Source organism: Ignatzschineria rhizosphaerae (genome assembly GCF_022655595.1).
Taxonomy (GTDB): domain Bacteria; phylum Pseudomonadota; class Gammaproteobacteria; order Cardiobacteriales; family Wohlfahrtiimonadaceae; genus Ignatzschineria; species Ignatzschineria rhizosphaerae.
The window spans coordinates 2,279,559-2,508,258 of sequence record NZ_CP093379.1 but is presented as its reverse complement, the minus strand read 5'-3'; the positions used below and the strand labels follow the sequence as shown (position 1 = coordinate 2,508,258).

At 39.0% G+C, this 228,700-nt stretch carries 233 protein-coding genes, 6 tRNA genes, 9 pseudogenes and 3 riboswitches (2 of these 251 only partly in view); of the genes and pseudogenes, 143 read left to right on the top strand and 105 right to left on the bottom strand.

Annotated elements, in window-relative coordinates; all coding sequences use genetic code 11:
• On the bottom strand, positions 1-671 hold the 5' portion of the coding sequence (locus tag MMG00_RS11335; RefSeq protein WP_242148384.1) for an amino acid permease. 547 nt of this gene lie to the left of the window's left edge; only the first 671 of its 1,218 coding nucleotides appear in the window; it begins with the start codon at positions 669-671; its stop codon lies off the left edge, out of view.
• 374 nt (positions 672-1,045) lie between these two features.
• On the opposite strand from MMG00_RS11335, the gene MMG00_RS11330 reads away from it, so the two are divergent.
• From MMG00_RS11330 to MMG00_RS11310, 5 genes are all read left to right on the top strand, one after another.
• Positions 1,046-1,120: transfer RNA gene (locus tag MMG00_RS11330), tRNA-Lys, on the top strand.
• A 151-nt stretch (positions 1,121-1,271) separates the two neighbouring features.
• Positions 1,272-1,346, top strand: a tRNA-Lys gene (locus MMG00_RS11325).
• A 71-nt stretch (positions 1,347-1,417) separates the two neighbouring features.
• The gene (locus MMG00_RS11320; RefSeq protein WP_242148382.1) at positions 1,418-3,346 is read left to right on the top strand and encodes a tRNA(Met) cytidine acetyltransferase TmcA domain-containing protein; all 1,929 of its coding nucleotides are present in this window, start codon (positions 1,418-1,420) and stop codon (positions 3,344-3,346) included.
• Positions 3,347-3,420: 74 nt separating this feature from the next.
• A tRNA-Thr gene (locus MMG00_RS11315) sits at positions 3,421-3,496 on the top strand.
• Positions 3,497-3,872: 376 nt separating this feature from the next.
• A tRNA-Thr gene (locus MMG00_RS11310) sits at positions 3,873-3,948 on the top strand.
• A 174-nt stretch (positions 3,949-4,122) separates the two neighbouring features.
• On the opposite strand, the gene MMG00_RS11305 is transcribed toward MMG00_RS11310, so the two are convergent.
• Entirely contained in the window at positions 4,123-4,377 is a 255-nt protein-coding gene (locus MMG00_RS11305; RefSeq protein ID WP_242148380.1) for an FAD assembly factor SdhE, read from the bottom strand.
• A 339-nt stretch (positions 4,378-4,716) separates the two neighbouring features.
• On the opposite strand from MMG00_RS11305, the gene prmA reads away from it, so the two are divergent.
• The 12 genes from prmA (at position 4,717) to secB (ending at position 12,315) form a co-directional block, all read left to right on the top strand.
• A complete protein-coding gene (prmA, locus tag MMG00_RS11300; RefSeq protein ID WP_242148378.1) occupies positions 4,717-5,604 on the top strand; it encodes a 50S ribosomal protein L11 methyltransferase in 888 nt (295 codons plus the stop codon).
• A complete protein-coding gene (dusB, locus tag MMG00_RS11295) occupies positions 5,604-6,551 on the top strand; it encodes a tRNA dihydrouridine synthase DusB (RefSeq protein ID WP_255836873.1) in 948 nt (315 codons plus the stop codon). The genes prmA and dusB overlap by 1 nt, the downstream gene beginning before the upstream one ends.
• Before the next feature lie 60 nt (positions 6,552-6,611).
• On the top strand, positions 6,612-6,884 hold the full coding sequence (locus tag MMG00_RS11290; RefSeq protein ID WP_242148376.1) for a helix-turn-helix domain-containing protein: 273 nt from the start codon (positions 6,612-6,614) through the stop codon (positions 6,882-6,884).
• 72 nt (positions 6,885-6,956) lie between these two features.
• A complete protein-coding gene (gene efpL, locus MMG00_RS11285; protein WP_242148374.1) occupies positions 6,957-7,523 on the top strand; it encodes an elongation factor P-like protein EfpL in 567 nt (188 codons plus the stop codon).
• Between the two features lie 349 nt (positions 7,524-7,872).
• Positions 7,873-8,256 carry a NirD/YgiW/YdeI family stress tolerance protein gene (locus MMG00_RS11280; RefSeq protein WP_242148372.1) on the top strand — a complete coding sequence of 128 codons (384 nt, stop codon included), beginning with the start codon at positions 7,873-7,875 and terminating at the stop codon, positions 8,254-8,256.
• Positions 8,257-8,428: 172 nt separating this feature from the next.
• Positions 8,429-9,016, top strand: a complete 588-nt coding sequence (locus MMG00_RS11275) for a peptidylprolyl isomerase (protein WP_432805922.1) — start codon at positions 8,429-8,431, stop codon at positions 9,014-9,016.
• 106 nt (positions 9,017-9,122) lie between these two features.
• Positions 9,123-9,602 carry a copper resistance protein NlpE gene (locus MMG00_RS11270; protein ID WP_242148370.1) on the top strand — a complete coding sequence of 160 codons (480 nt, stop codon included), beginning with the start codon at positions 9,123-9,125 and terminating at the stop codon, positions 9,600-9,602.
• Positions 9,603-9,736: 134 nt separating this feature from the next.
• Positions 9,737-10,240 carry a peptidylprolyl isomerase gene (locus tag MMG00_RS11265; protein ID WP_242148368.1) on the top strand — a complete coding sequence of 168 codons (504 nt, stop codon included), beginning with the start codon at positions 9,737-9,739 and terminating at the stop codon, positions 10,238-10,240.
• Between the two features lie 7 nt (positions 10,241-10,247).
• Complete coding sequence (locus MMG00_RS11260; protein ID WP_242148366.1) at positions 10,248-10,979, top strand: UDP-2,3-diacylglucosamine diphosphatase; 732 nt, start codon at positions 10,248-10,250, stop codon at positions 10,977-10,979.
• Positions 10,980-11,097: 118 nt separating this feature from the next.
• The gene (locus tag MMG00_RS11255; RefSeq protein ID WP_242148364.1) at positions 11,098-11,526 is read left to right on the top strand and encodes a rhodanese-like domain-containing protein; all 429 of its coding nucleotides are present in this window, start codon (positions 11,098-11,100) and stop codon (positions 11,524-11,526) included.
• An 11-nt stretch (positions 11,527-11,537) separates the two neighbouring features.
• Positions 11,538-11,804, top strand: a complete 267-nt coding sequence (grxC, locus tag MMG00_RS11250) for a glutaredoxin 3 (RefSeq protein WP_242148362.1) — start codon at positions 11,538-11,540, stop codon at positions 11,802-11,804.
• A 34-nt stretch (positions 11,805-11,838) separates the two neighbouring features.
• Positions 11,839-12,315 carry a protein-export chaperone SecB gene (gene secB, locus MMG00_RS11245; RefSeq protein ID WP_242148360.1) on the top strand — a complete coding sequence of 159 codons (477 nt, stop codon included), beginning with the start codon at positions 11,839-11,841 and terminating at the stop codon, positions 12,313-12,315.
• A 155-nt stretch (positions 12,316-12,470) separates the two neighbouring features.
• Here secB and MMG00_RS11240 read toward each other — a convergent pair whose 3' ends face one another.
• Together MMG00_RS11240 and MMG00_RS11235 are read right to left on the bottom strand one after the other, a co-directional pair.
• The gene (locus MMG00_RS11240) at positions 12,471-13,286 is read right to left on the bottom strand and encodes a hypothetical protein (RefSeq protein WP_242148358.1); all 816 of its coding nucleotides are present in this window, start codon (positions 13,284-13,286) and stop codon (positions 12,471-12,473) included.
• Complete coding sequence (locus tag MMG00_RS11235) at positions 13,286-14,062, bottom strand: rhomboid family intramembrane serine protease (RefSeq protein WP_242148357.1); 777 nt, start codon at positions 14,060-14,062, stop codon at positions 13,286-13,288. The genes MMG00_RS11240 and MMG00_RS11235 overlap by 1 nt, the downstream gene beginning before the upstream one ends.
• 184 nt (positions 14,063-14,246) lie before the next feature.
• Here MMG00_RS11235 and MMG00_RS11230 point away from each other — a divergent pair, with 184 nt between their 5' ends.
• Positions 14,247-15,362 (top strand): ankyrin repeat domain-containing protein, encoded by a 1,116-nt coding sequence (locus MMG00_RS11230; protein ID WP_242148355.1) that lies wholly within the window; start codon positions 14,247-14,249, stop codon positions 15,360-15,362.
• Between the two features lie 223 nt (positions 15,363-15,585).
• Entirely contained in the window at positions 15,586-18,198 is a 2,613-nt protein-coding gene (clpB, locus tag MMG00_RS11225; RefSeq protein ID WP_242148352.1) for an ATP-dependent chaperone ClpB, read from the top strand.
• A 101-nt stretch (positions 18,199-18,299) separates the two neighbouring features.
• On the opposite strand, the gene MMG00_RS11220 is transcribed toward clpB, so the two are convergent.
• The gene (locus tag MMG00_RS11220) at positions 18,300-18,506 is read right to left on the bottom strand and encodes a twin-arginine translocation signal domain-containing protein (RefSeq protein WP_242148350.1); all 207 of its coding nucleotides are present in this window, start codon (positions 18,504-18,506) and stop codon (positions 18,300-18,302) included.
• Positions 18,507-18,716: 210 nt separating this feature from the next.
• Between MMG00_RS11220 and MMG00_RS11215 the strand changes: the two genes are divergently transcribed.
• Together MMG00_RS11215 and MMG00_RS11210 are read left to right on the top strand one after the other, a co-directional pair.
• Positions 18,717-19,163 carry an OsmC family protein gene (locus MMG00_RS11215; RefSeq protein WP_242148348.1) on the top strand — a complete coding sequence of 149 codons (447 nt, stop codon included), beginning with the start codon at positions 18,717-18,719 and terminating at the stop codon, positions 19,161-19,163.
• Between the two features lie 148 nt (positions 19,164-19,311).
• Positions 19,312-20,757, top strand: coding sequence for an alanine/glycine:cation symporter family protein (locus tag MMG00_RS11210; RefSeq protein WP_242148347.1), 1,446 nt, complete (start codon positions 19,312-19,314; stop codon positions 20,755-20,757).
• 61 nt (positions 20,758-20,818) lie between these two features.
• On the opposite strand, the gene pnuC is transcribed toward MMG00_RS11210, so the two are convergent.
• From pnuC to MMG00_RS11190, 4 genes are all read right to left on the bottom strand, one after another.
• Positions 20,819-21,445 (bottom strand): nicotinamide riboside transporter PnuC, encoded by a 627-nt coding sequence (gene pnuC / locus MMG00_RS11205; RefSeq protein ID WP_242148345.1) that lies wholly within the window; start codon positions 21,443-21,445, stop codon positions 20,819-20,821.
• A 22-nt stretch (positions 21,446-21,467) separates the two neighbouring features.
• A complete protein-coding gene (locus MMG00_RS11200; RefSeq protein ID WP_242148342.1) occupies positions 21,468-22,322 on the bottom strand; it encodes a CvfB family protein in 855 nt (284 codons plus the stop codon).
• Between the two features lie 217 nt (positions 22,323-22,539).
• Positions 22,540-23,832, bottom strand: coding sequence for a BaiN/RdsA family NAD(P)/FAD-dependent oxidoreductase (locus tag MMG00_RS11195; RefSeq protein WP_242148340.1), 1,293 nt, complete (start codon positions 23,830-23,832; stop codon positions 22,540-22,542).
• A gap of 120 nt (positions 23,833-23,952) precedes the next feature.
• Positions 23,953-24,747: a cysteine hydrolase family protein gene (locus MMG00_RS11190; RefSeq protein ID WP_242148338.1), complete on the bottom strand. Its 795-nt coding sequence runs from the start codon at positions 24,745-24,747 to the stop codon at positions 23,953-23,955.
• A gap of 348 nt (positions 24,748-25,095) precedes the next feature.
• On the opposite strand from MMG00_RS11190, the gene MMG00_RS11185 reads away from it, so the two are divergent.
• The 7 genes from MMG00_RS11185 to MMG00_RS11155 all read left to right on the top strand — a co-directional run bounded on the left by MMG00_RS11185 (position 25,096) and on the right by MMG00_RS11155 (position 34,718).
• Entirely contained in the window at positions 25,096-25,878 is a 783-nt protein-coding gene (locus tag MMG00_RS11185; RefSeq protein WP_242148336.1) for a TSUP family transporter, read from the top strand.
• A gap of 652 nt (positions 25,879-26,530) precedes the next feature.
• Positions 26,531-28,159, top strand: coding sequence for an ABC transporter substrate-binding protein (locus MMG00_RS11180; protein ID WP_242148333.1), 1,629 nt, complete (start codon positions 26,531-26,533; stop codon positions 28,157-28,159).
• 749 nt (positions 28,160-28,908) lie between these two features.
• The gene (locus MMG00_RS11175) at positions 28,909-30,540 is read left to right on the top strand and encodes an ABC transporter substrate-binding protein (RefSeq protein WP_270049303.1); all 1,632 of its coding nucleotides are present in this window, start codon (positions 28,909-28,911) and stop codon (positions 30,538-30,540) included.
• A 164-nt stretch (positions 30,541-30,704) separates the two neighbouring features.
• Entirely contained in the window at positions 30,705-31,721 is a 1,017-nt protein-coding gene (gene dppB, locus MMG00_RS11170; RefSeq protein WP_242148331.1) for a dipeptide ABC transporter permease DppB, read from the top strand.
• 61 nt (positions 31,722-31,782) lie between these two features.
• Positions 31,783-32,697, top strand: coding sequence for a dipeptide ABC transporter permease DppC (gene dppC / locus MMG00_RS11165; RefSeq protein WP_242153463.1), 915 nt, complete (start codon positions 31,783-31,785; stop codon positions 32,695-32,697).
• A gap of 24 nt (positions 32,698-32,721) precedes the next feature.
• Complete coding sequence (dppD, locus tag MMG00_RS11160; RefSeq protein ID WP_242148329.1) at positions 32,722-33,717, top strand: dipeptide ABC transporter ATP-binding protein; 996 nt, start codon at positions 32,722-32,724, stop codon at positions 33,715-33,717.
• Positions 33,717-34,718, top strand: a complete 1,002-nt coding sequence (locus MMG00_RS11155) for a peptide ABC transporter ATP-binding protein (protein WP_242148327.1) — start codon at positions 33,717-33,719, stop codon at positions 34,716-34,718. The genes dppD and MMG00_RS11155 overlap by 1 nt, the downstream gene beginning before the upstream one ends.
• Before the next feature lie 338 nt (positions 34,719-35,056).
• Here MMG00_RS11155 and MMG00_RS11150 read toward each other — a convergent pair whose 3' ends face one another.
• From MMG00_RS11150 to MMG00_RS11135, 4 genes are all read right to left on the bottom strand, one after another.
• Entirely contained in the window at positions 35,057-35,788 is a 732-nt protein-coding gene (locus MMG00_RS11150; RefSeq protein ID WP_242148325.1) for an amino acid ABC transporter ATP-binding protein, read from the bottom strand.
• Complete coding sequence (locus tag MMG00_RS11145) at positions 35,785-36,477, bottom strand: ABC transporter permease subunit (RefSeq protein WP_242148324.1); 693 nt, start codon at positions 36,475-36,477, stop codon at positions 35,785-35,787. The genes MMG00_RS11150 and MMG00_RS11145 overlap by 4 nt, the downstream gene beginning before the upstream one ends.
• A gap of 2 nt (positions 36,478-36,479) precedes the next feature.
• Positions 36,480-37,211 (bottom strand): amino acid ABC transporter permease, encoded by a 732-nt coding sequence (locus MMG00_RS11140; protein WP_242148323.1) that lies wholly within the window; start codon positions 37,209-37,211, stop codon positions 36,480-36,482.
• A gap of 185 nt (positions 37,212-37,396) precedes the next feature.
• Positions 37,397-38,290 carry a glutamate/aspartate ABC transporter substrate-binding protein gene (locus tag MMG00_RS11135; RefSeq protein WP_242148322.1) on the bottom strand — a complete coding sequence of 298 codons (894 nt, stop codon included), beginning with the start codon at positions 38,288-38,290 and terminating at the stop codon, positions 37,397-37,399.
• Between the two features lie 410 nt (positions 38,291-38,700).
• Here MMG00_RS11135 and rbsK point away from each other — a divergent pair, with 410 nt between their 5' ends.
• Together rbsK and metE are read left to right on the top strand one after the other, a co-directional pair.
• Entirely contained in the window at positions 38,701-39,642 is a 942-nt protein-coding gene (gene rbsK, locus MMG00_RS11130) for a ribokinase (protein WP_242148321.1), read from the top strand.
• A gap of 278 nt (positions 39,643-39,920) precedes the next feature.
• A riboswitch (SAM riboswitch) is annotated at positions 39,921-40,016 on the top strand.
• Positions 40,017-40,203: 187 nt separating this feature from the next.
• Positions 40,204-42,489: a 5-methyltetrahydropteroyltriglutamate--homocysteine S-methyltransferase gene (gene metE, locus MMG00_RS11125; protein WP_242148320.1), complete on the top strand. Its 2,286-nt coding sequence runs from the start codon at positions 40,204-40,206 to the stop codon at positions 42,487-42,489.
• A gap of 197 nt (positions 42,490-42,686) precedes the next feature.
• Here metE and nfo read toward each other — a convergent pair whose 3' ends face one another.
• From nfo to hemN, 5 genes are all read right to left on the bottom strand, one after another.
• On the bottom strand, positions 42,687-43,532 hold the full coding sequence (nfo, locus tag MMG00_RS11120; RefSeq protein WP_242148319.1) for a deoxyribonuclease IV: 846 nt from the start codon (positions 43,530-43,532) through the stop codon (positions 42,687-42,689).
• Between the two features lie 142 nt (positions 43,533-43,674).
• Complete coding sequence (locus tag MMG00_RS11115; protein WP_242148317.1) at positions 43,675-44,475, bottom strand: DUF4184 family protein; 801 nt, start codon at positions 44,473-44,475, stop codon at positions 43,675-43,677.
• 150 nt (positions 44,476-44,625) lie between these two features.
• On the bottom strand, positions 44,626-46,365 hold the full coding sequence (locus tag MMG00_RS11110; protein WP_242148315.1) for a cation acetate symporter: 1,740 nt from the start codon (positions 46,363-46,365) through the stop codon (positions 44,626-44,628).
• A complete protein-coding gene (locus MMG00_RS11105) occupies positions 46,349-46,705 on the bottom strand; it encodes a DUF485 domain-containing protein (protein ID WP_242148312.1) in 357 nt (118 codons plus the stop codon). Before MMG00_RS11105 ends, MMG00_RS11110 begins: the two co-directional genes overlap by 17 nt.
• A gap of 502 nt (positions 46,706-47,207) precedes the next feature.
• On the bottom strand, positions 47,208-48,584 hold the full coding sequence (hemN, locus tag MMG00_RS11100) for an oxygen-independent coproporphyrinogen III oxidase (RefSeq protein WP_242148309.1): 1,377 nt from the start codon (positions 48,582-48,584) through the stop codon (positions 47,208-47,210).
• Positions 48,585-48,825: 241 nt separating this feature from the next.
• On the opposite strand from hemN, the gene pyk reads away from it, so the two are divergent.
• Entirely contained in the window at positions 48,826-50,268 is a 1,443-nt protein-coding gene (pyk, locus tag MMG00_RS11095; protein ID WP_242148308.1) for a pyruvate kinase, read from the top strand.
• A gap of 80 nt (positions 50,269-50,348) precedes the next feature.
• Positions 50,349-50,438 (top strand) — tRNA-Ser (locus MMG00_RS11090).
• A gap of 422 nt (positions 50,439-50,860) precedes the next feature.
• Here MMG00_RS11090 and MMG00_RS11085 read toward each other — a convergent pair.
• A complete protein-coding gene (locus MMG00_RS11085; protein ID WP_242148305.1) occupies positions 50,861-51,481 on the bottom strand; it encodes a TetR/AcrR family transcriptional regulator in 621 nt (206 codons plus the stop codon).
• A gap of 140 nt (positions 51,482-51,621) precedes the next feature.
• Here MMG00_RS11085 and MMG00_RS11080 point away from each other — a divergent pair, with 140 nt between their 5' ends.
• Positions 51,622-52,824 carry an MFS transporter gene (locus MMG00_RS11080; RefSeq protein ID WP_242148303.1) on the top strand — a complete coding sequence of 401 codons (1,203 nt, stop codon included), beginning with the start codon at positions 51,622-51,624 and terminating at the stop codon, positions 52,822-52,824.
• An 80-nt stretch (positions 52,825-52,904) separates the two neighbouring features.
• Here MMG00_RS11080 and MMG00_RS11075 read toward each other — a convergent pair whose 3' ends face one another.
• Positions 52,905-53,363, bottom strand: a complete 459-nt coding sequence (locus MMG00_RS11075; RefSeq protein ID WP_242148301.1) for a GNAT family N-acetyltransferase — start codon at positions 53,361-53,363, stop codon at positions 52,905-52,907.
• A gap of 178 nt (positions 53,364-53,541) precedes the next feature.
• Between MMG00_RS11075 and MMG00_RS11070 the strand changes: the two genes are divergently transcribed.
• Positions 53,542-53,631 (top strand) — tRNA-Ser (locus tag MMG00_RS11070).
• A 25-nt stretch (positions 53,632-53,656) separates the two neighbouring features.
• Here MMG00_RS11070 and MMG00_RS11065 read toward each other — a convergent pair.
• On the bottom strand, positions 53,657-54,811 hold the full coding sequence (locus MMG00_RS11065; RefSeq protein ID WP_242148300.1) for an MFS transporter: 1,155 nt from the start codon (positions 54,809-54,811) through the stop codon (positions 53,657-53,659).
• A 639-nt stretch (positions 54,812-55,450) separates the two neighbouring features.
• Positions 55,451-56,386 carry a cysteine synthase A gene (cysK, locus tag MMG00_RS11060; RefSeq protein ID WP_242148298.1) on the bottom strand — a complete coding sequence of 312 codons (936 nt, stop codon included), beginning with the start codon at positions 56,384-56,386 and terminating at the stop codon, positions 55,451-55,453.
• A 138-nt stretch (positions 56,387-56,524) separates the two neighbouring features.
• On the opposite strand from cysK, the gene MMG00_RS11055 reads away from it, so the two are divergent.
• On the top strand, positions 56,525-56,965 hold the full coding sequence (locus MMG00_RS11055; RefSeq protein WP_242148296.1) for an RrF2 family transcriptional regulator: 441 nt from the start codon (positions 56,525-56,527) through the stop codon (positions 56,963-56,965).
• A gap of 299 nt (positions 56,966-57,264) precedes the next feature.
• On the opposite strand, the gene MMG00_RS11050 is transcribed toward MMG00_RS11055, so the two are convergent.
• A complete protein-coding gene (locus tag MMG00_RS11050; protein WP_242148294.1) occupies positions 57,265-58,428 on the bottom strand; it encodes a glutathionylspermidine synthase family protein in 1,164 nt (387 codons plus the stop codon).
• Positions 58,429-58,431: 3 nt separating this feature from the next.
• The gene (locus tag MMG00_RS11045; protein WP_242148292.1) at positions 58,432-59,109 is read right to left on the bottom strand and encodes a DUF1190 domain-containing protein; all 678 of its coding nucleotides are present in this window, start codon (positions 59,107-59,109) and stop codon (positions 58,432-58,434) included.
• A 160-nt stretch (positions 59,110-59,269) separates the two neighbouring features.
• Here MMG00_RS11045 and trhA point away from each other — a divergent pair, with 160 nt between their 5' ends.
• The 3 genes from trhA to MMG00_RS11030 all read left to right on the top strand — a co-directional run bounded on the left by trhA (position 59,270) and on the right by MMG00_RS11030 (position 63,351).
• Positions 59,270-59,890, top strand: coding sequence for a PAQR family membrane homeostasis protein TrhA (trhA, locus tag MMG00_RS11040; RefSeq protein WP_242148290.1), 621 nt, complete (start codon positions 59,270-59,272; stop codon positions 59,888-59,890).
• A gap of 309 nt (positions 59,891-60,199) precedes the next feature.
• Positions 60,200-61,624 carry an MFS transporter gene (locus MMG00_RS11035; RefSeq protein WP_242148289.1) on the top strand — a complete coding sequence of 475 codons (1,425 nt, stop codon included), beginning with the start codon at positions 60,200-60,202 and terminating at the stop codon, positions 61,622-61,624.
• A 308-nt stretch (positions 61,625-61,932) separates the two neighbouring features.
• Positions 61,933-63,351 carry an MFS transporter gene (locus MMG00_RS11030; protein WP_242148286.1) on the top strand — a complete coding sequence of 473 codons (1,419 nt, stop codon included), beginning with the start codon at positions 61,933-61,935 and terminating at the stop codon, positions 63,349-63,351.
• A 30-nt stretch (positions 63,352-63,381) separates the two neighbouring features.
• Here the strand turns inward: MMG00_RS11030 and rpsQ are convergent.
• From rpsQ to MMG00_RS10940, 18 genes and pseudogenes are all read right to left on the bottom strand, one after another.
• Positions 63,382-63,723 (bottom strand): annotated as a pseudogene (rpsQ, locus tag MMG00_RS14315) (30S ribosomal protein S17).
• 35 nt (positions 63,724-63,758) lie between these two features.
• Positions 63,759-64,979 carry a multidrug effflux MFS transporter gene (locus MMG00_RS11020; RefSeq protein ID WP_242148284.1) on the bottom strand — a complete coding sequence of 407 codons (1,221 nt, stop codon included), beginning with the start codon at positions 64,977-64,979 and terminating at the stop codon, positions 63,759-63,761.
• Between the two features lie 34 nt (positions 64,980-65,013).
• The gene (locus tag MMG00_RS11015) at positions 65,014-65,949 is read right to left on the bottom strand and encodes a p-hydroxyphenylacetate 3-hydroxylase reductase component (RefSeq protein WP_242148282.1); all 936 of its coding nucleotides are present in this window, start codon (positions 65,947-65,949) and stop codon (positions 65,014-65,016) included.
• A 177-nt stretch (positions 65,950-66,126) separates the two neighbouring features.
• Positions 66,127-67,296: a p-hydroxyphenylacetate 3-hydroxylase oxygenase component gene (locus tag MMG00_RS11010; protein WP_242148280.1), complete on the bottom strand. Its 1,170-nt coding sequence runs from the start codon at positions 67,294-67,296 to the stop codon at positions 66,127-66,129.
• A 97-nt stretch (positions 67,297-67,393) separates the two neighbouring features.
• Complete coding sequence (hpaI, locus tag MMG00_RS11005; RefSeq protein ID WP_242153460.1) at positions 67,394-68,206, bottom strand: 4-hydroxy-2-oxoheptanedioate aldolase; 813 nt, start codon at positions 68,204-68,206, stop codon at positions 67,394-67,396.
• Between the two features lie 19 nt (positions 68,207-68,225).
• Entirely contained in the window at positions 68,226-69,029 is an 804-nt protein-coding gene (gene hpaH / locus MMG00_RS11000) for a 2-oxo-hept-4-ene-1,7-dioate hydratase (protein ID WP_242148278.1), read from the bottom strand.
• A 29-nt stretch (positions 69,030-69,058) separates the two neighbouring features.
• Positions 69,059-69,451 carry a 5-carboxymethyl-2-hydroxymuconate Delta-isomerase gene (locus MMG00_RS10995; protein ID WP_242148275.1) on the bottom strand — a complete coding sequence of 131 codons (393 nt, stop codon included), beginning with the start codon at positions 69,449-69,451 and terminating at the stop codon, positions 69,059-69,061.
• Positions 69,452-69,468: 17 nt separating this feature from the next.
• Positions 69,469-70,317 carry a 3,4-dihydroxyphenylacetate 2,3-dioxygenase gene (gene hpaD / locus MMG00_RS10990; RefSeq protein ID WP_242148273.1) on the bottom strand — a complete coding sequence of 283 codons (849 nt, stop codon included), beginning with the start codon at positions 70,315-70,317 and terminating at the stop codon, positions 69,469-69,471.
• 111 nt (positions 70,318-70,428) lie between these two features.
• Positions 70,429-71,889: a 5-carboxymethyl-2-hydroxymuconate semialdehyde dehydrogenase gene (hpaE, locus tag MMG00_RS10985; RefSeq protein ID WP_242148271.1), complete on the bottom strand. Its 1,461-nt coding sequence runs from the start codon at positions 71,887-71,889 to the stop codon at positions 70,429-70,431.
• Between the two features lie 70 nt (positions 71,890-71,959).
• A complete protein-coding gene (locus MMG00_RS10980; protein WP_242148269.1) occupies positions 71,960-72,727 on the bottom strand; it encodes a fumarylacetoacetate hydrolase family protein in 768 nt (255 codons plus the stop codon).
• Complete coding sequence (locus MMG00_RS10975; protein ID WP_242148267.1) at positions 72,724-73,377, bottom strand: fumarylacetoacetate hydrolase family protein; 654 nt, start codon at positions 73,375-73,377, stop codon at positions 72,724-72,726. The genes MMG00_RS10980 and MMG00_RS10975 overlap by 4 nt, the downstream gene beginning before the upstream one ends.
• A 167-nt stretch (positions 73,378-73,544) precedes the next feature.
• Positions 73,545-73,985 (bottom strand): homoprotocatechuate degradation operon regulator HpaR, encoded by a 441-nt coding sequence (hpaR, locus tag MMG00_RS10970; RefSeq protein WP_242148265.1) that lies wholly within the window; start codon positions 73,983-73,985, stop codon positions 73,545-73,547.
• Between the two features lie 198 nt (positions 73,986-74,183).
• A complete protein-coding gene (locus MMG00_RS10965; RefSeq protein WP_242148262.1) occupies positions 74,184-75,059 on the bottom strand; it encodes a MetQ/NlpA family ABC transporter substrate-binding protein in 876 nt (291 codons plus the stop codon).
• Between the two features lie 92 nt (positions 75,060-75,151).
• The gene (locus MMG00_RS10960) at positions 75,152-76,198 is read right to left on the bottom strand and encodes an isopenicillin N synthase family dioxygenase (RefSeq protein ID WP_242148260.1); all 1,047 of its coding nucleotides are present in this window, start codon (positions 76,196-76,198) and stop codon (positions 75,152-75,154) included.
• 74 nt (positions 76,199-76,272) lie between these two features.
• Positions 76,273-77,139, bottom strand: a complete 867-nt coding sequence (locus MMG00_RS10955) for a MetQ/NlpA family ABC transporter substrate-binding protein (RefSeq protein ID WP_242148258.1) — start codon at positions 77,137-77,139, stop codon at positions 76,273-76,275.
• A gap of 152 nt (positions 77,140-77,291) precedes the next feature.
• On the bottom strand, positions 77,292-78,617 hold the full coding sequence (locus tag MMG00_RS10950; protein WP_242148256.1) for an NAD(P)/FAD-dependent oxidoreductase: 1,326 nt from the start codon (positions 78,615-78,617) through the stop codon (positions 77,292-77,294).
• A 26-nt stretch (positions 78,618-78,643) separates the two neighbouring features.
• Entirely contained in the window at positions 78,644-79,525 is an 882-nt protein-coding gene (locus MMG00_RS10945) for a MetQ/NlpA family ABC transporter substrate-binding protein (RefSeq protein WP_242148254.1), read from the bottom strand.
• 140 nt (positions 79,526-79,665) lie between these two features.
• Positions 79,666-80,679, bottom strand: coding sequence for an isopenicillin N synthase family dioxygenase (locus MMG00_RS10940; RefSeq protein WP_242148252.1), 1,014 nt, complete (start codon positions 80,677-80,679; stop codon positions 79,666-79,668).
• Between the two features lie 1,023 nt (positions 80,680-81,702).
• Between MMG00_RS10940 and MMG00_RS10935 the strand changes: the two genes are divergently transcribed.
• Positions 81,703-82,869 carry an alpha-hydroxy acid oxidase gene (locus tag MMG00_RS10935; protein WP_242148250.1) on the top strand — a complete coding sequence of 389 codons (1,167 nt, stop codon included), beginning with the start codon at positions 81,703-81,705 and terminating at the stop codon, positions 82,867-82,869.
• Positions 82,870-83,021: 152 nt separating this feature from the next.
• Here MMG00_RS10935 and MMG00_RS10930 read toward each other — a convergent pair whose 3' ends face one another.
• Positions 83,022-84,308, bottom strand: a complete 1,287-nt coding sequence (locus MMG00_RS10930) for an O-acetylhomoserine aminocarboxypropyltransferase/cysteine synthase family protein (protein WP_242148248.1) — start codon at positions 84,306-84,308, stop codon at positions 83,022-83,024.
• Between the two features lie 372 nt (positions 84,309-84,680).
• Between MMG00_RS10930 and MMG00_RS10925 the strand changes: the two genes are divergently transcribed.
• Positions 84,681-85,448 (top strand): hypothetical protein, encoded by a 768-nt coding sequence (locus tag MMG00_RS10925; RefSeq protein WP_242148246.1) that lies wholly within the window; start codon positions 84,681-84,683, stop codon positions 85,446-85,448.
• Between the two features lie 484 nt (positions 85,449-85,932).
• A pseudogene (locus MMG00_RS10920) lies at positions 85,933-86,463 on the top strand (LemA family protein).
• A gap of 65 nt (positions 86,464-86,528) precedes the next feature.
• Here the strand turns inward: MMG00_RS10920 and MMG00_RS10915 are convergent.
• Positions 86,529-87,602 carry a hypothetical protein gene (locus MMG00_RS10915; protein ID WP_242148243.1) on the bottom strand — a complete coding sequence of 358 codons (1,074 nt, stop codon included), beginning with the start codon at positions 87,600-87,602 and terminating at the stop codon, positions 86,529-86,531.
• A gap of 179 nt (positions 87,603-87,781) precedes the next feature.
• On the opposite strand from MMG00_RS10915, the gene MMG00_RS10910 reads away from it, so the two are divergent.
• Complete coding sequence (locus tag MMG00_RS10910; RefSeq protein ID WP_242148241.1) at positions 87,782-88,564, top strand: hypothetical protein; 783 nt, start codon at positions 87,782-87,784, stop codon at positions 88,562-88,564.
• A 235-nt stretch (positions 88,565-88,799) separates the two neighbouring features.
• Positions 88,800-89,603, top strand: coding sequence for an integrase core domain-containing protein (locus tag MMG00_RS10905; protein WP_432805948.1), 804 nt, complete (start codon positions 88,800-88,802; stop codon positions 89,601-89,603).
• A 220-nt stretch (positions 89,604-89,823) separates the two neighbouring features.
• On the opposite strand, the gene metF is transcribed toward MMG00_RS10905, so the two are convergent.
• The gene (gene metF / locus MMG00_RS10900; protein WP_242148237.1) at positions 89,824-90,714 is read right to left on the bottom strand and encodes a methylenetetrahydrofolate reductase; all 891 of its coding nucleotides are present in this window, start codon (positions 90,712-90,714) and stop codon (positions 89,824-89,826) included.
• Between the two features lie 94 nt (positions 90,715-90,808).
• Positions 90,809-90,926, bottom strand: a riboswitch (SAM riboswitch).
• A 151-nt stretch (positions 90,927-91,077) separates the two neighbouring features.
• A riboswitch (SAM riboswitch) is annotated at positions 91,078-91,176 on the top strand.
• 78 nt (positions 91,177-91,254) lie between these two features.
• Here metF and MMG00_RS10895 point away from each other — a divergent pair.
• From MMG00_RS10895 to MMG00_RS10855, 10 genes and pseudogenes are all read left to right on the top strand, one after another.
• Positions 91,255-91,743 (top strand): COG3650 family protein, encoded by a 489-nt coding sequence (locus MMG00_RS10895; protein ID WP_242148235.1) that lies wholly within the window; start codon positions 91,255-91,257, stop codon positions 91,741-91,743.
• Positions 91,744-92,009: 266 nt separating this feature from the next.
• Complete coding sequence (locus tag MMG00_RS10890) at positions 92,010-92,153, top strand: hypothetical protein (RefSeq protein WP_242148233.1); 144 nt, start codon at positions 92,010-92,012, stop codon at positions 92,151-92,153.
• A 15-nt stretch (positions 92,154-92,168) separates the two neighbouring features.
• Positions 92,169-92,732 (top strand): DUF4328 domain-containing protein, encoded by a 564-nt coding sequence (locus MMG00_RS10885; protein WP_349775528.1) that lies wholly within the window; start codon positions 92,169-92,171, stop codon positions 92,730-92,732.
• Positions 92,733-92,786: 54 nt separating this feature from the next.
• Positions 92,787-93,522, top strand: a pseudogene (locus tag MMG00_RS10880) (dihydropteroate synthase); the annotation flags it as partial.
• Positions 93,523-93,554: 32 nt separating this feature from the next.
• Entirely contained in the window at positions 93,555-93,914 is a 360-nt protein-coding gene (locus tag MMG00_RS10875) for an IS630 transposase-related protein (RefSeq protein WP_242148230.1), read from the top strand.
• 2 nt (positions 93,915-93,916) lie between these two features.
• Entirely contained in the window at positions 93,917-94,261 is a 345-nt protein-coding gene (locus MMG00_RS14385; RefSeq protein ID WP_432805947.1) for a transposase, read from the top strand.
• A 535-nt stretch (positions 94,262-94,796) separates the two neighbouring features.
• Positions 94,797-95,330 (top strand): fimbrial protein, encoded by a 534-nt coding sequence (locus MMG00_RS10870; protein WP_242148228.1) that lies wholly within the window; start codon positions 94,797-94,799, stop codon positions 95,328-95,330.
• 56 nt (positions 95,331-95,386) lie between these two features.
• Positions 95,387-97,891, top strand: coding sequence for a fimbria/pilus outer membrane usher protein (locus MMG00_RS10865; RefSeq protein ID WP_242148226.1), 2,505 nt, complete (start codon positions 95,387-95,389; stop codon positions 97,889-97,891).
• A 5-nt stretch (positions 97,892-97,896) separates the two neighbouring features.
• Complete coding sequence (locus MMG00_RS10860) at positions 97,897-98,595, top strand: fimbrial biogenesis chaperone (RefSeq protein ID WP_242148224.1); 699 nt, start codon at positions 97,897-97,899, stop codon at positions 98,593-98,595.
• A 15-nt stretch (positions 98,596-98,610) separates the two neighbouring features.
• Entirely contained in the window at positions 98,611-99,591 is a 981-nt protein-coding gene (locus MMG00_RS10855) for a fimbrial protein (RefSeq protein ID WP_242148222.1), read from the top strand.
• 1,071 nt (positions 99,592-100,662) lie between these two features.
• Here the strand turns inward: MMG00_RS10855 and MMG00_RS10850 are convergent.
• Positions 100,663-101,259: a nitroreductase family protein gene (locus tag MMG00_RS10850; RefSeq protein WP_242148219.1), complete on the bottom strand. Its 597-nt coding sequence runs from the start codon at positions 101,257-101,259 to the stop codon at positions 100,663-100,665.
• Between the two features lie 210 nt (positions 101,260-101,469).
• Between MMG00_RS10850 and MMG00_RS10845 the strand changes: the two genes are divergently transcribed.
• From MMG00_RS10845 to MMG00_RS10835, 3 genes are all read left to right on the top strand, one after another.
• Positions 101,470-102,369, top strand: a complete 900-nt coding sequence (locus MMG00_RS10845) for a LysR family transcriptional regulator (protein WP_242148217.1) — start codon at positions 101,470-101,472, stop codon at positions 102,367-102,369.
• Positions 102,370-102,567: 198 nt separating this feature from the next.
• Positions 102,568-103,002, top strand: a complete 435-nt coding sequence (locus MMG00_RS10840; RefSeq protein WP_242148215.1) for a CopY/TcrY family copper transport repressor — start codon at positions 102,568-102,570, stop codon at positions 103,000-103,002.
• Positions 103,003-103,016: 14 nt separating this feature from the next.
• A complete protein-coding gene (locus MMG00_RS10835; RefSeq protein ID WP_270049298.1) occupies positions 103,017-105,293 on the top strand; it encodes a heavy metal translocating P-type ATPase in 2,277 nt (758 codons plus the stop codon).
• Positions 105,294-105,363: 70 nt separating this feature from the next.
• On the opposite strand, the gene MMG00_RS14380 is transcribed toward MMG00_RS10835, so the two are convergent.
• The 3 genes from MMG00_RS14380 to MMG00_RS10825 form a co-directional block, all read right to left on the bottom strand.
• Positions 105,364-105,651, bottom strand: a complete 288-nt coding sequence (locus tag MMG00_RS14380; protein WP_432805946.1) for a DUF2569 family protein — start codon at positions 105,649-105,651, stop codon at positions 105,364-105,366.
• Between the two features lie 36 nt (positions 105,652-105,687).
• Positions 105,688-105,846 carry a hypothetical protein gene (locus tag MMG00_RS10830; protein WP_242148212.1) on the bottom strand — a complete coding sequence of 53 codons (159 nt, stop codon included), beginning with the start codon at positions 105,844-105,846 and terminating at the stop codon, positions 105,688-105,690.
• A 233-nt stretch (positions 105,847-106,079) separates the two neighbouring features.
• On the bottom strand, positions 106,080-107,438 hold the full coding sequence (locus tag MMG00_RS10825; RefSeq protein WP_242148210.1) for a sodium-dependent transporter: 1,359 nt from the start codon (positions 107,436-107,438) through the stop codon (positions 106,080-106,082).
• A gap of 492 nt (positions 107,439-107,930) precedes the next feature.
• Between MMG00_RS10825 and MMG00_RS14165 the strand changes: the two are divergent.
• The 3 genes and pseudogenes from MMG00_RS14165 to MMG00_RS14375 form a co-directional block, all read left to right on the top strand.
• Positions 107,931-108,053, top strand: a pseudogene (locus MMG00_RS14165) (IS3 family transposase); the annotation flags it as partial.
• Positions 108,043-108,234, top strand: a complete 192-nt coding sequence (locus MMG00_RS10820) for a hypothetical protein (protein ID WP_242148208.1) — start codon at positions 108,043-108,045, stop codon at positions 108,232-108,234. The pseudogene MMG00_RS14165 and the gene MMG00_RS10820, both read left to right, overlap by 11 nt.
• Positions 108,194-108,481: a DDE-type integrase/transposase/recombinase gene (locus MMG00_RS14375; RefSeq protein WP_432805945.1), complete on the top strand. Its 288-nt coding sequence runs from the start codon at positions 108,194-108,196 to the stop codon at positions 108,479-108,481. The genes MMG00_RS10820 and MMG00_RS14375 overlap by 41 nt, the downstream gene beginning before the upstream one ends.
• A 370-nt stretch (positions 108,482-108,851) precedes the next feature.
• Here MMG00_RS14375 and MMG00_RS10815 read toward each other — a convergent pair whose 3' ends face one another.
• The 13 genes from MMG00_RS10815 to MMG00_RS10755 all read right to left on the bottom strand — a co-directional run bounded on the left by MMG00_RS10815 (position 108,852) and on the right by MMG00_RS10755 (position 116,273).
• Positions 108,852-109,466 (bottom strand): gp16 family protein, encoded by a 615-nt coding sequence (locus tag MMG00_RS10815; RefSeq protein ID WP_242148205.1) that lies wholly within the window; start codon positions 109,464-109,466, stop codon positions 108,852-108,854.
• A 158-nt stretch (positions 109,467-109,624) separates the two neighbouring features.
• Positions 109,625-109,873: a hypothetical protein gene (locus MMG00_RS10810; RefSeq protein ID WP_242148202.1), complete on the bottom strand. Its 249-nt coding sequence runs from the start codon at positions 109,871-109,873 to the stop codon at positions 109,625-109,627.
• Between the two features lie 8 nt (positions 109,874-109,881).
• Positions 109,882-110,487: a DUF3164 family protein gene (locus MMG00_RS10805; protein WP_242148200.1), complete on the bottom strand. Its 606-nt coding sequence runs from the start codon at positions 110,485-110,487 to the stop codon at positions 109,882-109,884.
• Complete coding sequence (locus MMG00_RS10800; protein ID WP_242148198.1) at positions 110,468-110,758, bottom strand: DUF3850 domain-containing protein; 291 nt, start codon at positions 110,756-110,758, stop codon at positions 110,468-110,470. Before MMG00_RS10800 ends, MMG00_RS10805 begins: the two co-directional genes overlap by 20 nt.
• Complete coding sequence (locus tag MMG00_RS10795; protein WP_242148196.1) at positions 110,755-111,045, bottom strand: hypothetical protein; 291 nt, start codon at positions 111,043-111,045, stop codon at positions 110,755-110,757. Before MMG00_RS10795 ends, MMG00_RS10800 begins: the two co-directional genes overlap by 4 nt.
• 9 nt (positions 111,046-111,054) lie before the next feature.
• Positions 111,055-112,167, bottom strand: a complete 1,113-nt coding sequence (locus MMG00_RS10790) for an ExeA family protein (protein ID WP_242148194.1) — start codon at positions 112,165-112,167, stop codon at positions 111,055-111,057.
• Positions 112,164-112,409 carry a hypothetical protein gene (locus MMG00_RS10785; RefSeq protein ID WP_242148192.1) on the bottom strand — a complete coding sequence of 82 codons (246 nt, stop codon included), beginning with the start codon at positions 112,407-112,409 and terminating at the stop codon, positions 112,164-112,166. The genes MMG00_RS10790 and MMG00_RS10785 overlap by 4 nt, the downstream gene beginning before the upstream one ends.
• A gap of 2 nt (positions 112,410-112,411) precedes the next feature.
• A complete protein-coding gene (locus MMG00_RS10780) occupies positions 112,412-114,154 on the bottom strand; it encodes a transposase family protein (protein WP_242148190.1) in 1,743 nt (580 codons plus the stop codon).
• Positions 114,135-114,356 carry a hypothetical protein gene (locus MMG00_RS10775; RefSeq protein WP_242148189.1) on the bottom strand — a complete coding sequence of 74 codons (222 nt, stop codon included), beginning with the start codon at positions 114,354-114,356 and terminating at the stop codon, positions 114,135-114,137. Before MMG00_RS10775 ends, MMG00_RS10780 begins: the two co-directional genes overlap by 20 nt.
• On the bottom strand, positions 114,353-115,228 hold the full coding sequence (locus MMG00_RS10770) for a DUF3102 domain-containing protein (RefSeq protein ID WP_242148187.1): 876 nt from the start codon (positions 115,226-115,228) through the stop codon (positions 114,353-114,355). Before MMG00_RS10770 ends, MMG00_RS10775 begins: the two co-directional genes overlap by 4 nt.
• A 37-nt stretch (positions 115,229-115,265) precedes the next feature.
• Positions 115,266-115,703 carry a hypothetical protein gene (locus MMG00_RS10765; protein WP_242148185.1) on the bottom strand — a complete coding sequence of 146 codons (438 nt, stop codon included), beginning with the start codon at positions 115,701-115,703 and terminating at the stop codon, positions 115,266-115,268.
• A 10-nt stretch (positions 115,704-115,713) separates the two neighbouring features.
• Positions 115,714-115,992 carry a helix-turn-helix domain-containing protein gene (locus tag MMG00_RS10760; RefSeq protein ID WP_242148183.1) on the bottom strand — a complete coding sequence of 93 codons (279 nt, stop codon included), beginning with the start codon at positions 115,990-115,992 and terminating at the stop codon, positions 115,714-115,716.
• On the bottom strand, positions 115,992-116,273 hold the full coding sequence (locus tag MMG00_RS10755) for an XRE family transcriptional regulator (RefSeq protein ID WP_242148181.1): 282 nt from the start codon (positions 116,271-116,273) through the stop codon (positions 115,992-115,994). Before MMG00_RS10755 ends, MMG00_RS10760 begins: the two co-directional genes overlap by 1 nt.
• 144 nt (positions 116,274-116,417) lie before the next feature.
• On the opposite strand from MMG00_RS10755, the gene MMG00_RS10750 reads away from it, so the two are divergent.
• The 14 genes from MMG00_RS10750 to MMG00_RS10685 all read left to right on the top strand — a co-directional run bounded on the left by MMG00_RS10750 (position 116,418) and on the right by MMG00_RS10685 (position 124,885).
• Complete coding sequence (locus MMG00_RS10750; RefSeq protein ID WP_242148179.1) at positions 116,418-117,080, top strand: XRE family transcriptional regulator; 663 nt, start codon at positions 116,418-116,420, stop codon at positions 117,078-117,080.
• Positions 117,081-117,088: 8 nt separating this feature from the next.
• Positions 117,089-117,547 carry a hypothetical protein gene (locus MMG00_RS10745; RefSeq protein WP_242148177.1) on the top strand — a complete coding sequence of 153 codons (459 nt, stop codon included), beginning with the start codon at positions 117,089-117,091 and terminating at the stop codon, positions 117,545-117,547.
• Positions 117,548-117,620: 73 nt separating this feature from the next.
• Positions 117,621-117,941, top strand: coding sequence for a Mor transcription activator family protein (locus MMG00_RS10740; RefSeq protein WP_242148175.1), 321 nt, complete (start codon positions 117,621-117,623; stop codon positions 117,939-117,941).
• Between the two features lie 71 nt (positions 117,942-118,012).
• Entirely contained in the window at positions 118,013-118,558 is a 546-nt protein-coding gene (locus MMG00_RS10735; RefSeq protein WP_270049297.1) for an N-acetylmuramoyl-L-alanine amidase, read from the top strand.
• On the top strand, positions 118,555-118,836 hold the full coding sequence (locus MMG00_RS10730; protein ID WP_242148173.1) for a hypothetical protein: 282 nt from the start codon (positions 118,555-118,557) through the stop codon (positions 118,834-118,836). Before MMG00_RS10735 ends, MMG00_RS10730 begins: the two co-directional genes overlap by 4 nt.
• The gene (locus MMG00_RS10725; protein ID WP_242148171.1) at positions 118,814-119,068 is read left to right on the top strand and encodes a hypothetical protein; all 255 of its coding nucleotides are present in this window, start codon (positions 118,814-118,816) and stop codon (positions 119,066-119,068) included. Before MMG00_RS10730 ends, MMG00_RS10725 begins: the two co-directional genes overlap by 23 nt.
• Before the next feature lie 104 nt (positions 119,069-119,172).
• On the top strand, positions 119,173-119,406 hold the full coding sequence (locus MMG00_RS10720) for a TraR/DksA family transcriptional regulator (RefSeq protein WP_242148169.1): 234 nt from the start codon (positions 119,173-119,175) through the stop codon (positions 119,404-119,406).
• Positions 119,403-119,705 carry a DUF2730 family protein gene (locus MMG00_RS10715; protein ID WP_242148167.1) on the top strand — a complete coding sequence of 101 codons (303 nt, stop codon included), beginning with the start codon at positions 119,403-119,405 and terminating at the stop codon, positions 119,703-119,705. Before MMG00_RS10720 ends, MMG00_RS10715 begins: the two co-directional genes overlap by 4 nt.
• Entirely contained in the window at positions 119,702-120,001 is a 300-nt protein-coding gene (locus MMG00_RS10710) for a VpaChn25_0724 family phage protein (RefSeq protein ID WP_242148164.1), read from the top strand. The genes MMG00_RS10715 and MMG00_RS10710 overlap by 4 nt, the downstream gene beginning before the upstream one ends.
• Positions 119,998-120,564, top strand: a complete 567-nt coding sequence (locus MMG00_RS10705) for a DUF3486 family protein (protein WP_242148161.1) — start codon at positions 119,998-120,000, stop codon at positions 120,562-120,564. The genes MMG00_RS10710 and MMG00_RS10705 overlap by 4 nt, the downstream gene beginning before the upstream one ends.
• A 3-nt stretch (positions 120,565-120,567) precedes the next feature.
• Positions 120,568-122,169 carry a terminase large subunit domain-containing protein gene (locus MMG00_RS10700; RefSeq protein ID WP_242148159.1) on the top strand — a complete coding sequence of 534 codons (1,602 nt, stop codon included), beginning with the start codon at positions 120,568-120,570 and terminating at the stop codon, positions 122,167-122,169.
• Positions 122,169-123,731, top strand: a complete 1,563-nt coding sequence (locus MMG00_RS10695) for a DUF935 domain-containing protein (protein ID WP_242148158.1) — start codon at positions 122,169-122,171, stop codon at positions 123,729-123,731. The genes MMG00_RS10700 and MMG00_RS10695 overlap by 1 nt, the downstream gene beginning before the upstream one ends.
• Positions 123,718-124,452: a phage head morphogenesis protein gene (locus tag MMG00_RS10690; RefSeq protein WP_242148156.1), complete on the top strand. Its 735-nt coding sequence runs from the start codon at positions 123,718-123,720 to the stop codon at positions 124,450-124,452. The genes MMG00_RS10695 and MMG00_RS10690 overlap by 14 nt, the downstream gene beginning before the upstream one ends.
• The gene (locus MMG00_RS10685) at positions 124,445-124,885 is read left to right on the top strand and encodes a phage virion morphogenesis protein (protein WP_242148155.1); all 441 of its coding nucleotides are present in this window, start codon (positions 124,445-124,447) and stop codon (positions 124,883-124,885) included. The genes MMG00_RS10690 and MMG00_RS10685 overlap by 8 nt, the downstream gene beginning before the upstream one ends.
• A 106-nt stretch (positions 124,886-124,991) precedes the next feature.
• Here MMG00_RS10685 and MMG00_RS10680 read toward each other — a convergent pair whose 3' ends face one another.
• Entirely contained in the window at positions 124,992-125,333 is a 342-nt protein-coding gene (locus tag MMG00_RS10680; protein ID WP_242148153.1) for a hypothetical protein, read from the bottom strand.
• A gap of 124 nt (positions 125,334-125,457) precedes the next feature.
• Here MMG00_RS10680 and MMG00_RS10675 point away from each other — a divergent pair, with 124 nt between their 5' ends.
• From MMG00_RS10675 to MMG00_RS10585, 20 genes and pseudogenes are all read left to right on the top strand, one after another.
• Positions 125,458-126,546: a phage protease gene (locus MMG00_RS10675; RefSeq protein WP_242148151.1), complete on the top strand. Its 1,089-nt coding sequence runs from the start codon at positions 125,458-125,460 to the stop codon at positions 126,544-126,546.
• A gap of 3 nt (positions 126,547-126,549) precedes the next feature.
• Complete coding sequence (locus MMG00_RS10670; protein ID WP_242148149.1) at positions 126,550-127,449, top strand: Mu-like prophage major head subunit gpT family protein; 900 nt, start codon at positions 126,550-126,552, stop codon at positions 127,447-127,449.
• A gap of 56 nt (positions 127,450-127,505) precedes the next feature.
• Positions 127,506-128,207, top strand: coding sequence for a hypothetical protein (locus MMG00_RS10665; RefSeq protein ID WP_242148147.1), 702 nt, complete (start codon positions 127,506-127,508; stop codon positions 128,205-128,207).
• Positions 128,200-128,637 (top strand): gp436 family protein, encoded by a 438-nt coding sequence (locus MMG00_RS10660; RefSeq protein ID WP_242148145.1) that lies wholly within the window; start codon positions 128,200-128,202, stop codon positions 128,635-128,637. Before MMG00_RS10665 ends, MMG00_RS10660 begins: the two co-directional genes overlap by 8 nt.
• Positions 128,637-129,206, top strand: a complete 570-nt coding sequence (locus MMG00_RS10655; RefSeq protein ID WP_242148144.1) for a hypothetical protein — start codon at positions 128,637-128,639, stop codon at positions 129,204-129,206. The genes MMG00_RS10660 and MMG00_RS10655 overlap by 1 nt, the downstream gene beginning before the upstream one ends.
• Positions 129,207-129,215: 9 nt before the next feature.
• A complete protein-coding gene (locus MMG00_RS10650; RefSeq protein WP_242148142.1) occupies positions 129,216-129,395 on the top strand; it encodes a DUF2635 domain-containing protein in 180 nt (59 codons plus the stop codon).
• Positions 129,395-130,849, top strand: coding sequence for a phage tail sheath subtilisin-like domain-containing protein (locus tag MMG00_RS10645; RefSeq protein ID WP_242148140.1), 1,455 nt, complete (start codon positions 129,395-129,397; stop codon positions 130,847-130,849). Before MMG00_RS10650 ends, MMG00_RS10645 begins: the two co-directional genes overlap by 1 nt.
• Positions 130,850-130,861: 12 nt before the next feature.
• Positions 130,862-131,230: a phage tail tube protein gene (locus MMG00_RS10640; RefSeq protein WP_242148138.1), complete on the top strand. Its 369-nt coding sequence runs from the start codon at positions 130,862-130,864 to the stop codon at positions 131,228-131,230.
• A complete protein-coding gene (locus MMG00_RS10635) occupies positions 131,230-131,604 on the top strand; it encodes a phage tail assembly protein (protein ID WP_242148136.1) in 375 nt (124 codons plus the stop codon). The genes MMG00_RS10640 and MMG00_RS10635 overlap by 1 nt, the downstream gene beginning before the upstream one ends.
• The gene (locus MMG00_RS14160; RefSeq protein WP_255836794.1) at positions 131,604-131,729 is read left to right on the top strand and encodes a hypothetical protein; all 126 of its coding nucleotides are present in this window, start codon (positions 131,604-131,606) and stop codon (positions 131,727-131,729) included. Before MMG00_RS10635 ends, MMG00_RS14160 begins: the two co-directional genes overlap by 1 nt.
• 44 nt (positions 131,730-131,773) lie before the next feature.
• Positions 131,774-133,660, top strand: a complete 1,887-nt coding sequence (locus tag MMG00_RS10630; protein WP_242148134.1) for a hypothetical protein — start codon at positions 131,774-131,776, stop codon at positions 133,658-133,660.
• Positions 133,657-135,015, top strand: a complete 1,359-nt coding sequence (locus tag MMG00_RS10625) for a DNA circularization N-terminal domain-containing protein (RefSeq protein WP_242148132.1) — start codon at positions 133,657-133,659, stop codon at positions 135,013-135,015. Before MMG00_RS10630 ends, MMG00_RS10625 begins: the two co-directional genes overlap by 4 nt.
• The gene (locus tag MMG00_RS10620) at positions 135,008-136,090 is read left to right on the top strand and encodes a phage baseplate assembly protein (RefSeq protein WP_242148130.1); all 1,083 of its coding nucleotides are present in this window, start codon (positions 135,008-135,010) and stop codon (positions 136,088-136,090) included. Before MMG00_RS10625 ends, MMG00_RS10620 begins: the two co-directional genes overlap by 8 nt.
• An 82-nt stretch (positions 136,091-136,172) precedes the next feature.
• Positions 136,173-136,832, top strand: a complete 660-nt coding sequence (locus MMG00_RS10615; protein WP_242148128.1) for a phage baseplate assembly protein V — start codon at positions 136,173-136,175, stop codon at positions 136,830-136,832.
• A complete protein-coding gene (locus MMG00_RS10610; RefSeq protein ID WP_242148126.1) occupies positions 136,829-137,284 on the top strand; it encodes a phage GP46 family protein in 456 nt (151 codons plus the stop codon). Before MMG00_RS10615 ends, MMG00_RS10610 begins: the two co-directional genes overlap by 4 nt.
• Complete coding sequence (locus MMG00_RS10605; protein WP_242148124.1) at positions 137,284-138,360, top strand: baseplate J/gp47 family protein; 1,077 nt, start codon at positions 137,284-137,286, stop codon at positions 138,358-138,360. The genes MMG00_RS10610 and MMG00_RS10605 overlap by 1 nt, the downstream gene beginning before the upstream one ends.
• Positions 138,357-138,953 carry a YmfQ family protein gene (locus tag MMG00_RS10600; protein WP_242148122.1) on the top strand — a complete coding sequence of 199 codons (597 nt, stop codon included), beginning with the start codon at positions 138,357-138,359 and terminating at the stop codon, positions 138,951-138,953. The genes MMG00_RS10605 and MMG00_RS10600 overlap by 4 nt, the downstream gene beginning before the upstream one ends.
• Before the next feature lie 3 nt (positions 138,954-138,956).
• Entirely contained in the window at positions 138,957-140,396 is a 1,440-nt protein-coding gene (locus MMG00_RS10595; RefSeq protein ID WP_242148120.1) for a pyocin knob domain-containing protein, read from the top strand.
• On the top strand, positions 140,393-140,860 hold the full coding sequence (locus tag MMG00_RS10590; protein WP_242148118.1) for a hypothetical protein: 468 nt from the start codon (positions 140,393-140,395) through the stop codon (positions 140,858-140,860). The genes MMG00_RS10595 and MMG00_RS10590 overlap by 4 nt, the downstream gene beginning before the upstream one ends.
• A 121-nt stretch (positions 140,861-140,981) precedes the next feature.
• Positions 140,982-141,269: pseudogene (locus MMG00_RS10585) on the top strand (integrase core domain-containing protein); the annotation flags it as partial.
• Between the two features lie 69 nt (positions 141,270-141,338).
• Here the strand turns inward: MMG00_RS10585 and scpC are convergent.
• Positions 141,339-142,853 carry a succinyl-CoA:acetate CoA-transferase ScpC gene (gene scpC, locus MMG00_RS10580; RefSeq protein ID WP_242148116.1) on the bottom strand — a complete coding sequence of 505 codons (1,515 nt, stop codon included), beginning with the start codon at positions 142,851-142,853 and terminating at the stop codon, positions 141,339-141,341.
• Positions 142,854-143,303: 450 nt separating this feature from the next.
• Here scpC and rlmKL point away from each other — a divergent pair, with 450 nt between their 5' ends.
• On the top strand, positions 143,304-145,496 hold the full coding sequence (gene rlmKL / locus MMG00_RS10575; protein ID WP_242148114.1) for a bifunctional 23S rRNA (guanine(2069)-N(7))-methyltransferase RlmK/23S rRNA (guanine(2445)-N(2))-methyltransferase RlmL: 2,193 nt from the start codon (positions 143,304-143,306) through the stop codon (positions 145,494-145,496).
• 111 nt (positions 145,497-145,607) lie between these two features.
• Entirely contained in the window at positions 145,608-145,943 is a 336-nt protein-coding gene (locus MMG00_RS10570; RefSeq protein WP_242148112.1) for an H-NS histone family protein, read from the top strand.
• Positions 145,944-146,012: 69 nt separating this feature from the next.
• On the opposite strand, the gene MMG00_RS10565 is transcribed toward MMG00_RS10570, so the two are convergent.
• The 3 genes from MMG00_RS10565 to ubiA are packed head-to-tail and all read right to left on the bottom strand — an operon-like array spanning position 146,013 to position 148,295.
• Positions 146,013-146,795, bottom strand: a complete 783-nt coding sequence (locus tag MMG00_RS10565; protein ID WP_242148110.1) for a 4'-phosphopantetheinyl transferase family protein — start codon at positions 146,793-146,795, stop codon at positions 146,013-146,015.
• Complete coding sequence (locus tag MMG00_RS10560; protein WP_242148108.1) at positions 146,792-147,379, bottom strand: cob(I)yrinic acid a,c-diamide adenosyltransferase; 588 nt, start codon at positions 147,377-147,379, stop codon at positions 146,792-146,794. The genes MMG00_RS10565 and MMG00_RS10560 overlap by 4 nt, the downstream gene beginning before the upstream one ends.
• Before the next feature lie 43 nt (positions 147,380-147,422).
• Positions 147,423-148,295 (bottom strand): 4-hydroxybenzoate octaprenyltransferase, encoded by an 873-nt coding sequence (ubiA, locus tag MMG00_RS10555; RefSeq protein ID WP_242148107.1) that lies wholly within the window; start codon positions 148,293-148,295, stop codon positions 147,423-147,425.
• Between the two features lie 264 nt (positions 148,296-148,559).
• Here ubiA and MMG00_RS10550 point away from each other — a divergent pair, with 264 nt between their 5' ends.
• Together MMG00_RS10550 and dauA are read left to right on the top strand one after the other, a co-directional pair.
• Positions 148,560-149,540 (top strand): peptidoglycan-binding domain-containing protein, encoded by a 981-nt coding sequence (locus MMG00_RS10550; RefSeq protein ID WP_242148105.1) that lies wholly within the window; start codon positions 148,560-148,562, stop codon positions 149,538-149,540.
• A gap of 541 nt (positions 149,541-150,081) precedes the next feature.
• Positions 150,082-151,860: a C4-dicarboxylic acid transporter DauA gene (dauA, locus tag MMG00_RS10545; RefSeq protein WP_242148103.1), complete on the top strand. Its 1,779-nt coding sequence runs from the start codon at positions 150,082-150,084 to the stop codon at positions 151,858-151,860.
• Positions 151,861-151,964: 104 nt separating this feature from the next.
• Here dauA and MMG00_RS10540 read toward each other — a convergent pair whose 3' ends face one another.
• Positions 151,965-152,429, bottom strand: a complete 465-nt coding sequence (locus MMG00_RS10540; protein ID WP_242148101.1) for a MerR family transcriptional regulator — start codon at positions 152,427-152,429, stop codon at positions 151,965-151,967.
• A 166-nt stretch (positions 152,430-152,595) separates the two neighbouring features.
• Between MMG00_RS10540 and MMG00_RS10535 the strand changes: the two genes are divergently transcribed.
• Entirely contained in the window at positions 152,596-154,929 is a 2,334-nt protein-coding gene (locus MMG00_RS10535; protein WP_242148099.1) for a heavy metal translocating P-type ATPase, read from the top strand.
• A gap of 198 nt (positions 154,930-155,127) precedes the next feature.
• On the opposite strand, the gene MMG00_RS10530 is transcribed toward MMG00_RS10535, so the two are convergent.
• The 4 genes and pseudogenes from MMG00_RS10530 to MMG00_RS10515 form a co-directional block, all read right to left on the bottom strand.
• Positions 155,128-155,391 carry a FeoC-like transcriptional regulator gene (locus MMG00_RS10530; protein ID WP_242148097.1) on the bottom strand — a complete coding sequence of 88 codons (264 nt, stop codon included), beginning with the start codon at positions 155,389-155,391 and terminating at the stop codon, positions 155,128-155,130.
• A gap of 1 nt (position 155,392) precedes the next feature.
• Entirely contained in the window at positions 155,393-156,664 is a 1,272-nt protein-coding gene (gene feoB, locus MMG00_RS10525; protein WP_242153455.1) for a ferrous iron transport protein B, read from the bottom strand.
• 91 nt (positions 156,665-156,755) lie between these two features.
• Positions 156,756-157,656 (bottom strand): annotated as a pseudogene (locus MMG00_RS10520) (FeoB small GTPase domain-containing protein).
• Positions 157,657-157,660: 4 nt separating this feature from the next.
• Positions 157,661-157,900: a FeoA family protein gene (locus MMG00_RS10515; protein ID WP_242148095.1), complete on the bottom strand. Its 240-nt coding sequence runs from the start codon at positions 157,898-157,900 to the stop codon at positions 157,661-157,663.
• A gap of 72 nt (positions 157,901-157,972) precedes the next feature.
• Between MMG00_RS10515 and MMG00_RS10510 the strand changes: the two genes are divergently transcribed.
• Positions 157,973-158,743, top strand: a complete 771-nt coding sequence (locus tag MMG00_RS10510) for an integrase core domain-containing protein (protein WP_242148093.1) — start codon at positions 157,973-157,975, stop codon at positions 158,741-158,743.
• Positions 158,744-159,124: 381 nt separating this feature from the next.
• Here the strand turns inward: MMG00_RS10510 and MMG00_RS10505 are convergent.
• The 5 genes and pseudogenes from MMG00_RS10505 to MMG00_RS10485 all read right to left on the bottom strand — a co-directional run bounded on the left by MMG00_RS10505 (position 159,125) and on the right by MMG00_RS10485 (position 165,113).
• Positions 159,125-159,463, bottom strand: a pseudogene (locus MMG00_RS10505) (IS630 transposase-related protein).
• A 563-nt stretch (positions 159,464-160,026) separates the two neighbouring features.
• Positions 160,027-161,163: a hypothetical protein gene (locus MMG00_RS10500; RefSeq protein WP_242148091.1), complete on the bottom strand. Its 1,137-nt coding sequence runs from the start codon at positions 161,161-161,163 to the stop codon at positions 160,027-160,029.
• 27 nt (positions 161,164-161,190) lie between these two features.
• Entirely contained in the window at positions 161,191-161,937 is a 747-nt protein-coding gene (locus MMG00_RS10495) for a fimbrial biogenesis chaperone (RefSeq protein ID WP_242148089.1), read from the bottom strand.
• A 7-nt stretch (positions 161,938-161,944) separates the two neighbouring features.
• A complete protein-coding gene (locus MMG00_RS10490; RefSeq protein WP_242148087.1) occupies positions 161,945-164,488 on the bottom strand; it encodes a fimbria/pilus outer membrane usher protein in 2,544 nt (847 codons plus the stop codon).
• 94 nt (positions 164,489-164,582) lie between these two features.
• Entirely contained in the window at positions 164,583-165,113 is a 531-nt protein-coding gene (locus MMG00_RS10485; RefSeq protein WP_242148085.1) for a fimbrial protein, read from the bottom strand.
• A gap of 398 nt (positions 165,114-165,511) precedes the next feature.
• On the opposite strand from MMG00_RS10485, the gene MMG00_RS10480 reads away from it, so the two are divergent.
• Entirely contained in the window at positions 165,512-165,943 is a 432-nt protein-coding gene (locus tag MMG00_RS10480; protein WP_242148083.1) for an IS5 family transposase, read from the top strand.
• A 56-nt stretch (positions 165,944-165,999) separates the two neighbouring features.
• Here MMG00_RS10480 and MMG00_RS14370 read toward each other — a convergent pair whose 3' ends face one another.
• The 4 genes from MMG00_RS14370 to MMG00_RS10465 form a co-directional block, all read right to left on the bottom strand.
• Positions 166,000-166,350 (bottom strand): transposase, encoded by a 351-nt coding sequence (locus tag MMG00_RS14370; RefSeq protein WP_432805944.1) that lies wholly within the window; start codon positions 166,348-166,350, stop codon positions 166,000-166,002.
• Between the two features lie 56 nt (positions 166,351-166,406).
• Positions 166,407-166,739, bottom strand: a complete 333-nt coding sequence (locus MMG00_RS10475; RefSeq protein WP_242148081.1) for an IS630 transposase-related protein — start codon at positions 166,737-166,739, stop codon at positions 166,407-166,409.
• 73 nt (positions 166,740-166,812) lie between these two features.
• A complete protein-coding gene (locus MMG00_RS10470; protein WP_242148079.1) occupies positions 166,813-167,238 on the bottom strand; it encodes an integrase core domain-containing protein in 426 nt (141 codons plus the stop codon).
• A complete protein-coding gene (locus MMG00_RS10465; protein WP_242148077.1) occupies positions 167,195-167,650 on the bottom strand; it encodes an HTH domain-containing protein in 456 nt (151 codons plus the stop codon). The genes MMG00_RS10470 and MMG00_RS10465 overlap by 44 nt, the downstream gene beginning before the upstream one ends.
• A 32-nt stretch (positions 167,651-167,682) precedes the next feature.
• Between MMG00_RS10465 and MMG00_RS10460 the strand changes: the two genes are divergently transcribed.
• Entirely contained in the window at positions 167,683-168,648 is a 966-nt protein-coding gene (locus tag MMG00_RS10460) for an alpha/beta hydrolase (protein ID WP_242148075.1), read from the top strand.
• A 141-nt stretch (positions 168,649-168,789) separates the two neighbouring features.
• Here the strand turns inward: MMG00_RS10460 and MMG00_RS10455 are convergent, their stop codons facing one another.
• Complete coding sequence (locus MMG00_RS10455; RefSeq protein ID WP_242148072.1) at positions 168,790-169,317, bottom strand: YagU family protein; 528 nt, start codon at positions 169,315-169,317, stop codon at positions 168,790-168,792.
• Positions 169,318-169,571: 254 nt separating this feature from the next.
• Here MMG00_RS10455 and MMG00_RS10450 point away from each other — a divergent pair, with 254 nt between their 5' ends.
• Positions 169,572-170,375, top strand: coding sequence for an integrase core domain-containing protein (locus MMG00_RS10450; RefSeq protein ID WP_242153261.1), 804 nt, complete (start codon positions 169,572-169,574; stop codon positions 170,373-170,375).
• Between the two features lie 186 nt (positions 170,376-170,561).
• Here MMG00_RS10450 and MMG00_RS10445 read toward each other — a convergent pair whose 3' ends face one another.
• Positions 170,562-170,900: a zinc ribbon domain-containing protein YjdM gene (locus tag MMG00_RS10445; RefSeq protein WP_242148070.1), complete on the bottom strand. Its 339-nt coding sequence runs from the start codon at positions 170,898-170,900 to the stop codon at positions 170,562-170,564.
• 348 nt (positions 170,901-171,248) lie between these two features.
• On the opposite strand from MMG00_RS10445, the gene MMG00_RS10440 reads away from it, so the two are divergent.
• Positions 171,249-171,935, top strand: a complete 687-nt coding sequence (locus MMG00_RS10440) for a phosphoglycolate phosphatase (protein ID WP_242148067.1) — start codon at positions 171,249-171,251, stop codon at positions 171,933-171,935.
• Positions 171,936-172,480: 545 nt separating this feature from the next.
• On the opposite strand, the gene gltS is transcribed toward MMG00_RS10440, so the two are convergent.
• Positions 172,481-173,728, bottom strand: coding sequence for a sodium/glutamate symporter (gene gltS, locus MMG00_RS10435; protein WP_242153452.1), 1,248 nt, complete (start codon positions 173,726-173,728; stop codon positions 172,481-172,483).
• Positions 173,729-174,017: 289 nt separating this feature from the next.
• Here gltS and lolA point away from each other — a divergent pair, with 289 nt between their 5' ends.
• Together lolA and MMG00_RS10425 are read left to right on the top strand one after the other, a co-directional pair.
• Positions 174,018-174,704, top strand: a complete 687-nt coding sequence (lolA, locus tag MMG00_RS10430) for an outer membrane lipoprotein periplasmic chaperone LolA (protein WP_242148065.1) — start codon at positions 174,018-174,020, stop codon at positions 174,702-174,704.
• Complete coding sequence (locus MMG00_RS10425) at positions 174,704-176,032, top strand: replication-associated recombination protein A (protein ID WP_242148062.1); 1,329 nt, start codon at positions 174,704-174,706, stop codon at positions 176,030-176,032. Before lolA ends, MMG00_RS10425 begins: the two co-directional genes overlap by 1 nt.
• Positions 176,033-176,146: 114 nt before the next feature.
• On the opposite strand, the gene MMG00_RS10420 is transcribed toward MMG00_RS10425, so the two are convergent.
• The 4 genes from MMG00_RS10420 to MMG00_RS10405 form a co-directional block, all read right to left on the bottom strand.
• A complete protein-coding gene (locus MMG00_RS10420) occupies positions 176,147-176,587 on the bottom strand; it encodes an OsmC family protein (protein ID WP_242148060.1) in 441 nt (146 codons plus the stop codon).
• A 94-nt stretch (positions 176,588-176,681) separates the two neighbouring features.
• Complete coding sequence (gene gltX / locus MMG00_RS10415) at positions 176,682-178,100, bottom strand: glutamate--tRNA ligase (protein ID WP_242153449.1); 1,419 nt, start codon at positions 178,098-178,100, stop codon at positions 176,682-176,684.
• Between the two features lie 134 nt (positions 178,101-178,234).
• Positions 178,235-179,041: a twin-arginine translocase subunit TatC gene (tatC, locus tag MMG00_RS10410; RefSeq protein ID WP_242148058.1), complete on the bottom strand. Its 807-nt coding sequence runs from the start codon at positions 179,039-179,041 to the stop codon at positions 178,235-178,237.
• 29 nt (positions 179,042-179,070) lie between these two features.
• Complete coding sequence (locus MMG00_RS10405) at positions 179,071-179,856, bottom strand: cytochrome C assembly family protein (protein WP_242148057.1); 786 nt, start codon at positions 179,854-179,856, stop codon at positions 179,071-179,073.
• A 128-nt stretch (positions 179,857-179,984) separates the two neighbouring features.
• Between MMG00_RS10405 and ffh the strand changes: the two genes are divergently transcribed.
• The 3 genes from ffh to MMG00_RS10390 all read left to right on the top strand — a co-directional run bounded on the left by ffh (position 179,985) and on the right by MMG00_RS10390 (position 183,055).
• Positions 179,985-181,334: a signal recognition particle protein gene (gene ffh, locus MMG00_RS10400; protein ID WP_242148055.1), complete on the top strand. Its 1,350-nt coding sequence runs from the start codon at positions 179,985-179,987 to the stop codon at positions 181,332-181,334.
• A gap of 218 nt (positions 181,335-181,552) precedes the next feature.
• Positions 181,553-182,587, top strand: coding sequence for a S49 family peptidase (locus tag MMG00_RS10395; protein WP_242148051.1), 1,035 nt, complete (start codon positions 181,553-181,555; stop codon positions 182,585-182,587).
• Between the two features lie 15 nt (positions 182,588-182,602).
• On the top strand, positions 182,603-183,055 hold the full coding sequence (locus MMG00_RS10390; protein WP_242148049.1) for an HAD domain-containing protein: 453 nt from the start codon (positions 182,603-182,605) through the stop codon (positions 183,053-183,055).
• A 114-nt stretch (positions 183,056-183,169) separates the two neighbouring features.
• On the opposite strand, the gene MMG00_RS10385 is transcribed toward MMG00_RS10390, so the two are convergent.
• Entirely contained in the window at positions 183,170-185,227 is a 2,058-nt protein-coding gene (locus MMG00_RS10385; protein WP_242148047.1) for an OPT family oligopeptide transporter, read from the bottom strand.
• Positions 185,228-185,611: 384 nt separating this feature from the next.
• On the opposite strand from MMG00_RS10385, the gene MMG00_RS10380 reads away from it, so the two are divergent.
• Both MMG00_RS10380 and MMG00_RS10375 read left to right on the top strand, forming a co-directional pair.
• Positions 185,612-186,223, top strand: coding sequence for a hypothetical protein (locus MMG00_RS10380; protein WP_242148046.1), 612 nt, complete (start codon positions 185,612-185,614; stop codon positions 186,221-186,223).
• 256 nt (positions 186,224-186,479) lie between these two features.
• Positions 186,480-187,283: an integrase core domain-containing protein gene (locus MMG00_RS10375; protein WP_432805935.1), complete on the top strand. Its 804-nt coding sequence runs from the start codon at positions 186,480-186,482 to the stop codon at positions 187,281-187,283.
• Positions 187,284-187,696: 413 nt separating this feature from the next.
• Here the strand turns inward: MMG00_RS10375 and MMG00_RS10370 are convergent, their stop codons facing one another.
• Entirely contained in the window at positions 187,697-188,092 is a 396-nt protein-coding gene (locus tag MMG00_RS10370) for a methylglyoxal synthase (protein WP_242148042.1), read from the bottom strand.
• A gap of 149 nt (positions 188,093-188,241) precedes the next feature.
• A complete protein-coding gene (locus MMG00_RS10365; RefSeq protein ID WP_242148040.1) occupies positions 188,242-189,669 on the bottom strand; it encodes an alanine/glycine:cation symporter family protein in 1,428 nt (475 codons plus the stop codon).
• A 268-nt stretch (positions 189,670-189,937) separates the two neighbouring features.
• Between MMG00_RS10365 and MMG00_RS10360 the strand changes: the two genes are divergently transcribed.
• A complete protein-coding gene (locus MMG00_RS10360; protein WP_242153261.1) occupies positions 189,938-190,741 on the top strand; it encodes an integrase core domain-containing protein in 804 nt (267 codons plus the stop codon).
• Positions 190,742-190,844: 103 nt separating this feature from the next.
• Positions 190,845-191,918 (top strand): annotated as a pseudogene (locus MMG00_RS10355) (IS3 family transposase).
• A gap of 11 nt (positions 191,919-191,929) precedes the next feature.
• On the opposite strand, the gene MMG00_RS14155 reads toward MMG00_RS10355, so the two are convergent.
• Positions 191,930-192,061, bottom strand: a complete 132-nt coding sequence (locus tag MMG00_RS14155; protein WP_255836757.1) for a hypothetical protein — start codon at positions 192,059-192,061, stop codon at positions 191,930-191,932.
• Positions 192,062-192,412: 351 nt separating this feature from the next.
• Between MMG00_RS14155 and MMG00_RS10350 the strand changes: the two genes are divergently transcribed.
• The 6 genes from MMG00_RS10350 to MMG00_RS10325 all read left to right on the top strand — a co-directional run bounded on the left by MMG00_RS10350 (position 192,413) and on the right by MMG00_RS10325 (position 196,380).
• Positions 192,413-193,672: a D-amino acid dehydrogenase gene (locus MMG00_RS10350; RefSeq protein WP_242148038.1), complete on the top strand. Its 1,260-nt coding sequence runs from the start codon at positions 192,413-192,415 to the stop codon at positions 193,670-193,672.
• A 114-nt stretch (positions 193,673-193,786) separates the two neighbouring features.
• Positions 193,787-194,239 (top strand): GNAT family N-acetyltransferase, encoded by a 453-nt coding sequence (locus MMG00_RS10345; RefSeq protein ID WP_242148036.1) that lies wholly within the window; start codon positions 193,787-193,789, stop codon positions 194,237-194,239.
• 165 nt (positions 194,240-194,404) lie between these two features.
• Entirely contained in the window at positions 194,405-194,965 is a 561-nt protein-coding gene (locus MMG00_RS10340; protein ID WP_242148034.1) for an alpha/beta hydrolase, read from the top strand.
• A complete protein-coding gene (locus MMG00_RS10335) occupies positions 194,962-195,213 on the top strand; it encodes an alpha/beta hydrolase family protein (RefSeq protein WP_242148032.1) in 252 nt (83 codons plus the stop codon). The genes MMG00_RS10340 and MMG00_RS10335 overlap by 4 nt, the downstream gene beginning before the upstream one ends.
• Positions 195,214-195,261: 48 nt before the next feature.
• A complete protein-coding gene (locus MMG00_RS10330) occupies positions 195,262-195,993 on the top strand; it encodes an HAD-IIB family hydrolase (protein ID WP_242148030.1) in 732 nt (243 codons plus the stop codon).
• 9 nt (positions 195,994-196,002) lie between these two features.
• Positions 196,003-196,380, top strand: coding sequence for a hypothetical protein (locus MMG00_RS10325; protein ID WP_242148028.1), 378 nt, complete (start codon positions 196,003-196,005; stop codon positions 196,378-196,380).
• Between the two features lie 107 nt (positions 196,381-196,487).
• Here MMG00_RS10325 and folB read toward each other — a convergent pair whose 3' ends face one another.
• From folB to pheA, 4 genes are all read right to left on the bottom strand, one after another.
• Positions 196,488-196,889 (bottom strand): dihydroneopterin aldolase, encoded by a 402-nt coding sequence (gene folB, locus MMG00_RS10320; protein WP_242148025.1) that lies wholly within the window; start codon positions 196,887-196,889, stop codon positions 196,488-196,490.
• Positions 196,890-197,097: 208 nt separating this feature from the next.
• Positions 197,098-197,853, bottom strand: a complete 756-nt coding sequence (locus tag MMG00_RS10315; protein WP_242148023.1) for an IS5 family transposase — start codon at positions 197,851-197,853, stop codon at positions 197,098-197,100.
• Positions 197,854-197,922: 69 nt separating this feature from the next.
• Positions 197,923-198,366 carry a GNAT family N-acetyltransferase gene (locus tag MMG00_RS10310; protein WP_242148021.1) on the bottom strand — a complete coding sequence of 148 codons (444 nt, stop codon included), beginning with the start codon at positions 198,364-198,366 and terminating at the stop codon, positions 197,923-197,925.
• 289 nt (positions 198,367-198,655) lie between these two features.
• The gene (gene pheA, locus MMG00_RS10305) at positions 198,656-199,747 is read right to left on the bottom strand and encodes a prephenate dehydratase (protein ID WP_242148019.1); all 1,092 of its coding nucleotides are present in this window, start codon (positions 199,745-199,747) and stop codon (positions 198,656-198,658) included.
• A gap of 178 nt (positions 199,748-199,925) precedes the next feature.
• Between pheA and MMG00_RS10300 the strand changes: the two genes are divergently transcribed.
• The 5 genes from MMG00_RS10300 to gyrB all read left to right on the top strand — a co-directional run bounded on the left by MMG00_RS10300 (position 199,926) and on the right by gyrB (position 205,875).
• Positions 199,926-200,474, top strand: coding sequence for a gamma carbonic anhydrase family protein (locus MMG00_RS10300; protein ID WP_242148017.1), 549 nt, complete (start codon positions 199,926-199,928; stop codon positions 200,472-200,474).
• A 27-nt stretch (positions 200,475-200,501) separates the two neighbouring features.
• Entirely contained in the window at positions 200,502-200,903 is a 402-nt protein-coding gene (locus MMG00_RS10295; protein ID WP_242148015.1) for a hypothetical protein, read from the top strand.
• A 322-nt stretch (positions 200,904-201,225) separates the two neighbouring features.
• Positions 201,226-202,326: a DNA polymerase III subunit beta gene (gene dnaN / locus MMG00_RS10290; RefSeq protein WP_242148013.1), complete on the top strand. Its 1,101-nt coding sequence runs from the start codon at positions 201,226-201,228 to the stop codon at positions 202,324-202,326.
• A 6-nt stretch (positions 202,327-202,332) separates the two neighbouring features.
• The gene (gene recF, locus MMG00_RS10285; protein WP_242148011.1) at positions 202,333-203,427 is read left to right on the top strand and encodes a DNA replication/repair protein RecF; all 1,095 of its coding nucleotides are present in this window, start codon (positions 202,333-202,335) and stop codon (positions 203,425-203,427) included.
• A 54-nt stretch (positions 203,428-203,481) separates the two neighbouring features.
• On the top strand, positions 203,482-205,875 hold the full coding sequence (gene gyrB, locus MMG00_RS10280; RefSeq protein WP_242148010.1) for a DNA topoisomerase (ATP-hydrolyzing) subunit B: 2,394 nt from the start codon (positions 203,482-203,484) through the stop codon (positions 205,873-205,875).
• Positions 205,876-206,072: 197 nt separating this feature from the next.
• Here the strand turns inward: gyrB and MMG00_RS10275 are convergent, their stop codons facing one another.
• Positions 206,073-206,987, bottom strand: coding sequence for an Arc family DNA-binding protein (locus MMG00_RS10275; RefSeq protein ID WP_242148008.1), 915 nt, complete (start codon positions 206,985-206,987; stop codon positions 206,073-206,075).
• Positions 206,988-207,113: 126 nt separating this feature from the next.
• On the opposite strand from MMG00_RS10275, the gene MMG00_RS10270 reads away from it, so the two are divergent.
• From MMG00_RS10270 to MMG00_RS10205, 14 genes are all read left to right on the top strand, one after another.
• On the top strand, positions 207,114-207,287 hold the full coding sequence (locus MMG00_RS10270; RefSeq protein WP_242148006.1) for an Arc family DNA-binding protein: 174 nt from the start codon (positions 207,114-207,116) through the stop codon (positions 207,285-207,287).
• 179 nt (positions 207,288-207,466) lie between these two features.
• Positions 207,467-208,216 (top strand): Tn7 transposase TnsA N-terminal domain-containing protein, encoded by a 750-nt coding sequence (locus tag MMG00_RS10265; protein WP_242148004.1) that lies wholly within the window; start codon positions 207,467-207,469, stop codon positions 208,214-208,216.
• Positions 208,173-210,095: a TnsB C-terminal domain-containing protein gene (locus MMG00_RS10260; protein WP_242148002.1), complete on the top strand. Its 1,923-nt coding sequence runs from the start codon at positions 208,173-208,175 to the stop codon at positions 210,093-210,095. The genes MMG00_RS10265 and MMG00_RS10260 overlap by 44 nt, the downstream gene beginning before the upstream one ends.
• Positions 210,088-211,038 carry a TniB family NTP-binding protein gene (locus MMG00_RS10255; RefSeq protein ID WP_242148000.1) on the top strand — a complete coding sequence of 317 codons (951 nt, stop codon included), beginning with the start codon at positions 210,088-210,090 and terminating at the stop codon, positions 211,036-211,038. The genes MMG00_RS10260 and MMG00_RS10255 overlap by 8 nt, the downstream gene beginning before the upstream one ends.
• Positions 211,022-211,780, top strand: a complete 759-nt coding sequence (locus tag MMG00_RS10250; RefSeq protein WP_242147998.1) for a TniQ family protein — start codon at positions 211,022-211,024, stop codon at positions 211,778-211,780. Before MMG00_RS10255 ends, MMG00_RS10250 begins: the two co-directional genes overlap by 17 nt.
• A gap of 14 nt (positions 211,781-211,794) precedes the next feature.
• Positions 211,795-212,598, top strand: a complete 804-nt coding sequence (locus MMG00_RS10245) for an integrase core domain-containing protein (protein WP_242153261.1) — start codon at positions 211,795-211,797, stop codon at positions 212,596-212,598.
• A gap of 78 nt (positions 212,599-212,676) precedes the next feature.
• Positions 212,677-213,579, top strand: a complete 903-nt coding sequence (locus MMG00_RS10240) for an MFS transporter (RefSeq protein ID WP_242147996.1) — start codon at positions 212,677-212,679, stop codon at positions 213,577-213,579.
• A 129-nt stretch (positions 213,580-213,708) separates the two neighbouring features.
• Positions 213,709-214,362, top strand: coding sequence for a response regulator transcription factor (locus MMG00_RS10235; RefSeq protein WP_242147994.1), 654 nt, complete (start codon positions 213,709-213,711; stop codon positions 214,360-214,362).
• 26 nt (positions 214,363-214,388) lie between these two features.
• Positions 214,389-215,789, top strand: coding sequence for an ATP-binding protein (locus MMG00_RS10230; protein ID WP_242147992.1), 1,401 nt, complete (start codon positions 214,389-214,391; stop codon positions 215,787-215,789).
• A 225-nt stretch (positions 215,790-216,014) separates the two neighbouring features.
• Entirely contained in the window at positions 216,015-216,386 is a 372-nt protein-coding gene (locus tag MMG00_RS10225) for a YgiW/YdeI family stress tolerance OB fold protein (RefSeq protein WP_242147990.1), read from the top strand.
• A gap of 257 nt (positions 216,387-216,643) precedes the next feature.
• Complete coding sequence (locus tag MMG00_RS10220; protein WP_242147987.1) at positions 216,644-217,090, top strand: hypothetical protein; 447 nt, start codon at positions 216,644-216,646, stop codon at positions 217,088-217,090.
• Between the two features lie 135 nt (positions 217,091-217,225).
• Positions 217,226-217,612 (top strand): helix-turn-helix domain-containing protein, encoded by a 387-nt coding sequence (locus MMG00_RS10215; protein ID WP_242147986.1) that lies wholly within the window; start codon positions 217,226-217,228, stop codon positions 217,610-217,612.
• Positions 217,582-218,313: an IS3 family transposase gene (locus MMG00_RS10210; protein WP_349775527.1), complete on the top strand. Its 732-nt coding sequence runs from the start codon at positions 217,582-217,584 to the stop codon at positions 218,311-218,313. Before MMG00_RS10215 ends, MMG00_RS10210 begins: the two co-directional genes overlap by 31 nt.
• Before the next feature lie 41 nt (positions 218,314-218,354).
• Positions 218,355-218,741 carry a helix-turn-helix domain-containing protein gene (locus tag MMG00_RS10205; RefSeq protein WP_242147986.1) on the top strand — a complete coding sequence of 129 codons (387 nt, stop codon included), beginning with the start codon at positions 218,355-218,357 and terminating at the stop codon, positions 218,739-218,741.
• A 223-nt stretch (positions 218,742-218,964) separates the two neighbouring features.
• Here the strand turns inward: MMG00_RS10205 and MMG00_RS10200 are convergent.
• A pseudogene (locus MMG00_RS10200) lies at positions 218,965-219,459 on the bottom strand (IS256 family transposase); the annotation flags it as partial.
• A 239-nt stretch (positions 219,460-219,698) separates the two neighbouring features.
• Between MMG00_RS10200 and MMG00_RS10195 the strand changes: the two are divergent.
• Positions 219,699-220,553 (top strand): DMT family transporter, encoded by an 855-nt coding sequence (locus tag MMG00_RS10195; protein ID WP_242147984.1) that lies wholly within the window; start codon positions 219,699-219,701, stop codon positions 220,551-220,553.
• Between the two features lie 71 nt (positions 220,554-220,624).
• On the opposite strand, the gene MMG00_RS10190 is transcribed toward MMG00_RS10195, so the two are convergent.
• Both MMG00_RS10190 and MMG00_RS10185 read right to left on the bottom strand, forming a co-directional pair.
• Entirely contained in the window at positions 220,625-221,257 is a 633-nt protein-coding gene (locus MMG00_RS10190) for a GrpB family protein (RefSeq protein ID WP_242147982.1), read from the bottom strand.
• Positions 221,250-222,032, bottom strand: a complete 783-nt coding sequence (locus tag MMG00_RS10185) for a GNAT family N-acetyltransferase (protein WP_242147980.1) — start codon at positions 222,030-222,032, stop codon at positions 221,250-221,252. The genes MMG00_RS10190 and MMG00_RS10185 overlap by 8 nt, the downstream gene beginning before the upstream one ends.
• Positions 222,033-222,334: 302 nt before the next feature.
• On the opposite strand from MMG00_RS10185, the gene MMG00_RS10180 reads away from it, so the two are divergent.
• Complete coding sequence (locus MMG00_RS10180) at positions 222,335-223,135, top strand: AzlC family ABC transporter permease (RefSeq protein WP_242147978.1); 801 nt, start codon at positions 222,335-222,337, stop codon at positions 223,133-223,135.
• A gap of 1 nt (position 223,136) precedes the next feature.
• On the top strand, positions 223,137-223,451 hold the full coding sequence (locus tag MMG00_RS10175; RefSeq protein ID WP_242147976.1) for an AzlD domain-containing protein: 315 nt from the start codon (positions 223,137-223,139) through the stop codon (positions 223,449-223,451).
• Between the two features lie 253 nt (positions 223,452-223,704).
• Here MMG00_RS10175 and MMG00_RS10170 read toward each other — a convergent pair whose 3' ends face one another.
• Complete coding sequence (locus tag MMG00_RS10170) at positions 223,705-224,202, bottom strand: YbaK/EbsC family protein (RefSeq protein WP_242147974.1); 498 nt, start codon at positions 224,200-224,202, stop codon at positions 223,705-223,707.
• A 471-nt stretch (positions 224,203-224,673) separates the two neighbouring features.
• On the opposite strand from MMG00_RS10170, the gene MMG00_RS10165 reads away from it, so the two are divergent.
• A complete protein-coding gene (locus MMG00_RS10165; protein ID WP_242147972.1) occupies positions 224,674-225,222 on the top strand; it encodes a PadR family transcriptional regulator in 549 nt (182 codons plus the stop codon).
• 65 nt (positions 225,223-225,287) lie between these two features.
• The gene (locus MMG00_RS10160; RefSeq protein ID WP_242147970.1) at positions 225,288-225,539 is read left to right on the top strand and encodes a DUF2798 domain-containing protein; all 252 of its coding nucleotides are present in this window, start codon (positions 225,288-225,290) and stop codon (positions 225,537-225,539) included.
• Positions 225,540-225,769: 230 nt separating this feature from the next.
• Here MMG00_RS10160 and MMG00_RS10155 read toward each other — a convergent pair whose 3' ends face one another.
• The 4 genes from MMG00_RS10155 to MMG00_RS14365 all read right to left on the bottom strand — a co-directional run bounded on the left by MMG00_RS10155 (position 225,770) and on the right by MMG00_RS14365 (position 227,689).
• The gene (locus tag MMG00_RS10155; RefSeq protein WP_242147968.1) at positions 225,770-226,318 is read right to left on the bottom strand and encodes a TetR/AcrR family transcriptional regulator; all 549 of its coding nucleotides are present in this window, start codon (positions 226,316-226,318) and stop codon (positions 225,770-225,772) included.
• Between the two features lie 6 nt (positions 226,319-226,324).
• Positions 226,325-226,663, bottom strand: a complete 339-nt coding sequence (locus tag MMG00_RS10150) for a DMT family transporter (RefSeq protein ID WP_242147966.1) — start codon at positions 226,661-226,663, stop codon at positions 226,325-226,327.
• 169 nt (positions 226,664-226,832) lie between these two features.
• Positions 226,833-227,366, bottom strand: a complete 534-nt coding sequence (locus tag MMG00_RS10145; RefSeq protein WP_242147964.1) for a hypothetical protein — start codon at positions 227,364-227,366, stop codon at positions 226,833-226,835.
• Positions 227,367-227,599: 233 nt separating this feature from the next.
• Positions 227,600-227,689 carry an AraC family transcriptional regulator gene (locus tag MMG00_RS14365; RefSeq protein ID WP_432805943.1) on the bottom strand — a complete coding sequence of 30 codons (90 nt, stop codon included), beginning with the start codon at positions 227,687-227,689 and terminating at the stop codon, positions 227,600-227,602.
• Between the two features lie 942 nt (positions 227,690-228,631).
• On the opposite strand from MMG00_RS14365, the gene MMG00_RS10135 reads away from it, so the two are divergent.
• Positions 228,632-228,700 carry the beginning of a GNAT family N-acetyltransferase gene (locus MMG00_RS10135; RefSeq protein WP_242147960.1) on the top strand. 489 nt of this gene lie beyond the right edge of the window, so 69 of the gene's 558 nt are visible here — the first part of the coding sequence; it begins with the start codon at positions 228,632-228,634; its stop codon lies beyond the right edge, outside the window.

Here is a 228,700-nt window from a genome sequence, read left to right as displayed (position 1 = left end):
GAGCCAAAGATACAAGCTAAACGTAGCTGTCTGTTATTGCCTTGTAGATACTCATTAATCGTTGGGGTACAGATATGAAAACCAAAGGTCATAAAGAAGATGGGTAGGGCTGAAAAGAGTAGGAGATTATCTGTTGGTGTATATTGAAGATTACTAACAGAGAACTGACCGAAAAGTAGGTAGAGTAAGACGATAAAGCTTAGAACTTTTAAACCAAAAAAGAGGCGGTTAGTAATATCAGAAAGCGCAATACCAATCGTGACTATAATACCAAAGAGGATCGCAAACGTAAGGGCTGCAATTTTTTGTGCTTTTTGGGGATCTAGGTTCCAAGATTTAGGTAAAAAGCTAAAGAGTAGATTACCACTCCCAGTAATATAAGCCGTTAAAACGGCGTACATAAAAAAGAGTAGGATAAAATTGACGATAAGCTTTCCTGTTAAGCCAAAGTACTGTTCAGTAATCCCTGCAATTCCGGCATCATTAGGGCTATATTGATGAACTTCAGCGTAGAGAAGTGCGGTAAATGTTAATAAAACCCACAAAATAAAGAGAAGAAAGAAAGTCATCCCGAAACCCATTTGGGCTGATGTAAGAGGCATAGCGAGCATTCCTGCGCCAACGGCAGTACCCGCTATAATAAGCGTGCTTCCAAATACGCGATTTTTCACAATTGAAAATCCTTTATTAGATGTAGGTTAAGGTAAATGGCAAGGGATATGGTGGTCTCTTTATTATTTCTTAAATTAACGATCATAGTGGAGAATAAAGCAGATGTCTAAGAAGATTGCGATAGAGATGATCTCCTTTCTTTTTTGCTGGATGCTTTTTTTATAAGATCCAATATTAGGGCTTTTTTAATCGTTTTTAGTCAAGAGGCTATTTTTAGAAAAAAGAGATCTCTCTTTTTGAGTAAAGAGTGATTTAAAACAGTAGTTTATTGTTATAATATATTTTGGTGTTGACTCTATTTTGTACAAAGTCTAAAAAAAATCAGTATCAGAGTTGACGATAGGGATTAAATCTCTATAATACTAATTCCTCGGGGTCATTAGCTCAGTGGTAGAGCAGTTGGCTTTTAACCAATTGGTCGAAGGTTCGAATCCCTCATGACCCACCAAATTAAAAAGATCTCCTTTTAGGAGATTTTTTTATCCTCCGAGATTGGATGAATAGAAGTATTTCTCAAAAATTTTTATCTTTTAGGTAAAAATTATCCAAAAATAGAGTTGACCTCTAGTGAAAAATCACTATAATACTAACTCTTCTTTGGGTCATTAGCTCAGTGGTAGAGCAGTTGGCTTTTAACCAATTGGTCGAAGGTTCGAATCCCTCATGACCCACCAAATTAGAAAACCTCCGTTTACGGAGGTTTTTTTGTGCCTACTATATTCTGCAGTATCATAAAAGGCTTAAGGTGCGATTAATAGAAGGGAATGAGATGGTTGGTAAATGGTTAAAGGAGATACAGCATCCCTATAAACGGGAGGTATTGATTGTTGAGCTTAGTGATGACTCTGATGATAGTGAGCTTTCAGCGCTCTGCTCTGCTTTTTTTAAACTCTACCCACAAGCGCTTTTCTTTTCTGATCATGAACCTGCTCTTCATTGTGATCGTGTGTTTTCGCTCTGTAAAACACGTGAATACTTAGGATTAACAACATCTGCGGTACTTTTTGATGCCCGAAGAGGCTTTGCTTTAGATTATTTTCTATCGATTGCTGCCACAATTTCGAGAGGTGGCATGTTAATGATTCTTTCTCAAAAAAATTTGGGAATCTTTGAAAGCCAAAGGTTTCATGAGGAAGCGATTGCGACGCCTTATTTTCATAATTATTTAAAAAGCTTGTTTTCTAAATGGGCTTATCGTTTAGAAGAGGGGAAAATCTTTCCGCCTTTAAAGAGTGAAGAGATCGCTTTTGCCGCAAAGCCGGATGTAATGATAAAGGCGGGGGCTTATCACTATGAGCAATTACAGATTGCACAAGATTTTCTTGCTGCCTCAGAAGGGATTTTTACGCTTTTTTCTAAAAGAGGCTCTGGAAAATCATGGTTAGGGGCAAAGCTGATTGCGGACAACCCGAGTCATTATATTCTCACAGCGCCTAATCAAAATGCGATTGAGCAATACCGAGAGATTGAAGGATTACAGTTTAGAGCGCCTGATGCTCTCTTTTTAACGATTGAAGAGACAGATCTTCAATTAGAAACGCTGATTATTGAAGAAGCTGCAAAAATGCCATTATCGCATTTAGAAAGGTTATGCCGGCGTTTTAATAAAGTTTTGATGATCTCATCTGTCGAAAATTATGAAGGGACCGGGCAAGGATTACGGGAAAAAATCCAAGATCTTGTGGTGATTACAAAAGGCTATCAGCTTCAGCAATCATGGCGCTTTTTAGGTAATGATCCATTAAAACAGTTGTGCGATGATTTAATGTTGCGTTCGCTACAAACAGGCGATTGCCAAAATCAGCGCTCATCTAATCTCTTACATTTTTCCCCTGCGACTCTTTTTAAGGAAGAGATCGAGTATCAATTTTATAATCGCCAAAATATGGCGAGCTTACGAAGTGATCTTGCCCAATTAAGTGATCTTTATCAGCTATTAAATGACACGCATTACCAGACAAATATTCAAGATTTACGCCGGCTTTTTGATGCCCCTTCTCAAATCTTTGTTTTGGCTTATTATCAAAAAAAGTTAATCGGCGCGATTTGGGCAATGGAAGAAGGAGGATTGTCTCCAGAGTTAACAACCACTGTATTTAATGGCTTAAGGCGCCCAAAAGGTAACTTAGTGGCGCAGATGTTAGCAGGACAGAGCTATTTTCCAGAGGCAATGCTAGAAAAGTCTATTAGAATTTCCCGAATTTCTGTTGTAAAACCTTTAAGGCGATTAGGTATTGGCCAAACAATGGTTCATTTTTTAGAGGAAAAAGTGAGCGCAGAGATTGATTTTTTATCTGTCAGCTTTGGATTAACCGTAAATCTATTACAGTTTTGGGAGTCTATCGGGTATCAAATCGCGCATCTAGGTTTTCATCTTGATAAAACAACAGGGCTTCATTCAGCGGTTGTTTTAAAAGGGATGGGCATTCAAGATCAATCTCAAAAGAGAGGTGAATTACATTGGGTTGAGGCATCATTTGCAAAGTTTAAAGCAGATGCTGCATTAAATTGTCAATATAAGGAGTATCGCCCAGAGATTTTCCAGCTATTACAGGAAAAAGCAAAAGCAGGGATTTTTGATGAGAGGGATCAATCCGTGATTAATGCTTTTACCCATTTTAAACGGGCTAAGCATAGTGTTGAAAATGCTTTATTAAGAGAAAAATTAAGCTAGATTGAGCTATTGTTATGCAGTTGTTGACAGCACTATGATTCCTCCCTATAATCCTAATTCTGAAATGTAGTTCAGCCGGCGTAGCTCAGTTGGTAGAGCAACTGACTTGTAATCAGTAGGTCCCGCGTTCGATTCGTGGTGCCGGCACCATATCAAAGATCAACCCAATACTTTTAAGTATTGGGTTTTTTCTTGCCTTCATCAATATAGGCGTATAGGCGTAAGGCGAATGTATGTAAGAGTATCGTCTAGTCGATTCAGTTTAAGAAGCGCTGCTCTCAAAGCAAAATTGTACAATGTGTGCATCAAACGAGCTTACTAGATGCCCGATAGAACGATTCTTGCGATTCTCATACCGATGCGCCGGTATATTCATTATGGGAAGCGTATGAAGAGAAATGCCTTGTTAAAATAAGATGGATAAGAACATTATGTAAGGGATGGGGAATATCTGTGGCAAATTTTTCTAGGAAGAGTTGACAGAAGGTTTTTTCCTCCCTATAATCCTATTCCTGCAATGCAGTAAGCCGGCGTAGCTCAGTTGGTAGAGCAACTGACTTGTAATCAGTAGGTCCCGCGTTCGATTCGTGGTGCCGGCACCATATAAAGAGAAGCCCAACTATTTATAGTTGGGCTTTTTCTATTGTGTTTTTATTTATTTTTGCATTTTTTCTTGGAAGATGTGCTTGCAAGATGCCGGGCATTGATTGTGAGTCGTACTAGAATCGTTCTATCCGGGATCATGCAAGCTGCTTTGAGGTATATGATGTACAGTTTTACTCATCTAAAAGATCAGGATTCATCTTTAACACTAAAGCCTTAATTTCAGGTGTTGGATATTCCGCACGATGCATAAGTAGTGAGTAGAGCTCAGGGTCTTGCATATCTAATAGCGTTAGATAGAGATCTTTCTCTGCGTTAGGGGCACTTTCAAAGTGATTGGCAAGGTAACGATCGCATAAGGCATCTAATTCACGCATGCCACGACGTGAACGCCATTTTATTTTTCTTAGATCATATTTTTCACTCATCTAAATAACCTCTTCTCTTTAAAAGTTGTGAAACTGAAAATAATCATAAAGGATCAGTGTACTATGTTTAGAGTTTGGAGGCGGGGAATCTTCTTTTTAGAAATTTTTACAGCTTTTGTCAGTCATCTGTTTCGCAATGGTTTTTTCAGGCTTTTGCCGATATCTCTTTGCTCCAAAAGGAGAAAAAGTAAAATAAATGCGCAATTCTTTAGCGATTTTTGTTATGATCTATGACCGGTTAAGAAATCAAAAAGAAATGGTCAACGCCACTTTTGCTTGATTATGTTTTACTTCTTAGCTAGTATTCTTCCCTTCAATAAATTAGTGACACGGTGAACTATGAATAAATGGTTTGAATTAACTTTGAAAGCTGACATGCGATTTACTGCGGAAGCATTAGATGAAGCATTAGTGGAATCTGGCGCAGTTGCAGTAACGATGAAAGATGGCGAAGATGATCCAATATTCGAACCTCTTCCAGGGGAAACACCCTTATGGAATAATACGCTTGTGACAGGGCTCTATGAAGTCCCTTGTGATGTTGAAGCGATCAAGGCTTTTTTAGTGCAATATTTAGATGAGCCCTATTTGCCGATAGTTGAAACCAATGAATTGGAAGATAAAGATTGGGTAAGGGCTTGGCAAGATCACTATAAGCCCATTAAATTTGGGGAAAATTTATGGATCTGCCCAACGCACCTACCCTCTCCTGAGCCAGAAATAGCGACCGTGAGACTTGATCCGGGTTTAGCTTTTGGAACAGGAACACACCCCACAACGGCGCTGTGCCTTGAGTGGCTATCTGAAAATCGTACAGAATTTATCAATCAAACGATTATTGATTATGGTTGTGGTTCTGGCGTTTTAGGGATAGCAGGAAAGCTTTTAGGCGCAAAAGAGTGCTTTAGTACGGATATTGATCCCCAAGCGATCTACGCAACTGCGCAAAATGCGGAGCGTAATAATGTAGTCATTCACGGGGCACTTCCTGAGAATTTTAAGCCAACAAAGGCAAAAGTTGTTCTTTCAAATATTTTGTCAGGACCATTAGTTGAGCTTGCGCCTATCTTAGGAAATTTAGTAGAACCCGGTGGTCACTTAGTTTTAGCAGGACTTTTAGATCATGATGCCGCCTTTGTAAAAGGGGCTTATGAGGCAGAGTTTACGTTTGAAGCAGATAAGAGCTTAGACGGTTGGACTAGACTTCACGGTATTAAAAAACAGTAATGAAAATTGGGCCTTATCAAATATCATCGCCTTTCGTGCTAGCACCGATGGCGGGGGTAACGGATCTTCCTTTCCGTAAGATTTGTCGAGAGATGGGAGCAGGGCTTGCCGTTTGCGAAATGGTAAATGCAAACTCTGAGCTTTGGGAAACAGAGAAATCTCAGCTTCGATTTACTTATGACGGGGAAGTGGCGCCGGTAAGTGCACAAATTGTCGGATATGATCCGGCAATGATGGCGGATGCTGCACGTTTTAGTGTGGAAAGTGGCGCCGAAATTATCGATATTAATATGGGATGCCCCGCCAAAAAGGTTTGTAAAAAAGCAGCAGGATCAGCGTTATTACAAGATGAGCCTTTAGTTGTAGAGATTTTAAAAGCAGTGGTTGCTGCAGTTGATGTTCCTGTGACCTTAAAAATCCGTACCGGATGGGATCGTGAGAACAAAAATGCCGTAACAATTGCAAAACACGCACAAGAGATAGGAATACAAGCATTAGCAATCCATGGACGGACGAGAGAAGATCGCTTTCTTGGTGAAGCCGAATATGACACGATTGCGAAGGTGAAAGAAGCGATCAGTATTCCTGTTATTGCAAATGGTGATATTGATTCAATAGAGAAGGCAAAGCGAGTCTTGAGTCATACAGGTGCGGATGCGGTCATGATTGGCCGTGCAGCTTTGGGAAATCCTTGGCTGTTTCGCTCTTTATCTCAAGGTGAGATGTATCTTCCAACTCAAGAAGAGTTATTAGCAACGGTCTTAAATCATGTAAGTGAGCTTCATGAATTTTATGGCGTTGATAAAGGGATTCGTGTTTCGCGTAAACATATCCTTTGGTACTTAGGGGACCGAGAAATTCCTGCAGATTGGCGTAGTGCTATGTTGCGGGAGCGAGTACCAGAAAAACAGCTTGATTGGATTCGCCAGATTTTTTCGAATCAATAGTTGGCCATTTGTTCTTTCATATGTAACTTTAATTTTTGACAGATATTTTAGGAGTAAAAAATGATTTCTCGTGAGCGTCTTAAAGACCATATTCCATTGCGTGAGTCAGTAAAAGAAGCGTTAGACGAAATTTCAGGGATGCTAGATGGGAAATACCCACCTAACCTCTATCGTTTAGTGATTAATGAAGTTGAGCGTCCGCTTTTTGAGAAAGTTTTAGAATATACTGATGGTAATCAGTCAAAAGCTTCTGAAATTTTAGGGATTACTCGTTCAACTTTGAAAAAACGCTTGGATTACTTTGATATTGATCCTCGTGAGCATAAATCATAAGATTAGGTAAGTTGTTATAAACGCCGTATCAAGTATGCGGTTATGATTATCGATGAGTTGAGGAGTATTAACATGAAAAAAGCCAATGATATCCGTCGTGGAGATGTTATTTTACATAATAATCTCTATTATCTGGTTCGAGAGGTTGAAAAGTCTGCGCCAACGGCTAGGGGTGGCAATACCACATATCGAATTCAGATGTTCTCAATTCCCGATAATCATAAATTAGATCTCTCGCTTCGTGCTGATGATGAGCTTGATGATGTTCAACTTAGCAAAAGGGAAGCGACCTACTCTTACCAAGATGGTGAAAACTATGTGTTCATGGATAGTGAAGACTTTAGTCAATACTATTTGAGTGAAAAGATGGTAGGAGATGATGCGGGCTTTATTTTAGAAGGTATTGAAGGGTATTATGTATCATTGATTAATGATGCACCGGTTGCGCTCTCATTACCGCAAACGGTTGTGCTTGAAGTTGTAGATACTGCGCCAGAATTAAAAGGGGCAAGTGCTACAAAGCGCAATAAGCCGGCAAAACTTTCAACAGGTATTACGGTTTCAGTACCTGAATATATTGAAAATGGCACAAAAATTATCGTCAATACCGATACTAAAGAGTATTCAAGCCGCGCGTAATTAAAGATAAGAATGGATAGTCAAAAGGTGAGCGAAGTCTCACCTTTTTTTATGTCCCAATAGTAGTTTTAGAGAGATCTTTAGAAGTTATCGTCGAATCGGTTTAATAAATACTATTTTAATAGTATTTAAGGGTACAGCGTGTGTATCAAATTAACTTGCACGATGCCGGATAGAATGGGGATAACTCTTTTCATCGCTGAGCGCTGGCAATTTGATCCCGTGATTTTAAACTGATTTGAAGATATCTATTAAAAAGGGCGTATTAACTTATTGAAAAAAAGATTAACAGCTAAGAGAGATTCGTTATACTGTCAATAGCAATCATCCGAGAATAAGGTAGGTTTTAATGAAAAAGTTACTGATAGCAATGGTATTTATGGGCTTGGCAACTTCTGCACAAGCACAATTTACAGGTAGTGATGTGGGGATGCCGCCACAAGATCTTTTAATTTCCCCCTTTGAAATTAGTAAGGTTGAAGCTGTTCGCCAAATGCCAGATGATACTTATGTGACGGTAGTTGGGCATATTATTGCGCAACAGGGACGAGATCGAGATAAGTACCTCTTTCAAGATGAGACAGGGGAGATTATTGTCGAGATTGATAAAAAGCTATGGCGCAATCAACCGGTATCTCCTGAGACAACGGTTAAAATATTAGGGGAATTAGATCAAAGCCGTCACCAAGATCGAGTGAAGATTGAAGCAGTATATCTTGAAGTGATTCAGTAAGTTGAAGTCTCTTTTGGATCATTTTAAAAAGTAGCTCGATATTCTCGGGCTCTTTTGTTATTGCTTTCTCGGGAATATCACAGAATAATGAGTTTTAGATAAGAGATTCAAATTTTTATAATTGTTGAGCAGAAATAATTAAGAGAAAATCATCATTTTCTTAGGAGAAAAAATGAAAAAATTAATGTTAGCAGGTGCTTTAATGGCAGGATTAATCTCTGGTGTGGCAATGGCAGAAGAGACTGTTAAAGCCCCTAATCTTTATGTAGAGATGGATACAACTGCCGGGAATATTGTTCTTGAGCTAAATGAAGCAGCCGCGCCAGTTACTGTGGCTAACTTTAAAAACTATGTGGACGATGGCTACTATGATGGTTTAATTTTTCATCGTGTGATTGATGGTTTTATGGTGCAAGGAGGCGGTTTTGATAGCGACATGAATCAAAAAGGGACTAAAGCGCCGATTCAAATTGAATCCAATAATGGTTTAAAAAATGTACGGGGTTCCGTTGCAATGGCTAGAACGATGGATCCTAACTCTGCAACAAGTCAGTTTTTTATCAATACTCAAAACAACACCTTCTTAGATTATCCAGGGCAAGATGGCTATGGATATACCGTTTTTGGGAAAGTGGTTAGCGGTATGGATGTTGTCGATAAAATGGAAAAAGTAAAAACAGGGGATCGTGGTATGCATGGTGATGTGCCTGTAGAGCCTATTATGATTGAAAGCATGAAGTTTGTAGAAAAACCTGAGTAGAGTCATTAAAATAGAGAGAAGCGGTTCAATAATGAATCGCTTTTTAAATGGAAGTAGCGGAAGATCAGATTAAATGATCTTATATAAACGACAATGAAGAGGCGATATGAAAAAGAAATTATTATTAGTTTTAGGGGCATCTCTGCTATTGGCTGCGTGTAACGATACTCCAAAAGAGGATGTAGTAACGCCTGCTGTCGTAGAGGAAAATACAGAAGCCGTTTTTGAAAGAGAACATACCTCACAAAACTCCTTAGATTGGGCAGGGATTTATAAAGGGCAGTTACCTTGCGCTGATTGTGAAGGAATTAATGTGGAATTAGTGCTCGAAGAGGATGGCACATACTATTATCAACAGACCTATTTAGAGACTCGTGATGGGGATCAAACCTTTGATGAACAAGGAAGTTTCACGTGGAACAAAGCGGGACAAGTTGTGACTTTAGAGGGAACTGCTGGCGGTCCTGATGGTGCGGTGCGTTACTTTGTAGGTGAGAATGTTCTCTTCCCTGCTGATAAAGATGGTAAAATCATCGAGATCGAATCACAATTTGATTACAATCTTCATAAAGTGCTTCCAGAATAGTTGTAAGCTAAAGGTCGATGGCTTTTAAGTCAGGTTTCATAGGAAGACGACTTTATTGAGAGTGTATCGATGTATTTAATTTTGATATTGATAGCGGTTATTCGTTATCAATTTAGCAATGAGGTTATAGATAGATGCTTAAGTTCCATACAAGTGTTGGTGAATTTACAATTACTTTAGATCACGAGAAAGCGCCAATTACTGCGGCAAACTTTCTTCAATATGCCAAAGATGGTTATTTTGAAGGAACACTTTTTCACCGTATTATCCCAGGATTTATGGTTCAAGGTGGCGGTTTAGAACCAGGAATGGTTGATAAGCGTGAAGGCCATCATGCACCGATTCAAAATGAAGCGGATAACGGTTTAAAGAATGTTCGTGGTTCAGTAGCCATGGCGCGTACGATGGATCCACATTCAGCAACTTCACAGTTTTTTGTGAATTTAGTGGATAATGGTTTCTTAGATCATAAATCACAAACACCACAAGGTTGGGGTTATGCTGTATTTGGTCAAGTCACGGAAGGTATGGATGTGATTGATGCGATGGCGAAAGTTGAAACAACTTCACGTCGTGGTCATGGTGATGTGCCTGTTGAAGATATCTTGATCGAACGCGTTGAAGTGATTGGTGAGTAATTAACTGATGGTAAAAGCACCGATCTCGCTCTTTATTAGCGATATCCACTTAAGTGAAAGTCGTAGCGATATCGCTACGGCTTTTTTTGAGTTTATTGAAAATATCGCACCGACTGCGGATACGCTCTATATATTGGGAGATCTTTTTGATTTCTGGGCAGGGGATGATATTGAAACCCCTTTAACGGAGAAAGTGGCAAGTTATTTAACGGCGCTCTCTGCTAAAGGAACCAAGATTATCTTTATTCCCGGTAATAGAGATTTCGCACTAGGGGCGAATTATGCTAAAAAAGCAAGTATGGAGTTAGTGGGGGATTCACTTAAAATTTTTAACGAACAGATTCTCTTAATTCATGGAGATGAACTCTGTATTGAAGATCTTGAGTATCAGCGATATAAAAAATGGATTCGTCATCCTTGGGTTTTGGCAATCTTAAAGCGCCTGCCTAAAAGGTATCGCTTAAAGCTTGCGAATAAAATACGGACTAAGAGTAAAAATGCGCCTAAAAAAGCGATTGTAGATGTCACTGCTAGTTTTGTGGATCAATTTTTCTTAAATCATCAGATTAAGGTTATTATTCATGGTCATACGCATAGAGCCGGGCATCACAGACATTTAGATCAGTATGAGCGTTATGTATTAAGTGACTGGGATCAAAAAGGAGACTACTTAAGACTTGAAAACGGGACTTTGAGTCGCCATATATTTAAAATCGATCCATTCATGATGATCTCATAATGGTGGATCTCCCGAGATTTGTATCATTTATGCTAAAAATAGCGTAAGATATCACGCTGGTTGCGTGATGTTTTATCACGAGCGAACATGAAATAATAATGAAAATAAGAGTAACTATATGAATTCTATTATGCCTTTTATCCAACAAAATTGGATGTTTGTCGCGGCATTTGTTGTTGTCGTCACGCTGTTCATTGCCAATGAGATTAACTCGGCAAGAGGAAAGAAGTACCGAATGAGCGTTACCGATGCGCTCCGTGAATATAACGATGATAACGCTGTATTTATTGATATTAGAAGTAAAAAAGATTTTAAAAAATTGCATATCCCCAATGCTGTGAATATTCCAGCAGCAGAGCTTGAGAAGAAGCTTGAGAGTTTAGCGCAATTTGGAAATAAACAAATTATTGTATATAGCGATACCGATCCACGTGCAAATGAAGCTTGTATTAAACTGCGTAAAATGCATCCTCAAGCACCTTTAAATGTATTAGTGGGCGGTATAGTTGGTTGGCAGGAGGCGAACTTACCTCTTTCTAAGGATTAAGGAGAAACGGAATGAAAAAAGTAGAAGTGTATTTTAAAGCCACATGTGGTTATTGCCGTCGTGCATTTGAAATCCTTGAACGTCATGGTGTTGAGCCTATCAAAATTGATGTTGATAGCGATCCGAAACTTTGGGAAGAGTGTCAAACACGTTCAGGAAGAAATACAGTCCCACAAATTTACATTGGAGATTTCCATGTAGGTGGCTGTGATGATTTGATGATGTTAGATAAGAGAAATCAACTGGATGATTATCTCTCAGGAAAACTTCCACAATAACTTTATTGTTTTAATATATAAAAGGTAGATCGTAATGAGCCAAGAAAACCAAGCAACATTTGATATTTTAAGAATTTATACTAAGAACGTCTCTTTAGAGTCACCAAATGCTCCTGAAGCATTTAAGACAGCAACGAATCCAGAGATTCAAATTCAGCTCAGCAATGAAGAGCGTGTGATTGAAGAAGGAATTCATGAAGTTGCGCTTAAAGTAACAGTGACTGCAAAACTTGAAGAGAAAGTTCTCTTTGTTGCAGAAGTTGAGCAAGCGGGTCTTTTCCAATTAGCAAACTTCCCAGAAGAGCAATTAAAAGCAATTAAAGGTGGCTACTGCCCTAACATCCTTTATCCGTATGCTCGCCAAGCGCTCGATAACTTAGTGTCAGGTGCAGGTTTCCCTCCAGTGGTTCTTTCACCAATCAACTTTGAAGCAGTCTATGCAGAGCGCCAAGCGCAAGTTGCCAATGAAGCTACAAAAGATGAGAAAAAATCTAAAAAAACTGACGCGTAACTCTGAAAAATTTAGTATTAGCTAAAATGCAAAAAAAAGCTGAACCGTAATGGGCTCAGCTTTTTTTTATGATATTGGTTAATGGCACTATTTTTTATAGTAAATTTGGTTTAGGAAAAACTGCTGGCGCAGGAAATAGTGATGACATAAAAGAATTAAGGGCGATAGGTTTGAATACGATTCTTCCAGCCTAAAAGCCAGCGGGATTCCCCTTTTGAAGGATCTGCGTTATTGACTCGATCGGTTAAGACTTTCTCCGCAGAGCGTCTAAAGCTTGCTAGAATTTCCGCATCAATCTCAGCCTTATTATTGCCAGCAAAAGTGAGATCCATATTCTCTAAGACTTGCACCAGTCCCCAACCTTGATTGTGGTAACGCTCATTAGGATTAATGCCTTCCCCTTTAAAGTTCACATAATCAATTAAGGCATATAAACCATTTTGACTGCCGGCAACTTCATAAAACTTCATCTCAATAAACTCAGGATAAGTAGATACTGCCTTCATCTTTTGTAAAGCGCCTTGTAGACGCTGATAGATAAAGAGCGTTTGCAGATCCTTGGTATTTGCTAAAAATTGCATTAGCTCATTGAGTTCCCCTCGTGATTTTGCGGCATTAAAAGCCGCCTGGTTTTGCCAAGGCGCCGTGCGATGCTTTTTTAAGATTGCCGGCAATTGTGCACCATTTTGCTGTAGAAATTGGACTAGTGCCGGGAAGGTCTCTTCAAAGTGGGCAGCTTCACCGGCTTTATACCAGATAAAATGCCCAATTCCTAAAGAGGGAAAATTCTCCCCATTATTCCAAACGGCGATATTTTCAAGTTTACCGCCCGTCTCATTTTGATAAATTTGCGCCCCAACTCGGGTTAATTCCGCTGGGCTAATATGGATATTAGGCTGCGCAAAGCTTAGCGTTAGGCTTAGTATCACGAGTAAAGGGAGTAAGAGCCGGTTTTTAAGAAGCGATCGCATTAGTAGATAACTCCTCTTTTTTTCCAGTAGTAAACTAGCGCAAAGCCGGCAACTGCGCCGCCAATATGGGCAAAGTGTGCCACAGGATTCCAAGAGAGATTCATTAATCCTAAAATAATCTCTAATCCGATTAATCCTGGAATAAAATATTTGGCCTTGATTGGGTAAGGGATAAAGACCAGCGATAAGCCGGTATTAGGAAAGAGAAATCCAAAAGCGACTAAAACACCATAGATAGCCCCCGATGCACCCATCATAGGGGTGATATAGGCTTGAACTAGCGCAATGATCTCCGGCACTGTATTAAAAAAGGAAGGGACAGTCGCACGGCCAAAGTGATCGAGCTGAATATTCTCATTAATAATCTCAGGTGTCAGCTGTGCATTAAAACCAACAATGCTTCGTATATCTACATATTCAATCGCATTTTTTAATGGCTCAATCGTAAAATAGCTTTGGGCATTAAAGAGAATAAAGGATCCCATGCCGGCAACAAAATAGAGAATCAGAAAACGCTTTGTCCCTAAGTGATATTCAACGGTAGAACCAAAGATAAAGAGTGCCAGCATATTAAAAAGAAGATGCCCAATGCCGGCATGAATAAACATATGGGTGAAAGGTTGCCAGAATTGAAAGTTAATCGATTCTGGATAGTAGCTTCCAAAGATTACATCAAGTTCCACTACTTCCATGCTTGAAAGCAGCATTGTTAAAATGAAGATCCCCACATTCACAATAATAAGTGTTCGTGTGGCAATCGGAAGGTTTTTAAGCATATAAAACGCACCCTATATGAAAGATTAAAGATGGGTTAATCTTATCATAGGTTGCTATGAGAATTAGTAGTTCACTTGATTAGAACCATTTATCAGAATATCTACTTTATAAGGTTCGGTATCGGTAATGTCTTTGGTACACTAATCCTCATTCAAAACATCTAATAAATAAGAAGAGAACAGTATGGCAGAAGTAAAAGATACAGCGACGGAGCTTCCTTGGATTCGATATGATAAAAATCCTTACGGAGTGCCGTTACTTGATTTAAGACCGATTACCTTTCAATTAGGTAGCGAGATTGAAGACGGGGCTTTAAAGAATTTAGATTCTTTTAGTATGGAAGATGGGGCATCTTTTTCAGGGTTGTCCCCGGCAACGGAAAATGGGCAAGATCGTATTGTGACTTGTGATTTAATGTATAATACGGCAGGCAAGCTCTATCCTGGTTCGCTTTTTGTGCCAGAAACGCCGGAAGATCGTTGGGCGATCTTTTTTGATGGCGCGTTTATCTACTTTATTCGTAGTTGGTCACGGGAATTAGTAGCAAAGGCAGCGGTTAAAGTGCTGGAAAATAAGATTGAGCTTAGAGAGATTGAAGGCGCTATTTTAGATAGTGGCTTTGAGACGGAGAATCAAACCATTGCGTTGGTGAATTTCTTGATGCTGAGCTATGTTTTAGGTGAAACGGTGCCGGTGCCTCTTTTAAATGAGTTAGAATCAGAGCCTAATCGCGCCGCTGTTTGGGCATTTTCACTCTTTGGTCATCGCGCTAAAATTGGGGTGTTTAATGAAGATGCGCTCTTTAGCTCTCTCAAAGAGATTCGAAGCACAACGGCTTATCATATTGCGATCGCTAACAATGATGTTGAGAGCGTGAAGCTTATTTTAAATCAAAATTTAGTAGAGAAAGATTTACTAGCCCAAGATGGCTTTACCCCAATTCATTGGGCGCTCTATACGGATAATTTTGAGATGATCAAAGCCCTTCATGAACAGGGCGTTAATATTAATGCGTTTTCATTATCGCAAACAACGCCGCTCATGGATGCGATAGAGCTTAAATCAGAGAAAGGGATTGAGATGCTTTTATCTTTAAAGGCGGATATCTCTTTGGTAGATCAACAAGGATTTAGTGCGCTTCACCGTGCCGCGGCAATGGGACTTGTAGAAGTTGTTAAAAAGCTATTGATAGAAGGGGCTGACCCTTACCAAGAGAGCGTTCAAGGATTCACGCCAAAGGCGTTAGCGGCAGAGCGTAATCATTCGGCAATTGTTGCGCTTTTTACAGAAAAAGATTGAAAAATTTTTATTGCTCATAAATAAGTATCTTATCAAGACAATTAATAGGTTAATTCTTATTAATTGTCTTTTTTTGTAAAAAAATCCTTGAAAAGCAAAAAGCAATCCCCATTTTGTAGTTGTGAGGGGAATGATCTAAGTTCTAAAGAAAGATGCGTAGAAAATAATAAGGCTTAGAGATGTGAACCCAACTACGATTAATATTGAAAGGGAGAATCTACGGATGAACCAAGATAAATTTACACAAGCATTTTTAAATGCTTTAAGTGGCGCTCAAACATTAGCGCTCACTAATGATAACCAGTATATCGAACCTGAACATGTGTTAAGTACGATGCTTAATCAGAAAGAGGGCTCGGTCCTCCCTCTTTTTCGTCAATGCCGCGCGAATATTGCGGTATTAAATCAAAAAGTAGGGGAAGCGATTGAGAAATTCCCAAAAATTTCGGGAAGTAACGATATCCATATTAGCCAAAACTTACAACGAGTTTTAGTGGCGGCAGAAAAAGAGATGCATAAGCGTGGTGATGGCTATCTCTCTTCAGAAGTTTTTATCTTAGGAATTTTAGATGAGAACAAGCAGCTTGCTGAAACTTTAAAAAGTGCCGGCGTTACAAAAGATGTTTTAAACAGAGCCATTGATTCCATTCGTGGGGGTGAAAGCGTGCAAGATCCAAATGCAGAAGGTAACCGTGAAGCACTCAATAAGTATACTGTAGATTTAACAGAGCGTGCTGAGCTTGGAAAGCTTGACCCTGTGATTGGGCGTGATGATGAGATTCGCCGTGCAATTCAGGTGCTGTCTCGCCGTACGAAAAATAACCCGGTATTAATTGGGGAACCAGGTGTTGGTAAAACAGCGATTGTAGAAGGCTTAGCGCAGCGTATCGTCAATGGTGAAGTGCCGGAAGGATTGAAAGGTAAACGTGTTTTATCGCTTGATCTTGGGGCGCTAATTGCCGGCGCTAAATTCCGTGGGGAATTTGAAGAGCGTTTAAAAGCGGTGATCAATGAGCTTGAGAAGGAAGAGGGTCGTGTGATTCTCTTTATTGATGAGATTCATATGATGGTGGGCGCTGGTAAAACAGATGGCGCAATGGATGCCGGTAACTTACTCAAACCTGCGCTTTCTCGTGGTGAACTTCACTGTATTGGCGCGACAACGTTAAATGAGTATCGTGAATATATTGAGAAAGATGCAGCACTTGAGCGCCGCTTCCAACAAGTTTTGGTAGAAGAGCCAACGGTGGAAGATACTATTGCGATTTTGCGTGGGCTTAAAGAGCGTTATGAGATTCACCATGGGGTAGAGATTACAGACCCTGCGATTGTTGCTGCGGCAACCTTATCTCATCGTTATATTACCGATCGTCAGTTACCTGATAAAGCGATCGACTTAATTGATGAAGCGGGAAGCCAGATTCGTATGGAGATTGATTCAAAGCCTGAATCAATGGATAAACTTGATCGCCGAATCATTCAGCTTAAAATTGAGCGGGAAGCGATTAAGAAAGAGACTGATGATGCTTCTAAAAAACGGTTAGTAAATTTAGAAGAAGAGCTTACTAAACTTGAGAAAGAGTATGCAGATCTTGAAGAGGTTTGGAAAATTGAAAAGAGCCTCATGCAAGGAGCGACCTCTTTAAAAGAGGATCTCGACCAAGCAAGAACTGAGCTTGAAGCGGCAAAACGAAGTGGTGATTTAGCAAAAATGAGCGAGCTTCAGTATGGGAAAATTCCTGAGCTTGAGCGTCAGCTAAAGGAATCTCAAGAAGCTGAAAATCATGAAGAGCGTGAACATCGCTTAGTGCGCACGAAAGTGACTGGCAATGAGATTGCGGATGTGGTCTCTAAATGGACTGGTATTCCTGTTAACCGCATGATGGAAGGTGAGCGTGAGAAACTCCTTCGTATGGAAGAAGTTTTAGGAGAGAATGTCATTGGTCAGAAAGAAGCGATTACAGCCGTTTCTGATGCGGTTCGCCGTTCACGTGCTGGGTTATCAGATCCAAACCGCCCGATCGGTTCATTCCTCTTCTTAGGCCCAACCGGTGTTGGTAAAACAGAATTAACGAAAACGCTGGCAACGTTCCTCTTTGATGATGAGAATGCGATGCTTCGTATCGATATGTCTGAGTTTATGGAAAAACACTCAGTGGCGCGTTTAATTGGTGCGCCTCCAGGATATGTGGGTTATGAAGAAGGTGGTTACTTAACAGAAGCCATTCGCCGCCGTCCATATTCTGTTATCTTGCTTGATGAGGTAGAGAAAGCGCATCCAGATGTCTTTAATATCTTATTGCAAGTATTAGATGATGGCCGCTTAACGGATGGTCAAGGTCGCACGGTTGACTTTAAAAACACAGTGATCATTATGACCTCAAACTTAGGCTCGCACCTTATCCAAGAGCAAGCAAGTCGCTTAAGTGATCTAAGTGAGAAAGATCAATATTTAGCGATGCGTGAATCGGTGATGGGCGTTGTGGGAGAACATTTCCGCCCTGAGTTTATTAACCGTATTGATGATATTGTGGTATTCCACCCGCTTGCGAAAGAGCATATTCGTTCAATTGCACAGCTTCAAGTCAATCGTGTGGTGAAACGCTTACTTGATCATGATGTGATGTTAACTGTCACAGAAGCTGGTTTAGATAAGCTTGGTGAAATTGGTTATGACCCTGTCTTTGGGGCAAGACCACTTAAACGTGCAATCCAAACGCACCTTGAGAATCCTCTTGCGAAAGCATTTTTAAGTGGGGAGTTTAAGGCTGGAGATACTGTGATCATTGATGGTGACCTAGCAATGGATATCATCGATGGAGATCAGCACGATTAATAGCGACTTCAAGAAGACACCTAGAAAATGGTACAAACTAACGTTAACAAGTAACATTAAGGTGTAATAGATGAAAGCCTGACAAGAGTCGGGCTTTTTTATTATCTAAAATTGAGCATAAAATTATGAGAATCAAAATCCACACTTCGAATATCTGCGCGATGATGTCGTTGAAGATGTTTTGCGGTGATCGGTGATTCTTTAGTCTCATAGAGCTGCGCTATTGCCGGGGGAATAAATAGAGATCCTAGTGATAAAAGCGCACTTTTTTTTAAAAAATCTCGGCGTGAGGATTGATGTTGCTTCATAGTAAAATAGGTCCCCAATAAATAGTGATGACAAGCTTTAAGATATTGTTACTACTGTAATCTTATCGTAGGGGTGAGAAATTTGTCAAAGAAAAGGGTCGAAGATGGTTTGGATTAGCTTTACAAATGAAATCATCGCATAATGTAAAGATCAATTAAGGTCACATTTTATTCTCTTGGCTTTTCATCAATTTAGGAAAATAGCTCATTATGGCAATTGAAACAAAAAAGGTTTATAAAGCAACATCAGCAGTTCATGAAAATTATCAAATTGCGATAAAGGCAAGAGAGCATCAAGTGATGGCCGATGAGCCTGCACCTATTGGAGATAATGTAGGTATGACCCCGATGGAGCTTCTATTAGGGGCAATGGGCGGATGTAAAAGTATTGTTTTTAAGAGCGCTGCAAAGAAGTTAAAGATTGCTTATACCAAATGTGAAATTGAGGTAGAGGGAGATTTTGATTCAGCCGGCTATATGGGGGATCCTAATATCCCTATTGGTTTTAGCGCCATTAGAACGATTTACCATATCAATAGTATCGCGGCAAAGGAAGAGATTGAGCAATTAATTGCTTTTGTCGAGAGCCATTGCCCTGTTGCTGCAACCATTGAGGTTTCACCAAAGATGGATTCAGTTTTAAAATATAATGCTTAGTCCCGTTATATTCGAGCATTATCAGAAGAGGGTAATAAGTATATTTTCATGTAAAGATTTATCTTTAAGTTTATTTACAAATATTTATTTATCATGAACTATCTGAATTAGTAATTGTTAGTGAATCAAAAGTTGAAGGGGTCATCGTATGGTAAAAGAGTTATTTCATTTCTTAATAGGAGATCTGATATGGTTATATATACTTGCGCCGCTCTTTTTTATATTAAGTGGTTATCTCACTTATAAAACAGGATTTGTACAATTACGCTTCTTAAAAGAGACATGGAGTTCGTTATTTGAGAAAACGAAAAATAGTGTCGGAATAACGCCTTTACAAGCTTTTAGTTTAAGTATGGCAGGACGTATTGGTGCAGGTAATATTATCGGAGTAACCTTTGCGATTAGCTTAGGGGGCCCGGGCGCTATTTTTTGGATGTGGGTTGTGGCCTTTTTAAGTATGGCGCTTGCCTTTATCGAGAATATCTTAGCGCAGGTTTATAAAGTTAAACGGGGCGATCTCTATCATGGTGGGCCTGCTTACTATATTGCTAAAGGATTAAAGTCACCGAAGCTAGGGGCATTATTTGCCATTGTTTTTGTCTTTGTTTTTGGGCTTTTATTTAATGTTGTCCAATCGAGTACGATTTTAGATATGGTCAGTATGACCTATTCTGTAGAGTCTAATTATGGCGTTTTATTCGTGCTACTAGTCATCACTGCGGTTGCGATTACGGGAGGATTAAGACGCGTTTCACATATTACCGAGATTATTGTGCCTTTAGCTTTATTGATTTATCTATTACTCATTTTAGGGATATCAATAATGCATATCTCAGCACTTCCGGCAGTATTAAAGCTGATTATCAGTAATGCTTTTGGTGGTAAAGAGATGATGGTAGGGGCGATTGCATCGGCGATGGTGCAAGGGGTTAAACGAGGCTTACTCTTTAACGGAACAGGAATGGGAAGTGCTACTCTTGCAGGATCGACGGCAAATACAAGACATCCTGCAAAGCAGGGACTTTTACAGAGCTTAGGTGTTTTTGTTGATACTGTCTTTATTAATGGTAGTACGGCATTTATTATCTTAATGTCGGGGGTTTATGGGCATGGAATTCCTAATGGTATTTTATTAGTACAAGCTTCTATTACCCATTACTTAGGAGGCTTTGCACCCTATTATGTCTCAACGATTTTGCTCTTAACCTCTTTTACTGCAATCGTGGGGAATTACTATTATGGTGAAACAAACATCACTTATTTAAGCGAACGCAAAGGAGTATTAATAACTTATCGTTTTGCGGTGTTAGGGATGTTAATCTTAGGCGCTTTTGTCAATATTGATGAGTTATGGAATATCGTCACCTTCTTTGTTGGCAGTATGACGATTATTAATTTAGTGGTGATATTTCTTTTAAGCGGGACAGCCTTTAAAGTATGGGATAACTATTTACAGCAGAAAAAAATAGGTAAAGTCCCTTATTTTTATGCTGAAGACATCCCAGGATTAGAAGGTGCTGATTGTTGGGAGAAGCCCGATAGCTTAAAAGAAAAGACACGAGAAGATGCCTATTTTAAAGCAATGCCACGTTAAGAGTAAGGTTATATCTATAGAGGATTGATATTTTCTTTAAAATGTTCCACATGAAACATTTTTATTTATCATAAGAGAGATCAGCAAGCTTGATCCAATGAAATAAGCCAAAGATTGAGACAATAAAATAGATCATAAACATGATACTTGAGGGATATTGCGCTTGAATAAAGAGCATGATACCCGTGAGAAGATTTGCCGGAATTAGTAAGCTCCATTGCTCAGCCCATCTTCGTGTTGCCATCCATATCGCAACGACATTAAGGCTTGTTGCGAAGGTGTCGCTAAGGAGAATAGTCCATGAGGTGTCGGTAAGCAGATAGAGTAAGCCGGCAATGATTAGTGAGGAGATGATGAGATAGCTAATAATTGTCGTGATCGCTTTTTGAGGCATTCGCTCAAGGGGGATGGTGCTTTTTTGGGAGGCATCTAAGCCTGCCGGTGAAAGCTGTTTTTGGTGCCACTTATGCCAGCCCCAAATGGAGATAATGAAGAAATAGCCATAGATTAAGCTCATGGCATAAAACTCACTCTTAAAGAAAATATAGATATAGAGGATTGCCATGATGATGCTGGCAATCCACATACTCTTTTTTGCTTTAAACTCAAGGTAGAGATAAATGAGCCCAATTGCTGTTGCAAGGAGCCCTAAATAATCTGTTTGTAAAACTTCTAAAATCGTTTCCATTTAGATTGTAAGACTATATGGTTTAAAGATTTTTGATCACTTGATCAGGTTTAATAATCACTTTACGATCTTTATAAAGATTTCCTAAAGCGCGTTTAAATGCCGCTTTACTCACGCCAAAATGCTTATGAATCAGATCAGGTGAGCTTTTATCACTAATTGGCATAGAACCACCATACTCACTGATTTTGCGCATAATCGCATCTTCTAATGTTTCACGAGCTTCTGGCGTATTGATGATAGGTTGCTCAGCGATATCTATTTTTCCATCTTCACGAACATGTTTAACGTAGCCAAGGATTTCATCGCCCACTTCAAGTTCACTGATGACATCACTGTGATACATTAAGCCCCAGAATTGATGATCGACAATGACTTTTACGCCAAGATCTGTTTTGCTCTCAACAATGAGTTGTACAGGATCTCCCTCGGTGTAGTGATGAGGAGCTTGATCAAGGAATTTTTCAAGCTTCATACTTGCCGTAATACGCTCTGAAACTTCATCAATATAGGTATAAACAATAGCAAAGTCACCGGCATTGACTGAGCCAACTTCTTCGCTAAAGGGTAATAGCAGATCTTTAGATAAGCCCCAATCAAAGAAAATACCGATATCATTGATTTCCACCACCTGTAAATCGGCAAATTTACCAACTTCGGTATAAGGTTTTTTGGGAGAGGCAATTAAGTGGTTGTGATTATCTAAATAGACAAACACATCTAACCATTTACCGACAGCGGTCGGTTGGTCTTTAGGAATCTCACGATGTGGCAGAAGAACATCGCCTTCTAAAATGAGTCCCATCTTTGTTTTTTGGATAATCGTTAAGCGATTCATCTGCCCAATTTTGGGATCATTTTCATTGTAGTAAGACATAAGGCCTTTTAAATCTCGTCATAAATATTGAATCAAATGGCGTATTGATTAGTCAGTGAGAGCATGAAGAGATCATCACTGTTTCAATAAGCACCTTATAATAACTCTATTATAAGCATTTAGAAAAAATGCGTCATTAAAGCATTGGTTTTGTTTTTTTATAAGCCCAAAGGGCCCTTGGAATAATGTCAGGTAGATACTATTACGGAATATCTATCTATTTTGAAAGATGAGGATCTTTTTCTTGAATTGCATTTGCTGCGCAAACGGCAGATCCCCATGCCCACTGAAAATTATAGCCGCCAAGCCAGCCAACAATATCTACAACCTCACCAATAAAATAGAGGTTTTCTGTGAGTTTACTCTCCATTGTTTTGGTATTGAGCTCTTTGGTATTAACGCCACCTCTCGTAGCTTCAGCGGTTTTGTGTCCATCTGTTCCATTTGGTGAGATAGTCCATGCGTTAAGGCTTGAGCCTAATTGTTCTAATATTTTATGGGGAATTTCCGGCAAGGGCGTTGCAAGATATTCGCAAAAAGGTGCGCGATTTAACCAAAACTGGATAAAGCGTTTTGGGATTGCTGGCACTAATTCGCTAATAGCTCTTTCAAGGTGATATTTAACCTCTGTTTTGAGCGTAATTAACGCTGTTTGGATATCAACTTTGGGGGCAAAATTGATGGTGATAGTTTTTCCTGGTACCCAGTAACTAGAGATCTGTAACACACCAGGGCCTGATAAACCTTTATGTCGAAAAAGGAGGTCTTCATCGAAGGTGATACGATCTTTAGGTTTTTTACTAAAGTTAGTAGAGATCTCAACTGGCAATGAGATCCCAGCAAGTTCAGTAAATCCTTCTTGTTCCCAAAAATCAAAATGAAGTGCAACTAACGCAGGTCTTGTGGGAATAATCGTATGCCCAAATTGTTTTGCTACTTGATAGCCAAAATCGGTAGCACCAATTTTAGGGATAGCAAGTCCTCCTGTGGCAATAATCAAATGGTTACACGTGAAACATCCTAAACTTGAGTTGATAGAGAAATGGGAGGCCGTCTTGGTAATGGCTTCCACCGTTGTTTCCTTCTTTAAATTGACTTGCCCTAATTGACACTCTTTTAGGAGCATCTCAATAATATCTTTAGATGATGCTTTTTGTACACGATCACAAAAAAGTTGTCCTCGATGTTTTTCGGTAAAGGGGATCTGATATTTTTTGACGAGTGAAATGAAGTCTTCTGCCGTGTAGTTGGATAATGCGTAACGGACAAACTTGGGGTTCTCAGAAACATAATAAGAAGATGCATCAAAGCCATCAATATGGGTATTGGTGAAGTTACAAAAACCGCCGCCGGCAATTCTAATTTTTTCTCCAATTTTGCTGGCATGATCCAGTAGTAATACCGATAAGCCAGACTGACCTATTTTGCTTGCCGCCATCAAACCCGCCGCGCCGGCACCAATAATAATGGTATCAAAGTGTTGAGTGTTGTTAGCAGAGGAAACAGGCATAAATCTTTTGGCTTTTTTTGTATCAATCGTGCGAGCAATTATAAGCGCTTTTCAATGAGAAGCTAGCGACAGAATGTAAATTATCAAAAAAACTAAACTTTAAGAGAGGGAGATGCTTATTTATGCCGGCAATCTTTGTAAGAATTGATCGCTACTTATTAGCGTTGCTCCAAGCTTTTGGGCAATATCATATACTGTTTCTGAGATCTGATTATCGGTAATAATATTGGACATGCAGTCTGATAAAATGATGATTCTTTGTAATAATTCAGGGGCGTGTTTCATGATATCTGCAATGGTACTCGCAACGCAAAAATCCATCGCTTCCCCCACTATCACAATTTCATCAAAGCTTTCAAACTTAGTAAGAAGCGCTACATCAAGAAGTGTTGAAGGCGCTTCAGGAAAGGCAACGGCAGCTTTAAGAATGCTGTAATGCTCGGTAAAAGGATTACTTCCTTTATTATAGAGTTCAAAGTTTTTACCGCTTTGATGGGACCAATGCGTTAAAACTGCATAGAGCGCATCCGGTAGCTCCCAGCCTTTAGTCCCTATTAAACAGTGTGGCGGCCAGATGGTGCACTGATAAGCCATTGTGGTGAGCCCTTGTAGGTAGCGTTCACTAAACTCAGGATAGTATTGGGGAATCCATTTTTGATCAATAAGATCTTGATAAGTAATATCTGTAAATGGCGTTGGCATCTCCCCTTTCTGATTTCGCCAGTAGCTAGGGTGCGCAATATGAATAGGAAGATGTGAATCCATGCTGATTAAGATTTCATCAAAGGCAGAGCCGGCATTTTCTAATAAGCGTAAAATATTAAATAGATCATCACTAGCCCCTTGTACATAGAGCTTACCTTCAGGGTGACAAAAATCATTTTGTAAGTCGATGCCTAACAGTAATCTTTTCATAGTGAATATCCCAAGTGATCTTTTATTGTCTGAATAAATTTTGTGATGAAGCTAATACCAATGTAGCAGAATTATATAGCACAAGGTGAAGATTATGCGGGGCTAATCAGAGTCTTCCCATTTTTATTACCAGCATTTAAGCGGTTATAAATAATTTTATAACCGTCTTATGAGTGGGTTTGATACACTGCTTGCTGTGAAGAGTAAACTAGCAATGGATTAAGAGTATTCTTGATGATATGGCTATTTCATTCAATTTTAAATGATGTCATAAGTCAGAATAAAAGGTTTTATTCTGACTTATGACATCAATGCTTATTATGATAACAAGATCGAAGTGGGGAAGGTATGGCAGGAGAAATGATCCTGATTTTAATGTTTGTAGCAATGGTTGCAGGATTTATTGATGCCATTGCCGGTGGTGGCGGTTTAATTACTTTGCCGGCACTTCTTTTATCGGGCTTATCTCCGGTACAAGCATTAGCAACGAATAAGCTGCAATCCTCAGCGGGTTCTTTTTCTGCGACATTTGCTTTTTTTCGCAAGGGATTAATTAGCTGGAAGCACTCAAAATGGGTCTTTTTTATGGCATTAAGTGGCGGCGTTATTGGTGCACTCTTAGCCACTAGATTGCCGGCAACTTTTTTACAAGTTGTAGTACCTATTTTGCTTTTATGTGTCGCTACCTACTTTGTGTTTTCCCCTAATTTAGATGCTAAAGAGAAGTGCGCGAAGATCTCAAGAACCCTGTTTCTTTTAACATTTGTTCCTTTAATTGGATTTTATGATGGAATCTTTGGCCCTGGTACCGGTTCTTTCTTTATGGTGGCATTTGTACTGATGCTAGGAAGCTCTTTGGTGAATGCTATTGCGGAAACAAAGTTAGCAAACTTTGCCTCGAATATTGGCTCCTTTGCGATATTTGCTTTTTCAGGAGAGATGCAAGTTCTGCTTGGTGTATTAATGGCAGTCGGCGCTTTTATCGGGGCGCAGTTAGGTGCTCGATTTGCTGTTAAATATGGGGGGAGAGTGATTCGCCCTTTATTGATTATAATGAGTATCGCAATGGCGATTAAACTACTTTTAGAGCCGACTAATCCACTATCCCAATGGGTCATGAATCTATTTTAAATAGCCAGTTATTAATCTGATCCCTTCCTTTATATATCATTAGCTAGTAGCAGATGATTGGGTAATAAAGGGTTATAGTTATGAGCTTTGAATCGACCCTAATAATGATTAGGGAGGTTTGTTAAAAAGATCTATAAAGGTATTGAATCAAAAGCATAAAGAGAGAATCTTAGACAAGGTTCTCTTTTTTATTGTCATTTTATAGTTAAGTCGGTTTAAAAATGACTAAAAGGTTCCTAGCGCATCGGTTATGAAAAATCCAAGAATCGCTCAACCGAGCATCGTGCTAGCTGATTGGATGTATATGCTCTGCTCTTTTACTTTTAAGATTAAGTTTCTTAAACCAAATCGACTATATATTTAGGGATTATTGAAAAAGGGTCGTGAATAAGCATGTTATTGTTGCAATCTTTTGAAAATCAAGGTAATCATTAGTTAGTACTAAAATTATATTAGTATATATAACAATAAAATATAACGATAAAGTCAAAAGAGCCGATATCTGCGGATTTATTCATCGTGATTATTAGTGCTCGGCTTATTAAGTTATAACAATCTAACCATTAATCTAGCGCTGCATCATCAATATTATCAAAACAATAAAGCGCGTTATGAGCCGGAGTTTTTTATCAGAGGTATTTAAGGAGAGGTTATGCGAGATCATTTAATATTATCGAAGTTAAATATGGGGGTTAAAAAAGGATTGGGAGCCATTGTCGTGGCAAGTTCTTTAATTTTTGCAAGTGCTAGCGCCGCGACATTAGTTTATTGTTCAGAGGCTTCACCTGAAACATTTAACCCACAACTTGCTTCCTCAGGCACGACATTTGATGCCAGCGGCATTCCGATGTATAACCGGTTAACGGAGTTTAAGCTAGGAACGACAGAGTTTGAACCGAGTTTAGCCGAGTCTTGGGATGTGAGTGAGGATGGGAAAGAGTTTATCTTCCATCTTCGTAAGGGCGTTAAATTCCATAGTAATCGTACATTTAAACCGACTCGTGATTTTAATGCTGATGATGTGGTTTTTACTTTTGCTAGACAAATGGATAAATCCCACCCCTATCATAACGTTTCGAGCCGTCAATTTGAGTATTTTGAATCTATGGGATTCCCTGAGTTAATAGAATCTGTTGAAAAAATTGATGAATCTACTGTTAAAATTAGATTAACAAGACCTGATGCCACTTTTCTGCCAAATCTAGCGATGACTTTTGCCTCTATTTTATCAGCAGAATATGCCGAGCAATTGCTCGCAAAAGGCAAGCCTGAAGAGATTGATATTAATCCCATTGGTACAGGGCCTTTTCAGCTAAGATCCTATGAGGCGGATTCAAGAATCCTCTTTACTAAATTTAATGATTATTTTGGAACGCCGGCTAAACTAGATCGTTTAATCTTCTCTATTACCCCAGATCCTGCGGTGCGCTTTGCAAAGCTACAAAAAGGGGAATGTCATGTGATGCCTTATCCTAATCTTGCAGATCTAGAGCGAATGCAAAATCATAAGGATATTGAGGTCAAAGAGCGTACCGGGATTAATATCGGTTATTTAGCTTTTAATATGGATAAAAAGCCGCTTGATAAGTTAGAAGTACGCCAAGCCTTAAGTTTAGCGATTAATAAAGCGGATATTCTTGATGCGATTTATCAAGGAAGTGCAGAATCTGCGAAGAATTTTATTCCGCCAACAATGTGGGGATATAACGATGAAATTCAGGATTATGACTATAATCCTGAAGAAGCAAAAGCCCTGTTAGCGAAGGCGGGGGTAGCTGATGGTTTTGAAATCACTCTTTGGGCTATGCCAGTTCAGCGGCCTTATAATCCAAATGCGCGCCGAATGGCGGAGATGATTCAAGCTGATTGGGCAAAAATTGGGGTCAAAGCAAATATTGTCACTTATGAGTGGGGCGAGTATTTAACCCGTCTTCGTAATGGCGAGCATGATACGACATTGATGGGATGGACTGGGGATAATGGGGATCCTGATAACTTCTTCTCAATTTTATTAAGCTGCGCGGCTTCTGAAGCGGGCTCTAATTACTCTAAATGGTGTCACCCTGAGTTTGATGAGTTATTAGTAGCAGCGACTGCAACGACGGATCAAGATAAGCGAATTGCCCTTTATAAAAAGGCGCAAGAGATCCTTTATCGTGAGCAACCTGTCTTTAATATTGCGCATGCCCAAGTCTTTATGCCGGTAAGAAAAGAGGTTAAAGATTATGTGGTTGATCCACTTGGATTACATAATTTTTCTCAAGTTGATATCGATGAGTAGATTAATAGTGCAATAGCGTTAAGAAAAGCTGTGGATTTAAATTGCGGGTAAGAGATAGTCATAAGAATGCAAGCATTCCCTCTCTCCGTAAGATAGGTCTTTTAAAATCAAAGATATTAGTAATAGCAGATAAAGTGGCAAAGTTCTTAAGGGCTTTGCCACTTTATTTTGCCATCTTAAGTAACCGATTTGGTTTAATAAAAGCGATTTTAAAAGTAAAGTGGTATAGCGTGTACATCAAATCAGTTTGCCTGATGCCGGATAGAACGATTCTTGTGCTTCTCATAACCGATATGCTGGCAATCTCATTCCGTGACTTTTAAATCAATTTTACTATACAAGTCGGTAAGCCTTTTTAAGCTTAAGGGAAATGATGATATAAATTCCCGCTTATTAAAGCGTAAAACATTAAGGTTTAATCTGACTTTTGATTTTTTAATTAAACATGAATTATATGTCTACCGTCAAAAATGCTAGTAAATTCGGTGTTTATTTGAAAAAAATAGCGTAAAAATATTGCTTTTTAGGGGAATTAAAGGTAATCATTAATGAGAGCAGAATTAAATGATGATAAAAATAATTACGAAGGCTATCTTATTGTTGATAAGGGATTTATCTTCTTATCACGCTATGTCTGTTTATTAGATTTTAAAATCTAATCATTAATTCTACGTTTCTACATTGTAAAAATACTAAAAATATTACGAGATAAAATCTACCACTTTTCAAAAGGTATTAAGGAGAGAGTTATGAGCGATAATTTATTATTGTCAAAGCTAAGCACGGGCGTTAAAAAGAGCCTAGGGGCGATTGCAATCGTCGGTGCATTAGCAATGGGGAGCGCAAGCGCAGCAACATTGGTTTACTGTTCTGAAGCTTCTCCTGAAACATTTAACCCACAACTCTCATCAACAGGGACGACCTTTGATGCGAGTGGTATTCCTATTTACAGCCGTTTAACAGAATTTAAATTAGGAACAACAGAATTTGAACCAAGCTTAGCAGAATCTTGGGATGTGAGTGAGGATGGTAAGGAGTTTACCTTCCATCTTCGTAAGGGCGTAAAATTCCATAGTAATCGGGATTTTAAGCCAACACGTGATTTTAATGCCGATGATGTAGTCTTTACTTTTGAAAGACAGATGAATAAAGAACATCCCTATCATAATGTCTCAAGCCGTCAGTTTGAGTACTTTGAGGCAATGGGGTTTAACGAGTTAATTAGCTCGGTTGATAAGTTAGATGATTATACGGTTAAAATTACCTTAACTCGCCCTGAGTCACCATTTTTGGCAAACCTTGCGATGGCATTTGCTTCCATTTTATCTGCAGAGTATGGCGATGTCTTATTAGCAAAAGGCACGCCGGAGCAGATCGACTTAGTACCAATTGGCACAGGACCTTTTGAGTTTAGACAATATCAGCAAGATTCCCGTATTCTTTATACAAAGTTTAATGATTATTTTGGAACGCCGGCAAAACTAGACCGTTTAGTTTTCTCCATCACGCCTGATGCTGCTGTGCGTTATGCAAAACTGCAAAAGGGTGAGTGTCATGTAATGCCTTATCCAAACCTTGCAGACCTTGAGCGTATGCAAAAAGATGAAAACTTGGAAGTTAAAGAGCTGACAGGATTAAATATCGGTTACTTAGCATTTAACATGGATAAAAAGCCGCTTGATAAGTTAGAGGTGCGTCAAGCATTGAGCTTAGCGGTGAATAAAGCTGATATTATCGATGCGATTTTCCAAGGTAACGCCCAAGCTGCGAAGAACTTTATTCCCCCAACAATGTGGAGCTATAACGACGATATCGAAGATTATGAATATGATGTCGAGAAAGCAAAAGCATTGCTTGAAAAAGCAGGGGTAAAAGATGGTTTTGAGATCTCGCTCTGGGCAATGCCGGTACAACGCCCTTATAACCCAAATGCGCGTCGTATGGCGGAGATGATTCAAGCTGACTGGGCAAAAATTGGCGTGAAAGCAAATATTGTCACTTATGAGTGGGGCGAGTATTTAACTCGTATCCGTCATGGTGAGCATGATACGGTGCTTATGGGATGGACTGGGGATAATGGGGATCCTGATAACTTCTACTCATTCCTTTTAAGCTGTGATGCGGTGAATTCTGGCTCGAACTATTCACGTTGGTGTAATGAAGATTTTGACAAACTTCTCACAGAAGCACGTTCAACAACAGATCATGATAAACGTGTTGCACTTTATCGTGAAGCGCAAGAGATTCAACATCGTGAACAACCGGTGTTAAATATTGCTCACTCAACGGTTTATATGCCTGTGCGTAAAGAAGTTGTGAATTATACAATCGATCCACTTGGGACACATAACTTCTATCAGGTTGATGTTGAAGAGAAATAGTGACAATTGTTGTTCTTTAAAAATTGATAAGATCTACTCTTTATGAGGAGTCTACTGTGATAAGTTTTAATCACAGTAGACGATCAAAATAAGCGCCAGTATCGTTTCTGGCGCTCTTTTATTTGGATCTTTCTTATTGTTTAATCAGCCATCATGGAAATATTATGATTCAATTTTTCTTTCGGCGTTTTGGTATGGTCATCCCGACATTTATTGGGATTACGCTATTAACGTTTATCTTTATCCATCTGATTCCGGGTGACCCTATCTTAATTTTAGCAGGGGAGCGTGGAATTACCCCCGAAAGATATGCTGAGCTTCGTGCGCAATTTGGCTATGACCAGCCTTATATCATTCAGTATTGGGATTATTTAAAAGGGATTTTCCACGGAGATTTAGGAAACTCTCTTGTGACGCAAAGACCCGTTTGGACGGAGTTTGTCCCGCGTTTTAAAGCAACATTAGAGCTTGCGATTTGTGCCATGCTTTTTGCCGTGATTGTCGGCATCCCAACAGGTGTTTTAGCAGCGGTAAAACGAGGATCCATCTTTGATCATACGGCAGTTGGGATCTCTTTAACGGGTTATTCTATGCCGATCTTCTGGTGGGGGATGATGCTTATTTTGCTTGTCTCTGTGCAGTTTGACTTAACACCGGTATCAGGACGTGTGAGTGATATGGTGTTTTTAGATGATCGAGATCCTTTAACAGGGTTTATGCTCATTGATACCTTCTTCTTTGGGGAAGAGGGAGATTTTTGGGATGCGGTGCATCATATTATCTTACCGGCAATTGTGCTAGGAACGATCCCTTTAGCAGTCATAGTACGAATGACTCGCTCTTCTATGCTTGAAGTTTTAAGTGAAGATTATATTTTAACGGCAAGAGCTAAGGGCTTAGGGCGCGGGCGAATTATCTTAATTCATGCACTTAGAAATGCTTTGATTCCCGTAGTTACTGTTATTGGTTTACAAGTGGGGACAATGCTTGGCGGTGCGATATTAACAGAGACCATCTTTTCATGGCCAGGTGTTGGACGTTGGTTAATTGAAGCGTTGCAGCGCCGAGATTATCCTGTGGTTCAAGGTGGCGTATTGTTAGTTGCAACGCTCATTATCCTTGTGAACTTAGTTGTAGATCTACTTTACGGGGTCGTGAATCCTCGTATCAGACATAAATAAGGGGGATCAGATGAGTCAAAATCATAATCATGATCTAAATGTCATTTTAGAAGATGGTGAAATGCAGTTAGAGGCAAATCAACCTGTTTCACCTGAGTTACTCTATGCCCAAAAGCCGCAAAGTGCTTTGCAGCAGTTTTGGTTCTATTTTAGGAAAAATAAAGGTGCCGTTGCGGGGCTCTGCTTTATTCTCTTTATTGTCACTATTGCCATTTTGGCAAACTTTATTGCCCCCCATTCTCCCTCCGAGCAGTTTAGAGGCAGTTTACTGATGCCACCCGTTTGGATGGAAGGCGGTTCATGGCAATTTATTTTAGGTACCGATGATGTGGGACGAGATATTTTAAGCCGTCTTATTTATGGGGCGCGCCTCTCATTATTAGTGGGTGTTGTGGTGGTGGTGCTCTCTTTAATATTGGGGATTACACTGGGACTACTCGCTGGTTACTTTGGTGGCATTATAGAAGCCGTAATTATGCGCGTTGTTGATATTATGTTAGCGCTGCCAAGCCTATTACTTGCTTTAGTATTAGTGGCAATTTTTGGCCCTTCCATTGTGAATGCCTCTATAGCGCTCGCCTTTGTGGCATTACCGCATTATGTGCGTTTAACAAGGGCAACGACTTTAAGTGAGATGGAAAAAGATTACGTCGTTGCTTCAAAAGTGGCAGGCGCGGGAAATCTTCGGCAGATGTTTATTAATATTTTACCCAACTGTTTAGCCCCTTTAATTGTCCAAGCGACTTTAGGGTTTTCAAATGCGATTTTGGATATGGCAGCGCTTGGTTTCTTAGGAATGGGGGCGCAGCCACCAACACCTGAGTGGGGAACGATGCTGTCCGATGTTTTACAATATGCGCAATCTGCGTGGTGGGTTGTTGCATTCCCCGGGATTGCAATTTTGTTAACGGTATTAGCGTTTAATCTTATGGGCGATGGCCTTCGTGATGCGCTTGATCCCAAACTTAAAGTTTAATATTCAGGGAAAGGAGCAGAATTTATGACACTCTTAAAAGTGGATACCTTAACCGTAGAGTTTGGGGAAAAAAATGACCGATTTCGTGCAGTAGATCGTATTAGTTATACGGTAGATAAAGGGGAAGTTGTCGGTATTGTCGGGGAATCAGGTTCAGGGAAGTCTGTGAGTTCCTTAGCCATTATGGGGTTAATAGATTTCCCAGGAACCGTGACAGCAACAAGTTTAGAGTTTGATGGGCGAGATCTTCAAACTTTAAAACGTAAAGAACGTATGAGAATTTTAGGGGATGATGTTGCGATGATCTTCCAAGATCCTATGACCTCTTTAAATCCCTCTTTTACGGTGGGCTATCAAATCATGGAGACCTTGAAAGCTCATCAAGGTGGTAATCGAAAAGCGCGTAAAGCAAGAACAATCGAGCTATTATCAGAGGTGGGGATTCCTGATGCGGCGAATCGATTTAATCTCTATCCGCACCAACTCTCAGGTGGTATGAGTCAAAGGGTGATGATTGCAATGGCTATCGCGTGTAGTCCTAAGTTATTGATTGCAGATGAGCCAACAACCGCCTTAGATGTGACGATTCAAGGTCAGATCATGTCTTTACTCTTAAAGTTACAAAAAGAGCAGGAGATGGCATTATTATTGATTACACACGATTTAGCGCTTGTGGCGGAGTCGGCGGATAAGATTGTGGTGATGTATGCGGGGCAAGTAGTGGAAGTGGCGAAATCTCATCAATTATTTAGTGAGCCATTTCACCCTTATACCGAAGCCTTATTAAAATCATTGCCAGAATTCTCAAAAGGGCAAGCTCGTCTTGAATCACTCTCAGGTGTTGTTCCGGGTAAATATGATCGCCCTAAGGGCTGCTTGCTTAATCCTCGCTGCCCGTATAAACAGGAAAAATGTACAACTTTAGAGCCGGAACTTCAGAAGATGGGGGAGCGCTTAGTGAAATGTCATTTCCCTTTAACAACACTTACCATAGATCGACCGAATAAGGAGGTGATGTAATGACAGCGCCTAATCAAACAATGCCGATCTTAAAAGCAGATCAGCTAGCTAAATATTATGCCGTTAGTCGAGGATTCTTAAAAGAAAAGGGCGAGGTTAAAGCGCTCAATGGAATCTCTTTTGAGCTAGAAAAAGGGAAGACTTTAGCCGTTGTAGGGGAATCTGGTTGCGGTAAATCAACACTTGCAAAAGTCTTAACGATGATTGAATCGCCCACAAGTGGTGAGCTTTTATATCATGGTGAATCACTTTTAAAAAATGATCCCAAAACTGCCGCACTTCGCCGGCAGAAAATTCAGATTATTTTCCAAAACCCTTACGGATCTTTAAATCCTCGTAAAAAAGTGGGTTCAATATTAGAAGAGCCGTTATTAATTAATACTTCTCTAAACTCAATTGAGCGAAAAGAGCGAGTATTAGAAATTATGTCAAAGGTTGGGCTTCGCCCTGAATTTTATGATCGCTATCCGCACATGTTTTCAGGCGGTCAACGTCAGAGAATTGCGATTGCTCGGGGGTTAATGCTAAATCCTGAAATTGTGATAGCTGATGAACCTGTTTCAGCGCTTGATGTATCTGTCCAAGCGCAGGTATTGAACTTAATGATGGATCTGCAAGATGATTTAGGATTATCTTATCTCTTTATTTCTCATGATTTATCGGTTGTTGAACATATCGCTAATGATGTGATGGTGATGTATCTTGGAAAAGCAGTGGAAAAAGCGTCGAAAGAGGCGATATTTTCAGAACCTATGCATCCCTATACGCAGGCGCTTTTATCGGCAACACCAAGGTTAAACCCAGAGAATAAGCGAGAGAAAATCACATTAACAGGAGAATTGCCAAGCCCTCTGAATCCCCCTAAGGGATGTGCATTTCATGCAAGATGTCAGCATGCATTTGATAAATGCCGAGAATCTCAACCAGAGATTAAAACTTATCTTGATGCAAAAGGATTACTGCATGAAGTGGCTTGCTTTAAGTTAGATATAGTCGATTGAGTTTAAGAAAAACGATCTTAAAAGTAAAAAAGGGTGGTGAGAATCAAATCAGCTTGCACGCTGCCGTAGAAGAACGATTCTTGTTCTTTTTCATAACCGATATGCCGGCAATCTGATTTAGTCATTTTTAAGCCGATTTTACGATACTATAAATAGTTTAAAGAAGTGATTAGGATAAAATAAAGAGCGTTATAGTGCAGGCTATAACGCTCTTTTTATGCCGCCCATCTCTTGTTTGAAAATGGAGAGTAAGAGATGATCGGTTTTACTCATAAAGTGTTAGGATTTAGAGTAAGTCTTCAGAGTTAAATGCCATAGGGCTGGCATTATTGAAGAAGTTAATCATATTGGAAGATATTTTTAAGGAATAACTTCGCGCGATCACTAGGCTCGCCTTCAAAGAATTCATTTTTAGAAACATCATCATGAATCTCACCGCCATCAATAAAGATGACGCGGTCAGCCACTTGTCTTGCAAATCCCATCTCATGAGTAACACACATCATCGTCATCCCCTCTTGGGCAAGCTCAGTCATTACTGCTAATACTTCATGAATCATTTCTGGGTCTAATGCTGAGGTTGGTTCATCAAAGAGCATAACAACAGGGTCCATGGCTAGCGCTCTTGCGATCGCCACTCGTTGCTGCTGCCCACCGGAGAGCTGGGAGGGGTACTTTCCTAAATGTTTACTTAATCCCACACGATCAAGAAGTGCTAATGCTTTGGTGTGCGCTTCATCTTTGCTGCGTTTGAGCACTTTTGTCTGCGCTAACATGAGGTTTTTTTCAATCGACATATTGGGAAAGAGCTCAAAGTGCTGAAACACCATTCCTACCTGGGTTCTTACTTTATTAATATTGGTCTTAGGATTTGCAAGAGAGTGTCCATTGATAATAATGTCTCCTTGCTGAAAAGGCTCTAAGCCATTAGCGCACTGTATTAATGTTGATTTACCCGAACCTGATGGACCACAGACAACCACGACTTCTTTCTCGGCAATTTCAGTGGAACAGTTTTTGAGAACCTGAAAGTCTCCATAAAATTTACTAACATTTTGATAGGTGATCATGCTGTGCGTTTCCTTTTTTGTAATACTCTTACTAAGCTTGAGAGCGAGAAGCAGATAATGAAGTAGATAAACCCTGCAAAGAGGATCATCTCCATTTTTGCATTATTGTTATAACCGATAATATCGGTCGCTCTAAAGAAGTCATTTAAGCTCATAATGTAAACAAGGGATGTATCTTGAAAGAGGATAATCGCTTGTGTTAATAGGAGCGGAACCATGTTGCGTAGTGCTTGCGGTAAGATGACATAATAAATCGCTTGGATTCTGGTCATCCCTAACGCAAGTGATGCCGACATTTGTTGGCTTCTCACGCTTTTAAACCCCGCTCGAATAATCTCTGAATAATATGCCGCTTCAAAGAGCGAGAAGGCGATGATTGCCCAAGTGAGCCTTACTCCTGCTGTATTGCTAATCCCAAAGTATTGTTGCACCGAGGGACCTATTGCTAAATAGAACCACATTAACACCATAATTAAAGGGATAGAACGAAATAGGTTTACATACCCAGTTGCAATCCATGCAATTGGTTTAGGTGCATATAATCTTAATACAGCTAAGACAATCCCCCATAAGATTCCTACAATAATCGCAATGACGGTAATGCGTAAACTAACGCCCATTCCTTGAAGTAAAAACTCATAGTTTTCACCAATAATAGAGAAGAGGCTTGCTAATGAAAAATTATCCATATTTAAGCTCCTTCTTTAAAGGTCGGTAGCTGTGTCCAGCGTTCAATGAGCTTCATTATAAACATGAGTGCTACGTTAATAATGATATAGGCAACGGTAACGAGAATGAAGGATTCATAAGCCTTTGCGGTATAGTCATTAATTTGCGCAGCTTGCCTTGTAAGCTCGGCAAGTCCAATGGTTTGAAGAACAGAAGAGTTCTTAAAGATGTTAAGAAGCTCAGAGGTCATTGGCGGTAAAATAATGCGTAGGGCTTGTGGCAAAATAACATAGCGATAAGCTTGTGGTAGGGTTAACCCTGTGGCAAGCGCTGCACGCATCTGCCCTCCTGCTAGTGATTCAATACTTGAGCGAACTTGCTCAGCAACACGGGCAGAGGTAAAGAGCCCAAGACATAAGATACCGGCGGTCATCATCTGTACTAAGGGATCTTGGCCTTTAATCCAATCACCAAAGACGCTCGGCATAAGATTAGGCCAAACGTAATACCAGAAAAAGAGTTGAACAATAAGGGGCACATTACGTAAACATTCGACATAGGTTGCCCCTAAAAATCTGAAAGTTTTACTGGGAAGAGTCCGCATTGTTCCGACAATAATGCCAAGAACGAGAGCGAGAAACCAGCTGGCGCTAGATGAGAGGATGGTCCACTTTGCACCCTCTAATAGCCAGTCAAGATAGGTTTCGTTAATAACTGCCTCTTGAAATAAGATTGAAAAATCTAATCCAAACATAGAGAAACCTTTACTAATAAAATTGTGATCTCATGAAGCCATGAGAGAATTATTAAAATATTGATTCTATTGACTTTATTAAAGACGAGAAATACTAGGAAAGAGGGGGCGACCTCTTCCTAGCATTTCATAAGTGAGAAATTAGGCATTAGGAGTCAACAAATGGCTAACCTTCTCGCTACTGGTTATTGATACGGTGTATCAGTTGGATTTTTAAAGAGCTCACGCATGCTATCTGAAAGTGGGAATTCTAAGTTTGCATTACGTGGAGGAATTGGTTGAGTAAACCATTTGTTGTAGATCTCTTCCATTTCCCCTGATTTTGAAAGCTCAACAATGACTTCATCAGCAAGTGCTTTAAATTGCGGGTCATCTTTACGCATCATACATGCATAAGCTTCTTGGTCTTGGGATTCCCCTGTAACAACCCAACGGCTTGGATTTGGGGATTTAGCACGCTCACCATAAAGAAGAGAGTCGTCCATTACATAAGCAATTCCGCGATTATCAGAGAGCATCATAAATGCATCTCCATGGTCTTTAGCTGCTTGAATACGCATATTCATATTCTTTTCAGCATTCATATTACGAAGAATTCGCTCAGAAGTGGTTCCTGCTGTTGTAATGACCACTTTATCTTTAAGATCATCAAAGCTTGAGATGCCGGAATCTTTATCGGTAATCATACGGATATTAATGATAAAGATCGTATTAGTGAAGCCTGCTTCTTGTGCACGGGATTTGTTATGAGTCGTAGAACCGCACTCAAGGTCAATGGTACCATTACGCATTAGTGGAATACGGTTTTGTGAAGTGATGGGCATCAGTTTTACATCGATTTTTTTACCGAGTTTTTTCTCAATACCTTCTACAATTTTTAAGCTAACTTCATGGGAATAACCAATGACATTTTGTTGATTATCATAGTATGAGTAGGGGATTGATGATTCTCTATGACCTAGGGTAATAGATCCCGTATCATTTACTTTTTTTAATGTGCCTGTCAGTTCTTCTGCAATTGTTGCACTCGGCATCGCAATTAGGCCGCATAATGCAAGCCCTAGAATCGTTTTTTTCATGTTTACTCCTTCGTACTGTGGTTGCTATCTAGTTGTGTATCCTAGCAAAAGCTGTTAATTGGATATTTTGAAATATCTCTTTGTTATATTTAAGTTTTTTTAAACATCGTGAGAACTAAGATAGTAAAAAAATTATTATAGTAGGTCTTTTATAAATCTTGAGAACTCAGCTTTTAAGTTTAAATTTTGAACAGCCTGTATTTAGATATAGGCTAGCTGTGAGAAAAAAGCAAGAAGTAAGACTCGATATTTTTAAGGAGGGATATTACTTTTAGTTATAGGTATCTACCATAAATGACTTTAATTTAAATGTTGGCAAGGATTGATAACTGCTTGATCTTGGTGCTTGACGGAAGGTTTAGGAGCTTCTATTCTTAAGACATTATTTTGCAGGATAAAGGGCATAAAAAATGAAGAAAAAATTGATCGTTTTAGGAAGTAGCAATGTGGATTATATTTTAAAAGTTCCCCATTTTTTATTGCCAGGAGAAACGCTTGCCGGAGATCAGTATCAAGTTGCACTAGGGGGGAAAGGCGCCAATCAAGCGGTTGCAGCGGGGCGAGCGGGAGCAAATATTACCTTTATTGCAGCAGTAGGTGATGATGATGTGGGAAAATGGGCGATCACACAATTTCAAAAAGATCAGATTAATACTGCATTAATGACGGTTATTAAAGGTGAAAAAACAGGTGTTGCGCTAATTTTTGTAAATCATGAAGGTGAAAACATGATTGGTATTTATGCCGGTGCTAATGCCCATGTGACTCCTGAACTAGTCACCCCTTTTATCTCTGAGATAACGGCGGCGGATATGCTTTTAATGCAACTAGAGACGCCTATTGAAACATTAGAATTAGCAGCAGAAAAAGCCAAAAATGCCGGCGTTAAAGTGGTACTCAATCCCGCTCCAGCAAGAGATTTAACGGATGCTTTTTTAGCCAATATCGATATTATTACGCCCAATGAAACAGAGGCGCAGATCCTCACAGGTATTACTGTTGAAACAGATAAAGATGCCGATTTAGCATCCCAAGCTTTGCACCAAAAAGGGATTGAAACAGTGATTATTACCTTGGGAAAGAGAGGTGCTTGGGTGAGTGTGAAAACAAAAGATGATTCACGTGGAACCGGAGAGTTAGTGCCAGGATTTATGGTGAAAGCTGTAGATACCATTGGGGCGGGTGATACTTTTAATGGCGCTTTAGTAACGGCATTATTAGAAGATCAAACGCTTTTTGACGCTGTGAAAATAGCGCATGCAGCAGGGGCTTTAGCGGTGATGAAAGAGGGCGCTCAGCCAGCAATTCCTTGGCGTGAAGAGATTGAAGCATTCTTAAAAGCTCAAGCCTAATTTGTAGTTTTTTAGTTAAAAAATCAGCATTCATAAGAAAAATTTAAATAGTTTACTAGAGCAATTTACTAGAGATTAATGAGTAGCATTAATCTCTTTTTTATTGTGAAAAAAGAGGATAATTCTCTGTTTTCATGAGTACTTAGATAGTTAGTGGAAAAGTATATTGATTGGTTTTAAAAAGGAGATTAATCCAAAAAATAAAAATAGGGAGAGATAAATAATTTGCTTTTTAAAAAAGAGTATGCGTATTATAAAAACACGCTGACAACAGCGAACATTTATCAAGAGTGGTGGAGGGATAGGCCCTGTGAAACCCGGCAACCTGGATACGAAAAAGGTATTTAAGGTGCTAACTCCTACAGTGATGAATACCTAAAGTATCAAAATTGAAGATATTTTAGAAACATCTACTGAGAGATAAAAGCGATTGGATTCGATGCCAACACTGCTTGATAAGAGAAAAGAGTGTTGGCTTTTTTACGCCAGCAGAAAAGGAGAGGGAGGCTTTGAGGTGCTTTCCTTCACAATAAACTGGATAAAATTTAAGGAGACAGTCAGATGTCAGTTGCACATATTTTAGGATTTCCTCGAGTGGGCGCTCAGCGTGAATTAAAGTTTGCGCTAGAGAAGTATTGGCAAGGAGAAATTGATCAAGCAAAGCTACGAAGTATTGCTAAAGCCGTTGAAGAAGATGGCTGGCGAGCGCAAGCAGACCTTGATCTTTTAACGGTGGGTGATTTTACTTTTTATGATCATATTTTAGATACTTCCGTTTTACTCGGCGTTATCCCGCCAAGATTTAATCATCCTAAAGGGGAAAAGGTATCACTTGATACCCTCTTTCGTATCGCTAGAGGTAGAGCGCCGAGCGGCGAAGATGCGCCAGCTTCAGAAATGACAAAATGGTTCGATACTAATTATCATTACATTGTGCCAGAGATAGAAAAAGGACAAGTCTTTAAGCTTTCAAGTGATCGATTATTTGAAACCGTCAAGCGTGCCAAAGGCTTTAGTTCCCAAGCTGTAAAAGCGGTGATTACAGGCCCTTTAACTTGGCTAAAATTAGCAAGTGTTAAAGGGGAGCAGTTTTCTAAATTAGAGTTAGTCCCTGCATTAACTACAGCTTATAAAGAGATTTTAATTCAACTAGAGGCAAGTGGCGCTGATTGGATTCAAATAGATGAACCTATTTTGGTGTTAGATCTTTGCGATAAGTGGCGAGCCGCTTTTAAGGCTGTTTACCAAGAACTTGCCAAAATTAGTGATAAGCTCATTTTAACCACTTATTTTGATGAGCTTGCCGATAATTTAGAGACAATTGTCGAGCTTCCGGTAGCAGGGCTGCATATTGATGCGATTCGGGGGGATCTTGCCAATGTTGTTAACCAGTGGCCTGGAGATAAGATTTTATCTGTAGGCATAGTCGATGGCCGTAATATTTGGGCTAATAATCTGGCGCAGAGTTTGACGACTTTAACGCCGCTTGCTGAAAAATGGGAAGGACAATTATGGGTTGGCTCTTCTTGCTCATTACTCCATTCGCCCGTTGATTTAAATGCCGAAGAGAAGTTAGATACCGAAATTAAGTCTTGGCTTGCCTTTGGTATTCAGAAAATAGCAGAGATTAAAACGTTAACTCTAGGCGTTACTGATGGGCGATCTGCGATTGAGGAAGCCTTAACAAAGTCTAATAACATTCATGCTTCACGTGAAACCTCCACACGCATTCATAATCTCGCCGTAGCTCAACGCGTTGCAGCGATAAAAGCAGGGGATGATCAACGAGAAACAGCTTTTACCAAGCGCTCGCAGATTCAGGCAAATAAATTTAATCTACCCCTTTTCCCGACAACGACGATCGGCTCGTTTCCTCAAACTCATGAGATTCGCCAAATTCGCCGGAAATATCGTTTAGGAGAGATCGATAAGCAGCAATATCATGAAGGGATTTATGATCAGATTCGTTATGCCATTTCGGAGCAAGAAAAGCTTGGGTTAGATGTGCTTGTTCATGGGGAAGCTGAGCGTAATGACATGGTTGAATACTTTGGTGAAAACTTAGATGGTTTTGCTTTTACGCAGTTTGGTTGGGTGCAAAGTTATGGTTCTCGCTGCGTGAAACCGCCGATTATCTATGGCGATGTTTCAAGACCTAAAGGCATTACCATTGATTGGATTAAGTTCGCCCAAAGTTTAACAGATAAGCCTGTTAAGGGGATGTTAACAGGTCCTGTCACGATTTTATCTTGGTCTTTCCCAAGAGATGATGAATCAGACCAAACGTCGGCTTTTCAGATTGCCTTAGCATTAAGAGATGAGGTTCACGATTTAGAGCAAGCGGGTGTGGCGATTATTCAAATAGATGAGCCAGCGATTCGAGAATTATTACCGCTTCGTAGAGAGCGACAAGCGGATTATTTAGCATGGGCAGAAAAAGCCTTTCGCTTAAGTAGCTCCGGCGTGAAAGCAGAGACGCAGATTCATACCCATATGTGTTATTCCAACTTTAATGAGATTATTAAATCGATTGCCAATTTAGATGCTGATGTGATTACGATTGAAACATCGCGTTCAGATATGAAGCTTTTGAACGTTTTTCGGGAGTTTAAGTATCCCAATGATATCGGCCCTGGCGTTTATGATATTCACTCTCCAAGAATCCCAACAGTTACAGAGATTGAAACGCTTATTGAACATGCAACTCAATATCTTCCAAAAGAACAGCTCTGGATTAACCCAGATTGCGGGCTTAAAACAAGAGGGTGGGATGAAGTTCGAGCGGCCCTAAAAAATGTTGTGACGGCAACAAAATCATTACGTCAAAGATATCAAAAGGCGTTGTGATACGAAGATGATTTAATCAAGTGAGCGCAATAATCTCACTATTAAATACTAAAGCATTCTCTCCATAGTTTTTTTGAATGCTTTAGTAACCTTACTCCTTATGAGTGCTCATCAATACTTATTGTGTGACTCATTTACCCTATCTTTCTGAAGATTGATAGGGTGTTTTTTTTAGAAGGGTTATGAAGCCCTATTTTTTATTTCTCAAGAGAGCGTAACCAGGCTATTTCCTCTTTCCAAATCTCAGGCTCAATGGTTTCTAAGATAAGAGGCATATCTTGAAAACGTTCATCTTGCATAATATAGCGAAAAGGCGTTTCACCAATCTCACCTTTACCTAAGCTATGATGGCGATCAACACGGCTGTCAAAAGCGCCTTTAGAATCATTTAAGTGCATGGCTCTTAGATAATCAAAGCCAACGACCTTATCAAATTCTGCAAAGGTATTATCACAACCTTCTTCCGTTCGAAGCTCATATCCTGCGGCAAAGGCATGGCATGTATCGATACAAACCCCCACGCGAGATTTATCTGTGACATCTTCAATAATGCGAGCGATATGCTCGAAATCAAAGCCTAAATTCGTGCCTTGCCCTGCGGTATTTTCGATAACAGCGGTTACGCCTTTCGTATGATCAAGAACGATATTGATTGATTCAGCAATGAGTGCTAAGCAATCATTGACCGGCATTTTATTTAAGTGGCTTCCAGGGTGGAAATTAATGAGTTCAATACCGAGCTGCTCACAGCGTTGAAATTCATCAAGCAACGCATGACGAGATTTTTCGAGCGCTTCAGTTTCATGATGTCCTGGGTTTATTAAATAACTGGCATGAGGCAAGACATGCTTTGCGTTAAATTTATAAACTTCTAAAAAGCGTTTATAGCTTTCAATATCCGCCTTTTTAAGGGGAGGACCTTCCCAGCGGCGATTATTTTTTGTAAAGAGTGCAAAAGCATTTGCCCCAATACCCTCGGCATTTTTAACAGCATTTTGTACGCCGCCGGCAGCACTAACATGAGCACCAATATAATATGTCATATACCAATCCCTATCTGCATTGATTGATGCTTTAAACGATCAATCATTATGAGTTGTTTTTATAAATTTCAAAAGCCATTGTACCGATTTACGAGGAGAATGTTGAGCATCCCCTATTTGAATTCTTTTATGAGGATGATTATCAAGAGGGATTTTTGGGTTGGGGATTTATTATCTTGAATGAAGCATCACTATTTTTAAATTGCCAAATAAGCGCAGTTAAAAAGAGGCTGAGAAAACTTGCAGCAAGAGTGATAACCATCAGATGAGCATATTGCAAAGTGAAGCTAACACTTAAGCGGATCATTATAATAAATATGATAAGTGCCATAAATAATGCCTGATATCGCCATTTTGCTTGATTGAATAATCGAACCTTTTGTTTTGGTAAGAAGTAGATCCAAAGAGCTATGGCAATCGCGCCTAGTAGTGAGCTTGTAAGTTGTAAGATTTTATAAAAGGGGAGCTTGGTGTGAAAGAGTGTAGCTTCCTGTTGTAAGAGTGTAATACGGGTGACAAAAAAGCCTGTTTGGTGGGTAAAATCATCCCAGCAAATATGCGATAAAATTCCTAGAAATAGGGAGAGTAAAACCAGCATCACTCCTTTTATGCTTTGGAGCTCAATAGGCAATAGAGAGGTTTTAAGGGGAGGGGGATTTGCTAAAAAAGGCGTGAATCTTTGGCTTAAGCCTTGAGGGAGATTTAAAATAAGCGGTGTTTTGATGACTTTTTGAAAAAGGATAAAAAAGAGTAAGCCTAAAGGAAGATCAAAGAGCCAAATTCCTAAGAAAGTATGTCCAAAGACACCCAACATCTTCATCCGTAATAAGTACTCAGCATCGGGCATCATCGCGCCAATAATAAGCGCCGATAAGGAGAGTTTTTGCAGAGAAACTCTATGAAGCGCAATGCCGGCAATGCTGTGTGAAAGGGTAAAAGGCATAATTATAGTTCTATCAGAATAATGAATATTGATGGATCAGATAGTAACATGATTTTTAACATTTTTTTGGGGATAAAAAAGCCTCGGTAGAGGAAGCGATTCTACCGAGGACCAAAGGATCAAATTAAAGATCTTGTTATTAATGATCTATTATTCCGTCACTTTTTTTGCTTTTTGTTCATCCATAAACTCAGGGTGATTTACTTGACGATATTGCTGAATTGCTTCAGAGATACCTTCACCACCAACTTGTGAGCGAACATATTGTGCTTCAAACTTCGCACGAGCTTCTTGTGCTGCTTTACTGTTATCCATGATAGATACAACAAATGTCACAATAAATGCAATAGGAATTGAGAAGATCGCTGGGTTATTAAGGGGAACAATCGCTTCATCATGGCCTAATACTTGTACCCAAACAGCAGGTCCTAAAGTAATGATGGTCACGGCAACGATAAATCCAGCAGCGCCTCCTAATACAGCTCCTCTTGTTGTGAGCTTGCTCCAGTACATTGATAAGAAGAGTAATGGGAAGTTTGCAGATGCACCAATTGAGAATGCAAGACCGACTAAGAACGCCACGTTTTGATGCTCAAATAAGATTCCTAAGTAGATGGAGAGAACCCCAAGTACGATTGTGGTGAAACGAGAGATTGTGAGCTCTGTTTTCATCACAGGATTACCCTTTTTGATGACGTTTGCATAGAAGTCATGGCTGATTGCTGATGCCCCTGAGAGGGTTAATCCAGCAACAACAGCGACTAATGTTGCAAATGTTACAGCCGACATGAAGCCAAGGAATACGTCTCCACCAACAACGTGTGCTAAGTGAACCGCAGCCATGTTATCGCCACCACGAAGGTTTTTGAGTAAGTCTGTAATACCGGCAATGGTATAATCAGGGTTGCCCATTACAAAGAAGATTACTCCGAATCCAACAATGAACATGAGTAAATAGAAATACCCGATAAAGCTTGCTGCATAAAGTACAGAGCGACGTGCTTCTTTTGCATCTTTAACTGTGAAGAAACGCATTAAGATGTGTGGAAGACCTGCGGTACCGAACATTAAACCAATGCCTAGAGAGATTGAGTCAATAGGGTTTTTAAGCGCGTTACCAGGAGACATTAACTTCTCTCCTAATGGGTGAATTTTGGTAGATTCTGAGAAGAGAATCTCCACGTTAAAGCCTACTTTAAAGAGAACATACGCTGCCATTAAGGTTGCACCAAAGAGGATTAATACCGCTTTGATCATCTGTACCCATGTCGTTGCAAGCATTCCCCCGAAGATAACGTAAACAACCATTAAGATCCCAACGATAAATACTGCTACGTTGTAGTGGAATCCAAAGAGCATTTCGATCAATTTACCTGCGGCAACCATCTGCGCAATAAGGTAAAGTAATACGATTGCCATTGTGGAGAACACGGCAAGAATACGAATAGGTGTTTGTTGTAAACGGAAAGAGGTCACATCTGCAAAGGTAAAGCGACCTAAGTTTCTAAAACGCTCTGCCATAAGGAAGAGGAAAACTGGCCAACCGATGAAGAATCCAAATGAATAGATTAAACCATCATACCCAGATGCGAAAACCATGGCGGTAATCCCAAGGAATGATGCAGATGATAGATAGTCCCCAGCAATTGCAAGTCCATTTTGGAATCCTGAGATTCCGCCCCCTGCGGTGTAGAAGTCTGAGGCTGATTTTGTTTTATTTGCCGCCCAATAAGTAATATAGAGCGTTGCAAGAACGAAAACAAAGAACATACTGATCGCTGTCCAGTTCTTTTCACCATCACCAAATGCAGAGTCTGCTGCAAAGGAGATTGAGAAAAGGCTAAGACCTAACAGAATAAAGGTTAACCATGTTTTACTTGAACTTTTCATGAGTAACCTCCTCTAAGAGCTCTTTATTTAAGGTATCAAATTCTTTATTAGTACGATTAACGTAAAGCGCAATTAATCCCACTGTCCAGACGATTAAGAAGAATCCCGCAGGAATTCCCCATGTTGTCACCATATTGGCGCCAATGGGTGTTGCAACTAAATCACGGGCAAAACTTGAAGCTAAGATAATGATGAGATACAACCCAAGTGTTAGGGCAAGAAGCGTGAGACTATATCGCTGCTTCCTTTTCACTATGGCATGAAATTTCGGATCCTTTGCTATGATGTCAACGACTTCATCGTAGTCACGTTTAGCGGTATCCTGATTAGAATTGGACATAATATCCTCCTCAGTTATAGATAAATAGACATGGTGTTATAAAATTTTTGATGGTTATCGATTTTGTCGACCAACCAAAATACTTACTAATGCCACCTTAGGCACATGATCTACAGGTTTAATTGAGCTTTTAATAAGAGAATTGTTTAAGTTTTATTGTTTTAATTACATATTTTCTTAAATTATTATATATAAAATTACCTAATTCAATTCTTTAAAGGTTTTTTATTGTTATTAACCTCTTTTTTATTATCATTTTTGATGATTAACCATGATGATTATCTCCTTTCTGCTCCACATTGTATGGTGTATTTTTTATTTAAAACAATGTATCAAGCGCCCATTTGTTCTCCTGTGAGGTTAGTTTTAAGCTAACATAGCTTTTTTTTTATATCAACTCAGAAATGAAAAACGGGTATTAAGACCCCTTTAAAATAGAGGACTTAATACCCGTTTGATTTTTTAAATCTTTATAATTCAGCGAGTTACGGCTTATTTTGACTTAAATAACTCGTGAGAATCTATTATCATTTTTTCTTAAATAAGCATCAAAAACCATTCCGATATTACGAATGAGTAATCTGCCAGAATCTTGAACATAATATTTATCGTTCTCAATAATAATTAATCCATCATCTTGCATTGCATTAAGCTCTGGTAAATCTGTTTTAAAATATTCACGAGCATCAATCCCAAGATCTTCACTTACTTTATCAAGATCTAGTTTTAAGTTACACATAATCTCGGTAATAACATGACGACGAATAAGATCATCTTGTGAGAGTTTAACACCGCGCATGATAGGGAGTTTTCCTTGATCAATCATCTCTTCATATTGTGGCATTGCTTTAGCATTTTGGGCATAGATATCGCCAATTTGAGAAATCGATGAGATGCCCATTCCCACTAAGTCACAATCTGAATGGGTACTGTAACCTTGGAAGTTACGATAGAGTAATCCCTCTTTTTGCGCAATGGCAAGTTGATCCGTTGGTTTTGCAAAGTGATCCATGCCGATATAGACGTAGCCTGCATCTGTTAAACGCTCAATCACCTGTTTTAAAATAAGAAGCTTCTCTTGAGGTGATGGCATATCTTCTGGATTCATCTGCTTTTGTGTTTTAAAGAGATGCGGCATATGTGCGTAGTTAAAGACAGATAGGCGATCGGGGGAGAGTTCGATCACATCTTCTAATGTTTGTGCAAAGCTATCGACAGTTTGAAAAGGTAGACCATAGATAAGATCTAGAGAGATCGAGTTAAACCCCGATTCTCTTGCGGCTGTTAATGTTTCAATTGTAATCTCTTTAGGCTGAATACGGTTGACAGCTACTTGCACTTTATCATCAAAATCCTGAACCCCCATGCTTAAACGGTTAAACCCGATAGAGCGTAGGAAGCGCACCGTATCGGCATTAGCCTCACGAGGATCAACTTCAATAGAGATCTCGGCTTCATCATCTGAAAGTAGATTAAATTCTTCGCGAGTTTTATCCATTAAGGTACGCATCTCATCGTGAGATAAGAATGTCGGTGTACCACCACCCCAGTGGAGCTGTTTTACCGGTGCTTTATTATTAAAGAGCTTTCCTTGCATCTCCATCTCTTTATAAAGACGGTTAAGATAAGGCTCTGAGCGCTTACGGTTATTGGTAATAATTTTATTACAGCCGCAATAAAAACAGATTGTGGCACAAAAGGGGATATGAAAATAGAGTGATAATGGATTCTTTCTAGCATTAGATGCTTGCGCTGCCTCTACATACTCTTTTTCGCCAAATTCTTCCGTAAATTGGACGGCGGTAGGGTAGGAGGTATAGCGAGGACCTGCTTTATCGTATTTAGCGATAAGGGCTTCATTAAATATTTTATTTGTCATATTCCGTATACTCTAATGATCAGCTTCTGCTCGAAGACATTTCATGAGCGAATGTCCGCTCAACAAAGACTTTGGAAAGAAATCCATTTTCTGCGAGCACTATTATATCTTAAACAGGGAGCTTGTGGCGCTTTTCTCTTGATTTATTGAGCTAAGTTTTGAAATTAGCGTTATACTTTATTGATCAACGCTTTTTGATTTTCGATGAGAATTTTCCATAGCAAAAGAGGAGTAGTTATTAATGCGTCGTACTAAAATTGTAGCAACCTTAGGACCTGCAACAGATAAACCTGGAGTATTAGAAGGGATTATTAAGGCCGGAGTGAATATTGTGCGTCTTAACTTTTCTCATGGTGAGCATGCAGAACATATTGCTAGAGCAGAAGCCGTTCGTGAAGTGGCGAATAAGCTTGGGATTCGCGTGGGAATTTTATCAGACCTTCAAGGTCCTAAAATTCGTATTGAAAACTTTGTAGAAGGCCGCGTGGAGTTAGAAGAAGGACAAACGTTTATTCTTGATTCTAAACTTGATGAAGATGCCGGCAATAATGAGCGTGTGGGTATTGCTTATAAAGAGCTTGTCAATGACGTTAAAATTGGTGATACGCTTCTTTTAGATGATGGCAATATTATTGTTGATGTCACAGGCGTTACTGAAAGCGAGATTCAAACAAAAGTCGTGGTCGCAGGTCCTTTATCAAATCGTAAGGGGGTTAATCTTAAAGGTGGCGGTTTATCAGCAGCCGCGCTAACAGAGAAAGATAAAGAAGACTTAATTTGTGCTGCAGGTTTTAACACAGACTTTATCGCAGTCTCTTTCCCTAAAACAGGTGCAGATATTATTGAAGCACGTGAGCTTTTAGTGGCAGCTGGCTCAAAGGCGGGAATCGTCGCTAAAATTGAGAGAACTGAAGCACTAGATAATATTGATGAGATTATTGAAGCATCAGATGCAATTATGATTGCTCGTGGTGATTTAGGCGTTGAGATTGGTGATGCAAAATTAGTAGGGGTTCAAAAACGCTTTATTAATCGTGCAAGACAATTAGATAAAGCAGTCATTACAGCAACTCAGATGATGGAATCTATGATTGAGCATCAATCCCCAACCCGTGCTGAAGTGATGGACGTTGCAAACTCAGTATTAGATGGTACAGATGCGGTAATGCTCTCTGCGGAAACAGCGGTGGGTAAATATCCTGTTAAAACAGTGAAAGCGATGTCAGAGATCTGTATTGGGGCAGAGAGTGAGGTTGATTACTCAATGTCAGGTAAACAAGGGGGGTATTCACTTCGTGATGAACCATTTAAGTTTGAGCGCACTGATGAAGCGATCGCAATGTCATCAATTGTGCTTGCTAACCACTTTAATATTAAAGCCGTGGCGTGTTTAACTGAAACAGGGACAACCGCACTTTTAATGAGCCGCGTGACAACGGATCTTCCCATTTATGGTATTACGCGTAATGAAGATACTTGTGGACGTTTAACCATTTGTCGTGGTGTTGAACCGATTTTTTATGACTTTAAACCATCCCCAGATGATGAGATTCAAAGACAAGTTGTCAGCGTATTAAAAGCGAATAAAGCTGTTGAAACAGGGGATCAAATTTTAGTAACTTTTGGTTCATTTAATTTCCAACAAGGTGGAACAAACTGTCTTCGTATCGTGACAATTGATTAAATAGCACTCAAAAGTTGAGAAAGGCTTAAAAAATAGTTGCAACACAATTTGTTTTCACTATAATGACCTTTCTTAACTATGGAGGTGTGGCCGAGTGGTTGAAGGCACCGGTCTTGAAAACCGGCAACGGGTTAAACCGTTCGTGAGTTCGAATCCCACCACCTCCGCCATATTTAAAAAGCTCTTAGCAATTTGCTAAGAGCTTTTTGTTTACCGTTACGAAACGACTTTAAGGATAAATCTTGGTTTTAGCGGTGTTTAATGAATGACCTTATGAGGAATTAAGGAATTAAGGAATTAAGGAATTAAGGAATTAAGGGATTTAATTCTATTTTTGATGAGATCGAATTATAGTAAAATCGGTTTAAAAGTCATTGAGCCAGATAGCCGGCGCATTTGTTATGAGAAGCACAAGAGTTGTTATGAGAAGCACAAGAGTTGTTATGAGAAGCACAAGAGTTGTTATGAGAAGTACAAGAGTCGCTCTAACTCGCATTGTGCAAGCTAGTTTGATTTCTATGCTCTATTATTTTACCTATTTTGAATAGTGTTTCTTAAACCAAATCGACGATAATACTCCGGAAACAGGGGATTATTCCGCAGAGCTTTCAAATACTGGCCAAGCTTTCATTGCATTGAGGACAATCTGATTTAAAGTCTCAAGATTAGCGCCATCACAGGCTTTCACTGTAAGCCCATTGATGAGAGTGATATAAAAATCAGCAAGCGCATCAAGCTTTGTCCCTTTAGCGATATCGCCCTCTTCAAGACCTTGTTGTAATCTTTTTAAGATGATCTCTTGATAGTTATGACGCTTTTCAGAGACGTGGAGCTGTACTTCTTCAATCTGTTTAGCGCTACCTATTGCAGAGGTAACTAACATACATCCTGCAGGCTTATCAGGCTGCACAAGCCTTTTGGCTGAATCATACATTAATAATTCTATCGCAACTTTTGCCGTTTTTGCTTGGCGCATAATCTCAATAATGGGACACGCCTCGTTTGTTAAGTAATAATCAATGCAACGATTAAATAATGTTGCTTTATCACCAAAGCTACAATATAAGCTAGGCGTTGTAATACCTAAAGCCTTCGTAAGGTCGCTAATTGATGTTGCGATATAGCCATTTTCCCAAAAGAGAAACATCGCTTTTTCTAATGCTTGTTGTTCATCAAAAGATTTTGGTCGCCCACGTTTTGCGCTATTTTTCATAACAGCTTCCTGCTTCTTAAAAGTATATTTTATAGTGATCACTATAAAATTAATTGACAAAGAGAATCATCCCTTAAATAATAGCATACTATTTTTATAGTGACCGCTATAGAATGAATAAAATAAACTAGGGATTTTATATGAACTTAACAACAACCTCTTCTGCTAATGGTAGTTGGCTGGCACTTTTGTCCGCAACATTTGCTTGCTTTATTATTGTCACAGGAGAATTTTTAGCAATCGGCGTTTTAAATAATATTGCTGAGGATTTTCAAATATCTTCAGGTACAGCTGGATTAACAGTGACGGTAACCTCTATTGCCGGCATGTTTTCTGCATTAATCATTCCCATTTATGCAAAATCAATGGATAGGCGTGCCGTCTTATTGGTATTAACGATTTTAATGGTGGCGGCAAATTTAGTCACAGCGCTCGCTTCAAATTTCGCTTTTGTGCTATTAGGTCGTTTCTTCCTTGGCATTGCTTTGGGCGGCTTTTGGGGTGTTGCTGCAGGGCTTGTGATTCGAATTGCCCCCAAACAATTGCCAACAGCTCTTGCTGTGACTATCTTTTTCTCGGCTGTGACATTAGTAACGGTCCTAGGCGTTCCTATAGGGGCTTGGCTTGCTAATCAATATGATTGGCGGATGCCTTATTGGGTATTGGTAGCGCTTGGTATGGTGGCTTTTTTAATGCTCTATTTTTCCCTCCCTTCTTTAAAGCCATCTTCTAGTCTTAAGTGGAAGGAATTATTGTTAATGCCATCCCATCCGATTGCGCGCAAGGGACTGATCTTATTTATCTTAATTTTTCTAGCGCATTTTGCCGCTTATAATTACTTTACTGCTTTTTTTAAGCAATCAGCAGGGTTTTCTGATGGCGAGATATCGGGACTACTCCTAGCATTTGGTGTTGCCAGTGTCTTTGGAAATATCTTAGCGGGATATTTTGGAAAATATAATGTCCGTTATAATTTTGCCATTATGGCGCTATTATTAGGGATTGTTTTTTTAGCTTTTGCGATGAGTGATCTGCTTTTAATGCAAACGCTTTTTTTAGTGGCTATTTGGGGGATCGCAGCAGGGATGATTCCTTCGAGTATTAATATTTGGATGTATGTCCATGTGCCTCATTTAGTTGAGAAAGGCTCGGCATTAGTCACTTTTATGTTCTTAATCTTAATTACTATCGGTAGTCTATTGGGCGGGTTTATTTTAGATCATTTTAATGGCATTACTTTAATGAGTGTTGCGGCTTTAACGGGATTATTTGCCTTTACCTTAGTATTAACAATGACTCGCGGTGTACGTAATGTTGCAGTCAATAGTTGTCCTTCTTGCTAGTTAGGAATTAAGAAGAGATAAATTTACCTACTATCGAGTTATTGCCCCTTTATAGTAGGTTTTTATCATCATGAAGACGTTTAATAATCAGTTTTTAGCATATCTAAATGCGGGATATTATCTTCTAAATAAATTTCAGAAGTCTGCTTAAAACCAAGGCTTTGATAGAATTCTAACAGATAAGCTTGGGCGCTAATTTCAATGGGCTCTTCCCCCAAATTTTTGGTAATCCAAAGAAAGGCTTCTAATAATAAGGTGCGTGATAATCCTTGACCACGAAAATCATGGTGAACGACAACACGGCCAATCATCACATTTTTTCTAGTGGCAGTTTTAGGGAGGATTCTTAAATAGGTGGTTATCGCTTGTGATTTATCTTCAAACCAAAGATGAATGGCTTCCTGATCTTGAGAGTCGATATCTAGATAGGGGCAATTTTGCTCCACTACAAAGACCTTGCTGCGAAGTTGTAAGATTTGATAGAGCTGATCTATAGAGAGATTAGAAAATGGTGCGCAATGAAGTTTAGGTTGATGCATAGATAAAGCCTCCAGTGGTATTTTAGTTGTTAGAATAAGTCTGATTGAAAAATAGATTAATAGTATCAATCTATTGTTTTAGCATATTTAAGATGAAGATTTTTAAGGGAGATGTCTATTTTTTATAAAAAGGCTTGCAGAGCGTAAACTTTTCACTATAATGTCACTTCTTAACTATGGAGGTGTGGCCGAGTGGTTGAAGGCACCGGTCTTGAAAACCGGCAACGGGTTAAACCGTTCGTGAGTTCGAATCCCACCACCTCCGCCATATTGAAAAGGGGAGGTTTTCCCTCTTATTCCCAGCCGGATTTTTTTCTAAAAGCGTAGGGTAAAATAGAGAGAAGCCCTAAAAAGGCAAGGAAAGCACCGATCCAAAGGGCGGAAAGATAGCCTAATCCCGCAGTGATTGCAGCGCCCCCAAGGTAAGATCCGCCACCTAATCCAATATTAATCACAGCTGTGTGAACGGCATTTACCATAGGGCCTGGGTGAGCAACGCTGACGACTCTTGCCATCATCGCAGGGTTCATCGGAACGCCTGATAAACCGATCATTACTACTAAAGAAATTGCTAGCCACTGATATTGAGCAAGTAGCGCCATGCTAAGAAGAGAGAGCGTTAATACTGTTAAGCCAATTAGCATGACTTGCAGGCTATAGCGGTAAGCAAATTTTGCGGTAATGATATTCCCAATGACATTAGCAGCGCCATAGAGCATGAGGATCAAGGGAATGATTTTAAGATCCATTTGGGTAATATTCATTAAGATAGGAACAAAGTAGCTAAACGCTGCAAAGCTAGCCCCAAGAATTAAACAGCTTGTTAAGCATGCTTTCCAATAGGCAGATCTTTTAAAGGCTTGAATTTCATCTGCCATCGAAGGTGCCTGATGGCTTTTAAAAGAGGGTAACATAAAAAAGAGCGCAATAAAGCAGAGTAATACCATGATTGCGACAATGCCAAAGCTGGCTCTCCAACCCCAATATTCATCAATAACTGTGGCAAAAGGCACGCCAAAAACGTTGGATATCATAAATCCCCCAATGACAATAGCAGCAGCGCTTGGTCTTTTATCAATAGAGACTAAAGACATGCTTGTGGCTAAAGAGAGACTTAAACATCCTGCGCAAAGTACACCGATAATAATACGGATAAGGATGAGAATCTCAAAGCTATTCATAAAGGCACTGATCCCTTGAATAAGGGCATATAAGATCAGTAGTATTAGTAAGGTTGGGCGATAGGGTGCCTTAAATTTTAAGAAAAAATAAGTCAATATTGGGCCACCTAGCATAACGCCAAAGGCAAAGTAAGAGATAAGATATCCCACTTGCCCTATTGAAACCTCAAAGGTTGTAGCGAGTGATGGCATCATGCCGGCAATCATCAATTCTGATGTGCCTATGGAGAAAATGGCGAGTCCTAAAATATAAACAACTAATGGCATAGATCAATCCTTGTATCAATATTGCGTTGAAGTCAAAAACTCTAGGGGTGAGTAGAGATCTCACATAGAGCAATTTCAGATAAGCATCGTAGGAGAGGATCACAAATGATTTTTTTGATGGTGATAAATAACGTCCACTTTATTGCAAGGCAATAAGCGGGGAGATTTTCCATATAAAAAATGCGTGTGACAATTTCGTGATGAGATTTAAAGAACCTTGAAAACACCACTTAATATTGCATTAAATAGTGGTTGTGATTTTTGCTTGAGCATCGATTAAATCAAAGTAGTGATGGCAGTGCCTTTGAAAAGTGCTAACTGCTAGAAAATGAGATGCATCATGACAATCGCAAGGTTTATTTCCCACATAGAAAAGTACGACGATTATGAGGTGACGAGATAGTAACGATTTTGGGATTTAAGATCAAATGATATTTTTAGGGGTGTTTAATATTGAGTGAACTATTTGAATTTTTATCTAAATTTTAATGATTTTATGGGAGGAAAAGAGATTGATGAATTTTTCTTTGTAATCCAAGGGGACAAAAAAAGAACCCAACTAGAATTGCTCTAATTGGGCGAATCAAGTGCGTTTAAAAGGAGGAGGAATAAACGCCTTATATTTAATATGGGGACATATTATTCTTTTTCAAATAGCGGAGTAGAAAGATATTTTTCACCACTATCAGGGAAGATTACCACAATATTTTTACTCTTGTTTTCTGGGCGTTTAGCCACTTCAACCGCAGCTTTTACTGCAGCACTTGAAGAGATTCCCACAAGTAGGCCTTCGGTTGCTGCAACAACTTTTGCAAGTTCAAATGCTTCTGAATCTGATATGGTTACGACTTCATCATAGATTTTGGTATCTAAAGTATCAGGGACAAATCCTGCGCCAATACCCTGAATTTTATGAGGACCTGCCGTGCCTTGTGAAAGCATTGGTGAGCCTTCTGGTTCTACTGCAATGATTTTTACATTGGGGTTTTTCTCTTTAAGATAAGCACCAATACCGGTGATCGTTCCGCCTGTGCCGATGCCGGCAATAACGATATCAACCTTACCATTTGTATCTTCCCAAATTTCAGGTCCTGTGGTCTCTTTATGGACTTGCGGGTTAGCAGGATTGACGAACTGACCAAGAATCACGCCGCCATCAATTTCAGCAGCAAGCTCTTCAGCTTTGGCAATTGCCCCTTTCATCCCTTTTGCGCCTTCAGTAAGCACTAACTCTGCACCATAAGCTTTAAGAAGATTGCGGCGCTCAATACTCATGGTCTCCGGCATGGTTAAGATAATACGATAACCTTTAGCCGCCGCAACTGAGGCAAGACCAATACCTGTGTTACCACTTGTTGGCTCGATAATTGTTGCACCTTTTTTAAGAATGCCCGCTTTTTCAGCAGTATCAATCATGGCATAAGCAATACGGTCCTTCACACTTCCTGCAGGATTTAAGTATTCAAGCTTTGCAATAATAGGGGTTGTTAAACCTTGCTCTTTTGAGAAGCGGTTTAATTTTAAGAGCGGAGTTTTACCGATAAGATCTGTTAAACTTTCATAAATAGTCGCCATAATATTTCCTTGTGTAACGTCGATAGCTTAAAAGTGTTGACGAAAATTAAGCATACCTTTAATATATGTTTAATCCGAATAAAGTAACATTATCAGGATTAGGAAATAGTTGTCAATTAAATATTCAGAGAGGGATCTATGAAATTATCTGCAAAATCTCGTTATGCGCTTGCTTCACTCGTTAAAATGGCGCTTGTACATGAATCTCAGCCAACGATTACAGTGCTTGAGATTGCAGAAGAGTTGGAAATCTCTAAAATTTATTTAGAGCGTATCTTCTCAGAACTGAGACGTGGTGAGGTTGTAGGATCTATTAAGGGCTCGCAAGGGGGGTATTATCTCACAAGAGCGCCAAAAGAGATTACGCTTTATGATATTTTGCATTCTGTAGAGCCTGCGCTTTTTTCAGAAAATGATGCAACCGTTGATAAAACATCACAAAATATTGAAAGAGCGCTTGTTGAAATGGTCTATACCCCGATGAAAGAGGGACTTGCGAAGATGTTAACTAATATTTCTCTAGCAGATATCACCTTAGAAGCGCAAGGTGAAGAGGGCAATTATATGTATTATCTCTAATGATAAATGACTGATTCCCGATGGGAAAGAAGACATACTTATTTGGGTGGTTTTATAGTATCTTTGGTTTAAAGTTATTGAATCAAATTGCCAGCATTTAAATCAGCCTGTTTTGAACCTGTTTTACTATAAAGCAGCTTTTCTTCATTCTATTTTCCTATAAAGAGATGAGGGATTAGATCGTGAATAATGAGATAAAAAAGGCTAAGAGATGAAAACCCCAAATAGAGATCAACTCTATTTGGGGTTTTAGTTTATGAAGGATTATTATCGAAATTAAAGATGATGAGAAAGCTTATTTATCCAATAATCGCATGCGGGTAGAAACGTGAGAGATCTTGGGTAATTCGTGAGTGATCTTCACGAATATTAAGCCCGCAAGCGGTATCCCCAACAATCCAGCTGCCTACTACGACATGATTACCATCAAAGATGGGAAGTGGAACATATTCTTGAATAATGGAACCTTCAATGCCGTAAGGACCATCCGCGCTCTCTAGCACGTTGCCATCTGTCACGATCTCCACATTTGCCCCTTCTCGTGAAAAGAGCGGTTTTTTCACATAAGAGGTGAGGCTTGCTGCTTTTTTATCATTTGAGAAATAGGCGGGTAAGAGATATTGATGCCCTGGAAACATCTCCCATAATAGCGGTAGTAATGCTTTATTAGAGAGAATTGCTTTCCACGCAGGTTCAAGCCAGCGGGTTTTCCCCATATCGAGATAGCTCGCAAAATCTTCTCCGAGCATAAATTCCCACGGATAGAGTTTAAAGATGGCATCAATCGGCGTATCATCCATATCGGTATATTCAAGATCGCTATTAATGCCGATCTCTTCAATATAGAGAAACTCTGTTTCAAGACCTGCTTCTTTAGCGCAATCTTCAAGATATTCTACTGTTCCACGATCTTCCTCACTATCCTCACAACAACTAAAATGAAGGAGATTCATATTGTGATAAGCGCGAAGGTCCCCAAAGCGAGAGATGAGTTGCTCTTGAATACTATTAAATTGATCGGCAATCATCGGTAGATTTTTTGCTTCAATCTGATCCTCTAGCCAGAGCCATTGGAAAAAGGCACTTTCATAGAGGGACGTTGGCGTATCAGCATTATATTCGAGCATTTTAAGGTTGCCTTGCCCATCATAGGCAAAGTCAAAACGCCCATAAAGAGAAGGCTCTTCACGATTCCAAGATTCTCGGATAAAGCGCCAGCTTTGGGGCGGAATTTGGAATTTTTCTAAAAGCTTTTCACTTTTTACTACACGATCAACAGCCTTTAGTGCCATTTGGTGTAGCTCTTCGGTTGCCTCTTCAATCAGTTCGATCTCTTTTAAACCAAACTGATAGTAGAAATCTTCACACCAATAACGCTCGCCATACATGGTGTGAAAGTTAAAGCCATACTCCTTTGCTTGCGCCTGCCAATTAGGGCGCTCAGTAATTGCCACTCGCTTCATGAATTAACCACCCATGCTACGGCGCTGGGTATTTTGTGAATTTGATGCTGATTTACTGTTTGCCGCAGCAGCTTGTTTTGACACCATCTGCCCAAAGCCTCCACGGCGCATCGTTTGACCTTTTGCACCTGGTTTTAAATCAGAAAGGTTTACTTTAGTAGTAGCACCTGGCTTCATATTGCCAAAGTTCTTACCATCAGCGCCATAGAATTTACCTTGGTTTGGACCACTTTGTGGTGAGTAGAGCGGTTTATGGGCATTAAAGCCACTCATCATTTTCCCAAAGAGAAATCCTGCCATCAGTGGCATCCAGAAGCTTCCACTTGATTGTTGCGCTGTGGCATTGCTTTGATCCACAGGGGCTACTTGACAGCCTGATTCGCCAAATTCAGCAACGCAATCTTCGCGAGTTGCAAAGCGAGGCGCGGTATCAATTGCTTCTTGTTGTGCTTGCGCGAATGTTGTTTCACAAAGCTGCTTAGCATCAGCGCTTGGATTGTAGCGGACGCATTCTTCAACGTTACGATACATGGTGACTTCTTCTAATTGTGCGTCTTTATCACTACCACAAGCGGTAATGATGAATGCAGAAGCGACAATGGCTGCTAGCGGTTTTAGACGAAAAGATTTTGGCTTTTTACGAAAGTTTTCGAGATTCACTTGTGAGGTACGTTTACGCATTTTCCACTCCATAAACAGATGAATATTTTGATATATAATCGCGTTTTAGCATTATACAATAGCGGAAAAAAGCACGCAGAGCTTAATTATTCATCTAAAGATAAGCGTGGTAAGATAAATTTTTATAAAATCATACTGAGAAATTAGTAGAAGGATTGATATGCCACAAGGCGAGAAGTTTAATATCTATACCCATCTTTTTGGTGCTCTCTTAGCGCTTGGGGGCATGGTATTTCTCATTGTTCACTCAAGTATTTATCAAGATGCATGGAAGATTGTCAGCGTCTCTATTTATGGCTCGGCACTCTTTATTCTCTACTTAATCTCTACGCTTTATCACAGTATTAAACCGGGGAGATGGAAAGATCGATTTCAGGTTTTAGATCATTGTGCGATCTATCTTTTAATCGCCGCGAGTTACACACCTTATACATTAGTGACCTTAAATGGAGGTTGGGGCTGGTCACTTTTTGGTATTTCATGGGGATTGTGTTTAATTGGGATTATCCAAGAAGTATGGATTGGTAAAAAAACGCAGATTTTTTCAATGTCGATCTACCTTGTTATGGGATGGCTCATTGTTATTGCCGCAAAGCCTCTCTCATTATCGCTCTCTTCGGAGGGGATTTTTTGGCTTGTAATGGGCGGCGTTGTTTATACGTTAGGCGTAATCTTTTTCTTATTAGATGAAAAGGTTAAGCATGCGCATGGCATCTGGCACCTATTTGTTATTGGCGGTAGTGTTTGTCAGTACTTTAGTATTTTATTTTATGTAAATTAATAGAGTAAACCGTGATTGATAGCGGTGGTACGTGTTTTTTTAATTGAAAATCATTATTACATTATTTGAATATTACCTATTTTAAACTCCATTATTGGATGGCAAAGGTATCATTTTTTTCAGTTTTAAAATGGAAATTATTGATATAAAACAGAAAATATTAGACATTTGCCTAAATTTCAGCCTAAGATGAAAAATCACTAATACCTTAATGATAAAAATAAATTAGTGATAAATATGCTTTCGCATATCAAAGCATCAAGGAGATATAACAATAAGAATAAATCACAATTTATTCAGGAGGATAATATGGGGAAACAACGTACTCTGGATCAAATATCAGAAAGGCGTCGAACCAGACGTGTCGCTTATGCCACAATTATTGGCACAACGATTGAATGGTATGATTTTTTTATTTATGCCAGTGCGGCAGGATTAATTTTTAATAAACTGTTTTTTGCGCCGGCAGGCCCTACATTTGCCACGATTTTATCGTTTGCTTCTGTGGGAATTAGCTTTTTATTTCGGCCGCTAGGGGCTTTTCTTGCAGGTCATTTTGGCGATCGAATTGGGCGCCGGGCAATGCTCGTTGTGACGTTGATCGCTATGGGGGTTGCAACGGCTTTAATTGGCTTGGTACCTACGTATGATTCTATTGGTATTTTGGCGCCAATATTATTAATTTCTTTAAGAATTATTCAAGGTATTTCCGCAGGGGGAGAGTGGGGCGGCGCCGTATTAATGGCTGTTGAGCACGCACCTACCAATAAACGGGGTTTATTTGGCGCTTTTCCACAAATAGGTGTGCCTTTAGGGCTTTTATTAGCATCTGCTGTATTTGCACTGATGAGCGGCGTGATCTCTCCTGGAGAAGCATTTATGGAGTGGGGATGGCGTGTACCTTTCCTTTTAAGTATTGTGCTACTCTTTTTAGGCCATTGGATTCGCCGCTCTGTAGATGAGAGCCCTATTTTTGAAGAGATTAAAGAACGAAAAATTAGTACAAAAGCACCGGTGATACAGCTATTTAAGCATCACGGATTGCTAGTACTACTGGCAGCATTTGTTTGTGCTGGGAATAATGCCTTAGGCTATATGACCACAGGGGGCTTTATTCAAAACTACACAACAGATCCTAATGGCCCTTTACAGATGGATAGAACCCCCATTTTGATTGCCGTGACTATCTCTGCATTTACATGGATGTGTTTTACCTTATTTGCCGGTTATATCTCGGATAAAATTGGGCGTAGGAATATCTATCTGATCGGTTGGACCGTGCAGTTAATTGGCGTTTTTGCATTATTTCCGTTAGTGAATATAGGAACGTGGCAAAGCGTGCTCGCCGCATTAGTTCTGTTATCTGTAGGGATTGGTTTAACTTATGGGGCTTTATCGGTATTTTATGCTGAGCTCTTCCCCGCATCAGTGCGATTTTCAGGGGTTTCTATTACCTATGCGATAGGGTCGATTATTGGGGGTGCATTTGCCCCTATGATTGCAGCTTGGTTAGTTGCCGCAACAGGTTCTACTGAATCTGTGACGATCTATTTAGCGATTATGACGGGATTAAGTTTAACGGCCTCTTTGTTATTACGAGATCGAACAGGAATTCCTTTAGGACCAGATCATGAGGAGGAGCAAAATGCATCTGCTATTTATGGAATGAAGACTAAAAGCCGTTCTTTAGCTATAGAAAGCCTTACCGAGCTAGTGACAACGCCGGTAAAATAAGCTCTTATATTAAATTTGATGATGCTTTTTTAGCCCAATGATAATGATGCCTAATCATTGGGTTTTTTTATAAAAACAGATCACTATGATATTAGTGTTTATCAGGTTTCTCCCTGCCTCCTCCCTATTTTTGTGGGATTTGATGCAAAATAGATTAGACAAATGCCTAAAAATTGGTCTATGATTAATTAATCACTAACATATTAGTTATAAAATAAAAAACGTGATGTGATAGCGCTTTTAAAGATTGTTGTAAAAGCACCAGAGGATTAATTAATAAAAAAAATAATTTTATTCAGGAGGATAAAATGGGACAGTCGCGTCATCTATCTGCTCATCAGATTGAAAAGCGCCGTACTCGGCGTGTAGCTTATGCCACAATTATTGGAACAACTATTGAGTGGTATGATTTTTTTATTTATGCCAGTGCGGCAGGATTAATTTTTAATAAACTGTTTTTTGCGCCGGCAGGCCCAACATTTGCCACAATTTTGGCATTTGCCTCTGTGGGGATTAGCTTTTTGTTTCGGCCGTTAGGGGCTTTTTTAGCAGGTCACTTTGGCGATAGAATTGGTCGAAGAGCGATGCTTGTGGTGACGCTCGTTGCAATGGGACTTGCGACCGCATTAATTGGTCTATTACCCACTTATGACTCTATTGGTATTTTGGCGCCAATATTATTAATTTCTTTAAGAATTATTCAAGGAATCTCCGCAGGAGGAGAGTGGGGCGGGGCTGTATTAATGGCAGTAGAACATGCGCCGACTGAAAAAAGAGGCTTATTTGGGGCGTTTCCCCAAGTGGGTGTCCCTTTAGGGCTTTTATTAGCTTCTGCGGTATTTGCGCTTATGAGCGGCGTGATCTCACCTGGAGATGCTTTTGTTGAGTGGGGATGGCGCGTGCCTTTCTTATTGAGCATTGCACTTCTATTTTTAGGCCATTGGATCCGAAGATCTGTGGATGAAAGCCCGATTTTTGAAGAGATTAAAGCGCGAAAATTAGGGACTAAAGCACCTGTTGTGCAACTATTTAAAAATCATACCTTATTAGTTTTATTAGCGGCTATTGTTTTTGCTGGTAATAGTGCGCTTGGGTATATGACGACGGGGGGATTTATTCAAAACTATACAACAGATCCTAATGGGCTTTTGAAGATGGAGCGAACCCCTATTTTAGTAGCCGTCACAATTTCCGCCTTTACCTGGATGATCTTTACTTGGTTTGCAGGATATATCTCCGACAAGATTGGGCGTAAAAAGATCTACCTGATCGGATGGGCGATTCAATTTATTGGCGTTTTTGCACTATTTCCGCTTGTGAATATGGGAACATGGTCCAGTGTATTAGCCGCTTTGATGATTTTATCTGTGGGAATAGGTTTAACTTACGGCGCACAATCTGCCTTTTATGCGGAGCTTTTCCCCGCATCAGTAAGATTCTCCGGCGTTTCTATCTCTTATGCGATAGGCGCGATTATTGGGGGTGCTTTTGCGCCTATGATCGCAGCGTGGCTCATTGCCTCAACAGGATCTACAGAATCCGTTGCTATCTATTTAGCAATCATGACGGGCTTAGGATTAACCGCCACACTGCTATTACGAGATCGAACAGGAATTCCTTTAGGCCCAGATCATGAGGCTGAGCAAAATATCTCCCCGATTTATGGTATTAAAAGTAAATATCAAGACCAAGATCCCGTCCAAGTGTCTGTGAGTGAGCTGGCTTAAAGATAAAATTTTACCTTATAGATAAAAATATTAACAAATACTCCTTTGAAAGTGATTGCCTATATCCAAAGATATAGGCTTTTTTTTATCCGTGCTGCCTAAAGAGATGATGACAAGATCCATTTTACTCTCTATCTTTGTGAGATAGAGGCGATGTTTTAGAGAATTTGTAGAGGATATTTTTTTCTTAGAAATAGGACGTACTTGTTTTATCTCAACGATATCACCGATGTTATATGTATTCGCTTCATCATGCGCATAGAACTTAGTTGAACGCTTGATCTATTTTTGATACTTCGCATGCTTTACTAATCTTTCTACGTATACAGTAATGGTTTTATTACCTTTGTTTGAAACTACAGTACCAATCACAGTACGAGATTAATGGGCTAAGGGTGAAAGCGTTCTTAGTTAGATTGATTTTTAGAGGCGCTTTTTAACGTGAGTAGCATACTTAAAAAGGCAAGAATCGCGGCAATCAAGATATAGCGAAGCATGGCATCGGGGGTGACATATATGGTTTGGCTAACAAAAAGGCTGAGTAATCCTCCCAATCCAAATTGTAGGGAGACGGCTAATCCTGCAGCAGCCCCTGCTTTCTCTCTTGGGAAAAGGGACATTGCCATGGCAATGCAGTTAGCACTGAGTTGGCCGGTCATGCCAATAAAGATAAAAAGACCAATTACTAAGGGAATAAAAGATATTCCCCCTGCGAGCTGATTAAGAAACACCATGATAGTGGCAGAAAACAGGGCTAGAGATGTCCCCATTATAATCATTTTTTGAGGGCCAATTGTTTTAACAAATTTAGCGTTAAAAATAACAACAATCATGATCGCAAAGATATTGAGCCCAAAAAGGTAAGCATAAGCCTCGGCACTTACACCAAAGTGTTCCATATAGACAAAGGGCGAGGCGGTGATATAGGCAAACATCCCCGCAAAAGTCATACTCATACTGCCGATATAGCCCATCGCTTGTTTATTTTTCATAATATGAACGTAAGATCTTAAGGCGATAGTGACAGAAGTACTGCGAGATTTTTGGGGGAGAGATTCTTTTAAGATAAAAAGACAAGCAAGAAGCGCTACTCCGGCAAAGAGTAGGAGAAAGATAAAGATAGATCGCCAGCCAAAATAGAGCGTTAAATAGCTACCTAAAATAGGGGAGATGAGCGTTGCGATCATCGTAATCATATGCATAATGGATAATATTTTTGCCGAATCATGAAGGGCAAAGAGATCCCGCACTATGGCTCTAGCAATAACAGAGGCGCTAGCCCCACCTAGCGCTTGAAGTAATCTCCAACTAAAGAGCGCTTGGCCACTTTGGCTAAAGATAATGCCAAATGTTGCAATAAGGTAGATCGTAATTCCAATTAATAATAAGATCCGTCGGCCATAATGATCAGAAAGGGGGCCGTAAAAAAACATTCCTAAGCTAAAGCCAAAAAGGAAGAAGGTAATGGTCTGTTTTACTTCCCGAATATTAGCCCCTAGATCTTGAGTAATAGCAGTAAGACTTGGAAGATACATATCAATAGAAAGCGGGCCAAATGCAACAAGGCCCGCTAAGATCATGATAAGACATTTGCTACTTGATATAGGGCGCGGTTGATCGTGATTCATGAAAGCTCCTTGAATATGAAGTAGGAAGCATCTTTTAAGGGGTATCCCTTGCAATAAGCTCTCTTAAAATCTTCTTAAAAGTATTAATTTCATTTTCAGAATAGTGATCAAATACCGCACTTTGGTGTGAAACGGCAATGTCACATAATCCTGCAGCCGTTTCGTGGCCTTTTTTTGTAAGATTGAGCAGCTTATCGTGGCATTCTAGTAAGTTTTTTGCTTTAAGCGCATCAACGGCGACGTTGATCTCTCGCATCGGCATTCCCACCTCTTTTAGCATCTCTTCTTTTGTTGAACCATGTTCGCCATAAAGTACCATTACTAAACGCGCTTCACTAACGCTAAGTCCCACCGCTAATTGTTTTGGATAGTACTCATTTTGATAGGCTCGCACAGCTTGTGTGAGTAGGTAGTGCATATTGTCATAAAGATCGGCTCTAGATTTTTGCGCACGATATTCCGCCACATTTTCTGAAACTTTAAGGCTAGGATGGGGTAAAACTGCGGAGTAAGCCCCTTGATGATATAAAAGTGGCGCTTTGCCATTGTCACTAAAAGCGATAACTTTACCGATTAAGATAATATGATCGCCAGCATCAATGGTTTGGTAGAGTTCACATTCAAAGTGCGCAGCGCACTGCTCAAGAATGGCAGAGCCACCAGCGCCTTCTGTAAAACGCATTTCTGCAAATTTATCTTCAACAGGTCTTGCAAAGTTATTAGATACATTAATTTGATCGACAGAGAGGATATTAACCGTAAAGTGAGATGCTTCTAAAAAGACATCTTGACTACGAGAGCGTTTATCAATGCTCCATAAAATAAGGGCAGGGTCGAGTGAGACTGAGTTAAAGCTATTAGCAGTAACGCCTACACGATTTCCTTTGTCATCTTGAGCGGTGATAACAGTAACGCCGGTCGCAAAGTTACCTAAGGCGCGGCGAAAGGCTTTGGGGTCAATTTGGGGCATGACGATTTCTCCTTACTTGCATGAGAAGTAGATCTAAGAGTCTGTAATAGGAAATAGAAGATAGCCTCATGGGCAAAGAGTGCGCTTTAAAAAGATAAATCTTCTCCTTTTTAAAGGACAAAAGAGGGAAAGGAGAATGTTAATGATGATTACCTCTTAAAAGCGCACTTAATGGTTTTATACCATGGAGGGATCTGGTTCTAAGCCCATCAGTTCTCTACCTAAAATTTGCGCACATACATCATAATCTGTATAGGCATGTGCTCCTGTCATGTGGGAATCTCTAAAGAGTCTTTGTAATTCATTTCCATCAAACCATGCGCTACCACCGGCGGCACTAAATAAGCGATCAACAGCCTCAATACACATTTTTACCGCATAAGCTTGGTTAGTGCGCCAAAAAGCTAAGGTTTCAGCGGTTGGGTATTGTTTGTTAATGCCGTGAATACGATGATCTTCCCAAGTTCTTTCTAAGAGCGCTCTTGCGGCTAAAACTTGATGGGTTGATTCAGCAAGTCTCATTAATGCCGGCGTTGCCGCTCCCACTTTGGCGCCCGTATAAGCTCTGACTCGATTTTTTGTGCGCTCTTTAAAAGCCTCTAACATTCTTTCTGCAACGCCTAAACTAATCGCAGAGAAACCACAAGCAAAGTAAGGACGATAAGGTGTATAGAAGATTTTACTCTCTGGATAGAGCCCAAATCCTGCTGACTTTCCTGTCATCATATCTTGCGCTGCTTGAATACGATATTCAGGGATAAAGACATTATCAATTTTTAAGGTTTTAGAACCACTGCCTTTCATCCCCATGACAAACCAGTTATCCACAATTTCATAATCACTTCTTGGGATAACTGCAAATGAGTAGATCTTATTGCCATCTTTATCAAAGCGATTGCAGCCAACTATGGCCCAATCTGCATAATCACAACCACTACTCCAGCCCATCTCGCCACTTAAACGAATGCCGCCTTCGACCTCTTCAATCGTACTAAAAGGGGCGATTGAGCTACTTGCTACGCTATCTGGATTTTGTCCCCACACTTCATCTTGGAGCTGTTTTGGAAACATCGCTAGCTGATGATTATGAGTGCAGAGTAAGCTGTAAGCCCAAGCCGTTCCTGCGCAAGCTTTGGAAAGTTCTACCACACATTCTGCAAATTCAGGAAGAGAGATTTCAAATCCTCCATAAGCTTTTGGAAGAAAAGCACGATTGAGCTGAATCTTATTGAGTAATTCGATACTCTCTTTAGGGGCTTTTCTATCGAGTTCTGCTTGATGGGCATTTTTGGCAATCTCTGGGAGAATTGTTTTGATACGTTCTAATAAAAAATTTGATTCTGACATTTTCAGTCTCCTTCCTCATATATTGTGTGATCTGTTTTCTTTGGGTGATATACAATTTATTTGTTAAGAATTTCTATGATTCTTTTTTTTACCGTAATTAATAGACGGAATTTTTATCCCTAGTGTTATCTATGGTTTTAAATTGGGCTAGTAGGGTTTTACTCGCATTGACTAACAAAGAAGTATCAACGCCGATGGCGACAAAATCAAAACCCATCTCAATGAATTTTTTAGCACCTTCTTCATTAGCATATAAGATACCAGCAGCTTTGCCATGAGACTTAATGGTTTTAAGCGTATTAATAATGGCTTCTTGTACTTCTGGGTGGGTAGGATTTCCGCGATGCCCCATCGAAGCACTTAAGTCCGCAGGACCAATAAATATTCCATCAACGCCATCTAATGCCACGATCTCTTCTAAATTTTTAAGGCCGGTAAGATTCTCAACTTGTAGTAAAAGGCACATCTCGTTATCTGCATGATGAAGATATTCCTCGATTTGATTCCATTTTGAAGCTCTTGCGAGAGCGCTCCCCACGCCTCGAATTCCTTTGGGCGGATACCACATTGATTGCACTAACTCTTTTGCATGCTCTTTTGTCTCAACCATTGGAATGAGTAAGGTTTGAGCGCCAAGATCTAAAAGTTGTTTAATAATTTCAGGTCTGCCAACAGGCGGGCGAATGATCGGATGAGAGATTCCTTGTGCTTGATAGGGGGCAATGGCTTGTAATTGACTTAAAAGAGATGAAAGATCATTAGGAGCATGCTCTCCATCTAATAAGAGCCAATCATAACCGATAGATGCAAGAATCTCAGTGCTATAAGGGCTTGCAAGTCCTGCCCATAAACCAATTTGTGTGTCCCCTTTTTGTAAAGCTTCTTTAAATCTGTTTTTTGGGAGTTTCATCATCTAAATTCCTTTAAGGTTAGCCAAAGTAACAGGTGACAGCACCTAGTTCACCATAATCGACATGGAACGTATCGCCTTTACGAGCCGCCACGGGTCTTGTGAAAGAGCCACCTAAAATGACTTGTCCCGCTTCTAGTTGCACACCGTGAGGCGCAAGTTTATTAGCAAGCCAAGCAACCCCTTTGGCAGGATGGTTTAACACAGCTGCCGCTACGCCGCTCTCTTCAATCACCCCATTACGATAGAGTACGCCGCTAATTTTACGAATATCTAAATCTAAGGGTTTAATCGCTCTTCCCCCTAAAATTACGCCGGCATTTGCGGCGTTATCAGAGATGGTATCGAAGACTTTACGCGTAACTTTTGTCTCAGGATCAACATGGTGCAATCTCGCATCAATGATTTCAAGTGCCGGAATAACCCACTTTGTCGCATCAAGGACATCAAAAATAGTGCAGTTAGGACCTGATAGTGGCTTTCCTAGAATAAAGGCGAGCTCAACTTCCACTCTTGGCACAATAAAGCGATCAGTTGTAATAGTGCTGCCTTCTTCAAAAAACATATCGTCAAGAAGTGCCCCATAATCAGGCTCTTCAATATTAGAAGAGATCTGCATGGCGCGTGAAGTAAGACCAATTTTATGACCCACAAGTTCTCGGCCTTCCGCTATTTTAAGCGCAACCCACGCTTTTTGTACCGCATAGGCATCATCAATGGTCATCTTTGGGTATTCAAGAGAAAACTGTCGCAGTTGTTGACCACTTTTTTCTGCTTGATTGAGCTTAACGGCTAATTGATGAATGATTTCAGGAGATAACATATAAAATTCCTTTTCTGCAAAGCCGGCATTTAAGCCTTATTTTGGGCTAAAAATGCGTGGATATTATTTTTTTTGTAAGTAAGAACAGGATCAATTTCTTGCATCTCAAAGGTAATCGCTAAGAGCCTTTTTGCATGTAATGGCTCAAAGAAGTTTTCGATGACAGTAAAGAGCTTATCAGCTTCTGCTTTTCGAACATCAAGGGGTCTACCAGATCCTACTTTTAATAAGATATGAACAAAGGCATAATCATGTTTACCATCGGCAACTCGGTAATGATCCATACGAATCGCGCGGCTACGTATCCCCCCTAGAGGGAATACACCACTTTTACCGAGAGTCTCGTGGACGCTTTCAAAGAGCTGATTAAAATTGATGTCATCTTCTAAATTAGCAGAGTATTCAACGATAAAATGTGGCATATTTTGATCCTTATTTTTTAGTCAAAAGGAAGAATGGCATTAATTTGTCCTGTGCCGGAGCTTGCAAAGAGTTCGGTGATAATCTCTGCTTTTCCTTGATATTGATCCCAGCCCATCACGCCTAGGAGCATTGCCGTGTCGTGCATCATCCCTTCGCCAAAGCAATACTCGGCGTATTCAGGGAGCATTTTGACAAAATCTGCCCATAGACCTTGCGTCCACATATCAACAACGCGAAGATCTACTTGGCGGTCAAACTCACGGGTGTAACTATCCATACCCTCTTCAGCTTTAACATCCCAGATAAATCTGTGAGAGAGCGAGCCACTAGCAAGGACAGCAACCGTGCCATCATATTCTTTAATCGCTTCAACTAGTGCTTCTCCTAGTTTTCGGCTGTTTTCAAGTTCATGGGAAGTACAAAATGCAGAGATTGAGAGGACTTTAAAATGATTATCATCATTCATATAGCGCATCGGAACGAGCGTGCCATATTCCATCTCTAAACTTGGGATTTCATGAGACATTGCACGAACCCCTTTTTCACGAGCTTTTTCGGCAATAAGATGACCGAGTGCTGGGTTTCCTTCATAGCTATAGGTCATATCTTTAATAAAGTGAGGCAGCTCATTACTGGTATAAATGCCTTCATATACGGCGTTACAATTGATGTGATAACCGCTATTGACGAGCCAATGCGTATCGAAAACGATGATGGTATCAACGCCAAGCTCTCGGCAACGACGACTAATCTCTTTATGTCCATCAATTGCAGATTGCCGGCAACCATAATTTTTGCCCGGCATTTCTGATAGATACATCGATGGGACGTGTGTTACTTTTGCTGCTAATGCAATTTTACCCATAATAAACTCCTTTAAATGGTTTTTTAAGGGCGCTCTTTTTTTGATAAAACTAGAAAGATTAGCGCCGCTATTTTATACTTTTTATTATTGTTATCAGAATGATATGTCGAATTACATGCCCCATTTAGGGATATGATGATCGCCAAGAGAAATACAGACATTCTTCACTTCGCTAAAGACTTCTAAGCTATAATCCCCACCTTCACGACCTGTTCCAGATTGCTTCACGCCGCCAAATGGTTGGCGTAAATCTCGTACGTTTTGGGAGTTGATAAAGACCATTCCCGCTTCAATTTGTGCGGCAACTCGGTGTGCTCTGGTAAGATCTGAAGTCCAAAGATAAGAGGCAAGCCCATATTCCACATCATTGGCTAAGCGAACGGCTTCTGCTTCATCTTTAAATTTCATAAGGCAAACGACAGGGCCAAAAATCTCTTCTTGTGCAATACGCATATTGTTATCAACATCAGCAAAAACGGTCGGTTGAATAAAGTTACCATTTTTTAGATGATCTGGAAGGTTGGCAGGTCTCTCAAGACCGCCTGCTAAGAGTGTTGCGCCCTCTTCCATCCCAATTTTAATATAACCTGTCACTTTGTTGTAATGATCCAAAGTGATCATTGCGCCCACTTGCGTATCAAAGCTTTGAGGATCTCCTACTTTAATGCGTTTTGCCCGCTCTGCAAATTGCGCTACAAACTCATCATAAATACTCTCTTGAATAAAGATTCGAGAGCCGGCAGTACAGCGCTCCCCATTTAATGAGAAGATGGTAAAGAGCGCAGCATCTAGGGCGCGTTGCCAATCGGCATCATCAAAGATCAGAACAGGGGATTTTCCGCCTAGTTCCATGGAGTATTTTTTAATGCCGGCATTAGACATAATCGCGCGTCCGGTGGTTGTGCCGCCGGTAAAAGAGACGGCTCTAACATCAGGATGCTCCACAAGGGCAGAGCCTGCTGTGCGGCCATAGCCTTGTACTACGTTTAATACCCCTTCAGGAACACCAGCCTCAAGCGCTAAACGTCCCAATTCATTTGCCGTTAATGGAGATAACTCGGACATTTTTAAAACAGCAGTATTCCCAAGTGCTAGGCAGGGCGCTGTTTTCCAAGTAGCAGTCATGAATGGGACGTTCCACGGTGAGACCAAGGCGCAAACGCCAACGGGTTGATAAAGGGTATAGTTAAGCATCTGATCATCAACAGGATAAGTATGACCATTAACGCGGGTACAAACTTCGGCAAAGAAATCAAAGTTATGTGAAGCGCGAGGAATCAGAACATTTTGTGTTTGATGAATCGGAAGACCGGTATCAAGCGTTTCAAGCTGCGCGATCTTTTCAACATTTTGATCGATTAGCTCCCCTAATCGGCGCATAATTTTAGCGCGTTCTTTCGCGGGGGTTTTCGACCATTTAGGGAAGGCTTTTTTCGCAGCAGCCACTGCCATATCAATCTCTTTTTTTCCACCGCTAGCAACTTCACCGATTTTTTCCATCGTCGCGGGGTTGATATTATCGAAGGTTTCTTCGCTTGTAACTTCTTTACCATCAATCCAATGTTTAATCATGGTCAATATCCTCTTTTGATCTGTTTTAATGTTAATGCATATTTATGAGTTATTATTTGATGCACAAAGCTTAAAGCCCGCGTGTTTTGTAATATTCTTCTTCAGTTAAGACATGATTGACGAGCTTGCCAACGCCTTCAACTTCAATAATAACGGTATCTCCGGCTTTGACATCTGATGTGCCTTTAGGGCAACCTGTGGCAATCATATCGCCGGGGTTTAAAGTCATAAATTGACTGAGATACTCAATTAAAAAGGGCACATCAAAGATCATATCTTTGGTATTACCTGATTGACGAAGTTCGCCATTTACCCAAGTTTTTAACCCTAGATTCATCGGATCTTTAATCGCTTCTTTAGAAAGAATGTAAGGTCCTACAGGCGTCATGCCATCACGGTTTTTAACACGAAGATTTGGGCGATAATAGTTCTCTAAATAATCACGAATCGCATAATCATTACAGAGCGTAAACCCTTCAACATAATCCCAAGCATCTTCTTTACTTACCTTTGTGGCAGTTTTGCCAATGACAACGGCAAGCTCACACTCATAATGCATATAATCCACATGATCAGGGCGCCAGCTATGGCCATTATGACCGACATAAGTGCCGGCAGTTTTAATAAAAATTAAAGGTTCTTTAGGTGGCTCAAATGCAAGCTCTGTTGCATGATCTGCGTAGTTTAAGCCTAGCGCAATCATTATGCCATTTGCAGGTGGGAGCCATGTGACTTCCGTTTCTGATTTTACCTCACCATTAGGGAAGTTTACGGACATATCATCATTGACTGTCACGTGATATTGTTTGTTTTGATACTCGACGATAGCGCGCTTCATGATGCATTCCCTCCGATGATTTCATCTTCTAATGAGAGAAGATTATCTAATTTAACAGTGACCTTATCGCCTGTTTTGGCAAAATGAAAACCAGAAGGTGTGCCAAGAAGTAAAATATCGCCTTCTCGTAGGGTCATAAATTCTGTAATAGTCTCTAAAAGTTCAGGAATATCTCGAACCCAATTGCGGCTATTATCGCTTTGAACCTCTTTCCCGTTAATCTCAAGGGAGAGATTAAGATCATTAAGGTCTTTTATTTGCGTAATAGGGAGCGCATTTTTATGAATGGAGAAGTAACCATCTTTACACTTTGCAACAACCGCAGGGCGATAATAGCTCTCTGAAGGTGCTGAGTAATCATTGGCAATGGTGATGCCTTTAACATAGTTAAGCGCCTCATTTTTTGAAAGGCGCGTTGCATCTTTCCCCATGATAAGCGCAATATTAGCGCCTAATTGAACGGTATCATCGGTAATCGTAATTTTATGCGATGCATTATATGTATTGGGCGGCTTTATAAATAAGACGGGTCTTTTGGGGGGCGCAACATAGGGTTTTTCATTAAAAGCGGTATTATTCTCTTTTAATAATGACTGATAGTTCAGTGCGACACCAAAGACATTTTTGTCTTTAATTTCAAATTGAAACATACCTATCCTCTCTTTATTTTAATATCAATTTATTGCTATTTTTATCGCTATTATTTTTAAGCAGTTTTCTATTGCTAATATATTAGTGATATATAAATACAAGGAGGTTGTCAACTTTTAAAAGAAGGAAATGAAAGATTTACCCTATTTTTCAGAAAAAACTTGATTTAACCCGCTGATTTTTCAAGTTCGGCATTTTTTTCGAGGACTTGTACTAAGTTTTCTTCAATATTTGAAAGTAAATTTTCCCCTATCTGGGCGGCAAAGGCATCATAAGCTTTCATATTTGCCTCTAAGATTTTTCTCACCATCACATCAACGCCTGGGGATAATTCTACTAAAACACGGCGTTTATCCGTTTTTGAGGGAACTTTAATAATGAGCTCTAACTCTTCCATCCGCTTTAAAATCCCTGCCATGCTAGGACTTAAGATGCAGCAGATCTCACACAGCTCTCGTGGCTCTAGGGTTTTAGTCTCATATAGTGCGCGTAAAATACGCCATTGTTGTTCTGTAAGATTCCATTCGTTTAGAATCGGTCTGAAATTACGCATCATGAGTTCGCGTACACGCATGAGAAGTAAGGGGATATTTTTTTGCGTTGTCATACTGTTTTTATTATAGAAATTTTAAATCGTCATCCATCGAACCCTTAAAACCCTAACACCTTGCTAATTTTAATAAAGAAGCTCATTTTAAAGTCTTCTTATTAGAAAATCACTTCTTTCGTAGTAAATTTCATACAAAGAAAGAAGTGATTGATGTGTTATTAAGATACAAAGCTTGCGATTATCAGGATTTAGCCATTATTTAGCCCAAGCAATGGGAAGATCGTAATGGGGGAAATTCTTTTCGATATAGGTTTTAAATCCGTCAGAATTGATAATCTCCGTGACCTTTTTGGCCCACGGTGCATTTTTATTAGGTTCATTGACAACAACCCAATTGACAAAATGCTTACTAGATTCAATATGCAAGGCATCACTTAAACTCATATCTGAATCGACGACATAGTTACCATTAATAATAGCAAAATCAAGATCTTGTTTCGCGCGGATCATCTGAGGACCTGCGATCTCAACAATCTGAATATTATAAGGGTTCTCGGCAATATCACTTGCTAATGCTCTAAAGCGATTAGGGATAGTTTCTTTGAGTTTGATCCAGCCAATTTGCTCTAAAATCCATAATCCTCTTGCAAAATTGGTAACGTTAGAAGGGATGCCAATCGTCACGCCTTGTGGGATATTATCCAGCGTTTGATGTTTGCCACCATAGATTCCATAAGGCGCAGTAGGTACTTGCACAAGAGGAATCAGATCCGTTTTATGGGTTTCATTAAACTCATCAAGATAAGGTTTATGCTGCACAATATTAAGATCCACTGAGCCTTCAGCGACGCTAATATTTTGCAGTTTTGTATCTGATGCGGTTGTTAAGGTCACGTTGTAGCCTGCTTTTTCTAATTCAGGACCGATATATTCTCGGACAAAATCTTCAAAATCACCCGTAGAGGTAGAGATATGGAGCGTCTTTTTAGGGGGATTTGTTGAGGATTTTGCGGTTTGCTCAGGATCACTACATGCCATAAAAATAGCAGTCGTACTAACGATGATGGCAAGTTTGATTAGTGTCAGGGGGCTAAGCCTTTGTTGAAGTGGTTTTAAAATTGAATGAATCATAGAAATATTCCCCAGCTTTTGCTGTATTAATGTTGTTAGAGAGGGTTTGATGAGCTTTTATACCTGCTCATCAAAGGTATAAAAATGAGGGATTATAATGTTTCAATATTGATATCCGCATAAAAGCGCTCAGCAACATCAGGATGAGAGCGAAGTCGTCCTTTAAGGAGATTTTTACCAACATTGGCATAAATAGGGTTATCAGGATCTTGGGTAATGCCGGTAACTGCAGCTTGGAGCTCACTTGGTAATGTGAGCTGCGGGACTTCACTATCTAAATCAGAATTTAGGAAATAGGCGATAGAGTAACGACTTTCGCCCACTTTTGTGGGAACGACACGATGCAATGTCGCTTTTAAGAACCCATTGGTCGCCGCTTCTAAAAGCTCGCCAATATTGACGACAAAAGTGCCGGGAATAGGGGTTGCTAAAACCCACTCATCATCTTTAAGCACTTCTAAGCCAGCAACTTTCCCTTGTCTAACAAAGGTTAAAACCCCAAAATCTTTATGGGCTCCCACGCCTTGTTCACTATTTTCAATGCCAGGATAATGAATGGCACGTAAGACAACAGAGGGCTTATCTTGATAGATATTGGCAAAGGCATCTTCTTTTTGTCCAAGCGCTAAAGCGAATGCTTTTAGCAGAGAGATCGCAAGAGCTGTTTGCGCTTTTTGTAGTTGCTCAAAAACGGTTTTAATTCTAGGTAAGCTTTCAGGCCATTGGTTGGGGCCATAAATTCTTAGCCAAGGTTTTTCTAAAGGGATTTCCGCGAGGGGAATCGCCGGATATTCTAGCATCGTATCAAATTGCTCTCGGCTATCAGGCTTTTTACGGGTAATCTCGCCATGAACGGCGGTATAACCCCGAAAATGTGGGGAGTTTATTGCACTTACTTGTAACTTATCTTCTAAGGATTGAGCAAAAAAAGCTTTAGAGAGAGCTTCTGCCTCTTCGAGCAGTTCTAGCGAAACACCGTGATTTTTAATATAGAAAAATCCAATTTCATGAGCAGAATAGAGAAGATCCTTAATAAATTGTTCTCGATCTTTGCCCCCCTTTTCATAGAGGCTAAAATCAAGAATGGGAAGATTAGCATCAATGGCTTGAGCTTGCGTGGATATTTTGGAGGTTGTCATGTTGATAAGTCCTATTGATATAATGATTGAGAAATGATTTTGGGGTTAAAAGACACTTAAAAATGAATCGAGAATTAGTCCCAAGCTAGAGGAAGGTCGTATCCTTTAAATGTTTGGGCAGAATAGGTTTTAAAGCCCTCGGAATTTACGATCTCAATAACCCTTTTTGCCCAAGGGCTCTCCTTATTTCGCTCATGAATGACAATCCAGTTCACAAAATGGCGACTTGGTTCCACATAGAGCGCATCAGTAAAGTGAATGCCGGCATCGAGTGCATATTTACCATTAATAATCGCGTAATCAATATCCGGTAATGCTCGTAGCATCTGCGCAGCTTCTATCTCTTTAATATCAAGATTGTAGGGATTGGTAGCGATATCTCGTTTAGTGAGATGAAAACGATCGGGGGCATCTTCTTTAATGGTGATCCAGCCTAAACCTTCTAAGATCCATAAGCCTCGTGAGAAGTTCGTGACATTAGAGGGAATCCCGACAGAATCTCCCTCAGTCAAAGCGGCAATGGTCTGCTTTTTAGCAGGATAGATACCATAAGGCGCAGTGGGAACCTGCACAAGCGGCACCAATTTCCCTTTTTGATTGCGATTAAATTCTTCCATGTAAGGGCGATGTTGAAAAAGATTCATCTCAAGTGAGCCTTCTTCTACAGCAACATTAGGAACAACCGTATCAGTGATGACTAGTAGCTCTACTTGATAACCCTCTTTTGCTAACTCAGGCGCTAGGTATTCTTTAACAAGATCATGGAAATCGCCAGGAGCCGTGCTAATTCTCAGCAAGGTCGTTTCATGGTTTTTTGTAGCTTGTGACTCCTCTGAGCAAGCCGTAATTAAGAGTAAAGCAGAGAGGGTGAAAATAACTTTTAAAGGCTGCTTTATACGTTGAATAAGCCTTTTAGGAAGTGAGGGTTCTATTTTTGTCATATTATTCTCCTTAAGATGGTTGGAGAATATTGGGGCTATTGCCGCTTGTTTCTCCTTAATGAATAATGGGGTTGGGGTATTTAAGGTAAGGTTGGTGCTTTGTTGTGTTTTCTCCATTTTAGGAAAGGGGGGGGGAATATTACACATCTCCTTTACACATCTCCTCTGGCAGCTTTAGTATCTCGGGGGATGCGGTAACTTGTGACTATTTGACGAATTGGGCCTTTAGGTAACCAGTTAGGATTGGCTGTTTTAAGAATAAATCTTAAATTTTCACTCTCAATTTTGGAGAGATAATCCGCTAAGTAGTAACCTAGATAAAAACCTTTAATAACGCCAGAGCCATTACAGCCACTAATGAGGTAGACATTTTTATAAGGTGTTGCAAATTGAGGCGCTTGATTACGAGTAAGGGAGATCATGCCGCCCCAAGTGTATTGGAACTCGTTATTTACTAAAAAAGGAAAACGCGCAAGAAAGGATTGGCGATGGATTTTCCATGCCTTTTCACGCTTTGCAGCATCTGCTTGTAAGGTTGGAAGATAATCAAAACTATTACGGATAAAGATCCGATGATCAGACGTTAGGCGAACGGTTGTTCCGGCGTGATGTGCCGGCGTTGTTCCCCAGGCGGAAATATCTTGAAAATATTGAGATATTTGATCGCTTGATAGCGGCGCCGTAAGGCTTGCATAGGTGAAGATGGGCAATGTTTTATTGCCGGCAATGCCAAAGGCGCTAAGATAGGCGTTGGTGGTAAGGATCACTTTTTCAGCGTTGATACTGCCGCCGACAAAATGCACTTTATGAAGGGGCTGCTGATAATCGATTGCGGAGACAGGGCTATTTTCAAAGAGTGTTACCGATTCTGGAAGCGCGGCAATAAGTCCTCGAATTAAAGTTGCAGGATTGACAAGGGCTGCGCCTTTAGTATAAACAGAGGCACGGTAATAGGGCGTTCCTAAACGCTTTTGCAAAGGGTTGCCAGAGAGCCATTCATATTCAATGCCGCTATACTCTAATGCTTTGATAAATTTTTTTAAAAGGGCAACATTTTCCCCCTCTCTAGCTGAGAGATATTTACCAGCATCATCCCAGTGCGGGATTTGATAGTGATCTTTATATGCTTTAAGTTTATTCAGAGCAAAGGCTGAGAGTGAGATGGATTGCTCAATCTCCTTCTTAGAGTATAAATTAGCATCTAAGTGATGAGGAATGTCCGATAAAAAGCCTGCATTTCTGCCAGAAGTCCCTTGCCCAATTTGCAAAGCATCTATCAGCGCAATCTTTAAAGAAGGATTATTCTCAGCGAGGCGAAGCGCAGTTGAGATGCCGGTAAATCCGGCCCCAATAATGACCACATCAAATTGATGGTTCCCTTTTAGGGGCTCAGAGAATAGTTTGTTAGCATCAGGCGCTGTTGCAAGCCAACCATTTTCACCATCGAGCTTTGGGGTATGTTTGATGATTTTTTTCATACGGTAAACCTTTATCTTGCGCTTCATTACCAAGCTAGTGGCAAGTTATAATTGGCAAATCGGGTTGCTGAGTAGGTTTTAAAATCATCGGATTCAAGGATTTCTATGACCTTTTTAGCCCAAGGTGTATCACTATTTTTTTCATGGATAACAACCCAGTTAATAAAATCTTTGCTAGGTTCAGTTGAGAGTGCTTCCCTAAAATGAATGCCGGCATCAAGAGCGAAATTACCGTTGATAATGGCATAATCTAAATCCGGTCTGACTCTAACAACTTGGGCAGCTTCTATCTCTTTAAGTTCAAGATTATAAGGATTGTCGATAATATCGTGTTTACCGATCTGGAAACGATCTTCAATATCTGACCGAAGCGTGATCCAACCGATATTTTCTAAGATGAGTAAGCCTCTGGAAAAATTAGTGACATTGGAAGGAATACCGATAGTAGCCCCATTTTTGACCTCAGATAAGTGCTTTAATTTACCGCTATAAATACCGTAAGGCGCTGTGGGTACTTGAACCAGCGGGATAAGGTGCCCTTTTTGATTACGGTTAAACTCATCCAAATAAGGCTTGTGTTGAAAGATATTAAGATCAAGTGACCCTTCTTCCACGCTGACATTAGGAATCACAATATCGGTAATCTCTGAAAGCGTGACTTTATAGCCTGCTTTTTCTAACTCAGGACCTAAATAATCTCGTACAAGATCGCCAAAGTCGCCAGGAGAGGTTCCAATTTTAATGACCTCTTTGTTATTAGCGCTATTTCCGGCAGTATTCGCTTCATCTGAGCAGGCCGTAATAATACCAGTAAAGATCAGTATCGTTGAGATGACTCCCACGCGGATCTTTGAGAGGATTGAGGTTTGTTTTTTGTAAGGTGCTTGGGTTTTTGGCGTATGAATCATGAGTTTCTCCTTGAATATCGGCTTGGAGAACTCCTGTTTCGCTTAGCTGTTTTGCCCGCAAGCTTCTCCAAATCGGCATGTTTTTCATTATGTTTTAGTCGTTATCAATATAGAGTTAATAAAATCAGTTTTTAAAAGGTCTAATCAAGCACGACATCGCTATAGAAGCGTTTTGCCACATCAGTATGTGAGCGAAGACGACCTTTTAAGAAGTTTTTACCAATTTGGGTAAACATTGGATTTTTCGGATCTTGGGTAATTCCCCGAATGCCGCTTTGTAGCTCTTTTGGCAGTTCAAAAAGAGGAACTGTGGCATCAAGCTGAGAGGTTAAGAAGTACGCTAGTGAAAATCGGCTAGAACCAATGGGAGAGGGCGCGACTCTATGGAGCGTTGCCTTGAGGTAGCCTTGTGAAGCAATCTCAAGAAGCTCGCCGATATTAACAACAAATGTTCCTTCGATGGGTTCTGCTAGCACCCATTCATCATCTTTTAATACTTCAAGACCTGCAGTCTCTTCTTGTTGCACAAAGGTGATATAGCCAGAATCTTTATGGGCACCTACGCCTTGTTCGCCGGCAACACCCGGATAATGAATTGCTTTAGAGAGCACCGATGGTTTATGGGCGTAAGTATGCGCGAGAGCATCTTCTTTTTGCCCAAGCGCTAGTGAAAATGCAGATAACATAGATTTAGCAAGTTCTGTTTGGCGCTCTTGTAATTCTACAAAAGCTGGGCGAAATTCAGGGATTGAATCTGGCCATTGATTAGGACCTTGTAGACGTAACCAAGGCTGATCCTTTGGGATTTGATCTAAAGGTATCGCCTCATATTCAGGCATGTAATCGAGCTGCTCACGACTATCAGGTTTTTCACGGGTGATTTCATCATGCACATTGGTATAACCCCGAAAATGCGGGGAGTTAGACATATGGATTTGATGTTTCTCTTCTAAGGGTAGTGCAAAGAACTCTTTGGATAGATCTTGCACCTTTTTAATAAGATCTTGGGGGATTCCGTGGTTTTTGAGGTAGAAAAAGCCAATTTCATGAGCGGCAAAACGTAAGTTTTTTAAAAACTGTTCTCGCTCGGCACCACCTGCGACAAATTGCGCATAGTCTAGTATCGGTAAATTAGGGTTAAGATCGATAGTCATTGTGAGTCTCCTTAGAAAACTAATGGTGAGAGTCCTTGTTGTTTTCTATTTTTTTATTGTTTGATTTTTTAAAAGTTTATTGGGTAAAAGCTCTAAATTAACCATTCATATATGTATAGCCTGTTATTGAATTAAGAGTCAAATTATTTAGCATATATGTTTAGTTTTAATTTTAGCTTAATGAAGTAATATTGCTTTAAGTGATTAATATTTCTGGTCTATTTTTAGTATTGATGAGACAGCGAAGCAAAGGGATCTAGCAGAAAGATTCCTTGAGATAATAAAAATAAAGGGAGATAAGACGTTAAAAGATGTTTTTGTGGTGATAAGTTCAAAGTCATAAAATTTTCCTTCATAAACAAAAAATCGGCAGTATAGATGCCGATTTTGCTTGCTCTCCATCAGTGTTGCACCACGGATAAGAAGGAGAATCTCAAAGTTTTTGAGATGGACGCTTTAGCTGTTATATGCCCGCAAGCTGTTTGATTCAAATCGGCATTAGCTATTAGAAGTAGCATTGATTGCAGTTTTTTGTCAAATAGTTCTTGTAATAAATGATTGATTTACACTAGTTTTATCAGATGAAAACTACAAAAGTATGTTTTTGGAATAGGCTGATTTATTTGGAATCTGGCACAAATGCCGGCATTGAAAATATAGATATTTAAAAAGGGGAAATAGTTAATTTTCAAAGAGAAATTTAAGGTGTTTTTATAATAAGCCTAGATCGCTTTAGGGAAATGTTTTGGGGCTATCTTTCTAAAGCATTATTCCAACAATTATTAGAAAAATGGACGCTTGATTAGAAGCTTAGTTAAAGAGCTTGAGTGGTAGTTTTAAAGGGGCTTTTAAGACTTTGAGAGGCTTTTTTAAGTGGAAAATGAAAAGAGTTAATATCCTTTTGAAGGTTTATGCGGAGAATTGATTGAGCCCTTTGAGAATGGTGATAGAATCAAAAGAGTGCTCTTTTTTAGGCTTTTAATAAAAGGGCGATTTTTTTCACTTACTAATCATCATACAATCATGACAACCATCACCAATATTGAAGATCTGCGCGTGATCGCTAAAAAACGTGTACCGAAAATGTTCTATGACTATGTCGATTCAGGTTCTTGGACGGAGTCTACCTATCAGGCGAATGAGTCAGACTTTCAAAAGATTAAGCTGATTCAAAAAGTCGCACGTAATATGGAAAATCGCTCGCTTACAAGAGAGATGCTCGGGATTGAGATGTCGATGCCACTCTCTATTGCGCCAACGGGTTTAGTGGGAATGGTGCATCCGGATGGGGAGATTTTAGCGGCAAGAGCAGCATCAAATTTTGGGATTCGTTATACGCTTTCGACAATGAGTATCGCCTCTTTAGAAGATATTAAAAGAGAGGTAAACAAACCTTTTTGGTTTCAGCTTTATGTAATGCGTGATCGGGATTTTATGCGCCGTTTGATTGATCGGGCAAAGGCTGCTGGTTGTGATGCTTTAGTGATTACCCTTGATTTACAGATGATAGGGCAGCGCCACAAAGATCTTAAAAATGGCCTTTCTGTACCTCCTAAACCGACTTTACGCAATTGGATTAACCTTTTAACAAAGCAGCGTTGGTGCTGGAATATGCTGAAAACAAAACGCCGACAGTTTGGCAATATTGTGGGGCATGTTGAAGGCATTGATGATCCTAGCTCCTTAGGTTCATGGACACAGCAACAATTTGATTCGACATTAAACTGGGACGATATTGCCTGGATTAAAGAAGCATGGGGCGGCAAGATTATTTTAAAAGGGATCTTAGATGCTGAAGATGCAAAGCTTGCCAATAGCGTGGGCGCAGATGCGATTGTGGTGAGTAATCATGGCGGACGTCAGCTTGATGGCGCACTCTCTTCCATCGCGGTTCTTCCTTCGATTGTCGAAGCACTTGCCGGCACTTCAACCGAGGTGATTCTCGATAGCGGGATTCGCTCAGGACAAGATCTATTAAAAGCTGTGGCATTAGGCGCAAGGGGAGGCATGATTGGCCGAGCATATCTCTATGGACTTGGCGCAATGGGGGAAGCTGGCGTCACAAAAGCTTTGGAACTCATGCGTAATGAGTTTGAAACGAGCATGGCATTTTGTGGGGAAACTAAGGTGGATAATGTCGGACGCCATATTTTAGTCCCTTCAACGATTCCCAACCCTTTTGGTCGGTAGAATATTGAAAGGGTGAAGTGGCGTTAAATACCGTTATTCACCAATATGACAAAAGAAAAGCACAGTATCGATGGAGAAACGGTACTGTGCTGTTTTATGGGCGATAAGAAGAGGTGGGCTTATCGCTATTTTGAATAATGATTCTATAAGCGTTATTGTTGGGATTTTTCAAGCGCTTGATCGATATCTTTAATAAGGTCATTAACGTCTTCAAGCCCGATAGAGAGGCGGATTAACTCAGGGAGAACACCGGCTTTGCGTAATCCCTCTTCATCAAGTTGGGCGTGCGTTGTACCGGCTGGGTGGATCACTAAGCTTTTAGCATCTGCCACATTGGCAAGCAGAGAGAAGATCTCTAAATTATCAATAAATTTAATGCTCGCTTCTTTCCCCCCCTTAACGCCAAAGGTGAAGATTGCGCCAACCCCTTTCGGGAAGTATTTTTGCGCTCTTTTATGATATTGGCTTGATGTAAGGCCGGGGTGTTTAACCCAATCGACAAGTGGATGGGCTTCTAAATGCTGAGCAATTTTAAGCGCTGATTCCGTCATTCTCTCAACACGTAAACTTAAAGTCTCTAAGCCTAAAAGAATAAGGAAGGAGTTAAAGGGACTAATGCAAGCGCCAGTATCTCGAAGAAGCTCCACTCGGGCTTTAAGGATGTATGCTTGCTCTCCTAAGTCGGCATATTGCAATCCCCCATAAGCTGCATCGGGCGTGTTAAAGCCTGGATAACGAGGATTATCTTTAAAGTTGAAATTCCCATTATCAATCACGCCGCCGCCAATTGAGGTGCCGTGCCCCCCAATATATTTGGTAAGCGAGTGGACAATAACGTTAATGCCGTAACTTTTAAGGTTTATTAGGTAAGGCGTACCAAAGGTATTATCCGCAATAGTGACAATCTGGTGCTTTTGAGCGATCTCTACAATCTTTTCAATATTGGGGATGTTGATATCAGGGTTGCCAATGCTCTCAAAGAAGATAGCGCGAGTTTTATCGTTAATAGCGGCCTCTAAGCCTTCAAGATCCTCAGGCTCAATAAAATGCACCTTAATACCAAACTGTGCCGGCAAACGTTTTTGTAAGAGCGTATAAGTACCGCCATAAATCGTGCTAAGAGTGATGATCTCATCTCCAGGCGTTGCCACGTTTAAAATGGCGTAGAGAATAGCGGTCATCCCGGAGCTTGTAGCGAGTGCACCAACGCCGCCTTCAAGTGCGGAGATGCGTTTTTCTAATACATCAGTGGTGGGATTCATGATGCGTGTATAGATATTGCCAGGCTTAGCAAGCCCAAAAAGATCCGCCGCATGTTGAGAATCATCAAATACGTAGCTAGAGGTTTGATAGATAGGTACAGCGCGTGATTTTGTTTCATCCACGACTTGTCCCGCATGAACTTGCAGGGTATCAAAATTCCATTGTTGGTCAGCCATTACAGCACTCCTTTGCGATAAATTGTTGGGATATAGGAATAATGCTTTACTCAAAAAGTTTGGAGTGTTTTTCTTAAAGAATATATTAAATGTATGTTTAATATGTTTCTCTGTTTAGCTATAACGTATCAAATGAGGGAATGCAATTAAATGTGGTCAAATAAGTGTAGGGTTATGGATATCTTTATGAAAAAAGAACCTTGCAAACTATTGAAATAGAGCCTAGAAACGTGCTAAAAATCTTTTGGTAGTACTTTGAAAATAACTCTTGAAATAAAGAGCTATTTAAGTAAAAGATTATTAATCCATTGTTATTGTTGGTTATTATCGCTTTAAAAGCGTTCTTTTTTGATATTAAAGGTCATCCTTATTGTGAAAAAAATATGGGGTTTAATGCTCTCTCTCCTCCTTTGCTTGCAGTTTAGTCTGGCAACAGGACCTTCTATTATCATCTCCGAACTGGTGCCGTTAGCGATTAATGAGAAAGGTGATGTTCTTTGTAAATCGCGATATTCGGAAAATAGAACAGGATCTCACAGCCATACTGCAACCAATTATGGGCTCTGTATTGTTAAAAATGGACAAGTGAATCCTATTCCAGAGAGCGATATTCACTTTGCACCTGATTTTTCTTCACCAGATTATGATGAGGAATTTTTAAAAATGGAGCAGCAGTTTCAGGCGGTATCTTTTGCCAGTGATGATCTTCTTGTGGAAGACTTTTATGAGGATTTATTAGCAGAAGGTTTTAGAGAAATTGTGCTACAAGATTATTTAATCGAGCCTGTATTTTCGATCAAATCTTTTAACAAGCGCTGGCATACCGACTATTTAAAACAGCCCCAAGCGGTGCTATATAACCGTGAATTACCGAGAGTTTATGGAGATTATGAGGAAGATACGCTGTTTTTAAAAGTCCATCAGCTCTATCAGATTCACAATCAGATTTGGCTACAGTATGAAGATTGTCCTTTAGATATATCCGTTGATTGCAATCAGTATGATGCGATAAGCCCTGATTTTTATTATGCCGATTATGGGGATGAGGAAGCGGAATCTGAAGACTTTGAACCTATGGGATATGAGTGGAAGCAGAAAGTAACGAGCGTGATTTTTTTGCCAGATGTGATTTCTCAGTAGTTGATTATATTTTTTTATCTAAATTGTGAATATCGTTAAAAAGCTGAAGCATGCACTTTCATTAAAAGCTTTTGGTGTAAAGAGCGCAGAAAACAGTTATAGAAAATAGCTGCCGAAAATAGTCTTATCCAAGGATTCGCAAAAGTTAAAAAAAGCTCAGATATTGGGCTTTTTTAGTGCTGATTTTAGGAAGAATATTGTTAAAAGTCCTAGGGTCTGTTGAACATTCAAAATTTAATCACAATAACCTCTTGAAAGCATGATGATTATTACGATGACTTGAAAGTCAATCATTTTATTTAAGAACAATAGGTTATAAACCAATGTTCAACAGACCCTAATTAGGCTTTCTTATTTTAAGTTTCTCTATCTTCTCGTTTCTTGCTCGAAGTTAATGATATTCAATACTACACTCTTGTTTTAAGGTAAATCTCTCTTTGCAGATAGTTGGTAGTAATTTCTCGAAGCATTTTTAAGGTAAAGTATGACCATAACGATGATTATTTCGGCAATAGTGACGATCATTTTAATTGTGATGATTGTTATTTATAATGCCTTGATTAAACAAAGACAGATGACTTTAGAGGCTTTTTCAGGAATTGATGTCTATTTAAAACAGCGTTATGATCTTATTCCTCCGTTAGTTTCGGCGGTTAAAGGTGCGACATATCAGGAGTCTTTCGTGTTAAATGAGATTGTTGCACTTCGCTCAAAAGGTCTTAAAGGGCATCTATCTGTGGGCGAGTTAGGGCAAAATGAGTAGAGGCTAAGTGAGTGCATTTAACAGTTATTAGTCTCTATGGAACATTATCCTGAGCTTAAAGATCATCTGAATTTTCAAAAGCTGCAGGACTTACTTGAAAATATTGAAACTAATTTAAGGGATGCTCATCGCAACTATAATATAGCGGTTCGTCATTATTTAACTTATAAACAACAATTTCCTAATGTGATTGTAGCGGCACTTTTTAATTTTTCTGATGTGGAGTATTTTGAGTTAGAAAATAAGTTGTGAAAAATCTTTACCTGTTGATGAAGTCGATAAAGATGTTTCACATGAAACGCCTTCGTTTTTTATGGTCACCAGCTATAAGCTTTGCCTTGATAATCGCAGATGATAGGGTAACCATAATCATCATAAATAAGGGTATCTGATAGATTCTCAAATTGAATTAAGCCTCCATATTCAATCGTTTTTTGCTCAAGATTAAGGTGCGGAATAAGTGGGAATTCCATAGATGTGACGATTTCCCCAAAATTATCAAAGTCTGTTTTAACCACTTCCCACTGAGGATTGACGGTAATATGTTGAGATTTCATTTCTTGATCACCCTTTTTTTGCCATGCTTGTAATTCAATGAGGGGCAGTGATCGGTAGCTGTCTTTATATAAACTGTAATAAAGTTCGCTTAATGTTGGATAGCAATACTCCTCAAGATTGAGGCTTTCAAATTGAGCGAGTGATTCGGGAGTGATGTGGTTATTATCATCTAAGATGATTTGTAAGGAATATTCTACTTCGCCATTACTTTGAGTTTCGGGATCAGAAAGGCAATAGTAACCTTTTCCCGCTTTTTTAAGGGGGATTAAATGGCTCTCCCAATAAGATTCTTGAAATATCAGATCTGGCTGAATCTTAAAGAGCGATAAACTTGTGACAAAGGGATCTCTGCGTGCGGTATAGGTTGAAGAGATGAGATTAATACCCTCAACAGTAGGATAAAGTATCTCCTCTAATACTTGTTGGTATTGCCCCGTTTTAGGATCAAAGAACCAAACGGTGGAGAATTCTCCTAAACTGCCGGCGCTAACTTTAATAATAAAGTCGATATAGCCATCATTATTAATATCCACAAGTTCTGGCGTGCTACCAATATCGCCCCAAAACATATTGGCACGAATGGATTCCCCTTCAATCGTTTGTAATAACTGATCTTGATTATCATATACCCGAATTGAGTGAAATAGCAGTTTTTGGCGCTTATGATCATTAAAAAAGGCATAACGAATCTCAGGAGAATCGGCTTCATCGCTGACCTTTTGGATCACTTTTTCTTCAAGAACAAGAGAGTCTTTAAAATCATTGGCAATGACAATGTTATTAAACATTAAGAGGAGAAGTGTGCTTAATGTGAAGGAGAGCGTTAGTAGCATAGAAGATCCTGTAATCGGAGAGTATGGTGATAATAGATACAATTTATCATATTGAAAATAATGAATAATCTAATATTCATTATAGGATGTCTTTAAGTGACGAGAAGGCGGAGGGAAATCATAAAAACTATTTTTTGTTGTTCTATATTTAATATGGTAGAGCTACGATAGGGAGTTTAATGGCGTTTACGGTTCTTGTGGTTAAGGAGGGGATGGTGAGATTTTTGGGGGTGCTAATCAGTTTGATAATGAGTTTGTCTTTGTGTTTTGCGACAGGCGCTTCAGGGATTATCTCTAATATTGCCCCCATTGCCATCAATTCTGAAGGCGAGATTTTATGTAAATCTTTTTATTCAGAAAATATTGATGGTGGGCGCCATGTGACGGATGCAGATCTCTCCCTTTGTATTGTGAAGGATAGCAAAATCATGGCTTTACAGAAGCTAGATCAATTTAGAGCGGCTCCTGAAACTCATGGTTATGAAAAGGACGTTCAGGATTATGAAGCGCTTTTCAATCGATATCAATTACTTCAGTTTTCGGTAACCTCTCCTTTGTTAGCATCTCAATATGAGAAGCTCGTTCAGAAAGGTTTTAAGCCGATAGAGCTCAATCAGTATCGTTTAGATCCTGATTTTTCTGCAGAGTCTTTTTATGAAAAATGGGGAAGTGCCTACCAAGATTTAAAGCAAGTGGTATTAAATAGTGAAAATAGACCAATTACGACAGATGGCTTCGATATTAACGCATTATTAAAAACAGTAAAATTACAATATCAGATAGGAAATCAAATTTGGTTATCTGCAGATGATTGTCCGCTGCAATACGAGGAAGCTAACGAATGTAACGGGGATCTAGGTTTAGATGAAGGTATTAGGGTAATGTACTATGTTTCTCCTCTCTATCATCGGCATAAAGATAGCGGATTATATGGCACAAATCCTCCCCCCTTTTGGCTATGAGCTTCAAAAAGTAAATGCCATTATTTTTTTACCAGAAATATAAAACGTAGATAAATAAGAAGAATCGGGCTGGTTTTTATTGTTTCTTTTAGGATCCTTATTATTCATTTTTGGCACCGGATCATCATCTATTCCATCAGTGATGGCGCCCATGCGATTAATGTGGGTGTTTTTTTGTAAATATTATGTGTAGGATTTTATCGCGTTGTTTACAGTATTAGGAGAAAATACTGTTATGAATATCCATCGAAAAACAAAATTAACGCCGTTTCATCGAGAAGAGATTTGGCGATTACATCATCAAGAAAAATTTACCGTAACCTATCTAGCTGAGCGTTTTATGGTAAGCAGACCTACGATCTATAAAGTACTAAAACAAGGTAGATTGAACTTGTTTGTGCCATTAGCTAGTAAAAATGAACGTTATAGAACAATTAAGTATGGCATTAAACGTCTTGCAAAGATTGAAAAATCTATTGAAGAGAAACTTAAAAAGAGGGCTAAACGTTATAACAAAAACTATCCTGTCGAGATGGTCCATGTGGATACTAAACGGCTCCCTCTTTTAAAAGGGGATCTTAAAAATCGCACTAGAGAGTATTTATTTGTAGGAATTGATGATTTTTCAAGAGAACTTTATGCCGGTATTTATCCTGATAAATCACAGTTTAGTGCTGCTGAATTTCTTCGATGGGATCTGTTAGAACAGTGTCCCTATACTGTAGAATGCACCTATTCGGATAATGGTCGTGAGTATAAAGGTACATCAGAACATGCCTTTGTCGAAATGTGTCTAACACATAAGATTAATCAAAAGTTTACAAAGCCAGCTTGCCCTCAAACGAATGGAAAAGCAGAAAGAGTCATTCGAACACTCATGGAAATGTGGCATAATCAGGAAGAGTTTATCAGTTCAGATGATCGGAAAAAGAAGCTAAAACGATTTTTGAACTATTACAACACAGTAAAACCTCATAAGGGTATTAATGGTTTAACGCCTTATGAAGTTTTAGAAAATTATTTTAACACTGAAGTGTAAACAACCCGCCGATTTCTAACATATTATGTCTCTAAAAATCTCTAAAAAAACGATGGGCGTACATGCTTTAATGCCTGTATAATCCTCCCTTTGCTTGATTTGCGATGGTGAGATGGCCTTGTTAGATCTACCTTAGGGATAAATCATAATACGAAGATATCCAAAGCGCATCCTACAGTAGATACGCTTTGGGCATGATAGCTTATTGAATAAGGGATTATTATTTCGTATTAATCGTCGGTCTTAATCCAAGGGTATGGCAGATGGCGTAGGTGAGTTCTGAGCGATTTAAGGTATAGAAATGAAAATCTTTGATACCTTCTTTGCGTAAGACTCGAACCATATCAATAGCAATACTTGCGCCCACTAAATTACGGGTTTCAGGGTCGTTTTCTAAACCTTCATAACGCTTGTGAAGCCATGATGGGATTTTTACATTTAAAGGGCCTGCAAATTTTACGAGGGATTCATAGTTAGAAACAGGTAAAATGCCGGGAACGATCTCCGCTTCAATCCCTACCGCGACGCAGCGATCTCTAAAACGTAAAAAAGCTTCGATATCAAAAAAGAATTGGCTAATTGCAAGGTTCGCGCCAGCATCCACCTTACGTCTAAGATGAAGGAGATCTGCTTGTCCATTTTTAGCATCAGGGTGAACTTCGGGATATGCCGCAACAGAGATATCAAAATCATGACGTTTTTTGAGAGTCTCCACTAAATGGTCCGCATAGATATCGGGGTTAGGAGCGCCTTTCGGGAGATCTCCACGAAGCGCTAAGATATGGCGAATCCCTAAATTCCAGTAGTTATCGGCAATCTCATTGATCTCATCAATGCTTGTATCAATACATGTTAAGTGGGGAACCGCTGTGAGATCGGTTTTTTCGACAATATCTTGAATCACTCTATGGGTTCTATCACGAGTTGATGCATTTGTGCCGTAAGTCACAGAGACAAATTTAGGACTTAATCCTTTTAAGCGCTCAATAGAGTTCCAGAGTGTTGTGACCATCTGTTCACTATTGGGTGGAAAAAATTCAAAAGAAACATTCACGTCCGAAGGGAACTCAGCCAAACTCTGATTTAAAAGCTCTACATATTGCGCGCTCATGCCGTTATCCTTATTTTTTTTATGATTGATTTAAAGGTTCTTACTGGCACAAAAAAAGCCAGCACTTTTGTCTCATCAAGTGTTGGCTTTACACAACTTATCTTTCGGTTTGTTCAATTATCAAATAGATAAAACCGAAGGAATTAGCACCTTAATTTTCATCAGGTTGCCGGGCATCACAGGGCCTTTCCCTCCGCCTCTCTTGATAAGATAGGACATTAAACAATAACTTACTGTGAAATGTCACGCTTTAATCAATATAGGGGAAGAACCATTGAAAAGGCAAGGGGAAAAATAAAATATATTTTATGAAGTATTTAATTTTGCATTTATGATTTTTTGAGTGGTATATTGAAGAGTTAATTCTTATTCAGAGAGATGGAGGGATTTGGCCCTTGGAAGTGTCAGCATCAAGTTGTATTGTGCTAAATCCAACAGATACAGGTATCTGTTGGATAAGAAGACCGAAGTTTCAAAAGCTCTTCTAACTGTTAGAAGAGCTTTTTTTATGGTTATTTTATCAATAAAAGGAAGGACTCTATGATGAAGAAAAAATTACTACTCGCAGGCTGCGCCGCAATTTTCATGGCAGGATGCCAAACCGTAGATGCAAGTAAGAGTGAGGTTGCTTCTCCTGCGCTTGTGAAGGCTGTGCATGAATTTACTAAAGGTGATGTCGATTTTGAAGTGGCATATGCTGATCTTAATAATGATGGCATTAAAGATGGAATTGTATTGTTAGAAGGGGCGAATTGGTGCGGATCAGGAGGTTGTACTTTATTAGTTTTTGAAGGTTTAGAGAATGGGGAGTATCGTCTTGCTTCAAAATCAACGGTAGCAAGTGCCCCGATCTATGTATTAGAGGCAACCTCAAAAGGTTGGTCTGATCTATCGGTTTATACGCCTGGAAAAGGGCAAGTCATCATGAAATGGGGCGGATCAAACTATCCATCAAACCCATCATTACAACCGACTTTAATTATTGATAGTAAAGAGGTAAAACCGGCAATTCCAAAAGATAGGTTTTAAGGTATTCCTATTATAGGTTTAAAATATCCTAAAATAGATGAAGTATGGTAATTCAATGATATTGATAGGTTAATAAACAAAGAGATAAATGCCATCTTAAAACCTCTTAGAGTTTTATACTTTATGAGGTTTTTTTATATCCAAAAAGGGATGAATGACTGTTTAAATTGTCTTTATTAAGATAATCATTTATCACTTTGAATTTAAAAATGTTGATAATTTTTATTATAAAATAGGCTCTTTTTAAGATAGAGGAAATATTTGAGATGACCTCCATTCAGGAACAATTTAAAGATCCAACTAAGTTAACAAAATGGGTGAAAAACCTGATCGTTATTTCAATTATTATGCATATTATCGGAGTTGCTTCCGGCTTTATGGAGTATCAATTACTCAAAGAGATTGCGTGAGGGACTTATAGATATATCAGTGATGAAGCATTTGATGTCATTGTCGATAAAAATGATTATCGAGAAATGATTGTTGGATTAGTTCAATTTTTGTTGTTTATTATTCAAGGTATTATGATTTTGATGTGGATATTTAGAGCCAATAAAAATGTACGAGCTCTAGGTGCTAAGGATATGCGCTTTTCCGCAGGATGGTCGGTAGGTTGGTATTTTATTCCATTATTCACACTATGGAAGCCATATCAGACGATGAAAGAGATCTTTGTGAAAAGTGAGGGCTTAGATTCAGGCTCAGAACTACGATATCGATCACTATTACCAATGTGGTGGACTTTATGGATTATTTCAGAAGTGATAGGTCGCATCATATTGAAATCTACCTTTCGTGATGATTTAGGTTATCAGGGGCTATTAAATTTAAGCTTACTTCATCAATTAGCGGATGGTTTGGATGTTTTCTTAAATATTATTTTCCTTCTTATGGTGACAAGACTTTATAAGCAGCATATGAGTTTTAGAAATAGACAGGAAAACTCAGCAACCACAACTATCAATAGGATGATTACAAAGGGCTCTTAATTTATAGCTCTAACCATTATTACGGCAAATTGCCGAATTAGTAGGAGAATAATCATGAGTATTGAGAAGCAGCTTCAAGCCATCGTTAAGGAGCGAATTTTAATTTTAGATGGTGCAATGGGAACGATGATTCAAAAGCGTCAACTGGAAGAGGCTGATTTTCGTGGGGAGCGTTTTAAAACGAGGCATAAGGATTTAAAGAGCAATAATGACCTGCTTGTGCTAACACAGCCTGATGTGATTCTCGATATTCATGAACAATATTTAGCTGCCGGCGCTGATTTAATAGAAACCAATACCTTTAATGCCACCCAAATGTCGATGGCAGATTATGGGATGGAAGCATTTGCCTATGAGATTAACCTAGAAGCGGCAAAACTTGCTAAGAAATATGGCGCTGCCGTTATCGTGATGGCATTTGATGAGGATGGACAAGCTGATAACTATGAACGCCGTAAAGAAATTTGCTCTCGCGCTTACGATATTTTAGTCAATGAAGTGAATTTCCCACCGGAAGATATAATCTTTGACCGCAAATGTCTTTGCGGTTGCGACCGGGATTCCGGAGCATAATCGCTACGGTTTAGATTTCCTAGATGCGACAAAATGGATTCGTAAAAACTTTCCCTTCGTGCATATCTCCGGCGGTATCTCTAACGTTTCATTTTCCTTTCGGGGGAATAATCTTGTGCGTGAAGCGATTCATGCCGTATTCCTCTATCATGCGATTCAGCGTGGTTTATCTATGGGAATCGTGAATGCCGGTCAGCTTGCGATCTATAGTAAAATCGGTTCAAGAAAACCCAAATAATCTAGGAAATTATGGCTTACGAAATTTCATTTAGAAAACGCATCTTAAATACTCTTGATGAGAGTAAAAGTATTACTGAAACGGCTCGTTTGTTTAATATCTCAACTTCGAGTATTAAGAAATGGCGGAAAAAAATGGCTGAAGGATCTTTAGAGGATCCTGTTCGCCGATGTAACTTTAAAAAAATTGATCCGATTCAACTCAAAGCCTATATTTTGGAACATCCTGATGCTTATCTTTCTGAAATTGCTGAAGTTTTTCAATGTGCGACATCTTCTGTTCATGAAGCGCTTACTAAACTTGGCTTTAAGCATAAAAAGAAAAGTACAATTTATCGGGAACAGGATCAAAAAAAGTTAAAGCATTTTTAGAAATTATCACAAATCTTCCTCAAGAAAAAATCGTTTACTTAGATGAAACGGGCTTTGATCAATGCCTTTATCGCACGCATGGGAGAGCTTTAAAAGGCGATATAATCAAAGGTTTTGTAAGCGGCAAACGATTTCGTAGGACAAGTTTAGTAGCAGGTTTAATTCATCGAAAAATATTAATTTCCCCATTTCAATATGAGGGCACTATGGATAGTGTGCTGTTTGAATATTGTTTTACAAATCACTTAGTACCAGAGCTACCTCAAAATAGCATTATTGTTATGGATAATGCTAGATTTCATCGTAAATCCCAATTGAAAGAGATTCTTTCAAAAACAGGGCATTGATTATTACTCTTGCCTCCATACTCGCCAAATTAAAATCCTATAGAGAAATACTGGGCAATCCTAAAGCGAAAAATGAGAGAAATATTACGCTATTCCTCGACTTTTGAGGAAGCATTTTTTAGTCTTTTTTGAACCGAATCCACTATAAGTACCCGCATAAAGTTCTCTTGAAAAATCATCAATTCCTACAAATAAATACTCTCTAGTGCGATTTTTAAGATTCTCCTGATACGGTAAAAAACGCGATTAAATCCTATATCTGTGAATTTTGATCACTGCAGATATAACTCACTTTATTTTAAATAAATGTAAATCTATATTTTTATTTTAAAAAAAATACAGCAATCATGATTTATTTTGTTGATTTTAAAGGGGGTTATATTTCTAGTTAATAATGTCCTATTAAAACATTGAGAATATATTACTACTTTATTATGATCTCTTTTGTAAAGAGAATATATAGTAGGTCATTATTATGTTTTTCTTTTACATAACTGTTTAATTTTTTATCAAATTTCTATAAAGGTTTAATAAAATGAAAAAATTATTTTTAGCTTTCGTAGCTACTCTTACTGTTTCATCTGTAGCGCTTGCACAAACAGCGGACCAATCAACTGGTTCTATCGTCTTTAAAGGGGTGGTTACAACATCATCATGTACTCTGTCTCCAATTGAACCTGTGGATCTCGGTTCTGTCTCAACAAGAACTTTAAGAGCAGCAGGTGATGCCTCAGCTTGGGTTTCAACTAATATTGAGTTTGTAGATTGTAATCTTAAAACGGGCGCTGAAGACGAAGGTGTTCAGAGCGTACAACTTGTTATTGAGCCAGGTACAGCATTGAACACTGATCTATGGGCTAATACAGCAGGTGATGCTACAAATGTAGGTTTAGATTTACTTATCAATAATCAAGCAGTAAAACCAGAAGGCGCTACATTAGCAGATATTCAAATATTTAATAATGAAACATTAACTGTTCCTGTTAGAGCTCGCATGAAGGCTTCAGCTGCGGGTGTAGAAGCTGGTTCGTTTAATACTTCTGTGAAATTTACTGCAAACTACAAATAATTATAGTTTCTGTAAAATCATTATTAACAATGATTTGAATTTGAATAGGTTAAATTATGGGTAATAGCTTGTATTACAAAATATTAGGTGCAATATTCATATTTGGTATGTGGCTATTGGGGTATATAAGCTATGCCTATAAATTTGATAATTCCCTGCTAGAATCTACAGGAATAGATAATGTTGATCTAAGTGTTTTTTCTGGTAATAACGACCAATTCTCAGGACGATATATTGTTGACATTAAAATAAACAATAAAACTGTGGCATATTCAAAATCTGTTAACTTTTATGTTTTAAATGGAAGTGACCATCTTTGTATCACTCCAGAATTATTAATGGGTTTTCCGTTAAAAAAAGAGTATGCTAGTAGCATTTTGACACACACACCTCATCAAACAGATATAGGAGAATGTTTTTCTTTAGAAAGCCTTGACCCTGCAGTAAAAATAGAGTTTTTCCCTAGAGATCAAGTTGTTAATATAACGATGCCACAACTATTTTTAGATAATTTCGATCCAAACTGGATTTCACCTAAAGATAGAGACTATGGAATTTCAGGATTAGTCTTTGATTATAATATGATGGGAATCCATACAAGATCTAAATATTCGGGGCGACGTCAGACTAATAATGCTTTCCGAAGTTATGGCAATATTGGCGCTAATATTGGAAGGTTCCGTTTTCGAGGAAATTATCAATATGATTCTGATATTGCTAACGATAAGCTTGACTGGACTCAAATTTATGGTTTTATGGATGTAGCTTCTTTAAATGCTAAATTATATGTTGGTGAGATTTATTCACGCAGCAATTTATTTGATACTACAAAATTTAAAGGAATAAGTTTTTTTTCAGATGAAAGTATGATGCCCTCTTATTTACAGGGTTATGCCCCACAAGTCACAGGGACCGTATCAACAAATGCCGTTGTAACAGTAAAACAGTATGGAAATATTTTAAAGTCAGAGCAAGTATTACCTGGTCCTTTCTCTATCTCAGATCTTCCCTCTTATATTAATGGTGTCGTTGATGTAGAAATAGAAGAAAATAGTGGTCAAGTCACAAAGTATCAAGTATATATTTCTCAACTCCCCTTTTTAACAAGAAAAGGCGCTATTCGTTATAACTTGAATATAGGGAAATTAGACGTTGAATATGGGAAAAAAACTAATACGAATTTTATCTCTGGAGATCTCTCTTATGGATTAACAAATAATATTTCTATATTTGGAGGGACAGTAGCAACGATTAATAAAAGTGATTATAAATCTCTTAATGTAGGTATAGGATTAAATCTTGAAACATTTGGAGCGCTTTCTTTTGATGTCACACACGCAAATAATCAAGTCTATAAACAAAAAACATTAAGAGGGTATAGCTATCGTATTAATTACGCTAAACGTTTTAGCTCTGATACAACTTTGAATTTAGCTGGGTATCGTTTTTCTGGTCGTGATTATACTTCGCTAAATAACTATATTGATATGAAAACTAATAACACAAGAAGATTATCTTTTGAAAAAAGGCGCTTTACTTTAAGCCTTACGCAAGCTTTCCCTTCAATAAGTACAAGTATAACAGCATCTCTAACAAAAGGAGCTTACTGGAATCATAGTAGCACATCAAATTATAGTATTTCTGCCAATAAGGTTATTAAAACTGGATTTTTAAGAAATAGCTCAATACAATTATCACTATCTAGGAACACAGATAGAGATGGTTATAGCAATAATCAAATAGGATTATTTTTTCATGTGCCGATTGATGATTATAATTCTTATTTGAGTTATTCTGCATATTATGATGAATACGATAAAAGAGTTAATCAGCAAGTTGTTTATAATACTAGTTTAGGTAATGCGAATATTTCTCTTGGGGGAGAGATATCTCATCAAAATAATTTTTCGACCGATTCAGAATATAGTTTAAATGGTTCCTACGATTTAGATACAAGATATGGTAAATTCCAGACAATGGCTAACTATTCTTCAAATTATCAAAGAGCAACTATTGGATATAATGGTTCTCTAACTATTACACAACATGGACTTGCTACACATTCTCGAGTTTATGAAAATGGCTCAAGGCTTATCATTAATGCTGAAGTACCTGGGGTGCAGGTAAAATCAGTGCCAGGGGAATCTAACACTTTTGGTCTGATAGGTGTGAGTAATATCCCTAATTATTATAGGACATCTTATGTTGTTGATAATGATAATTTACCGGATAATGTTGAGATAACAAACAGTGTAGTTCCAATAGCTGTTACTGACGGAACAATCGCTTATCGCTCTTTAGGAGCAATAGATGGTAAGAAAGTGATTTCTAGAATTGCTTTACAAGATGGAACTAACCCTCCATTTGGAGCCGTTGTTTATAGAGTAAATGGTAATGATGAGGTAGAGGTTGCTATGATTGCAGAAAAAGGGCTCACATACCTCTCAGGTCTTAATATACAATCTAATTTTTTGATTAAGTGGAGTAATCACAAATGTTTGTTAAAAATAAACTCATTAGATGTCGATGATCTGAAAAACTTAACATGTTATATGGAGTAAAATTTATGAGAAAAATATTGTTTTTAGGGTTATTAGTATTAAATTTTTCTTTTGGACAGTTAGCATTTGATAGAACAAGAATTATATTTGATCATTCTAATACAAATTCAGTATCTGTTATTGTAGAAAATAGTAATCCTAATATGCCGTATCTGGCGCAAACATGGATAGAGGATGGGAATGGAAATAAGATTGAGGAACCTTTAGTCGCTCTTCCTATGTTACAAAGATTAAATCCTCGACAAGAAAAGCAAATCAAAATTAGTTTAGTAGGTGACACTAATGCATTACCTAAAGATCGAGAGAGCTTATTGCAGTTTAGCGTACTTGGACTCCCACCAACAGATTCAGAAGGACAAAGTAAATTAAATATTTTAGTTAGATCTAATTTAAAATTGTTCTATCGCCCTAAAGGATTGCAAAAATATGCTGAAAATGCAATCTTTGAAGAAGTTAAAGTTCAGAAACAAGGAAGTAATCTTATATTAGAAAATCCCACACCTTATCATATTGTAATCTATGCTTTTAGCGCAAGGAAAGGTATTAATCTCACTGAGAAAGATATTGTTCTTAAGCCTTTCGGTAAAGAAAAAGTATCTGTGACAGTAGGTAATAATCCCTATATTTACTTCATTAACGATAATGGTGCAGCTAAATCATTAGCTTATAAATGTAGTAACTCTTTATGCAGCATAATTAAATAATTTTAGGAGGGTGTCATGCTAAGATCGGCCATACCTAGAATTATAATATTCTTGATGCTTTTAATAGCAAGCCCATATACTTTTGCGGCCTGCTCTTACGATAACCCTTCTATTTCTTTACGAAATACATTTTTATGGGTTGCCGAAAGAAATAATCCTAATAATAGAGATCTTTCATGGGATGTCACTTGTGATAATCTAGGAGGCGTAATGACTCCAAGAAGCTATAAGGACCCTTCCTGGGACACCTATATTAATAATATTATGAGTACATACAATATTCCACTAACAGATATTACATTAACATATCAAATTACCTTAATGTCAGAGGGGCGTCGTGAAAAGGTATGGAATTATGATATGAAGCAAAGTCAAATCGTATCTGATATCAGCCCATTTACTTTACAAGCAAATAAAAAATATACTATTTTAATGACTAATAGGTTGGGGCTGTACAATTCCGTTAATGCGCCTAATACTAGACCTCGAGTACCATCCCCCAGATTAAGTCAAGTAATGTCTATCGATGGATCTTGGATTAATGTTGGTTCAATTTTTGTACCATCAAATGTTGTATGTAATGCTACCTCTTTTGAGGTTAGGCCTTCAGCTAGCGAGATTGATTTTGGATTGCTTGATATCAGAGCTATTAATCGAGGTCGGGTTTATAGCAGAGATTTTAGTATTGAAATAAGAAGAAATCCTGCAAATACTTGTATTAATGATTTTGTCTATCCTGAGATTTCTTTTCGTCATCATGGAACTACTAATAGTAATGGAGATCTAATACTACCGATAAGAAGACTTTTATTTCGCTTATTAGATGAAAATGGTAATAGAATTCACTATGGTGAAAAACTTGAAATGGGGGTTTTAACAAGGACTGGTTCTCTAACAAATCGTTATAGAGCTCAAGTATTAAAAGATCCTACTCAACCTGAAGTTGTTCCTGGTGTATTTCAAGCAACTATAGTTTATGATGTTACCTATAGATAAAGAAAATGAGACTGACATAGACAATATTGCTCTTCATAAATAAATTCCTATATAATATATCTTATGAGTTATGGAAAAAATTCAATAAAACGAGTCCTTGATTTTGTTGCCAAAGGTGGTAGTAAAGCTAAAGCTGCACGCAGATTTCGCATTCCTTCTTCAACAAGTCTATGAATGGTTGAAAATACCTGAGATGTATGAAGCTAAAAAAAGGGGGGGGAAACGAATACCCCAGAAATATACTTACGAACCATTTGTAATCCTCCCATTTTTAATACCATCTAAAAGTAAAAGATTCTCCATGTTTTATTGAAGCTAGCACGGTGACATAGCTCCGATAGCTGAATGTGATCTTTCGTTATTATAACTCCACAATCATATTGTATGAGTAAATTTGTGATTCATCTATTAGCAAATGGTTTTTCGTATTTTAAGCTTCGCAACTTGAGCAAGTAACTAAACTTGTCACCATCTCTTTTGCGATTAGTTTTGCGGGGAGAAGCTAATGTTGTGCTTGAATTTATTTGTAGTAAAACCGTGAATTTACGGGATTTAGCGACTTATTAAAAACCTATTAAAAAGAGATAGAAAAATTAGTGATAAATTATGTGAAATAAGTGTTTTGATGACAAAACTAAGACCTGTTTTTATATTTTTTGTGAAAATAGTCGAGCTGGTAGCGTGAAAAGGTTCCTATTAATATTCAGTATTACCTTCTCTTTAAATCAAAAAGCCCCTAGTAGATGAGGACTAGTTGAAACAGCTTAAGCACCAGAGGAATTGAGGTATAGCGAAGTCTGTAAGTTAGCTGGGTGTGAAAGGGAAGTAGAAGCCATTTAAGAAAGAGGTTTGATGTGTATTTGAAGGCGCGAATAAGGAGAAATAAATCATATTCTCTTTTCGCGTAGACCTTTATTTATGGCTATTTTTCTTGTTATAGGAATATTAGAAGGGATATAAAAAAGAAAGGGTATAAAAAAACCGCTCAGATTATTGAGCGGTTATTGTTGTTTCTTTTACTTTAATTTAAAGCGAGAAGTTTAAGTTTATAGGTCTTATTTATTTTTGGGATTAACCAAAAGTTTTAAAACGTTCATCTGTATCAATAAAGCCTTTAGGATCTGCCGGTGTTTCAATAGAACCAATTGGCATTTGTGCTTTAAGAGACCATTTAGCAGGAATTCCCCATGCTTTTTTCACAGCATCTTCAATAAGCTCATTATAGTGCTGCAATGATGCACCAATATTTGCTTCAGCAAGTGCTAACCAAACACCATAAGCCGCAATACCGTGCGCTTGCTCTGACCATTTAGGGAAGTTCGCCGCATAAAGTGGGAATTGTGCCTGTAAGTCTTCAACAACTTGGTTATCTTCAAAGTAGAGAATAGTCCCATTTCCTGCTTTAAAAGAATCTACTTTGGCTTTAGTGCCTTCAAAAACATCTGCGGCTAAAACAGGTTTTAAAGCTTCTAATACCATGTCCCATACTTTATGATGCTCAGCACCAAAAAGGGTGATAATTCTGGTACTTTGTGAGTTAAATGCCGTTGGAGCTTGTTTAGAAGCCTCAAGGATAATGTCATTAATTGCTTCTTTTGATTGTGGCAAATTATTACCAAGATGGTAGATTGTACGGCGTTTTGTCGCTAATGAAATAAATGAACTCATGTTCAGTAACTCCTTAAATTGTTAAATATTTTAATGTTTCATAGTAGGAAACTGGTATTCATTAACTAATGTGCTGATTTTATATTATAAATTTCACATGCCGTTAATGAATTTAATGAATGAACTGGATTAATCATAAGGTTTTTTTAAAAGTTTGCTATATTGGTGAAGAAATTCTTTAATGCCTATGAGGCATCAATGGGGGAAGTTATGCAATTAATTCAAGATATGGATCTGAATGATATTCAGATCTTTTGTAAAGCGGCAGAGAGTAAAAATTTTACGGAAGCCTCTATCACAATTGGAGTCACGCCTTCAGCTGTTAGTAAGGCTATATCAAGGCTTGAAACAAAGCTGAATATTAAGCTTTTCCATCGTTCAACAAGATCTATGCGTTTAACTGAGGAAGGAAAGAGTTACTATGCTGTGTGCAAAGAATCCGTTGAGAATATTCGCGATATTGAAAGGCAAATCACAAATAGCATCGAGCCTTGCGGTATTGTGCGAATCAGTATGCCTAATAGTTATGGCATCAAGAAGTTATTGCCGGCAATTAATGATTTTTTAGAAGAGCATAGTGATTCGCTCTTAATCGAAGTCTCCTTAAGTAATAGTTACATTAATTTTACAAAAGATGAGTTTGATTTAGCAATTCGAATTGGCGATTTAGTGGGCGACCGATTAGTGGCGAAAAAGGTGAATGTTGCGCAGCCGATGTTAGTTGCTGCCCCTTCTTATATTAAAAAATATGGGATGCCGGTATCCATTGAGGATTTAGTAAATCATAAATGTATAGGATTAAGATTTGCCCATACAAGGCAAACAATCCCTTGGGATTTTTCGGGATTATCAAAGCCTTATCATTTTAAGCCTAGTATGATTCATAGTGATTCTGTGGGAGCTTATGAAACGGTACTTAATGGGTTTGGGATTATGCAGTTTTTTGATTATGCCGTAAATGCAGATATTGCCGTTGGAAAAGTCGTGGAGATATTGCCAGAGAGAAGACCAAGAGGAAAAATAGTGCATCTAGTTTATCCAACTAGCCGTTATGTCCCAGCGAAGGTTAGACTTTTTATGGAGTATCTGACAGAAGTATTATCGAAGTAGGATATGGTGATTTGCTTTTTGTAGCTGTTTAGCAAGGATAGATAATCCTTGTCTATATTGATGTATCTGTCATTTTTAGTTTGATTTCAAACAGTTTGAAGGGATATATCAAAAGCATGTTTGCAAAAAGAGTAGACAAGTTTAATTATGTCATCTATATTTGTAGTCATTTGTTGTTGTAGATAAAGAGACCACTTTATGGAAAGAATAGAAATAACCCCATCTGAATGGGAAGTAATGAGAGTTCTCTGGGCAAATGGAGAACTTGGTAGTAGTGATATTGTCACTGTTTTGCAAAAGAAGCGTCAATGGAAACCAACCACAACTAAAACGTTGCTTTCTCGTCTTGTCGCCAAAGGTTATGTGGAAACAAAAAGCGAAGGTAATCGTTATCTGTATCGTTCAACGATACGAGAGAGTGATGCGTGGGATGATGCCGCAAAAGATCTCTTTAGCTTTGTCTGTTCTCGTAATCGCGCTAAGAAGCTTGCAAGACTGATTGAAGCACGTGAACTTTCACATGATGATATTGCTGTGATTGAAGCAAGCCTTGCGAGAGCAAAAGAGAATAGTGTTAAAGATATTGTGTGTGATTGTTTTAAGGGGCAATGCTGCTGTCATTTAGAACAATAACAGGAGATTGAGTCATGGAAACCAAAGAAATCAAGATGCATCAAGATCCTCTCAATAGAGAGTTTTCTAGGCTAGCGATTACAGGAATGACCTGCGCAAACTGCTCAGGAAGAATTGAACGAGTGGTGGGTAAAAAGCCTGGCATTTACCGTGCTAATGTGAATTTAGCCAGTAAAAAAGGAATGTTTGAGTATGATCCTAATCTTATTGATGAAGCGGAAATTATTCAAATTATTGAGAAAACAGGGTTTGGCGCTATTTTAGATGATGAAGATCATCGTGGTGAGCTGATTTTGCAAGAGGAACGTGTGGCAAAAAGAGTGCGCCTCACCTTAATAATCAGTGCCTTATTAAGTTTGCCGATGGTTATTGGTATGATTGCCATGTTAGCAGGTGTTCATACGCCTTGGGTGGAGTTTTTACATCGACCGTGGGTGCAGCTTCTTTTAACAACACCGATTCAATTTGGAGTTGGAATTCGCTTTTATAAAGCGGCTTGGGCTTCTTTAAAAGTAAAAGCACCCAGTATGGATGTTTTAGTGTCGCTCGGTACTTTAGCGGCATTCTTTTATAGCGTTTATAACGGCTTTTTAGGTGGTGATCCAACGCACCTCTATTTTGAAAGTAGTGCCGTCATTATTACCTTAATTTTATTAGGGAAATATATGGAAGAGCGCGCGAAAAATAGAACCGGCGCCGCTATTCGTAGCTTAATGGCGCTCCAGGCTAAAACAGCAATTCGTATTGATGAAGTTACTGCGGAAGATGGCACAATTCGTGAGATCTTTACAGAAGTCCCTATTGGTTCGGTGATTGTTGGCGATAAATTATTGGTGCATCCTGGCAAGACGATTCCGGTAGATGGCTCGGTGATTTCAGGGAATTCCACCATCGATGAGAGTATGTTAACAGGCGAAAGTTTGCCCATTGATAAAGGTGTTGGGGATGAGCTCTTTAGCGGAACCATTAACCAATCGGGCGCTCTTGTTATGACATCGACAAAACTCGATAGTGAAAGCACATTATCTCGTATTATTGAGATGGTTAATGATGCACAAGGCAGTAAAGCGCCAATCCAAAAGATCGCCGATCAAGTCTCGGCAATCTTTGTGCCGGCAGTGATTGTAATAGCGATTATTACATTATTGATAAGCTTTGTTGTGATCGGTGACTGGGGAGTAGCAATTATGCATAGCGTTGCTGTTTTAGTCATTGCTTGTCCTTGCGCGCTTGGGCTTGCAACCCCTACAGCAATTATGGTGGGAACCGGCGTTGGTGCGAATAATGGGATTTTAATTAAAAATGGGGAATCCTTGGAGCGAGCTGCAAAGATCAATACGATTGTACTTGATAAAACGGGCACAATTACTGAGGGTGCACCGAAGGTGACGCATTTTGAAGTGAGAAAGGATGGGCTATTATCAGAAGATGAATTGCTCGCTATTTTAGTGGGATTAGAATCACACTCAGAGCATCCTTTAGCAAAAGCAATCGTTGTATTTGGTGAAAGCCATTCTTTAGAAAAACCGAAAATAGAGAACTTCCAAGCGCTTGTGGGCGCCGGACTTCGAGGTGAGGTTGGTGGGAAGCGCTATTTTGTCGGCTCTCCAAGGTTAATGGATGAAATGAAGCTTGATTATATGCCATTTAAGAGAGTTGTCCCTGAGCATGAATCAATGGGAGAAACAGTGGTGATGTTAAGTGATGAGCACCAAGCATTAGTGGTTATCACGATGGCAGATCCTGTTAAAGCGACTTCTAAAGAAGCGATTGCTACTCTCAAGGCTATTGGCATTAATGTTATTATGCTCACAGGCGATAATGCTCGAACTGCTGCAAAAATTGGCGTTGATGTGGGATTAATGCCAGATGAGATTGTCGCAGAGTTAAAACCTGAAGATAAAGCTTCAGTTGTTAAAGAGCTACAAGCGCAAGGTAAAATTGTGGCAATGGTGGGCGATGGTATGAACGATGCGCCGGCACTTGCTCAAGCTGATGCCGGCATTGCGATGGGAACGGGGACAGATATTGCGATGGAATCAGCAGATGTCACGATTATGAATGGCGATCTCATTAACCTCTCGAAGATGATTCTTTTATCTGAGTTAACGATGAGGAAGATTAAACAAAATCTATTTTGGGCCTTTATCTATAATACAGTGGGGATTCCCTTTGCGGCATTTGGGCTTTTAAGTCCGATTATTGCAGGAGGTGCCATGGCATTTAGCTCCGTCAGTGTATTGATCAACTCTTTAAGTTTAAATCGAGCTAAATTAACGAAAAAATCGTAGTAATTAGCAGTTTTTGTACAAAATTATTAAAAGGTATTTATCGAGTATGGATACCTTTTTTAATGCTTTTTTAGTAGCGAAATGTCGATTTTACTCGTTGAGAGTAGTAAAGATAAGGAACCCAGATGAGATATATTGCAATATTCAAGAGTAACATTAGAGAAAGGCGTTTATAGTCAGATTGTATTAGATTTTCCATCATCCAATGGCTCATCAAAATATTTAAGGTCATAAAAATAGGATAGGTGATGACAAGGATTAACCTCACTTTTGGAAATAATCGTTTTTGATTGTAAAAGAGTAGTAATGCATAGATAAAGGCACATATAAAAAGCGTATTGCCAGCAATTTCGCTAATAATAAGGGGTACATAGCCTTAAATATAGAGAGGAGATTATGGATTGGCAACAATGTTCCATGTCGCAAAAAGCTTAGGGATCATGTTAGAAAGGGTATAGATTCTCAGTAAAGTTGTGATGATTAAAAAGATGAGTAGGATCATTAAGCTACCGCTAGCTTTCTTTAATGGTTTTGAATCTGTGGTAGAGTCCATTTTCATCATCCTTTATGATAAGATTTGATGAAAAGATATTATCACCTCTTTAATATAAGATTAACTATTTGATAGTAATAGGTTATATTCGCGGTATGAAAGTATTAAAATTTGTATCATAAAAATAATTTAAAGCTATGGATAAAGAAAAAGCACTCGGAGGTATCTCCTGAGTGCTTTATAGGTCTATTTTCCAATGAATGAATGGTGTTTAATTGCTAATGACGTTGGTTTTAAATAAATGAGAAACCAAAGATAATCAGAATTAATGCCGGAATCACAAATTTAATATGATAAAAAAGAAGTGGTGCAATTTTCTGATTGATCTCGCCATTATTAGTCATTTCATCGAGTGATACCTTTTTCTTTAAGATAAACCCGATAAAAATAGCAGATAAAAGGCTTGTTGTAATAAAGAGGATATTGGCACTGATGTAATCAAAAGCATCAAAAAAATTCATCCCAAAAATGTGAATATCACTCCAAATACTATCAGCTAAGATACTTGGTACGTTTCCGAAGATAAAGATGACTGCAAGCGTTAAAAAGGTAGCTACAGGGCGCGTCATTTTAAACTTCTCAATTAATGTTGTAATTGCAACTTCATAAATTGTAATAGAAGTTGTCAAGGCTGCTAGGAGTAATAGTAAGAAGAATAGAACGGCAAAAAATGCGCCAAAAGGAATGGTTGAGAATACCGCAGGCAATACTTGGAAGACAAGTGATGGCCCTGATGCAGGCTCAATCCCTGCCGAAAAGAGTGCCGGGAAAATAATAAAACCAATTGCAAGAGGAATCATGGTATTGATAATACCTGCACTGACGCTAATACTGGCAATATTCTCTTTTTTACTTAAATAAGAAGAGAGCGTTACCATGACACCAAAGCCGATGCTTAAGGCAAAGAAAACTTGGCCAAGGGCAAGTAAGATAACTTGAGAGTTAATCTTGCTAAAGTCAGGAATGATATAGAATTTCACCCCTTCCATGGCGCCAGGAAGGAATAGTGCACGAATCATTAAGGCAAAGACAAGGAGTAAAAAGAGTGGCATGACCCAGCGAATAACCCGCTCAATCCCATCAATAATGCCTTTAACGAGAATATAGTAGTTTACCGCAACAAAGATAAAGGTATAGAGCGTCATCTTCCATGGGCTACTGGTAGATGCTTCAAAGAAGTTCTTCGTTGTTTCGGCACTAAGTGGGGTTGAAAGATCGATCTCACCTAGCGAAATACCGCCGATATAGCTCATAACCCAGCCGCCGAGTACCATGTAGTAGGCTAGGATCCCAAATGCGCCTAAAATGGCAATAACTCCCACTCCTTTCCAAAGTTTAGAGATGGGGTGATCTAATCCCTCACCACTAAAGGCATCAACAACGTTGGTATGTAATCTTCGGCCAATAAGATGCTCTGCTACAAGCATCGGCACTCCAAGAATTAACATTGCGATAAAGAATACTAATAGATATGCACCGCCCCCATTTTCTCCAACAAGATAGGGAAAACGCCAAGTTGCTCCAAAACCAATGGTTGCACCGGCAACGGTAGAGATATAGATGAGTTTATTACTCCAACTCTCACGAGCCATAAATCCTCCTTAAATAACAATAGCTTGCCGCTCGCTCATTATATTGAGAGAGAATGAAGTTCATGAAAGGTATGAATATTCTCGGTGTTTGCGATGCAGCAAAGCTGAATAAGATTGAAAAATACAGATTGCTAACATTATTATCATAGTTTTTATAAAAACGATCATTTATTGCTAAAAGAGATACATAAATGTGTGCTTTTTTTAATGTACAGATACTTATTAATAATAAAATATCGTTTATTATCATCGCAATAGTTTTTTTCTTAGGAAGATACTTATAAGGTGCAACGTTACTTAAAAGTTGTTAGATGTGAGCAGAATCATTAATAAAGAGATCGATCAATAAAGGGCAGCTAATAAAGAGTACGGTTAATAGATAAAAGAGGGTCATAAAAAAGCCGGCATTAATATTAATACCGGCTTTTGTGATTGATATGATCCGTCCTAAATAACGTTGACAACTTTACTGGTTTAATTTGGAGAAACTAGATGACAACGTACATTAAACGAACTCAAAAAGATTACACTTTGGCTTTTAAACTTGCCGTAGTTGCAGAGGTTGAAGCTGGTGCAATGACTTATAAACAAACCCAACACCATTATGAAATCAGAATATGAAGCTTTGGTGCTTGATAAAGTCATTGGTATACGTTTGCAACAACCTCGATTAGGGACTCGTAAGCTTCACTATTTATTACCAGAATTAGGGTTTAGTATTGGAAGAGATGCATTATTTTCGCTTTTAAAGAGACATCGGATGCTCATCCCAAGAGCCAAAGCGTACCATAAATAAAACCACCAATAGCTTACACCGTTTTTATAAACACCCTAATTTACTAGAAAACCTTGAAATAACAGCACCTGAACAAGCTTGGGTAGCAGATATTACCTATTTTCCAACACACAATGGAACGAGTTACATCAGTTTAATTACAGATGCTTTTTTTCGAAAAATAGTGGGTTATGATGTATCAGATACTTTAAAAGCAGATTCATCAGCCAGAGCTTATGAAATGGCCTTAAATAACCGTGTAAGATGATCAGACACAGGATAAGTACACAGGGATATTCATGATAAGTGCGGGAACAAGTTGGACATGACGGGAACAAATGGGAAAGTTATTGCAACAGTGTTGCAGGTTTGATTGTTCGTTAACTTAAGTGTAATATCTTTTCCAGAGGTGAACATACTTGATATGTTTTCCGCTGATTCCAGAGCTCGGCATTTTAATGTCGGGCTTCTGTGCTTTTATGTCTGCACAAAATAAAAGCCCGAAAGGTTTGGCGCTACTTTTAATAAGGTTGTAGGCTTACTGCTATCGGGCATATCTAGGCTAATAATAAACATACATAGCTTCATTGTCAAAACAATGCGACACAAAAAAGCCTCCAAATCGGAGGCTTAATTATTTACAGGCTTATATTATGTCGGTGACACAATTCATCAATGACACGCCAGTTTTCCGTCGAGGTGTATTTAAACATTGTCTTGGGTCTTTTGATGTCAGCAATCAAATCAAGGCTGCTTTTTGATATATGGATACCATCGCTTGTGAGTCTTTTTAATAACCGATTCAAAAGCTCTCTTGATTGCCATGTCTTGAGGCTCTCTATAATCGTTGCAGCTTCATCATATGTTATCCAGTGCCAATGATCCGCTTCAGTACGATTACGGCAATATGAAGCCAATCCTTTATCGCTGCCGTCTTTAATGATTCCTTGATTATGCATCTCTATCCAAAGAGCGAGCATTTTATCTCTTACATCGGCTGGTAGTTCTATACCGTCTTTGGTGATGCGTTTTGGCTTTACACGCTTGCTTTTGAAGCCATCAGGTTTAGCAGGTTTTACCTTAAAGCCTTTTTGTTTAAGCTCTTTTAAAATGAGATTAAGCTCCGACATGTTGCAGTCTTTTAAGCTCTCGCCTTTACCTCTATTGATGCGAAGAATCATTGCTCTGTAGCTATCTTCATCCATACCTAACTCATTGCGAGCAATGTTGATTAACTGGTATTTCTTAAACATAATTCACTCCTATTAAAAAGCCCCAATTAAGGGGCTGCAATTTTTCAAAATAACCAACTAATAAAAATTCCTAAACCAATTCCTAGTAAGAGCAAAATAATTACAGGAAGCAGTAATAAGCCAAGCATCCAATTATCTCTAAACATACCGCTCCTTTTTCATATCTTAAAAACTATCTGGTCTTGCTTGTCATAAAAGCAGATATCTTCATCTGTCACTATAATTTTGACGATCTTCTTTCGAGTTTCATTAACATCTTCAGTGATCGCTTTTCTCGCTGCTTTTTCCCATCGCTTCCGATGCATTTTGATTATCCCTGAACGCAACTCTTGAAAGTCAGCTCCCTTATAAAAAACACCACGAGGTATCTTTTGGGGAACTTTCGCCTTAACTTCTATATTGACCATATATCCCCCTAAATCGCCGCAAAATCTAAACTGATCTGAGCATAGCTACCATCTTCTTGAAGCTCATAAAAGCGCATGTACTTCTTAGAGCTAGTTACTATGATGCTATCTCTGATTGCTTGCATGCCTTGTTGCCAGCGCTCATCATCAACATCGTAATTAAGTAATTCTAGAATGCGTTTGATGTTGCTAATATTGCCTTGGGCGTTTGTTCTGAAAGCGGTATTGGCAATGATTGCAAGGTTCTTGTTTGCACCAACTGACCATTTACTAATACACTCTTTAATGATCTTTTCAGCTGCGTGAATATTTTCGTTAAAGCGAATGTTTTCACTGATTGCTAGCATGATTTTGTATTTGCCATCATAACTGTAAAGAGTCACATTCCCTTTACCTTTGCCAACTACGACTTCATATTTTGCTAGTGCAAGCTCAACGTATGCATCAAAGTCTAAAAAGTACTGTTTCTTTTCTTCGGCCATTTGAGATTGCAGTTTTTTTGCCTTTTCAGTTAGGCTTTTCACAACTTCATCACGGAGAAGATCTTCCTGTTTGATGTTGTCGATATGCACTAAATGGCCTTGCATGTTTGTTCTATATTGAGCCAAATCCATATATTTTCTCCTTTACATCGTTTAAGTTTAAAATGACATAACCTTCTTCAAGCCCTGCATAATCTTCTAAAATGAAGTTAATTTGTGCTGCTATCGACCATCCTGTGAGCTTCTCGTTAAACTCTTGTAAGATTACATAGTCATTTACTTTAAAATTGCGATCATTTTTACGTAGTTCAAAGTGTTTTTTACCCTCCTGAATTGCTTTAAAAAAAATAGGATCTACTTTTAGGTAATGAATCGCTTCATTTGTATAAACTCCCTCACTCATGCAATTACTCCTGTCGTTTTAATTTCAATAATCGGTGCTTTCGCTTGCCAGTTAATTTTCCAGCCGTTAATAGTGGCTTCAGGAACATTAAAGGCATTAAGAAGAACCACTTTGAATCCTAGCTTTTTAGCTTGTTCGCCATTTGGTCGCTCCACTAAAATACTCTTCTTGGCAAAATCAACGGTATATACGCCGATATCAGCATTAAGCAGCTTCGCCATTACTTTGTGAAAACTCTTTGCTTTTTTGTGATAGTGCCTTGTTAAAACGTTCTTTGAATTATTCATATCCGACTCCTATAGACTTTCGACGATACCGGCATCAATGGGAGTAGCTCCGATCTCTGCGGCATGGTTTAAGATTTTGACAGTTAAATTATTAACAATAAGTGGGTACGTCATACTAATAAGCCCCTTGCTGCCTGTTTGTGTGAGCTTTGCTCTGATCGCTTCAAATGCATCATCAGTCATGAATTTTGTGACATCGACACCAACACGCTCAAACTTATGAACGAGATAATCTTTAAGATGAGAATCAAGCGGTTGAAGTTCTGCGATTTCACATCTACGAATAACTTCTCGTGCTTCCCAGTTCATTCTCTCGTTAAGTTTGTTCTTGAGTTCTGGTTGACCGATTAAAACAATACTTAATAAACGTTTAAACCCATCTTCCAACTCCCAGAATCGTTTCAAGTTTTTAAGCATCGGCAATGTTAAGTCATGAGCTTCTTCAATTACTAGGCAATGCGTCATTCCCGCTCTTGATGAATCTCTTAAGAGTTTTTCCATTTGACGACTCTTAGCTTCAATCGAGCGTTTGCCAGGCAAGTTTGGATTGATCTCATCAATAACAGCTTCAATGATCGATGTAACAGTAAGTTTTTCTTTATCAGGCAAGCTTGGAGAGATCAGCTGTATTGATGCATCTTCACGATTAATACGATCAACTAGATCACGTCTTAAGATTGATTTTCCTGCGCCTGACTCGGCAATTATTGCAATAAATCCTCCGCTACTAGCCGCATGATAAAGCGTCTCTCTAATGAATCTTGCTGTTGGCGTTAGGAAGACATCATCATGACTTCTAACATCATCAGTAAATGGGTCTTTATAGATGCTATATAGCTGGCGAGCGTCTTGTGTTATCATTTCTTTATGCATTTCGATTTCCTCGTCTTGTTCAGAATCTTCTGAGTTAGTAATGTTAAATAGATCGTCTGCGAAAACGATTCCTAGTTCAGTAAGGTAGCCCTCTATTTTGTCTTGCAAGATATGAGGGTTTTTCTTTGGCCATTGACCGTGTCGTAGAAGTAAACTAATGACTGCTTGACTCACTCCAACAGCACGAGCAAGATCTGATTGTGTAATAGCGTACTGCTTTAAAATTCCATCTAGTTTGTGCATGCTCATACGAACTTCCTTATTTCTTTAAGAAATCTTTCAGCGGCTTGTTTGTCGTAGTTAGCAAAAACACTATCTCTACTTGTTTCGCTGCTGAATCCAATGGAGACTATTACTTCATAACCAGCTTCTGCATCAGCCCTTTGAGAAATTTCAAAAGAACCGCTTTCTTGGTTGTAGTTTTTTGTGATTAAAATATCGGCATCACAAAGGTTGAATATCTTTGCAAAATCTTTTTCAAATTGACTCATAATTACTCTCCTACTACTTTCAATGTTGATCTGGTGGTTAACTGGCGCTTGATGGTTTCATAATCCATCGGGTCAATTTCGGTATAATGCTTGCTGAGGTATTGGTAGGTGTCTTTTGGATATTGATCACCTAAATCAGCTTTTAATCGCTTACAAACCTCTGCAACACTAATCTTCTCGAATACTTGCTTAGGTGCTTGCAACTCATGTTCTGTTCCACGTTTTGGAATTGAGATAATATTTTCACGCTCTTTTAAGTAAGCACTGATACGGGTTTCGGGATCTAATTTCCCACCGTATAGCTGTGGGTTTTGCTTCGCTTTCTTGTCTGCGTCTTCAAGCGTTTTTGCTCCATGCGCATCAAGATGTATCTGTTTGCGTTCAACGTCACTCACTGTGTCACGAATGCTCGCCATGCCTTCACCAAAGATTTGATCTACTGCAAAGAAACCGCCATCAGCCTCTTCAAGTGGAATACACTCATGAAGCGTAACAACACCCTTATAATCAGTAATCTCAATATCAATATTGGGCGCTCTGAATGGGTTGAGTAAGACCGAAACTTGTTCGCCTACCTTTACGCTTTCGATATGTTCTACTGAGTAGGTTCTTGCCTCTGCGAATCCTCTTCCTTTATAAGTGATGCGAAGATCGTCATTAACCTTGCGCAATACTGGCTTGCTTGTGAGAATTGCTTTAAGTGTCTCCATTGGCGGTGCAAAAACTAACTGATCTTCTTTGATCCTATTCCAAACGGTATAGCGAGGTTGTTTGGTGCGTGTATGAATGCGAGATCCATTAAAGTATGTCTGCCAGCGTGTCACCATTTGATTGAGATCATCCACATTGGAGACTTTTGTCTTTCTGTTTCTTAAGCTTCCCTCAAACTGCACCTCGATAATATCTTGTATTTTCTCCGCTGAACCTTTCGCTCTAGGGTTTCCTGCCTTGTGCGGAAAGTGCTGGATATGCAAACGATCTAAAAAATTCAAAACAAGATGGGAAGTGTTAGCAGATCCCTTATCCATAATGAGTATCTGTGGAATCCCGTAAAAATCTTCCCGATCACGTTGAGTAAATGCATTCGCCAGTACGTCAAAAAACACCTCTTGATTCTCGCCGCTTGTTGCATAATACTTGCAGTAAAATGCTCCGCTAAAGTGGTCAACAACAGCATAACGTACGCATAAGTGATTACGTGCTTTATCGAGATTTTCAGGTTTGTTTTTATAGTCCTTTGTCTCATCAAAGAACTGAACACCACCTTCAGGAAGGTAAAACAACACGCCAACTGAAGCGTCTACCTGCCAAACATGGTTCGGATGGAGCGATCGCATATTGATGTGCGGTGTTGGTTGTATCAGTTGATCAGGATGGAATCCATGCATTTTAGCGACTCTCAATAAAGTTGTAGGGTTGTAAAGCTGTCTTATTTGACCGTTTGCATAAGCATCTGCGATGGCGTTTTCGCATGTTAAGAGTGTCTTTTCATTTTTGCGGCGGTTCTTATACATTGCGCCACAAATCAGTCGTGCATCACGGAGGTCAACATGTGTATCCCCTCGGTCAGATCTAACTTTGCGTTTCGACTGATAGCCCACTCTCTCTAACTTTTCATAAATCAAATTAATAGAGATCCCAAGAGTGTCAGCGATGTTTTGGATAAGCTTTGTTTTGCCGCCGTGCTTTGTAGCATCTAGTCTTTTCGCTACATCTTGGAAGTATTCAATTTCGGAAGGTAGCATTTAGTGCCTCCTGTTCTTCTTTAATTGTCTTTGCCGTTAGTGCTGCGAGTTGCTCTCCATTCGCATCCAAAAAACGAATACCTCTTGGTGACTGCTGGATGGTATGAACTCCACGAGCGATAAATCTAATCTTCGGCATAATCTCGCAAACTTGCCTAAGTGTTACAGCAAAGTCTGCATCATCAGGCGTTAACGTCTTCATGCTTCATCCATCCAAGTTGAGTCAACAATGCCATCATCACTTGGGAGTTGTTCTGCAACTAATTCAAGGTTTTGACGTACAGAGAGAAGTTCTCTAGCAAAGTCTTGAAAGAATGATTTGGGTAATGCATCAGCTGTTGCCTTGGCGAACAATTGTTGAAGTTTGGAGTTAGATGCAAGAATATCGCCAGTAACCTCTGCGAGTGTTAACTTGTAAGACTTCATTAGACGATCAGTTTCACTCTCATCAAGTTTGAGTTTTTCGATCTCTTTCTTTGATTTAGCTTCTGATTTCTCAAGCTTTTCTGAAAGCTCGTTGATCTTTTTATCTTTATCAGCTGACACCTTACGCACTGCATCTTGGTCAGCTTTTGCTTCCTTGAGCGCTCTTTTAAGCTCTCTAGTGGTCATTTTATCCATCTCATCAAGCGTTAAACCTGCGACAGTTCCGCCGTCAGCAAGAGCCTCTAATACCTCATCTTCTTGGTTGGCGAGATCTAGTAATTTTGTTAATCCTAAATTTCCAAGCGCTTGGAAAGATTTACTGTCTATGGTTAAAAACTTAGCGGCAGCTTGCATGAGGTTATATGCAGTGCTTTTTCCTATCTTAAAATCCATCTCAACGATTTCAATGAACGATTCAACAGTTTCATGCTCTTTTATAAGAATGAGTCTTTTACCGACTTCTAGCATTGATTGAGCTGTTTGGTTGATAAAGAATTTTGCTTCATTCACTACACGCTTACGATCATATGGAAGGTTGTCGCCATACGTCTTTTGAATTTCACTCAACTCATGAGTACGCTCCTCACGCATTTCAGCTTGAGTTTTACCTGTGATTAAATCCACTTGATCTTCTCTAATATCTGACATTTTTTACTCCGTTTGTAATAATTGAAATTCGACTAATTTATTTAAGAGGATTTTTCCGTGAGAGATGATGATGTTTACAGTAAAGACGAGGATCTTTTGAAGCTATTGGGTCATACGAATGCATTGTTTTATGCTTGGCTTCATTTAGCTTCTCACGTAGAAGAGAAGCTAGGTGTTGACTTGTCTCAAGTAGAAACTCAACTTTTGAAAGCAGATTGGGATCATCCAATAAATCCTTATGCTCGTGAGTACCTTCAGGAAATGGTGCAAACACTTCGGGAGTGGAGGAATGAGAGGCTTTATGTCGATGCTCTCCAAACAGTGGAAGATTTTGAGGAAAATCTACAACGTTACGGGACACTAACTCCCTCGCTTGATCAAGACTCAAAATAAACTTCCCATTTATGCGCTTACTAGCTTGGTGGATACGCTGAGCTCGTTTTTCTTGTTCTTTAGTAAGTTTTCTTGTAGTCATATCTATTCTCCTAATTATTGATTTCAGCCAGCTTCGCATTGATCGCTTGGACTTCTCGTGCGTGACTCGTTGCGATATTCAGTGCTTCGGTACTAAGTGCATATAAGCCGTTGTCGAGTTGTTCAACGAATCCTGCATGTATCAGGACGTTTATCGCTCTGCTAACACTGCTTGGTGTTGAGCCAATCTTGCTTGCGATCTCAACGTTGCTTATTCCTGTAAAGCTCCGTCCTTTCATTGCTTTGATGATCAAAAGTGGTCGTAGCTGTGATTGTGAGACTTCTTTCATTAAGCCTCCTGTGCAAATGGAGCGAGTTTGGCATCTAGTTCTTTTTGTAAGACTTGCTTTTCTGTTTTTTCTTTGGAGGTCTTTTCTCGTAAGTAATAAGGAAAGAGTGTTTTATGATCTTTGTCGCAAACTTTAGCGATAGCTTTAACGATTCTTATACTCCCTCGGCCCTCACTAATGACTCTGTGTACGGCTTGTGGCGTGACGTTTAAAGATCTCGCAATCATAGATGCGTTCAGCCCTCTTTCCTTTAGGAGATTGAAAATTAATTCTTTTTCCATTATATTTCACCTATGTTGTAATTAGTTGGTTGAAATTAGTTGGTTTAATTAAATTGACTTAGTTAAGTTGGTTTACTTAATTGGATATTAGTTTAATAAAATAAACCTGTCAAGTTTTGTGGTTTGATATTTTGGAGGTGAAGTTTGAGTGGTGATAATATTTACGGGGAAAGGCTTAGAGAACAAAGGCTTGAGTTGGGCTTGACTCAAGCAGTTTTGATAGAAAAATTAGGGATTGGGAAGTCAACAATTATAAATTGGGAGCAAGGTTCAACTTATCCAACCTTGCTACATTTAGTTGAACTGAAAAAACTTGGTTTTAATATTGATTATCTGTTCTCAGGCGAAGGGGCTCTAGTTACTGCGGCAACACCACCAGAGCCTTATGCATATATACCCGTATATTCAACAGAAGTATGTGCAGGAACTGGGGTTGATGCATTTGATTCAGAGCCTCTGTATTATCATGCTTTTAGAGAAGCTTGGCTCAGGGAGAGAGGATACTATGCAAGTAAATTAGCCGTGACTAAGATTATGGGTGAATCAATGGTTCCTGATTTGCTTCATGGTGATTATGTTTTAATTAACATGGCAAACAACCAACCTAAAACAGGATGTATCTTTGTCGTTAGAATCGGTCAGGAGTTATTAGCGAAATTTATAGAGGTTAGGCTGGATCGCTCAATCGTTTTAAAGTGTAGAAATCCATTTTATGAAAATATTGTAATATCCCCATCTGATGCAGAATCTCACGGTTTTCATATAGTTGGTGAGATCGTAGAGGGCGCAAGGGAATATTTAAACTAAAGGCTATTATGAAAAAACTATTATTAATTTCCTCTTTATTGATGTCACTTGCTTCTGCTACAACAGCTGAAGACGTTAAATTACTCGCCGAGAAAAATAATTTCACTTGTAGTTCTGGGGGTTGTTATACCTGTCTAGGAAATAGAGATATTAACTATTGTGCCGCTCAATCTAATAAAGGGTTTATTGAATTTAAAGACGATTCATATCTTGGTATGGGGCGTGGTGCCTTTGTTTATGAGGCATGTGATGTGCTAGCGAAGAGTTTCTTTGATGAGTCATTGAGTGTTAAAGATGATTATTACAACATGAAAGAGAAAATCTCTTCAGAAGCTGAAATGCACTCTAAGACTTATTTCAATGATCATTATGAGATGGTCTTGCATCAATTTTTAGTTTCAGAATATGATGGTATGTCATCAAAAAGACTAGTTGATGTTGTGCAATGTAAGGTTGTAGAAAAGTAAAGAATAGCAATAGCATTAGAATGATGGTTTAATATTTCAAACCTTGTTTATATTATTGGACTGAGATGATGCTATGGAAAACAACAAATGGCCTGAGCTTTGTGAGCAAATGATTGCTCTGGTTAATAATGCTCAACAAGAACAAAAATTAAGTGGTGAGGAGCTCGTTTTGCTTCTCATTGAGACATTCGGTGGTCAGATACTTTATCTGCCAAAAGCGGTCTCTTTTAAGTCTTTTGTGCGTGATCAGCAAATTTATAGTGAGTTTACTGGTAGTAATCACAAAGAGTTATGCGTTAGATATGGTTTATCTGAGCCACGCATCTACCAGATAATTGATGAGCAAAGAAAAATTCGCAGAGCTAAACAGCAGCAGACTCTAGAGTTTGTTTAAAACGTTATAATCCACCTCAAGCATCAATCTTCCCGATACTAACCCTCATACACTGTTATGAGGGTTTTTTAATGTCACAAACAAAGTTACAAGCAACACAAACAGCACGAAAAATCGATAAGCTCATCGTTCACTGCTCTGCAACTCCAGAGAATCGCAATAATACGATTGATGATGTCCGCCGTTGGCATAAAGCGGAGGGCTATCGTGATATTGGCTATCACTATGTGATTCATCTTGATGGTTCAATTCACAAAGGGCGTGCTGAGGCTGAAGTTGGCGCACACGTGAAGAGTCACAATAAATACAGTATCGGTGTTTGCTATATCGGCGGTGTTGATGCGCAGATGAATCCAAAAGATACACGTACGCCTGCGCAAAAAAAGGCGCTTATTAAAATCTTAAAAGAACTGAAAGCGAAGTATCCAAACGCAACGATTCATGGCCACCGTGAGTTTGCTAATAAAGCCTGTCCAAGCTTTGATGCTACTACTGAATATGCCGATCTTGTGCCTGATAACCTCGTTCTGCCAGAGCCAGCAAAAGAGCGCAAAAAATCATTTTGGGATCGTTTGCGTGAGTGGTTGCGTGGTGGTGAAACGGGAGAAGTAGTATGAGGCAAGCAATAAAAACACAGCTCTTTGCATGCTTTAGCGACCGTGGCGGACGGCTTGATAATACGAAGTCGATTACGATACTCACTTTCATTTTTGGCTGGATTGTCACATTTTTTGTGGCTTTCAAGGGCTCAGCTGATGCCGTGACTTTTTTTTACGTCATGATCGGCGCAGGAAGCGGATTAACAGTGACGAAAGGCGTTGTTGATCTAAAGCAAAAAGCCCAGAGAAATGCACAAATAAGCGAGGCTGGTGATGAGTCAGATGTTAATCGTTAGCGCAATAATCGCTGTTTTATGCGGCGTTATTACATTTTTAAAGCGTTCCAATCGCTCCCTTAAGAGTGAAAACAAGGAACTTGAAAGGGAGCTAGAACAGAGTGTTGAGCTTAATCAGAAAATCATTCTCACGCTTCAATCTCAGATTGAGTTTAAGCGTGATATTAGTCAGCTTACTGCTAGTGAGCTTATTGGCGAGCTGCACGACATCCGTGCGTTACGACCAGATTGACCTTGGGTGCTTGCTGATTCCCACAGTGACGGCGAGTGCGAAGGATACAAGACGAACGCAAGAGGAAGTATTGGAACAATGGAAAGTAAGGAAGATAGTTTGCAATGAGTGACATTATCGATAGAGCCAACGATCTAGCAAGTTGGCAAACAGAGCTTGCATTAAAGAACGCAAGAGCAAAGAAGCCGGGATTAAGTCCACTCATTGTGAGCGAAAATGGCGTTGATATTCAGCTTTGTGCTGATTGTGAAGAGGAAATCCCACCTCAGCGTTTAAAGGCGCTTCCTGATGCTGTTTTGTGCATTGAGTGTCAAGAGATATGGGAGAGACATTTATGACGTTATTGGAGTTTATTGAAAGATGGGGGTCGTTAATTATGACGGCAATTTTACTGCCAGGGATCGCTGCGATTTTACGCTCTACATTTGCTAGTAAAGTAGATCTCGATACCGAAAAGAACCGTATTACAACGCTTGAAAATAAAGTGGATAGCCTACCAAGCGCTAAAGAGTTTTATAACTTGAGTGAAAGGCTTGTTGATGTTGCTGGGGATGTTAAGGCTATCAACGTTGGGCTTACTCACATTACTAAAGGCGTTGATTTGCTGACTGAAGCAGAAAGAAGGAGAAAGGAATGAGTATCTTGCAGGAAGTAACAAATGAAGATCAACGTTTTCTAATGCTTCTTTCCCTCGTGCATATGAGTTTTGAGGGTAATGACAGCATGATCAAAGATGCGCTTTATGCTTATGGTCATCGTATTTCATCTAGCGATATTAAAGAGCACCTTCTCTGGCTTGAAGGAATGGGGCTTGTTGAGTTATCAAAAGTTGGGCCATATACGAAAGCGAAATTAACGCAGAAAGGCCAAGATGTTGCTGAAGGACGTGAAAGAGTTAATGGGGTACGCCGTCCAAGGGCTGGTGAACTATGAGTCGAGTGACACGGGGGCGTGCTTCTAAAGTCGATCTATTGCCTGAAGCGCTAAAAGAAGAGCTTCATAAGCTCTTGCGTAACAAGAGTAATACACAACTTGATGTGCTAGATGCGATTAATGAGCTTATTGAGGAACACGGGCTTGATGATGAAGCAAAGCTCTCTCGCTCTGGCTTAAATCGTTATGCTGCCCAGATGGAAACGATCGGTAAGCAGATTAAGGAAGCCAGAGAGATATCAAAACAATGGGCTGAAACGCTAGGAACTAATGCCGAGTCAGACGTATCGATGATCTCTATTGAGATGCTCCGTTCTGTTGTTTTCAATATCACAATGAAGCTCGCACAAGATGATGAGATCAAGTCTGATGACTTGCGTAATCTCACAATGTCCATCGCACGACTTGAACGTGCAGCAGCAACAAGCCAAAAGCGTATTATCGAAGCACGCAAAGAGTTTGCAGAAGAACTTGCAGAAAATATTGAGGCCTCAGTGCGTGAAAAAGGCATGTCTAAACAAGATGCTGACTTTATCAGAGCCATTATTCAAAAGAGTGTGTAGGTTATGGAAGCGCAAGAAAACAGGCAGTATCGACTAGCCAAAATCTTTGAAGAGAAACAGTATGATGTGCCAGAGTATGATCCGAAAGACATACTCTTATATCATCAACGCCAGTGGCTTGCTGATGAGTCCTTTATAAAATATGGCGCTAAAGGGCGACGTACAGGTTTAACGTGGGCAGAAGGCGCTGATGCCGTTTTACGTACGGCTTTAAGCAAAAAAGATGGCGGTATGGATTACTTCTATGTCGGATCTGATAAAGACATGGCTCGTGAGTTTATTGATGCCTGTGCTGATTGGGCGAATGCTTTCGCAAAAGCTGTAAAGTGGATGGATAGTACAGAAGGTGCTGAAGTTGACCAAGATGGTGATTATTTTGAGGATAAAGATGGTAATAAAATCCTCAAGTTCACAATCACTTTTGAATCTGGTTTTAAAATCCACGCCTTATCAAGTAATCCAAAGAACTTCCGAGGCCGTCAAGGTAATGTTTGTATTGATGAAGCTGCTTTCCATGATCAATTTGAGGAAGTATTAAAAGCTGCTCTAGCACTGAGAATGTGGGGTGGTCGTATTCGTGTTATTTCTTCACATGATGGCATAACAACGAAGTTTTATGAGATCACAGAAGAGATTAAAAAAGGGATTCGTAAGAATGAATCGCTTCATATTATCCCTGCCTCTTATGCCGTAGCTTGTGGTCTTTATAAGCGTATTTGTGAAGCAACGAATCAAGCGTGGTCGCAAGAAGCTGAGGATAAGTGGTTTGAAGAGCTTTTTGATTCAGCAGCTACTGAAGATGATGCTCTTGAAGAATATGAAGCTATTCCAAAAGCATCTAGTGGTGCATCGATTGATCTCTATCTGATTATGCAAGCCGCTCGTAAAGAGCATGTTGTAAGGCGCATTACTGCTCCAAATGACTTTATGAAACTAACGGAAGAAGCACGAGTTAAAACCATTAATGAGTGGTTAGTTGAAGTTGTTGAGCCATTGATGAAGTTGCTTTTATCTGAAAATGAACGACATGGCTTTGGGATGGACTTCGCACGAAAAGGCGACTTATCAGCGATTACGTTAACAGCCGTAGCACAAGATACTAAGCGTAAGCAAAGAATCGTTTTAGAGCTTAAAAATATGCCGTTCAATCAGCAACAAGAGATTGTTCGATTTGTCGGTAAACGTGTACCAAGGCTGATTGGTATGGCAATAGACTCAACGGGTAATGGTGCATCTATTGGTGAGCAAGCAAGCATTGATTTTGGCTCAGAAATGGTTGAGCAAGTGCATTTGACGGATAAGTATTACAACGAGTGGATGCCTAAATATATTGGTGCCTTTGATGCTGGTGGTATTGAAATACCAATGGATGACGATATTGAGCAAGACCATCGTAAGATCGTCAATATCAAGGGTGTTAATAAGATTCAGAAAGGGACAGAGACATCGATTCGTGGCGGTAAACGACATGGGGATGCTGCGGTGTCTGGATTCTTGTCCTATCGAGCAACATTAATGGAAGGCGGTGTTATTGAGTTCACGCCGCTCACGGCAAGTTATGAAAATGACGGAATACATGAAATAAGAGATAGAGGGTGCTGGTAATGGGAGTAATTGTAGATCAATGGGGTCGTCCAATTGTGGGAGAGATGCAGACAGAGATGTCAGAGCAACTATCACGCATTGCTCAAAGCGCACCTGATGCTGTTGCGAGCGGCTTAACCCCTAGAAAGTTAGCAGGTGTTGTGCAAAGTGCTTATGGAGGGGATCTTTCTGCAATCAGCGATCTTGGACATGAGCTTGAGACGAAGAATGGACATCTTTTTGCAGAGATGAGTAAGCGTAAACGATCCATCACGCTTCTTGATTGGAGTTTAAAGCCTCCCAAGAATGCTACACCTGAAGAGGAGCGTGATACCGAAATGATCGAAGAGGCGCTTCGTGATGCCGATTGGTTTAATGACATGCTTTTTGATGCTCTAGATGGCATTTTAAAAGGCTTTAGCTGTCAAGAGCTACAGTGGAATACTGAAGGCGAGATTATCAGACCTAAAAAAGTGATCTGGCGACCTCAGAGCATGTTTACTGTTAACCAAGATGATCGTAATGATCTGCGCATCAATGACGGTTCAATGGGCGGTCAAGCCCTTCGCAAATTTGGCTGGATTCAGCATCGAGCACCTGCGATGAGCGGCTATCTGGGTGAGACGACTCTTACAAATGTTCTTGCATGGCCATTTATTTTTGCCTCATATCCGATTCGTGACATGCTTGAGTTCTTAGAGATTTATGGCATTCCAATGCGTCTTGGAAAGTATCCAAGTGGTGCAACAGATAAAGAGAAATCAACACTTCTTAACGCCATTATGTCGATTGGGCATAATGCTGGTGGCATTATTCCTCAAGGAATGGCGATTGATTTTCAGGAAGCTGCACAAGGTGGATCGGCTGAGTTCTTGAGCGTGATCGAATGGGCTGAAAAGATGATCAGTAAGATCATTTTAGGCGGTACACTTACAAGTCAGGCAGATGGCGTGACCTCTACTAATGCACTTGGGACTGTGCATGATGGCGGGCGTAAAGAGATTATGCATAGCGATATTGCAGCGCTTGAGCCAACGATTACTCGTGACTTGATTATTCCAATGTGGGTGATGAATGCAGGAAGTTATAGTAGACCCACTCGTTACCCTCGTTTTGAGATTGATACCAGTGAACCTGAAGACTTGGCTTATTATGCAACTGCATTGCCGGCATTTGTTGGTATGGGCTTGCGTATCCCTAAATCATGGGCACATGACAAATTACAAATCCCTGAAGCTGCTGAAGATGAAGAGATCTTATCAAAACCTGAAGCACCTGCTTATGATCCTTATAGTGGGATGGGGTTCGCTGGGCTTTCAGCTCAAAAAGTTGAGACACGCTTTACGCCTGGGCAGAATAAAATTGAGGATGGAATCAATGGTTTTAGCCCAGAGGCCTTCAATAAAGCAATTGATCCATTAATTGAACCTATTGCTGAGGCTGTTCGTGCGGGTGGTCTTGAGAATGCAAAAGAGATGATTGCTGAGCTGTATGCTGATCTTGATACTACTGAGATGGAAGAGATGCTTGTTAAAGCGATCTTTGTCTCAGAGCTCTTAGGAGGTGCTAATGCCAACTCCTAGTGTCAGTAAGGTCGATGTAATGGCCGCTATGCGCATGGAGCCTAAAAAGGCGCTTGAGTACTTCAGGAATTTAGGTATTCCTGTTGATGATAAGTTTGCTACTCAAGCGCTTATGCGTGCTAGAAGCCGAGCCTTTACTATCGCAAACATCAATAGTGCCAAAATCACAGATCACATCTATAAAGAAATCTTAAGCACGATCGAAGCTGGTCAAACGCCTGACTTCTTTCTCAAGAATATTAGAGAGAGTCTTAAAGCTAAAGGATGGCTTAGCAACGATCTACCTGCTTATCGCCTCAAGCAGATGATGCGCAGTAATATGCAAACAGCATTTAATGCCGGTAGGTTCCAATCACAGAAAGCAAATATTGATAGACAGCCTTGGTGGATTCGGATTGAGGTTGATGATGAGAGAACACGTCCAAGCCATGTAGCGATGCATAAAGTCGCTGCACGTGCGGATGATCCCTTTTGGGACAATAACTATCCTCCCTTTCTTGATGGCGAGTATGAGTATGGTTGCCGAGGACGTGTAAGAGCTGTTAGTGATAAGCGCTTTCAAGAAATGCTCAAGAATGACAAGGATATAAAGGTCATTGAATCTAATGGCTCTAGCGGTCAATCTGTGATGGATGATGAAGATCAAATCAAAGAAGATGGGATCAAGCAGATTGATAATACAGACATTCAAGATCAATTGAGGAAGAAGCTCTATGGCTGATGATGTAATCAAAATTGATATCAACACCAAGCCTATCGAAGAAGCACTGGCAAAGCTCACTAGACCTTCAGCCCCACTCATGGAAGAAATTGCAGGGATATTGGTTGAGTCTGCTGATCAAGCGTTTGAAGATGAGAAAGATCCTGTTACTGGTCAGCCTTGGGTTCCGCTCTCGGAAGTCTATGCAGCGATGAAGGCAGCAAAGGGATACAGTGATAAGATTCTACAAAGAGGTGGGCTCTTAGCACTAATCCAATCTGACAGTAATGAGACGGAAGCTATTGCTGGCTCACCAGAGGCATATGCCGCTGCGCATAACTTGGGTTATGAGGAAGGCGGTATTCCTCAACGCCGATTCTTAGGAATTGACAAGATTGCAGAAGAAGAGATTTTGGATGCAATAAATGCTCACTTGTCGAAAGCTTTTGAGTAGAAAAGAAAATCGCATTTAAAGGCTGTTTGAGGTTCTGCATGATAATCTCATGGTGAAAACTCTTTTACAGTGCTTAAATGCGATTTTTTATGCTTTATAAAGATTTTTAGAGGGAGTTATCCTCAAGAGCTTTCGATGATATTCTAAAATACTCTCCACTTTGATATCCTATCGCTATCTTATTGCCATCCTCTTCAAAAGAAAATCCTGCGGAATGAAGGTTGTCCCATTGTCGAATTGCAGGTTTTAAAATATGCTTATCTATTAGAATTTGAGTGTGGAAATATAATGTGCCTATAAAGTTAGGATCTTGAATATTTAGGTATAAACCATTTTTATCCATTGAGCCATTGAAAAAACTGGCAATTTCGTACATTGTAAAAATGCATTTTGGCGAATTTACCATCGAGGTAACTATCATTTTAGAAAAGTCTTGATCATATATCATCGCTAAGTCCTTGTTGTAAGAAATAAATATCATAGCTGATATATTTGAACTTTAAAACGTTATAATCCACCTTCCCGTACCTAACACGCAAAAATAGCTCTGTATTCACTACAGGGCTTTTTTTATGTCATCTCAAAAATTCGGCATTGCATTTCTTCATTCAACACTTGCTCAAGAAGATGGTTGGCGTCAGGTTCTACCTTCTGGTCACTTTCGTGCGAAAGACGGCAGACCATCTGAGAAAGGTTTAGAGAAAGGCTGGTTTCTTAATAAAGAGATCGCTGAACGCTTAATCAATCAGGTTAAGGCGAAAGGAAAAGTGATGGTTGATTACGAACACGCTTATCTGCACGCACTGACCAACGCTGAAAAAGGGAAGCCAGTTGAGCCAACAATCGCAAGCGGTTGGATTTATGGTGATGACATCAAGTGGGAAGACGGATTGTGGGTAAAGCCACGTTGGACGAAGAAAGCAAAGTCTCATGTAGACGATGGCGAACTCGCAGGATTAAGTGCGCTTTTCACTTATGACCTTAAAACTGGCGAGCCACTTAATTTCTTAAATGTTGCACTTACAAACGATCCTGCCCTCACGGAACTCAAAGGCCTCACTAATCTAGCAGCACTTAGTAAATTCGCTGCGCTCTCACTTAATTCCCAATCCACAACAGGAGATAACTCTATGAATGAGTATTTGTTGAAGATCCTTGGTGCCCTTGGCTTAGAGGCAACTGAGGAAAACATTGCCGAAGTATCCGAGCAAGCGGTTGAAAAGATCAATTCCCTAATAGCTAAAGAAGCAAGTTCTGAAGAGACGATCGCCGACCTTAAAGCAAAACAGGTTGATCCCGTTAAGTATGTGCCAAGAGAAGCGTTTGAAGAAGCAAAAGCGAAAATCGCAGCGCTCTCAAAAACAACCAGTGAAAGCCAAGTTGATGCCCTTATCGCAGAAGGTCGTAAAACTGGAAAAGTTATGAAGTCAGAAGTTGGGAATCTCAAAGATATCGCCAAGGTGCATGGGCTTGCGGTATTAAAAGCCACTATTGACTCTCGTGTTGCTATCGCTGGTCTTTCTGATGAATCGCAAATCATTGAGGCTGCTGTTGATGCTGTGATAAGTGAGCTGACTGAAGAGCAAAAAGAAGCAGCTCGCATGCTCGGTATTGATGAAGCCGAGTATCTCAAAATCTTAATTGAACAAGAAGGAGCATAAAATATGGCAGCAATTAGTCATGCGCTAATTAAAGCGTTAAATGTAGGCTTTGATAAATCATTCCAAACAGGTGTTGGTAATGCGGAGTCTCAATATCTGAAGATCACGACCGTCACGAAATCTAACACATCAAGCACAACATACGGATGGCTCGGTAAATGGCCAGCAATGCGTGAATGGATTGGCGCTCGTGTTATACAAGATATCTCAAACTCTGGCTACAACATCGTCAACAAAAAATATGAAAGTACGATCGGAGTTGATCGTGTTGATATCGACGATGACAACGTAGGGATTTATGCCCCTCTATTTGAAGAGATGGGGCGTGAAGGAGCTTCATTCCCAGATCAATTAGTTGGAGCATTGCTAGCCGCTGGTGATAAAACACCATGCTATGACGGTCAAAACTTCTTTGATGCCGAACATCCAGTGTACGAAAACCATGATGGAACCGGTACTGCAAAGATGGTCAGTAATATTACCGAAGGGAATGGCTCTCCGTGGTTTGTTCTTGACTGCTCACGTTCCCTCAAACCAATAATCTATCAAGAGCGTGATGCGCTTGAAATGACTGCGATGGATAAGGTTGATGATGAGAATGTCTTTACGTTCGATCAGTTCCGTTACGGTACACGTGTGCGTTGTAATGTGGGGGTTGGTTTCTGGCAGATGGCGCATATGAGTAAGGCTGAGCTAAACGCTGAAAACCTTTGGGATGTCATTCAGAAGATGCGTCAGGTTCAGGGGGATGGTGGTAAGAGACTTGGTATTAAACCAACGATCCTTGTTGTTTCACCAGATCGAGAGAAAGAGGCGAGACGTTTGCTTGAGCGTGAATTAGATTCCGCATCAAGTAATGAGCTTAAAGGTCGCTTGGAACTCATGGTCTACGATTACCTTTAATCCACTATCAAGCGCTCTTGCAGTGAGAGCGCTTCTCTAGAAGAGGAATCCAAATAATGACATTTGAAGAATTAATGGAATTATCCGCTGATGCGCTCAAAGCCAAAGCTGATGAGCTTGGCATTGAATATAAAGCAAGAGCAAACAAAACTGAGCTGTCGGAGCTGATCTATGCGAAAACTAATGATCCGAAAGGAGCGTCGGAAGTGGCGCAAGGCAATGAAACGAATAGTGATGATGAGTTAGAGCTTGGTAATGGTGTTTTTTATGTTCCAGGGCAAATGATCAAAGTCCAAATACGCCAAGAAAACGGTGACTTAAAAGAAGGTGAAACCTCTCTTGATGAGTTATTGGAAGCCAAAGGGTTCTCTGTTGAGAGAGTTGCTAAGCTTGAGGCTGAAAAAGAAAGTCTTCAAAAACAGCTTTCAGGGCAAATAGTTTTAAATGAAACCTTATTGAGCGAAAAAGCCGATTTAGAGCAAGTAATTGCATCTTCTAAATCACAGTATAGTGATGTAGATAAGGATGGGAATATCATCCCTGTCCCAGTATCACCAAAAATTGAATGGAATAATGATCTTAAGCTGATGCCTATTCGTGCTCGTGTTGCTCCAAACAAAGGGGTTGTTACTCGCATGCGTGCAGGCTTGAGTTTCGGTGTTCAATATAGCAAGTATGAGGTTGATAAAAAGACCTTTGATGCGCTGATTGCTGACGACTTTATTCAGATTGCAGCGTTGGATCAGTCAAATGAGTAGCCCCTATGCAACGCTCAAGGATCTTTTAGATCGCTATCCTCACAATGATCTAGTAGGTATTTCAGCTCGTTCAAATGAGGATCGTGGCGAGATTAATGAAAAAGCCGTTAATCTCGCTCTTGAGCAAGCTAGTAGTGAGATTGATGAATATATTGGTGCTCGCTACAAGTTGCCTTTAACGGCGGTAAGTCCTCAGCTCGTGCAGATTTGCTCACATATCGCAAGATATTACATGGAGCGAGGGGATAGAACAAAAGCCGCAATTATGGACTATGAGCGCTCTATTGAGCGACTCGAAGCAGTCAAAAACGGTGATGCAACATTAGGTCTTGATGAGAATGATGAAATGGCTGAGCTAAATGATGGGGGTGCTGTAATGACCTCTGGCGGCACAGTATGGGGGCGTAAAGACTCCAAAGGATTTGTCTAATGTCGAACGTAATTCTTAAGGACTCAGATGTCACAATCATGCAAAAAGCACTTGTGGCGTTCTTAGATAAAGAGTTTCACAAGGTCGTAAGTAGCGTTTCTGCTTTCGATGGCGTTTGGACAAATACTGATATCCAGTCAAAAGTGCAAAATCCACCGGCGCTTTTTGTGACATGGCTTGGTAATCGTGTAAGTGTTGCAAATGAAAAGGTGCATACATGGTCAATCCTACTCTTTATGCGAACAACTAGCGGAGCGCAAACTGAATGGGAGCGAGAATTAGCATCTCATATCATTGAGTTTATTGAGAAGAAGTTGCATAACCAAAAATTGAAAAATGAGAATGGTCCTATTGGGGCACCGTTGCAACACATCAAAAGTGACAACTTATGGCATACCGTCGAAAAAGGGAGTGGCTTCACTCTTTACGGAATCACGTTCGAGCAATCAATGTATCCAGTCTATGACGATTTGAGCGATATGGACAACTTCTTAACATATTACGAAAAGGTAGTTGGTGGTGATGTAACCCTTATCGAAACACTCGCAAAACCTAATGAACCTATGTAGGAGATAGCAATGAATCAGTTTTTTATTAAAGCAGTTGAGGGTCGCTCAGTTCGTGATCCAGAGACTAAGGAAGTTCTCTCAAGTGAGGGTGAATTTAAGTACAAAAATGGCTTTTGGCTTAAACGATTAAAGCAAGGTGACGTTGTAGAAGCAAAGCCGCCTAAATCAACAGCAAAAGGAGATGAGTAATGGCTATCTCACACAATAATATTCCGAATAATATCCGCACGCCTCTTGCTTTTATCGAGATTGATAATACAGGGGCAATCAGCGGTACGCCTGCACCACTTCATAAGGTGTTAATGATTGGGCTTAGCAATGAAAATGGTAAAGCGCCTGAAGGTGAAGTTACTCGTATTCATAATCCTAACTCAGCAATTGAAGCTTTTGGCTATGGTTCAATGGGTCACTTTATGGCTCAGACCTTCTTTGACAACAATAAGGAAGGAAACGTTTATGCACTTCCTCTCAAAGAAGTAGGAACTGCTGCCAAAGGTTCTATTGAGATTATTGGCAGCGCAACACATGGCGGAACCGTTGCACTTTATGTTGCCGGCACTCGTGTTCAAATCGTCATCCCTCGTGGTGCGCCTTCTGCAAAAATGCATGAGTTAACCGCATCGGCAATCAATGGTGCATTGTTACCAGTTACTGCTGAAGTCGTCACGAATAAGGTCGAATTAACTGCTCGCTGGAAAGGTGAGACAGGCAATGAAACAACGCTTCTTGTGAATTACCACGGCGAACCAATGCCGCAAGGAATTGAATTTAAAATCACGGCAATGTCTAAAGGCTCTGGTAGTCCTGATGTATCTGATGCGATTATTGCTCTTGGGCAAGACTGGTATCAACATATCATCATGCCTTTCACTGATACGGTAAGCCTTGATGCACTACGTGATGAGTTGATGCTTCGTTGGGGTCCAATGCAACAAATTGACGGAATGGCGTATGTTGCAAAATCAGGAACCTTTGGTGAGCTATCAGCGTTTGGTTTAAAGCGAAATGACCATGTGATCTCGTGTCTTGGTATTTACGGATCACCAACACCAAGCTATCAGATTGCGGCGGCCTATGGTGCTGTTGCATCTAAATATATTGCGATAGATCCTGCTCGACCTCTTCAAACTTTAGTATTGAAATCCGTTGTTGCTCCAAAGACCATTGATGGCTTTGAGCGTAATGAACGCAACTTGCTTCTTCATGATGGAATCAGTACGACCACGATCAGTAATGGCAATGAGGTTCAGCTAGAGCGAGCAATTACGATGTATCGCACAAATAGTTTTGGGGCGAATGATCCGTCTTATCTCGACATCATGACTCCTCATACGCTTTCATATTATCGTTATGCGGTGCGCACTAGAATCATGCTCAAATACCCACGCCACAAGCTTGCGGATGATGATGCAAACATCTCCCCAGGGCAAGCGGTTGTTAAACCGAAAACAATCAAGGCTGAGCTCATTGCACTTTACGGAGAGCTTGAGTGGCAAGGTCTTTTTGAGAATGTTGATGCCTTTGCTGAAAGTCTCATTGTTGAGCGTAATGAGAATGACCGCAATCGTATCGATGTTTTAAGCCAGCCAGACCTTGTGAATCAATTCATGGTCTATGCTGAAACAACACAATTTGTTTTATAGGAGGTAGTGAAAATGCCTAAGAATCAAAATCCCAGACATTATGCCAAGCATATGGTAATTCGCAGTAATGGTAAGGAGTATCCGACGCTTGAAGGCGGCACATTTACCCATTCTGGTAAGCAGCGTGATGATGTAACAGGAAAAATACTCTATGGCTTTACTGAGACTGCTGTCGGAGCTTCAGTGTCAGTCGTTGTTCCTGCTAATCATGAAACAGATTTTGAAGATATCAATGATCAAACGGATGTCACGATTGAGGTTGAACTTGATACTGGGCAGATCTATTTGATGCAAAACGCATGGAATACAACGCCAGTAACGTTTAACGGAACAGGGATTACTCTAGAGTTTAAAGCGCAGGAAGCAAGGAAAATTGGATAATGAGTAACTTTACTTTTGATTTTTATGATGGTCTGGCTCTCGGTGAAGGTGAAAATGCTGAGCGTCAAAAAACAGTTACTTTAAGAGATCTTTCAGCAGCAGAGATCTTCAGAGCGGAAGACCAATCAGAGCAACCAACAAGAACAGCTGATGGTTGGGAATTAATTGTAAGTCCTGCCAAGTTGTCTCGTGAGTTGATTCGCCTTTCTGTCGTGAGTATTGGTCAAATCGACGGGCTTAGTATACGCACAATGGGGATGCTAAGTAGCCGAGATTTACAGCTTCTTTATGCGAAGCATGAAGAGTTCTCAGGTTTACAAGATGCGCTTCTAAGTAAACGCTTAGAAGAAGCAAAGAAGCTGGGAAAGCCGTAATGCGTGAACGCTCTGCCTTTGAAGGGATTGCTGCAATGATCTCTTCCAAAGGTGGGCGTGATGGCTACTCTCTCACGCGAAGTGAACTGGTTTTACAAAGTGAATATTTAAAAGCGCTGTTATAGCGCTTTTTTTGTCCTCAATCTCATGTATCAAAATAGGTAGTTGTATGGCGAATAATGAAATGAAAACAACCGTTGTCGTTGGTTTTGATGATAAACAAGTTAAGACGGGAACTCGCTCTGCATCTCGTAGCGTTGGTGCGATGGCAAGAGAGATGATCCGCAATACATTGCGAGTCAACTCTCAACAAAAAGGCTTAAATAAAACCTTTGATGAAGGTCGTAAGCAAATGATGGGGTATGCAAAAAACCTTGCGGCAACATATGGTGGCTTTCAAGCATTTAAACGGACGTGGGAGTTTAATGATGCATTAAGAGAGCTTCAAAGAACAACAGGGATCTCGTCAGATGAATTGGAGCGATACAAGCTTCTTCTCTTTGATATTCAGATGCAGTACGGTATTAGTAAACAGGCCTTTTCGCAATATATTGATGAGGTTGCAAGAGGCGTTAAGACTTATGAGGAGTTAGGAGAGAAAGCCCGTGATGGTGCGATTGCTATGCAGGGGCTTGGAATGCCAGCTTATGAAGCTGTGAATTTTGACTGGATGATGCAAGAAGCCAATATCTCAAATCCTCGTGCTGTCTTGGATCGTGCTGCTAGTATTGGGCAAAATGAAAATGGTCGATTCTCTGGTAGAGAGCTTCTTGCCGGTGTTTATGAAGTCATGCAAGATTGGAGTGGCCCAAAAGATCAAAATGCAATTTATGACATCATGACCTTTCTACAAATGCAGAGTAATGATACGCAGAATATTGATGATGCTGTTGGTAACTTTAAGTCTTTAGTTGGGGACTTAACCTCTCAACGTGCTTTTTTAAAAGACCGTGTTGGAATAGATATCTTTGAAAAACAAGATGACCAACTTGTATTAAAAAGCTTACGTCCAATCATTGATATTATCTCAAGCGATACAAAGCAAGGTCAAATGTTGAAAGGTCTTTGGTACGACCAAAAAGGCACACTGAAAGGCAAGCTAAGTGAAGGCGGCGCAAGTGCTGTTATGAGCCTATCTAAGAATGGAGATAGATTTACAGAAGTGAGGGAAAGCGAGCGTGTTGATGCGGATGCAATAGCTCTTGATCGATCACGAAACTTTGCTGAATCAATGCAGAAGTTAATTAGCGTTTTAGAGCGCTTTGCAGATATGAATCTTGCAGGAACGATTGATGATATTTCTCGTGCTATTTCAGAGTTGAGTGCTGAAGATGTGCAAGAGTTCTTGAATGTTGCTAAAGAGATCACTAAATGGGTAGGTGGTGCTTATGCCGCTTATAAAGGGTTGCAGTTTACTGCTGGTGCTGTTGATGCTGCTAAAACTGTTTTTGGTAACGCTGCTGAAGTTCAAAAGGTGTTTGTCACTAATATGGCTGAAGCTCGTGATAGCGGTACGGGGAGCTTTGGCGCATCTAACATGAATAAACATGCCGGTGCTTTTAGTGTGTTGGCCAACCTTCAATTTGTGCTTGATAGAGTTAGCCAGGATAAAGAAGGATCTGATGAACTTCGTAAAGAATATGGCGATGATACAATCAACAAATGGATGGACGAACAAGGATATATGGGCTTTATGCGTAACCTTGATTCCTTTTCATTTGAGGATATGAAAGAGATCATTGCTAAAGGTCTGCTAACAGATCAATACGGCGCTAAAGATGTTACCAAGGCTTATCAAGATCAACTTGCATGGTATGAGCCGAAACTCGACTTAAAGCACTCAACAAGTGACGAGCTTACCAAGATCATTCAAGATAACGCTGCCTTTTTTATGAAGTCTGAAGAGGAAGTTCAAGGTCAAGTAAATGTCGATTCTAGGATCACGGTTGAGGTGAAAGCTGCTGAAGGACTTGAAGCGAGAGTTGAGCGCCAAGAAACTAAGACGGAGAGCACGATTAAATCTAAGCTTGGCTACACAGGTGGAGGTACACGATGAGCAGATATGACGGTATTGGTCGCTTTAAAGGCTTTAAGTTCTATCTTGTTAAAGAGCAGTCGGTTAGCGGTGGTAGTCGCTTAGTTGAGCATAACTTCCCATATCGTGATGAGTATTCGCTCGATGATATGGGCGCTGAAATTAACCGCTATGATGTGCATATGCACTTCCTCGGTGATGATTATGAACGTCAGTTTGAACGCTTTCAAACAGCGCTCAAGAAAAGCCGTGAAGGAGAATTGGTGCATCCATACTTCCCACGTGGCCGCTATATTGTGGAGAGCTATCGTGGAGGGATTGAGCCTGAGAAACAACGCCTTTCATACTTCTCTTTAACACTGATTAAACAAGAAAAAAGTGTCAGTCCGATTAGTGGCCTCAACACCTTAATCGGAATCCTTGAGTCTGTGAACGGCACGATTGATGAGATGATCGACTCGTTTGAAAAGTATTGGAGTGTCGTTGATAACGTCTTTGATGCGGTTGAGCTCGTTGAATCAATGGTTGATCGTGTGCAGTATGCAGTCGATAGCTTGATGGGTGGCGGACGTTCGTTTAACTTAACGAATCAACTCAATTCAATCAAAGAGCGATCAACAACGCTTGTGAATAGCCCCCGTGAGCTTGCAAGTGATCTCACGAAATCAATCCTCTCAATTCGTGATGAGACAGCCCCAAGTGATGCTTATGTCATTTATGGTGGCGTTCGTAATCGATTGGAGGAATCAACAGGCTTTAAAACGAAATGGGATACGGTGATCATCGGCGGCAAAGAGGTCACAATTGCTTCAGCAGGATCAGAGAACTTTAACGTGAAGAGCGAGAATAATCGCATCATGTTGAACTTGCTTGTTGAGTCGATTTGCTTTTGTGGCCAACTCGTTTCGTTATCTAACTCATTGAAAGAAGAACTTGAGACGGTTAAGCCAAAGACAGTTCCAAAAGTGCCGGCACTTGGATCATATGAGAATCCGATTGAGACTAAGGATGGCGATATTGATCAGCTTGATATGCCGATTATTAAGTCCCCGATCGTGACAAAGTCAGATGCGCTTGATGTTTTAGAAAGTACTGCTGAAGAACTTGATCAATTGATGCTGAAGCTTTCAGACAACGGATGGGACTATATCAGCATCTTTGATACCAGATTGAAGTTTATCCAGGATCTCGAAGCAAAAAGCGAGCAGCTCATTGGAACGCTGAAGCTCTCAACAAAGATGACAGCGCCAGCTCTTGTGCATCTCTTTCAGTTCAAGCAAGACTCGCAAAGATGGCGTGAGTTCTCAAAGCGCAACAATATTCGCAATCCGCTTTTTGTGATGGCCAATGAAGAATATGAGGTGTTGGATGACTAGCATAGCGAAGAAACCAAAGGTTGAGCTTTATGTGGGCGGCAGCATTTATACGGGTTGGAAAGGCGTAGAGATCTTTCTGGATCTTGAGATGATTGCGCACTACACCTCGCTTCAATGTGCCTTTACTGAAGATGACGGCGTTATCATTAAGAATGGTGAAGCATGCGAAGTGAAGATTGATGATGAGTTAGTTTTGACAGGCTACATCGATCGCACGGAATACTCTGTTGAAGCTGACCAATGGGACTTGCGTGTTGAGATCCGCTCAAAGACGGCTGACCTTGTTGATTGCTCAGCTGGATACAGTCAGATCAAAGATCGTTCTGCGCATGCTGTTGCTGAAGAGGTTTGTAAGCCATTCGGCATCGATGTCAAATGGGAGTCTGAAAAGACACCAAAGCAGATCACATGGAAGATTGAGCCGATGGATACCTGCTTTGATGTGCTGATGATGATCGCAAATGAGTGCAACTTAATCCTTACAACAAACCCTGAAGGGAATGTTGTATTTACAGATGCTGGCACCGAAAACATCGGAACAATCAATCTTGGAAAAGAGATCTTATCGCTCTCAGTCGTTAATGATTGGACGGATCGCTTCAGCGATTATATCTGCGTGGGAGACAATCAAAGCTACCGTGATGACTGGCTTGGCGGTAAAGAGACCGTCGTAAAGAAAGGCAACATTCGCACCACGATAAAAGACGAAGAGATCAATCGCTACCGCCCTACAATGCTCATGACGGATGATGTTGCAAGTGGTGAGAATACGAAAGAGCTTGCTGAGTTTGAGCGTGACAGATCAATCTCTCTTGGCAAAGTCATTACAACGAGAGTGCAATCTTGGAAGCATCTTTTGGGCCTATGGGATATCAATAAAAGATTGAATGTTAACGCATCGCCGATTATCATTGCTGAAGATTGGCTACTGACTTCTGTCACACTTCTCTTAAACCACGATGATGGTTATGTGACTGAGATGACGCTTTCCCCACCAGAGGGATTTGGCTCTAAAATGTATGGAGTGCAAAGCCCAAGCAAAAGCAGTGGATCAGGAAAGCCCGGCTGGCTCTAATTGATATAAGCTTTAAAACGTTATAATCAAGAAAACATGCGCTATTTGAAATAATGAAGTCCTATTTTATAGGGCTTTTTTTATGCGTAGAGAAAATCTCAGAACACTGATTAGACAAGGACGATTAGCAATACTGAACGATGCAACAGACACACAAGTTGCACAGGTTGAGTTATTTGCAGATGAAGTTGTCGAAGGTGTTGAACGCATTCAAAACTACGGATTTACATCAATGCCAACTGAAGGCGGTGTTTACCTCATGAACATTGGTGGTAAAGGCAATCAGCCAGTGATTATCGCTGTTAATGACGATAAAACTCGGTTAAGAGTTATGCCAGGAGAAGTTGCTATTTATCACTCTGAAGGTCATCACGTCATCTTAAAAGCGAATGGTGTGATTGAAGCTGACTGCACCACTCTGATTGCTAATGCAGAAGAGTCGGTCACTGTTACAACACAAACAGCAGAGATCAATGCGACTACAAGCGCAACGATTCAATCTGAAGTCGTGACAGTCGATGCCCCTCTTACGAGCATGACAGGTAATCTCATGGTAGCGGGTGGAATTGGTACCGGTGGACAACAGCCAGAAGCAGGGAAAGTGAAGATCAAAGGGGATTTTGAGCTTGATGGGTCAATGGATGCCACTGGCAAAGTGAAGTCTGAGAACGTTTCTCTATCCGATCATGACCACGATACTTCTGATGGCAAAACTGAGAAGCCTAATAAGGGTGAATCATGACCGATATTGCGATTATCTGGGTGAATGGTGCTGGTGATATCACCGTCAATGAAGAAGAGTTTGATCTCTTGAGTGATAACAGCTTAACAAATGCTGTCATTATCTCGCTCTTTACTGATCGTGCTATCGCTGATGATGAGCTTGAGAAAGATCAGCAAAACAGAGGTTGGTGGGGAGATAGTTTCTCGGATGAACCGTGGGGATCTAAGCTTTGGACTCTCGCTCGATCAAAGTCATTACAGTCTGTTGCTGATGATGCTGAAGACTTTGCATATCAAGCGCTAAACTGGATGATTGACGAGAATCTGATTGATTCTCTTGTTGCAAAAGCAACACGTGAAAGCACTACAAATTCAAACGTTAAAGACATGCTGCACTTAAACATTAAACTCTCGCCAAGTGACGGAAGTCCGCAGCGAGAACTCAAATTCATTATTGAAGGAGGCGTTTAATGGCATATAAAGCGCCAAAGCTATCAGAACTTATTGCTCGCACACATGCGAATATACAGAGCAATCTTGGTGGTTCTAAGTCATTCCTGAAGAGATCTGTGCTTGGTGCGATTGCTTATGCGATTGCTGCTTTAGCGGCTGGGCTCTATCACTTTTTAGAATGGATTTATTATCAATGCGTACCGCACTTATCTGAAGATGAACTCTTTATTGCTCATGCAAAAGAGTGCGGTGTTTTCAGAAAGTCAGCAACCATTGCAAAAGGTAGCGTTAAGGTCTTCTCTGAAAAGAGTGTCGTGATCCCCAAAGGCACAGAATTACAACGAACGGATGGCACGCTCTATATCGTTACTGAAGATGCAAAAGGCATTAATGAGATCATCGTAAGTGTTGAGTCTGTAAATGCTGGTGTTAATCAAAACGTAAAAAAAGGTGAGTTTTTAAGCTTCATCAAGCCTATTTTATACGTGCAGAACGTGGCTGAAGTAATTGATATTAGTGGTGGTAGTGATATTGAATCAATGGCTCAGTTTAGAGAGCGTTATATCTTCTTCTGTCAATACCCTCCGATGGGAGGCAATGAGTTTGATTATGTGCGCTGGATGCGTGAAAACTCAGGTGTCTCAAGGGCGTGGTGCTTTCCTCGTGTAAGAGGTGGCAACACAGTCGGCGTTGCTTGGGTTTACGACGATCGTAATGAGATCTTACCAACCTCAATTGATGTGGCCTCTGTTACTGGATACTTAGATAAGCACAAGCACCCTATCACAAACGGTTGGACTGGCAGTCCTGCTGGTGCAGAAGTCATCTACATTCCGCTTAAGCTTAAGCCGATTAATCTCATTATTAAACTGATTCCTGACACTCTTTTACTTCGTGAAAACGTCAGGGATAGCTTGGAGAAAGCAATTAATGCAGATGCGGCACCAAGTAAATCATTGCCGAGAACCCACTTATCACAGGCGATTAGTAACTCCGCTGGAGAGTATGATCACCGCTTAATATCGCCTACCGCCGATGAGATTGTGGCTGGTGAATTTGAGCTCTTAGTGTTAGGAAAGATCGAATGGCGATGAGTGAAAAAGATTATCAAGATGCAGGGCTGAAGTTGCTGCCGAACGGCTTGGCTTGGAGTAAGAAGCTAACAGGAACTTTCAGCAAACTATTCGCAGGAATTGGCAGCACATTTGCGCAGATCGATGCTGAAGCAAATCAGGCAATTAATGAGACTAACCCAGCTTGGGCAAACGTGATGCTCCCCGAATGGGAGGAGCTTCTTGCTCTTCCTGAATGTGGACAGACTGGGCAGACATTAGCAGAACGCCAAAAGGCGGCTGGGTACAAGTGGCATCTCAAAGGATCGCTCAATTACAAATTCTATGAAGACTGGATTAAAGGCGCTTTTGGTTATGACATCGAGATAGTTACAAGACATCCGCATCATTGCATGAGGCCTTGCAACTATCCGCTTTATTCAGATGAGTACAAGTCACGAGCGGAAGTCTATATCCGCATCTCTTCAGATAGTCCTTACCGTTATTTCAACGTGCAAGACCGTGTGAATGATCCTCTCGTCATCGGCCAGCCAAGCATTGTTGAGTGTATTTTAAACAAATATAAACCCGCTCATATGGAGTTTATCTATCACTATGAGAAAAAGGAGAGCTAGCAGATGGCTTATCATGTAGATAACGATACGGGGGTTCGAGTTAAACCCCAAAAAGCGAATATATTCAGTAAAGCTGTTCTCTGGTTTACTGACAAAATTGGAACAGATCCAACCATTCCACAGGCTGACTGGTTTAATATGATCCAAGGCGAAGTTTTAGGTATGGCTGAGGCTTTAGGTATCACGCCCGATAAGCTTTCTGACAATCAGATCGGTGTTGCGCTGAAGAAAGCTCTCGATAAGATTGGGACTGATATAACTAACCTCCCCAAAGTACTTGATAGCTTAGGCGACTCAAAGAAAGATGCAGCATCACAGCGCATAGTAAACGTCGTTAACAAACTCGCAAAAGATGCAATGACTGCTGCGAATAATGCCAATGACAAAGCAAATCAGGCTAAACAGGAAGCTTATGAAGCGAAGCAATTAGCTGATAGTAAGATGCTTCCGTTCAATCGCTATTTGCGTGATGAACACATCAATAACGCAAATGCCGAAGGCCGTTTTTCAGTAGCATCAAGAAGCTATATAACGGTCGCAAATGGATATCCTGCAGGTCTTGCTGAGAGTGTTGTGGTTGATGTTTTCCGTTACGGTACAGCAACATTAATTCAGATGATCATATCACCTAGCGAAGTTTACATCCGCTATTACAACTTAAATAACCCGAGTGATGTGACCTGGAATAAAGTCGGCAGTAAAGATTTTTTATCTAAAGGTGATTATGGTATTGGAGGCAGTGGAATGCACATCGGTATCGATGGGGTTGCTGATGATTTAGATAAAGTTACAATCGGTGGGCTTTATCGTGTTGCCGCTAATGTATTAAATAGACCCCCAGGTGCTGCGAGTGGTGACTCTCTCATTGTACTAGGTTGGGGCGGCGGGTATCACTCTCAGATGTTTTTTTGTAATGCGGCACAAAAAACATATATTCGTTATTCTCGAAATAAAGTCTATTCAGATTGGATACTTCAATACGATACTAGTAGTGCAACCTCTTCAGCAAAGGGCTTTCTAAGATCTTCTGGCTCATTAGAAGCGGTCACTACTAACGAGCTTGCAACTGTTATGAGCAAGTCAAAGACGCAAGCTGTTACTCCCTTTTTACTTGATGCCGAGCTTACAAAGCGAGCGCAACAAGACACGAGGAAACGTGTTGATGTAACGAAAGATCGTGTTAAAGATGTTGAGTATACAAACACAACAGATATGCCGATTGAGATTGATATTAACGTTGAGCTTACGGGTATTAACTTTGAATCACGTTTCACTTTTTATGTAAATGGTAAACCTGAGAAGCTTAATTATTTAATGTCAGGATCTCCGATGAACTACTCCACTACGCAAAAATACACTAAGACAGTCCTTCCTGGTGAAAAATACAAATATGAGACAACGGGAGGGGCTAAGATCTTAGTTTACGAGGAATTTAGAAAATGATTACAAGATACTTTATTGAAAAAGATACCAACCAAGTCAAAGCATTTGATCTTGCTAAGAATGCAAGAGAGCTATCAAGCAAAGAGATTGAGTCTCTAAAGAACCCGCCGAGCCAATTCCATCAATTCACGTATAACGATGGATGGGTACTCACAGAAGAGAAAGCGCTTGAGAAAGAACAATTCGAGAAAGACGAACGTAAGTTTGAAGTCTCTGAGCGCATCAAAGCAGTGAATGAAGAGCTGATGATGCTCAAGATGAACCCTATCCCTGACGATACCGATTTAGCAAGAATTGATGAGTTAACAGCTGAACAGCTTGCACTCTATCAAGAGCAGAAAGAGCTCAATCGAGATCCGAATGATATCGCTGAAGAAGTTTTAGTAGATGAAGGTTTTGATGAGATTCAGGAAGACAATCTTGAAGATGAGATCGGTGCTGAAGCTGAAGAATCAAAAGAGTAAAATAAAACACTGTTGAGATATAATTTCAACAGTGTTGTTCTATTTGCAACAGAATATTTACCCACTTATCATGAATTAGCATAGCGAGTTTTCGCGCGCCGCATCAGTAAGAACAGGTGTTTTACGCCATCATTCAGATAGAGGAATACAATATTGTTCTGATCAACATCAGAAGATCCATGAGAAACATGCAGTATTATGTTCAATGACAAAAGGTGGTAACTGTTATCAAAATGCTTTAGCGGAGAGAGTTAATGGAATTTTAAAGAATGAGTATTTATTTATAAAGCCCCATAATCTTGAAATGGCAAAAAAAATGGTTCATCAAGCCATAGAAATTTATAATAAGCAAAGACCCCATTTATCACTTAATTACAAAACACCCGATGAAGTTCATCGGGTGTTATAACCTGTCAACGTATTTTAGGACGAGACAATACTTCACTATTGGCAAGTTACTTGCCAATAGAAACGATGCTTAGTCTAAAAGCATTGTGCCCTTGTTCGCAAGGTTGATATGCCATGAGAAAGCTTCATCTAATAAGTGTGGTGTGTTACCGCCACGTTTTGCTTTTGCATCTTCTAGATATTTACGCGCTTGCGCTTTATATTTAGGGTGCATACAGTTTTCGATGATTTTTTCAGCTGCATCAACAGGGCAAAGACCACGGATATCGGCATAGCCTTGCTCTGTAACGATCACATCAACTTCATGGTTAGTATGGTCAACGTGTGTTACGAAAGGAACGATTGCAGAGATGTTGCCATCTTTAGCGGTTGATTGTGTTACGAAGATAGTGATACGCGCGTTACGGGCAAAGTCAGCTGAGCCACCAATACCATTCATTACGTGGGTTCCGCTAACGTGTGTAGAGTTTACGTTTCCATAGATATCTACTTCAAGTGCGGTGTTAAACGCGATAACGCCAAGACGACGTACAACTTCTGGGTGGTTGGTGATCTCTTGCGGACGGAAAAGAATTTTATCTTTATATTTTGCAAGGTCAGATGCTAATTGATCCACACGTTTTTTTGATAGTGAGAATGCTGTTGCAACAGCAAAATCAACAACACCGGCATCAATAAGATCAAAGATACCATCTTGGAGTACTTCTGATGATACCGTGAGGTTTTTAAAACGATCTGATTTCGCCATTCCACTTAATACAGCATTAGCAACAGATCCAACTCCTGATTGAAGTGGCGCTAGGTTTGGGCCTAAGCGACCTGAATCAACTTCATTACCAAGGAAACTAAGTAAGTTATCTGCAATTGCTTGCGTCTCGTCGTTTGGTTCAAAAAGTGGTGAAGGAATGTCTGGGCGGTCAGATAAAACAACGCCACGAACTTTTGCCGGATCAACTTTAATACCGATTGTTCCAATACGCTTGCTTAAATCATCATAAACAGGAATCGCTTCACGATTATCACCTTGATCTTTTGGCATGTAGATATCGTGGATACCTTCATAGCTTTCAGGCGTGCTGGTATTAAGCTCAATAATAACGTGATCTGCTTTTTCAACAAAGATTGGTGAGTTACCAACAGACCCTGTAGGAATGACTAATCCATCTTCGGTAATTGCCGCTGCTTCAATGATGGCATAATCAACTTTACCAAGGTTACCTTGGCGAAGCGTTTCTGCTGTGTGAGAAAGGTGTTGGTCAATATACTTAATTTCACCTGCGTTAATTTTCTTACGCATTACAGGGTTGCCTTGGTAAGGAACACGAAGGTTAATGATATCTGCTTCAGCCATTGCTTGGTCAGCATCAGGACCTAATGATGCACCTGTAAAGAGATTTACTTTAAACTTCTCTGTTTTCCCACGCTCTGCAAGCGCTCTTGGGAATACTTTAGGCTCTCCGAAAAGGGTAAATCCACTCATACCGAGTGTCATGCCATCTTCAATCCAAGATGCTGCCTCTTCTGCTGAGACGACCTTGTCAAGAAATGCCTTATGACGAATTTTTTTGCTTAAATCTGCGCTCATAATATCTATCCTTTTTATTGTTAATTATCTATTTTTTTATAAAAATGACTTGTCATAAGTATAAGATACCTCTATTTTAAAGGGTTATTTTTATATCTAGACGACGAAATTTGATTCCCTCTAATATAGGCAGATAATTATCAATACTTCAAGTAATAAAGTCATTTTTGAATAGCGATTTTAGCTGATAGAAAGTGAAAAATAATATTTGATATATTTATGTAAAATGCGAATGATTAGAAATTTACAATTTTTATTTAATTGATTTTATTATATATATTCTCTTACCGAAGGCTTTCGATTGTTAATATATGTTGCTTGCTATTTTTTATAGTATACTTGCGAGCTTATTAAGAAAATCAACACTTATAGTTTTGTGGAATGACACAAGAAATCGTTTGGAATTACGAATAGAAAAAATGTAATTACAAAATTCTTTAGAGAGATTTTATGTCGAAATTTTATGTTACCTGTGCCCAAGGTCTCGCACCCTATGTTAAAAATGAGCTAAATGCGATTGGGATCGATGCCAAAGAAGAGGGGACAGGTGTCACTTTTAGTGGGGAATTCAAAGATGCCTATAATGCTTGTCTTTGGGTCCGCTGTGGTTCGCGCGTACTTTTAGAGTTAAAAGAGGGGAAATATACCTCGCTAGATCAACTCTATAACGAGCTATCGCTCTTTTCTTGGTCCGCTCATTTACGTGAAACGGATACGTTTTCAACGAAAGTGACAGCACGCCGCGCGGGCAATATTCACACACACTTTGCAGCCCTTCGTGTGAAAGACGCTATTGTTGATTATTTCAATGAATTAATGGGTACTCGTCCTAATGTGGATGTGGATGATCCTGATGTTCGCTTTTATGTTCATATTTTTGAAAATCGTTACACACTCTATTTAGATATGAGTGGAGAGCCACTTCATAAACGTGGGTTTAGAAGTGAGCAAGGTGCTGCACCTATTAAAGAGAATTTAGCAGCAGCCCTTCTATATCGTTCTAATTGGCCAGAAAAAGCCGCTAACCATGAGCATTTTATTGATCCTCTTTGCGGCGCCGGCACCATTTTAATTGAAGCGGCATTAATGGCGCGTGATATTGCGCCGGGGCTTTATCGTAATGATTTTGGCTTTATGCGCTGGAGACTCTTTAAAAAAGCTGAGTGGGATGAGTGTTATCTTGAAGCTAAAAGAAGAGCTGCTGAAGGCGAAGCCCAATACCAAGGGCAATTAGTTGGGATTGAGCGAAGCTCGATGATGATCGGGATTACAAAATCTAATGCCGATAGAGCGCGAGTGTTAAAGAATATGGTCTTTAAACACATGAGCTTTCAAGAATATATCTGTGATGAATCGATGACGCAGGGGCTCATTGTAACCAACCCACCTTATGGTGAGCGTTTAGGTGAGAAGTCACAGCTTGTTAACACTTATATGGATTTAGGGGATTTCCTACGTCAGTATGAAGGTTTTGAAGCAGGCGTTATCACTTCTGACTCAGATTTTGGTCGAGTAATGGGAATTCGTGCTCGTAAGATCAATAAGTTTTGGAATGGTGCATTAGGTTGTATTTATCTGCAATTTAATATTACAAAAGAATCTTTTGTTGATCGTGAGAAAGCGAATGAAAACGAACAGCGAATGGCACTTGATGAGCTGTTAACAGATGGTGGTGAAGCATTTATGAACCGTCTTGTTAAAAACTATAAACATCTAGCGCGCTGGGCAAGCCGTCAAAATATTGAGGCATATCGTGTTTATGATGCAGATATTCCTGAATTTAATGTGGCGATTGATCTTTATAAAGGTCAAGTGGTGATTTATGAATATGAAGCACCTTCTTCTATTAGTAAGCAAGTTGCCGAAGCACGGTTTGAGAAAGTTCTCCAAATTGTGCCACATGTATTTGAAGGTATTTTAGCTTCTAATATCCATGTTAAACAACGAGCAAGACAAAGAGGTCGTGCGCAGTATGAACGCCATTCAGATCAAGATGGCGTCATGTTTGAAGTTCATGAAGGGGCAGCAAAGCTTCTCGTGAATTTGACTGATTATCTCGATACAGGGCTTTTTTTAGATCATCGAGATGTCCGTTTTCGTATTGGACGTGATGCCAAACGTAAGCGTTTTTTAAATCTATTTTGTTACACAGGTAGTGCTTCTGTTCATGCGGCAAATGGCGGCGCTAGTGAAACATTATCAGTAGATTTATCACGAACCTATTTAAGCTGGGCAGATCAAAATCTCGCCCTAAATGGTCATTTCAAAGGTCATGAACTTGTTCAGGCTGATGTTCTTGAGTGGTTAAAGGGTCGCGTTGATAAAATGCGTAATAAACCACTCTTGGCAAGGGATGAGGATAAGTTTGAACTTATCTTTATGGATCCTCCAACATTTTCTAATTCAAAGAAAATGGAAGGGGTTTTAGATATTCAGCGAGATCATTCACAATTAATCATAGATGCTATGCGGCTTTTAATGAGAGATGGTGAATTGTTGTTCTCAACGAATCTCAGGGGCTTTAAAATGGATCAGGAGTTAGTGGAACTATTTGATATTAAAGATATATCTAGTTTGACGCTTCCTGAGGATTTCAAAAGAAACCCAAAAATAAGACAATGTTTTTCAATAAAATACAAATAAGATATTTATAATTATTATTATAATGTATATAATATAAGTGCTAGGGAGTAGTCATTAATTAATTAGTGGCTATTAATTTAAAAATCATTTATTGAATGGAGACAAAAAGTGATGAAAGAGTTAAATTTAAATGGATTAACAATCGATAAGATGGAAAATCTTATTACGGAATTAAGTCAAGAGATCGAAAGCCGTCGCGCGGCTGAAGCAGAACAAGTTCGTAAAGAAATTGAGAAGCTTCTTGATCATTCAGGTCTTTCTTTCCACGATGTGTTTAAAGATAAGGTTGGTCGTAAGGGTCGTAAGGTACCAATGAAATATGGTAATCCTGATAATCCAGAGCAACTTTGGAGTGGTCGTGGGAAAATGCCTTTATGGATGAAGGAGAAAGTTGAAGCAGGTGCTAAGAAGGATGATTTCTTATTAGCGGATGAATCTGCTAAGTAATTTTCTATAAAAGTTTTACAATAATTTTTGATACGATATCTCTATCACCTTTGCAGGGAGTAATCACAGTTAGTTTGGTGGTTTTTTATCTTCAAGTAGTTGATAAGCCCATGATATTGATAAGGGTTTAAAAAGTGCTTGATGATTATGAGTAATAGAGAGTTCTAAGGTGTTGAAAGTTGTTAGTAGATCTTTAGGCAGGTAGAGGGCCAGCGAGCTAAGGGGATCATCTATATCACAGGTTTGTAATGTTGTGAGTAGTAGAGTACCATTAGTTAGATCACCGTTTATCGATGATTGCTGAGGGTTTAAATTTAGGGAGTTTAAACCTTGTAGTCCTCGCCCGTCTGCCTTTAAGTAGGCTTCTTTAGCAGACCACAGAAGAAAAAAACGAACCATTTCTTGGTTGTGTAGGCTTAGTTGTGGCTCTGATTGTTTAATGGTAGAGATATGATCTTCTCTATTTAAAATCCAACAAATCTCATTATTTGAAAATGTTCTTTGAAGTAGCCCAAGAGGGTTCTTGCGAGCGATTATGGATTCGATATCAATTCCAAGAGTATTGGTTTCATCTGAGATTATCAGCCCAACAAAGTATTTAGAATGAGTAAGGTTAAACGAGAGAGAATGATCTTTAAATTCAGGTTTTTGATGTTGGCTATAGCTGATTTCAGGAATTTCAGAGATCTGAAAATATGTTTTTAAAGTATGTAGTAAGAGTGCGCGACTAAGCAGATAGCTTTCGCGTTTTTTATTGCCAAAATTAGGGTTATCAAACTCAAAGTAATGAGTTTTAGCCCATTTCCGGCTTGCATCATTAATAGTTAATAGTATGCAGTAAGTTTGCGTCATTTTTTATGATGATTCCAAAGTAACTCTGGCGTATCTGTTATTTTTGCAAGAATTCTTGCCGTAATAAAGAAATAATCAGAGAGACGATTTAAATATTTAAGAGAATATTCATTGACAGGATCATGACTATTAAGCGCCCAGAGCGCACGTTCTACTTTTCTGCTAATGGCTCGAATATAGTGAGTTTTAGCAACAAGTGGCGAGCCGCTAGGAAGGATAAACTCTTTAAGGGGCGATAACAATTCATTGTAGACAATAAGCTGTTCTTCAAGGGCGATAACGGCTTTTTCAGTTACTAAGGCATTATTCGGCATTGAGAGCTCACCGCCAAGGTTGAAGAGCTCATGTTGAATCTCTGACCATTCTAAAATTAGCGCAGATAAGGTACTTCCATTTTGAGAGGGAGTGTTTGCTAATGTTATTTGAAGCTCTGCAATCCCAATACCTATTAAGGAATTGAGCTCGTCAATTAACCCAATTGTTTCAATTCGTGGATGATATTTTTCAAGACGAATATTGCCGGCAATACCGGTTGTACCGCTATCTCCTGTTTTAGTGACAATTTTTGATAAACGATTTCCCATAGAACCTCCGAATATAGAAGCTTCAAATAATTTTTTGTGCCATTTAAGGTAAGTAGTTTAAAACCAACCCTAAAAAGAGCACAAAGCCCACCCAGTTATTATGTAAAAAGGCCTTAAAACAACGCATTCTATCGTGATCTTTGATTAGTATAATTTGGTAATAAAACAGATTGATGACAATGAGTAGAGAGAATAAGAAATAAGGGGCTAAATTTTCAATAAGAGTAATAATGAGTAATAGTGTGATCATCAGTACTTGAAGCCCAATAATAATATAATAATCTTTTTCCCCTAGCCAGGATTCAAAAAGAAGGGCAGAAGATTTGATATTAATAGACTTATCATCTTCTCGGTCACTCATTGCATATTCTGTATCATAAATCAGTGTCCAGCAGATATTGGCAAAAAAGAGAAGATAGGCACTAGTAGGAAGAGAGCCTTGAATCTCCATAAATGCCATCGGAATTCCAAAAGTAAAAGCCACGCCAAGATGCGCTTGTGGTAATGAGTGGATACGCTTCATAAAAGGATATGAGAGGGCGATTAAGAGCGCAGGAATACTGAGTAATATGGTTTTGTAAGAGAGAAAAAGCGCTAAAATGCCGGCAATCACAACGAGCAGGATAAGTAAAGAAACGGCCTCTTTTGTTGTAACTTTACCAGAAGTTAAGGGGCGATCTTTTGTACGCTCTACAAACTTATCGATATCTCGATCGGCAATGTCATTAATGACGCAGCCAGCTGAGCGCATAATAAATACCCCTAACATAAAAATAATTAATATTTTTGCGCTTGGCATTCCTTCGCTTGCGATCCAGATTCCCCACAGTGTTGGCCACATCAAGAGATAGCTACCAATGGGTTTCTCAACACGCATTAATTGTAGGTAGTAGGGGATATTTTGAATTTTTAACATGCGGATACTCTCTAAAATGATGAAAATAGTAAGGAATCTAAGGTTGAGCCTTTCCTATTTTAGAAATAGTAATAATCATTAAGGAACTAGTTTACTAAAGATTCTTTGTTTCGTGGTTAAACTTCTTATAATGTCCATTATTAATCTCCTTCTTAAATCGCTATAAAGTATGGGAATATCGTAGTTTGATGCAGAATATGTTAGAGTATTTTGTAATGATTTTGCTGTTTTGTTGTTGAAAACGATTTTTGTAGGAATACCTTCATGCGTGATACTTCTAATGCCTCTTCTGTTTCTTTTGAGCCTTTTACTTTAAGTAGTGCACTGCTTGCTCGTTTGGTAGAAAGTCGCCATTATCAGCTGACGGGATCAATAGTGATCTTTGGTATTCGCGCGGGGAAATTATTAGAAGGGAATTATGGTCAATGGCTAACAAGTGCAAAGATCGTTGAAAATAGCCTTGATGGGGAGCATTTTCGTTGCTTAGTTGGCTTATGGAATTTAACAACGCATAAGATTGCATTGTTTCCGGCATCGACAATTCCGCATCAATTTTGGCAGGAAAAACAGATTGACGCACCAGAAAAGAGAATTGCAAACTTCTTAGGAACGGGGGCTTATCGTTATATTGTCGGGGCTCATGAGCCTGATAACCGTCCTTTTGAAGAGGGAGCCTTTCGCTTAAGCCGATTACAGCCTGTTTTTGCATGGCGTTTTTACCAACAAGATCCACAATATCTACTTAGAAATGGCAAACCAACCTTATCTGTTGTGAATGATCATATCCATAGTGCACAATCTACAACAAAGCCATCCGGAATTAGCTTTTCTTCGGCAGGATGTCAGGTCATTCAAGGGGATCATACGCCGCCTAATTTGCCAACCGGGTATTATCAAATCTTTAGAATTTTATCTGGGCAATCGGCGATGCCATCTCCTTTAGAAGTTGGGCAAGAGTATCGTTATCTTTTAACCCATGTCAGCGATTTAGCGGATATTGCGGCAGGAGATCAGGAGATCTATCTACAGCAAGGGTCAACAGGATATTTGGTACGTTTATTGCAAGAAGCATTAATGAAGAAGCATCATGATCTTAACGAAGACTTCATTGATAAGGGCTATTTCAATGGTTATACGGCAATGGCGCTTTATGAATTTCAACAACGAGAAGGGCTTATTGCGACCGGTATTGCAACTTATCGTGATTTGAAAAAACTAGGTATTGAGTCATTAATTGAATATTGATGGCATTATCTGTTGGGCTATTATTAATAATCTAGTTTATTAAAAAATGCTTTATCGGAAGGATTATACGGAGATATTTTAGGGTCGATTTTAAAATTAATATATTTCTTCTTATGATTTTTAAAAGATCCGTTTAGCGTACTATAAATGGCGCTTAAGAGATGTTTTTTATTGATTTTTACCGCAGTAATTTGAAATATATATAGGTATTTAATCTAGGATGAGTATCTCTTTTTAACTTCTTTTACGGGTAATCTCAGAGAGTTCTCCGAATGATCTTTTTTTATCAAATTTTAAAAGATAAAACGCCATTTTCTCTTGAATGAATAGTAAATCAGTGTAATAGTCTATTTATCAAGCATAACAATCATGTAATAGAAAAAAGAGTATAGTAGAAAAAGGCTCACGATTATGTCTCCAATTTTATTGATAGTAATTTTTGTGATGATATTCCTAAAGACGTGAGCTAGAAAAGTCATCAAGAGAAGCTTTTGCATAAGAGCTTGTCATTACCGATACATATACAATAGTTGAGGTGCGGATGAAAAATTGGAAATGGGTGTGGAATATCCCCTTTATTCAAATGTTGCAAGGATACAATCTCTCTAAATTGCAGCAAGATTGGATGGGGGGATTAACGGTCGGGATGATTGCAGTGCCATTATCAATGGCACTTGCGATTAATACCGGTGTTGCTCCACAATATGGATTATATACCTCAATTGTTGCAGGATTCTTTATCGCAATGTGCGGCGGTGCTCGGTTTAATATCTCAGGGCCTACAGCTGCTTTTATTGTGATATTACAGCCTATCACTAGCCAATATGGATTAACGGGATTAATTCTCGCCACAAGTATGGCGGGTGTTATTTTACTCCTAATGGGTATCTTAAGAATCGGGAAGATGATCCATTATGTCCCTTATCCTGTCACAGCAGGATTTAGTACAGGGATTGCGATTGTGATTGCCATGACGCAGATTCCGGATCTTTTAGGAATTAATGACCTGATACAAACAGATGGTTTTATTGAGCGGATTTCTGCCATTTTCCAGATGGTTCCTCAGCTTTCTTGGGGGGATTTAGGATTAGCACTTTTTACGTTATTGGGATTAGTCTTTTTACCAAAAGTCTTTAGTAAAATGCCTCCTCATCTTATTGTCTTAGGGCTAAGCGCACTAGTTGGTGTGTTATTAGCTAATGCGGGATTAGAGTTTAGAACAATCCAATCCGTTTTTAGTTATGAATATAAAGGGGAGATTCTTCAAGGAATTCCTAATTTTTTACCAGAATTTAAATTACCCTGGATAGATGAAAATGGTGAGAGTATCTTAACCTTTCAGCTCTTTAGGGATTTACTTCCTAGTGCCTTTGTCATTGCGATATTAGGGGCAATTGAATCGCTACTTTGCTCTGTGGTGGCAGATGGAATGAAAAATACAAGACATAATCCTAACGCTGAATTAGTAGGGCAAGGCGTTGGGAATATTATTGCCCCTTGTTTTGGTGGCTTTGCCGCTACAGCTGCATTAGCAAGGACGGCTGCCAATATTCGTGCAGGGGGAAATACGCCTATTGCCGGCATGATTCATGCGATATTTGTATTATTAACATTACTCTTTTTTGCTAAGTATTTAGGGTATCTCCCCATGGCAAGTTTAGGTGCGATGCTCTTAATGGTTGCTTGGAGTATGGCAGATGTCTCTTATTTTAAAGAGACTGTGAAGATGGCACCAAGAGAGGATCTTGCCGTTCTCTTTTTATGTCTAATTTTAACGGTTGTATTTGACATGGTTGTGGCAGTTGCCGTGGGAATGGTGTTATCGAGCTTTCTTTTTATGGCACGAATGTCAGCCTTTACCGAAACAGAGTTTCTCATGGAAGATACCTCAGAAGAGGAACCCGTAGCGCAAGGTATTGAAGATGAATTGACGGATGAGTTAAAAGAAAATGTTCCCTTAATTTTGCATTATGAGATTCGCGGGCCTTTCTTTTTTGGACCTGCTCGTAAAACGATTGAATCGCTCGATCGATTGCCCTATTTAGACCAGAAGATTGAGGTAATGATCATTCACCTTGATAAGGTACCGATGATTGATTTAACTGGATTAATCGCTTTTAAAACGATGCTTGATCGTTTAGAGAAGAAAGAGATTCAAATTGTGTTATCAGGGCTTAATAATGAAACTAAAGAGGTTTTAGGAAAAGCTGGATTATCGCCGAAAAAACGAGAAGGATTATATTGGGCGAAAGATCAAAGTGATGCGCAGGAGATCGCTCAATCTATCTGCTCTATTTGTCAAAGTTCTGTCACACCCTGAACCAGGGGGTCATGAAGGTATCGGTGTATATCGCAAAATTGGTTTAAGGGAATCCTTCTTATAATGCCGGCAGTTGATGAAACGTCGGCATTTTTTATGGAGGATTAAGAGAGATGAGTATGTTTTTTCTCTTCAGGCTCTAATTGGTGAATTTCATCAATAATAGAGCAGTTGTCCGCATGATGATTTTGCCCGCAACGAGCTTGGATGTTGCTAAGCTCTTTTTTTAGCGTTGTTAATTCTTGAATGCGCTTATCAATGTGGTAAAGGTGATCTTGAATGATCTCATTAATGGGAATACAGCTAGTATCTTCAGCTTCTGTTGCGCTAATAATTTGCCGAATTTCCTCTAAACTCATATCAAATGCTCGGCAATTACGAATTAAAAGTAAGCGTTTAAGGTGGCGGTCTTTATAGATTCGATAATTATTTTCCGCACGTTCAGGCGCTTCCATTAAGGCTTCTTTTTCATAATAACGAATGGTTTCTACGGGTACTTTACTAATAGATGCGAGCTCACCAATCTTATAAATGCTGTTATTTACAGCTTTTTGAGTATGGTTGACCATGATTTTATCTCCGAACGATTTAAAAGCTTGACCCTGTAGCTACTATAGGGTGTTTAATGAGCATAACATAAATCTAATTGAGAGTATTTATCATTTTCAAAGAAATAACGAAAAATAGTAAAGAAATTAAGAATCCATAATGGGCATTGAAAGAAGGAGAGAATGGATGACTTTCGATCTCGATAAAGATAAAAAAAATCATGATTTAAATAATCATGGAACCGATCAATGCTGCTCATCAGCGACAAGTTGTGATGGGCATGAAGATAGTGATAAGGTTCTTCACGATCACGATCACGATCACGATCACGGCGGACACTCACATGAAGGTGATAGTTGTTGTGCTACGCCGCAAGAGAATCATGATGCGGAAAATAGCGAAATTCCTAAGGGTTACAGACAAGATATTCTTTATGTAAAAGAGATGGATTGCCCGATGGAATCGGTATTAATTGAAAAGGCCTTAGTGAATGAGCCTTCAATCCACGCACTATACTTTAATTATTTAAAGCGTGAAGCGTATGTGATTCACAAAGGGGAAATTACACCGATTGTTGAGAAGATTAAAAAGCTCAATATGACACCATTTCTTGTGACAAATGGTGAAGAGGTTGTGATTGAGCAGTCCTTTTATGAGAAATATGAAACGCCAAGACTTATCTTAGCGGGAATTTCTGCTGCCATTTCTGAGGTATTTGAGTTCGCCGGTTGGGGAATGGGATGGAGTGCGTTATTTGCCTTTATTACGATTGCGTTAGTGGGGATAACGACTTACAAGAAAGGTTGGATTGCGATCAAAAACCGGACCCTTAATATCAATGCGCTGATGAGCGTTGCGGTGACTGGGGCGCTATTATTAGGGGTATTCCCAGAAGCGGCAATGGTGATTTTCCTCTTCACTTTAGCAGAGATCATTGAGGCGAAATCTTTAACTAAAGCGCAAAATGCTGTGGAAAAACTATTAAAGCTTGCTCCTGATTTTGCAACGGTTGTGGCAGATAATGGTCTTATAGAAAAGGCTGTTGATGAGGTTGCTCTTGGGGAGATTATTCGTGTTATTCCAGGGGGGCGCTTGCCGTTAGATGGCGTGATTATTAGAGGATCTTCAAGCTTTGATGAATCAGCGATTACTGGTGAAAGCATGCCTGTGGATAAGTCTGTGGAAGAGACTGTGTATGCTGGGAGTATAAATCAACAAGGGGAAGTGGATTATCGGGCAACTTCGACCTCTAAAAACTCCACATTAGCAAAAATTGTTCGTACCATTGAAGAGGCGCAGGTGAAAAAAGCGCCTGTACAACGCTTTATTGATCAGTTTGCAGCGATTTATACGCCTATTGTTTTTGTGGTGGCGATTTTGATCGCAGTGATATCACCAATGTTTGATCTGACGTGGTCTGAGTCTATCTATAAAGCGCTTGTTGTTCTTATTATTGCTTGTCCGTGTGCTTTAGTAATCTCAACGCCTGTTGCGGTAGTAAGTGCCTTAACGCAGCTTGCGCGTCATGGTATTTTAGTAAAAGGGGGCGAGTTTATTGAAAAAGGAGCGCATTTAACGCATATCTCATTTGATAAAACCGGGACTTTAACAATCGGCAAACCCGTTTTAAGCGAAGTACTCTATTTCTCAGAAGAGGGCGAGAAACTTGAGATAGCTGACGAATTATTGGAGCGTTTAGCGCTAAGCCTTGCTTCACGTTCAGATCACCCGATCTCAAAAGCGATTGTCGCTGGGAGTGATGTTACCTTTATCAATGTCGATGATTTTGCTGCGGTAGCTGGGCATGGGACGAAAGGGTGGGTAGATGCTGAGCTTCTTCTGCTAGGTAACCGCAAAATGATGCAGACTAACAATATTGATTTGAGTTTAGTTGAGGTTGAGCTTGAATGTATTGAAAAGATGGGCGCAAGTTTAACGATCTTTGGTTATCAAGGGAAGGTGCGGGCGATCTTTACAGTGGCAGACCCCATTAAAAAGAATGCAAAAGCTTCCCTCAATGAGTTAAAAGTGCAAGGTATTCAACCAATCCTTCTCTCTGGCGATCATGTGGGAGCAGTAAATCATGTGGCGAAAGAGATCGGAATTGAAGAAGCTCATGGTGCACTTTTACCGGAAGATAAACTCACGATTCTCGCTAGTCATCAAGTGGGGAAACAGGCGATTGGAATGATTGGAGATGGTATTAACGATGCGCCGGCGCTAGCCCAAGCGGATGTTGGTTTTGCGATGGGCGCGATTGGTAGTGATGTCTCTATTGAAACTGCAAATGTCGCCATCATGGATGATGACTTAGCAAAGCTCCCATTTTTTGTGGATGTTTCACGTAAAACAGTGAGATTGATTAAACAAAATATTATTGCGGCATTAGGAATTAAAGCCATCTTCTTTATTGCGATACTTTTTGGTTATGAGAGTATGTGGGCAGCTGTATTTGCCGATGTTGGCGCAAGCTTACTCGTTATTATGAACAGCCTTCGTATTTTAAAAGAGAAGATCTAAGCATCATTACTAGTAAGATCTATTCGGTATTCAGTAATAGAATAAAACCCTGAGCTCGTTCGATTGATTCAGGATTTTTTATTGTCTATATTGATGAGAGCAAAGGATGAAAGAAGTCTCTTTAAGTGCCTACGATTTGGGTTTCTGACAATGAATCTATTATGAAGAGTCAGATAGAATCAGTGAGTTTATAACTGATTAATTGCAAACTCGATAGAGAATAACAGGCTTTTGTGATGCCTTTTCTTCTAGTTTTAATGCACAAGAAGTAGCGCAATTTCCACAAATGGAAGTGCCAATGCTGTCGCATTGTTGGATAATTTTGTCGATGATCTTTTTTTGTAGCCAATGATCTGCCATCTTTTTAATGGCAGATTCTGGAATTTGAAAGTGTGAAGCAAGTTCTATTAAGGTTATTTCCTGCTGTTTGAGAATATAATCTCGAATGTTAAGAAGTATCATCTTAATGACTGCACTTATTAGGAGATTTTTTCACATGACTAGAGGCAATGATTGTTTGGCTTTCGGCGAAGATTTCTACTTTTCCCATCCATCTTAATAGCATAAATAGAGCCAATAGCGCGATCGCTAAACTCACGAGCCAGATAGTAGCGCTAGAAGAACCGCTTAGGAGTAAATGGAATTGATAATAACCCGTTGCTAAAATCCAGCCGATAATAAAGGTCCAAGTGGCAACTAAAATTGTCCATTTTAATCCAGCTTCTCGATAAACAGCCCCTAGTGCCGCAACACATGGCGTATAGAGTAAAATGAAGATAAGATAGGCAATAACGGCTGCTTCTGAGGTGAAGTAAGCTTGAATTTTGGTAACGGTTTCATCATCTACTTCATGGGCTTCTTGAATGGCACTTAAATCTCCATCGGCAACTTGTTCATTTATGTCTAAAGGATCTAGTAAAAGAGAAGGAATTTCGGCTAAATTTTCAGGAATGGTGACAAAGGCTTCTTTTACCGTTTCCCAAAAATCAAAATCCTCATCACTTCTACCTTCTGAGTAGAGGGAATTCATGGTGCCAATCACGGCTTCTTTGGCAAAAATGCTGGTAAAAATCCCCACTGTTGCCGGCCAGTTTTGCTCAGTAATTCCCATAGGCTCAAATGCCGGCGTAATTGTTTTACCGATAGATGAGAGCATTGATTTTTCTGTATCCGCATTGCCAAAGGAGCCATCATTCCCCCAACTATAGAGGATTCCTAGTACGGTAACAACGATGATAATCGCTTTTCCAGCTCGTACGATAAAACTTTTTAAACGCTCCCAAGTAGCGAGAGTAATTACTTTAATAGTCGGCAAATGATATGCCGGCAATTCCATGATAAAGGGTGTATTGGGACCTTTTAAAATGGAGAATTTTAAGGCAAATCCGGTTAAGATTGCAACAACAATACCTAAAAGATAAAGGCAATAGACGATAAATCCAACGCTATTGGGGAAAAAGATTGCCGCAAATAGCGCATAAACAGGTAATCTTGCGCCACAAGACATGAAGGGAATCATCATGATCGACATTAAACGATCTCTGTGATTTTCTAAGGTGCGCGTTCCCATAATGGTGGGAATATTACAGCCAAAACCAACTAGCATCGGAACAAAGGCTTTTCCCGGCAAGCCAATCGCGCGCATTCCTCGATCGACCACCATAGTCGCGCGCGCCATATAGCCAGAATCTTCTAAGAGCGAAAGAAAGAAAAACATTATTGCTAAAACAGGGATAAAGGAGGCTACGATTTTAATCCCTTCACCGATTCTGTTTGCGAGGAAGGCGATGAGCTATTCGGGGTATGAATACTTGCTAAAAGCTACGCTAAACCATCGACAAAAATGGTAGCAAAGAGGATCTCAAAAAATCAATAAATGCCGAACCAATATTGATGGAGATAGCAAACATGAGGAGTATCACGAGTAAAAAAAGGGGAATGCCGGTAATTCTACCCAGTGCCCATTTATCAATTTTGTGGGTCAGTTGAGAGCTTGCTAAAGCAATGTCGAACTCACCTTCCGAGAATGCGCTGATTTTATTACGCATGGTTTGTAGGGAAGCTTTGTCAGCTGCCGAAAAATCAGTGATCTGAAGAGCGTTAGCATCATTTTTAATAGTCTCTAAAAGCTCCCATTGAGTCATCTGATTGAAGGGACTATGATTGGCTAAAGCCCTTAGTTCATGATCAATAATACCGGTAATCGTAGGGTTTAAGGTATTGTAGGGGAGGTGATTGAGGTAAAGGTTTGAATCGTATGCAGAGATCACCTTTTTAAGCTCTAAAATTCCCTCTTTGCGACTAGCGCTAACAGCAACGACCGGGCAATGGAGCTTTTCTTGCAAAAGTGCTGTATAGATTTCATAACCCTCCATTTTTGCCACATCCATCATATTAAGAACAATGATCATGGGGCGTTTAAGATCTAATAATTGGAAGGTGAGATAGAGGCTTCGTTGCAGATTTGAGGCATCAATGACATTAATGATAATGACGTACAATTAGTTCATCTTGAGAGGTATTGCTAAAACTATTTTCAAAGGAATATGTTCCAGGAAGATCTACAACATTAATCTCTTGATTTTCAATTGTGAATTTTCCCGTTTTCTTATCAACAGTGACGCCAGGCCAGTTTGCAACCTTTTGATTGCTACCTGTTAGTGCGTTAAAAAGTGTTGTTTTACCACAGTTGGGATTCCCCAGTAGAGCGATAGTTTTTGTTGTCATGGGATTAATCCTCAAGGGCTACTTGAATACCGGAAGCCTCGGCTTTGCGTAAGCAGAGCTGAAAACCACGAATAGTAATTTGAATAGGGTCACCAAGTGGGGCTTTACGAACAATGGTGACTTTGCATCCTGGCGTAATTCCCATGGCTAATAACTTATTACGATAGCTTAAGTTTGAGGTATTAAGCTTGGTGATAAGGGCGGTATCATTGAGGGAGAGTTGATCTAAAGTTAAGGTTCCCATAGGATATTCTCATAGAAGATATAATGAACTATTTCTGAAAATATAGAGCGGATGATGTAGGATTTTATCGCGTTGTTTACAGTATTAGGAGAAAATACTGTTATGAATATCCATCGAAAAACAAAATTAACGCCGTTTCATCGAGAAGAGATTTGGCGATTACATCATCAAGAAAAATTTACCGTAACCTATCTAGCTGAGCGTTTTATGGTAAGCAGACCTACGATCTATAAAGTACTAAAACAAGGTAGATTGAACTTGTTTGTGCCATTAGCTAGTAAAAATGAACGTTATAGAACAATTAAGTATGGCATTAAACGTCTTGCAAAGATTGAAAAATCTATTGAAGAGAAACTTAAAAAGAGGGCTAAACGTTATAACAAAAACTATCCTGGCGAGATGGTCCATGTGGATACTAAACGGCTCCCTCTTTTAAAAGGGGATCTTAAAAATCGCACTAGAGAGTATTTATTTGTAGGAATTGATGATTTTTCAAGAGAACTTTATGCCGGTATTTATCCTGATAAATCACAGTTTAGTGCTGCTGAATTTCTTCGATGGGATCTGTTAGAACAGTATCCCTATACTGTAGAAAGCACCTATTCGGATAATGGGCGTGAGTATAAAGGTACATCAGAACATGCCTTTGTCGAAATGTGTCTAACACATAAGATTAATCAAAAGTTTACAAAGCCAGCTTGCCCTCAAACGAATGGAAAAGCAGAAAGAGTCATTCGAACACTCATGGAAATGTGGCATAATCAGGAGGAGTTTATCAGTTCAGATGATCGGAAAAAGAAGCTAAAACGATTTTTGAACTATTACAACACAGTAACCTCATAAGGGTATTAATGGTTTAACGCCTTATGAAGTTTTAGAAAATTATTTTAACACTGAAGTGTAAACAACCCGCCGATTTCTAACAAATAATGCTATTTTGAGGTAGCTCTGGTACTAAGTGATTTGTAAAACAATATTCAAACAGCACACTATCCATAGTGCCCTCATATTGAAATGGGGAAATTAATATTTTTCGATGAATTAAACCTGCTACTAAACTTGTCCTACGAAATCGTTTGCCGCTTACAAAACCTTTGATTATATCGCCTTTTAAAGCTCCCCCATGCGTGCGATAAAGGCATTGATCAAAGCCCGTTTCATCTAAATAAACGATTTTTTCTTGAGGAAGATTGGTGATAATTTCTAAAAATGCTTTAACTTTTTTTAATCCTGTTCCCGATAAATTGTACTTTTCTTTTTATGCTTAAAGCCAAGTTTAGTAAGCGCTTCATGAACAGAAGATGTCGCACATTGAAAAACTTCAGTAATTTCAGAAAGATAAGCATCAGGATGTTCCAAAATATAGGCTTTGAGTTGAATCGGATCAATCTTTTTAAAGTTACATCAGCGAACAGGATCCTCTAAAGATCCCTCAGCCATTTTTTTCCGCCATTTCTTAATACTCGAAGTTGAGATATTAAACAAACGAGCCGTTTCAGTAATACTTTTACCCTCATCAAGAGTATTTAAGATGCATTTTCTAAATGAAATTTCGTAAGCCATAATTTCCTAGATTATTTGGGTTTTCTTGAACCGATTTTACTATATTAGTGAAGAGTTTAATGATTGGACTTGCTGCTTTGATCTTGCCGTTGCTGTCGACAGCGGTGTTCTTGTTATGCTGAAAACTCAACCAATTAGTATTGTCATATACCACACTAACTCCTGCTACATAGATTTTAACTTCGGGACATACAACGCTAACAGCAATACGGGCAGTATATGCATTATTAGCGCATCCCATACTGGGAACATTCCTAAAGTTCCTCCGACTCCTAAGGTTGCATCATTAGAAGCATAAAATGAAGATTCAAACGGCACCGATTGAGTCAAAAGACCTCTAAAAGTTTGAACCTCAAACCGTACACTTACGGTTAAGCGCACAGTTAATAACTAGAGATATCTCCGGCTAATTATTTTTAGGGAAGATTATAATTTTACGACACTATAAAACGATGACTTAATTATTAATATATAATAAAACCTCATAAGTTAACACTTATGAGGTTTTAGATAATTACTTTAACACCCAAGCATAAAATAATTTAAATTTATAATATTTCCATTTATCTAATATCAATTAAATATCGCATTACTACAGACCACGGGCTACCAACCACTGCCCTTTCTCCAGGATTTCCTCTCCACTTTACTCTGACAAATTGTGTAGACTCTAAGATTGATGAAGGCCCTCCTAAAGCACCAAAATCGACAACTTCACCACTACTAAAAGGAATTTCTGTTTGTGTTCCTGGGGCCACCCTATATATACCCAATGAAGTTCCATTATTAAGATATACTCTATTTCCAGCAACAGAATATCCCGTTGGGCCTGATTCTACAGTTAATGTTAACTTTGGTACCAATATTTCTTGATCACAAGTGCCAACATTTTGACGAGCTCTTCTAATAGTAAATTCAATATCTGATGACACTCTCTCCCCGCCATTATTAAAAACGGTTTGATCAACTTTACCAAAATCAAATCTTTTAGGCGATACTAAATATTGATAGTTAGGCATACAAGCCTGAGGATCTGGTAAATCTGGGTCAGTACGATATCTTACTGCATAAGTTACTATAGTACCAGATAGATCAAACAGCTGATAATACGATACATTAGGATCAAGTACAATTGCAGAATTTCGAGTTCCTATAAAATCGCTTTGATGGTTAACGCCTATTGTTAGGCATTGATTATTAGAATAAGTATAATAAGGTGTCCTACCAGTTCCTACAGAATAACCAACAGAATTTGCTCCTGAGAAGTATATCGATAATGAACTGACCAGTTCACTACCTGGCGCAAAAGTAGTACGAGGACATAGATCAGGGCTTGTAGCAGTACCAATAGTCATAGTACTAATCAGAACCCAGAGTCGATTATGAGTAGTATCGTTGGGACCTGAAGTAGGATTAGTGTCTGCCATTAAAGCTCTTACTTCATTTATAAAATTCCCTCGGTCACCTGCAGGTGGTAAAATTGGACCTATAGTTCCGGAACCAGTACAATGAACATTAAAAAATAGGGTATTTCCATCTAGCCCCTTTCCCTGATTTAAATCAAAGACTGACCTATATGAATTATTAGTATCACCAACAATATATCCGGTTGGCACGCATATTGCATTAGCAACTGATCCTAAAGCATACAGCATAATTCCATAAAATATAACCAATAAGTAACGTTTTAGCTTTAACACAACACAACACCTCTTCAGCCCTAATATTTATTTTTTAACTCTAGCTCTTCTAAGCTCATCTGCATATTCGCCATAGCAGATATTGGATGAATTACAACTATAATTCATTTTAATAGATGCGCCATAATCATCAATTAGTAACATTGAAAAGCTATTACCGGCATTAAAGGATCTAACCTCACTAGTCCCAAAAGGTTTTAAATTTATATCTTTTTCTACCGTCTTACCCCTTGCATCTACAAAACCATAAATCACACTATAAAATGGTGATGGATTTTCTAAGACAATAGTATTAGTTCCCGTCTTTTTAACAACAATATCTATAAACCATTGATTCTCTTTATATTTTGGTAATCCTGCTGGTCTGTAAAACAATTTAAGTTTAGATTGAATAACCATACTTACTTCATTAAGATTATCTGGAGATTTAGGTGGAACTCCAACAACATTAAGAAAATACATAGTCTCTCTATCAGATGCTAAATTAGCATCTGATCCAATCGGACTAATTCGAAGCATTTTTTCTTCCTGAGGATCTAATCTTTGTAATACAGGCAAAGCGGCTAACGGTGAGACAATTTTTTGCCCCCTCTCATCTTCAATCCATGCTTGAGCTAAAAAGGGGGAAACTGAATCTTCATTTCTAAGAACTAATGATTGAGAACTTCTAGTAGACGCATCAAAAATTATTCTTGATCTATCAAAGCCGATCTGAGCTAAAGAAAATTTCGAAAATAAAATAGTACTTACTAACAATAAAACAATTTTTTTCATGTTTATCCTAATTACATAATAAATTATTAATATCTTTCGAGTTTAAAGACTTCAAATTCAATTCACAAGAAAAATCGCCCCATTTGACAAAATACAGATCTCTTTTATTAATTCCGACCAAATAAGTCAACCCATCCTCTGATACAATCGAAAGAGGATTATCCTCACCTTCTTTTAAAACTACGGCGCCAAAAGGAGGGTAACTACCATCAGATAAAGTAATAACTGCTATAGCTTTATCACCAGTCACTCCTCCTAATGGGCGATATGCTATTGTACCTGTCGCTACTGCAACATTAACAACACCATTTTGAATTTCAACATCATCTGGCAATCTATCATTATCAACACGGTAGGTCCCATGATAGTAACTTGTAAGATTAGAAACCCCCATTAAACCGAAGATATTACTTTTCTCTTTATCTCGCCCTTCAAGAGAAACTCCTGGTACACCTGCATCTAGTATTAAACGACTCTCATCGCCATATACTCGTTTATGAGTTGCTATACCATGTTGTGTTAACGTTAAAGACCCATCGAATGATGCTCTTAGGCTTTGTCTGTCTTTGGTATAATCTCCCGACAAATACAATTGCCCATAACCTGTTTCCTTACTATATGAGCCCGAAACTGTGTAATCAATACTTCCACTAAAATCACGCTTATTCCTTGCATTAATACCTAATGCATAGTTATCTCCAACTCTATTGTAGCCACTATATCTTACGCTCTGAGTAACATCTTTAGCATATGAATCATAGTTTGCAGAATATGTCGCCGTTCCCCTACTAGAAATTAGATCATCTAAGGGCATAGTTACATAAAAACCAATTTGATTAGATCTTGTATTTAAATTATTTTTAGTTTGAGAGAGACTAAGACTCAGCATTGTTCCGTAAAAACTACCATCTCTAATAGTTCTATTAACGGTAATATTATAAGCACTATCACCTTGACGATTCCAATAGCTAGACTTTGATAAAGTGCCTGATATACCCATGTTCCACTCAGGAATTGAATAAGAAAGACTCACAGAAAGACGGTTTTTTTCTATAAGAGTATCTCTAAATCCAGCATCCTTATATGTGATATAATTATTTAAAGTGGTAAATTGACGACTTGAAAATCGATAAGCTGCAATATTCAGTGCTATATTATCGTCGAATCGTTTTGCATAGTTAACTCGAAAACTATTACCTCTATAATTTGCACCTTCTTCTGTTTTTATAGCTTTATTCTTAGCCCGTGTATAATCTAGAGAAATAGCACCAAACTGCCCCATGTTCACCCCTAGCCCTAAATTTAGAGCTAGATATTCACCATTAGTAAGAGCTTGCCCACCACTATAAATAGAAAGGTAATTAGTAATCCCATATGAGATATCACCCGAAATGACTTTAGCATCTAATCCTTCTACTTTACGATATGGATCTAACTTACCTGCATTTAATGAATAACGCATCCCCCCCTTACGAGTCAAAAAGGGAACACTAGCCACTTCGAAATCGTACGTTTGAACTTCTCCGTTACTTTCCTCAATCTCTACATTTATTAAACCATTTACATAAGAAGGAAGATCACTTATAACGAAGGGGCCAGGAGGAACTTGAAGCATCCTAACAACCCTACCATACTGCCTAATTGTTACTATAGCATCAGTTTGGGCTGTTCCTGTAACTTGAGGGGCGTATCCTTTTAAATAGGCAGGCATCATATTTTCATCACTATATAGAGATATCCCCTTAATTCTCACATTATCAAAAATATTACTTCTTAAAGAGAGTTCCCCCATATAAAGCTTGGAGTTTAAAGATGGTATATCAGTAAAAGCATAAGTTTGAGTCCAATCTAATTTATTACCATATTTTTGAGATGAATTATATTGATAATCCGACCTAAAACGAAAACGACCTATATTAAACCCTGCTGTACCATTACTTCGCAAAGATGTATCACTCACTCGACCAAATCCACTATAATTACTTCTAAAGTGACTCCAGAAAAGATTATAATCCAAAACAACGCCTGCAACGCCGTAATCTCTTTCTGCTGGGGTTACCCAATCAGGATCTATAGGGCCTAAATATTTTTGAGGTATTATCAAATTTAATCTTTGGTTTCTAGGATTAAACTCAGCATGTATTGACTGATCAACTGCTTGAAACGGTCTACATTCTTGTCCATCTACCTCTATGACCACTTCATTTTGAGAGGTTTTTGGTAAATACTCTTTTCTTAAAGCAAGTTTTTGAATCAAAGCATCTGTAAAACAAACACCGACATCATCATCATCATCATTGGAATAAAAAAGTACGGGATATCCTCTTGAAATCATTTCGCTATTAAGTTGAAGATCAACAACATACTCTCCCACAATTCCTTGATTACTACTTTTGGAAAATGCACTCAAGTCAACATTATCAAATCCTAAGCTCTCTAAAATATTATTATCAAACTCGATCATTTCAGGTTCAGAATAGGCTACAGCTCCAAACATATTCAATAACAGAGATGACAGAAATATTTTTTTAAATAATTTGTTAGTTGACATAAGAGAATCTCTTTTCAAGGAAAAAAAGCAATACAAAAAGTGTCCCCTAAAACAAATAGGGGCGCACTTTCACATTACCTAAATTGTTTACTACTTATTTATAAACAGCATTAAATCTTAAAGCTTGTTTTACAGTACCTGGAGTTGCGTCATCAGCACTCAACTTAACTGTACGACCTTGAACTAGTAATGTGCTACCTGTCGCTTGAAGTGCTACGTTAATAGGCGCATCTGCTGTTGCTGGAAGTAATGGAGCGCCTGCAACTTGAATTTCAACACCTACGTTAGTTGCTGTACCTTGATTGCTCCAGAATCTGTTATTCGTGCCAACACCAGTTGATTTAGCAAAAGATACATCAACAGATGAAATCGCATCATTGCCAGTTCCTAAATCACAGTTGATAAAGCGAATAGATCCTTGACCCCATTCACCTGTAGCTGTTGCACCAGCGAGATCTCTTACAGTATAAGAATAAAGTGGTACATTTTCACTAGTCATTGAACATGCTGCAGTAGTCACTTCACCAGAAAAAGTAATTTCACCACTTGATGAATTTTCAAAAGTTTGTGCAAATGCGCTTGAGAATAATGTAGTTGCAGCAAGTGCTAATACAATTTTTTTCATAATTTATACTTCCTATTAAATAATTAATTAAATTTTAACTATTAATTTAATATGATTTCTTTAAAAAAAATAAACACAATCAATTAACAGTAGAAATATTATCTATAAATAATAAACAATATCAATCATCAATAATTACTCACAAAAACAAATATCTAAAAACACCAGCAATATCAACGGTTAAAAAAAGAATAAAGATCAGCATCCCTTAAAAATTTTCCAAAAAAAGGGATTATTTACAAATAAATGGTAATGTTTACACTGAAAATTAACAGCGCCACTGATATAGTTATTTGTTAGAAATCGACAAGTTGTTTAGGGTCTATTGAACATTTGGAATAAAAAATAGAGAGTTGTAAAACGTAATCATCAAAAAAACATTACAAACTCTCTATTCTATGCCCCAAACGTTACTGAATGACCAGCTTTGGTTGAAGCTAAAACCTATTCTCCTAGATTTAAATATTTATGACAAACCAAATTTAAGAAATATTTTCACAGGCATTTTATTTCGCCTTAAAACAGGCTGCCAATGGCGCTATCTTCCCGAGTGCTTTGGAAAGCCTAATACGGTTTTTAAAGCTTTTAGGCGATGGTCCAAGCTTGATAAGTTTTCTAAAATATTCAAAATGTTAATTCAAGATCCTGATATGGAATGGCTATCCATCGATGCGACTCACATCAGAGCACACCAAAGTAGTGCTAGGTCTTCTAGCCTAGAATCTCAAGCTATTGCCAAAAGCGCTGGCGATAATAGTACTAAAATCCATCTTATAGTGGAATCGGTTCAAAAAAGACTAAAAAATGCTTCCTCAAAATTCGAGGAATAGCGTAATATTTCTCTCATTTTTCGCTTTAGGATTGCCCAGTATTTCTCTATAGGATTTTAATTTGGCGAATATGGAGGCAAGAGTAATAATCGATGCCCTGTTTTTGAAAGAATCTCTTTCAATTGGGATTTACGATGAAATCTAGCATTATCCATAACAATAATGCTATTTTGAGGTAGCTCTGGTACTAAGTGGTTTGTAAAACAATATTCAAACAGCACACTATCCATAGTGCCCTCATATTGAAATGGGGAAATTAATATTTTTCGATGAATTAAACCTGCTACTAAACTTGTCCTACGAAATCGTTTGCCACTTACAAAACCTTTGATTATATCGCCTTTTAAAGCTCTCCCATGCGTGCGATAAAGGTATTGATCAAAGCCCGTTTCATCTAAATAAACGATTTTTTCTTGAGGAAGATTTGTGATAATTTCTAAAAATGCTTTAACTTTTTTTGATCCTATTCCCGATAAATTGTACTTTTCTTTTTATGCTTAAAACCAAGTTTAGTAAGCGCTTCATGAACAGAAGATGTCGCACATTGAAAAACTTCAGCAATTTCAGAAAGATAAGCATCAGGATGTTCCAAAATATAGGCTTTGAGTTGAATCGGATCAATTTTTTTAAAGTTACATCGGCGAACAGGATCCTCTAAAGATCCTTCAGCCATTTTTTTCCGCCATTTCTTAATACTCGAAGTTGAGATATTAAACAAACGAGCCGTTTCAGTAATACTTTTACCCTCATCAAGAGTATTTAAGATGCGTTTTCTAAATGAAATTTCGTAAGCCATAATTTCCTAGATTATTTGGGTTTTCTTGAACCGAATTTACTATATTATCATCTGTTAGAAATCGGCGGGTTGTTTACACTTCAGTGTTAAAATAATTTTCTAAAACTTCATAAGGCGTTAAACCATTAATACCCTTATGAGGTTTTACTGTGTTGTAATAGTTCAAAAATCGTTTTAGCTTCTTTTTCCGATCATCTGAACTGATAAACTCCTCCTGATTATGCCACATTTCCATGAGTGTTCGAATGACTCTTTCTGCTTTTCCATTCGTTTGAGGGCAAGCTGGCTTTGTAAACTTTTGATTAATCTTATGTGTTAGACACATTTCGACAAAGGCATGTTCTGATGTACCTTTATACTCACGACCATTATCCGAATAGGTGCATTCTACAGTATAGGGACACTGTTCTAACAGATCCCATCGAAGAAATTCAGCAGCACTAAACTGTGATTTATCAGGATAAATACCGGCATGCATAAAGTTCTCTTGAAAAATCATCAATTCCTACAAATAAATACTCTCTAGTGCGATTTTTAAGATCTCCTTTTAAAAGAGGGAGCCGTTTAGTATCCACATGGACCATCTCGCCAGGATAGTTTTTGTTATAACGTTTAGCCCTCTTTTTAAGTTTCTCTTCAATAGATTTTTCAATCTTTGCAAGACGTTTAATGCCATACTTAATTGTTCTATAACGTTCATTTTTACTAGCTAATGGCACAAACAAGTTCAATCTACCTTGTTTTAGTACTTTATAGATCGTAGGTCTGCTTACCATAAAACGCTCAGCTAGATAGGTTACGGTAAATTTTTCTTGATGATGTAATCGCCAAATCTCTTCTCGATGAAACGGCGTTAATTTTGTTTTTCGATGGATATTCATAACAGTATTTTCTCCTAATACTGTAAACAACGCGATAAAATCCTACAGGTAATAGTGTTACTTTGCATTCTAATGTATTAGATGAAGATCGTATTATTCAAGTAGCACTTCCTGCCTCTTATGATGAATTTTCGACACAGACTTATCCTGTTCTCTATTTATTGGATGGGGAGAGTAATTTTTATTATTTAACCGGTATGATCAATAAGCTTTCAAGAGCTCCTTATCCTGCAATTCCTGAGATGATTGTGGTCGGTATCGTTAATACAGATCGTACTCGAGATTTAACACCTTCCGTTGTTTTGCCGGAAGCTGGTGAAGATGTTACGAAAGAGCGCGCAGGTAGTAAAAATGGTGGTAACCCTGAGTTCTTCCAGTTTTTAGAAACAGAAGTGATGCCGGAAATTGAGAAGAATTATCGCACTTCAGATTACACTGTATTTGTCGGTCACTCCTTTGGCGGCATTACGGCGTTAAATCATTTGATTAATGGGCAAAAAAAGATGAAAGCTTATATTGTTCATGACCCAAGTATTTGGTGGGATTCTGGTGAGATGTTAAAACGCTATCAAGCTTTAAAGGGAAGTGAAATAGCGCCGACGAAGCTTTTTGTTACGCAAGCTGGGGAAGCTGTAAAAGATGGGCAATTAGATCATTATAATAATGTACAAGGATTTAATGCCTATATGGAAACGGCACCCATTAAGGGCTTAGATTATGCTTTTATTGGTTATGAGGGTGAAGATCACGGTAGCGTTCCGATGAAAGGAAATTTAGATGGCTTACGTTATGTCTTTGATGGTATGCGTTTAAATATTAAAGCCATTCCAGATAATCCTGATTTGATTAAAGAGCAATATGCAGTATTAAGCGACTCTTTAGGCGTTAAAATGGAGCCTAGTGAACCTTATTTAGCAGCGGTGATTTCTTACATGAAACGTATTGAACGACCTGATTTAGTCTCTCATTTAGAAGCGTATGCAAAATCTCTTTACCCTAATGGTAATATTGCTCAAGGTAGTAATTAATTTTTATTAAGGTTTTTTTGAGACTTTTAGATTGAAGATATTTGGCTGATCCTTACGATATAAAGTTATCGATCAAAGTTAAAGTGAGAATATAAAAAAGCTATTTCTAGGAAGAAGTAGCCTTTTTATATGGGGTAAGGTTTAAGCAATTTGAGGATCAGGCAGCTTAGTAATGCGATTACGTAGATCTCTTCGGATAATTTCTATTGTCCATATCCAAAGAGGGGTACCGATTAATTCAGAAATTATTCCATCTATAGGCACATTAAATGGGGTGCTAGATAATCCTAAAATGGGAAGAATTATACCGTGGGCGCCGATGGCAATAATTAATCCAAATATAACTCCTTGAAGCATTCTAACCTTAGGAAATATCTCTGATAAAAAACAATACATCACAGCAATAACAATAGAGAAAAGAATATGTACAGCATTTCCAGCCCACGCAACAGTTTGATCTGAAAAAGTATACACATATTCGTTGACATGAACTCCAAGCTTTTCTAAAAGTTCTACTGGAGGCGGTATTGTATTTGGGGATCTTGGTGGAAGAATTTCTTCAGAACCCGATTTAACTAGAGCAGAGATAAATCCTGCAATAATACCTATAAAAACAGCTAAGCTATAGCGGCGCTCAGTCGCTAATGTCGTACTAAATAACTTATGCATAATTTATTCCTCCGCTCATAAATGGGAAATAGTGTTAATAATAGTGGGAATTTATTTTGGTATCCTGTAGGTTTATAATGCCTTCTTTTGGTGTTATTACATAATCAGTAATTTTTATGGTTATTTTTAAAGTAATAATATTTTTTATCTTTTATTTAGGGTCTGTTGAACATTCAAAGTTGAAGGGATGCAATATATTGAATAACCTGTAGGATTTTATCGCGTTGTTTACAGTATTAGGAGAAAATACTGTTATGAATATCCATCGAAAAACAAAATTAACGCCGTTTCATCGAGAAGAGATTTGGCGATTACATCATCAAGAAAAATTTACCGTAACCTATCTAGCTGAGCGTTTTATGGTAAGCAGACCTACGATCTATAAAGTACTAAAACAAGGTAGATTGAACTTGTTTGTGCCATTAGCTAGTAAAAATGAACGTTATAGAACAATTAAGTATGGCATTAAACGTCTTGCAAAGATTGAAAAATCTATTGAAGAGAAACTTAAAAAGAGGGCTAAACGTTATAACAAAAACTATCCTGGCGAGATGGTCCATGTGGATACTAAACGGCTCCCTCTTTTAAAAGGGGATCTTAAAAATCGCACTAGAGAGTATTTATTTGTAGGAATTGATGATTTTTCAAGAGAACTTTATGCCGGTATTTATCCTGATAAATCACAGTTTAGTGCTGCTGAATTTCTTCGATGGGATCTGTTAGAACAGTGTCCCTATACTGTAGAATGCACCTATTCGGATAATGGTCGTGAGTATAAAGGTACATCAGAACATGCCTTTGTCGAAATGTGTCTAACACATAAGATTAATCAAAAGTTTACAAAGCCAGCTTGCCCTCAAACGAATGGAAAAGCAGAAAGAGTCATTCGAACACTCATGGAAATGTGGCATAATCAGGAGGAGTTTATCAGTTCAGATGATCGGAAAAAGAAGCTAAAACGATTTTTGAACTATTACAACACAGTAAAACCTCATAAGGGTATTAATGGTTTAACGCCTTATGAAGTTTTAGAAAATTATTTTAACACTGAAGTGTAAACAACCCGCCGATTTCTAACAAATAACCAATACTTTTGAGTCATTTTTTAAAATTAATGAAAATGAATTTTTTCAGTAAAAACAATAGGTTATGTGTCAATGTTCAACAATCCCTAGAGAAAAATAAAACCCCAGACAGATATGAATGGGGTTTGATAGATCTAAGTATTAACTAGATGCAGATATTTAAGCTTTTTTCATAAACTCAGATTTAAGCTGAAGGCTTGTGCCATTGACTTTACAGTCAATATCGTGATCGCCTTCGATGATGCGAATACCTTTAATTAAAGTACCTTGTTTGATGACCATTGATGATCCACGCACTTTAAGATCTTTAATGACAGTAACAGAGTCACCATCAACGAGTGGTGTTCCGTGTGCATCACGAGCGGTTAAGCCCGTCTCTTCTTTGGGTGCTTCTTCTTTAGTAGACCATTCATTGCCACAATCTGGGCAAAAGTAAAACTCAGTGTCGGTATAAGTATGTTCCATTCCACATTGTGGGCAAGGCGGTAAGTTATGCATTGTTACGCGATCTCCATGCAAGATTGAAATGAGTACCGAGCTGTTCGGTAAAAGGGCAATATACCTAAATGTTCTTTAAAAATCGAGTGGTTAACAGTTTTAACATGTAAATTTTGAAAATCATGCTGATATTTATCTTAAGTAAATGTTTCTGCAGTTTTTGTGGCACGTGATTTTTATACTAGAAAGGTTTTATTCGGCATATTTTTATAAATAGTTTTCTTATCAATAAAAGAAACAGTAGTGTTTTTTTAATGGCTTTTTATGATTTTAAAATTATTTCGCTTACAATATGCGCATGAAAATTTTTCATTACTAGTTTCACTACGACAGTTTTAGGAGACGAGCATGAATTTAGCAGTAAAAGCAGTCGCTTTTGATTTAGACGGGACTTTAATTAATAGTGCAAAGGGATTAGCTGAAGCCGTTGATCAGACTTTGGTAGAGTTAGGCTATGAGCCTGTTGGCTTTAATCAGGTTTCTGTTTGGATCGGTCATGGCGCAATTAATTTAGTAGAAACGGCGCTAAAACATATTGATCCATCAGCCGGTATTCAGAAGTTTGAAGCAGGGTTTGCGCTCTTCACAAAATTTTATACTGAGATCCTAAAAAAAGGGAGCGAAGTATATCCTCATGTATATGAAACGTTAGAGGCATTAAAATCGGAAGGCTATCAATTAGCGCTTATTACCAATAAACCTTCACGTTTTCTGCCCACTTTACTAGCTGAACTCAAAATGACAGATTATTTTGATCTCGTTTTAGGCGCTGATGATGTTGCTGCGAGAAAGCCTCACCCAGCACCCATTTTCTTAACACTAGGTCATTTTGGACTTCGTCAAGAAGAATTACTATTTGTTGGGGATTCTCGTAATGATATTGATTCGGCAAAAGATGCAGGCGTACAAACGATAGGGGTAACCTATGGTTATAACTTTGGGCGATCAATTACAGCAGAGAATCCTACTTATGTCATCAGTGATATGCTTGAGTTATTACCAATTGTGAATCTATTTTCTAGTGTAGACGCTTAAATTATTCAAAATGTGTCGTTTAAGATGAAGCTCGTGTTATGAGTTTTTATCACGTTCTATCATTGAATATCTACTATGACATCTTTATATAGTGAAATAGGTTCAAAACAGGCTGATTGAAATGCCGGCGAATCGGCTATTAATAATCAGAAATATGTGCTGTCCGGCATTTTGTAAGTGCTGTTTAATACGTATTTTTATAGATTTATGCAAGGATAGAGGGAATGTTTCGTATGTTTTCTATCGTAAAATCGGTTTAAAAGTGACTGAGCCAGATTGCCGGCGCACCAGTTATGATAAGTGCAAAAACCATTCTATTTGGTATCGTACAAGCTGATTTGATTCCCCCGTTGTCCTGTTTTTACTTTTAAGATAGTTTTTCTTAAACCGAATCGACTCTAAAATCCCGTGCCAGCTGGTTAAGCCTTGCTTTTCATAAACCAATTTTACTATAGTCATCTATTGCTGCACTTGGAGATCAAAAAAATCCCGCAATCAGTTTGATCACGGGATTTTTTGATTGTTAGTTTGTATTTTATAAAGAACTAGCTACCAGCAGTGACGGCTACTTGTGGAAAGATCGGTAATAAGAGATAGAGCTTAATGACGATGACGTTCACAAGGTCTATAAAGAATGCTCCTACCATCGGAACCACTAAGAATGCTTTAGGTGATGGACCAAAACGCTCTGTCACTGCTTGCATGTTGGCAATTGCAGTGGGGGTTGCCCCTAAACCAAATCCACAGTGACCTGCTGCAAATACTGCACCATCTAAATTTTTACCCATTACTGTATAGGTTATAAAAATCGCATAAAGTGCCATGAAGCAAGCTTGTACGGCAAGGATAATAATCATTGGTACAGCGAGTGATTTAAGCTCCCAGAGTTTAAGGCTCATAAGTGCCATAGCTAAAAAGAGTGATAAGCTCACATTACCGACAATAGAAACTGAGCGCTCAAAAATGATCTGCTTGCTAATAAGTGATAGAGCATTATTGATAATAACCCCTACAAAAAGTACACAAACAAAGGTCGGTAATGCAAATTTTGTAGTGCTTAGAGCTTCTGAAATCAAAGAACCTAAGGCAATAGAGATTAAAACCATGGTAATCGTCTCAAGAAGCGCTGTTGACGTGATACGGCGGCTACGGCGAGGTTGTTCAAAAGCGGTAATGTTATCAGAAGCTTCTTCCGGTTTACTATTTAAGATTTCATTATCAAGTTCAGGTTGGCGTTTACGAAGTAAGAATCTTGCAACAGGACCACCTACGAGCCCTCCTAAGACTAAACCAAAGGTTGCACAAGCCATAGCAAGCTCTGTTGCATTAGCAAATCCATATTGTTTAGAGAAGACATCTCCCCAAGCGGCCCCTGTTCCATGTCCTCCTGAAAGGGTAATTGAACCTGCGAGAAGCCCCATTAAAGGATCAAGTCCAAGTGCTGAGGCAAGCCCAACGCCCACGCCATTTTGAATGATTAAGAAAAGTACCACCACTAAAAGGAAGATCACAAGCGAAAGCCCGCCAGAAAGAAGGCTTCTAAAGTTAGCATTGAGCCCGATAGTTGCAAAGAACATGAGCATTAAAGGGGTTTGTAACACGGTATCGAATTTAACTTCAAAATCGAAATAGCTCTTAAGAATTAAGATGGTAAAAGCAACAAGTAAACCACCAGCTACAGGGCTTGGAATTGTAAATTTGTCTAGTGCGGGGATTTTTGCAACAACGATACGGCCTAGAAGAAGGGTTAAACAGGCCATGACCATCGTGCCATAGACATCGAACGATATCATGTTTGAGCTTATCATTAGGTGACTCCTATAAATTTAATTTGTTATAAAATTTTTAATATCCTGTTTTATTAGCTAATCAGAAATTGATATGAAGACATATTTGGTAAATATGGTTCAAAACTATTTCCATTAGGTCAATAACGATAAAAAATAAAAATATGGCAAGACCCCGATTGTTATCGCCCTAGAATCATTAGGTTTTATCCCTTTTGATGATTCTATAACAAGGGTTGATCTGCTATACTCACTTATCTAAAACTTTGTAGAAATTAACCAAAGGCTGGCATCTATGATGAAAAATATCTTAAAAATAATCTTACCGGCAGTGATGACAATGGCACCTATGGGAGCACTTGCAGATCAGCGGTTTGTTGTCGATTATTTCAAAAATTTTCAGACGCTAGAGGCAAACTTCACACAAGAGATTATCACTAAAGATCGTGAAGACACAACTTCTGGACAGTTAATTATTGAAAAAGAGCCTTCTACTAAAGAGCAAGATAACGGGGCACAATCAGCTAAAGGGAATTTGAATAATAAGCTCCAGGGGCCTAAGTTTTTGTTTGATTATACAAAGCCTTATCATCAAATTTTAGTCAGTGATGGTAGCAAATTTTGGTTCTACGATGTGGACTTAATGCAGGTCATTATTAAGCCGGTAAAAGAGGTTGTTAACAATCCTGTTTTACAAATATTATTAAGTGATAAAACGTTAGATCAAAATTTTAATATTAAAACAGTTCGTGATCGCAGAGAATATCTTTTAACACCTAAGGTACAAAGTGGTGATATGCAAATTACAGATATTCAGCTTATTTTTGCGAATCGTAAAATCTACTCCTTTAAAGTCGAAGATGTGACTGGGCAAACGATCTCTTTTGTGATGAGAAGCGTGGTAGAGAATAAGCCTGTTGATTCTTCAGTTTTTGATTTTTCGATTCCTAAAGATGTCGATATCATTAATGAGACAAAGTAATGAGTGATCTGTTTGATAATCTGATTGAAGAGGCGAATCTTAAGTTCTCACCTTTAGCAGATTTAGCACGTCCGAAACAATTAAGCGATGTTGTGGGGCAAAAACATCTTTTAGGCGAGGGAAAGCCACTTTATGAAGCCTTTAAAGGTGGCGTGCCGCATTCGATGATCTTTTGGGGTCCGCCTGGTGTTGGTAAGACCACCATTGCCAATTTAGTAGCACAAGCCTTCGATGCGGAGTTTATCTCCCTTTCTGCTGTTTTCTCTGGGGTTAAAGAGATCCGTGAAGCGATTAAAGAGGCAGAAAGCTATCGGTTACAAGATAAACGCACCATTTTATTTATCGATGAGATTCATCGGTTTAATAAGGGGCAGCAAGATGCGCTACTTCCTTTTGTAGAATCAGGCTTAGTCACTTTTATTGGCGCAACTACAGAAAATCCCTCTTTTGAGATTAACCAAGCACTTTTATCACGAGCTTTTGTTTATGTGCTAGAACCGCTTGATGACGCTGCGATTTCAGAGTTAATAGATCGTGCCTTAGAACGCTATTATCCGGAGTTTTCAATAGAAGAGACTGGTAGAGAGCTACTCATTCAATATGCCGGCGGTGATGGAAGGCGCTCTCTTAATTTACTACAGCAGCTTTTGACGTTTGCTAAAAGCCATGATGAAGTTATGGTAAGTCGAGCGCTTGTAGAGAAGACTTTAACAAGTCAGCCGAAGAAATTTGATAAAGGCGGTGATTATTTTTACGATCAGATCTCAGCGCTTCATAAATCGATTCGGGGCTCAGACCCTGATGCCGCGCTCTATTGGTTTTCCTTAATGATGGAAAGTGGTGTTGATCCCCGTTATTTAGGTCGCCGAATTCTAATGATTGCATGGGAAGATGTGGGATTAGCCGATCCTCGTGGCACGCAAATTGCTACAGATGCCCTAACAACCTATGAGCGCTTAGGTAGCCCTGAAGGGGATTTAGCTTTAGCGCAGGCGGTTATTTATCTCTCTTGCGCTGCAAAATCTAATGCCGGCTATTTAGCCGCAAAAGCTGCGCGTCACTTTGTTGCCGGCGATCAAACCCGCCCTGTACCGTTTCATCTTCGTAATGCACCCACAAAACTTATGGCAGAACTTGGTCATGGCAAGCATTACCGCTATGCGCATGATGAGCCAGGTGCCTATGCCGCTGGGGAATATTACTTCCCAGAAGGGATGCAAGAGATGAAATGGTACGAGCCGACTAATCGAGGTTTAGAAAAGCAGATTGGTGAGAAGCTTAAATATCTTGAGTCATTAGATGAAGAAGCAAGAAAAGGACAACGTTAAGCCTGCTTATTTAATGAATGATAAATAGTAAGAGATTTGAGATTTACAAAAGCCCCTATCTTCAATCAATCTTGAAAATAGGGGCTTTTTTATATGAGAATTGGTTAATGGTTATTAAGCAATCGTAATTGCAGATTCTAATGCCGGAGTATTAAGCATTGAGTCTGCCACAGGGCAAGTTTGATCGACAAAAGCGACTAAGGCTTCAATATCCTCTTTTTTAGATGAAGATTCAAAACGATAAGTGGTTTTAACTTGGCTAAGACCGATTTTAGCTGCTGAATTTAAGCCTAAAAAACCATCTGTATCTAGCTCGCCATCAATTTTGACAGAGATATCGGTAAAGGTGACATTGAATTTTTTCGCATAGCTTTTAGCAACAATACATTTACAAGCACCAAGCGCACCTAGTAGCGCTTCAATGGGCGTCATGCCGGCATCACTACTGCCAAACTCTTTAGGTTCATCTAAGATGATGGAGTGTTGACGTGCATTCACTTTAACACGTAACTGATCTTCTAATATTGCTTCAACTGTCGTAATTTCTTTAGCCATGATTCTTCCTGAATTTTTGATGAGACGATAAAAAGCCCCGCTATGGATAATTGCGGGGCTTTTGCATTTGTAAATTATCTTTAGCTTTATGAGCTTAGATCATTGCAATCGCTTTTTCAAGGCGCTCAAGCGTACGCTCTTTTCCAACAAGGTAAAGCGTCTCATCTAAGTTTGGTGAGTTTGTACGGCCAACAATAGCTGTACGCAGTGGCATTCCCACTTTTCCCATTCCTACTTCAAGATTTTGTGTGACTTGTTTTACGGCTGCATCAAGAACTTCAGGCTCCCACTCAGACAGCGCAGAGAGAAGGCGAACGAGCTCTTCAAGAACAGGTTTTGATGCTTCTGTGATCTGTTTAGCTTTAGCTGATTCATCCATTTCGATCTCATCAATAAAGAGATATTTGATCATCTCCGCAAGCTCAACTAATGTTTCAGAACGTTTAACGTGTGCTTCTACCGCTTTTGTTAAGAAGTTATCAAAAGCTGGTGTATCTTCTGTTGCTACGCCGATTTTCGCAAGGAATGGTTTAAGAAGCTGCGCAAGTTCTGCGGGATTTTTCTCAATCATATAATGCTGATTGAGCCAGAGCAGTTTTGATGTGTTAAATGCACTTGCTGATTTGTTCACATTTTTAAGATCAAAGAATTGCACCATCTCATCCCATGAGAAGATCTCCTGATCACCATGTGACCAACCTAAACGCACAAGGTAGTTAATTACCGCTTCTGGTAAGAAACCGCGATCATAATATTCCATCACGCCAACGGCGCCATGACGTTTAGAGAGTTTTTGCCCATCATCCCCAAGAATCATCGCAAGGTGCGCAAATTGCGGTACAGGTTTCCCCATCGCTTTAAATATATTAACTTGACGATAAGTGTTATTGATATGGTCATCGCCGCGAATAACATGGGTAATTTCCATATCCACATCATCCACAACCACGCAGAAGTTATAAGTAGGAGAACCATCACCACGAGCAATAATAAGGTCATCAAGTTCGCTGTTTTGAACACTTAAATTGCCATGAACAAGGTCAGAGAAGCTTGTAGCACCCATTTGTGGGTTTTTAAAGCGCACAACAGGTTTAATACCTTCAGGAATCGTCGGAAGCGTTTTCCCAGGCTCTGGGCGCCATGTCCCATCGTAACGAGGTTTCTCTTTTTTAGCTTCCGCCACCGCACGCATCTCTGCGAGCTCTTCTTGGGTACAGTAGCAGTAGTAAGCGTGACCTTTTTCAAGTAGCTCTTCGACAACCTCTTTATAACGATCAAAACGTTTAGTTTGATAGTAAGGACCTTCATCGTAATCAAAGCCAAGCCACGCTAAGCTCTCCATAATTGCTTCAACAGCTTCAGGTGTTGAGCGTTCAAGGTCAGTATCTTCAATGCGAAGGACTGTAGTCCCTTTGTTATGTAACGCAAAAAGGTGAGAAAAAAGCGCAGTTCTTGCGCCACCGATATGAAGATAGCCCGTTGGAGATGGGGCGAAGCGAGTTTTAATCATAATAATTGATCACACTGTCCGTTTTAAATAAAAATGAATAAAAAAAACCGATTTATGCGGATATTTAGCCTGTTATTATAGCACTTCTATAACTTTATCCACAGATAAATCGGTGATTTTTGCAACTGTTTAAGAGATTACTCTTGAGGTTTTTCTGTCATTTCATGATTTGTCTCAAGGGATTCATCTTCCCCTTTTTCTGCGCGGCGTTTTTCAATACGTTTACCGATATAGAGTCCGATCTCAAAAAGAAGGAGTGCAGCGGTTGCAAAGATGATCATTGAGAAGGGATCTGGTGGCGTTGCAATGGCAGATACCGTAAAGACACCGACTATAATGTAGGGACGTTTTTTAGTTAAACTTTCGGTTTTTAAAATACGTAGAGAGACTAGAATAATTAGCACAATCGGTATTTCAAAAACAACGCCAAAGAAGAAGAATAAGCGAAGAACAGTGGAAAGATATTTACTGATATCCGTTGCAATCTCAACACCGCTTGGCGCAGAGCCTGACAGAAACTTAAACATCACCGGCATCACAGCGTAGTAAGCAAAAGCCATTCCAAGATAAAAGAGCAGAACGCTAGTAAAAATAATGGGGAAAGCGACCTTTTTCTCATGCTGATAAAGCCCGGGGGCCACAAAGCTCCAGACTTGGTATAAAACCCAAGGAATGGCGATAAAGAAAGAGACCCAAAGGGTGAGTTTAATTGGCACAATAAAGGGGGCAATAACATCTGTTGCAATCATTTTTCCACCTTCAGGAATGACTGAAAGCAAAGGTGTTGCCACAAATTGATAGATATCATTTGAGAAGTAAACAAGACAAACAAAGACAATTAAAATCCCGATCCCCGCGCGAATAAGTCTATCTCTTAATTCAATAAGGTGATGGATAAAGGTCTGTTCTTTAGTAGAGGTGCTATTGCTGTTGCTATTGGTCATAGTGGTCATGTATTAAACGTGGTTAAAGCTTAAAGAGGCTCGGCAAACATATATTCTTGAATTAAGCGAGTACCGGTAATCCCAAGCAGTAAAATAATGGCGGTAAGGAGAATAAACTTGGTTGCAGCTTTTCCTCGTAATCCATAATAATGATGGGCAAATAGTATGCCTCCATATAAGATCCACGCAAGCCCTGTTAATACCGTTTTATGGATAAAGTGTGGGCTAAACCATTGATCGAAGAATGCAAAACTGGTTAATAAACTGATAGTTAGCACAATAAAACCGATTAAAAGGAGTCTAAAAAGCAGTAACTCCATCCGCATAATTGGTGGTAATTTGTGCGTTATTGATTTTTTTTGCTTCAATGCTCGATCTCTTAGGTAGACTAAAAGTGCTTGAATAGAAGCCATTAAAAGAATTGCATAAGCGACAATTGAGGTTAAAATGTGCGCACTTAGCCAAGGAGAAGGGGTGCTAAAGCTCACTTCGTTGGTATGAAAGAGTGAAAGGGCTTGCACGATTGTGGCAAAAAAGGTGAGCCCTATAGCGGTATTTAAATGTCTTCTAACATAGGGAATAATGATCAGTAGCATGATAAATACGGCAACTGAGAGCGCTTCTATGGCACTTACTTGTTCAAAGTCGCCCTGAGCAATTTGGTAGCTTAGAAGAGTTCCTTGCGATAAGATACCGGCAATTAGCGTGACAAAGCTCAGCTGTAAACACCAATTTTGCCCCTTTTTACAAAGAGCGCATAATAAGAAGAGTGTTGACAAAAGATAGAGTCCAATATTGAGTGTTACTAACGTCATGGTCTTAAGATTCTTACCTTTTTATATCTAGGAGGGAACTTTAAACAAGTCCCTATTTCAAGTAAACTATACAGTGATTTTACTAGAAATTTCACAAGAAATATAAATAAAAGCTAAAAAGGGTTTTTATGTTTGAGAATTTAAGTGATCGTTTACGACAAACGATGCGCTCGCTGCGTGGGCAAGCGAGATTAACAGAGAGCAATATTCAGGATGCGCTTCGTGAAGTCCGTATGGCGCTCTTAGAGGCAGACGTTGCCCTTCCTGTAGTACGTGAGTTTATTAATCAGGTTAAAGAGCGTGCGGTAGGGCGTGAAGTGATTGATAGCCTTAATCCTGGGCAAGTCTTTATTAAAGTGGTTCATGAAGAGCTCATCAAGATTATGGGTGAGAGTAATGAATCTTTAAATCTTCGTGTGCAGCCACCGGCTATTATTTTAATGGCGGGGTTACAAGGTGCGGGTAAAACCACAAGTGTGGGAAAACTAGCGCGTTTCTTAAAAGAGCGTGAGAAGAAGAAAGTTGCGGTTGTGAGTGCGGACGTTTACAGACCTGCCGCTATTGAGCAACTTAAAACGGTTGCGGGGCAAGTAGGTGCTGAATTTATCCCTTCAACGGCGAGTGAAAAGCCGCAAGATATTGCTCGAAAAGCGGTAGAAAGTGCTAAGCTCATGAACGCTGATGTCTTGATTGTCGATACCGCAGGAAGACTGCATATCGATGATGAGCTGATGGGCGAAATCAAAGAGGTTCATGCAGTACTGGATCCTGTTGAAACGCTCTTTGTTGTCGATAGTATGACAGGGCAAGATGCGGCAAATACGGCAAAAGCCTTTAATGATGCACTGCCTTTAACCGGGGTTATTCTCACAAAAATTGATGGGGATGCGCGTGGTGGTGCGGCATTATCAATTCGTCATATTACCCAAAAACCGATTAAGTTCCTTGGGGTGGGCGAAAAGCTTGAAGCATTAGAGCCATTTCATCCTGATCGCTTAGCTTCACGTATTTTGGATATGGGTGATGTGTTATCACTTGTTGAAGAGATGGAATCAAAAGTTGATCGTGAGGAAGCTGAAAGAATCACCAATAAGTTTAAAAAAGGGGAAGGCCTTGATTTAAACGACTTTAAAGCGCAGATGGAACAGATGCTGAATATGGGTGGAATTAATACGCTTTTAACTAAATTGCCGGGAATGGGGGACATTGCTGAAAAAGCAAAAGGGAAAGTCGATGATAAGATCTTTGTGCAAAAAATTGCGATGATTAACTCAATGACGCCGGCAGAAAGAGCAGATCATAAGCTCATTAAAGCGCCTCGCCGTAAACGTATTGCAGATGGTGCTGGGGTGAATATTCAAGAGGTGCATAAGCTCCTTAAAGAATTTGATCAGATGCAGCGCATGATGAAGCAATTTAAAGGGGGTGGTGTTCGTAAGATGATGCGCTCTTTAAAAGGTAAAATGCCGCGCCGTTAAGCCGTTTAGAAATTAAAGTAATCAATCGCTAAGAGAGACATTGTTATCGATGTCTCTCTTTTTTATGCCGGCAGGTTTTAGCGATATTGAGATAGCGTCAATCCCCATTGTGAGGGTAGAATAAGTTTGATAATGCGCTTTATTGCGTTGAGTATTATCTGATTCTTTAGTTAAATGAAGCTGTTAGATCTACCTGTTTTTACAAAAGGACCCCATAAATGAGTGAGTTTCAATCACAAGGCAGACCACCACAATTAGATGGACAAGCTATTAGTCATCATTCTTCTAGCATTGATAATACGCTATTAACCAAGGCTTTAGCCGATGCATTAAATAACGCAACGGTAGAATCAAGACGTAAAAGACGCTGGAATATTTTCTTTCGGATAATCTTTTTATTGATTTTTATCTTGATAGTCCTTGGATTTATCGGGGCTAAGGGACTTAGTAGCAGTGGTATTCAAATGGATGAACAAGGAAATATCATTACCCGTTATACGGCAGTGGTCGATGTTAAAGGGATGATTGCAGATAATAGCGAGGCAAGTGCTGCAAGAGTGATTAATGGGATTCAGCGGGCTTATAAAGATCCTAATGTTGCCGGTATTGTGCTACGGATTAATTCAGGCGGAGGCTCGCCGGTGCAAAGTGGCTATGTTTATGATGAGATTAACCGTTTACGGTCATTACAACCTGATAAACCGATTGTGAGTGTGATTGAGGATATTGGGGCATCAGGCGCGTATTATATTGCTGCTGCAACCGATAATATCTATGCGGATAAAGCAAGTTTAGTGGGTTCCATCGGTGTTACTGCTGCGAGTTTTGGGTTTACTGGCTTAATTGAAAAAGTAGGGATTGAGCGCCGCCTTTATACTTCAGGTGAACATAAAGCCTTTTTAGATCCTTTCTCTCCACAAAACGCCATTGAAACTGCCTTCTGGGAAGAGGTACTTACAGGCGTTCATGATCAGTTTATCGATGCCGTTGAAAAAGGGCGTGGTAAACGTCTTAATGTTCGAGATAACCCTGATCTTTATAGCGGTTTAATCTGGAATGGAGAGCAAGCTTTAGAAATTGGTTTAATTGATGGCTTAGGCTCAACCGCAACGATCGCACGCGAAGAGTTTCAAGCCCCTTTCTTAGTCAATTTTACAGTTAAGGATGATCCTTTTGAGAAGATGATGAAAGAGCTTGGCATGGGGGTTGTTTCCGGCGTTAAAGCGGCTTTCCCTGAAGTAGAATGGCGATAGTCTAAGGCGTGTAGCGTGAAGCTGTTTCTAGATATTGATGGCGTGATGGTTCATGCAAATCCTCATCGTAAGATCGATCATGATGAGGATGGATTTTATCGTTTTGATATTCGTGCAATGGAAGCATTAATGTATCTTTTGGCTAATATTGATATTGAAGAGATCATTTTATCAACCTCTCATCGTTTCAGTTTTTCGCTCACAGAGTGGCAACAACTACTCTCTAATCGCGGAATCAAGATTCCTATTATTAGTCGAATTGAATCGGTGATGACACCTCAAAAATCACGTTGTGAAGAGATTCAGGATTGGGTTGATCATCGACATCTAAAGGTGGATCAAATTCTTATTATAGATGATGACCACTCACTTAATGGTTTGCCCAGTGATATTAAAGCGCGTTTAATTTTAACGAGCCCTTATGTGGGATTAAGAATGAGGGATATTGAGGAGTACCTCTCTTCATAGCGGTAATAAAATCCTGATTTTTAGCGGTTTTAAGATAAAATAAAAGGCTTTAAGATGTCTCTTAAAGCCTTTTTAAGTATCTAATTTTGATGATATTAAAATTGGATCATTTCTTTATTTTTTTGCCGCTGAAAGTGCGCGTCTTACAAAGATCACTGCCACAAGGATAAAGATAAATAATCCTAATAATTGTTGAACCATCGGTGTTGAACTACCAAAGATCTCAGTCATGCTACCCAAAAGTGATAATGGGGCATTTTTACGATCATCCGAAATGGCATCAACGTTCATGCTCACTACAATAATTGCCGCCATGATAACGCCGATTAAGCTCTCACCAACAATAAGGCCAGATGCGATAAGGGCACTTTTGCGGTCAGCTTTGCGATTCTCTTCATTACGAGTCTCTTCTGATTCTTTTGCAAGGCGTTTATGTACTGCGCGCTTGATAATCCATGAGAGTAGACCCCCGATAAAGATTGGCGTTGTAATGCTTGGTGGAAGATAGATTCCCATGCCTACCGCAAGTGCTGGTAAACGGAATTTTGAGCCACTTTTTTTAAGGAAGAGATCTAAAGCAATCACTACCGCACCGATGATAAGACCAATAATAATCATGGTCCATTCAAGGTTGTGGGAGAAGATACCCGTAGAGATCGTCGCCATTAATGTCGCTTGTGGCGCTGCCAATACTTGGGTAGGATCCATATCCGCTCTTGGCATTGCGCCTGTAAAGCCATAGGCTTGATAGAGAATATCTAAAATAGGGGCAATAACAATCGCTCCAACAATACAGCCAATTAAGAGCGCCACTTGCTGACGCCACGGTGTTGCGTGCACAAGGAAACCTGTTTTAAGGTCTTGTAAGTTATCATTTGAGATACTTGCAATGGCAACGACAGCACTTGTGGTGAAAAGGGCTAAGGCTGTGGCAAATTTTTTCCCATCAGCTGTTTCCATTAAGCCGCCGGCTTCCCCGACTACAAGGAGTAAAAGTGCAACAATCGTTACGGCAACAATCCCAATACCAGAGATAGGGCTTGCCGATGATCCGACTAATCCCGCCATATAACCACTTGCTGCTGCAACTAAAAAGCCCATGATAAAGGCAAAGATTACAGAGATAACCACTAAAGTCCAAGCAAATCCTGTGGAGAGATTTGCATCAGCGATAAAGGTATAGAAGGTTCCCAGTAAGATCACCAGCATTGCGATCATGATCATCAGGATCGTTTTAGGGGAGAGATCTTGCTCGGTACGGTTTGCAGAGTTACCTGTTTCTCCCGTTAATGCACCAAGTGACATCTTAATCCCTTCAACAACGGGTTTAAAGAGCGTTAAAAGCGTCCAAAGTGCCGCAATTGCTAAAGTACCTGCGCCAATAAAGCGAACATCTTCTGCCCAGATTTTTGAAGCAATGGCAGAAGCTGTCATATCTGCTGGGAAATCCCCGATGCTACTTAAAATAGGAACCGCAACCCCCCACGCCATTAAGGCACCAATGATAATTGCAACAGAAGAGACAATTCCAACTAAGTAACCGGCACTCATTAATGCAAGAGAAAAGCCCATCGGAATTTGAATAACCGCTTTACCTGCAACAGCAAAATAAGATGCGCTCCCCGCTAAGATTCTAAAACCGCCGGTAAAGAGTGTGACAACGGCTGCAATTGCACTACCAAAAAGAATATCTTTAAGACCTTCTTTAGAGGAGCTCTTACCATTGCTATCGACTTCTTCACTACATCCTGCTTTTAAAATTTCAGCTGCGGCAACGCCTTCTGGGTAAGGTAGATCGCTTTTAACAACCATGACATGGCGAAGGGGAATTGAGAAGAGAACCCCAAGCATTCCACCAGCGGCGCAGATAAAGAATGTCATCATGAAGTGAAAATCACTCCAGTAGCCAATCATTAAAAGTCCAGGGATTACAAAGATAATCGAAGAGAGGGTGCCGGCAGCTGATGCTTGGGTTTGCACCATGTTGTTTTCTAAAATGGTGGAATCTGCAAAGAGCTTTAAAACAGCCATCGAAATGACAGCTGCAGGGATTGCAGATGAGAAGGTGAGTCCAACTTTAAGACCAAGATAGACGTTTGAGGCGGTAAATATTATCGTGATTAACGCTCCAAGGATCATTCCCCGGAGCGTCAGTTCTCGCATTTGATTCATGACGATCCTTCATTAAGAGTTCAAAAGATAATTTAAAAAAAGATTTAGTCTACTATTGATTTTGGCGAGTTGCACGCAAATAGGCGCTTTTTTTGGATCAGGTCAATCATTTTTTATGAAGGATATCGTTAGAAAAAGAAAAATATAGGATTCTAGGTAAATGAATATGGATGTTTTTTTAGCTAAAAACTTTTAAAAAGCGATATGGATAGAAACTCAGCGCTTCTAAATGTATTTGTACCTAAGAGGGGGATTAAAGAAATATTAAAATCGATTTTAAAAGTATCTATTAATCGCTTTTATAATATTTTTACCAATATTGAATATTAGTGAATTAGAATACGATAGTTCTATTTTAGTTGTTAATTTAATTGGAGAAGGTATATGTCTGCGGATTTCACCGGTCACGGATCTCAAAACGATGCTCACAGGTTTTCAACAGACACAATCAATAATGCGATTGCAGAAGGTTATAATTTTCCTGTAAAGGAGGTAATTTTAAAAGCATTTTCAGGCATTAAGGGGTTAAAGTTTAAATTCTTTTTATCCGGCATCATCATTCTTTTAGTTTTTTTTGCGCTCTTTTTTTTAATGGCACAATTGATACCAATGCCGACATCTATATATCGCATGGATTTTAGATATGCCGCATCGGACCTTTTGATAATGAGTGTCTCTCTTTGGGGGATATATATTGTTCTCTCATTGGTAAGTATGATTTTTACCGGCGGAATGACACTGATTGTTATGAGGCATATTCGTCAAGAAGACAATCCTCTTATACCGGGCTTATTTGGCTTTTTCCCAGATGCGGGTAGAGTTTTTATGGTGTGGTTATTATGGAGTATTTTTACATTAATCATCCCTTATGGCTTAGCTTATCTAATGAGATATAGCCACAATGAAACACTGCAAGTAATTATTTCTATCACTATTTTAATTGTTATCTTGGGAATTAGCTTACTATTCTTTTGTCTTTTATATTATGGCAGATAATCCTGGAATGGGCTTTTGGCAAGTAATGGAGAGCTCAAGGAAGCTTGTGATGGGGCGATTATTAAAGCTAGTTATTTTTTATATCGTTTTTATGATCTTAATATATATATTGTTCGTCGTGTTCTTTTTTGTAATTGTCCTTGTTATGCAATTATTAATGGGCGGAATGAACCCTTTTATGATCACGCAAGGGCAAATGTTCCTTTATATGTAGGATTTTATCGCGTTGTTTACAGTATTAGGAGAAAATACTGTTATGAATATCCATCGAAAAACAAAATTAACGCCGTTTCATCGAGAAGAGATTTGGCGATTACATCATCAAGAAAAATTTACCGTAACCTATCTAGCTGAGCGTTTTATGGTAAGCAGACCTACGATCTATAAAGTACTAAAACAAGGTAGATTGAACTTGTTTGTGCCATTAGCTAGTAAAAATGAACGTTATAGAACAATTAAGTATAGCATTAAACGTCTTGCAAAGATTGAAAAATCTATTGAAGAGAAACTTAAAAAGAGGGCTAAACGTTATAACAAAAACTATCCTGGCGAGATGGTCCATGTGGATACTAAACGGCTCCCTCTTTTAAAAGGGGATCTTAAAAATCGCACTAGAGAGTATTTATTTGTAGGAATTGATGATTTTTCAAGAGAACTTTATGCCGGTATTTATCCTGATAAATCACAGTTTAGTGCTGCTGAATTTCTTCGATGGGATCTGTTAGAACAGTGTCCCTATACTGTAGAATGCACCTATTCGGATAATGGTCGTGAGTATAAAGGTACATCAGAACATGCCTTTGTCGAAATGTGTCTAACACATAAGATTAATCAAAAGTTTACAAAGCCAGCTTGCCCTCAAACGAATGGAAAAGCAGAAAGAGTCATTCGAACACTCATGGAAATGTGGCATAATCAGGAGGAGTTTATCAGTTCAGATGATCGGAAAAAGAAGCTAAAACGATTTTTGAACTATTACAACACAGTAAAACCTCATAAGGGTATTAATGGTTTAACGCCTTATGAAGTTTTAGAAAATTATTTTAACACTGAAGTGTAAACAACCCGCCGATTTCTAACACTTATATGTTGATCCCTTATCTATTACTATTTATCGCTTCATTATGGATTTTACCTTTTATTTGGTTAGTGCATAGCATGATTTATATGTATCTTTTAAATGATCCTTCTGTCAGAAAAGAGGCGCTGTTTTAAGAGCAGTAAAATCGGTTTAAAAGTCATTGAATTAGATTATTAGAGTATCGGTTATGAGAAGCGTAAGAGTCTGCATTGTGAAAGCTCGTTTGATGAACACTACAGCGCTTTATTTTTAAAAATAATGTTTCTTAAATCAATTCGACTATAGATATATCAATAGGTATATTGCTTTAATAAAAAAGTCGCACCTAAATGGGATGCGACTTTTTATTTGTGAAGATAATATGTTGTGTAATAGTGATTATGATCTATTTCCTAATGATCATAATCATTATCGATCAAGATGGCTTTCATTAATAAGCTTGCGGTTGCCGTATTGCAAGCGATAGGAATATTGTAGAGTGTTGACAGGCGGATTAAAGCCTTCACATCAACATCATGTGGCATCGGGGTTAATGCATCAGTAAAGAAAATGAGCATATCAAGTTTATCGGAGCAGATCATTGAACCGAGTTGCTGATCACCGCCTAATGGCCCACTTTTAAGACGAGTGAGGCTAAGATCAGGGTATGCTTCTAAGATGTGTTGTCCTGTGGTTCCGGTTGCAAAGAGCTCATGCTGACGGAAGTAGGGGAGATAATCACCAACCCAATCGACAAGGAGTTTTTTCTTTGCATCATGTGCAACAAGACCAATGGATAGTGGTTTCATAAATATCCTCTTGAAAATGAGATTAAACTTTGCCTGATTGTACCTTTTTTTTGTGACGAGAACTTGTCTAATATCGCTAAAATCAAAAAAGCACTATTAAAAAGTATCAATAATGCTTTTAGGGGATTTTTTTTAGAGAGGTAAATAGATTAGAGCTCTTTTTTATGCCATTTGAATTTGTTAAGAAGTGGAATGTTTTCTAAGCGTAAACCTGATGTTTCCATCACCACAATCGGTGCTAATAGAAAAAGTGCCGTAATATTGGGTAATACCATTAATCCATTAAAGAGATCAGCTAATTGCCAAACAACATCTACTTGGATAAAGGAGGCACTAAAGATCCCAATGACCGCCAATAGCTGGAAAATTGGTACCGCCGCTCTGCTTTTAAAAAGATAGCGGACATTGGTTTCAGCATAATAATACCAACCAATAATGGTGGAGAATGCAAAGAAGAAGAGGGAAAATGCAATAAAAATACCGCCCACAGAGCCAAAAACAAGCTCATAGGCATATTGGGTAATCGTAATCCCTGTGCCATGACCTTCAAAGAAGCTTAAAAAGGAAGGACCCGTTGCGCCCGATGCTTCCCAACCCCGAATACCTGATGTGATAATAACAAGGCCTGTAAGGGTGACAATAACTCCCACAACAAAGACCCCCATCATCGCAATATAACCTTGTTCTTCTGGTGTTTTAACTTTTGCTACGGCATGGGCATGTGGCGTTGACCCCATTCCTGCTTCGTTAGAGAAAAGTCCACGAGCAATTCCAAGACGCATCGCTTGCTGAATCGCAATACCTGCGCCGCCGCCAAGTACCGCTGCAGGGTTAAAGGCGGCTATAAAGATCATTTTAAAGGCAGGTAAAATAAACTGATAGTTCATCGCAAGAACAATGATCGCCCCTAAAAGATAGAAAAATGCCATGGAGGGGACAATTTTTTCGGTAAAAGAGGCAATGTTTTTAATACCACCAATGACGACAAATGCCACAAGTACTGCCACAATTAGCCCTGTTGCCCATGTTGGAATATGCAGTGACTTCTCAAAAGCTGAGGCGATAGAGTTTGATTGCACCATGTTACCAATTAAGCCAAGCGCTACAATGATAAGAACAGCAAAGAGTACTGCTAGCCACTTAATACCTAAGCCTTTTTCAATATAGTAAGCAGGGCCACCCACGGCTTGCCCTGTACGATCTTTTGTACGGTATTTTTGTGCTAGCATCGCTTCAGCATAAATGGTTGCCATTCCAAAGAATGAAGAGACCCACATCCAGAAAATCGCCCCAGGACCTCCGGCGATAATTGCGGTAGCAGGGCCTGCTAAGTTCCCAGTCCCCACTTGCCCTGCAATAGCCGTTGATACTGCTTGGAATGAGCTCATTCCGCTTTTATCGGCTTTTTTTCCTGATAAGGTAAATTTAGAAAATAGGGCGCTTAGCGCTGTTTTAAATTTTCGTATCTGGATGCCTTTTAATAGAAATGTATAGAAAATCCCAATTCCACAAAGGAGATAGACAAGAAGGTAATCCCAGAGAATCGTCTGGATCGTTGTCAAAATTGACTCAAACATACTTCAAATAAGCCCTGCAAAGTAATCATTAAAAGAGAGAGAGATAGATTGAATCAGAGGAAAAGCTAATAAAAACCAGGGGGAGTTGGGCTTTATGTGCGTTATTTCTTCTTTAAGATCTCATCTATCTCTAAAAGCGATCATTATAAGCATAAAATATGAAATATAGAAGTCATCGCAATAAAAAAAGCGCTCTAGAAGCGCTTTTTTATCTATTAAGATGTAGGATTTTATCGCGTTGTTTACAGTATTAGGAGAAAATACTGTTATGAATATCCATCGAAAAACAAAATTAACGCCGTTTCATCGAGAAGAGATTTGGCGATTACATCATCAAGAAAAATTTACCGTAACCTATCTAGCTGAGCGTTTTATGGTAAGCAGACCTACGATCTATAAAGTACTAAAACAAGGTAGATTGAACTTGTTTGTGCCATTAGCTAGTAAAAATGAACGTTATAGAACAATTAAGTATGGCATTAAACGTCTTGCAAAGATTGAAAAATCTATTGAAGAGAAACTTAAAAAGAGGGCTAAACGTTATAACAAAAACTATCCTGGCGAGATGGTCCATGTGGATACTAAACGGCTCCCTCTTTTAAAAGGGGATCTTAAAAATCGCACTAGAGAGTATTTATTTGTAGGAATTGATGATTTTTCAAGAGAACTTTATGCCGGTATTTATCCTGATAAATCACAGTTTAGTGCTGCTGAATTTCTTCGATGGGATCTGTTAGAACAGTGTCCCTATACTGTAGAATGCACCTATTCGGATAATGGTCGTGAGTATAAAGGTACATCAGAACATGCCTTTGTCGAAATGTGTCTAACACATAAGATTAATCAAAAGTTTACAAAGCCAGCTTGCCCTCAAACGAATGGAAAAGCAGAAAGAGTCATTCGAACACTCATGGAAATGTGGCATAATCAGGAAGAGTTTATCAGTTCAGATGATCGGAAAAAGAAGCTAAAACGATTTTTGAACTATTACAACACAGTAAAACCTCATAAGGGTATTAATGGTTTAACGCCTTATGAAGTTTTAGAAAATTATTTTAACACTGAAGTGTAAACAACCCGCCGATTTCTAACAATTAAGATCTGTAATCCTCCCTAGAAATAATACCGATCATAAGTAGAATTTTCTCGTATTATTTACTCAGGAGAAATTAACTATGAAAAAATCAAAATTCACAGACTCACAAATTATGTCGATCTTAAAACAGAATGAATCTGGCGTGAAAGTCCCAGATTTATGTCGAGAATATGGCATTAGCTCCGCAACATTTTATAAATGGCGCTCAAAATATGGGGGTATGGATGCGTCAATGATCACTCGGCTAAAAGAACTCGAAGCTGAGAATGCAAAACTCAAGAAAATGTATGCCGAAGAGTGCCTTAAATCCCGTATTCGCAAAGAAGCCTTAGAGGGAAAGTGGTAAAGCCGTCTCAACGAAAAGAGATGGCTAAAGCTGTTTTAAAAACTCAAAATGCCTCTATTCATTTGATTTGTGAGATATTTGGAATTAGCAAAACGACTTTTAACTATCAGGGCAAAACTAGCTCAGAAAACAAACTCATTGAAATGTGGTTGCTAAGGTTAACTAAAACTCATAGGCGCTGGGGCTTTGGCTTATGTTTTGATTATTTAAGAAATATTTAAAATATTCCGATGGAATCATAAACGAGTTTTGAGAATTTATCGGGAGTTAGAACTTAATCTCAGAATTAAACCAAGAAAACAAATTGTTAGAAAGCGTCCAGAAAAACTAGGTTTAGCGACGGATATTAATCAAATATGGTCGATGGATTTTATGTCTGACAGCTTGCGAAATGGACGTTATTTCAGAGCGTTCAATGTAATTGATGATTATAATCGGGAAGGACTTTGCGTGGATATTGATTTTAGTTTACCGACAGAAAAAGTGATTCGCTCTTTAAAGAGAGTTATTGAGTGGCGAGGAAAGCCTGCGGCGATTCGATGTGATAACGGTCCTGAATATATTAGCCAGAAATTAATTGATTGGGCCAATTCCGAGAAAATTACCTTGATCTATACTCAGCCTGGAAAACCTACACAAAATGCCTATATTGAACGGTTTAGCAGAACAGTAAGGGAAGAATTACTATAGAGCTATCTGTTTGAAACGATCAATGAAGTACAAATTTATTCTACAAAATGGCTATGGAGTTATAATAACGAAAGGTCAATAAACCAAGGAAAATCTTCTACTTTTGGATGGTATTAAAAAGGAGAGGATTACATTTCCTCATCAACAGAAGCTCGAGTAGCGACTTTAGCAATTCCTGTAGGATCAGGTCTACGTACAAAGTCACGGATTTCAGTTGAGCTACAAGCCGTTATTATTAAAACCGCTATAGTTGTTATCAACGCCTTGATAATATTCAGATAAAACATCACAATAATAATTATAAATGGATTATGAAAATATCAAGAATTTTGTAAAAATTCGTTTTGGTGTATCAGGTGACATGACTTGGCACAAGAAAGCTTAAAATTATTCCGCTAAATCATTGTTTATTTACTATGAAGATAGACAAAGCGCAAGATATTGATGAAAGATTTTCAGCTCTGCTAAGGAAGCCTGTATAATGTGCCTGCCACTTATCTATAATGATTATTGGATATCCTTTTTGAAGATAGATAGGCAAATGAATTTATAGGTATGATTTTTTTGAATCAATTATCCACAGGATGTTATGTGATAGGGGGAGCTTGAACATGCAAGTATTAGTATTAGGAAGTGGTGCAGTTGGAACATCACTCGCATATTATTTAGCGAAAAAAGGTTTTAAAGTCACGGTTGTTGATCGTCAAGATGGCGCTGGGCTTGAGACAAGTTACGGCAATGCAGGTCAAATTTCTCCAGGTTATTCATCCCCTTGGGCGGCACCAGGTATTCCGATGAAAGCTGCAAAATGGATGATGCAACGTAAACATGCACCACTTGCGATTCGCCCAACTTCAAGCATGAAGCAGTATAAATGGATGATTGATCTTCTTTTAAACTGTAATGAGAAGAGTTATGCCAAAAATAAAGCCCGTATGGTGCGTGTGGCAGAATATAGCCGTGATTGCTTAAAGGATCTTCGTAGTGAACTAGATCTTCATTATGAAGAGCGCACATTAGGCACAACGCAGCTGCTTCGTACGGCTAAACAGATGGAAGCGATTAAGAGTGATATTGCTGTTTTAGAAGAATTTAAAGTCCCGTATGAAGTGTTAGATCAAGAGGGCATTATTGCCGCAGAACCCGCTCTTGCAAAAACAGCTCATAAACTTGCCGGCGGCTTACGCTTACCTAATGATGAAACAGGGGATTGTTATCTCTATACCACTCGTTTAGCGGAGAAAGCAAAAGCGCTTGGTGTGGAATTTAGATTTGGCTGCGTGGTTGAATCTATTGAAGTTCAAGATAATAAAGTGATTGGTGTTTGGGTGGATGGTGAGCGTTTAGTCGCAGACTCTTATGCGGTCTGTTTAGGGAGCTATGGTGCTGAGAAGCTTGCGCCTATTGGCATTAATATTCCTGTTTACCCGCTTAAAGGTTACTCTCTGACGATTCCGATTACCAATTCTGAGATGGCACCAAAATCAACGATCTTAGATGAGACTTATAAAATTGCGATCACCCGTTTTGATGATCGTATCCGTGTGGGTGGAATGGCTGAAGTGATGGGTTACGATTTAACACTCGATCCTCGTCGCCGTGAAACATTAGAGTTTGTGACCAATGATCTCTATCCTGAAGGTGGCGATATTCCTAAAGCGGAATTTTGGACAGGTTTACGCCCAGCAACGCCAGATGGTACGCCAATTTTGGGCCGTGCTAAATATGATAATCTCTTCCTTAATATTGGTCATGGGACATTAGGTTGGACAATGGCAGCAGGAAGCGGGCGTTATGTCAGTGACTTAATTGCTGGCGTTACGCCTGAAATCAGTACAGAAGGTTTAGATATTACTCGTTATAAGAAGTAATTATTCCTATTAGAAATATTGAGTAGACTCAACGATATAAAGGCTAGCGATTGACTAGCCTTTTTTATGGATTTATAACTACGAGATATTATTAACAAGGATGAGATAGTTAGGATGCAAATTGAGCAATTAGTCGATTATAAAAGCGCGCCGATGGAGTTATTATTACTTGCAGATCCGAGTGAAGCGGCCATTGCTGAATATTTGGGAACAAGTATCTTGTGGGTTGCCAAAATTGATGATCAGATTGCCGGCATCATCGTGCTTCAAAAGCTTGATCAGAAGATGCTAGAGATCATGAATCTTGCTGTGGGTGAGGATTATCGGCGCCGAGGCATTGGAAGAAAATTTATTTTTGCAGCATTAGAATATGCGAAAGAAGCAGGGTTTCATTTTGTAAAAATTGCGACTGGCAATAGTAGTATTCACCAGTTAAAGCTCTATCAATCTTGTGGCTTTGTGATTGATCAAGTTATTGAAAATTACTTTTTAGAACATTATTCAGAGCCGATCTATGAAGATGGGATGCAATGTACTGATCGTGTCGAGCTACTTTATACGTTATAAGTTATTAGAATTATTGGTGAGATTTGCTTAGGAATGTTGATTAGGTAAAAGTAAGGGGATTTTAGGAAAACTTTAATGAGAGACGTTAAATACCTTCATAGATCTGTTTTCGTTATCGTGAGATTTCTGTTATCTACCATGATTTTATTGATCTTGGTGGGATGCATGAACTCTCTTTTTTATTTCCCGAATCAAAAAGATTATGAATCAGGGCCCAAGCAGCATAGCCAAGTTTATAGTGATCATTATTGGCAAACGGCAGATGGCGTCACCTTACATGGTTGGCTCATTCCAGCGCAAAGAGAAGGAACTTTGATGGAAGAGGCGATGGGAACTGTTTTATTTGCTCACGGTAATGCTGCCAATATTACAACGCATTATTGGCTATTATCATGGATGCCGAAAGCTGGGATTAATGTTTTTATCTTTGACTATCGAGGTTTTGGTCAATCAAAAGGAAGATCAACCTTTAAAGGTACGGAGTTAGATGCAATTAGTGCTTTACATTACCTTAAAAGTTTAGAGGGGATCGATCCCGATAAGATAATCGCTCTTGGGCAGAGCATGATCGTGATGCTTGGCAAAAATCAAGATTCGGCCGTGAAAGGACTCATTGTGGATGGTGCTTTTTATAATCATCAATCGATTGCAAATTATTATCTGCCAGGCGCTCTGGCTTTTTTGTCTCTAAAGGTTATGGTGCATCCGATTATATTGAGTCCGTGACAGTTCTCATTCTCTTTATTCATGGGCTTGAGGATCAAATCGTTCCTTATCAGCATTCAAAAATGCTATATCAAAAAGCTAATGCACCTAAAGAGCTATATCTTGTTGAGAGAGTAGCACACATATTAACGCTAGAAGAAATTGCCGTACAGCAGAAGATTTTGCAATTCATTAATCAAACATTAGATCAAAGTGCAATGGATTTGGGTGAAGGTCTAAAGATGAAAGAGTATTTATCAAATGAATAAATGGCAGATGGGATGGGCAGAGGAACACCAAATGGAGCAAAGGATTAAATGACCACAGTCGTATTTGATTTAGATGGTACAACGATTTTTAAAGGACAAAAAATGTCTTTGGAAATTGAGGTGGCGATCACAACTTTAAGTCGTGTGAGTGAGGTTGTTTTTGCTTCGGCAAGGCCGATTCGGGATATGTTACCGGTATTGCCGAAGGCCTTTCATGAATTTACCTTGATTGGAGGTAATGGCGCTTTTATTCAGTATGATGGGAAGATTTCTACAATATCTTTTACAGATAGAGAGCGAGCGTTGATTATTGATTTGATCCATCATTATCAGTTAGATTATATGGTCGATAGTGATCGGGATTATGCCTATCGTGGAGATTTGAATCATCCGCTTTATTTGAATGTTGATCCACTTAAGCTTGCAGCAAATCTCCCCTTGAGAGAATTGCCATCCATTGTTAAAGCGGTATTCTTTACGATGGAAGAGGAGATTGTTAATACTTTACTAAGCGCCGATCTTTGTGTGCATCGTCATGGTTCTGAATCATTAATTGTTATCTCTCCTCAAGGTGTTTCAAAGTGGGAAGGTTATCAACAGATTAAAAGCAGTAATTCTTTGATGATGTTTGGGAATGATACGAATGATCTCCCAATGTTTGAGAAGGCTAGTGTAAATTATGTCGTTGGGGATTTGTTACAGGATGTACCAAATGCAAAATATATTGAAGCGAAAGATGTGGCAAGGACAATAACCTGCTTAGCGAGTGAACTGATGTAAAGGTTAGTAATGCCTATTAGAAAAATATTAATAACGATGATTATCGGAATGCTGTTAGTGGCTTGTGATGGTTTTAATCAACCGATTATTGAGACGCAATTTGGAGATCAGCATTTCAAAACATCTATTGCATTAATTGAATTACATAAAGTGCGAACGGGGGATTATCCGGCAGAGCTAAGTGATCTTCAATATATTGGGGATTGGGATACGATAGCGCTCTCATCAGTAGAGTATAAAAAGCTTATCGAGGGTTATGAGCTTAATGTGATTCGGGGTTGGGTTGGCACTCCTGAATTAAGTTATGATCCTAACTTTTGGCAAGGATTGGGTTTGAAGCAATCTAATGTCCAAACATCGAATATTCAAAAGGGTCCATCACAATAAATGCGTGATTTTTTTAAGGGAAAAGAACAATGCCGGCAATAAATCTCCGGCATTTTTAATGACTTTTAAGTCTCTTATGTATCTATACGTTGATTGTGCTTTTTAATTTAAGTTAGTGCAGAATCTAGATAGTGCGCTTTCTCACGATAGATACGAACGCCCACCGCATCTGTTTGGCTGATCGCCTCAAGCTTATTAAGCTCGATGGTTAATGCCGGAATATTAAAGGTTTCGATCAGCTCTTTTGCCAGTTTTTCGGTAAAGGTTTCCACTAGTAAGAATGCCGAGTTTTTAGCAAACGCTTTAATATAATTGCTCACCTTTTCATAATCAAGCGTCAGCGCAATATCATCGTTATTGGCAGCAGGGCGATTATCCCATTCCATCTCAATATTTAAAGTAATTGGTTGGATATTGGTACGCTCATGGGGATAGATGCCGATGATAACATCTAGTGCAAGATTTTTAATAAAGACAATATCAGGTCTTGGGAGGTGGATATTTTGCATAGTGGTTTTTTCTCTGAGTAAAACTGGCGGGTAAAGTAAAGTTCCTTTTAGAAGGGATTATTCTACGGACTTTTAGTAGTTTTGCACAAGAACTCATTGGTAGGTTTATTAGAAGGGCTTTATATGACTAGATCGGATTCTTTAAACTTAAGGAAGGGAAGTTTAGAGAACCTTACTCATTGAATAATCGGTAGAGTCTGTTGAACATTCATAATTTCAACCAAATATAAGCACAGGCTAAAGCAACATTACTGATATGGCTATTTTTCAACTTATCATATCGTGTTGCTATGCCTCTGAAATGCTTTAAAGTTGCAAACATATTCTCGACAACATGCCGAGCTTTATAAATATGCCAGTCCATGTGGGTATTGCCAGATAAGCTGTTTCTTTTATTAGGAATATTAGGGTGAACTCCTTGATGAGATAAGGATTCACTTACTTTTTCAGATATATATCCTCGATCGGCATTTAGTAATTTTGTTTCATTTAAATAAACTTTTTCAATCAGCTCTGGGGCAACTTTGACATCATGAGTTACCCCATCGCTGATTATAAAGTCGAGAGGGTTACCATGAGCATCCACTATAAGATGGATTTTAGTACTATTACCGCCAGCGCTTTTGGCAATAGCTTGAGATTCTAGGCTAGAAGACCTAGCCCTACTTTGGTGTGCTCTGATGTGAGTCGCATCGATGGATAGCCATTCCATATCAGGATCTTGAATTAACATTTTGAATATTTTAGAAAACTTATCAAGCTTGGACCATCGCCTAAAAGCTTTAAAAACCGTATTAGGCTTTCCAAAGCATTCGGGAAGATAGCGCCATTGGCAGCCTGTTTTAAGGCGAAATAAAATGCCTGTAAAAATATTTCTTAAATTTGGTTTGTCATAAATATTTAAATCTAGGAGAATAGGTTTTAGCTTCAACCAAAGCTGGTCATTCAGTAACGTTTGGGGCATAGAATAGAGAGTTTGTAATGTTTTTTTGACGATTACATTTTACAACTCTCTATTTTTTATTCCAAATGTTCAACAGACCCTAAATTGAAACCCTCTCTTTTTATATAAATTAATGGCGCGTTCATTATGGGCAAAGACATGCAGAGAGAGCTTCACGCAACCCATCTCTTTTGCCTTATATTCAAGTGCTTGCATCATTTTCTCACCATAGCCTTGCCCTTGGAAAGCTTCCAGAATTAAAAGATCATAGATGAAGGCAGATTTTTGACCAAGATGATCAAGATGTAACCACGTATATCCAATCATAGAATCTTGAGCACAAATCACAAATAGATGCTCATTATCGGTATCAAGACCTTTTGGCAGTAATTGCTTAAAACTATCTTGCGATTTTTGTAGGGATTGAGCCTCTTCCCAAGTGCCGGCATCCACTTTATCTTTCGCAAAATCAATAATCGCTCTATCAAGAAATTGTTGATATTGCGTTTGGTTCATCGGCTTTAATGTCACCATCTGAGAATTCCTTTGATTATAAAATTGTTGATTAGGTTTAAGAAACGTAGTTTTTAAAACAAAACAGTACAGCGTGTGAAGCAAATAAGCTTGCGCAATGCCGGATAGAACGATTCTTGTGCTTCTCATAGCTGATGTGCCGGCAAGATGATTCAGAGGCTTCCAATCGATTTTACTATATAGGGCGGGAATTTTAAGCAGTCATTAAAAATGCCGGCAATTTAAAAATGACCGGCATTATGTTTGATCAATCTTCTTGTTTGGTATCGACTAGAAATAATTATTCATCTTAGTAGAGAGCAACAGGGTATGAGCCTAAGACCTTAAAGAAAGAGGAGACATCTTCAATCTCTTTTAGTGCAAGCTTTAAACCGTGTTCTTCAAAGTGGCCAAGCACATCAATGAAGAAGACATAGCTCCAGTTACCGTTTTTTGATGGGCGAGATTCAATGCGTGTCATTGTAATATTGTATTTAGAGAGCGGCGCAATAAGATGGAGCAGTAATCCCGGGCGATCATTTGCTGAAACGAGAATCGTTGTTTTATCATTGCCACTTGCGGGAATCCGCTTGCTCCCAATAATTAAAAATCGAGTACTATTGGTGAGATTATCTTCGATGTTTTTCTCTAATATAGGAATATTATAGACTTCAGCTGCTTGTTTGCCACCAAGTGCTGCTGTTCCTGCTTCCTTTGCGGCTCTTTCTACAGCACCGGCGTTTGAATTGGTGGCGATCTGTTCAACATGTGGAAGATGCTCTTCAATCCATGAGCGGCATTGTGCTAAGGATTGAGGGTGAGCATAGAGTGTTTTAATCGCTTTAAGGTCAGTCTCATTTGACATCAAATTTTGATGGATCTTAAGCTCTGTTTCCCCGCAGATATAAACATTAGCGCTTAAGAAGCAATCTAACGTTTGATTAACTGCGCCTTCTGTAGAGTTTTCAATAGGTACAACGCCAAAGTCATATTTTCCTGATTCAACAGCATGGAAGATCTCATCAATAGTACGAATGGGCGTGCGATGAGCAGATCCACCAAAGTGCTTGATAGTCGCTTCCTCAGTAAAGGTGCCTTCAGGACCAAGATAACCAATATTAAGTGGTTTTTCTAAGGATAAGCAAACGGACATAATCTCTCTAAAGAGTCTTGCAATATCGGTATCTGCAATCGGGCCAGGGTTGGCTTTCATCTTATTACTAAGCACTTGCGCTTCACGCTCTGGGCGATACATTTCGGTATCACCGCTGGCAATTTTAATATCGCCAATAGCTTTGGCTTCAATTGCACGTTCATTAAGAAGTCTTAAAATTTCACTATCGATCTGATCAATCGCTTTGCGATGTGGCGCTAAAGGATCAGGTTTTATTTCGTTTGTCATTGTTATTCCATCTTATCAATGAGCGCCATATAGTTACTTGGCGATCTCAATATTCTGCTGGGTTTATCAAAAAGTCCTTACAATATGCTGTATGATTTATGAATACTACTATCAAAACGATAAAACAAGAATCAAAATATGGCTTTAAATAGTCATTGCATAAAATTGAAGGTGAACAATGAGTAATATTATGGGGTTCGAAGGCAAAAATCCAGAGTTAGGTAAACGTGTTTGGATTGATCCAAGTGCAAGATTGATTGGGGATATTACCTTGGGGGATGATGTTTCGATTTGGCCGGGCGTTATTATCCGCGCTGATGTGAATTCTGTGGTGATTGGGGATCGTACGAATATTCAAGATGGCTCTATTATCCATGTCACGAATGAAGGCGCTAATCCCCCTCATGGTTATCCAACCGTGATTGGTGCAGATGTGACAGTTGGGCATGGTGCGATGCTTCATGGTTGCATTGTTGAGGAGGGGGTTTTAATTGGAATGCGCGCTGTTTTATTAGATGGCTCTAAGGTAGAAAAGCACAGTATTTTAGGGGCAGGCGCACTTTTAGCACCAGGGAAAACCGTCAAAACGGGTGAGGTTTGGGTCGGCGCTCCTGCTCGCCGTATTAAGACCTTAACCGATAAAGAGATTGAAGGGCTATTCTTCTCAGCTGAGCAATATGTGACATTGAAAGATCGTTATTTAAAAGATTGGGCTGGAAAATTGTAAGCTTGTTGAATAAGAAAGGAATCTTGAATGAGCACAAAAATGGATATTGAGAATCAAAATAGTCGATTGCTTTCTTACGGCTTATTAGCCGGCAATATCGTGCTACTTATTATCACGATCATTCTCTTTATTAAATTTCCACCGCCTGTGGATATCTATAATGATTACGATTATGTGGACGTGATTTTCACGAAAGTGTTTGTTTTAACACTAATCCTTTATGCGGTAAGTACTATGCTCATGATGATAAATGTAATTCGCCCTTTTACCATCAAGGGTAGAGGATCGATGGGATTGATCATTACCAGAATTTTGATGTTACTTATTTTTGTGGGCGTCACTTTCTATCTTTTAGGATATTTAGGGTTTTATGAGACGTTCGATATTAATTTTATAATGCCTTTTAGAGACTATCACCCACCTTTTTAAAAAGTAAATTTATCAGAAAAGCTTAAATGACTGATGGGCTTTACTTTTTGCGGGGTTTCGCAGTAGTATGGAAGGAAGCTGTTTACAACTTTGTGGATAAGCCTTGTAGAGCTAGATAATTTGTGATGAAAGCTTCAAATCTCGCATTTTTGCTCGCTTTTTACAAATGGCACGCTTTAAAATATCGTGCTATAATTTTTGAAGATTAGTTATTCTATTTTACTGATACGATCTTATACAGTGATCTGAGCCTTAATAAAGAGTTCACATCAAAACGGCATGTACTAATTACTCACTAACATAAGATTCTAGAAGAGGACATATGAAGTTAGTTATTCAAAGAGAACAGTTGATGAAGCCATTACAGGCAATCATCGGTGTGATTGATAGAACACAAACGCTCCCGATTTTAGCGAATGTAAAGTGTGTAGTCAGTGAAGATGAAATCACTTTAACAACGACAGATTTAGAGATTGAGCTAACCTGCTCATTTCCCCATATCCCAATCGAGCAAGGGGCGGTTACTTTTCCGGCGCGTAAGTTATTTGATATCTTAAAAGCCCTGCCAGATGGGATTGAAGTACAGATCGAGGTTTCAGATCTTCGTGCAACGATTACCGCAGGACGCTCACGCTTTACGCTAAGCTGCTTATCTGTGGATGATTATCCTGTATCAGATCATTTAGAGTTTGAGAAAACATTAACGCTTCCTAAAAATGAACTGCGTAAATTGATTGAGCGCGTAGCGTTCTCAATGGCTGTGTCAGATGTGCGTTATTTCTTAAATGGTCTACTGCTTGATGTCAATGGCACGCAGCTTAATGCTGTGGCTACAGATGGGCACCGATTATCAGTATCCTATCTTGAGTTATCAGAAACATCAGGTTTACAAAAACAGCTCATCATTCCACGTAAAGGGGTTGAAGAGTTACTTAAACTGATTGAGAATGAATCAGCACCGCTTCACTTAGAGTTAAGTGAAAATCATTTACGAGTAGAGCTTGGGAGTATTGTCTTTACCACAAAATTGATCGATGGGAAATTCCCAGATTATAACCGAGTAGTTCCACCGCTTGGGGATAAGATCATTGTGGCAGATCGCCAAGGCTTGATTGAGGCTTTAACGCGTGCATCTGTGCTTTCACAAGATAAATTCCGTGGCATTCGCTTCACGCTTTCTGATTACCTCTTAAAGCTTCAGGTCAATAACCCAGAGCAAGAGCAAGCAGAAGAAGAAGTGGAAGTAAACTACCAAGGCGAATCATTTGCAACGGCATTTAACGTGGGTTATTTAATTGATGCCCTTAAAGCATTAGATGATGATATGGTTCGTTTAAGCTTTACTGCTACCAATTCAAGCTGTTTGATTCAAAATTCAGATAGCGATAGTGTCCGTTATGTTGTAATGCCAATGAGACTCTAATTTCGAGTGATTATCCGATCCCTCCAAGTAGAAAATTTCAGACATTTAGCGAGTCAAACCTTTGAGTTTGACTCGCGATTTAATTTAATTGTCGGAAAAAATGCATCCGGCAAAACCTCTCTTTTAGAATCTCTCTATTTTCTCTCCCAAGTAGGCTCCTTTAGAACTTCTCGTATCAATCAGGCAATCTGTGAAGGAGAGGAGTATTTTCGCGTAATTGCTAAGCTCTATTCACCTCAGTTAGAGGTAGAATCCTTGCTTGGGCTTGAGCGTACTCGCGGAGAGGTTAAAGTTCGCCAAGATGGGGAGACTATCCAGCGTCGCTCTCACCTTGCAAAATTATTGCCAATGCTCTTTTTAGGACCAGATACAGGGACTAATCTCATGCAAGAGCCCAAAGCTCGCCGGCAATTTATGGATTGGGGATTATTTCAAAATTATGAATCATATCTTCGTGTTTGGCAAAGATATGATAGGGCCTTATCTCAGCGTAATGCCGCACTTAAAGGGCATTATCCTGACCCAGTACTAGCAAGTATTGAAGATGAGATGGCAGAGGCTGGTGAAAGCCTCAATATTTTCCGTAAGGCATTTGTAGCAGAGTTAGCGCCCCTTGTATTAGATCTTTTAGCAAGATTGATCGATAGGGATATCGAATGGGCTTTAGAGTATCAGCCTGGCTTTACAGAAGGAAAACTGCGCGAGGAACTTGCTGAAACAAGAGCAAGAGATCGTCAAATGACCTTTACGAGAACGGGCCCACATCGTGCGGATTTCTCCTTAAAAAGTAATGGTCGTTTGGTAGCGCAACATTTATCACGAGGGCAGATTAAATTGGCAACCATTGCCTTAATGCTCTCCCAAATTCGTTTACATCAAGCATTAAATCAATCTTCTACCATATTATTAATGGATGATTTAACGGCAGAATTAGATGAAAATAAACGGATAATATTATTAGAAGAATTAATCGCCCAGAAATCTCAGTTATTTGTCACTTGTTTAGAAGAGAGCGAGTTTCCAGAGCTGACAGATCCTCTATTAAAAGAGCAGATGAATCATTATGAACTTAATGACGGAGTTGCTCAAAAAATGGTATAATCTTGGGCTATATTAATAAAAAAGTTTTATAAGAATCATAAAGAGGTATTGTGAATGACAACTGAAAGTCAATCTCCAAGTATCAAGGTTTTAAGAGGGCTTGATGCCGTTCGTAAACGCCCTGGAATGTATATTGGAGACACCGATGATGGCACCGGTCTTCATCACATGGTGTTTGAAGTGGTCGATAATGCGATCGATGAGGCATTAGCAGGTCACTGTGATGACATCAGCGTCACAATCCACGTGGATAACTCCATTACTGTGACAGATAATGGTCGCGGGATTCCAGTGGATATCCATCCTGAAGAAGGGGTTTCATCAGCACAAGTTGTGATGACAGTCCTCCATGCCGGCGGAAAGTTTGAAGATAATGCTATTTCAGGTGGTCTTCACGGCGTTGGGGTTTCGGTTGTAAACGCCCTCTCTTCAAAGCTTAAGCTCATTATTTATAAGCATGGCAAAGTCCATGAGCAAGAATATACCTTAGGGGATCCTGATTATCCTTTAAGAGAGATTGGAGGAACGGATAAAAACGGAACAACGGTTTACTTTAAGCCAAGTAAAGAAGTTTTTACCAATATTGATTTTGAATATGACATTCTCTTTAAACGTTTAAGAGAGCTCGCATTCTTAAACTCTGGTCTTCGTATCGTTCTTAAAGATGAGCGTACAGATCGTGAAGATATCTTTGAGTATGAAGGCGGGATTAAAGCGTATGTTGAGTTAATCAATAAAAATCGTAATAAAATTCATCCACAAATTTTCTACTGTAACTCACAAAAAGATAATATCAGTGTGGAGATCTCCCTTCAGTGGACAGATGGTTATCAAGAATCAGTATTCTGTTATACCAACAATATTCCACAAAGTGATGGGGGAACGCATTTAGCGGGCTTCCGTGCGGCAATGACACGTACCTTAAACCGTTATATGCAAGATGAAGGCTTGCTTAAAAAAGCAAAAATCGCGACAACAGGGGATGATGCAAGAGAAGGCTTAACGGCAATTATCTCTGTGAAAATCCCTGGGCCAAAATTCTCATCACAAACAAAAGAAAAACTTGTTTCAAGTGAAGTGCGTCCTGTCGTTGATAGTGTTTTAGCAGAGCGCTTAGAAGAGTTTTTACTTGAAAGCCCAGAAGATGCAAAAGCGATTACTTCAAAAATTATTGATGCAGCAATGGCAAGGGAAGCGGCTCGTAAAGCGCGTGAAAATACTCGCCGTAAGAGTGCATTAGATATTGCAGGGCTTCCAGGAAAGCTTGCAGATTGTCAGGAGAAAGATCCCGCACAATCAGAACTCTTCATCGTGGAAGGTGACTCGGCGGGCGGTTCTGCGAAGCAGGGACGTAGCCGAAAATTCCAAGCAATCTTACCGCTCAAGGGAAAAATCCTTAACGTTGAGCGTGCAAGATTTGACCGTATGATTCAATCTGCCGAGATTGGCACACTGATCACGGCATTAGGCTGTGGTATTGGTCGTGATGAATTTGATCCAGATAAGCTTCGTTATCACCGTATAGTTATCATGACGGATGCCGACGTCGATGGAGCGCACATTAGAACGCTACTATTGACCTTCTTCTATCGTCAGATGCGTGAACTTGTAGAGCGTGGACATATCTTTATTGCCCAGCCCCCACTTTATAAGGTGAAACGTGGTCGTCAAGAGACCTATATTAAAGATGATAATGAGTTAGCATTATACTTCTTAAATACAGCGCTCGAAAATGGCTCAATGCACCCAAGTGCTGATGCGCCGGCATTGTCATCTGTGGTAATGGAGAGACTTGCGAAACAGTTAATGAAGGTTGAGCATATTATCTCGCGTATCAATCACCGTATTCCAGAAGAAGTGCTTTATCACTTCTTAGAATTGCCTGTATTGACGGATGCAGTATTAAGTAGTCATGAAGCAAATGATTGGGCTGCAACGTTAGAGTCGCAATTACAACATGATATCTCAGAAGGTTCAGTGAATTATCGTGTGAAAGCTGATCAAGAAACACAGCAAATTGTGATTACTGGTGAACGGTATAATATTGAAGATCGTTATGTCATTGATGGTCGCTTTATTAACTCTAATGAGTACCAAGAGATTGCCGTATTATCTGCAGAGCTTCATGCGTTGATCCAAGAAGGTGCATTTGTTCAACGTGGAGAGCGGACATTAATGATTGCAGGCTTTAAAGAAGGTCTTGATTGGTTAATCGATGAAGCAAAACGTGGACAGCAAGTATCTCGCTATAAAGGTCTCGGTGAGATGAACGCAGAGCAACTTTGGGAAACCACAATGGACCCAGATACTCGTCGTCTCTTACAGGTTAAAGTGGAAGATGCTGTAAAAGCTGATGAAGTCTTCACGATGCTGATGGGCGATGAAGTAGAGCCTAGACGTGAATTTATCGAGCAAAATGCCCAGATGGTTGGGAATTTAGATGTGTAATTAAATTGTTGTCGAATCTCATGAATGATGAAACGGTGTCTCAAACTGTGATATGAAATCTCAAACCGTGATACCAAATCTCAAACCGTGATACCAAATCTCAAACTGTGATACCAAATCTCAAACTGTGATACCAAATTCAAGGGTTGTATAGACAAGCCCCTTCTTAAGAAGGGGCTTGTTTTTTATGTAATTTATTACTTTCTTAAATTATTTATTCTTTTACAAAGAGATTTCCATCCTTCCCAGTAATTCATTTTTTCATACACATTATGATCCCATATATCTTCCCACCAAGGTTTATTTGTTAGTTGATTAATGATGGTTAAAGGATGAGTTTCACCTGATAATATGGTTTGGTAGTCATTTGGTGAGATTAGAAAGCTTCTTACTGAAGGTGGTGAGCTTTGTTTATCAAGAAGCTTCCAGGTTGAAAATAGACGTATAAGATTGGCCTCCCCCGTAGCACCTATTACTTCGCTAATATGATATGGGGTCTTAAATACTGTGCAATGCCAATTACCATATTGTTTGATAATTATAAGCTCCCCAGCCTCATTATCTTGTCGTAAAAAGTATAAGTGAGTTAAATTATTATTTAGATTTTTATCTGTAAGCCAATTTACACCTTCTTGCTCTGGTGTTGGAACGCGAGCGTATGATATAGAAAAGATAGAACCTTCTCCAAATAATAACCAGTCTGAATTAATATTCAGGTATTTGGCAATATCTTCGAGTTGAGAAAAAGAGGGTTCTTCTAGCCCCATGAAAAAATTTTCCATAGGCTCAGCATAATTATTTCCCATGCTTTTTGCGATGCGAGCAGGGGATAGCTTCTTGCTGTACATGAGTGCTTCATTAATCTTTTTTAGAGAAATATTGAGACGAGTTGCTATTTCAGTTCTTCTAGAAGATGGTTGATTTTTTCTCAAAATATCTTCAAAAGCCTTAATACTAGCTGATAAATTTTGCTGAGATTCTGAAAAAGAATTATATAAACGAGATACAGCCTCTGCATTAATAGAACGATTGTTATGTTGAGCCGATACCTCAATTTTTTCTTTTAACTCGCTAGGGACTCGTAAGTTAAATTGTATATCTACTTTCGACACATTGATCACTCCTTGATTGTTGAAAAGCTATCATTATGCTAATGGTAGATTAATCTATAGCTTGACGCAATACTATTGTTTTGCTAGGTTAGCATTATGCTAGTCTGAAAAAGAGAAGAGATACTGATGGAAAATAAAGTTCAAATGAATATTAGAGTCCCTGTTAATGTTCGAGACTGGGCTCGGAATAAGGCTGAAAAGAACCATAGGTCTCTTGCTAGTTTTATTACTGTAGTACTTGAACAATTAATGCAAGAGGAATACATCTTGCAAATAGAAAGGGAGGTGGAAAATAAGTAATTTAAAGCATTGTAAATAAAAAACGAGGCGAAGTGATTAACTTGCCCCGTCTTGTAATGAATAAGATAAATTCTTACTCCTTGGTCGTTGTAAGTATCTATTTTATTAAAGACTACGTCAAGTTGATCCTTCCATTTATATATTTTTTTATTGTCAAAATAGTTTGGCAAGGATCTTTTATGTCTGTAAAAAACAAACGACTTATCGTGCAGAAGTTATCTGGTATTTCAATACTGAAGAGAAGCTTGGCAGAAAAAAATAATTATAGAGTTAGGAATCCAGTAACGCCTTCGCGTATGACTGTACGAGGACAGTTTCCTTCTAAAAAGATGCAAAGAATGATTGCGTGGGAGTCTCAGTTAGAGCGTAGAGCATGTTATCTATTTGAATTTTCATCTAATATTTTATCTTTTAAAGAGCAGCCAGAACGCTTTTCTATTCCATTTCAAAGTGAAATTAAACGTTACACTCCTGATTTTGAAATTATAAATCAATTTGGAGAGATTAGTTATTGTGAAATAAAGCCATTAAATAAATTAATTAATTTAAAAGACTATTTTAATCATGTTGCTCTTTATTTTTTAAAGCAAAATATTGATTTTATTGTATTGACTGATAAAGAGTTAATAAATCCAATAAGAGAGCATAATTTATTGATACTAAGGCAATTTCAAAATTTAGAAATAACTAGAGAAGATCAGCTTTCATTAAATGAAGCTTATGCTAGAAGTAATTGTAACTCAATGACTTTAAAGGATTTGGCTTGCTTTTATGAAATGGAATTTATTTATAGTGCTATTGCGAATGGGTATCTAGTTTGTGATTTAAATGATGAATTAACGAGCAATACATTTATTTTTTCAAATATAAAAAAAGGGAATGTTTATGAAACATGCTTATTTCAATATCGGTCAGCACCTGATTTTTAATAATATATATTACCAAATATTCTCTATCTCTCATGAAGAAATTATTTTAAAAGAAGCTGGAAGTCCGCAAGAGCTTAAACTTGCTTTGAATGAAGCTGAGAGATTGCTTAGATTAGGAACTATAAAATTTATTGAAGAAAATTTAATTTTAACAGATGAAGGTCGAGTTTTTTCGTTGATATCTGAATCACAAAGAGAAGAAGTTTTAAGGAGATATGAGTATGTGAAGGCGGCCCAAAAAGAATATCCATGGCCTCAAAGAGTCGGATTAGAAGAGTTAATTGTTCGGGTTGCTAACAATATTGATGATTGTTCCCCTCCTTCTAGCCTTACTCTTTACAGGTGGTGGAAAAAGTGGGAAGAATCTGGACATCAATTAAACTCGTTAGAAAATAAACCTGATGGAAAAAAAGGATATCGGAAATATAAAGAAACGATTGGTGATATTTTTTATGAAGTTGTTAACGAAATTTACTTAACTAAGGAGCGACAAAGTAAGCAGGAAGTATATTTTAGCTTGATAAGTCGGATTAAACATTATAACCATGTTATGAAAACCGCTATTGAGTCTCCATCAAGAGCGACAGTTTATAGGATGATAGGTGAGTTAGATGATTATACAGTTATGGCTGAAAGACATGGTATTAAAGCAGCTAATAAGTATTATCGGATTTCAGGTAAAGGTGTTAGAACAACTTACCCACTAGAACGAGTAGAAATCGACCATACACCTTTGGATGTAATGGTTTTAGATGAAAGAACAGGACTAGTCATTGGAAGGCCTTATTTAACTTGTTTGTTAGACAGCCATACACGAATGCCTTTAGCTGTTTCTATAGGATTTGAGCCGCCTTCTGAACTATCAGTTGTACGAGCATTGAAGCAGGCTATTTGGGGGAAAGATGATTTAATAAAAAATGTACCTGATATTAAAGGGGCATGGCCTGCATTTGGGATTCCCGCACTACTAGTTTGTGATAATGGACTTGAGTTTCATTCTGCCCATCTTCGCAGAATTTGTGGAGAACTTAACATTGAACTAATGTTCTGTCCTAAGCATGAACCAAATTATAAAGGTCGCGTTGAGCGATTTTTAGGAACACTTAATGGGCAAGTTTCTCAAAGAATTCGTGGAACTACTTTCTCGAATATTAGGGAAAGAGGTGATTATAATTCGATATCAGAAGCAACGATTACTCTCTTGGAGCTACAAAATATTATTTATTTTTGGATTGTAGATATTTACTTACAAACCGTTCATGGAACATTAGGAACGACACCTTATCAGCAGTGGATCAAAGATATTCAAAGAGTTCCTGCTATTTTACCTAAAGATAGAGATCAATTTAATTTAATTTGTGCTAAGCAATACGACAGATCAATGAGTCATGAGGGGATTCATTTTAAGAGGCTAACCTATAACTCGGAGTCGTTAAGAATGCTGAGAATTTTATATGGAAATAGGGCTAAAGTGCAAATACGTGTTGACCCAGAAAATATAGAAAAAATATGGGTTTATGATCAAGGTAATGATGTTTTCATAGAAGTACCCTGTACAGATGAAGAATATGCAAAAAACTTAACACTATTACAGCAAGAAATGGTTTTAAAGGAGAGGTTAGAGCAGCAAAAAATAGTAGAAGAAGAGACCGTGAATAGTTTAAGAGAAGCTAAAACAAAATTGAATGAAAAACTGAAAAGATTGAGTAGCAGTAAAGGTATTAAAAAACGCTCTCAAGCAGTGCGTATCGGAGATATTAACACTTTTAATATTGAGGCTGTTCCTCTAAAAAAGATAAATAAGAAAAGCCCGCGATTTTTATTAGATAAGATTCCTGATTTTAAGGTGCTTGGGGACAAGGAGGAGGATAATGAATAGTCAACGGTTTAGGATGATAGCTTTGTTAAAACAAAAAGTAATTCGTTATCCACAGTTTGAAATAGCCTATCAACAAATACAGTCCATTTTAGAGCTTAAAAAATTTACGGGAATTTCACAGAACTTATTATGTATTGGTGCTGCAGGGACGGGAAAAAGTACTATAAAGAAGGAGGTAGAGAAAGCTTACCCTAGAAAAGAAGTTGTAGGAGTACCTATCATCCCAGTTCTAACAGTTGATACACCAGCAATACCAACAGTAAAAAATATTGCTGAAACAATGCTTTTAGCCTTTGGGGACCCATTAGCAGGAAAAGGTACTGCTGAAAACAAGACTGTACGTATATTGTCCTTTTTAGAAAAATGCAGAGTTCAACTAATTATTTTTGATGAACTGCAACATTTTATAGATCAAGGAAGAAAAAATACACCTTATCAAGTTGCGGATTGGCTTAAAAATCTTGTTGATAAAGCTAATATACCAACAGTTTTAATGGGATTAGAGCGTAGTGAACAAATTTTAAAAGTGAATGAGCAGTTACGCCGTCGCTTTAATCAAAGAATTCATTTAAAAGCTTTTGATTTGAAAGATAAAGATGACTATCAAACCTTTGCTGGTGTTGTTTTTAAATTACAAGAGTTGCACGATTACCCAATGGATATCAATATTCGAGATTCTGAGGTATTAGAAAGGTTACATTATGCTTCCAATGGAATAATTGATTATATAGTTAAAGTTATGATTGGAGCTTGTGAGACTGCATTGTTAAATGGAAATGTTTCGATTACTCAAGAGTCTTTTTATGAAGCGTTTAAACGATATATTTGGAGTGATGCTCCGGATGAGTTAAATCCTTTTCATGATAAATTTACATGGAAATCGTTAACTCAATTAAATATGCCATTCCATGTTGCAGGAGGCTACAGTGGGTTCAATTCCTAATTTTGAAATCATTAAGCCTTTAATACATGTTAAACCTTATATGGATGAAGATCCTATAAGTTATTTAATGCGGCTTGTGAATAGTAACTCTTATAATGCTATAGCATGGATGATATTTTCTAAGACAGAAAAGCGCTTTGCTTTAACACACCATGCAACTTTTTACTTATTAAAGTCAACCGTGTGGTTAGACTATAAGGCATCACTATTAACAGAAGAAATTGTGAGCTTTCCTGCTGTACTCCTGAATAAACAAACAATTAAGTTTTGTCCAGAGTGTTTAATGGAAAAAAGATACTATCGTATGCAGTGGCAAAGGAAGTCAGCTCTTGTTTGTTTAGTTCATAAGGTGTATTTACAAGAGTATTGTCCTGAGTGTTTGAACAAGATTCCTGTAGGCAAGGGGCGTGTAGGGTACTGTATTTGTGGCGCTGATTTAAGCATTCTGCCAATGATAAAAGCCAGTCAATCAGCATTAAATCTACAATTTTTTATTGAAAGAAAGTCATTTCAGTCAGGAGAAGCACTTGCAAATGTAAAGGCTGAAGATATGTCTTTAGCAGATCGAGATCAGTTTGTAATTAAATTAGCAAGTTGGAGTCTTGAGAGTATCTTATATAAAGATAAGAATGATAAAAAAATGCCATTATCGTTAGAGATATTAGATGATATTTCTCTTCCCTTTTTTGGCTCACAAAAATCATTTATGTGTAGGATTTTATCGCGTTGTTTACAGTATTAGGAGAAAATACTGTTATGAATATCCATCGAAAAACAAAATTAACGCCGTTTCATCGAGAAGAGATTTGGCGATTACATCATCAAGAAAAATTTACCGTAACCTATCTAGCTGAGCGTTTTATGGTAAGCAGACCTACGATCTATAAAGTACTAAAACAAGGTAGATTGAACTTGTTTGTGCCATTAGCTAGTAAAAATGAACGTTATAGAACAATTAAGTATGGCATTAAACGTCTTGCAAAGATTGAAAAATCTATTGAAGAGAAACTTAAAAAGAGGGCTAAACGTTATAACAAAAACTATCCTGGCGAGATGGTCCATGTGGATACTAAACGGCTCCCTCTTTTAAAAGGAGATCTTAAAAATCGCACTAGAGAGTATTTATTTGTAGGAATTGATGATTTTTCAAGAGAACTTTATGCCGGTATTTATCCTGATAAATCACAGTTTAGTGCTGCTGAATTTCTTCGATGGGATCTGTTAGAACAGTGTCCCTATACTGTAGAATGCACCTATTCGGATAATGGTCGTGAGTATAAAGGTACATCAGAACATGCCTTTGTCGAAATGTGTCTAACACATAAGATTAATCAAAAGTTTACAAAGCCAGCTTGCCCTCAAACGAATGGAAAAGCAGAAAGAGTCATTCGAACACTCATGGAAATGTGGCATAATCAGGAAGAGTTTATCAGTTCAGATGATCGGAAAAAGAAGCTAAAACGATTTTTGAACTATTACAACACAGTAAAACCTCATAAGGGTATTAATGGTTTAACGCCTTATGAAGTTTTAGAAAATTATTTTAACACTGAAGTGTAAACAACCCGCCGATTTCTAACACCTATTGGTTTTTTAGTCGCAGGATTAGGATTATATGGCATTAAGCGAGAAGAAGATTTGAATCATAAACGGTCGATGGATCCTATTGGGCAAATTCTTGCAATTCTCATCCTTTCAGGATTAACTTATGGGCTGATCAATCTTTCTGCTAATAATTTATCACTGCAGAGCCTATTGCTATTTATGATAGTTGCATGCTTATTATGGCTCTTTTTATGGCAGCAGTTTCATAGCAAAAATCCCTTAATGCCCTTAGATCTCTTTAAGGATTGGCAATTCTCCCGTTTCAATATTGTCTCTTTTGTCATAGGATTTACCACTTATAGCAATATCTTCTTCTTATCGCTTTTTTTCCAAAATGCACAAGGTTATAGTGCGATTGAAACAGGATTGCGGATGACGCCAGAGTTTTTAGCAATGGGCGTTTGTTGCATGACTTATGGGGTTTACTCTCGCTATCTTTCCGCTAAAGGATTATTAATGGTCGCGATGGTTTTATTGACGATTGCATCTCTCTCTTTAGCTTTTATTGGCAGGGAGACAAGTTATTGGATCATCGCCCTTCAATTAACGATTTTTGGAATCAGTATGGGGGTTTCTATTCCGGCAATTAGCCTACTTTTGTTGCAAGATGCGCCCAAAAATCGATTAGGCATTATTTCAGGATTAATGAATGCCTTTAGACAAACAGGGATGACAATTAGTATCGCTCTTTTAGGCGCAATGATGACTAAAGGCGCCATTTCCACCTTATCTGAAAGATTAGGAGCCTTTAGTGGGGGAAATGGACAGATTGCAAGTGATATTATTATTCATAATATGTTGCCGGAAGATCTATCTATTACTTGGGTGCAAGATGCTTGGGTATCTGGTTTTCATTATGCGATGATTGGCTCAGCGTTAGCAGTCATTTTAGTGCTTTTACTCTTTATTCCCGTTAAAAGAGCATCTTTTAGTTAAAAGCATTAATTTTTTGATGAAGATTTAGATTCAGATACGCATTTTCCCTTATGATAGAGAGATCATATATTTTTATATGAACGATGGCTTGTTAAGACTTTCTTAAGAAAAAAGGATTAGGGTAAGCGTATGAAAATATTATTAATAGAAGATGATCTTTCGCTGGGTGAAACCATACAAAAATGGTTAGAGCTTGATGGCTATATTGTCGATTGGTTAAGCAATGGCGCAGATGCAAAAAATGTGACGGTCGATACCTATGATTGCCTTCTATTAGATAGAGGGCTTCCTGGATTATCAGGGGATATGATATTAAAGCTCTTTCGGGGGCAGAAAAAGTCCCTGCCAATTATTATGATTACGGCAAGAGATAGTATCGCTGATCGGATTGAAGGGTTAGATCTTGGGGCTGATGATTATTTAGTTAAGCCATTTGATCTTGAGGAATTATCGGCAAGAATCAGGGCAATCTCTCGGAGAACTAGCCAGCAAACTTCGGCAATTTTTACACACGCGGATGTCACATTAGACCCTGCGACAAAGATTGTACAAAAGTCTGAAGAGTCCGTGAGCTTAACGGCTAAAGAGTATGCCGTATTGCATACATTGATGCAGCATCCAACGCGAACCTTTACGAGAGAAGAGCTAGAAGATAAGCTCTATGCATGGGGCAATGAGGTGGAGAGTAATGCGGTGGAAGTCCATATTCATCATCTTCGTAAAAAGTTAGGAAATACCTTTATTCGTACAAGAAGGGGACTTGGGTATACGTTAATTCAGTAACGAAATCCCTTAGATAGGAGGCATCATTGAAACAGAAGATTCGAAAATTTTTCAGACGAAAACGAACCTATTCGCTTCGTGGTACTCTTATTGCCGGCATTATTACTTCAACACTGATTCTCTGGGGAATCAGTTTTGCGATTACAACATTTGTCAGCTGGAATCAGACAAAAGATGTGCTAGATGAAGCCTTAATTCGCTCAGCTCAAGTTTTATCACAGTTTGTCGATCGAGGTTCAGAGCCTAATCGTGATTGGTTGCGCCGAGGTTACGGGCGAGTAGACCTTGATGAGGACCATTTTTATTTTCAGGTCATTAGCGATGGCAAGGTCATTGCTAAAAGTAGTAGAGCACCTAATATCCCTTTTGTGCAACGTTTTAAAGGGCATAAAGGCTTTGCTGAAGTGAGCATTAATGGCGATCCTTGGCGGGTTTTTGTTTTACAACGTAAACATTCTGCTTATGAGATTCAAGTGGGGCACGCGGTTGAAATGCGCCATGAGTTTTTAGAAGATCTAATTGAAGAGTTAGTCTTTGCCGGTTTAATAGTTCTTTTAATCTCTATCTTATTTAATGCTTTATTAGTCTTTTTTGGGTTAAAACCCTTAACGAAGATTTCGCATCAATTAGCAAAACTTTCTCCTAAGCGTTTAACGCCTATTTCAGTCAATGCTCATAGCCAAGAAATCGTTGCGATTGAGGATTCACTCAATATGTTATTAACGAATTTAGAGATTGCCCGAAAGCATGAGAGACAATTTACCGCCGATGCTTCTCATGAGTTAAGAACGCCTTTAAGTGCGATTCAGATGAAGCTTCAGCTTCTGCAGCGCCAAGCACCGGAATTAACAAGCGCATTAGCGCCGCTACAACATGATGTAAGAAGAGCGACTCATTTAATTGAGCATCTCTTAATTTTGGCACGTTTAGATCCGATGTCGATGGACTCCTCAGATGAATTACCAAAAGAGGAGGTTCAAGTGGATACACTCTATGCAGAGATGCTTGAAGCGTATCGCGATGCTTTAAAAGCAAAATCGATGTGTATTAAACAAGAGGTAACTCATCTATCGATATTTGTAAATCATGATCTTTTACTCGTTGCTTTAAAAAATATCTTAGGTAATGCGATTAAGTATTCTCCGATTTCCACAACGATTACAGTAGATGCAAAAGTCGTTGGAGATAAGATCGAATTAGTTATTGGCGATAATGGGGCCGGTGTTAATCAGGAAGAGTTATCACGATTATCTCAACGATTTTATCGAATTTTAGGGACTAAAGAGACAGGAAGTGGCTTAGGATTATCGATTGTGAAGAAAATCGTCGAGCTTCATCAAGGGGAATTAAAATTCCGCTCAAAGCCTGAATATCAAGGTCTAGAAGTGACAATCACAATCCCTAGAAAGATCATATCTAGAAATTAAATACAGAGATTTATAAATTAATTGAATAGCTTAAGATTTAGTTAAGGTTAATAGGTTGTAATACAACTATGAAATGAATCTTGAGAGTTTCCCCAAAGACAAAAAGATTCGAACATCATAAACCCATATTTTAAATCTTTGTCTTAAGACTTCTTTAAGAAAAGAATGTTCTAATGACTCATATAGATAGCGATATCTAACATTTGTTAATAATAGGAGTTGTATATGCGTAAATTAACATTGGTTGCAGCACTTTTAGTAGGATCATCAGTAGCATTTGCTCAATTTACAGGTGAGACACAAACGGGTGGCTTTAAAGGTCAAAGCGCAACAAATAATAGTACAACAACGGTTAAAGAAGCATTAACCCTCAGAGATGATACAAAAGTCACTTTAGAAGGTTCTATAGTGAAGCATCTTGGTGGTGAAAATTATCTCTTTAGAGATGCAACTGGCGAAATCTCCATTGAGATCGATCATGATGATTGGAGAGGCGTGCAAGTAGGTCCTGAAGATACAGTTATTATTTATGGTGAAGTAGATCATCATCGCCATAGAGCAACAGATATAGATGTTGATCGTATTATCAAAAAATAACATTTTATAAATTATTCCTTATAAATGTAGTACAAGTCTCCCAAATCCCTCTTAATAGAGATTTATATAGCAAGTGTGAATCTTAATAAGGGTATAGCTCCATAATTTATTATGGGGCTATTTTTTTAGGTAGGGGAAAATGATATCTTTTCTAATTCAATGGGTTATTTAATTTCTCTTAAGATTTCGTTAAGGTTTGAATGGTGTAATAGAACTATGAAAAGCAGTATCACGAAACCAACTCATAAGGAGATTGAATGATGCGTAAATTCATTATAGTATCAGCTTTAGTTTTAAGTTCATCGGTTGCTTTTGCACAGTTTACAGGTCCAACAGTTGAGCGTGATTCTCAACCAAGACGCGATAATATGGGGCAATGGCAAGATCATCCTCGTATGAATAGTGATAAGGGACAACCTAACCACGTTCGAAATCATCAAAATATGCGCCATGATAATCATCGAGCAGAAGGACCAAGACATCGTCAGATGAATCAACAAGGTTATCATCGTGATGGTTCCCGCCATCAACCTCAGCAATATCATCATAGTGGACGAAATCATGGAGAATATCGTAAAGCTCATCAGCATCGTGGTGAAATGAGACAGCATTCTGGTCATCGTCAAGAGATGCACCAAGGTTCTCGTTCAGAGCGAAGAGATCATACGCCTCGCCATCAAAGACGCCATTTTAATAATAGATAATTTTTCTGTTAAGGGAAATTAAGACATCATATAAAAGCCTACATCTTATCTTCCATAGGATGTAGGCTTTTTTGTTTTAGATGATCCGTCCTAAATAACGTTGACAACTTTACTGGTTTAATTTGGAGAAACTAGATGACAACGTACATTAAACGAACTCAAAAAGATTACACTTTGGCTTTTAAACTTGCCGTAGTTGCAGAGGTTGAAGCTGGTGCAATGACTTATAAACAAGCCCAACACCATTATGGTATTCAAGGTCGTTCAACGGTTTTAGTTTGGTTGAGGAAATATGGCGTGCTAAATTGGAAATCAGAAACTCCCAATATATTAAGGCTCGATATCATGAACAAACCTATTGAAAAGACACCTGAACAGAGAATCAAAGAGCTTGAGAAGAAGTTAACTGACAGCCAAGATAAAAACCAATTTTTTGAAGAACTTTTTAGTTATATGGAAAATGATATGGGAATTGAGTTACCAAAAAAGCTATCACAGAGGCTAAAAGAGAAGGGAAAGTAACAGCCTCAATCAGTAAGATCTGTAACTATTTAGGTTTTTCAAGACAAGCCTATTATCAATGGAAAGCTCGACAAAAACAGAAATCAGAATATGAAGCTTTGGTGCTTGATAAAGTCATTGGTATACGTTTGCAACAACCTCGATTAGGGACTCGTAAGCTTCACTATTTATTACCAGAATTAGGGTTTAGTATTGGAAGAGATGCATTATTTTCGCTTTTAAAGAGACATCGGATGCTCATCCCAAGAGCCAAAGCGTACCATAAAACTACCAATAGCTTACACCGTTTTTATAAACACCCTAATTTACTAGAAAACCTTGAAATAACAGCACCTGAACAAGCTTGGGTAGCAGATATTACCTATTTTCCAACACACAATGGAACGAGTTACATCAGTTTAATTACAGATGCTTTTTCTCGAAAAATAGTGGGTTATGATGTATCAGATACTTTAAAAGCAGATTCATCAGCCAGAGCTTATGAAATGGCCTTAAATAACCGTGTAAGAACAGGTGTTTTACGCCATCATTCAGATAGAGGAATACAATATTGTTCTGATCAATATCAGAAGATCCATGAGAAACATGCAGTATTATGTTCAATGACAGAAGGTGGTAATTGTTATCAAAATGCTTTAGCGGAGAGAGTTAATGGAATTTTAAAGAATGAGTATTTGTTTATAAAGCCTGATCCGTCCTAAATAACGTTGACAACTTTACTGGTTTAATTTGGAGAAACTAGATGACAACGTACATTAAACGAACTCAAAAAGATTACACTTTGGCTTTTAAACTTGCCGTAGTTGCAGAGGTTGAAGCTGGTGCAATGACTTATAAACAAGCCCAACACCATTATGGTATTCAAGGTCGTTCAACGGTTTTAGTTTGGTTGAGGAAATATGGCGTGCTAAATTGGAAGTCAGAAACTCCCAATATATTAAGGCTCGATATCATGAACAAACCTATTGAAAAGACACCTGAACAGAGAATCAAAGAGCTTGAGAAGAAGTTAACTGACAGCCAAGATAAAAACCAATTTTTTGAAGAACTTTTTAGTTATATGGAAAATGATATGGGAATTGAGTTACCAAAAAAGCTATCACAGAGGCTAAAAGAGAAGGGAAAGTAACAGCCTCAATCAGTAAGATCTGTAACTATTTAGGTTTTTCAAGACAAACCTATTATCAATGGAAAGCTCGACAAAAACAGAAATCAGAATATGAAGCTTTGGTGCTTGATAAAGTCATTGGTATACGTTTGCAACAACCTCGATTAGGGACTCGTAAGCTTCACTATTTATTACCAGAATTAGGGTTTAGGAGCCTGTAACATATTTTGTGTAAGTTGATTTGTTACAAATAATCAGTGATTCGATTATCAAAGTGAATCATAAACCAATTCATTGCCGATCGCCAATTTTTGATCGGCATTGTCCACTTTTGAGAAGCACTTTCTACTGCCAGATAAATCACTTTTTTTGCTGAATCATCAGATGAAAATATCTTACGCTTTTTCGTAGCATGACGAATAACACTGTTAAGAGATTCTATCGCATTAGTTGTATAAATAGCCCGACGAATCTCCTCCGGATAATCAAAAATAGAACGGATATTAGGCCAGTGATTGTGCCAAGATTCTGCTATTTTGGGGTATTTATTAATCCATTCTTTCTCAAAAGCCTCTAAAGCCTTAATCCCATTTTCCTCAGTAGAGGCTTGATAAACTTCTTTTAAACCTCTAGTGACCGATTTGTAGTCTTTCCAACTGACAAAACGAAGGCTATTTCTAACCATATGAACAATACAAAGTTGTATATTAGTTTTGGGAAAAACTGTTGTTATTGCCTCTTCATCGGGTGTTATAACCTGTCAACGTATTTTAGGACGAGACAAGAGAAAAAAGAGGTAGATTTTTCTGAGATGGTTGTTATGATTAAAAACCGAAATCACCATTAATTATGGTGAACCTATCAAAAAATCTTTAAGGAGTTAGTTGTGGTTGTACGTGTAGTAGTTCCTGAATAATTTAATTTTAAATTAGAAAAATTATTAATTTTAAAGCTTGCAATGATGCAAGAGGATTTACTATGCAAATTAAAAAACAACTATTATCGCCAACATCGGCAATGATACTCTTTGTCCTTCTTTGGGGCAGTGCTGCGATTTTTACCCGCTGGGGATTAGATAACTCATCTGTATTTTTATTACTCTTATGGCGCTATGGCGTCGCTTTTGGTGTGCTTTTATTACTGGCAATTCGTACTAAAGAGTGGTTGCCGAAGAAAGGGACTCGCCTTTATGTATTAAGTACAGGTGCACTTTTAATCGGGGCTTATTCGATCTGTTATTTTCAAGCAATGAAATATGGTGTAACTCCGGGAATATTAGCAACCTTATTAGGTGTACAGCCGATTTTAACGCTATTTTTGTCTGAAAGGCATTATCCACCGCTTCGTATTATCGGTTTATTATTAGCTTTTATGGGATTAGTCCTGATTGTCTTTAAGGGGATTGTTCCAACAAAGATGAGTATGCTTGGCGTTTGGTATGCGATTGGTGCGCTATTTTGTATTACAATTGGCACATTGATGCAAAAGAAAATTGCGCAAAAGCCGCAAAGAATCTTGCCACTTCAATATGCAATTACGATTGTGATCTGTCTTTTGTTTTTACCAACAGAAGAGATCTATAGCACGTTTACCCTAGGTTTTTGGGTGCCGGCATTATGGCTTGGGATTGTGATTTCGGTGATTGCGCAGCTCCTTCTTTATCATCTTATCCGTACTGGGAATTTGGTGAATATTACGAGCCTTTTTTATCTAGTACCTATTGTCACGGCCATTTTGGATTATCTGATTTTAGGTAATGCAATGTCTTTGATGGCGATGTTAGGTATGGCCGCAATTATTGCCGGCATTATGTTGGTGTTTAAACGTCGGTAATTAGAAATAATAAAAGCCCAAGCACTAATAATGTTTGGGCTTTTTACTAGTTTTTGATCACTATTTAAAGCTTAGATTTCTTTGAGCTTTGTAAAAATCCTCTGATAGATAGCTTTCACAACCGCTGATTTTTGCTGATTGTATCCCTCTGCAGTAATTGCACCATTAAGGGCTTTGACCTTTGCAGTAACATAGGTTTCACAATCTTCGGGATGATCGATTAACCAATCTCGAAATAGCAGATGGCGAAAGTGCTCAGGACAGTTTTTGGGGAGTACATGTAAATTAATCTCTGGATCGTGGTGTTTTAGCATGCGATGCTGATACCAAGAGAGTTCACGAATTACAAGATCAAATCCTAAAACTTCTAATGCGGGAATGTAGTTTTCCTCTTTACTGGGGTCTTCGATAATGAGGTCAATATCGATAATTGGTTTTGCTATTAAGCCAGGAACGGCTGTAGAACCAACATGTACAATTGCTAAAGCGCTATTTCCAAGAGCATTCTGGATCTTCTCTTTATAGAGAAGAAAGGTTTCTGCCCACTTGGTATCAAAGGGGACGACTTTTAGATCCTTTACGATCGCGGGCTCTCCCTGAACCCAAGGATTTTCATTGGGATCACTCTCTGCAAATGTCATAATCGCTTCTTGATGCGCCTTTAGAACCCCAGGGAAAATTGCTACAGATAGAGATTTAATCATGATATTCCCACGCAAAAGCTTCATATTCAAAAAGGGCTTTAAACCCTAGTTTTTGATAGATTGATAATCCCGCAGTAGAAGATTCTAAAGCAGCAATGGTTGCCCCTTTCTCTTTGGCAAAAAGAAGCGCATGTTGAATTAACGTTGTTGCGTAACCTTTTCCTTGTTCGTGAATATCGGTGCCGATATCATCAAAGCGAGCCCCTTCTTTGGTGAGTGTTAAGCTGAGATTACAGACAGGAATGCCGGCAACCCTTATTACAAAATGATGAATTGGCGCGTGATTAGTGAGCGCTTCTTCATGTGCTTTTTGATATTGGGCGGTGATCTCTAAATCAAAATCTGTTAATGCTGTTTCTCCATCACTAAAAGCGGTACTAAGTGGTTTTGCCCAATCATCAAGCGGTGCTTTGATTTCATTGATCAAAAAATCATTGACTCTATTAGTCAGCGGTTGCCATGTGGTTAAATCTAACATCATGGCAGTGGTTGGATCTTCGGGAGATAGCTGTAAGGATTCTTGATGATCATTAAGAAGCTTTGATGCTGCTCCTTTTTCACAAACAATGGTGGCATCTCGTTTTTGACTGCGATACCAGTTGAGCGCATTTTCTAAGGCCGAAAGTGAAGCGCCATTTTCCACATATAGTAAGTTAAAGCCCGCAACAGCGGTGACAGAGCTTAAGTATGCTTGAATATGAGGTTCATGATAACTCTTGATACTCAGCGCATTCCAGAATATTTTTTCTAATTGCTTAAATGTGGTGTAGTTCATTCATAACCTTTTGTGACCAAATAATAAATCATCCCTAATATTGTGCAATAGATTCGCATGAATGAGATTGTTTTCATGTTTTATCGTGGGTGGGAAAACCTAGATTGATAAGGAATCTTGATAAGGGGATGTGGGATTGTTTTTCGGTTAATTTGTCGATGATAGAGCAATTCGATAAATCAAGCTAATGAAATAATCATTACGGTTGAAAATTTGATTGTTTTTCTTGCAGATTTCTCATACGATGGCTGACCATCGGTCGAAAAGATCGCGCTTGTATTTAGATAAAAAAGATGAGAAAGATGCAACGTAAGCAAGTTGGAAAAATACGCCTGCACTATTTTACGCAGGGCATGATCGCTATGTTACCTTTAAGTATTGCCGTCATTCCATGGGGCATTTTAGCAGGGTCAATGGCTGTTAATGCGGGATTATCAATTCCTAAAGCCATTGCAATGTCGGCATTAGTTTTTGCAGGTGCCGCGCAGCTTGTTAGCCTTGGGCTCCATATGTCAGAAACTTCCAGTATTGTCATTTTATTAACGGTCTTTTTCCTGACTTCTCAGCATTTTATCTATGCTCTTGTCTGGCGAGATAAAGTTTCACATTATTCATTAAAGAGTCGTTTAGGTGTTGGTTTTTTACTAACGGATGAACTCTTTGCTCTAAGAGCGAATGAGCCTAAACATAATCGCTTTTATCTTTTAGGGGCAGGGTTATGTTTTTATCTTTTTTGGGTGATCTTTAGTATTGTTGGGATTGTGCTTGCTTCGGCAGTCCCTAATTTGGATCAGTTTCATTTAGATTTCTCAATTGTTGCTATATTTGTACCGATTATTGTGGGGCTTATTAAAAGTCGGGCAGCGGCTGCAGGTGTTGCTGTTTCATGCACTATTGCGATGATCTGTTATCTTTTCGGTATTCCGGGGACGCTGATTATTGCTGGCGTATCAGGAATGTTTGTCTCAGCGCTTATTGAGACAAGAATGTTGAAGAGAGAAAAGCTCATAAAGTCAGATTCAGAAGAGGCAGCTAAAGAGTTAGAGATGGATTTAGTAGAAATAAGTTCTGCAGAAGCAGGCTCAATGGAAGGGAATCGCTAATATGTCATGGATGTTAATTATTGGAATGACCTTCATTCTCTTCTTTAACCGCTACTTCTTCTTAGAGCCTAAAGTTGCGGTAAAGTTGCCGATATTTATTGAGAGAATGCTGCGTTATGCTGCGCCTTGTCTTCTTAGCGTCATCTGTATTCCCATTATCTTTTTTGATGCCGAGGGAAGTATTAAGCCTTTTTTAAATAATGCGTATCTTTATGCGGCAATCTTTGCTTGTATCATTTCATTAAAGATCCGTAACGTACTTTTAAGTCTTATTTGCAGCATGGTTTTTTTCTATATTTTGCTATTTCTGCTGTAAGGATCGATATTTAACCGTGTTAAATAAGGGAGCAAGATGCCAGATTGCACGATTATCTTGCTTCTAAGTTGATACGCCGGCAATCTGATTTTAGTCTCTTTTAAACCGATTCTACTATAGGAATCACTTTAGTAAAAACATGAGATTGGCTTTAATAGCGGGCTCGTGTTTGTTAAAAGGATGCGGGCATTCGTCCCCGCGGTGCAAGGATCTTAAAGGGGCTTAAAAGGTATTAAAGCATTTTCGAAAAAAACTATTCACTAGCGACAGAAACCCAAGTCGCATCTACCATCATTTCAAGGGCTTGAGGAGACGCTTGGAATACGGCTTTAGGGTGACCTGCTGCGGCCCAAATGACTTCAAATCGTTTGAGTGACTCATCAAGAAATATTTTACAAGTTGATGTATGCGCTACTGGTGATACGCCGCCAATGGCAAATCCTGTTTTTTCTCTTACAAAATCAGCGCTCGCTTTCCCGAGTTTACTGCGGGAGATCTCCAAAAGGGCTGTTACTTTCTTTTCATCAACACGTTTATCCCCACTGATAATGACTAAAATAGCCTCATCATTGACAAGATTATGAAAGATAATGCTCTTTGCAATTTGAGAGATTTCGCATTGTAGACTATCAGCAGCTTCTTGCGCTGTTCGCGCCGAATCATCAAGCATAATCGGTCTGTGAGGGTGAGATTTTTGAGCTAAAAATTTTGCTACTCTTGTTATCGCTGGATGTGTGGGGGTGTTTCCCATGATATCTAGTCCTTTGGTAGGTATTCATAAATGAGATGGTGATATTATTTTTAGACTTCTCTTTATGATTTATTTTAATAAAATGATGGCATGATTGCGAGTTAAAGCATCAAAAGAAGCATTTTGTAGATGGTGCATTATTTTTTATAGTGAAATAGGATCAAAACAGGCTGATTTAAATACCGGCGCATCGACTATTAACAATAAGAAATATGTTCTATCCGGCATCTTGCAAATACTGTTTAATACGCACCTTTATAGATTTATGCAAGGCTGGAGGGAATGTTTCGTGTTCTTTCTAAAATCCCGTGCCAGCTGTTTAAGACTTATTTTTCTTAAACTGAATTGACTATAAATGGCTTTTGAGAATGATTCTTAAAAAAAGGTTTACTTTTTATATCGATATATCTATAATTGTTTTCGATATAGATATATCTGTATCTATATGATCATTAAAAGATCGAGGCTATTATGCAAGAGAAAAAGGATGAATTGCCAGTGGTAAAAGGGCAGGAAGCATCTCATGGTAAACGGTTAAAGAGACTGTTTGAACGAGGTGATCTTCAGCTATTGATATTACTGCAATTGAAGACTCAAAATGCCCATGGTTATGAGTTAATGAAACTGATTAACGAGCAGACTGCTGGCATTTATGAGCCAAGCCCTGGCGTTTTATATCCCACATTGTCAATGCTAGAAGATCAAGGCTTTATTGAGCAAGATACCAGCGAAGTTAGACGAAAGATTTATAGGATTACCACAATAGGGCAAGTTTTTTTAAAAGAGCACTATCCTCGTGTAGAACAGATCAAAGCACGATTGAGCTCCATTGATTTGCTACAAAATAAGATGGGAACATCTGATGGACTTAATGAAGCGATTGGAAAGTTTAAGATGTTAATACGACATCAAATTTGCCAAGATCAGCTCTCTAAAGCGCAGATGAACCAAATTATTGAGATTATCCATCGTGCAACAGATGATATTGAGAAAGCCTATCAAAAGATTATTAATCAGTAGAGAAGCTTTTTCCGTAAGCGTTAACGTAACTCAACGCGTCTATTTTTGAGTAATGGAGATTGAATATGACTCAAGCAACATTGGACCGTTTTAAGTTACCACCTGCAGCAATGCATTTTTTAGTACCACTTTTTTTATCATGCGCAATGTCGTGCATTGTTTCTCTAATCAGTACGCTTCGTAGTTTGGGATTTGGAGATTTTGAATTAGTGGGATGGTTGTTATCATGGATGTTATCGTGGGCAATTGCATTTCCCTGTGTATTGATTATTTTACCAATTGCTAGAAAGCATGCTTTAAAGTTGGTTAAACAATAAGTTTTAACAATGAAATAAAAAAGTCCCTTATCGTATAAGATTAGGGACTTTTTTTGTTATTCAATTTATAGTCGATTCGGTTTAAGAAAACTCTCTTAAAAGTACAAATAGGACGGCGTGGGAATCAAATCAGCCAGCATAATGCCAGATAGAACTATTTTTTCATTTCTCATCACCGATGCGCCGGGAATGTGGGTTAGTCACTTTTAAACCGGTTTTATTATAAAAAACTACTTTTGGATATTGTGAGTTTGGGCAATAAGATATTGCTCAATCTTGGTGAGATTGTGTAAGGAGATGCCGGCAAGGGCATTAAACCATATACCATCTGTCGTTAATCTAATGAGCTCAAGTTCGAGCGAATCTTCTTTGAAAAGCGCTAGTTTTTTTTCTAGCCATTGACTCCAAATTTGTGATAATCCTGGCGTATTGAGCATTGCGGAGATAATCTGTTGGTTGGGGATTTTATTTCTTAAACCATTGATGGAGCTAATAATATAAGCTCTGGTAAATCGTCCGTAAGAATGAGGATCATTAGCAATTAGTACTTCAATCTCTGCTTCTAAGTCAAGAATCGTCTTTTCATAAACAGCGGCTAAAAGTGCCATTTTAGTGGGGAAATGATGGAGTAATCCCCCTTTTGTAATGTCGGTTGCATCGGCAACTGCCTGTAGGGAGGTTTGCTCCACGCCTTGCTCTAGAATTAACTGTGTTGCGTTATCAATAAGCGCTGATCTAACGAGTTCGGGTTGTTTTTTACGTTGATAGGGATTTTTCATCGTCCGTTAGATCGCTTTAGAAAAAACATTAATAATCACAACGCCAAGTGCAATAAAAGCAAGTCCAATCGCAGCCGGAATATCGATCGCCTGCTTAAACCAAAAGTACCCAACTAAGGTCACAAGTAAAATCCCAACGCCGCTCCAGATCCCATAAGCAATTCCTACGGGAACAACTTTTAATGTGTGAGATAAGCAGTAAAAGGAAGCAGCATAGAGGATAGCGACCAAAATAGAGGGAACGACTTTGGTAAATTGCTCTGATTTTACTAAAAATGAAGTTGCAAAGACTTCTAGGATGATGGCAAGGCTGAGCATTGAGTAGCCAAAAATTAATGGATTCATAAATATTCCCTTGATTATTTTTCGGATAAAGATACCATGTGGTTGGTTTGTTTAGCAAGAGATTTTATCAAGCTATCAATCTAAAAAAAGGAGCGAAGAGAAGCGCTTAAAAGAAAATAGCGACTAATAATAGTCGCTATGAAATGGGGGGTGTGATAGGGGCTTAAAGTTATCTAATAAGTGCCGGTACGTTGATATTATCTTTAAGAAGCACCTCTAGTTTACGATCATCTAGTTTGCTATAAATTGCTGATTCTTGTTCATTACTAAGTTTGACAGCGACAATTCCATTATTTGATTTATAAAGTTCGGTATGGAATTTCTTGGTGATATTTTTTCGCTCTACTCTTCGTGGTTTCCCCGCATCATTAATATGTTTCTCATAGATATGTTGGGTGAGAAGTTTATTTGTTTCATCAAATGTCCATGTAAAGAGCTCTGTTTTCTGAGATTCCTCACGCGTCCCTTTTTTGATGGTATTGGTGTAGCGAAGACCTGTTTTATTTGGGAAGAGTACGGAAACATTGGTTAATTCTTGCGGCGCTCTATTTGACCCTATCACAGCCCAAGGCCCCAATACTTGATTGGCAGTAACAGATTCCGCAATACGGGTGTTTTTAGTGCCAGAGTTATTATCAACGGTTGCACATGATATGACTAATAGGCTCAAACAGATCAGAAAACTTTTCTGGAGGAATTTCATAAATATCGTCCTAGGTTGAGGGTTTATTGTTATAAAAAGGCGGTTCAACAATTTGGGGCGAAAGATTCTCATTTATATTGATAACACTATAATTCGCTTTTTCTTGAAGACCAAGTATTTGATTCAATAATTATCGAATTAACTTTATTATTAAATAATATAAAATGATTAAAGTGAGCTTTCTTTCATGAACCAAGCGCGTTAGGGGCTTTTTTAAAGCCGGTGATTTTACTTTAAAGGTTCTGTTTTCTAAATTCAGATAATGTCATTTGTGTCTGTTTTTTAAAATAACGAGAGAGATAAGAGGGATCTGTGAAATGCAGAATTTCTGCAATTTGCTCAATGGAGTTTTGGGTGTTTGCTCAATGGAGTTTTGGGTGTTTGCTAAAAGGCGTTTAATTTCTAAAATGACTTGTCGGTCAATTAATGTTTTTGGGGCATCATTTAAGATCACTTGACTAATTTTTGCGAGATAATAAGGAGTAATCGCAAGCTTATTTGCGTAAAACTGTACGGACCGCTCAGCTTTTGCATGTTTAGTGATGAGATCCCAAAATCGCCAGCAAAGCCTCTCTTGCCGGCTCTGTTTCTGTTTTTGATCAATATTTTTCCCCGGTACTAAATTTACAACACTTAGGAAGAGATTTTGCAGGTGATTACGAAGCATAATACGCTGATATTTACTTGTTTCTTGATAGATAAACCAGAGCTGTGTTTGCCAAGCATCGAGCGCTTTGGAGAAATCTTTGGACGCTTTTAAGATAGGGTGATCATGCAGGTAGTTAAAGAGGGGATTGGGTAATTCATAAGCGACTTCTGCCGCAAACTCTCGTTTTAAAAAGCATCCCGATGCTAAAAAATCTTCCGAGCGATAGCGGAGTATGACGTGTGCATCATCTGCTACAAACAGAATATCGCCTTCTTTAAGTGTATGAGCGATAAAGTTAATGGTGAATCTTGCTGTGCCTTTCTCGCAAATTAAAAGATTGATATAAGCAAGTTGCAGCGGTTGATCTATTTCTACTTGTAAGGGAATTTTTTGTAGAAAATAGGTTTGTTCACTTCTCCAGTAATCCGTACTTTTTGAGATCATAGTTTTGTTTTTCACATCTATAAAGTAGTATTTTAACATTAATGAGCTTGATAGTTGTTAAAAGTACCTAAAGTGGCAAGGGAATGTCATTTTCTTTAAAAACCTTTTCTCTACAATAGCGCTTTATTGGTGAGGAATAATCATTAGCCCTAAAATAGAGAAGGAAAATAGTATGCCGTTAGAAACAGAAAGAATGATCCTGCGCTCTTTTAAAAAGAGCGATGCAAAAGCCCTATATGAA

Excerpts from the sequence above, each read along its gene's own strand:
- MMG00_RS10380 (WP_242148046.1), top strand. The coding sequence starts at position 185,612 with ATGTCTGCGGATTTCACCGGTCACGGATCTCAAAACGATGCTCACAGG.
- MMG00_RS10395 (WP_242148051.1), top strand. The coding sequence starts at position 181,553 with ATGAGTGAGTTTCAATCACAAGGCAGACCACCACAATTAGATGGACAA.
- MMG00_RS10665 (WP_242148147.1), top strand. The coding sequence starts at position 127,506 with ATGACATTTGAAGAATTAATGGAATTATCCGCTGATGCGCTCAAAGCC.
- MMG00_RS10640 (WP_242148138.1), top strand. The coding sequence starts at position 130,862 with ATGCCTAAGAATCAAAATCCCAGACATTATGCCAAGCATATGGTAATT.
- MMG00_RS10270 (WP_242148006.1), top strand. The coding sequence starts at position 207,114 with ATGGAAAATAAAGTTCAAATGAATATTAGAGTCCCTGTTAATGTTCGA.
- MMG00_RS10560 (WP_242148108.1), bottom strand. The coding sequence starts at position 147,379 with ATGGGAAATCGTTTATCAAAAATTGTCACTAAAACAGGAGATAGCGGT.
- MMG00_RS10655 (WP_242148144.1), top strand. The coding sequence starts at position 128,637 with ATGTCGAACGTAATTCTTAAGGACTCAGATGTCACAATCATGCAAAAA.
- ffh (WP_242148055.1), top strand. The coding sequence starts at position 179,985 with ATGTTTGAGAATTTAAGTGATCGTTTACGACAAACGATGCGCTCGCTG.
- MMG00_RS10695 (WP_242148158.1), top strand. The coding sequence starts at position 122,169 with ATGGGAGTAATTGTAGATCAATGGGGTCGTCCAATTGTGGGAGAGATG.
- MMG00_RS10350 (WP_242148038.1), top strand. The coding sequence starts at position 192,413 with ATGCAAGTATTAGTATTAGGAAGTGGTGCAGTTGGAACATCACTCGCA.
- MMG00_RS11110 (WP_242148315.1), bottom strand. The coding sequence starts at position 46,365 with ATGAAAAGTTCAAGTAAAACATGGTTAACCTTTATTCTGTTAGGTCTT.
- hpaD (WP_242148273.1), bottom strand. The coding sequence starts at position 70,317 with ATGGGTAAAATTGCATTAGCAGCAAAAGTAACACACGTCCCATCGATG.
- MMG00_RS10795 (WP_242148196.1), bottom strand. The coding sequence starts at position 111,045 with ATGAATAATTCAAAGAACGTTTTAACAAGGCACTATCACAAAAAAGCA.
- MMG00_RS11215 (WP_242148348.1), top strand. The coding sequence starts at position 18,717 with ATGGCAATTGAAACAAAAAAGGTTTATAAAGCAACATCAGCAGTTCAT.
- MMG00_RS10455 (WP_242148072.1), bottom strand. The coding sequence starts at position 169,317 with ATGCATAAGTTATTTAGTACGACATTAGCGACTGAGCGCCGCTATAGC.
- MMG00_RS10160 (WP_242147970.1), top strand. The coding sequence starts at position 225,288 with ATGACTCAAGCAACATTGGACCGTTTTAAGTTACCACCTGCAGCAATG.
- MMG00_RS10235 (WP_242147994.1), top strand. The coding sequence starts at position 213,709 with ATGAAAATATTATTAATAGAAGATGATCTTTCGCTGGGTGAAACCATA.
- rbsK (WP_242148321.1), top strand. The coding sequence starts at position 38,701 with ATGAAGAAAAAATTGATCGTTTTAGGAAGTAGCAATGTGGATTATATT.
- MMG00_RS11175 (WP_270049303.1), top strand. The coding sequence starts at position 28,909 with ATGAGCGATAATTTATTATTGTCAAAGCTAAGCACGGGCGTTAAAAAG.
- MMG00_RS10735 (WP_270049297.1), top strand. The coding sequence starts at position 118,013 with ATGTCACAAACAAAGTTACAAGCAACACAAACAGCACGAAAAATCGAT.
- MMG00_RS10530 (WP_242148097.1), bottom strand. The coding sequence starts at position 155,391 with ATGATACTTCTTAACATTCGAGATTATATTCTCAAACAGCAGGAAATA.
- folB (WP_242148025.1), bottom strand. The coding sequence starts at position 196,889 with ATGCAAAATATCCACCTCCCAAGACCTGATATTGTCTTTATTAAAAAT.
- MMG00_RS10300 (WP_242148017.1), top strand. The coding sequence starts at position 199,926 with ATGAGTAATATTATGGGGTTCGAAGGCAAAAATCCAGAGTTAGGTAAA.
- MMG00_RS10740 (WP_242148175.1), top strand. The coding sequence starts at position 117,621 with ATGGAAAACAACAAATGGCCTGAGCTTTGTGAGCAAATGATTGCTCTG.
- MMG00_RS10245 (WP_242153261.1), top strand. The coding sequence starts at position 211,795 with ATGAATATCCATCGAAAAACAAAATTAACGCCGTTTCATCGAGAAGAG.
- MMG00_RS10815 (WP_242148205.1), bottom strand. The coding sequence starts at position 109,466 with ATGTTTAAGAAATACCAGTTAATCAACATTGCTCGCAATGAGTTAGGT.
- MMG00_RS10215 (WP_242147986.1), top strand. The coding sequence starts at position 217,226 with ATGACAACGTACATTAAACGAACTCAAAAAGATTACACTTTGGCTTTT.
- MMG00_RS11085 (WP_242148305.1), bottom strand. The coding sequence starts at position 51,481 with ATGAAAAATAGCGCAAAACGTGGGCGACCAAAATCTTTTGATGAACAA.
- MMG00_RS10760 (WP_242148183.1), bottom strand. The coding sequence starts at position 115,992 with ATGAAAGAAGTCTCACAATCACAGCTACGACCACTTTTGATCATCAAA.
- MMG00_RS10265 (WP_242148004.1), top strand. The coding sequence starts at position 207,467 with ATGTCTGTAAAAAACAAACGACTTATCGTGCAGAAGTTATCTGGTATT.
- MMG00_RS10370 (WP_242148042.1), bottom strand. The coding sequence starts at position 188,092 with ATGAAACCACTATCCATTGGTCTTGTTGCACATGATGCAAAGAAAAAA.
- MMG00_RS10670 (WP_242148149.1), top strand. The coding sequence starts at position 126,550 with ATGGCAGCAATTAGTCATGCGCTAATTAAAGCGTTAAATGTAGGCTTT.
- MMG00_RS10540 (WP_242148101.1), bottom strand. The coding sequence starts at position 152,429 with ATGGTCAACCATACTCAAAAAGCTGTAAATAACAGCATTTATAAGATT.
- MMG00_RS10675 (WP_242148151.1), top strand. The coding sequence starts at position 125,458 with ATGTCATCTCAAAAATTCGGCATTGCATTTCTTCATTCAACACTTGCT.
- MMG00_RS10535 (WP_242148099.1), top strand. The coding sequence starts at position 152,596 with ATGACTTTCGATCTCGATAAAGATAAAAAAAATCATGATTTAAATAAT.
- dppD (WP_242148329.1), top strand. The coding sequence starts at position 32,722 with ATGACACTCTTAAAAGTGGATACCTTAACCGTAGAGTTTGGGGAAAAA.
- MMG00_RS10645 (WP_242148140.1), top strand. The coding sequence starts at position 129,395 with ATGGCTATCTCACACAATAATATTCCGAATAATATCCGCACGCCTCTT.
- MMG00_RS10515 (WP_242148095.1), bottom strand. The coding sequence starts at position 157,900 with ATGGGAACCTTAACTTTAGATCAACTCTCCCTCAATGATACCGCCCTT.
- pheA (WP_242148019.1), bottom strand. The coding sequence starts at position 199,747 with ATGACAAACGAAATAAAACCTGATCCTTTAGCGCCACATCGCAAAGCG.
- MMG00_RS10910 (WP_242148241.1), top strand. The coding sequence starts at position 87,782 with ATGGCGTTTACGGTTCTTGTGGTTAAGGAGGGGATGGTGAGATTTTTG.
- MMG00_RS10965 (WP_242148262.1), bottom strand. The coding sequence starts at position 75,059 with ATGATTCATTCAATTTTAAAACCACTTCAACAAAGGCTTAGCCCCCTG.
- hemN (WP_242148309.1), bottom strand. The coding sequence starts at position 48,584 with ATGACAAATAAAATATTTAATGAAGCCCTTATCGCTAAATACGATAAA.
- MMG00_RS10940 (WP_242148252.1), bottom strand. The coding sequence starts at position 80,679 with ATGACTATCGATCTTAACCCTAATTTACCGATACTAGACTATGCGCAA.
- MMG00_RS10855 (WP_242148222.1), top strand. The coding sequence starts at position 98,611 with ATGCTAAGATCGGCCATACCTAGAATTATAATATTCTTGATGCTTTTA.
- MMG00_RS11280 (WP_242148372.1), top strand. The coding sequence starts at position 7,873 with ATGAAAAAGTTACTGATAGCAATGGTATTTATGGGCTTGGCAACTTCT.
- MMG00_RS10440 (WP_242148067.1), top strand. The coding sequence starts at position 171,249 with ATGAATTTAGCAGTAAAAGCAGTCGCTTTTGATTTAGACGGGACTTTA.
- MMG00_RS11075 (WP_242148301.1), bottom strand. The coding sequence starts at position 53,363 with ATGCATCAACCTAAACTTCATTGCGCACCATTTTCTAATCTCTCTATA.
- MMG00_RS11270 (WP_242148370.1), top strand. The coding sequence starts at position 9,123 with ATGAAAAAGAAATTATTATTAGTTTTAGGGGCATCTCTGCTATTGGCT.
- efpL (WP_242148374.1), top strand. The coding sequence starts at position 6,957 with ATGAAAAAAGCCAATGATATCCGTCGTGGAGATGTTATTTTACATAAT.
- MMG00_RS10450 (WP_242153261.1), top strand. The coding sequence starts at position 169,572 with ATGAATATCCATCGAAAAACAAAATTAACGCCGTTTCATCGAGAAGAG.
- rlmKL (WP_242148114.1), top strand. The coding sequence starts at position 143,304 with ATGTCGAAATTTTATGTTACCTGTGCCCAAGGTCTCGCACCCTATGTT.
- MMG00_RS10365 (WP_242148040.1), bottom strand. The coding sequence starts at position 189,669 with ATGTTTGAGTCAATTTTGACAACGATCCAGACGATTCTCTGGGATTAC.
- MMG00_RS10225 (WP_242147990.1), top strand. The coding sequence starts at position 216,015 with ATGCGTAAATTAACATTGGTTGCAGCACTTTTAGTAGGATCATCAGTA.
- MMG00_RS10705 (WP_242148161.1), top strand. The coding sequence starts at position 119,998 with ATGAGTCGAGTGACACGGGGGCGTGCTTCTAAAGTCGATCTATTGCCT.
- MMG00_RS10765 (WP_242148185.1), bottom strand. The coding sequence starts at position 115,703 with ATGACTACAAGAAAACTTACTAAAGAACAAGAAAAACGAGCTCAGCGT.
- pyk (WP_242148308.1), top strand. The coding sequence starts at position 48,826 with ATGCGTCGTACTAAAATTGTAGCAACCTTAGGACCTGCAACAGATAAA.
- MMG00_RS10780 (WP_242148190.1), bottom strand. The coding sequence starts at position 114,154 with ATGCTACCTTCCGAAATTGAATACTTCCAAGATGTAGCGAAAAGACTA.
- MMG00_RS11305 (WP_242148380.1), bottom strand. The coding sequence starts at position 4,377 with ATGAGTGAAAAATATGATCTAAGAAAAATAAAATGGCGTTCACGTCGT.
- MMG00_RS11190 (WP_242148338.1), bottom strand. The coding sequence starts at position 24,747 with ATGAAAAGATTACTGTTAGGCATCGACTTACAAAATGATTTTTGTCAC.
- MMG00_RS10325 (WP_242148028.1), top strand. The coding sequence starts at position 196,003 with ATGCCTATTAGAAAAATATTAATAACGATGATTATCGGAATGCTGTTA.
- MMG00_RS10170 (WP_242147974.1), bottom strand. The coding sequence starts at position 224,202 with ATGGGAAACACCCCCACACATCCAGCGATAACAAGAGTAGCAAAATTT.
- lolA (WP_242148065.1), top strand. The coding sequence starts at position 174,018 with ATGATGAAAAATATCTTAAAAATAATCTTACCGGCAGTGATGACAATG.
- MMG00_RS10175 (WP_242147976.1), top strand. The coding sequence starts at position 223,137 with ATGTCATGGATGTTAATTATTGGAATGACCTTCATTCTCTTCTTTAAC.
- MMG00_RS11150 (WP_242148325.1), bottom strand. The coding sequence starts at position 35,788 with ATGATCACCTATCAAAATGTTAGTAAATTTTATGGAGACTTTCAGGTT.
- MMG00_RS14160 (WP_255836794.1), top strand. The coding sequence starts at position 131,604 with ATGCGTGAACGCTCTGCCTTTGAAGGGATTGCTGCAATGATCTCTTCC.
- MMG00_RS10755 (WP_242148181.1), bottom strand. The coding sequence starts at position 116,273 with ATGGAAAAAGAATTAATTTTCAATCTCCTAAAGGAAAGAGGGCTGAAC.
- MMG00_RS10470 (WP_242148079.1), bottom strand. The coding sequence starts at position 167,238 with ATGATTTTTCAAGAGAACTTTATGCATGCCGGTATTTATCCTGATAAA.
- MMG00_RS10550 (WP_242148105.1), top strand. The coding sequence starts at position 148,560 with ATGCGTGATACTTCTAATGCCTCTTCTGTTTCTTTTGAGCCTTTTACT.
- MMG00_RS11260 (WP_242148366.1), top strand. The coding sequence starts at position 10,248 with ATGGTAAAAGCACCGATCTCGCTCTTTATTAGCGATATCCACTTAAGT.
- MMG00_RS11135 (WP_242148322.1), bottom strand. The coding sequence starts at position 38,290 with ATGAAAAAAACGATTCTAGGGCTTGCATTATGCGGCCTAATTGCGATG.
- MMG00_RS10955 (WP_242148258.1), bottom strand. The coding sequence starts at position 77,139 with ATGACAAAAATAGAACCCTCACTTCCTAAAAGGCTTATTCAACGTATA.
- MMG00_RS10620 (WP_242148130.1), top strand. The coding sequence starts at position 135,008 with ATGACTAGCATAGCGAAGAAACCAAAGGTTGAGCTTTATGTGGGCGGC.
- scpC (WP_242148116.1), bottom strand. The coding sequence starts at position 142,853 with ATGAGCGCAGATTTAAGCAAAAAAATTCGTCATAAGGCATTTCTTGAC.
- MMG00_RS10630 (WP_242148134.1), top strand. The coding sequence starts at position 131,774 with ATGGCGAATAATGAAATGAAAACAACCGTTGTCGTTGGTTTTGATGAT.
- dauA (WP_242148103.1), top strand. The coding sequence starts at position 150,082 with ATGAAAAATTGGAAATGGGTGTGGAATATCCCCTTTATTCAAATGTTG.
- MMG00_RS10345 (WP_242148036.1), top strand. The coding sequence starts at position 193,787 with ATGCAAATTGAGCAATTAGTCGATTATAAAAGCGCGCCGATGGAGTTA.
- MMG00_RS10590 (WP_242148118.1), top strand. The coding sequence starts at position 140,393 with ATGATTACAAGATACTTTATTGAAAAAGATACCAACCAAGTCAAAGCA.
- MMG00_RS10650 (WP_242148142.1), top strand. The coding sequence starts at position 129,216 with ATGAATCAGTTTTTTATTAAAGCAGTTGAGGGTCGCTCAGTTCGTGAT.
- MMG00_RS10340 (WP_242148034.1), top strand. The coding sequence starts at position 194,405 with ATGAACTCTCTTTTTTATTTCCCGAATCAAAAAGATTATGAATCAGGG.
- MMG00_RS11275 (WP_432805922.1), top strand. The coding sequence starts at position 8,429 with ATGAAAAAATTAATGTTAGCAGGTGCTTTAATGGCAGGATTAATCTCT.
- MMG00_RS10205 (WP_242147986.1), top strand. The coding sequence starts at position 218,355 with ATGACAACGTACATTAAACGAACTCAAAAAGATTACACTTTGGCTTTT.
- MMG00_RS10495 (WP_242148089.1), bottom strand. The coding sequence starts at position 161,937 with ATGAAAAAAATTGTTTTATTGTTAGTAAGTACTATTTTATTTTCGAAA.
- MMG00_RS11185 (WP_242148336.1), top strand. The coding sequence starts at position 25,096 with ATGGCAGGAGAAATGATCCTGATTTTAATGTTTGTAGCAATGGTTGCA.
- MMG00_RS10475 (WP_242148081.1), bottom strand. The coding sequence starts at position 166,739 with ATGGCTTACGAAATTTCATTTAGAAAACGCATCTTAAATACTCTTGAT.
- MMG00_RS10820 (WP_242148208.1), top strand. The coding sequence starts at position 108,043 with ATGAAATCAGAATATGAAGCTTTGGTGCTTGATAAAGTCATTGGTATA.
- secB (WP_242148360.1), top strand. The coding sequence starts at position 11,839 with ATGAGCCAAGAAAACCAAGCAACATTTGATATTTTAAGAATTTATACT.
- MMG00_RS10445 (WP_242148070.1), bottom strand. The coding sequence starts at position 170,900 with ATGCATAACTTACCGCCTTGCCCACAATGTGGAATGGAACATACTTAT.
- MMG00_RS10310 (WP_242148021.1), bottom strand. The coding sequence starts at position 198,366 with ATGGTGACATTAAAGCCGATGAACCAAACGCAATATCAACAATTTCTT.
- MMG00_RS11265 (WP_242148368.1), top strand. The coding sequence starts at position 9,737 with ATGCTTAAGTTCCATACAAGTGTTGGTGAATTTACAATTACTTTAGAT.
- MMG00_RS10600 (WP_242148122.1), top strand. The coding sequence starts at position 138,357 with ATGAGTGAAAAAGATTATCAAGATGCAGGGCTGAAGTTGCTGCCGAAC.
- MMG00_RS10730 (WP_242148173.1), top strand. The coding sequence starts at position 118,555 with ATGAGGCAAGCAATAAAAACACAGCTCTTTGCATGCTTTAGCGACCGT.
- prmA (WP_242148378.1), top strand. The coding sequence starts at position 4,717 with ATGAATAAATGGTTTGAATTAACTTTGAAAGCTGACATGCGATTTACT.
- MMG00_RS10995 (WP_242148275.1), bottom strand. The coding sequence starts at position 69,451 with ATGCCACATTTTATCGTTGAATACTCTGCTAATTTAGAAGATGACATC.
- metF (WP_242148237.1), bottom strand. The coding sequence starts at position 90,714 with ATGAGCGCGCAATATGTAGAGCTTTTAAATCAGAGTTTGGCTGAGTTC.
- MMG00_RS11235 (WP_242148357.1), bottom strand. The coding sequence starts at position 14,062 with ATGCTTAAAAACCTTCCGATTGCCACACGAACACTTATTATTGTGAAT.
- MMG00_RS10930 (WP_242148248.1), bottom strand. The coding sequence starts at position 84,308 with ATGGCTGACCAACAATGGAATTTTGATACCCTGCAAGTTCATGCGGGA.
- MMG00_RS10425 (WP_242148062.1), top strand. The coding sequence starts at position 174,704 with ATGAGTGATCTGTTTGATAATCTGATTGAAGAGGCGAATCTTAAGTTC.
- MMG00_RS10830 (WP_242148212.1), bottom strand. The coding sequence starts at position 105,846 with ATGGACTCTACCACAGATTCAAAACCATTAAAGAAAGCTAGCGGTAGC.
- MMG00_RS10260 (WP_242148002.1), top strand. The coding sequence starts at position 208,173 with ATGAAACATGCTTATTTCAATATCGGTCAGCACCTGATTTTTAATAAT.
- MMG00_RS10615 (WP_242148128.1), top strand. The coding sequence starts at position 136,173 with ATGCGTAGAGAAAATCTCAGAACACTGATTAGACAAGGACGATTAGCA.
- MMG00_RS10935 (WP_242148250.1), top strand. The coding sequence starts at position 81,703 with ATGACAACCATCACCAATATTGAAGATCTGCGCGTGATCGCTAAAAAA.
- MMG00_RS10385 (WP_242148047.1), bottom strand. The coding sequence starts at position 185,227 with ATGAATCAAATGCGAGAACTGACGCTCCGGGGAATGATCCTTGGAGCG.
- MMG00_RS10725 (WP_242148171.1), top strand. The coding sequence starts at position 118,814 with ATGAGTCAGATGTTAATCGTTAGCGCAATAATCGCTGTTTTATGCGGC.
- metE (WP_242148320.1), top strand. The coding sequence starts at position 40,204 with ATGTCAGTTGCACATATTTTAGGATTTCCTCGAGTGGGCGCTCAGCGT.
- MMG00_RS10180 (WP_242147978.1), top strand. The coding sequence starts at position 222,335 with ATGCAACGTAAGCAAGTTGGAAAAATACGCCTGCACTATTTTACGCAG.
- MMG00_RS10480 (WP_242148083.1), top strand. The coding sequence starts at position 165,512 with ATGCCCCAAACGTTACTGAATGACCAGCTTTGGTTGAAGCTAAAACCT.
- grxC (WP_242148362.1), top strand. The coding sequence starts at position 11,538 with ATGAAAAAAGTAGAAGTGTATTTTAAAGCCACATGTGGTTATTGCCGT.
- hpaR (WP_242148265.1), bottom strand. The coding sequence starts at position 73,985 with ATGACAACGCAAAAAAATATCCCCTTACTTCTCATGCGTGTACGCGAA.
- nfo (WP_242148319.1), bottom strand. The coding sequence starts at position 43,532 with ATGACATATTATATTGGTGCTCATGTTAGTGCTGCCGGCGGCGTACAA.
- trhA (WP_242148290.1), top strand. The coding sequence starts at position 59,270 with ATGCCACAAGGCGAGAAGTTTAATATCTATACCCATCTTTTTGGTGCT.
- MMG00_RS10145 (WP_242147964.1), bottom strand. The coding sequence starts at position 227,366 with ATGAAATTCCTCCAGAAAAGTTTTCTGATCTGTTTGAGCCTATTAGTC.
- MMG00_RS10840 (WP_242148215.1), top strand. The coding sequence starts at position 102,568 with ATGGAAAGAATAGAAATAACCCCATCTGAATGGGAAGTAATGAGAGTT.
- MMG00_RS10405 (WP_242148057.1), bottom strand. The coding sequence starts at position 179,856 with ATGACGTTAGTAACACTCAATATTGGACTCTATCTTTTGTCAACACTC.
- MMG00_RS11055 (WP_242148296.1), top strand. The coding sequence starts at position 56,525 with ATGAAATTATCTGCAAAATCTCGTTATGCGCTTGCTTCACTCGTTAAA.
- hpaI (WP_242153460.1), bottom strand. The coding sequence starts at position 68,206 with ATGAAACTCCCAAAAAACAGATTTAAAGAAGCTTTACAAAAAGGGGAC.
- MMG00_RS10825 (WP_242148210.1), bottom strand. The coding sequence starts at position 107,438 with ATGGCTCGTGAGAGTTGGAGTAATAAACTCATCTATATCTCTACCGTT.
- MMG00_RS11030 (WP_242148286.1), top strand. The coding sequence starts at position 61,933 with ATGGGACAGTCGCGTCATCTATCTGCTCATCAGATTGAAAAGCGCCGT.
- hpaH (WP_242148278.1), bottom strand. The coding sequence starts at position 69,029 with ATGTTATCTCCTGAAATCATTCATCAATTAGCCGTTAAGCTCAATCAA.
- MMG00_RS11200 (WP_242148342.1), bottom strand. The coding sequence starts at position 22,322 with ATGTCTTACTACAATGAAAATGATCCCAAAATTGGGCAGATGAATCGC.
- MMG00_RS10610 (WP_242148126.1), top strand. The coding sequence starts at position 136,829 with ATGACCGATATTGCGATTATCTGGGTGAATGGTGCTGGTGATATCACC.
- MMG00_RS10375 (WP_432805935.1), top strand. The coding sequence starts at position 186,480 with ATGAATATCCATCGAAAAACAAAATTAACGCCGTTTCATCGAGAAGAG.
- MMG00_RS11115 (WP_242148317.1), bottom strand. The coding sequence starts at position 44,475 with ATGCCTTTTACCCTTTCACACAGCATTGCCGGCATTGCGCTTCATAGA.
- MMG00_RS11050 (WP_242148294.1), bottom strand. The coding sequence starts at position 58,428 with ATGAAGCGAGTGGCAATTACTGAGCGCCCTAATTGGCAGGCGCAAGCA.
- MMG00_RS10570 (WP_242148112.1), top strand. The coding sequence starts at position 145,608 with ATGAAAGAGTTAAATTTAAATGGATTAACAATCGATAAGATGGAAAAT.
- dusB (WP_255836873.1), top strand. The coding sequence starts at position 5,604 with ATGAAAATTGGGCCTTATCAAATATCATCGCCTTTCGTGCTAGCACCG.
- dppC (WP_242153463.1), top strand. The coding sequence starts at position 31,783 with ATGCAGTTAGAGGCAAATCAACCTGTTTCACCTGAGTTACTCTATGCC.
- clpB (WP_242148352.1), top strand. The coding sequence starts at position 15,586 with ATGAACCAAGATAAATTTACACAAGCATTTTTAAATGCTTTAAGTGGC.
- MMG00_RS10860 (WP_242148224.1), top strand. The coding sequence starts at position 97,897 with ATGAGAAAAATATTGTTTTTAGGGTTATTAGTATTAAATTTTTCTTTT.
- MMG00_RS10685 (WP_242148155.1), top strand. The coding sequence starts at position 124,445 with ATGGCTGATGATGTAATCAAAATTGATATCAACACCAAGCCTATCGAA.
- MMG00_RS10895 (WP_242148235.1), top strand. The coding sequence starts at position 91,255 with ATGATGAAGAAAAAATTACTACTCGCAGGCTGCGCCGCAATTTTCATG.
- MMG00_RS10800 (WP_242148198.1), bottom strand. The coding sequence starts at position 110,758 with ATGAGTGAGGGAGTTTATACAAATGAAGCGATTCATTACCTAAAAGTA.
- MMG00_RS11105 (WP_242148312.1), bottom strand. The coding sequence starts at position 46,705 with ATGTCCAATTCTAATCAGGATACCGCTAAACGTGACTACGATGAAGTC.
- MMG00_RS10195 (WP_242147984.1), top strand. The coding sequence starts at position 219,699 with ATGCAAATTAAAAAACAACTATTATCGCCAACATCGGCAATGATACTC.
- MMG00_RS10960 (WP_242148260.1), bottom strand. The coding sequence starts at position 76,198 with ATGACAACCTCCAAAATATCCACGCAAGCTCAAGCCATTGATGCTAAT.
- MMG00_RS10835 (WP_270049298.1), top strand. The coding sequence starts at position 103,017 with ATGGAAACCAAAGAAATCAAGATGCATCAAGATCCTCTCAATAGAGAG.
- tatC (WP_242148058.1), bottom strand. The coding sequence starts at position 179,041 with ATGACCAATAGCAACAGCAATAGCACCTCTACTAAAGAACAGACCTTT.
- MMG00_RS10490 (WP_242148087.1), bottom strand. The coding sequence starts at position 164,488 with ATGTCAACTAACAAATTATTTAAAAAAATATTTCTGTCATCTCTGTTA.
- MMG00_RS10980 (WP_242148269.1), bottom strand. The coding sequence starts at position 72,727 with ATGAAGCGCGCTATCGTCGAGTATCAAAACAAACAATATCACGTGACA.
- MMG00_RS11240 (WP_242148358.1), bottom strand. The coding sequence starts at position 13,286 with ATGCGATCGCTTCTTAAAAACCGGCTCTTACTCCCTTTACTCGTGATA.
- MMG00_RS11195 (WP_242148340.1), bottom strand. The coding sequence starts at position 23,832 with ATGCCTGTTTCCTCTGCTAACAACACTCAACACTTTGATACCATTATT.
- MMG00_RS11010 (WP_242148280.1), bottom strand. The coding sequence starts at position 67,296 with ATGTCAGAATCAAATTTTTTATTAGAACGTATCAAAACAATTCTCCCA.
- MMG00_RS10155 (WP_242147968.1), bottom strand. The coding sequence starts at position 226,318 with ATGAAAAATCCCTATCAACGTAAAAAACAACCCGAACTCGTTAGATCA.
- gyrB (WP_242148010.1), top strand. The coding sequence starts at position 203,482 with ATGACAACTGAAAGTCAATCTCCAAGTATCAAGGTTTTAAGAGGGCTT.
- MMG00_RS11145 (WP_242148324.1), bottom strand. The coding sequence starts at position 36,477 with ATGGATAATTTTTCATTAGCAAGCCTCTTCTCTATTATTGGTGAAAAC.
- MMG00_RS10905 (WP_432805948.1), top strand. The coding sequence starts at position 88,800 with ATGAATATCCATCGAAAAACAAAATTAACGCCGTTTCATCGAGAAGAG.
- MMG00_RS10690 (WP_242148156.1), top strand. The coding sequence starts at position 123,718 with ATGCCAACTCCTAGTGTCAGTAAGGTCGATGTAATGGCCGCTATGCGC.
- MMG00_RS10330 (WP_242148030.1), top strand. The coding sequence starts at position 195,262 with ATGACCACAGTCGTATTTGATTTAGATGGTACAACGATTTTTAAAGGA.
- MMG00_RS10485 (WP_242148085.1), bottom strand. The coding sequence starts at position 165,113 with ATGAAAAAAATTGTATTAGCACTTGCTGCAACTACATTATTCTCAAGC.
- MMG00_RS11045 (WP_242148292.1), bottom strand. The coding sequence starts at position 59,109 with ATGCGTAAACGTACCTCACAAGTGAATCTCGAAAACTTTCGTAAAAAG.
- MMG00_RS10295 (WP_242148015.1), top strand. The coding sequence starts at position 200,502 with ATGAGCACAAAAATGGATATTGAGAATCAAAATAGTCGATTGCTTTCT.
- MMG00_RS11180 (WP_242148333.1), top strand. The coding sequence starts at position 26,531 with ATGCGAGATCATTTAATATTATCGAAGTTAAATATGGGGGTTAAAAAA.
- MMG00_RS10680 (WP_242148153.1), bottom strand. The coding sequence starts at position 125,333 with ATGATATATGATCAAGACTTTTCTAAAATGATAGTTACCTCGATGGTA.
- MMG00_RS10720 (WP_242148169.1), top strand. The coding sequence starts at position 119,173 with ATGAGTGACATTATCGATAGAGCCAACGATCTAGCAAGTTGGCAAACA.
- dnaN (WP_242148013.1), top strand. The coding sequence starts at position 201,226 with ATGAAGTTAGTTATTCAAAGAGAACAGTTGATGAAGCCATTACAGGCA.
- MMG00_RS10710 (WP_242148164.1), top strand. The coding sequence starts at position 119,702 with ATGAGTATCTTGCAGGAAGTAACAAATGAAGATCAACGTTTTCTAATG.
- MMG00_RS10865 (WP_242148226.1), top strand. The coding sequence starts at position 95,387 with ATGGGTAATAGCTTGTATTACAAAATATTAGGTGCAATATTCATATTT.
- MMG00_RS10975 (WP_242148267.1), bottom strand. The coding sequence starts at position 73,377 with ATGTTTCAATTTGAAATTAAAGACAAAAATGTCTTTGGTGTCGCACTG.
- MMG00_RS10790 (WP_242148194.1), bottom strand. The coding sequence starts at position 112,167 with ATGAGCATGCACAAACTAGATGGAATTTTAAAGCAGTACGCTATTACA.
- MMG00_RS10660 (WP_242148145.1), top strand. The coding sequence starts at position 128,200 with ATGAGTAGCCCCTATGCAACGCTCAAGGATCTTTTAGATCGCTATCCT.
- MMG00_RS11255 (WP_242148364.1), top strand. The coding sequence starts at position 11,098 with ATGAATTCTATTATGCCTTTTATCCAACAAAATTGGATGTTTGTCGCG.
- dppB (WP_242148331.1), top strand. The coding sequence starts at position 30,705 with ATGATTCAATTTTTCTTTCGGCGTTTTGGTATGGTCATCCCGACATTT.
- MMG00_RS10150 (WP_242147966.1), bottom strand. The coding sequence starts at position 226,663 with ATGAATCCATTAATTTTTGGCTACTCAATGCTCAGCCTTGCCATCATC.
- MMG00_RS11080 (WP_242148303.1), top strand. The coding sequence starts at position 51,622 with ATGAACTTAACAACAACCTCTTCTGCTAATGGTAGTTGGCTGGCACTT.
- gltS (WP_242153452.1), bottom strand. The coding sequence starts at position 173,728 with ATGATATCGTTCGATGTCTATGGCACGATGGTCATGGCCTGTTTAACC.
- MMG00_RS10785 (WP_242148192.1), bottom strand. The coding sequence starts at position 112,409 with ATGAGTCAATTTGAAAAAGATTTTGCAAAGATATTCAACCTTTGTGAT.
- MMG00_RS10950 (WP_242148256.1), bottom strand. The coding sequence starts at position 78,617 with ATGAAAAAAATCATCAAACATACCCCAAAGCTCGATGGTGAAAATGGT.
- MMG00_RS10625 (WP_242148132.1), top strand. The coding sequence starts at position 133,657 with ATGAGCAGATATGACGGTATTGGTCGCTTTAAAGGCTTTAAGTTCTAT.
- MMG00_RS10185 (WP_242147980.1), bottom strand. The coding sequence starts at position 222,032 with ATGAACTACACCACATTTAAGCAATTAGAAAAAATATTCTGGAATGCG.
- MMG00_RS11230 (WP_242148355.1), top strand. The coding sequence starts at position 14,247 with ATGGCAGAAGTAAAAGATACAGCGACGGAGCTTCCTTGGATTCGATAT.
- MMG00_RS10875 (WP_242148230.1), top strand. The coding sequence starts at position 93,555 with ATGGCTTACGAAATTTCATTTAGAAAACGCATCTTAAATACTCTTGAT.
- hpaE (WP_242148271.1), bottom strand. The coding sequence starts at position 71,889 with ATGATTAAACATTGGATTGATGGTAAAGAAGTTACAAGCGAAGAAACC.
- MMG00_RS11155 (WP_242148327.1), top strand. The coding sequence starts at position 33,717 with ATGACAGCGCCTAATCAAACAATGCCGATCTTAAAAGCAGATCAGCTA.
- MMG00_RS10565 (WP_242148110.1), bottom strand. The coding sequence starts at position 146,795 with ATGACGCAAACTTACTGCATACTATTAACTATTAATGATGCAAGCCGG.
- MMG00_RS11065 (WP_242148300.1), bottom strand. The coding sequence starts at position 54,811 with ATGCCATTAGTTGTTTATATTTTAGGACTCGCCATTTTCTCCATAGGC.
- MMG00_RS11210 (WP_242148347.1), top strand. The coding sequence starts at position 19,312 with ATGGTAAAAGAGTTATTTCATTTCTTAATAGGAGATCTGATATGGTTA.
- MMG00_RS10850 (WP_242148219.1), bottom strand. The coding sequence starts at position 101,259 with ATGAGTTCATTTATTTCATTAGCGACAAAACGCCGTACAATCTACCAT.
- MMG00_RS11220 (WP_242148350.1), bottom strand. The coding sequence starts at position 18,506 with ATGAAGCAACATCAATCCTCACGCCGAGATTTTTTAAAAAAAAGTGCG.
- cysK (WP_242148298.1), bottom strand. The coding sequence starts at position 56,386 with ATGGCGACTATTTATGAAAGTTTAACAGATCTTATCGGTAAAACTCCG.
- MMG00_RS10360 (WP_242153261.1), top strand. The coding sequence starts at position 189,938 with ATGAATATCCATCGAAAAACAAAATTAACGCCGTTTCATCGAGAAGAG.
- MMG00_RS11020 (WP_242148284.1), bottom strand. The coding sequence starts at position 64,979 with ATGAATCACGATCAACCGCGCCCTATATCAAGTAGCAAATGTCTTATC.
- MMG00_RS10715 (WP_242148167.1), top strand. The coding sequence starts at position 119,403 with ATGACGTTATTGGAGTTTATTGAAAGATGGGGGTCGTTAATTATGACG.
- MMG00_RS11035 (WP_242148289.1), top strand. The coding sequence starts at position 60,200 with ATGGGGAAACAACGTACTCTGGATCAAATATCAGAAAGGCGTCGAACC.
- ubiA (WP_242148107.1), bottom strand. The coding sequence starts at position 148,295 with ATGTTAAAAATTCAAAATATCCCCTACTACCTACAATTAATGCGTGTT.
- MMG00_RS10315 (WP_242148023.1), bottom strand. The coding sequence starts at position 197,853 with ATGCCCCAAACGTTACTGAATGACCAGCTTTGGTTGAAGCTAAAACCT.
- pnuC (WP_242148345.1), bottom strand. The coding sequence starts at position 21,445 with ATGGAAACGATTTTAGAAGTTTTACAAACAGATTATTTAGGGCTCCTT.
- MMG00_RS10845 (WP_242148217.1), top strand. The coding sequence starts at position 101,470 with ATGCAATTAATTCAAGATATGGATCTGAATGATATTCAGATCTTTTGT.
- MMG00_RS10770 (WP_242148187.1), bottom strand. The coding sequence starts at position 115,228 with ATGTCAGATATTAGAGAAGATCAAGTGGATTTAATCACAGGTAAAACT.
- MMG00_RS10635 (WP_242148136.1), top strand. The coding sequence starts at position 131,230 with ATGAGTAACTTTACTTTTGATTTTTATGATGGTCTGGCTCTCGGTGAA.
- MMG00_RS10595 (WP_242148120.1), top strand. The coding sequence starts at position 138,957 with ATGGCTTATCATGTAGATAACGATACGGGGGTTCGAGTTAAACCCCAA.
- MMG00_RS10775 (WP_242148189.1), bottom strand. The coding sequence starts at position 114,356 with ATGAAGACGTTAACGCCTGATGATGCAGACTTTGCTGTAACACTTAGG.
- MMG00_RS11290 (WP_242148376.1), top strand. The coding sequence starts at position 6,612 with ATGATTTCTCGTGAGCGTCTTAAAGACCATATTCCATTGCGTGAGTCA.
- MMG00_RS10805 (WP_242148200.1), bottom strand. The coding sequence starts at position 110,487 with ATGGATTTGGCTCAATATAGAACAAACATGCAAGGCCATTTAGTGCAT.
- MMG00_RS10810 (WP_242148202.1), bottom strand. The coding sequence starts at position 109,873 with ATGGTCAATATAGAAGTTAAGGCGAAAGTTCCCCAAAAGATACCTCGT.
- MMG00_RS10915 (WP_242148243.1), bottom strand. The coding sequence starts at position 87,602 with ATGCTACTAACGCTCTCCTTCACATTAAGCACACTTCTCCTCTTAATG.
- MMG00_RS10220 (WP_242147987.1), top strand. The coding sequence starts at position 216,644 with ATGATGCGTAAATTCATTATAGTATCAGCTTTAGTTTTAAGTTCATCG.
- MMG00_RS10165 (WP_242147972.1), top strand. The coding sequence starts at position 224,674 with ATGCAAGAGAAAAAGGATGAATTGCCAGTGGTAAAAGGGCAGGAAGCA.
- MMG00_RS10700 (WP_242148159.1), top strand. The coding sequence starts at position 120,568 with ATGGAAGCGCAAGAAAACAGGCAGTATCGACTAGCCAAAATCTTTGAA.
- MMG00_RS10945 (WP_242148254.1), bottom strand. The coding sequence starts at position 79,525 with ATGATTCATACGCCAAAAACCCAAGCACCTTACAAAAAACAAACCTCA.
- MMG00_RS10255 (WP_242148000.1), top strand. The coding sequence starts at position 210,088 with ATGAATAGTCAACGGTTTAGGATGATAGCTTTGTTAAAACAAAAAGTA.
- MMG00_RS10605 (WP_242148124.1), top strand. The coding sequence starts at position 137,284 with ATGGCATATAAAGCGCCAAAGCTATCAGAACTTATTGCTCGCACACAT.
- MMG00_RS11140 (WP_242148323.1), bottom strand. The coding sequence starts at position 37,211 with ATGTTTGGATTAGATTTTTCAATCTTATTTCAAGAGGCAGTTATTAAC.
- MMG00_RS10190 (WP_242147982.1), bottom strand. The coding sequence starts at position 221,257 with ATGATTAAATCTCTATCTGTAGCAATTTTCCCTGGGGTTCTAAAGGCG.
- MMG00_RS10870 (WP_242148228.1), top strand. The coding sequence starts at position 94,797 with ATGAAAAAATTATTTTTAGCTTTCGTAGCTACTCTTACTGTTTCATCT.
- MMG00_RS10890 (WP_242148233.1), top strand. The coding sequence starts at position 92,010 with ATGACCTCCATTCAGGAACAATTTAAAGATCCAACTAAGTTAACAAAA.
- MMG00_RS11015 (WP_242148282.1), bottom strand. The coding sequence starts at position 65,949 with ATGCCCCAAATTGACCCCAAAGCCTTTCGCCGCGCCTTAGGTAACTTT.
- MMG00_RS10420 (WP_242148060.1), bottom strand. The coding sequence starts at position 176,587 with ATGGCTAAAGAAATTACGACAGTTGAAGCAATATTAGAAGATCAGTTA.
- MMG00_RS10745 (WP_242148177.1), top strand. The coding sequence starts at position 117,089 with ATGAAAAAACTATTATTAATTTCCTCTTTATTGATGTCACTTGCTTCT.